At 52.3% G+C, this 230686-nt stretch carries 191 protein-coding genes and 8 pseudogenes (2 of these 199 running past the window's edge); 118 read left to right on the top strand and 81 right to left on the bottom strand.

Annotated features, from left to right (window positions below; genetic code table 11):
* Window positions 1-389, bottom strand: partial view of a BT_3928 family protein gene (locus ABV298_RS02450; protein ID WP_353720611.1) — the 5' end (the start) only. Its footprint begins 703 nt before the window's first position; 389 of the gene's 1092 nt are visible here — the first part of the coding sequence; it begins with the start codon at window positions 387-389; its stop codon lies off the left edge, out of view.
* Between the two features lie 30 nt (window positions 390-419).
* Window positions 420-965, bottom strand: coding sequence for a DUF1599 domain-containing protein (locus ABV298_RS02445; protein ID WP_353723128.1), 546 nt, complete (start codon window positions 963-965; stop codon window positions 420-422).
* An 84-nt stretch (window positions 966-1049) separates the two neighbouring features.
* Between ABV298_RS02445 and folP the strand changes: the two genes are divergently transcribed.
* From folP to ABV298_RS02420, 5 genes are all read left to right on the top strand, one after another.
* A complete protein-coding gene (gene folP, locus ABV298_RS02440) occupies window positions 1050-1904 on the top strand; it encodes a dihydropteroate synthase (protein ID WP_353720610.1) in 855 nt (284 codons plus the stop codon).
* A 32-nt stretch (window positions 1905-1936) separates the two neighbouring features.
* Window positions 1937-2740: a diadenylate cyclase CdaA gene (gene cdaA / locus ABV298_RS02435; RefSeq protein WP_353720609.1), complete on the top strand. Its 804-nt coding sequence runs from the start codon at window positions 1937-1939 to the stop codon at window positions 2738-2740.
* Window positions 2741-2844: 104 nt separating this feature from the next.
* A complete protein-coding gene (rpsT, locus tag ABV298_RS02430) occupies window positions 2845-3108 on the top strand; it encodes a 30S ribosomal protein S20 (RefSeq protein WP_019944067.1) in 264 nt (87 codons plus the stop codon).
* Between the two features lie 168 nt (window positions 3109-3276).
* Window positions 3277-4551 carry a WD40 repeat domain-containing protein gene (locus tag ABV298_RS02425; RefSeq protein WP_353720608.1) on the top strand — a complete coding sequence of 425 codons (1275 nt, stop codon included), beginning with the start codon at window positions 3277-3279 and terminating at the stop codon, window positions 4549-4551.
* Window positions 4552-4689: 138 nt separating this feature from the next.
* Entirely contained in the window at window positions 4690-6303 is a 1614-nt protein-coding gene (locus tag ABV298_RS02420) for an ATP-binding cassette domain-containing protein (RefSeq protein ID WP_353720607.1), read from the top strand.
* A 78-nt stretch (window positions 6304-6381) separates the two neighbouring features.
* On the opposite strand, the gene ABV298_RS02415 is transcribed toward ABV298_RS02420, so the two are convergent.
* Complete coding sequence (locus ABV298_RS02415) at window positions 6382-7017, bottom strand: gluconate 2-dehydrogenase subunit 3 family protein (RefSeq protein WP_353720606.1); 636 nt, start codon at window positions 7015-7017, stop codon at window positions 6382-6384.
* Between the two features lie 29 nt (window positions 7018-7046).
* The gene (locus ABV298_RS02410) at window positions 7047-8786 is read right to left on the bottom strand and encodes a GMC family oxidoreductase (protein ID WP_353720605.1); all 1740 of its coding nucleotides are present in this window, start codon (window positions 8784-8786) and stop codon (window positions 7047-7049) included.
* Window positions 8787-8954: 168 nt separating this feature from the next.
* Between ABV298_RS02410 and ABV298_RS02405 the strand changes: the two genes are divergently transcribed.
* On the top strand, window positions 8955-9908 hold the full coding sequence (locus tag ABV298_RS02405) for an L-threonylcarbamoyladenylate synthase (RefSeq protein ID WP_353720604.1): 954 nt from the start codon (window positions 8955-8957) through the stop codon (window positions 9906-9908).
* Window positions 9909-9914: 6 nt separating this feature from the next.
* Here ABV298_RS02405 and ABV298_RS02400 read toward each other — a convergent pair whose 3' ends face one another.
* Entirely contained in the window at window positions 9915-11342 is a 1428-nt protein-coding gene (locus ABV298_RS02400; protein WP_353720603.1) for an AAA family ATPase, read from the bottom strand.
* A 140-nt stretch (window positions 11343-11482) separates the two neighbouring features.
* On the opposite strand from ABV298_RS02400, the gene ABV298_RS02395 reads away from it, so the two are divergent.
* The 4 genes from ABV298_RS02395 (at window position 11483) to coaD (ending at window position 13981) form a co-directional block, all read left to right on the top strand.
* Window positions 11483-11923, top strand: coding sequence for a CBS domain-containing protein (locus ABV298_RS02395; RefSeq protein WP_353720602.1), 441 nt, complete (start codon window positions 11483-11485; stop codon window positions 11921-11923).
* Window positions 11924-12052: 129 nt separating this feature from the next.
* Window positions 12053-12562, top strand: coding sequence for an NUDIX domain-containing protein (locus ABV298_RS02390; RefSeq protein ID WP_353720601.1), 510 nt, complete (start codon window positions 12053-12055; stop codon window positions 12560-12562).
* Complete coding sequence (locus tag ABV298_RS02385; protein WP_353720600.1) at window positions 12552-13487, top strand: DUF3822 family protein; 936 nt, start codon at window positions 12552-12554, stop codon at window positions 13485-13487. Before ABV298_RS02390 ends, ABV298_RS02385 begins: the two co-directional genes overlap by 11 nt.
* Window positions 13488-13498: 11 nt before the next feature.
* Entirely contained in the window at window positions 13499-13981 is a 483-nt protein-coding gene (gene coaD / locus ABV298_RS02380; RefSeq protein WP_353720599.1) for a pantetheine-phosphate adenylyltransferase, read from the top strand.
* Window positions 13982-14002: 21 nt separating this feature from the next.
* Here the strand turns inward: coaD and ABV298_RS02375 are convergent, their stop codons facing one another.
* On the bottom strand, window positions 14003-14692 hold the full coding sequence (locus ABV298_RS02375; protein WP_353720598.1) for an NUDIX domain-containing protein: 690 nt from the start codon (window positions 14690-14692) through the stop codon (window positions 14003-14005).
* A gap of 152 nt (window positions 14693-14844) precedes the next feature.
* Between ABV298_RS02375 and ABV298_RS02370 the strand changes: the two are divergent.
* Window positions 14845-16101: pseudogene (locus ABV298_RS02370) on the top strand (hemolysin family protein).
* Between the two features lie 2 nt (window positions 16102-16103).
* Entirely contained in the window at window positions 16104-16745 is a 642-nt protein-coding gene (pyrE, locus tag ABV298_RS02365) for an orotate phosphoribosyltransferase (protein WP_353720597.1), read from the top strand.
* 86 nt (window positions 16746-16831) lie between these two features.
* Here the strand turns inward: pyrE and ABV298_RS02360 are convergent, their stop codons facing one another.
* The gene (locus ABV298_RS02360) at window positions 16832-17551 is read right to left on the bottom strand and encodes an aldo/keto reductase (protein WP_353720596.1); all 720 of its coding nucleotides are present in this window, start codon (window positions 17549-17551) and stop codon (window positions 16832-16834) included.
* 13 nt (window positions 17552-17564) lie between these two features.
* The gene (locus ABV298_RS02355) at window positions 17565-17855 is read right to left on the bottom strand and encodes an aldo/keto reductase (RefSeq protein ID WP_353720595.1); all 291 of its coding nucleotides are present in this window, start codon (window positions 17853-17855) and stop codon (window positions 17565-17567) included.
* Window positions 17856-17998: 143 nt separating this feature from the next.
* Here ABV298_RS02355 and ppk1 point away from each other — a divergent pair, with 143 nt between their 5' ends.
* Together ppk1 and ABV298_RS02345 are read left to right on the top strand one after the other, a co-directional pair.
* A complete protein-coding gene (ppk1, locus tag ABV298_RS02350; protein WP_353720594.1) occupies window positions 17999-20098 on the top strand; it encodes a polyphosphate kinase 1 in 2100 nt (699 codons plus the stop codon).
* A gap of 205 nt (window positions 20099-20303) precedes the next feature.
* A complete protein-coding gene (locus ABV298_RS02345) occupies window positions 20304-20897 on the top strand; it encodes a TetR/AcrR family transcriptional regulator (RefSeq protein WP_353720593.1) in 594 nt (197 codons plus the stop codon).
* Here the strand turns inward: ABV298_RS02345 and epsC are convergent.
* Window positions 20890-21723, bottom strand: coding sequence for a serine O-acetyltransferase EpsC (epsC, locus tag ABV298_RS02340; RefSeq protein WP_353720592.1), 834 nt, complete (start codon window positions 21721-21723; stop codon window positions 20890-20892). The two genes, ABV298_RS02345 and epsC, sit on opposite strands and share 8 nt — an antisense overlap.
* A 242-nt stretch (window positions 21724-21965) precedes the next feature.
* On the opposite strand from epsC, the gene ABV298_RS02335 reads away from it, so the two are divergent.
* Window positions 21966-22835, top strand: coding sequence for an alpha/beta hydrolase (locus ABV298_RS02335; RefSeq protein ID WP_353720591.1), 870 nt, complete (start codon window positions 21966-21968; stop codon window positions 22833-22835).
* A gap of 147 nt (window positions 22836-22982) precedes the next feature.
* Here the strand turns inward: ABV298_RS02335 and ABV298_RS02330 are convergent, their stop codons facing one another.
* The gene (locus tag ABV298_RS02330) at window positions 22983-24083 is read right to left on the bottom strand and encodes a T9SS type A sorting domain-containing protein (protein ID WP_353720590.1); all 1101 of its coding nucleotides are present in this window, start codon (window positions 24081-24083) and stop codon (window positions 22983-22985) included.
* Between the two features lie 135 nt (window positions 24084-24218).
* On the bottom strand, window positions 24219-25310 hold the full coding sequence (locus ABV298_RS02325; RefSeq protein ID WP_353720589.1) for an isoaspartyl peptidase/L-asparaginase: 1092 nt from the start codon (window positions 25308-25310) through the stop codon (window positions 24219-24221).
* A gap of 183 nt (window positions 25311-25493) precedes the next feature.
* Here ABV298_RS02325 and ABV298_RS02320 point away from each other — a divergent pair.
* Window positions 25494-27369 (top strand): annotated as a pseudogene (locus ABV298_RS02320) (sugar-binding domain-containing protein).
* 74 nt (window positions 27370-27443) lie between these two features.
* On the opposite strand, the gene ABV298_RS02315 reads toward ABV298_RS02320, so the two are convergent.
* The 8 genes and pseudogenes from ABV298_RS02315 to ABV298_RS02280 form a co-directional block, all read right to left on the bottom strand.
* Window positions 27444-29717 (bottom strand): NADP-dependent malic enzyme, encoded by a 2274-nt coding sequence (locus tag ABV298_RS02315; protein WP_353720588.1) that lies wholly within the window; start codon window positions 29715-29717, stop codon window positions 27444-27446.
* Between the two features lie 115 nt (window positions 29718-29832).
* Entirely contained in the window at window positions 29833-31023 is a 1191-nt protein-coding gene (locus tag ABV298_RS02310; protein WP_353720587.1) for an MraY family glycosyltransferase, read from the bottom strand.
* 150 nt (window positions 31024-31173) lie between these two features.
* The gene (locus tag ABV298_RS02305; protein WP_353720586.1) at window positions 31174-31917 is read right to left on the bottom strand and encodes a glycosyltransferase family 2 protein; all 744 of its coding nucleotides are present in this window, start codon (window positions 31915-31917) and stop codon (window positions 31174-31176) included.
* Window positions 31914-32480 (bottom strand): putative colanic acid biosynthesis acetyltransferase, encoded by a 567-nt coding sequence (locus ABV298_RS02300; RefSeq protein ID WP_353720585.1) that lies wholly within the window; start codon window positions 32478-32480, stop codon window positions 31914-31916. The genes ABV298_RS02305 and ABV298_RS02300 overlap by 4 nt, the downstream gene beginning before the upstream one ends.
* Window positions 32437-33363 (bottom strand): glycosyltransferase family 2 protein, encoded by a 927-nt coding sequence (locus tag ABV298_RS02295; RefSeq protein WP_353720584.1) that lies wholly within the window; start codon window positions 33361-33363, stop codon window positions 32437-32439. Before ABV298_RS02295 ends, ABV298_RS02300 begins: the two co-directional genes overlap by 44 nt.
* A gap of 69 nt (window positions 33364-33432) precedes the next feature.
* A complete protein-coding gene (locus tag ABV298_RS02290; RefSeq protein ID WP_353720583.1) occupies window positions 33433-34587 on the bottom strand; it encodes a glycosyltransferase in 1155 nt (384 codons plus the stop codon).
* Window positions 34588-34614: 27 nt separating this feature from the next.
* Window positions 34615-35128: pseudogene (locus tag ABV298_RS02285) on the bottom strand (hypothetical protein); the annotation flags it as partial.
* A 653-nt stretch (window positions 35129-35781) separates the two neighbouring features.
* Window positions 35782-36825 (bottom strand): hypothetical protein, encoded by a 1044-nt coding sequence (locus ABV298_RS02280; RefSeq protein WP_353720582.1) that lies wholly within the window; start codon window positions 36823-36825, stop codon window positions 35782-35784.
* A 284-nt stretch (window positions 36826-37109) separates the two neighbouring features.
* On the opposite strand from ABV298_RS02280, the gene ABV298_RS02275 reads away from it, so the two are divergent.
* Complete coding sequence (locus ABV298_RS02275; RefSeq protein ID WP_353720581.1) at window positions 37110-37988, top strand: alpha/beta hydrolase; 879 nt, start codon at window positions 37110-37112, stop codon at window positions 37986-37988.
* Between the two features lie 56 nt (window positions 37989-38044).
* Here the strand turns inward: ABV298_RS02275 and ABV298_RS02270 are convergent, their stop codons facing one another.
* The 3 genes from ABV298_RS02270 to ABV298_RS02260 are packed head-to-tail and all read right to left on the bottom strand — an operon-like array spanning window position 38045 to window position 40311.
* The gene (locus ABV298_RS02270; RefSeq protein WP_353720580.1) at window positions 38045-38413 is read right to left on the bottom strand and encodes a VOC family protein; all 369 of its coding nucleotides are present in this window, start codon (window positions 38411-38413) and stop codon (window positions 38045-38047) included.
* Between the two features lie 27 nt (window positions 38414-38440).
* A complete protein-coding gene (locus ABV298_RS02265) occupies window positions 38441-38950 on the bottom strand; it encodes a cupin (protein WP_353720579.1) in 510 nt (169 codons plus the stop codon).
* Between the two features lie 20 nt (window positions 38951-38970).
* A complete protein-coding gene (locus ABV298_RS02260) occupies window positions 38971-40311 on the bottom strand; it encodes an amidohydrolase family protein (protein WP_353720578.1) in 1341 nt (446 codons plus the stop codon).
* A 129-nt stretch (window positions 40312-40440) separates the two neighbouring features.
* Here ABV298_RS02260 and ABV298_RS02255 point away from each other — a divergent pair.
* Window positions 40441-40618, top strand: a pseudogene (locus ABV298_RS02255) (DUF6496 domain-containing protein).
* 220 nt (window positions 40619-40838) lie between these two features.
* On the top strand, window positions 40839-44717 hold the full coding sequence (locus ABV298_RS02250) for a PAS domain S-box protein (protein ID WP_353720577.1): 3879 nt from the start codon (window positions 40839-40841) through the stop codon (window positions 44715-44717).
* Window positions 44718-44755: 38 nt separating this feature from the next.
* On the opposite strand, the gene ABV298_RS02245 is transcribed toward ABV298_RS02250, so the two are convergent.
* A complete protein-coding gene (locus tag ABV298_RS02245; RefSeq protein ID WP_353720576.1) occupies window positions 44756-45613 on the bottom strand; it encodes an SDR family oxidoreductase in 858 nt (285 codons plus the stop codon).
* Window positions 45614-45841: 228 nt separating this feature from the next.
* Here ABV298_RS02245 and ABV298_RS02240 point away from each other — a divergent pair, with 228 nt between their 5' ends.
* From ABV298_RS02240 to ABV298_RS02225, 4 genes are all read left to right on the top strand, one after another.
* Window positions 45842-47113 (top strand): NAD(P)/FAD-dependent oxidoreductase, encoded by a 1272-nt coding sequence (locus ABV298_RS02240; RefSeq protein WP_353720575.1) that lies wholly within the window; start codon window positions 45842-45844, stop codon window positions 47111-47113.
* A gap of 43 nt (window positions 47114-47156) precedes the next feature.
* Window positions 47157-48041 carry a CorA family divalent cation transporter gene (locus ABV298_RS02235; protein WP_353720574.1) on the top strand — a complete coding sequence of 295 codons (885 nt, stop codon included), beginning with the start codon at window positions 47157-47159 and terminating at the stop codon, window positions 48039-48041.
* A 74-nt stretch (window positions 48042-48115) separates the two neighbouring features.
* Window positions 48116-49573 (top strand): fibronectin type III domain-containing protein, encoded by a 1458-nt coding sequence (locus ABV298_RS02230; RefSeq protein WP_353720573.1) that lies wholly within the window; start codon window positions 48116-48118, stop codon window positions 49571-49573.
* A 29-nt stretch (window positions 49574-49602) separates the two neighbouring features.
* Window positions 49603-50730 (top strand): glycoside hydrolase family 18 protein, encoded by a 1128-nt coding sequence (locus ABV298_RS02225; protein WP_353720572.1) that lies wholly within the window; start codon window positions 49603-49605, stop codon window positions 50728-50730.
* Here the strand turns inward: ABV298_RS02225 and ABV298_RS02220 are convergent.
* Window positions 50727-54116 (bottom strand): SNF2-related protein, encoded by a 3390-nt coding sequence (locus tag ABV298_RS02220; RefSeq protein WP_353720571.1) that lies wholly within the window; start codon window positions 54114-54116, stop codon window positions 50727-50729. The two genes, ABV298_RS02225 and ABV298_RS02220, sit on opposite strands and share 4 nt — an antisense overlap.
* 126 nt (window positions 54117-54242) lie before the next feature.
* On the opposite strand from ABV298_RS02220, the gene ABV298_RS02215 reads away from it, so the two are divergent.
* From ABV298_RS02215 to ABV298_RS02205, 3 genes are all read left to right on the top strand, one after another.
* Window positions 54243-55010 (top strand): DUF481 domain-containing protein, encoded by a 768-nt coding sequence (locus ABV298_RS02215; RefSeq protein WP_353720570.1) that lies wholly within the window; start codon window positions 54243-54245, stop codon window positions 55008-55010.
* A 117-nt stretch (window positions 55011-55127) separates the two neighbouring features.
* On the top strand, window positions 55128-56303 hold the full coding sequence (locus tag ABV298_RS02210) for a Gfo/Idh/MocA family oxidoreductase (RefSeq protein ID WP_353720569.1): 1176 nt from the start codon (window positions 55128-55130) through the stop codon (window positions 56301-56303).
* Window positions 56304-56345: 42 nt separating this feature from the next.
* Window positions 56346-57701 carry an amidohydrolase family protein gene (locus tag ABV298_RS02205; RefSeq protein WP_353720568.1) on the top strand — a complete coding sequence of 452 codons (1356 nt, stop codon included), beginning with the start codon at window positions 56346-56348 and terminating at the stop codon, window positions 57699-57701.
* A 3-nt stretch (window positions 57702-57704) separates the two neighbouring features.
* Here the strand turns inward: ABV298_RS02205 and ABV298_RS02200 are convergent, their stop codons facing one another.
* Window positions 57705-58454: an SDR family oxidoreductase gene (locus ABV298_RS02200; protein ID WP_353723127.1), complete on the bottom strand. Its 750-nt coding sequence runs from the start codon at window positions 58452-58454 to the stop codon at window positions 57705-57707.
* A 21-nt stretch (window positions 58455-58475) separates the two neighbouring features.
* Window positions 58476-59318: an aldo/keto reductase gene (locus ABV298_RS02195; protein ID WP_353720567.1), complete on the bottom strand. Its 843-nt coding sequence runs from the start codon at window positions 59316-59318 to the stop codon at window positions 58476-58478.
* Window positions 59319-59498: 180 nt separating this feature from the next.
* Between ABV298_RS02195 and ABV298_RS02190 the strand changes: the two genes are divergently transcribed.
* Window positions 59499-59741 (top strand): transcriptional regulator, encoded by a 243-nt coding sequence (locus ABV298_RS02190; protein ID WP_353720566.1) that lies wholly within the window; start codon window positions 59499-59501, stop codon window positions 59739-59741.
* A 3-nt stretch (window positions 59742-59744) separates the two neighbouring features.
* Here ABV298_RS02190 and ABV298_RS02185 read toward each other — a convergent pair whose 3' ends face one another.
* Both ABV298_RS02185 and ABV298_RS02180 read right to left on the bottom strand, forming a co-directional pair.
* A complete protein-coding gene (locus ABV298_RS02185) occupies window positions 59745-60764 on the bottom strand; it encodes a DNA topoisomerase (RefSeq protein ID WP_353723126.1) in 1020 nt (339 codons plus the stop codon).
* On the bottom strand, window positions 60685-61947 hold the full coding sequence (locus ABV298_RS02180) for a DNA topoisomerase (RefSeq protein ID WP_353720565.1): 1263 nt from the start codon (window positions 61945-61947) through the stop codon (window positions 60685-60687). The genes ABV298_RS02185 and ABV298_RS02180 overlap by 80 nt, the downstream gene beginning before the upstream one ends.
* Window positions 61948-62356: 409 nt before the next feature.
* Between ABV298_RS02180 and ABV298_RS02175 the strand changes: the two genes are divergently transcribed.
* The 5 genes from ABV298_RS02175 (at window position 62357) to ABV298_RS02155 (ending at window position 66647) form a co-directional block, all read left to right on the top strand.
* The gene (locus ABV298_RS02175; RefSeq protein WP_353720564.1) at window positions 62357-62668 is read left to right on the top strand and encodes a hypothetical protein; all 312 of its coding nucleotides are present in this window, start codon (window positions 62357-62359) and stop codon (window positions 62666-62668) included.
* 361 nt (window positions 62669-63029) lie between these two features.
* Complete coding sequence (locus ABV298_RS02170; RefSeq protein ID WP_353723125.1) at window positions 63030-63728, top strand: response regulator transcription factor; 699 nt, start codon at window positions 63030-63032, stop codon at window positions 63726-63728.
* Window positions 63712-65073, top strand: coding sequence for a HAMP domain-containing sensor histidine kinase (locus tag ABV298_RS02165; RefSeq protein WP_353720563.1), 1362 nt, complete (start codon window positions 63712-63714; stop codon window positions 65071-65073). Before ABV298_RS02170 ends, ABV298_RS02165 begins: the two co-directional genes overlap by 17 nt.
* Before the next feature lie 152 nt (window positions 65074-65225).
* Entirely contained in the window at window positions 65226-65684 is a 459-nt protein-coding gene (locus ABV298_RS02160; RefSeq protein ID WP_353720562.1) for a hypothetical protein, read from the top strand.
* 54 nt (window positions 65685-65738) lie between these two features.
* The gene (locus tag ABV298_RS02155) at window positions 65739-66647 is read left to right on the top strand and encodes a bestrophin family ion channel (protein ID WP_353720561.1); all 909 of its coding nucleotides are present in this window, start codon (window positions 65739-65741) and stop codon (window positions 66645-66647) included.
* Window positions 66648-66784: 137 nt separating this feature from the next.
* Here the strand turns inward: ABV298_RS02155 and ABV298_RS02150 are convergent, their stop codons facing one another.
* Window positions 66785-67672, bottom strand: coding sequence for a hypothetical protein (locus ABV298_RS02150; protein WP_353720560.1), 888 nt, complete (start codon window positions 67670-67672; stop codon window positions 66785-66787).
* A 180-nt stretch (window positions 67673-67852) separates the two neighbouring features.
* On the opposite strand from ABV298_RS02150, the gene ABV298_RS02145 reads away from it, so the two are divergent.
* Both ABV298_RS02145 and ABV298_RS02140 read left to right on the top strand, forming a co-directional pair.
* A complete protein-coding gene (locus ABV298_RS02145; RefSeq protein WP_353720559.1) occupies window positions 67853-71323 on the top strand; it encodes a PVC-type heme-binding CxxCH protein in 3471 nt (1156 codons plus the stop codon).
* A gap of 22 nt (window positions 71324-71345) precedes the next feature.
* Window positions 71346-71693: a c-type cytochrome gene (locus ABV298_RS02140; protein ID WP_353723124.1), complete on the top strand. Its 348-nt coding sequence runs from the start codon at window positions 71346-71348 to the stop codon at window positions 71691-71693.
* Between the two features lie 578 nt (window positions 71694-72271).
* Here ABV298_RS02140 and ABV298_RS02135 read toward each other — a convergent pair.
* From ABV298_RS02135 to ABV298_RS02125, 3 genes are all read right to left on the bottom strand, one after another.
* Window positions 72272-72508 (bottom strand): hypothetical protein, encoded by a 237-nt coding sequence (locus tag ABV298_RS02135; RefSeq protein WP_353720558.1) that lies wholly within the window; start codon window positions 72506-72508, stop codon window positions 72272-72274.
* A gap of 113 nt (window positions 72509-72621) precedes the next feature.
* Entirely contained in the window at window positions 72622-73161 is a 540-nt protein-coding gene (locus ABV298_RS02130; protein WP_353720557.1) for a GNAT family N-acetyltransferase, read from the bottom strand.
* Window positions 73162-73193: 32 nt separating this feature from the next.
* Complete coding sequence (locus ABV298_RS02125; protein WP_353720556.1) at window positions 73194-73610, bottom strand: YdeI/OmpD-associated family protein; 417 nt, start codon at window positions 73608-73610, stop codon at window positions 73194-73196.
* Between the two features lie 206 nt (window positions 73611-73816).
* On the opposite strand from ABV298_RS02125, the gene ABV298_RS02120 reads away from it, so the two are divergent.
* Window positions 73817-74941, top strand: coding sequence for a redoxin domain-containing protein (locus ABV298_RS02120; protein ID WP_353720555.1), 1125 nt, complete (start codon window positions 73817-73819; stop codon window positions 74939-74941).
* 29 nt (window positions 74942-74970) lie between these two features.
* Window positions 74971-75978 carry a TIM barrel protein gene (locus ABV298_RS02115; RefSeq protein ID WP_353720554.1) on the top strand — a complete coding sequence of 336 codons (1008 nt, stop codon included), beginning with the start codon at window positions 74971-74973 and terminating at the stop codon, window positions 75976-75978.
* Window positions 75979-76034: 56 nt separating this feature from the next.
* Here ABV298_RS02115 and ABV298_RS02110 read toward each other — a convergent pair whose 3' ends face one another.
* The 4 genes from ABV298_RS02110 to ABV298_RS02095 form a co-directional block, all read right to left on the bottom strand.
* A complete protein-coding gene (locus ABV298_RS02110; protein WP_353720553.1) occupies window positions 76035-76973 on the bottom strand; it encodes a helix-turn-helix transcriptional regulator in 939 nt (312 codons plus the stop codon).
* 75 nt (window positions 76974-77048) lie between these two features.
* On the bottom strand, window positions 77049-77915 hold the full coding sequence (locus ABV298_RS02105) for an oxidoreductase (protein ID WP_353720552.1): 867 nt from the start codon (window positions 77913-77915) through the stop codon (window positions 77049-77051).
* Between the two features lie 107 nt (window positions 77916-78022).
* Window positions 78023-78433, bottom strand: a complete 411-nt coding sequence (locus ABV298_RS02100) for a PIN domain-containing protein (RefSeq protein ID WP_353720551.1) — start codon at window positions 78431-78433, stop codon at window positions 78023-78025.
* On the bottom strand, window positions 78420-78641 hold the full coding sequence (locus ABV298_RS02095) for a hypothetical protein (RefSeq protein WP_353720550.1): 222 nt from the start codon (window positions 78639-78641) through the stop codon (window positions 78420-78422). The genes ABV298_RS02100 and ABV298_RS02095 overlap by 14 nt, the downstream gene beginning before the upstream one ends.
* Window positions 78642-78741: 100 nt before the next feature.
* On the opposite strand from ABV298_RS02095, the gene ABV298_RS02090 reads away from it, so the two are divergent.
* The 4 genes from ABV298_RS02090 to ABV298_RS02075 all read left to right on the top strand — a co-directional run bounded on the left by ABV298_RS02090 (window position 78742) and on the right by ABV298_RS02075 (window position 82328).
* On the top strand, window positions 78742-79107 hold the full coding sequence (locus ABV298_RS02090; RefSeq protein WP_353720549.1) for a BlaI/MecI/CopY family transcriptional regulator: 366 nt from the start codon (window positions 78742-78744) through the stop codon (window positions 79105-79107).
* A gap of 27 nt (window positions 79108-79134) precedes the next feature.
* The gene (locus ABV298_RS02085) at window positions 79135-80916 is read left to right on the top strand and encodes a M56 family metallopeptidase (RefSeq protein ID WP_353720548.1); all 1782 of its coding nucleotides are present in this window, start codon (window positions 79135-79137) and stop codon (window positions 80914-80916) included.
* On the top strand, window positions 80891-81124 hold the full coding sequence (locus ABV298_RS02080; RefSeq protein ID WP_353720547.1) for a hypothetical protein: 234 nt from the start codon (window positions 80891-80893) through the stop codon (window positions 81122-81124). The genes ABV298_RS02085 and ABV298_RS02080 overlap by 26 nt, the downstream gene beginning before the upstream one ends.
* A gap of 67 nt (window positions 81125-81191) precedes the next feature.
* Complete coding sequence (locus ABV298_RS02075; protein ID WP_353720546.1) at window positions 81192-82328, top strand: cellulase family glycosylhydrolase; 1137 nt, start codon at window positions 81192-81194, stop codon at window positions 82326-82328.
* Here the strand turns inward: ABV298_RS02075 and ABV298_RS02070 are convergent, their stop codons facing one another.
* Window positions 82329-82826 carry a VOC family protein gene (locus ABV298_RS02070; RefSeq protein WP_353720545.1) on the bottom strand — a complete coding sequence of 166 codons (498 nt, stop codon included), beginning with the start codon at window positions 82824-82826 and terminating at the stop codon, window positions 82329-82331. It abuts the gene before it with no gap.
* 107 nt (window positions 82827-82933) lie between these two features.
* On the opposite strand from ABV298_RS02070, the gene ABV298_RS02065 reads away from it, so the two are divergent.
* Window positions 82934-83851, top strand: a complete 918-nt coding sequence (locus ABV298_RS02065; RefSeq protein WP_353720544.1) for a sugar phosphate isomerase/epimerase family protein — start codon at window positions 82934-82936, stop codon at window positions 83849-83851.
* Between the two features lie 29 nt (window positions 83852-83880).
* Here the strand turns inward: ABV298_RS02065 and ABV298_RS02060 are convergent, their stop codons facing one another.
* Complete coding sequence (locus ABV298_RS02060) at window positions 83881-84396, bottom strand: hypothetical protein (protein ID WP_353720543.1); 516 nt, start codon at window positions 84394-84396, stop codon at window positions 83881-83883.
* Between the two features lie 36 nt (window positions 84397-84432).
* Window positions 84433-85491, bottom strand: a complete 1059-nt coding sequence (locus ABV298_RS02055) for a phosphotransferase (protein ID WP_353720542.1) — start codon at window positions 85489-85491, stop codon at window positions 84433-84435.
* A gap of 15 nt (window positions 85492-85506) precedes the next feature.
* On the opposite strand from ABV298_RS02055, the gene ABV298_RS02050 reads away from it, so the two are divergent.
* Window positions 85507-85797 (top strand): GNAT family N-acetyltransferase, encoded by a 291-nt coding sequence (locus ABV298_RS02050; protein WP_353720541.1) that lies wholly within the window; start codon window positions 85507-85509, stop codon window positions 85795-85797.
* Between the two features lie 9 nt (window positions 85798-85806).
* On the opposite strand, the gene ABV298_RS02045 is transcribed toward ABV298_RS02050, so the two are convergent.
* A complete protein-coding gene (locus ABV298_RS02045; protein ID WP_353720540.1) occupies window positions 85807-88206 on the bottom strand; it encodes a PAS domain-containing protein in 2400 nt (799 codons plus the stop codon).
* Window positions 88207-88425: 219 nt separating this feature from the next.
* Between ABV298_RS02045 and ABV298_RS02040 the strand changes: the two genes are divergently transcribed.
* Window positions 88426-89064 (top strand): DUF1080 domain-containing protein, encoded by a 639-nt coding sequence (locus ABV298_RS02040; RefSeq protein WP_353720539.1) that lies wholly within the window; start codon window positions 88426-88428, stop codon window positions 89062-89064.
* Window positions 89065-89104: 40 nt separating this feature from the next.
* Here the strand turns inward: ABV298_RS02040 and ABV298_RS02035 are convergent, their stop codons facing one another.
* On the bottom strand, window positions 89105-89587 hold the full coding sequence (locus tag ABV298_RS02035; protein ID WP_353720538.1) for a DinB family protein: 483 nt from the start codon (window positions 89585-89587) through the stop codon (window positions 89105-89107).
* A 129-nt stretch (window positions 89588-89716) separates the two neighbouring features.
* Here ABV298_RS02035 and ABV298_RS02030 point away from each other — a divergent pair, with 129 nt between their 5' ends.
* The 10 genes and pseudogenes from ABV298_RS02030 to ABV298_RS01985 all read left to right on the top strand — a co-directional run bounded on the left by ABV298_RS02030 (window position 89717) and on the right by ABV298_RS01985 (window position 103090).
* Window positions 89717-91096 (top strand): Gfo/Idh/MocA family oxidoreductase, encoded by a 1380-nt coding sequence (locus ABV298_RS02030; RefSeq protein WP_353720537.1) that lies wholly within the window; start codon window positions 89717-89719, stop codon window positions 91094-91096.
* Between the two features lie 69 nt (window positions 91097-91165).
* Window positions 91166-92026 (top strand): alpha/beta hydrolase-fold protein, encoded by an 861-nt coding sequence (locus ABV298_RS02025; protein WP_353720536.1) that lies wholly within the window; start codon window positions 91166-91168, stop codon window positions 92024-92026.
* Window positions 92027-92031: 5 nt separating this feature from the next.
* Window positions 92032-92818: pseudogene (locus tag ABV298_RS02020) on the top strand (glucose 1-dehydrogenase).
* Between the two features lie 652 nt (window positions 92819-93470).
* Window positions 93471-96636 (top strand): annotated as a pseudogene (locus ABV298_RS02015) (TonB-dependent receptor).
* 10 nt (window positions 96637-96646) lie between these two features.
* Window positions 96647-98524 (top strand): RagB/SusD family nutrient uptake outer membrane protein, encoded by a 1878-nt coding sequence (locus ABV298_RS02010; RefSeq protein WP_353720535.1) that lies wholly within the window; start codon window positions 96647-96649, stop codon window positions 98522-98524.
* Window positions 98525-98771: 247 nt separating this feature from the next.
* Window positions 98772-99116, top strand: coding sequence for a hypothetical protein (locus ABV298_RS02005; protein WP_353720534.1), 345 nt, complete (start codon window positions 98772-98774; stop codon window positions 99114-99116).
* Between the two features lie 113 nt (window positions 99117-99229).
* A complete protein-coding gene (locus ABV298_RS02000) occupies window positions 99230-100948 on the top strand; it encodes a PQQ-dependent sugar dehydrogenase (protein ID WP_353720533.1) in 1719 nt (572 codons plus the stop codon).
* Window positions 100949-101055: 107 nt separating this feature from the next.
* Window positions 101056-101418 (top strand): hypothetical protein, encoded by a 363-nt coding sequence (locus tag ABV298_RS01995; protein WP_353720532.1) that lies wholly within the window; start codon window positions 101056-101058, stop codon window positions 101416-101418.
* A gap of 33 nt (window positions 101419-101451) precedes the next feature.
* Complete coding sequence (locus ABV298_RS01990; protein ID WP_353720531.1) at window positions 101452-102156, top strand: hypothetical protein; 705 nt, start codon at window positions 101452-101454, stop codon at window positions 102154-102156.
* A gap of 22 nt (window positions 102157-102178) precedes the next feature.
* Entirely contained in the window at window positions 102179-103090 is a 912-nt protein-coding gene (locus ABV298_RS01985; RefSeq protein ID WP_353720530.1) for a hypothetical protein, read from the top strand.
* A 1-nt stretch (window position 103091) separates the two neighbouring features.
* Here the strand turns inward: ABV298_RS01985 and ABV298_RS01980 are convergent, their stop codons facing one another.
* Entirely contained in the window at window positions 103092-103817 is a 726-nt protein-coding gene (locus ABV298_RS01980; RefSeq protein ID WP_353720529.1) for an alpha/beta fold hydrolase, read from the bottom strand.
* A gap of 14 nt (window positions 103818-103831) precedes the next feature.
* Complete coding sequence (locus tag ABV298_RS01975) at window positions 103832-104455, bottom strand: GDSL-type esterase/lipase family protein (RefSeq protein WP_353720528.1); 624 nt, start codon at window positions 104453-104455, stop codon at window positions 103832-103834.
* A 222-nt stretch (window positions 104456-104677) separates the two neighbouring features.
* Between ABV298_RS01975 and ABV298_RS01970 the strand changes: the two genes are divergently transcribed.
* Window positions 104678-105103: a hypothetical protein gene (locus ABV298_RS01970; protein WP_353720527.1), complete on the top strand. Its 426-nt coding sequence runs from the start codon at window positions 104678-104680 to the stop codon at window positions 105101-105103.
* Between the two features lie 136 nt (window positions 105104-105239).
* Window positions 105240-106172: an aldo/keto reductase gene (locus ABV298_RS01965; protein WP_353720526.1), complete on the top strand. Its 933-nt coding sequence runs from the start codon at window positions 105240-105242 to the stop codon at window positions 106170-106172.
* On the opposite strand, the gene ABV298_RS01960 is transcribed toward ABV298_RS01965, so the two are convergent.
* Together ABV298_RS01960 and ABV298_RS01955 are read right to left on the bottom strand one after the other, a co-directional pair.
* A complete protein-coding gene (locus ABV298_RS01960; RefSeq protein WP_353720525.1) occupies window positions 106173-108302 on the bottom strand; it encodes a PQQ-binding-like beta-propeller repeat protein in 2130 nt (709 codons plus the stop codon).
* A gap of 34 nt (window positions 108303-108336) precedes the next feature.
* Window positions 108337-110292 carry a sialate O-acetylesterase gene (locus ABV298_RS01955; protein ID WP_353720524.1) on the bottom strand — a complete coding sequence of 652 codons (1956 nt, stop codon included), beginning with the start codon at window positions 110290-110292 and terminating at the stop codon, window positions 108337-108339.
* Between the two features lie 113 nt (window positions 110293-110405).
* Between ABV298_RS01955 and ABV298_RS01950 the strand changes: the two genes are divergently transcribed.
* On the top strand, window positions 110406-111290 hold the full coding sequence (locus ABV298_RS01950; RefSeq protein WP_353720523.1) for a glycosyltransferase: 885 nt from the start codon (window positions 110406-110408) through the stop codon (window positions 111288-111290).
* Between the two features lie 123 nt (window positions 111291-111413).
* Here the strand turns inward: ABV298_RS01950 and ABV298_RS01945 are convergent, their stop codons facing one another.
* The 5 genes from ABV298_RS01945 to ABV298_RS01925 all read right to left on the bottom strand — a co-directional run bounded on the left by ABV298_RS01945 (window position 111414) and on the right by ABV298_RS01925 (window position 117078).
* A complete protein-coding gene (locus tag ABV298_RS01945) occupies window positions 111414-112055 on the bottom strand; it encodes a hypothetical protein (RefSeq protein ID WP_353720522.1) in 642 nt (213 codons plus the stop codon).
* A 550-nt stretch (window positions 112056-112605) separates the two neighbouring features.
* Window positions 112606-113367 (bottom strand): glycosyltransferase, encoded by a 762-nt coding sequence (locus ABV298_RS01940; RefSeq protein ID WP_353720521.1) that lies wholly within the window; start codon window positions 113365-113367, stop codon window positions 112606-112608.
* A 1-nt stretch (window position 113368) separates the two neighbouring features.
* Window positions 113369-114325: a glycosyltransferase family 2 protein gene (locus tag ABV298_RS01935; RefSeq protein WP_353720520.1), complete on the bottom strand. Its 957-nt coding sequence runs from the start codon at window positions 114323-114325 to the stop codon at window positions 113369-113371.
* Complete coding sequence (locus ABV298_RS01930; protein WP_353720519.1) at window positions 114322-115254, bottom strand: glycosyltransferase family 2 protein; 933 nt, start codon at window positions 115252-115254, stop codon at window positions 114322-114324. The genes ABV298_RS01935 and ABV298_RS01930 overlap by 4 nt, the downstream gene beginning before the upstream one ends.
* The gene (locus tag ABV298_RS01925; RefSeq protein WP_353720518.1) at window positions 115255-117078 is read right to left on the bottom strand and encodes an ABC transporter ATP-binding protein; all 1824 of its coding nucleotides are present in this window, start codon (window positions 117076-117078) and stop codon (window positions 115255-115257) included.
* A gap of 262 nt (window positions 117079-117340) precedes the next feature.
* On the opposite strand from ABV298_RS01925, the gene ABV298_RS01920 reads away from it, so the two are divergent.
* Window positions 117341-118525: a putative sensor domain DACNV-containing protein gene (locus ABV298_RS01920; RefSeq protein WP_353720517.1), complete on the top strand. Its 1185-nt coding sequence runs from the start codon at window positions 117341-117343 to the stop codon at window positions 118523-118525.
* Here ABV298_RS01920 and dinB read toward each other — a convergent pair.
* A complete protein-coding gene (gene dinB, locus ABV298_RS01915; protein ID WP_353720516.1) occupies window positions 118520-119638 on the bottom strand; it encodes a DNA polymerase IV in 1119 nt (372 codons plus the stop codon). The genes ABV298_RS01920 and dinB overlap by 6 nt on opposite strands.
* A gap of 266 nt (window positions 119639-119904) precedes the next feature.
* Between dinB and ABV298_RS01910 the strand changes: the two genes are divergently transcribed.
* A complete protein-coding gene (locus ABV298_RS01910; RefSeq protein WP_353720515.1) occupies window positions 119905-121947 on the top strand; it encodes a M43 family zinc metalloprotease in 2043 nt (680 codons plus the stop codon).
* Between the two features lie 208 nt (window positions 121948-122155).
* On the opposite strand, the gene ABV298_RS01905 is transcribed toward ABV298_RS01910, so the two are convergent.
* On the bottom strand, window positions 122156-122551 hold the full coding sequence (locus tag ABV298_RS01905; protein ID WP_353720514.1) for a hypothetical protein: 396 nt from the start codon (window positions 122549-122551) through the stop codon (window positions 122156-122158).
* A 375-nt stretch (window positions 122552-122926) separates the two neighbouring features.
* On the opposite strand from ABV298_RS01905, the gene ABV298_RS01900 reads away from it, so the two are divergent.
* The 4 genes from ABV298_RS01900 (at window position 122927) to ABV298_RS01885 (ending at window position 129848) form a co-directional block, all read left to right on the top strand.
* Entirely contained in the window at window positions 122927-126511 is a 3585-nt protein-coding gene (locus ABV298_RS01900) for a TonB-dependent receptor (protein ID WP_353720513.1), read from the top strand.
* A gap of 374 nt (window positions 126512-126885) precedes the next feature.
* The gene (locus tag ABV298_RS01895; RefSeq protein ID WP_353720512.1) at window positions 126886-128124 is read left to right on the top strand and encodes a RagB/SusD family nutrient uptake outer membrane protein; all 1239 of its coding nucleotides are present in this window, start codon (window positions 126886-126888) and stop codon (window positions 128122-128124) included.
* Window positions 128125-128173: 49 nt separating this feature from the next.
* On the top strand, window positions 128174-128932 hold the full coding sequence (locus tag ABV298_RS01890) for a 5'-nucleotidase (protein ID WP_353720511.1): 759 nt from the start codon (window positions 128174-128176) through the stop codon (window positions 128930-128932).
* The gene (locus ABV298_RS01885; protein WP_353720510.1) at window positions 128907-129848 is read left to right on the top strand and encodes a metallophosphoesterase; all 942 of its coding nucleotides are present in this window, start codon (window positions 128907-128909) and stop codon (window positions 129846-129848) included. Before ABV298_RS01890 ends, ABV298_RS01885 begins: the two co-directional genes overlap by 26 nt.
* A 172-nt stretch (window positions 129849-130020) precedes the next feature.
* Here the strand turns inward: ABV298_RS01885 and ABV298_RS01880 are convergent, their stop codons facing one another.
* Genes ABV298_RS01880 through ABV298_RS01865 form a run of 4 tightly spaced genes read right to left on the bottom strand, consistent with a single transcriptional unit; the run spans window position 130021 to window position 133760 of the window.
* Window positions 130021-131634, bottom strand: a complete 1614-nt coding sequence (locus ABV298_RS01880) for a Na+/H+ antiporter (RefSeq protein ID WP_353720509.1) — start codon at window positions 131632-131634, stop codon at window positions 130021-130023.
* Between the two features lie 21 nt (window positions 131635-131655).
* Window positions 131656-132981, bottom strand: coding sequence for a cytochrome P450 (locus ABV298_RS01875; protein ID WP_353720508.1), 1326 nt, complete (start codon window positions 132979-132981; stop codon window positions 131656-131658).
* A gap of 27 nt (window positions 132982-133008) precedes the next feature.
* Complete coding sequence (locus ABV298_RS01870; RefSeq protein WP_353720507.1) at window positions 133009-133284, bottom strand: hypothetical protein; 276 nt, start codon at window positions 133282-133284, stop codon at window positions 133009-133011.
* Window positions 133281-133760: a DNA starvation/stationary phase protection protein gene (locus tag ABV298_RS01865; RefSeq protein ID WP_353720506.1), complete on the bottom strand. Its 480-nt coding sequence runs from the start codon at window positions 133758-133760 to the stop codon at window positions 133281-133283. The genes ABV298_RS01870 and ABV298_RS01865 overlap by 4 nt, the downstream gene beginning before the upstream one ends.
* 235 nt (window positions 133761-133995) lie before the next feature.
* Between ABV298_RS01865 and ABV298_RS01860 the strand changes: the two genes are divergently transcribed.
* The 3 genes from ABV298_RS01860 to ABV298_RS01850 all read left to right on the top strand — a co-directional run bounded on the left by ABV298_RS01860 (window position 133996) and on the right by ABV298_RS01850 (window position 137626).
* A complete protein-coding gene (locus ABV298_RS01860) occupies window positions 133996-134649 on the top strand; it encodes a lipid-binding SYLF domain-containing protein (RefSeq protein ID WP_353720505.1) in 654 nt (217 codons plus the stop codon).
* Window positions 134650-134657: 8 nt separating this feature from the next.
* A complete protein-coding gene (locus ABV298_RS01855; RefSeq protein ID WP_353720504.1) occupies window positions 134658-134855 on the top strand; it encodes a KTSC domain-containing protein in 198 nt (65 codons plus the stop codon).
* Window positions 134856-135079: 224 nt separating this feature from the next.
* The gene (locus tag ABV298_RS01850) at window positions 135080-137626 is read left to right on the top strand and encodes a TonB-dependent receptor (RefSeq protein ID WP_353720503.1); all 2547 of its coding nucleotides are present in this window, start codon (window positions 135080-135082) and stop codon (window positions 137624-137626) included.
* Between the two features lie 67 nt (window positions 137627-137693).
* Here ABV298_RS01850 and ABV298_RS01845 read toward each other — a convergent pair.
* The 3 genes and pseudogenes from ABV298_RS01845 to ABV298_RS01835 form a co-directional block, all read right to left on the bottom strand.
* Window positions 137694-139407: pseudogene (locus ABV298_RS01845) on the bottom strand (GMC family oxidoreductase).
* A gap of 96 nt (window positions 139408-139503) precedes the next feature.
* Window positions 139504-140682, bottom strand: a complete 1179-nt coding sequence (locus ABV298_RS01840; RefSeq protein ID WP_353720502.1) for an alpha/beta hydrolase-fold protein — start codon at window positions 140680-140682, stop codon at window positions 139504-139506.
* Between the two features lie 91 nt (window positions 140683-140773).
* Window positions 140774-141775, bottom strand: a complete 1002-nt coding sequence (locus ABV298_RS01835) for a LacI family DNA-binding transcriptional regulator (RefSeq protein ID WP_353720501.1) — start codon at window positions 141773-141775, stop codon at window positions 140774-140776.
* Window positions 141776-142104: 329 nt separating this feature from the next.
* Here ABV298_RS01835 and ABV298_RS01830 point away from each other — a divergent pair, with 329 nt between their 5' ends.
* Genes ABV298_RS01830 through ABV298_RS01800 form a run of 7 tightly spaced genes read left to right on the top strand, consistent with a single transcriptional unit; the run spans window position 142105 to window position 152680 of the window.
* A complete protein-coding gene (locus ABV298_RS01830) occupies window positions 142105-145131 on the top strand; it encodes a TonB-dependent receptor (protein WP_353720500.1) in 3027 nt (1008 codons plus the stop codon).
* A 37-nt stretch (window positions 145132-145168) separates the two neighbouring features.
* Window positions 145169-146605, top strand: coding sequence for a RagB/SusD family nutrient uptake outer membrane protein (locus ABV298_RS01825; protein WP_353720499.1), 1437 nt, complete (start codon window positions 145169-145171; stop codon window positions 146603-146605).
* Between the two features lie 20 nt (window positions 146606-146625).
* A complete protein-coding gene (locus ABV298_RS01820; protein WP_353720498.1) occupies window positions 146626-147630 on the top strand; it encodes a hypothetical protein in 1005 nt (334 codons plus the stop codon).
* On the top strand, window positions 147614-147829 hold the full coding sequence (locus tag ABV298_RS01815; protein WP_353720497.1) for a hypothetical protein: 216 nt from the start codon (window positions 147614-147616) through the stop codon (window positions 147827-147829). The genes ABV298_RS01820 and ABV298_RS01815 overlap by 17 nt, the downstream gene beginning before the upstream one ends.
* 16 nt (window positions 147830-147845) lie before the next feature.
* On the top strand, window positions 147846-148835 hold the full coding sequence (locus tag ABV298_RS01810; RefSeq protein WP_353720496.1) for a hypothetical protein: 990 nt from the start codon (window positions 147846-147848) through the stop codon (window positions 148833-148835).
* Window positions 148832-150796, top strand: a complete 1965-nt coding sequence (locus ABV298_RS01805) for a heparinase II/III family protein (RefSeq protein ID WP_353720495.1) — start codon at window positions 148832-148834, stop codon at window positions 150794-150796. The genes ABV298_RS01810 and ABV298_RS01805 overlap by 4 nt, the downstream gene beginning before the upstream one ends.
* 12 nt (window positions 150797-150808) lie before the next feature.
* Entirely contained in the window at window positions 150809-152680 is a 1872-nt protein-coding gene (locus ABV298_RS01800; RefSeq protein WP_353720494.1) for an alpha/beta hydrolase-fold protein, read from the top strand.
* A gap of 3 nt (window positions 152681-152683) precedes the next feature.
* Here the strand turns inward: ABV298_RS01800 and ABV298_RS01795 are convergent, their stop codons facing one another.
* From ABV298_RS01795 to ABV298_RS01785, 3 genes are all read right to left on the bottom strand, one after another.
* Window positions 152684-154192 (bottom strand): DUF1501 domain-containing protein, encoded by a 1509-nt coding sequence (locus tag ABV298_RS01795; RefSeq protein ID WP_353720493.1) that lies wholly within the window; start codon window positions 154190-154192, stop codon window positions 152684-152686.
* A gap of 2 nt (window positions 154193-154194) precedes the next feature.
* Entirely contained in the window at window positions 154195-157413 is a 3219-nt protein-coding gene (locus ABV298_RS01790; RefSeq protein WP_353720492.1) for a DUF1553 domain-containing protein, read from the bottom strand.
* A 137-nt stretch (window positions 157414-157550) separates the two neighbouring features.
* On the bottom strand, window positions 157551-157778 hold the full coding sequence (locus tag ABV298_RS01785) for a hypothetical protein (RefSeq protein WP_353720491.1): 228 nt from the start codon (window positions 157776-157778) through the stop codon (window positions 157551-157553).
* Window positions 157779-158086: 308 nt separating this feature from the next.
* Here ABV298_RS01785 and ABV298_RS01780 point away from each other — a divergent pair, with 308 nt between their 5' ends.
* The 16 genes from ABV298_RS01780 (at window position 158087) to ABV298_RS01705 (ending at window position 178704) form a co-directional block, all read left to right on the top strand.
* Entirely contained in the window at window positions 158087-158932 is an 846-nt protein-coding gene (locus ABV298_RS01780) for a neutral zinc metallopeptidase (RefSeq protein ID WP_353720490.1), read from the top strand.
* A gap of 86 nt (window positions 158933-159018) precedes the next feature.
* Window positions 159019-159399 (top strand): response regulator, encoded by a 381-nt coding sequence (locus ABV298_RS01775; protein ID WP_353720489.1) that lies wholly within the window; start codon window positions 159019-159021, stop codon window positions 159397-159399.
* A 57-nt stretch (window positions 159400-159456) separates the two neighbouring features.
* Window positions 159457-160863 carry a PAS domain-containing protein gene (locus ABV298_RS01770; RefSeq protein ID WP_353720488.1) on the top strand — a complete coding sequence of 469 codons (1407 nt, stop codon included), beginning with the start codon at window positions 159457-159459 and terminating at the stop codon, window positions 160861-160863.
* On the top strand, window positions 160856-161164 hold the full coding sequence (locus ABV298_RS01765; RefSeq protein WP_353720487.1) for an ATP-binding protein: 309 nt from the start codon (window positions 160856-160858) through the stop codon (window positions 161162-161164). The genes ABV298_RS01770 and ABV298_RS01765 overlap by 8 nt, the downstream gene beginning before the upstream one ends.
* A gap of 97 nt (window positions 161165-161261) precedes the next feature.
* The gene (locus tag ABV298_RS01760) at window positions 161262-164525 is read left to right on the top strand and encodes a SusC/RagA family TonB-linked outer membrane protein (RefSeq protein ID WP_353720486.1); all 3264 of its coding nucleotides are present in this window, start codon (window positions 161262-161264) and stop codon (window positions 164523-164525) included.
* 20 nt (window positions 164526-164545) lie between these two features.
* A complete protein-coding gene (locus ABV298_RS01755) occupies window positions 164546-165988 on the top strand; it encodes a SusD/RagB family nutrient-binding outer membrane lipoprotein (RefSeq protein ID WP_353720485.1) in 1443 nt (480 codons plus the stop codon).
* 80 nt (window positions 165989-166068) lie between these two features.
* A complete protein-coding gene (locus tag ABV298_RS01750; protein ID WP_353720484.1) occupies window positions 166069-166371 on the top strand; it encodes a hypothetical protein in 303 nt (100 codons plus the stop codon).
* A gap of 18 nt (window positions 166372-166389) precedes the next feature.
* Complete coding sequence (locus ABV298_RS01745) at window positions 166390-167649, top strand: hypothetical protein (protein WP_353720483.1); 1260 nt, start codon at window positions 166390-166392, stop codon at window positions 167647-167649.
* 51 nt (window positions 167650-167700) lie between these two features.
* The gene (locus ABV298_RS01740) at window positions 167701-168522 is read left to right on the top strand and encodes an alpha/beta hydrolase (protein WP_353720482.1); all 822 of its coding nucleotides are present in this window, start codon (window positions 167701-167703) and stop codon (window positions 168520-168522) included.
* A 376-nt stretch (window positions 168523-168898) separates the two neighbouring features.
* Complete coding sequence (locus ABV298_RS01735; RefSeq protein WP_353720481.1) at window positions 168899-169663, top strand: hypothetical protein; 765 nt, start codon at window positions 168899-168901, stop codon at window positions 169661-169663.
* Between the two features lie 205 nt (window positions 169664-169868).
* Window positions 169869-171164 (top strand): esterase-like activity of phytase family protein, encoded by a 1296-nt coding sequence (locus ABV298_RS01730; protein WP_353720480.1) that lies wholly within the window; start codon window positions 169869-169871, stop codon window positions 171162-171164.
* Window positions 171165-171231: 67 nt separating this feature from the next.
* Window positions 171232-172098, top strand: coding sequence for a hypothetical protein (locus tag ABV298_RS01725; RefSeq protein ID WP_353720479.1), 867 nt, complete (start codon window positions 171232-171234; stop codon window positions 172096-172098).
* A 168-nt stretch (window positions 172099-172266) separates the two neighbouring features.
* Window positions 172267-175593 (top strand): TonB-dependent receptor, encoded by a 3327-nt coding sequence (locus ABV298_RS01720; protein ID WP_353720478.1) that lies wholly within the window; start codon window positions 172267-172269, stop codon window positions 175591-175593.
* Window positions 175594-175604: 11 nt separating this feature from the next.
* A complete protein-coding gene (locus ABV298_RS01715) occupies window positions 175605-177146 on the top strand; it encodes a RagB/SusD family nutrient uptake outer membrane protein (protein WP_353720477.1) in 1542 nt (513 codons plus the stop codon).
* Between the two features lie 98 nt (window positions 177147-177244).
* Window positions 177245-177817, top strand: a complete 573-nt coding sequence (locus ABV298_RS01710; RefSeq protein ID WP_353720476.1) for a Crp/Fnr family transcriptional regulator — start codon at window positions 177245-177247, stop codon at window positions 177815-177817.
* A 74-nt stretch (window positions 177818-177891) separates the two neighbouring features.
* Window positions 177892-178704, top strand: a complete 813-nt coding sequence (locus tag ABV298_RS01705; protein ID WP_353720475.1) for an SDR family oxidoreductase — start codon at window positions 177892-177894, stop codon at window positions 178702-178704.
* Here ABV298_RS01705 and ABV298_RS01700 read toward each other — a convergent pair.
* A complete protein-coding gene (locus ABV298_RS01700) occupies window positions 178634-179386 on the bottom strand; it encodes a DeoR/GlpR family DNA-binding transcription regulator (protein ID WP_353720474.1) in 753 nt (250 codons plus the stop codon). The two genes, ABV298_RS01705 and ABV298_RS01700, sit on opposite strands and share 71 nt — an antisense overlap.
* Window positions 179387-179520: 134 nt before the next feature.
* On the opposite strand from ABV298_RS01700, the gene ABV298_RS01695 reads away from it, so the two are divergent.
* Window positions 179521-179886 carry a DUF4406 domain-containing protein gene (locus ABV298_RS01695; RefSeq protein ID WP_353720473.1) on the top strand — a complete coding sequence of 122 codons (366 nt, stop codon included), beginning with the start codon at window positions 179521-179523 and terminating at the stop codon, window positions 179884-179886.
* Here the strand turns inward: ABV298_RS01695 and ABV298_RS01690 are convergent, their stop codons facing one another.
* The 4 genes from ABV298_RS01690 to ytxJ form a co-directional block, all read right to left on the bottom strand.
* Window positions 179887-181251, bottom strand: a complete 1365-nt coding sequence (locus ABV298_RS01690; RefSeq protein ID WP_353720472.1) for a HAMP domain-containing sensor histidine kinase — start codon at window positions 181249-181251, stop codon at window positions 179887-179889.
* A gap of 89 nt (window positions 181252-181340) precedes the next feature.
* Complete coding sequence (locus tag ABV298_RS01685) at window positions 181341-183680, bottom strand: outer membrane beta-barrel family protein (protein WP_353720471.1); 2340 nt, start codon at window positions 183678-183680, stop codon at window positions 181341-181343.
* Between the two features lie 249 nt (window positions 183681-183929).
* Window positions 183930-184127 carry a hypothetical protein gene (locus ABV298_RS01680; protein WP_353720470.1) on the bottom strand — a complete coding sequence of 66 codons (198 nt, stop codon included), beginning with the start codon at window positions 184125-184127 and terminating at the stop codon, window positions 183930-183932.
* A gap of 117 nt (window positions 184128-184244) precedes the next feature.
* Window positions 184245-184577 (bottom strand): bacillithiol system redox-active protein YtxJ, encoded by a 333-nt coding sequence (gene ytxJ, locus ABV298_RS01675; protein WP_353720469.1) that lies wholly within the window; start codon window positions 184575-184577, stop codon window positions 184245-184247.
* Between the two features lie 234 nt (window positions 184578-184811).
* Between ytxJ and ABV298_RS01670 the strand changes: the two genes are divergently transcribed.
* Together ABV298_RS01670 and ABV298_RS01665 are read left to right on the top strand one after the other, a co-directional pair.
* Entirely contained in the window at window positions 184812-185372 is a 561-nt protein-coding gene (locus ABV298_RS01670) for a hypothetical protein (RefSeq protein ID WP_353720468.1), read from the top strand.
* Between the two features lie 10 nt (window positions 185373-185382).
* Entirely contained in the window at window positions 185383-185718 is a 336-nt protein-coding gene (locus ABV298_RS01665) for a helix-turn-helix transcriptional regulator (protein ID WP_353720467.1), read from the top strand.
* On the opposite strand, the gene ABV298_RS01660 is transcribed toward ABV298_RS01665, so the two are convergent.
* Together ABV298_RS01660 and ABV298_RS01655 are read right to left on the bottom strand one after the other, a co-directional pair.
* Window positions 185690-186709: a trypsin-like peptidase domain-containing protein gene (locus ABV298_RS01660; protein ID WP_353720466.1), complete on the bottom strand. Its 1020-nt coding sequence runs from the start codon at window positions 186707-186709 to the stop codon at window positions 185690-185692. The two genes, ABV298_RS01665 and ABV298_RS01660, sit on opposite strands and share 29 nt — an antisense overlap.
* A gap of 16 nt (window positions 186710-186725) precedes the next feature.
* Entirely contained in the window at window positions 186726-187682 is a 957-nt protein-coding gene (locus ABV298_RS01655; RefSeq protein WP_353720465.1) for an NADP-dependent oxidoreductase, read from the bottom strand.
* A gap of 94 nt (window positions 187683-187776) precedes the next feature.
* Between ABV298_RS01655 and ABV298_RS01650 the strand changes: the two genes are divergently transcribed.
* Both ABV298_RS01650 and ABV298_RS01645 read left to right on the top strand, forming a co-directional pair.
* On the top strand, window positions 187777-187983 hold the full coding sequence (locus ABV298_RS01650) for a hypothetical protein (RefSeq protein ID WP_353720464.1): 207 nt from the start codon (window positions 187777-187779) through the stop codon (window positions 187981-187983).
* Between the two features lie 17 nt (window positions 187984-188000).
* Window positions 188001-188645: an AraC family transcriptional regulator gene (locus tag ABV298_RS01645; protein WP_353720463.1), complete on the top strand. Its 645-nt coding sequence runs from the start codon at window positions 188001-188003 to the stop codon at window positions 188643-188645.
* On the opposite strand, the gene ABV298_RS01640 is transcribed toward ABV298_RS01645, so the two are convergent.
* Window positions 188646-190643 (bottom strand): T9SS type A sorting domain-containing protein, encoded by a 1998-nt coding sequence (locus ABV298_RS01640; protein ID WP_353720462.1) that lies wholly within the window; start codon window positions 190641-190643, stop codon window positions 188646-188648. It lies immediately after the preceding gene.
* A 224-nt stretch (window positions 190644-190867) separates the two neighbouring features.
* Between ABV298_RS01640 and ABV298_RS01635 the strand changes: the two genes are divergently transcribed.
* From ABV298_RS01635 to ABV298_RS01605, 7 genes and pseudogenes are all read left to right on the top strand, one after another.
* Window positions 190868-191254, top strand: coding sequence for a DUF2958 domain-containing protein (locus ABV298_RS01635; protein WP_353720461.1), 387 nt, complete (start codon window positions 190868-190870; stop codon window positions 191252-191254).
* A gap of 105 nt (window positions 191255-191359) precedes the next feature.
* Window positions 191360-192305 (top strand): annotated as a pseudogene (locus tag ABV298_RS01630) (ring-cleaving dioxygenase).
* A 270-nt stretch (window positions 192306-192575) separates the two neighbouring features.
* Window positions 192576-193202 (top strand): dienelactone hydrolase family protein, encoded by a 627-nt coding sequence (locus tag ABV298_RS01625; protein WP_353720460.1) that lies wholly within the window; start codon window positions 192576-192578, stop codon window positions 193200-193202.
* Window positions 193199-193915 (top strand): pirin family protein, encoded by a 717-nt coding sequence (locus tag ABV298_RS01620; RefSeq protein ID WP_353720459.1) that lies wholly within the window; start codon window positions 193199-193201, stop codon window positions 193913-193915. Before ABV298_RS01625 ends, ABV298_RS01620 begins: the two co-directional genes overlap by 4 nt.
* Before the next feature lie 52 nt (window positions 193916-193967).
* Window positions 193968-194273 carry a response regulator receiver protein gene (locus ABV298_RS01615; protein WP_353720458.1) on the top strand — a complete coding sequence of 102 codons (306 nt, stop codon included), beginning with the start codon at window positions 193968-193970 and terminating at the stop codon, window positions 194271-194273.
* Between the two features lie 14 nt (window positions 194274-194287).
* Window positions 194288-194866 (top strand): Crp/Fnr family transcriptional regulator, encoded by a 579-nt coding sequence (locus tag ABV298_RS01610; protein ID WP_353720457.1) that lies wholly within the window; start codon window positions 194288-194290, stop codon window positions 194864-194866.
* A gap of 134 nt (window positions 194867-195000) precedes the next feature.
* Complete coding sequence (locus tag ABV298_RS01605) at window positions 195001-195465, top strand: PA2169 family four-helix-bundle protein (RefSeq protein WP_353720456.1); 465 nt, start codon at window positions 195001-195003, stop codon at window positions 195463-195465.
* A 69-nt stretch (window positions 195466-195534) separates the two neighbouring features.
* On the opposite strand, the gene ABV298_RS01600 is transcribed toward ABV298_RS01605, so the two are convergent.
* Genes ABV298_RS01600 through ABV298_RS01585 form a run of 4 tightly spaced genes read right to left on the bottom strand, consistent with a single transcriptional unit; the run spans window position 195535 to window position 197064 of the window.
* Window positions 195535-195822 carry a hypothetical protein gene (locus ABV298_RS01600; protein ID WP_353720455.1) on the bottom strand — a complete coding sequence of 96 codons (288 nt, stop codon included), beginning with the start codon at window positions 195820-195822 and terminating at the stop codon, window positions 195535-195537.
* 49 nt (window positions 195823-195871) lie between these two features.
* A complete protein-coding gene (locus tag ABV298_RS01595; protein ID WP_353720454.1) occupies window positions 195872-196120 on the bottom strand; it encodes a hypothetical protein in 249 nt (82 codons plus the stop codon).
* Window positions 196117-196611, bottom strand: a complete 495-nt coding sequence (locus ABV298_RS01590; protein ID WP_353720453.1) for a CinA family protein — start codon at window positions 196609-196611, stop codon at window positions 196117-196119. Before ABV298_RS01590 ends, ABV298_RS01595 begins: the two co-directional genes overlap by 4 nt.
* Window positions 196612-196671: 60 nt before the next feature.
* The gene (locus ABV298_RS01585; protein WP_353720452.1) at window positions 196672-197064 is read right to left on the bottom strand and encodes a hypothetical protein; all 393 of its coding nucleotides are present in this window, start codon (window positions 197062-197064) and stop codon (window positions 196672-196674) included.
* 338 nt (window positions 197065-197402) lie between these two features.
* On the opposite strand from ABV298_RS01585, the gene ABV298_RS01580 reads away from it, so the two are divergent.
* The 9 genes from ABV298_RS01580 (at window position 197403) to ABV298_RS01540 (ending at window position 209692) form a co-directional block, all read left to right on the top strand.
* The gene (locus ABV298_RS01580; protein WP_353720451.1) at window positions 197403-197726 is read left to right on the top strand and encodes a hypothetical protein; all 324 of its coding nucleotides are present in this window, start codon (window positions 197403-197405) and stop codon (window positions 197724-197726) included.
* Between the two features lie 424 nt (window positions 197727-198150).
* The gene (locus ABV298_RS01575; RefSeq protein WP_353720450.1) at window positions 198151-198951 is read left to right on the top strand and encodes a glycerophosphodiester phosphodiesterase family protein; all 801 of its coding nucleotides are present in this window, start codon (window positions 198151-198153) and stop codon (window positions 198949-198951) included.
* An 83-nt stretch (window positions 198952-199034) separates the two neighbouring features.
* Window positions 199035-199589, top strand: coding sequence for a sigma-70 family RNA polymerase sigma factor (locus ABV298_RS01570; protein ID WP_353720449.1), 555 nt, complete (start codon window positions 199035-199037; stop codon window positions 199587-199589).
* Between the two features lie 21 nt (window positions 199590-199610).
* Window positions 199611-200609, top strand: a complete 999-nt coding sequence (locus ABV298_RS01565) for a FecR domain-containing protein (RefSeq protein WP_353720448.1) — start codon at window positions 199611-199613, stop codon at window positions 200607-200609.
* 129 nt (window positions 200610-200738) lie between these two features.
* The gene (locus ABV298_RS01560; RefSeq protein WP_353720447.1) at window positions 200739-202571 is read left to right on the top strand and encodes a SusC/RagA family TonB-linked outer membrane protein; all 1833 of its coding nucleotides are present in this window, start codon (window positions 200739-200741) and stop codon (window positions 202569-202571) included.
* Complete coding sequence (locus ABV298_RS01555) at window positions 202546-204186, top strand: SusC/RagA family TonB-linked outer membrane protein (RefSeq protein ID WP_353720446.1); 1641 nt, start codon at window positions 202546-202548, stop codon at window positions 204184-204186. The genes ABV298_RS01560 and ABV298_RS01555 overlap by 26 nt, the downstream gene beginning before the upstream one ends.
* 42 nt (window positions 204187-204228) lie before the next feature.
* The gene (locus ABV298_RS01550; RefSeq protein WP_353720445.1) at window positions 204229-205671 is read left to right on the top strand and encodes a RagB/SusD family nutrient uptake outer membrane protein; all 1443 of its coding nucleotides are present in this window, start codon (window positions 204229-204231) and stop codon (window positions 205669-205671) included.
* Window positions 205672-205839: 168 nt separating this feature from the next.
* Complete coding sequence (locus ABV298_RS01545) at window positions 205840-206289, top strand: hypothetical protein (RefSeq protein ID WP_353720444.1); 450 nt, start codon at window positions 205840-205842, stop codon at window positions 206287-206289.
* Complete coding sequence (locus ABV298_RS01540) at window positions 206222-209692, top strand: VCBS repeat-containing protein (RefSeq protein WP_353720443.1); 3471 nt, start codon at window positions 206222-206224, stop codon at window positions 209690-209692. The genes ABV298_RS01545 and ABV298_RS01540 overlap by 68 nt, the downstream gene beginning before the upstream one ends.
* A 355-nt stretch (window positions 209693-210047) precedes the next feature.
* On the opposite strand, the gene ABV298_RS01535 is transcribed toward ABV298_RS01540, so the two are convergent.
* Complete coding sequence (locus ABV298_RS01535) at window positions 210048-211427, bottom strand: glycoside hydrolase family 30 beta sandwich domain-containing protein (protein ID WP_353723123.1); 1380 nt, start codon at window positions 211425-211427, stop codon at window positions 210048-210050.
* 281 nt (window positions 211428-211708) lie between these two features.
* On the opposite strand from ABV298_RS01535, the gene ABV298_RS01530 reads away from it, so the two are divergent.
* A complete protein-coding gene (locus ABV298_RS01530; protein WP_353720442.1) occupies window positions 211709-214612 on the top strand; it encodes a triple tyrosine motif-containing protein in 2904 nt (967 codons plus the stop codon).
* Window positions 214613-214653: 41 nt separating this feature from the next.
* On the opposite strand, the gene ABV298_RS01525 is transcribed toward ABV298_RS01530, so the two are convergent.
* The 5 genes from ABV298_RS01525 to ABV298_RS01505 all read right to left on the bottom strand — a co-directional run bounded on the left by ABV298_RS01525 (window position 214654) and on the right by ABV298_RS01505 (window position 223097).
* Window positions 214654-216183, bottom strand: a complete 1530-nt coding sequence (locus ABV298_RS01525; RefSeq protein WP_353720441.1) for a RagB/SusD family nutrient uptake outer membrane protein — start codon at window positions 216181-216183, stop codon at window positions 214654-214656.
* Window positions 216184-216201: 18 nt separating this feature from the next.
* On the bottom strand, window positions 216202-219312 hold the full coding sequence (locus ABV298_RS01520) for a TonB-dependent receptor (protein WP_353720440.1): 3111 nt from the start codon (window positions 219310-219312) through the stop codon (window positions 216202-216204).
* Window positions 219313-219564: 252 nt separating this feature from the next.
* Window positions 219565-221505, bottom strand: coding sequence for a DNA ligase D (gene ligD / locus ABV298_RS01515; protein ID WP_353720439.1), 1941 nt, complete (start codon window positions 221503-221505; stop codon window positions 219565-219567).
* A gap of 53 nt (window positions 221506-221558) precedes the next feature.
* Window positions 221559-222269: a DNA polymerase ligase N-terminal domain-containing protein gene (locus ABV298_RS01510; RefSeq protein WP_353720438.1), complete on the bottom strand. Its 711-nt coding sequence runs from the start codon at window positions 222267-222269 to the stop codon at window positions 221559-221561.
* Between the two features lie 72 nt (window positions 222270-222341).
* Window positions 222342-223097, bottom strand: coding sequence for a DUF72 domain-containing protein (locus ABV298_RS01505; RefSeq protein WP_353720437.1), 756 nt, complete (start codon window positions 223095-223097; stop codon window positions 222342-222344).
* 121 nt (window positions 223098-223218) lie between these two features.
* Between ABV298_RS01505 and ABV298_RS01500 the strand changes: the two genes are divergently transcribed.
* The 6 genes from ABV298_RS01500 (at window position 223219) to ABV298_RS01475 (ending at window position 228844) form a co-directional block, all read left to right on the top strand.
* Window positions 223219-223578 carry a hypothetical protein gene (locus tag ABV298_RS01500; RefSeq protein WP_353720436.1) on the top strand — a complete coding sequence of 120 codons (360 nt, stop codon included), beginning with the start codon at window positions 223219-223221 and terminating at the stop codon, window positions 223576-223578.
* Between the two features lie 107 nt (window positions 223579-223685).
* Window positions 223686-225086: an ATP-binding protein gene (locus ABV298_RS01495; RefSeq protein ID WP_353720435.1), complete on the top strand. Its 1401-nt coding sequence runs from the start codon at window positions 223686-223688 to the stop codon at window positions 225084-225086.
* A 33-nt stretch (window positions 225087-225119) separates the two neighbouring features.
* The gene (locus tag ABV298_RS01490; RefSeq protein WP_353720434.1) at window positions 225120-226781 is read left to right on the top strand and encodes an FAD-dependent oxidoreductase; all 1662 of its coding nucleotides are present in this window, start codon (window positions 225120-225122) and stop codon (window positions 226779-226781) included.
* Window position 226782: 1 nt separating this feature from the next.
* Entirely contained in the window at window positions 226783-227058 is a 276-nt protein-coding gene (locus ABV298_RS01485) for a UBP-type zinc finger domain-containing protein (RefSeq protein WP_353720433.1), read from the top strand.
* A gap of 26 nt (window positions 227059-227084) precedes the next feature.
* On the top strand, window positions 227085-227999 hold the full coding sequence (locus ABV298_RS01480) for a helix-turn-helix transcriptional regulator (protein WP_353720432.1): 915 nt from the start codon (window positions 227085-227087) through the stop codon (window positions 227997-227999).
* Between the two features lie 86 nt (window positions 228000-228085).
* Entirely contained in the window at window positions 228086-228844 is a 759-nt protein-coding gene (locus tag ABV298_RS01475; RefSeq protein WP_353720431.1) for an SDR family oxidoreductase, read from the top strand.
* 46 nt (window positions 228845-228890) lie between these two features.
* Here ABV298_RS01475 and ABV298_RS01470 read toward each other — a convergent pair whose 3' ends face one another.
* Entirely contained in the window at window positions 228891-229514 is a 624-nt protein-coding gene (locus ABV298_RS01470; protein WP_353720430.1) for a YceI family protein, read from the bottom strand.
* A 188-nt stretch (window positions 229515-229702) separates the two neighbouring features.
* On the opposite strand from ABV298_RS01470, the gene ABV298_RS01465 reads away from it, so the two are divergent.
* Together ABV298_RS01465 and ABV298_RS01460 are read left to right on the top strand one after the other, a co-directional pair.
* Window positions 229703-230128 carry a response regulator gene (locus ABV298_RS01465; protein WP_353720429.1) on the top strand — a complete coding sequence of 142 codons (426 nt, stop codon included), beginning with the start codon at window positions 229703-229705 and terminating at the stop codon, window positions 230126-230128.
* A gap of 34 nt (window positions 230129-230162) precedes the next feature.
* On the top strand, window positions 230163-230686 hold the start of the coding sequence (locus ABV298_RS01460; protein ID WP_353720428.1) for a sigma-54 dependent transcriptional regulator. Its footprint extends 811 nt past the window's final position; only the first 524 of its 1335 coding nucleotides appear in the window; it begins with the start codon at window positions 230163-230165; its stop codon lies beyond the right edge, outside the window.

The following is a 230686-nucleotide window of genomic DNA, read 5'->3' as shown; positions in this document are numbered from 1 at the left end:
TTACCAAACGAAGTCCAGGGCGTGAGCTTGATCGCCGCACCGAAGCAGCCGCAATCGGTAACCTTATTGAAGTAGGCCGAATAAAACGTCAGGAAGGTGAAAAAGACAATGATCGCCAGCAAAAGCCACGAGGTGGTTTTAGGTTTGTACGCAACCAGCAGCGCCACGCCGAGCACCACTTCCGCCGTGCAGAGGAAAACCGAAAAGTAGAGCGCCAGCGGCACGAGGCCCATGAAAAAATCGTGGAACGCGGGAAGATCGGTCGCGAAAACCTCGAAGTACTCTTCCAGCTTGTACTGCGTCCCGATGGGGTCGTTCAGCTTGATGATTCCGGAAAAAATGAAAAGTAATCCTACAACAACTCGTGAGATCTGGGCAAGTATTTTCATTGCGAACTGGCGGCGTTTTGGAGTATCTTTTTAATTCGTCTGTAAGGCATTGGATTTGATCAGGCAGAATACCGAATAATTGATGATATCCTGATACCCTGCTTTTACACCCTCGGAAACGATTGTAAGGCCTTGATTATCTTCTATTTGTTTGATCCTTAGCAGCTTCATGAGAATGATGTCGGTCATCGAACTCACACGCATATCGCGCCAAGCCTCTCCGTAATCATGGTTTTTATTAAACAACAATTCCTTTACTTCGTTCACCTGCTGATTGTAAAGAATTGTTAATGCCGAATCGTCGATGGGCTGGTTCTGTTCCTCTGCGGCGATCTGGATCAGCGCCATCACGCAATAGTTGATGATCCCGATGAATTCGGAAGACACGTCCTCGTTCACCTTCTGCACGCCCTTCTCCTGGATCGTGCGGATGCGTTGTGCCTTGATGAAGATTTGGTCGGTAATCGACGGGAGCCGCAGAATGCGCCAGGAAGTACCGTAGTCCTTGTTTTTTTTTGTGAAAAGATCTTGGCAATACTGAATGATTTCCTGATATTCCGATTCTGTGGATTTCACTGTTTCAAACGAGTTAGAGACTTTCAGACGGTAGGAAGAGAATGCTTTGATATTCATTCCTTTGCCTGTTTTTGAAAAGAATTTATGTCGCAAGTTAGTAAAAAAACGCTCAATATCCGGGGAAGGCTGCTCGATCTGTCGACCCCCGTGGTGATGGGTATTATGAATATCACTCCCGACTCGTTTTACGCCGGAAGCCGGGTGGTGGCGACGGATGAGATCGTCGAAAAGGCCGGTAAAATGCTTGCGGAAGGCGCGGGGATAATCGATATCGGGGGTTACTCCACCCGCCCGGGTGCGCGGGAGGTAAGCGAGGACGAGGAGGGCGACCGCATCGAGTCGGCCGTGGAGCCATTAGCTAAATTTTTTCCGGAAGTCGTCATTTCTGTTGATACCTTTCGGGCCCGAGTGGCCGAAAGGGGCATTTGCAAAGGTGCACATCTGATCAACGACGTTGCCGGAGGGACGCTCGACGACGCGATGTTCGAGACCGTCGCCCGCCTGCGTGTACCTTACATATTAATGCACATGCGCGGAACGCCGCAAACCATGAACAGCCTGACAACCTACGAGCGCCTCGTGCCCGATATCCTGCGCGATCTGCGGGCCAAGCTGGTGCTGCTGCAAAGCAAGGGCGTGGCGGATGTGATTATCGATCCGGGTTTCGGTTTTGCCAAAACGACCGCACAGAATTTCGAACTCATGCGGGAGCTGGCGCAATTCAAATCGTTGGGTTACCCGGTGCTGGCAGGCATTTCGCGGAAAACGGCGATTTACAAAACATTGAATATTTCGCCCGAAGAAGCGTTGAACGGGACAACCGTGCTGAACACGCTGGCGTTGGAGCGCGGCGCTTCGATCCTGCGCGTGCACGACGTGAAACAGGCCGTGGAAGCGGTAAAACTCTGGATGGCTGCCGGTAACTATCCAAATAAATAGTAATTTAGTCGCGTAAAAATATCACCTTTCGTATGCGTGTGGGTTTTCTGAACATCAATTGGGCTGATATCCTGGATGTTTTTTTAGTGTCCATTCTTCTTTATCAGGTATATACCCTTGTTCGGGGAAGTATTGCAAGCAGGGTTTTTCTGGGATATTTATTTGTATATGTCTTCTATCTGGTGGTCAAAGGGCTTGGCCTTGGGTTACTGACGGCCATTTTGCAGTATTTTATGGGCGTCGGTGCGGTGGCGCTGATCGTGATTTTCCAGCAGGAGATCCGGCGTTTTCTGCTCATTATCGGCAAGTCGACGATTTATACCAACAACGGTATTCTCAAAAAATTCATCGGGAACTCGATGCGTGACTTCAAGGTGAAAAACCTTAAGGAAGTCATCGACGCCAGTAAAACCATCGCTGCCAATTTTACCGGTGCATTGATCGTGCTCAACAAGCGCGACGACCTGGGTAAGTACGTTGAAACCGGCGAAATGCTCGACGCGCGGGTTTCCAAGCCATTGCTCGTGTCGCTTTTCAACCAATACAGCGAGCTGCACGACGGTGCCGTGATAATTGTGGACGGCGTTTTGAAAGCGGCGCGCTGCGTGTTGCCGGTAGCCGACGGCGTAGATGTACCATCATCGCTGGGATTTCGTCACCGCGCGGCCATGGGAATGAGCGAAGCTACCGATGCCATCGTGATCGTTATTTCGGAGCAAACCGGCAAAATCTCGCTGGCCGTCGAAGGCGAACTGCACAGCAATATCCCCTACAACGAGCTGGAATCGCGCATTGAGGAGTATCTGGCCTCCGATATACAGCGGATGCCCAAGTAGGGTTTATTTTAACGAAAATATATTTTGAAGGGAAATTTGGCGTTTTGGGATGCAATTTCTATTTTTGCAGACCGAAATGAGAAATAGAAAAATATTCATTACAGATGGCAAATCATAAATCAGCTTTAAAAAGAATCCGCGCCAACGAAACGAAGCGTTTGCGCAACCGTTACCAGCACAAAACCACACGTTCATACATCAAGAAACTGCGTGAAACGACTGATAAGGCAGTAGCTGTTGAAGTTTACAAAACTGTATCTTCAATGTTGGATCGTTTGGCAAAGAAAAATATCATCCACAAGAAAAAAGCTTCCAACCAGAAGTCCAAACTGGCAAAATTCGTTAACGGACTGGCGGTTGCAGCGTAATTTTTTCTACCTGTGACTTTGGAAACCCCGGCAAACGCTTGCCGGGGTTTTTCCGTTATTGTATATTGCGTGTTCTGAAGAGAACCTTGCAAGGGTATAAATGTCCTTGCAAGGTTCTTTTTGATGTAAGCTCAAATGTTCAAACCAACTAAACTCAAATTCTTTTCTATGAAAAAAGTTGCATTATTTGCTGGTTTGGCTGCGTTCGGAAGCATCCCCACGATGGCCCAATCACCCATCACCTTCAATGCCCGTGGCCTGGTTGTAGTGTCTGATGCCGATTTGGCAGCTTCCGCATTGGTTGATGGAAAGCTATTAAGAGACAACACATCGAAAGACCAACTGACGACGATCAAATTCCCGGTGGAGCGAGGCAGTAAAGGCCTCGGGAGCGCACTCGTGTCGAACTCCGCGCTGGGATACTCCAAAACCCTGGCCGTATCGCCAACCGGTAACCTGGCCTTCGTACTTGAAAACCGGATCAGGCCGGAAGACGGCGTTGGCGAATACAAAGACATTGCGAAAGAATTTCCGGTAGGAGAGAAGCTCTTTGTGGTAGATGTAAGCAACCTCGCGGCGCCCAAAGCTAAATTCGGCTTCCCGGTGGGTAAAAGGCCGACTTCTATCGATGTCAATAAAAACGAACTGATCCTCTCCACAGGCGACACCGGCAAAGAGCTCGTATTCATCGAAGCCGGCCCGGACGGCAAGCCCGCACGTTTCCTGAACCTGCCGGCGGCATTGGATACGACCAACCGCATCATCGATATTTCGTGGCACCCATCCGGTGATTTCATTGCATTTACATTGGATAACTCCAACGAGGTAGGCTTGTATAAAGTGATCCGGGAAGCCGGAAAACTGAAAAACGTGGAAATGGTAGGCAAGCCTGTGAAAGTAGGTACCGATCCCTCTTTCGGAAGGTTCACGCCCGACGGGAAGCATTACCTTGTCCTCGATGCCAAAGGTCCCCAAGGAAAAGGTGCCGGTGAAGGGGAAGTTTTTGTGGTGGATTTCTCGATGGACGGCTCCATCGAGCACAAAGTAGCCGGACAGGCGCCAACCGGCCTGAACAGCGGTTCGTTCGCATTAAGTCCTGACGGTACCTTGCTTGTGACGGCGAATGCGGGCAAAAGCGGCTCACCCTGGGCAGAAGCGGGCGCAGGTACGGGTGCGTCGCTGTCATTGTACAAGGTAGCCAACACCGGCGCATTGACCAAAGTAGCCGATTACCCCTTCGAAGGCATTTACCCGCAAAGCGTGGCGTTCGATAAGGACGGTTCGAACCTGGCGGTATCCGTTTTCGAATACCTCGAATATGGCAGCGGCAACGGGGGCGTCGAGTTCTGGTCGGTTACCAAAGGCGATACGCCGGCGTTGAAGAAGCAGGGAGCGAAGGTAAGTGTAGCCAAAGGCGCACACACCCTGCGCGTGATTCCGTGATGGTTTGAAATACATGATTTCAATACGCAGGCCGGTTCGTTACCGGCCTGTTTTGTTTGCATTTAGTTTACGCAAGGATGCTAAATCAGCCCGATTTTTGTAATTTTGCGGTCTCATTCATAAATAATCAATTTACAGATGATTACGGTTCAGAACGTATCGCTGCGATACGGTAAAAGGGTATTGTTCGACGAAGTAAATATAAAATTTGTCCCTGGTAACTGTTATGGCGTGATCGGCGCTAACGGAGCCGGGAAATCTACATTTTTAAAGATTCTTTCAGGCGAAATCGAGCCGCAAACCGGTAGCGTAAGCATGAACCCCGGCGAGCGGATGACATTCCTCAAACAGGACCAGTTCGAGTTTGACGCCTATACGGTGATGGACACGGTGATCCTCGGCCACGAACGCCTTTATAATGTAATGAAGGAGCGTGAAGCCATTTACGCAAAAGAGGATTTTACAGACGAAGACGGCGAAAAGGCCGCCGAGCTGGAAGCCGAATTCGCTGATCTGAATGGCTGGGAAGCTGAAACCGAAGCTGCACAGCTTTTGAGCGGGCTGGGTCTGAGTGAAGACCAGCACCATGCCATGATGGGCGATCTCAACTCGAACGACAAAGTACGGGTGCTGCTGGCGCAGGCGCTTTTCGGTAACCCCGATGTGCTGCTGCTCGATGAGCCTACCAACAACCTCGACGTCGAAACGGTATTGTGGCTCGAAAACTTCCTCGCGGATTTCAAAAATACCGTGATTGTGGTGTCCCACGACCGCCACTTCCTCGACCAGGTTTGTACGCACGTGGTGGATATCGATTTTAGCAAAGTGCAATTGTTTTCAGGAAACTATTCGTTCTGGTACCAGTCAAGCCAGCTCGCCTTGAAACAACGCCAGGACGCTAACAAGAAAGCGGAGGAGAAGCGTAAGGAATTGGAGGAATTTATCCGCCGGTTCAGCGCCAATGCTTCGAAATCGAAGCAGGCCACTTCTCGTGCCAAATTGCTCGAAAAGCTCACTGTCGACGACATCAAGCCATCGTCCCGTAAATACCCTTACATCGCATTCAAATCGGAACGCGAGGTGGGCGACCAGATCCTGCGTGTCGAAGGGCTCTCCAAAACTGCCGAGGACGGCACTAAACTGTTCGATAATGTGAGCTTTACCGTTAATAAGGGTGATAAAATTGCATTTGTAAGCCGTAACGTCTTGGCGATCAGTGCACTGTTCGATATCGTCAGTGAAGTGGAAAAGGCCGATAAAGGTGAGTATACCTGGGGCGTTACTATTACGAAATCGTATTTTCCGAAGGACCCGGGCCAATTCTTCGATGTAGATTTGAACCTGGTGGACTGGTTGCGCCAGTACTCCGACGAAAAAGATGAAAGCTTCATCCGCGGCTTCCTGGGCCGGATGCTTTTCTCGGGCGAAGAGTCGTTGAAAAAAGCGAAAGTGCTTTCGGGAGGTGAAAAAGTGCGCTGTATGCTCTCGCGCACGATGCTCTCGGGCGCTAACGCGCTGGTACTCGACGATCCTACCAACCACCTCGACCTCGAATCGATTACCGCATTAAACAACGGTCTGATCGACTTCACGGGCTGCCTGCTGTTCTATTCGCACGACCACCAGTTCGTGGAAACCGTCGCAAACCGTATCATCGAAATCGGACCGAAAGGTATTCTCGATAAACTGATGACATACGACGAATTCCTGACGGACGAAACTGTGAAACAGCAGCGTCAGAAATTGTATTGATTTTCTGCTAGTCCATCAAATAGACAGCCCCGCTTCGGAATTGAGGCGGGGCTGTTGTTATTATGGGTTATTTGGCAGCTAGTCGTAGCTCAAACCATATTGTTTCAGCACATCCTCCGGAACCCCTTCCCAGACATTGGGCGTGTTGCCTTTGTAACCAAGATCGGCAATACCCATTTTCGAAGTGTAGAAGCCGGAAGCCGTCAGGTTGCGCATTAAATTGAAGAATGCGACACCCTGACTATGAATAGGCTTGGCTTTTTGAGGATAGGCGATGTCATCCACGATCTGGATCTGCTGGGCCTTGGTTGCCAATGCGAACCCTTTGCCGAAGCGGTTGAGCGATTCTCTTTCGAGCCACCGCAGGCCTCCGCGCAGAGGCGTCTGGTGCTGCGGCATATCCTTCACAATGAAATCGATAAATTCGACTACGCCCGCTTGCGAGGCGCTGCCCGACTTCTCGTCCGCCGGAATGATAATGTCGACCAGAACCTTGATCGTCGCCAGTTCTGCCGCAGTCAGGAATTTTTCCTTCATCAGCCTGGCATCGCGGATCGCCTCCTCTTTCGTTCTTCCCCCGGGAATTTTCAGCGGCGTTTCTGGCGGATTTTGCAGTTCGAGCTCCCGTTGCTCGGCAAGCGCCACCTGAGGGCTTAATGCCGCGATTCCCAGGGAGCTCAGTGTCAATGACTTTAGTGAATCTCTGCGTTTCATATGCTTATGATTTGAACAGGGTTCAAATGTTAGATATTTTTCTGTTTAACCTGATTGATAATGTATTCCGAAGCACGCATCGACAGCGCGAGGATCGTCCAGGTCGGGTTTTTATCGGCCTGCGATACGAATGACCCGCCATCTACTACAAACACGTTTTTCGCGTCGTGCGCCTGAGAGTACTTATTCAATGCGGAAGTTTTCGGATCGTCGCCCATGCGCACTGTTCCTACCTCGTGGATGATACGCCCCGGAGCGGCCAGACCGTAGTTGGTGTCCGGCCCGGGCTTGGTGCCGTTCGGAACGCCGCCCAGCGCGTGGATGATCTCCTCGAACGTATCGTGCATGTGCTTCGCCTGTTTGATCTCGTAATCGGACCATTTGTAATGAAAGCGCAGCACCGGGATACCGAATTTATCCACCACGTTCGGATCGATTTCGCAGTAATTGTTATAATCGGGCACCGCCTCGCCACGACCGGCCATACCGATGTTGGCGCCATAGAAACGGCGGTAGTCCTCTTTCAGAGACGCGCCGTAGCCACCCGCTTCCTTGGTTACCCCGGCTTTGGTCGGGTATTTGCCATTCAGGTTTTCAATGCCCGAGCCGAAACCGTAGCTCGGCATGCCCATACCGCCGCCGTATTCGATGTGGTAACCGCGCGGGAAGTCGAGCTTTTTGTTATCGAGCCACCAGGGGGTGTACACGTGCATGCCGCCCACGCCGTCCTCGTTGTAGCGCTTGCGGTCCATCAGGTGGGGAAGGAACGCACCACGGGATGCCCCGGTGGAGTCGTGCAGGTAACGGCCTACCACACCGCTCGAATTTGCCAGACCGTTCTGGTGCCGGGCCGATTTCGAGTTCAGCAGCAAACGGGCCGATTCCGCAGCGCTGGCAGCCAGAACTACCACTTTCGCTTTTACGGTATGTTCCGTCAGTTTCTCACGGTCGATGTAGGAAACGCCCGTGGCCAACCCTGTCGAAGGGTCGGTGAGCACCTCGCGGCACATCGCATTGTTGATCAGGGTTACGTTACCGGTTTTGATCGCCGGGATACATAGTACCGACGACGAAGAGAAATCCGCATAAGCCTGGCAGGCGCGCGCGCATTGGCTGCAATAGAAACAAACCCCGCGCTGGTCGTTGATGGGCTTGGTAAGGATCGACAGGCGCGACGGGATCACCGGAATATTCACTTTTTTACCCGCCTGTTTTAGAAAAAGCTCGTGCAGACGCGGCTTCGGGGGAGGCAGGAAGATGCCATCCGGCTCGTTATCGATGCCTTCGACGGTCCCGAAAACGCCGATCAGCTTATCGACCTGGTCGTAATAAGGTTTCACATCGTCGTAGCTGATCGGCCAGTCGTCGCCGAGGCCGTCGATGCTTTTTCTCTTGAAATCCTTGGGGCCGAAACGCAGGGAGATGCGGCCCCAGTGGTTGGTGCGGCCGCCGAGCATACGCGACCTGAACCAGTCGAATTGCGTTCCGTTTTTGTGTGTATAGGGTTCTCCCTCAATTTCCCAGCCACCCCAGGCAGCATCGAAGTCACCGAAAGGGCGATGGTTACCGGCACCACGGCGGGGCGATTCGTACGGCCATTTCAGCTGGGTAATGTATTTGGGATCGGCAGGGTCAAAATATCCACCTGCTTCCAAAAGAGCCACCTTGGCACCTGCTTTGGCAAGTTGATAAGCTGCCATTCCGCCTCCCGCTCCCGAGCCGATAATGGCGACGTCGTAAACGGTAGGTTGTTCTTTGATTTGAAACATAGTAAGGGTTGTTTAGATAGTACTATTTAACCATTAAATATAAACACGGATCAGGTAACGGGCCGCCAACTTTCGCGCATTCGGGTCTATTTAAAAACAATCTAAATGCGGATACTCGGATTTCTTCCGCGCCGCCGTATTTTTGTGTTTTTAAAACAGAATAATATTTTGGCAGTTACCGGTCGCGACCTCGATGTCGCAAAAGAATTTCTGATAAAAGGCGAATTGGTGGCCATTCCTACCGAAACCGTTTACGGACTCGCTGGCAATGCATTGAACGAAAAAGCGGTGCTTTCTATTTTCGAAGTGAAGAACCGGCCCGCGTTCGATCCGCTTATCATTCATACGGATTCCCTTGAAAAAGTGGCTATTTATGTGTCCGATATTCCGGAAAAGGCCCGCATTCTGGCCGGGAAATTCTGGCCGGGCCCACTAACCATGCTGCTGCCCAAAAGAGATATCGTGCCCGACCTGGTTACCTCGGGCCTGGACACGGTGGCCGTGCGCATCCCCGACCATCCGCTCACCAGGGAGCTGCTTGCGCAGTTAGGTTTTCCCCTCGCCGCTCCGAGCGCCAATCCATTCGGGTATATCAGTCCGACCAAACCCGGGCATGTCGACCAGCAACTCGGTGACCGCATTCCGTACATCCTCGACGGTGGGGAATGCGAAGTTGGTATCGAATCCACCATCGTGGGTTTCGAAGACGACGAAACGATCGTGTACCGGCTCGGAGGTTTGGATATCAATGAAATAGAATCGCTGACAGGGCCCGTCGTGCTCATGCCGCATTCAACATCCGACCCCAAGGCGCCGGGTATGCTCAAAAGCCATTATGCACCACGGAAACCGTTGCATTTGCGCCGGCGGGCCGATATTGTGCCGGGGGGCGAAGAAACCGGGTATTTGTTGTTCGATCGGTATCTCGAAGGCGCCGACCGGAAATACCAGCGTTTGCTCAGTCCGAATCGCGACCTGAAAGAAGCTGCGCACAACCTTTTCGCTTACCTGCGCGAGCTCGATGGCCTGCCGGTCATGGAGATCAAGGCGGAGCTGGTTCCGGCAAATGGTTTGGGACTGGCTATTAACGACCGTCTGCAAAGGGCTTCGGTGCCGGCATGAAAACGGCTATCTGAAAAACTGAGGGTGAAAATTCATCAGAAAAACCTCATCGGTAGCGCGGGTAATGGCGGTGTAGAGCCACCTTACAAATTCCGTATTGATTTGTTCATCAGGTAAATAACCCTGGTCGACAAATACAGCGCTCCACTGCCCGCCCTGCGCCTTGTGGCACGTGAGCGCGTACGCGAATTTGACCTGCAACGCATTCAGATAGGGGTCCTTCCGTAACGCTTCCACACGGTCTTTTTTGGATTTGATATAGAAATAATCCTGTTGGACGCTTTCGTAGAGCTTCTTGTTGTCTTCGGCAGACATCGAGGCGGACGGCGAATGCAGCGTATCGAGGAAAATTTTGGCGTCGAACTCGGGTTGCTTTTCATAATCTGTGAGCCGCAATGTAACGTCGGCAAAGCGGAAACCGTGCATTTCCTGCGTTTTACGGATTTTTAAAAGCTCCACAAAGTCGCCGTTGGCGATGAACCCGGCAGGTGAGTCTTCGTCGAGGATATTATAGTTATTCCGAACGACCATCAGCCGGTCGCCGGCATCCAGCTCGTCTTCCGAAAAATTGATCACCCGTCGGATGTATTCATTGTATTGGACTGCCGATTTGTTGGAGCGCGTGAGGATAATGGAGTTCTCCGGGCCATATTTATCATAAGCATACCGAAGCCCTTCTTCCAGTTTTTCGCCCGTCATTCTAAAAACATCTCGGTAGGAGCGCGTAGTAATGCGGATTTCCCGGGCCTCCGCACCGAGCTGATTTCGAAGCTGGGTGGCATTATAGAGAATGCCCGATTGCTCGTCCTGCCGCATGACCTCCTTTAATTCCTCCTGAAAAACAGACATATAGAACGTCCGTTCCAGGTAATCGGCGTCCAGCGCAGGACTCAGTTCCTTGCCGACCGGCGGAAGCTGGGCCGTATCGCCCACGAGCATCAGCTTGTTGCCGGGGTTTTCAAATACAAATTCGATGAGATCGGCCAGGAGGCTGCGGTTGCCGAAATCGGCGTCGTCGGTAATCATCGAGGCTTCGTCGACGATAAAAAGGGTATTGTCGTGATAGTTTTTCTGTCGCTGGAAAGTTAATGTGCCCGAAAATGCGTCGGCGGTTTGTTTGTAAATCTTCTTGTGGATCGTCAGTGCGACCTTTTCCGAATAGCCCGACATCACTTTCGCCGCCCGGCCCGTGGGAGCGAGCAGCACCGATTTGTACCCGAAGTTTTTCAGGACTTTGATCAGCGTGCTGATGATCGTCGTTTTGCCCGTTCCCGCGTAGCCTTTGAGCAAAAAGCAGTCCCGGTAACGTTCCAGGCCCTTTTCTTCGATCAGAAAATCATTCGCCTGTTCGAAAAAACGAAGCTGGCCTTCGGTAGGCCTGAATGGGAATTTTCTGCGCAGCAACTGGGAAGGCAAAAGTTTGTCGGTATCCATGGGAACGAATCTAACGCAAGGATTTCGAATATCAAAAAGCCGATCCATTTACAAAAATATACTCAGAATTTATTGGACTTTAATAGGTCAAATCCATATATTAGACTCCCTTTATCTCAAATCCCCAAACCTAAACATCTATGCTGGTACAACATGTAATGGGCAACAAGCCTGTCAATGCGATTTGGTCGGTTACGCAGGACAACACAGTGTTTGAGGCTCTGGAGCTCATGGCCGAGAAAAACATTGGTGCAGTTTTGGTACTTGAAGATAATGAGCTGATCGGTATCTTTTCCGAACGCGACTACGCGAGGAAAGTGATATTGCAGGGACGCGCTTCGAAAGACACGCTGATCCGCGACGTGATGACCAGCAAGGTGATTACCGTGGAGACAGACGAGAAAATCGAGGCCTGTATGCAGATTATGTCGGACAGGCACATCCGGCACTTGCCCGTGAATCGCGACGGCAGGCTTATCGGCATCATTTCAATCAACGACATTGTTTCGGCGATCATTCACGAGCAGAAGGAACACATCAACACCCTCGAAAGTTATATTTCCGGAAGTCCCTATTCCTGACACCGGCCCATTTGCCCGAAATAACCTCCGTATCGCACTCCCTTGGCGACCTGCCCGGAAACGGGATGGCAGAATAATGTCTTGTCTATTCTGGACGGTTGGTTATCTTTGCCCGTTCAAAAACTGGTTTTGCAGACGTTAAACGCAAACATAGGTAATTTGTACGGGGGCACCGTGCGCGTGCGGGCTTGCGGCATATGCATGCGCGGCGACAAGCTTTTGCTTATAAATCATGCACTCTACGGGGCCGACGGCATTTTCTGGTCCCCTCCGGGAGGCGGTGTGCAGTTCGGTGAACGTGCCGAACATGCGTTGATCCGTGAATTCAGGGAGGAAACCGGTCTCGATGTGGAAGTAGGGGAGCTGCTTTTCGTGCATGAGCATATTAAGGCGCCCCTGCATGCGGTGGAATTGTTTTTTGAAATCAGATCTTTTACCGGGAACACCGCATCCGGCTCGGACCCTGAACTCGGCGCCGACGGGCAGATTATCCGCGACGTCCGGTTTATGGACTGGGAGGAAATCCGGCGACTTGAACCCGCGCAGCGTCACCGGATTTTGAATATGGCCGGCTCGCTGGCAGGAATTTTTAAATTGAACAAGTATATTACTGCAGATCAACATCCGCTTGGTCACTAAACAACACGACCCCGACGACGTGGCAAATTCTGAAAACCAGTTAATTGAAGTTATTCCGACGCTCTTAGTAGGAGACAATTCCTTCGATGCGGCCAGCATTCCGCTTTGTACGCTTTGTATCGAGCTCGATGAACGGCGCATCCGTTTTTGTATCGTAAGGGACGAGAATATGGAATGCATCTGGCTGGAAGATTATTTCTTCGAAAACCCGCTTACGCCGACAGAGATTTTCGAACGGCTGAAACGGATTTTCAGCGGGCATTTGTCCTGGTCTCCCAACAATTGGAAGAATGTACGGGTTACCGTAAATTCCCACGCATTCACGCTGGTACCTAACTTGCTTTTCAAGCCCGAATCGGCTTACGAATACCTTTCCTTCGCGTTGGGCAGCCCAGTCTCGAAGCACGAAAAAGTGCTTTGGCACGATCTTCCGCTCGTGCACGCGCAGAATGTTTTCAGCATCCAGGAGCTTTGGTACGACTGGGTGGTGAACCATTTTAGTGCATCGACCGTCACGTTCTATCATTTGACGGGCGCATTGGCCATCGGCTCGCTGGTAAACCATGTGGAGCATCAGGAGATGCGGATGATGTCGTTGTATTTCGAGAAGGACCATTTCACGCTGATAGTGAGCGAAAGCCAGCAACTGATGCTGTGCAACCGGTTTAAATATACCCAAACACAGGAATTGGCCTACATTATCCTGTTTACATTGAACCAACTGAATGTTCTGCCCGAAGAAATCAAGGTGCTTTGTTATGGCGAAATCACGCCGGCCTCGGAATCTTATCGCGAGCTTTCGCGGTTTTTCCCGAACTTGCACATGGGTACCCGGCCGACGACGCTGAAATACAGTCCGCAATGTGCGGAAGTGCCCGGTCACCGGTATTTCGGTTTGTTCAATACCTATCTTATATCTTCCTGATACGACCTCCTATGAAGCGCATTGCATTATTTCCGGGATCTTTCGATCCGTTTACAAAAGGGCACGAGGATATCGTCCTGCGTGGGTTGAGGTTGTTTGATCAGGTTGTGATCGGGATCGGTAACAATGCCACTAAAAAGCGCTATTTTCCGCTGGAAGTGATGAAGGAGATGATCGAAAGGACGTTTGTTTCCGAGCCTAGCGTGAAGGTGATAACCTATGACGACCTGACGGCCCACACCGCCCGGGAATTGGGCGCGAGATTCCTGCTGAGAGGGCTGCGCAATACCACCGATTTTGAGTATGAAAACGGGATTTCGCAGGTAAACAGGTATTTGTATGAAGAAATCGAAACCGTTTTCCTCATTACTTCGCCGAGCCTGGCGCCGATCAGTTCGAGCATTATCCGCGACCTGCACAGGTATGGACAGGCCGTGGACAATTTCCTTCCCTATTCGCTGTCCGAACTGAAACAGGCCGGGCAGAACAGCTGATGCAATGCCCCGAACCGGTATTCAGGGTTCTTTCAGGCTGTGGATCTTGCTGAGGCTGTCGATCACGTAGCGGATCGAGCTGTATGAATTGATGAGCAGCGATTTTGCCTCCGCAGGCTCGTACCAGTCCAGCTTTTCGATCTGTTCTTCGGCCTGGGGGCTCATCCGGGAATCGTCGAGGCAATCGAACAGGTACCATTTCGTGCGTTTGAGAATGCGGCTGTTATTGAGCGAGTAGGTATGCCAGGTAGTGCAAATCTTGTCGCGGATCACCGCCTTCACGCCGGTTTCTTCCTCTATTTCGCGTGTTGCCGCCACCTTGGAATTTTCGCCTTTGTCGAGCTTGCCTTTGGGCAGGTCCCACATTTTGCGGCGGTACATGAACAGCCATTTGCCACCCTTCACGACCACGCCGCCTGCCGCCTTGATCACCTTGTACTGCGCTTTGATCCTGTCTTCTACCTCCGATTTCTCGCGTGTAGCCATCGTGATCGAGAGCATGTCCTTCGGGAATTCCTTTTCGAGCATCTGGATCACCTGGATGGCACTGGTAGCAGTAGAATTAAGGAACAGGACATGGCCTGTCAGCATGCTTCTTTGCAACTTTTCCAGTCTCAGATCCACAATATGCTCGAAACGCGAAGTTTCGGCGGCGGACAGCTGGTTTGTCCGTACAACTCTGACTGGACGGTCGTCGAAAAAAATGATCATTTTGGAACGGGTACGTGAATGGATCGCAAAATTAAGTAAAGAGTTTAGTTTAGGCAGAGATTATTATTGATAAATTTGTATCTGTAACAACCCGACAGTTCTTGGAACTCCTTATTATTCTACTTCTGGTGTTGCTCAATGGCCTTTTTTCAATGTCGGAGATAGCACTGGTTTCCTCACGAAAATCGCGCCTGGAAGCAGCAGCAAAGAACGGCGATTCTAGCGCCAAAGCCGCATTGAACCTGGCGAATTCACCTACGAAATTTCTTTCCACCGTCCAGATCGGCATTACGCTTATCGGCTTGCTGACCGGTATGTACAGTGGCGACAATATCACTGCCGATTTTGAGCAAATAATTTCCCGTGTGCCCGCGCTCGCCCCTTACGCACATTCGCTCGCCGTGGGTACGGTGCTTGTTCTCATTACTTATTTGTCGCTCGTACTCGGCGAGCTTGTTCCCAAGCGCATCGGGATGTCCAATCCGGAAGCTATTTCCAAGGTAATGGCCACGCCGATGAATCTGCTTTCGAAGGTTACAGCGCCGTTCATTGCATTGCTTGGTTTTTCGAGTGACTTGATTATCAGAATTTTAAATATCAAACAGACCGAAAACGCGGTGACCGAGGAGGAGATCAAAAGTCTTATCCAGGAAGGGACATCCGGGGGGGGGTGTTCGAAGAAATCGAGCAGGAGATTGTGCACAATGTGTTTCAGCTCGGCGACCGCAAGGTAACTTCACTGATGACTAACCGGCAGGAGATAGTGTGGCTCGACCTCGAAGATACCGTTGAGGAAAACAAAGCCAAGATTCTGGATTCGAGGCACTCCATATACCCGGTTTGCCGGGGGAATGTCGACGACGTCGTGGGGCTGGTATATGTAAAAGACCTTATCGCGACCGATCTGGAAGTACAGATGGCGCATTTGAATACCATCATGCGCGACCCGGTTTATCTTCCCGAAAGTAACCGGGCCTATCAGGCGCTCGAAAAATTCAAGGAACAGCGTGTATATTTCGGGATTATCGTGGATGAATACGGCGGAACGCTCGGCGTGGTGACCATGCACGATATTATGGATGCGTTGGTAGGCGACATTTCCGAAGACATTGAAGAAGCGTCGGAAATCGTGAAGCGGGACGACGGCAGCTATCTCATCGACGCCCAGCTGCCGTTCGACGATTTTATCCAGTATTTCAATATCAATATCCAGGAGAGCGAACGACGGGAGCTGGTAGGCTTCAACACGCTCGGGGGGCTTCGTCCTGCATATTCTGGAAAACATCCCGCAAACGGGCGAAAAATTCAGCTGGAAACAGTTTGAGTTCGAGGTGATCGATATGGACCGCAGCCGGATAGACAAGCTTTTAGTAACCAATTATAATAAACAGGAAGAATCCGAAGATTAAGAATGTCGAACGATCTGGATATCACCAAACGAATCGCCGAGCTGCTGCTCGAAGCGCAGGCCATCAAACTAAGCCCCGAAAAGCCGTTCCAATGGAGCTCCGGCTGGTATTCCCCGATTTACTGTGACAACCGCGTGGCACTGTCGTACCCCGACACCCGCACGTTTATCAAAAAGGCGCTGGCCGAGCTTATCCGCGCGAAATATCCTGATGTCCAGGCTGTGGTAGGGGTTGCCACGGGCGGTATCGCACAAGGTGCATTAGTAGCCGACCTCCTCGAATTACCTTTCGCATACGTGCGGCCCGAGCCCAAAAAGCACGGAATGGGCAACCAGATCGAAGGCAGGCTGGAAAAAGGCCAGTCGGTAGTGATCGTCGAGGACCTCATTTCGACGGGAGGAAGTTCGCTGAAAGTAGTGGATGCGCTTCGCGAAGCGGGCATCGAAGTGGCGGGAATGGTGGCAATATTTACCTACGGATTCGAAGTAGCAACGAACAATTTCGCTGCCAAAAACGTCCGGCTCGATACAATCAGCAACTACAATGCATTGATCGACGTAGCATTGGAACACAACTACGTCAGCAGCGAGCAACTGGAAAGCCTAGCAGCCTGGCGGCTAGCGCCGGAGAAGTGGGGCAGGTAGGCTGTAAGCCGTAAGCTATAAGCTATAAGCGAATTGTTATACTACACATACAGCTTATAGCCTACGGCTTACAGCTTACAGCCCCCTCACCCCCGATGATTATCCAAGCTCTCGTAAAGCCCTCCAAATGCTTCTTCCTTCACGCCGTCGGATTTCAGGAATTCGTGGGGGAAGCCGAGTTCTATTTTGCTTACCTCGTGCAGGCGCTGCAATGCTTCTTCCGGCAGACGGAAGTCGAGACAGCCGAGTGAATCTATCAATTGCTTTTCTTTGGATGCGCCGATGATCGGGATCATGACCTGGTTGCGGTGGCGTGTCCAGTTGATGGCGACCTGAGCGGGGGTTACGCCGAGTTCCGCCGCGACATCCACAACAGCCTGAGCGATAGTACCTGCATGTTCGCTTCTGCGGATACTGTGGTCGGGCACACGGCCGGTTTCGCCGCGCAGGTACTTACCCGTCAACGCGCCGCCGCCAATCGCTCCCCACGGGGTTACGGCCAGATCGAGCGCTTTCGCCATTGGCAACAGGTCGCGTTCGGGGGTGCGTTGCAGGAGCGAGTATTCGAACTGAATGGCTGCAAACGCATTCCAGCCGCGAAAATCGGCGATGGTATTGGCCTGTGAAACGATCCAGGCAGGCGTATCGGAAATGCCGATATAATGCACGATGCCGCGGGTTACCAGGTCGTCGAGGCCGCGCATTACCTCTTCGGTAGGCGTGGTATTGTCCCACAAGTGCACCCAAAGAAGATCGATGTACTCCGTGTTGAGGCGTTTGAGGCTCGACGCCACCGAGCGCATCATGTTCTTGCGGTGATTACCGGCAAAGTTGAGGTCGTCGTTGCGGTCCTTTGAGCGTAAACTTCGTCGCGAGTACGAAATGGTCGCGGTCGCTTTCGATGAATTCGCCTACATATTTTTCCGAAGTGCCTTCGGTGTACCGGTTCGCGGTGTCGATGAAGTTGCCGCCTGCGTTGGCATAGGCTTCGAATATTTTGAAGCTCTCGTGCTTATCAGCACCCCAGCCCCAGTCTTTTCCGAACGTCATGGCTCCCAGGCAAACCTCTGATACCCGCAAGCCCGAGCGGCCCAATAATTGATAACGCATAGTTAATTTACGAATAATTTTGAGTGAAGATATAGCATCGGAAACTTACCATACAACGGTAATTTTTGTCTTGCAAAGTTATATCCTTACCCGCCAAATGTATTTATATTGTAACAAAATTTGGATCTTTTACACCACACTCAATGATCGACGTTGCCTATCCTTACTTTGATACCAATCTCAGCTGGCTTTCGAATAATTACAGGTTGTTGCTGGAAGCGAACGACGAAACGGTACCGGTCAGGGAAAGGCTGCGGTTCCTGGGTATTTACGCTTATCAGACCAAGGAGTTCTACCGGGTACGTATCCCGAACCTGCTCGCGATGTTGGAAGTAAGCAACGATATCCGCTCCAAGCTGAACATTTTTCCCGAGTCGTTGCTCGAACATGTCTACGAAACAGTCGAAAACCAGCTTCGGGAATTCAACGATATTCTTATTTCAGGCATATTGCCCGCCTTGCTCGACCAGGGGGTGCATTTGTACTACCGGGAGGCATTTGTGCCGGAGCATGTGGTGTTTGTAAGGCGGTTTTTTGTGGAAAAGCTTTTCCGTTACCTGCAACCGGTTTTTCTGGATAGCCGCCGCACGCTCAAAACCCCCGCATTCGAATCGAAGCAGCTGTACCTCATCGTACGGATGCAGCACAGGGAAGACGCCGAAGAGGACTGGTACGCGTCCGTGAATGTGCCTTCGGAGCCTTATGGACGGTTTCTGGAACTGCCCGAATGGGAGGGAAAACGGCACATTGCTTTTATGGAAGATGTGATCCGTGAAAATCTGCCGGTGCTTTTTCCGGGTTACCAGATACTTGAAAGCTATGCATTGCGCGTAGAGCGCGAAACGGAGCTGTCCATCGAGGACGAATATCCGGTGCAGGTGGCGCAACGGATTTTAAAGCAGCTCGAAAAGCGGAATTTCGTACAGCCATCGCAGTATTTTTATGAATCCGGCATGCCGCTGTATGTGCGGGAATATCTGGTGGGCAAGCTGGCCATCCCTATGAACGAATTTCACGAACGCGGCGATTATCTGCTTATGCAGGATCTGGTGAAATTCCCCGCGCTTTCGCGACGACTCGATTATCCCTACCAGCGACCGGCACAGAACCCGGAATTCGACGAAACACAATCGGTTTTCGAAGCGATCCTCCGAGCGGACCAGATGTTGCATTTGCCTTACCAATCCTATGAGCCTATCGTAAGGTTTTTTAACGAAGCAGCCGTGGACCCGCACGTGCGTGAAATCCATGTGTCGCTGTATAAAATCAGCCCGAACTCATTCATTCTCAACTCATTGATCAGCGCTTCCAAAAACGGCAAGCGGGTCACGACCTATGTGGAACTGAATACCAAGCTGGATATTCAGGAAAACCTGCAATGGTCGAAAAAGATGCGGGACGCGGGTGTGAAAATCCTGCTGAGCGTGCCCGGACTGAAAGTGCATGCGAAAATGGCGCTTGTGAAGCGCAAGGTCCAGAAAGGTTGGGAGCGGTACGCATTCCTCGGAACGGGTGGTTTTTACAGATTGACAAGCCGCGAGATCGTAGATCATGCATTGCTTACCTCACATCGCGAGCTAACCAACGAACTTGAATTGCTCTTCGGCTATTTGTCGACGCAGGACGAGCCGAAGAAGTACAAATATCTGCCTTTCAACAATTTGTATGTGACCCAGTTTAACCTGCAAAAACGGTTGCTCGATCTGATGGACCGGGAGATTACCAACTGCAATGCGGGGCTCAAATCATTCATAACCATCAAAATCAACCAATTGCAGGACCATATCCTGATCGACAAGTTGTACCAGGCCGGTCAGGCGGGGGTGCCGGTGCACGTGATCGTGAGCGAAAGCTGCGGGTTGATCTCGGGGCTGCCGTCGATCAGCGATAACATCGTCGTGAGCCGGCTTGTCGACCGTTACATCGAAAACACGCGCATATTCCATTTCGGCAACCGGGGCAACGACGAGATTTACCTGACATCCTGCGACTGGACGCACCGGAACCTGCATCGCCGGATCGACATTTGCTTTCCGGTACTGGACGAAACATTGAAAAATCAGATGCGGACCGTGCTCCGGAATTATGTGAATGACAATCAGAAATCGGTGCGGCTCGACCTGTATCAGAACAATTTACGTATCGCCGACGACTCGCGCGGGAAGGTACGCGCCCAGGAAGCCAACTACCGGCTGGTGGAGAAAATCGAGCGCAGCGGCTCATCGCGGCGTTCAGAAATATAAGCTTTCCTACCGCTTAAAAAAATTTTAGCGACATTAAATTTCGGAATGGCCTGTCAGATTTAATGGGCGGCATTTGTAGAAAACATAAAGAGATTTTGAAGGGAATTTTTCGTCCCGACCGCCGGACCGGTCTTGAAGTGTAAGGGGTATATCATTATATTTGAAAGCATATCATCTGAATCAATCCTAAAAGACATTTTTAAGCATGGGAATAGTAGAGCGAAGAGAGCGGCTTAGAATACAGGTACGCTCAGACATCGTTAAGACAGCCAAGGACATTGCCCGGGAGGATGGCTGGACGGCTGTTTCGATTCGCAAGATCGCTGATGTGATTGAATACAGCCCACCTATTCTCTATGAATATTTCGAAAGCAAAGACAAGCTCCTGGAAGCTATCCGCATGGAAGGCTTCGACTATTTGCAGGGGGAGTTTGTAAAAATAAAAGGTCATTTCAGCAATCCGCAGAAACAGCTTGTGGAAGTTGCGCAGACGATCTGGAACTTTGCCGTCGAGAATCCGGAAGTTTTCCAGGTGATGTTCAACCTCGAAGGCGCCTACTGCGATTCGAAGAAGGCCTATTCGCACGCGATGAGCATCAAGGACAACCCGGTTTGGGAAATGATCGCAGGGCTTCGTCCCAAATCGGGAGAGCTCGTTACCAAGACTTACTACGAGTGGTGGTGCCTGACCTTCGGGTTTATCAGCATTACCATGACCACCCAGCCCCGTTACGCCTTTTCACAGGCGGAGCCGGTGTACATGGAAGGCATCCGGAGGTTCATCCGGAGCATTATGTAACAGAAGGAGCTGAATGCTGGCGTATCTCTATTTTACTTTGGTGATAAACCAGGGAATATGGAGGTACGCTTTTCGTTAACCACGCATTTCCGCCGATGATCGAATCATGGCCGATCACGGTTTCTCCACCCAGAATGGTCGCATTGGCATAAACCACCACGTTGTCTTCGATGGTAGGATGCCGTTTGTGCGAGGCAAGCGATTTCGAAACATGCGTCGCCCCGAGCGTCACGCCCTGATACAACTTCACATTATTCCCGATATGGGTCGTTTCGCCGATTACGACACCCGTGCCGTGGTCGATGAAAAACGAATGCCCGATTGTCGCATTCGGGTGGATGTCGATGCCGGTCTGGCTGTGGGCAAATTCCGTAAGCATGCGCGGGAGCAGCGGAATGCCGCTTTTGGCAAAAGAATGTGCGAAGCGATATGTGGCAATGGCCATAAAACCCGGATATACCGATATCACTTCCTCGATACTTACAGAAGCCGGATCGTTATCCGTAATCGACCTCGCGTCGGCGAGCAGAGATTCGTAAATGTCCGGAATCCGGGCAAATACCTCATCGAGGATTTCGTTCTTGTCGCGGTCGAGCTGGGGCAGGAGCGGTTGCAACATGCAATCCAGGTCGTTACGCAAATCGGCATACTTCATAGCCAGGTCCTTGGCAGGGCAGCTGGGGCAATCCTTGCTGATCGGAAAGAGAAAATTGATCAGGTTCTGGATAAATTTCCCTGCATCCTGCCGTGAGGGCAGCTTGTACCTGTATTTTTCGTTCTGCGCGGTGAGGCGCTCAAAAAAAAGTGCTTGATGGGTGGCTGTCATCAAAAATAGAGGTTGAACTATACCGTTAAACTAATGCTGGTACCGCTTTTGAGTAACCAACAACGAAATGCACCGAAAAATTTTAAGTGCGGCGTTTTCTTTTTTAAAAAGCCCGGATCTCAGGTTTTTATCCTGATTAAATCGTATATTGAAATATCCTGTGAATTTAGGAAATAAGGCAAGATTCTTTACCGCGTATGTTAAGTTTTAAGTTGCTTCGCTCGGTTATCCTGTTCCTTTTTTTGTCCGCTTTACTGAGCTCCTGCTTTTCCCGGTATATTATTTCAGCCAAGGAAGTGCGGAAACACTATGCTGATAAAAAGGTCAAGCCGAGGGAAATATTCCTCAGGAACGACACACTTTCCCTTTCCCTGGCCAGCATGGGGCCCGATACGCTTCCGATGCTGCTGCTTATCCACGGAGCCCCCGGCTCCCTGTGGGGTTATATGAACCTGATGGACGATGAGGATTTGCAAAAGCATTTCCACATTGTGTCGGTCGACAGGGTGGGTTATGGTAAATCGCGACTGAAAAAGAAACGCTATGTGACGTCCATCGCAACCCAGGCCAACGCCCTGCTACCGGTGTTCTCGCTGAACAAAAGCGGGCAGAAGGTAATCGTGCTCGGTCGTTCCTACGGTGCGCCCATCGCTGCAAAGCTGACTTCCCTCGCCCCCGAGCAGGTGAAGGAGCTCATTATGGTTTCGCCAGTGATCGATCCCGAAAAAGAGCGGTTTTTCTGGTTTTCGAAATGGGGCAGGATGAGTTTCATCCAGCTTTTTCTGCCGAGGGCGTTTAACGCAGCGACCGCCGAAAAATACAGTCATGCCGACGAGTTGCGGAAGCTCCTGCCGGTTTGGGAAAAAATCCATGTGCCTACGACGGTTATCCAGGGTGGCAACGACTGGATCGCCGACCCTGCGAATATCGATTTTGCCAAAAAACATATCAAAAGCAAGCGTGCTCAATACATATTCCTTTACAATGCGGGACATATGATTACATTCTCGCATGCGTCGATGATCAAGGAAATGCTGCTGAAAAGCCGTTTGTTCCAGGACAAGATCACGGCGCTGGACGTGGGGCCGAGCGGCGGGGAGATCGGAAACTGACAACAAAAAAGAAAGCGGCGGGTTACAGAACCTGCCGCTTTTCCGTTAATAATTAACCTATGGTAATACGTGAAATTTTATTTTCACCTAAAACAACTATATTCCATAGGACGATATTTCTGGACGCCACCATTACAGCGGTTGATATTATCTTACGACTTTCTGCGTCACGGCATCTTTATCGTTGCTCGCACGGATAAGGTAGACACCCTTCACGAGCCTGCGCATATCGAATTCTTCCTGTACCGCAATCTGCGGGGTTTTGCTTGCGATTTCGGTGAGAATGCGGCCATTCAGGTCTATCAGTTGCAAACGGATGATCGCGCGTTGCTTGCTGTATGCCTTTACCGTCAGAAAATCTTCCGTAGGCACCGGGTAAGCCTGAATCGCCATGGATACTTCCGGGGATCGGACAACAGGAGTGGAAGTTATCACGCCGCCGTTTTCGGACGATTCGTAAGGCGGCACTTCGACAGTTTCGCCCGGCCGGTCGATGACTGTCACCAGGCCTTCCCGGTAACTTTCCGAAATCCTGGCGCCATTTCGCCATTCGGCCACGATAATTGCAAAAAGATAACTACCCACGACTTCGGGTGCCGTCCAAACCAGTTTGTTTTGGGCCGGCTCCACGCGGAATGTTCCGGTAGCGCTGATTTCGTTGGGGAAAAGGTAACTGTGGTCGACCATCCGCACGCCGCATGTGCCGGGCGAGGGCTTGCTTAGCCGGGCAACTTTGACGGTGATGCTGTCGTTGTCCGCCACTGTCGGTTTAAGGTCAATGGAAAAAACCTGGCGAACACCCGCTTCAAATTCGAGATAGGGCAATACCGGCGTGGAGTTGGGGGCCTGGGTGTCGATGACCGTCCAGAGGAACTGGGAGGTCGTTAAAGCATTCGGCAGGTTCAGGATGTTGCCGGTCCGGCTGTCCAATGCGACCGAAATCTGGTAAATACCGGATGTCGGGTACGTATAAGATGCCTCATATTCACCCACGGCCACATGTGTGGAAATGGCGGTAATCGAAGTACGGGGAAGGGTTTTGGTGTCGCCATTACCGAGGCAGGCAGTTACCGAGCTCAGAGCGTCCGCTGCGCCTTTACCACTTTGGGTATCGAGGTATAACCTCACCTTGATACGATAGGTTTGCCCCGAAACGTGGCTTGCCAGAATTTCCCCGCCCCGCAGGTGCGACGCCTGCGCGTAAGCGGAAAGCAGGATCAGTAAGAGAATATTGTAGACTGATTTCATATAGAGGAAAAGAAGCCGTCAGGTTACAAAACTATACATGTCAGAAACGCGCAAATGCTTCGATTTTGTATGGTTTGTTTTCAAACAAATACAAAAAATGCCGCAGGAAAATCCACTTCCCGGACGCGTTTTTCCTTAATCCTTATAAATCAGTATTTCGCGGTTGCCGTCGGCTTTGACGAAGCCCCGGTACATGCCCTCGCTGTTGAACGGCATAGCTATATTGCCATTGCGGTCTACCGCAATTACGCCGCCTTCGCCACCACGTTCAACCAGTTTTTTCATGACGACCTCATTGGCCGCGTCGGTAAGGCTCATGCCCTTATATTCCATCAATGCGGAAATATCGTACCCAACCACCGAACGGATGAAATACTCGCCGTGACCTGTCGCGGAGACTGCGCAGGTGGCGTTGTTGGCGTAGGTTCCGGCTCCAATGATGGGAGCATCGCCAATGCGGCCATATCTTTTGTTGGTCATCCCGCCGGTAGACGTGCCTGCGGCGAGGTTACCGTATTTGTCCAAAGCCACACATCCCACCGTCCCAAACTTTTTGCCCTCCGTAAAAATCAGCCCGTCGAAATGGCGATAGCCTGTTTTAGGGGCCTTTTTAATCTCCTTTTCCTCCGTTCGCGCCTTTCCTTCCTTCTCCTGCCCGGTATTATGATCGAGCTCCGTCTTCTCCTGTTCTTTCGCGCGCTGCAATGCTTTATACCGCGCTTCAGTGTAGAAATACGAAGGGTCGACGATTTCAAGGCCCTTCTCTTTGGCGAATTGCTCGGCCCCTTTGCCGGCCATCATCACGTGCGCCGATTTGTCCATTACGGCGATGGCCGCCGAAATCGGATTTTTGATGGTTGTAACACCGGCTACCGCGCCGGCTTTAAGCGTTTTGCCTTCCATGATGGCGGCGTCCAGCTCGTTTTTACCCTCGTTGGTGAAAACAGCGCCTTTGCCTGCATTGAATAGCGGCGAATCCTCCATGACGCGAATGGCGGCTTCGACGGCTTGTACGCTTGTGCCACCTTTTTCGAGCACTTCGTAACCTTTTTGCAATGCCAGGTTCAAGCCCTCGCGGTACGCTTTTTCGCGCTCAGGGCTCATGTTCGCACGCGTAATGGTGCCTGCGCCGCCATGTATCACGAGCGTAATCCTGTCGGAATAATCCTGAGCGAATGCCGAAATGCACAAAAGGACCAGCAGCAGGGTAAAGGAAAGTTTTTTCATGAGATGGTAATTTGAGTGATGGTTTCAAATCCGGCGGCTAAATCCTGCATCGCTATCAGCCTGATAATCGGTTAAGTTACGCTTTCGAGAGGGGAAATGCGCGTTTTTTTTAACAGTAGAGGCCATTCCGGTGGTACTTTTGGTAGTTCTAACTCAAAATTTACTCAAAAACCGAAAACTCCGATGAAGAAAGTAGTGCTTGGCCTGGGGCTTCTCCTGGGCAGCCTGTACGGTCCGGCTCATGCGCAACAAGCCGCCGGAGCGGAGCCTGGATGGAAGTATGTGCAGGGCAGGATCGTAACGCCATGGGCGGACAAAGTGGTTCCACAAAACCCCCCATCCCGAATATCCCCGCCCTCAGATGGTGCGACAAAATTGGCTGAATATCAATGGACTTTGGGACTACGCCATCGTGCCGCAAAGTGCCGGCGATGCCCAACCTGCGACTTTTGACGGCAAAATACTGGTTCCGTTCGCCGTGGAATCCGCATTATCGGGCGTAGGCAAAACGGTAGGCAAGGACAGCGTGCTGTGGTACAGGCGCCTGGTCGACTTTTCTCCGAAACTCAAAGATCAGCGGGTACTGATCCATTTCGGCGCCGTGGACTGGAAGGCCGACGTATTCGTGAACGGAAAGCCGGCAGGAAGCCATCAGGGCGGTTATGACCCGTTTACATTCGACATTACCGACCTGCTGGTGAAGAAAAAGCAGCAGGAAATCGTAGTCAAAGTTTGGGACCCGAGCAGCGACGGCCCGCAGCCGCGTGGTAAACAAATCAAAAACCCGCATGGAATATGGTACACGCCGGTAACGGGTATCTGGCAGACTGTCTGGCTGGAAACAGTCGCCACGAGCCATATTACGAAAGTTAACCCCGTGGCCGATATCGATAAGCAGACGCTCACGGTCGGCGCCGAGGTAGCAAGTCCCGGTGCGGCCGACAAGGTGAGAATTACGGTCTGGGACGGCACGAACAAAGTGTCGGAGCAGGAAGTGGCGCCTAACCAGCCCGCCACGCTCGCCATCGGCAATGCGAAACTCTGGTCGCCCGATTCGCCGTCGCTTTACGACCTGACAGTGACCCTTACCCGCAACGGAAAGGTGGTGGATGAGGTGAAGAGTTACGCGGCAATGCGCAAAATAGGCGTCAGGTTCGACGAAAACGGCATTCAGCGCATGACTTTGAATAATAAATTCCTCTTCCAATACGGTCCGCTCGACCAGGGCTGGTGGCCTGATGGCCTCTATACCGCCCCTACCGACGAGGCATTGAAATTCGATATTCTGAAAACCAAGGAAATGGGTTTCAACATGATTCGCAAGCACGTAAAAGTGGAGCCTGCGAGGTGGTACCGCTATTGCGACGAGCTTGGCATGCTGGTATGGCAGGATATGCCAAGCGGCGACCTGGGCAACAACTGGGAGATGCGTCCTGGAATTACCGGCAATGAAACCGACAGGGAGCGCACGCCGGAGTCCGAGAATATCTATAAAACCGAATGGAAGGCTATTATCGACGCCAACCGTTTCTTCCCGTCGATTGTCGTGTGGGTGCCGTTCAATGAGGCCTGGGGACAGTTTAAAACGGCCGAAATCACCAACTGGACTATGCAGTACGACCCGTCCCGTCTTGTGAATAGCGCTAGCGGCGGTAATTTCGAGCCGGTGGGGCATATCATCGACTTGCACAACTATCCTGCACCTGTGATGCCCCGCCCGGATTTGTTCGGTCAGAAACAGATCATTGTCCTCGGCGAGTTTGGCGGCCTCGGCCTGCCGGTCGACCAGCATGTCTGGCAGCAGAAAGATAACTGGGGTTACCAGAGTTTTAAAAACCAGGAGGAGCTCTATAACCGCTATGAAACGTTTATCAACCGGTTCGAGCCATTGATCAGGAAGGGGCTTTCAGCGGCGGTTTACACACAAACGACCGATGTTGAGGTGGAAATCAACGGGCTAATGACCTACGACCGTAAAGTAGTGAAATTCCCGGAGGCGAAATTGAAACAAATCCATTCCAAACTTTACGATCCGTCGTTCGTGAAGCTGAAACCGTAGTCAAGCATTGCATTTAAACTAAAACTGCCCGGAACGACCCGGGCAGTTTTAGTTTAAAACAATATCAAAAAGCATCAATTACCTTTCATCTGCGCTTCCACGACGGCTATTGCCACCATGTTCACGATCTCGCGCACCGAACTACCCAATTGCAGCACGTGCACCGGCTTTTTCAAGCCGAGCAGGATGGGGCCGATGGTTTCGAGTTCTGCCGCTTCTTTAAGCAGGTTGTAAGCGATGTTGCTGGCCGAGAGGTTCGGGAAGATCAACGTGTTGGCACCGCCGTCGACCAGGTCGCTGAACGGGTGGTTTTCCTTCAACAATGCCGTATTGAATGCCAGGTGCGCCTGCATTTCACCTTCCACGATCATGGACGGGTTACGCTTTTTCAGAATGGCAGTGGCGTCGCGCATTTTCTCGGCGTCGGCACCTTTGGCGCTTCCGTAGTTGGCGTAGGTTACCAATGCAATGCGTGGCTGGATATTGAAGCGTTCAACGGCTTTTGCTGTTAACTCGGTGATTTCCACGATGTCGTCGACGGTCGGGTCGAGGTTCACGGTGGTGTCCGAGAAGAACAGCGGCCCTTTGGGCGTGAGCAGAATGTACATACCCGCTACTTTGTTGACGCCTTCCTGCTTGCCGATCACGTGCAATGCGGGGCGGATCGTGTCGGGATAGGTCCTCGTCAGACCGGAAATAAATGCGTCCGCCTCTCCGTTTTCGACCATCATCGACCCGAAGTAGCTTTTGAAATACATCGTACGGCGGGCTTCGATAGGGGTAAGGCCCTTTCTTTTACGCTTGTCGAACAGTTTCGAAGCATATTTCTCGATCATCGGCTCGCTTTCCTCGGCGCGCGGGTCGATGATCGATACGTCGGCGAGGTCGAGTTTGCTTTCGCGGATCAAATGCAGGATGGTTTCCTTGTTGCCCAGCAGGATCGGCGTGGCAATGCCTTCGTCGCGCACCTGTTGAGCCGCGCGGAGCACCTGGATGTTTTCGGCATCCGCGAAAACGACTTTCTTCGGGGCGAGTTTCGCCTTGTTGAGGATCACGCGCGAGATCTGCTCGTTACGGCCGAGACGGTTCGAGAGTTCCTGCTCGTAAGCGTCCCAATCCGTAATTACCCGTCTTGCCACGCCGGTCGCGATGGCGGCCTTAGCCACAGCAGGCGCGACGGTCGTCAGCAGGCGCGGGTCTACCGGTTTTGGAATAATATAATTTTTACCAAAAACGATGTTCGTCTCGTTGTAAGCGAGGTTTACGATGTCGGGCACAGGCTTGGTGGCAAGATCGGCCAGGGCGTGAACGGCGGCCAGTTTCATTTCCTCGTTGATTTCCGTCGCGCGTACGTCGAGCGCGCCCCTGAATATGTACGGGAAGCCCAGCACGTTATTTACCTGGTTGGGGTAATCCGACCGACCCGTTGCCATGATCACGTCCTCCCGTGCCTCTACAGCGTCGGGGTAGGGGATTTCCGGGTTCGGATTGGCCATTGCAAGTACGATCGGGTCCTTGGCCATGGATTTGACCATTTCCTTGGTGACAATGTTCGCCGTCGAGAGACCGAGAAAAAGGTCGGCCCCCACCATGGCTGCTTCGAGCGATTCGTAAACATTGTCGGTCGCGAATTGCTTTTTCATTTCGCTCAGGTCCGTCCGGCCATTGTGGATATGGCCTTTGGTATCGAACATGGCGATGTTTTTCGGGTTTGCACCCAATGCGAGGTACAGCTTCGTACACGAAACCGCGGACGCGCCCGCGCCCGAGACGACGACACGAATGTCGTTGATATCCTTGTTAACGAGTTTCAGCGCATTCAGCATCGCCGCGGCGCTGATTATCGCCGTACCATGCTGGTCGTCGTGCATCACGGGAATGTTCAGCTCTTTTTTGAGCCGCTCTTCGATGTCGAAACATTCGGGAGCTTTGATGTCTTCGAGGTTGACCCCGCCGAAAGTTGGTTCGAGGATTTTGACGGTCCTTACAAATTCGTCGACGTCCTTGGTGTTGAGTTCTATATCAAAAACGTCGATGTCCGCATAAATTTTGAAGAGGAGCCCCTTGCCTTCCATGACAGGTTTGGAAGCTTCCGGGCCGATATCGCCAAGCCCCAGCACCGCGGTACCATTGCTGATAACCGCTACCAGATTGCCCTTGGCAGTATATTGATAGGCGTTTTCTACATTGTCGGCGATTTCCAGACAGGGCTCTGCCACGCCGGGCGAATAGGCAAGCGAAAGGTCGCGTTGGGTACTCGTTTCTTTGGTGGGAATAACCTGTATTTTTCCTGGCCTACCCTTGGAATGGTAGTATAGCGCGTCTTCTTTTCTGATCTTTTTGTTCATACCTAAGTGGACGATGTTTCGCGCTAAGGTACAAACATTCGGTTCATCGCAATGAATCGGGATAAGGTATTCGTGAGAAATTCATTGCCGTTTCGGGGCGGCCCGTCGCGGCCGGTTACTGGAACGTGGAAAGGTCGTCGTCGGCCAGTGACGGGCTTTTAGCCAAATTTTTCCGCTCTTTTACGGAAACAATGCGTTTTTTGAGAAAATAGGCAAATACCATGTACACCCCGAACATTCCGATGTAAATGTAAAGGGAGGCGGTGTTGGTGATGTTGCCATGGAACGCGAAGAACAACGCCGTGTTCACGATCGTCACCATCCAGAGCGTAAACGAAGCCCAGAAGTGGTTCAGACCGTTGTCGATCAGGATATGGTGCATGTGGTTACGGTCGGCCACAAAAGGCGAGCCGCCTTTGAAAATACGCACAATAAAGACGCGCAGCGTGTCGAAGATCGGGACAATAAGGAGTACCATTACGATAATCGGCGCATTGAAATAGGCATTCGGATCGTGCAGGTAGCCGACATTGAGCGACAGGAATTCCACGGAGAAGATCGACAGCAGATAGCCGACGATCAGCGAGCCCGTATCGCCCATAAAAATCTTGCTCGTTTTGGAAAAATTGAAACGGAGGAAGCCCAGCAGGGAGCCCGACATCGCGAATGCAAGGCAACCGAACGAGAAATGGTCGTTGGCGATAAACCAGATACCGAACCCGAGCCCGGCGATGAGGCTGATACCGCCCGCCAGCCCGTCGATCCCGTCGATGAGGTTAATCGCATTGATAATGGCGATGAAAATGAAGACGGTCAGCGGGATGCTGATGAAATCGGAAACGCCGTGAATACCGAATATCCCGTAGAAGTTATCGACTTTGAAATTGCCCATCGCCACAAGTATCAGCGATGCAAAAATCTGGATAATGAGCTTTTTGGTGGGGTCGACGGCCAGAATATCGTCCTTGATCCCCAGGAAAAAAAGGATGATTACGCCGGTCATCGCCAGGCTGATCAGGTTGGAATCAAGGATATTCTCCGAATGCGGCCAGAGGAAATAGGCGATCAGCGTGGCTGCAAATATGGCGATCCCCCCCAGGGTAGGTGTTTCCGTTTCGTGCGAACTCCTGAAACCCGGCTTGGCCGTCAGGTGCAGGAGGTTCGAAAGGTTAATAATGATAGGGATGGAGATGATGGATAAAAAACATGCGATCAAAAACGAGAGCAGGCATTGGTAAATGTCGTGATGAACGAGCGAGTTGACGTTCCCTTCGGTAAGTATCTGCAGAGGTAGTTGTAGTTCCATAATACCTGTCAATTAGTGAAGTGCGTTGAGGACGGACCTGAAAGTCCTTATTCAGATGTCGAAATATATACCAATAATTGAAATATGCAAACGGCTGATTATCAAAATATTTACCATTTGGTTTACGATACTCCGGTTGACTTCCTGTCCTTAGATAAATTGAATTATTTTTCTCAAAGGTTTTAACCACAAAGTGTAAAACCTCGGTTCCAGATTGTTGATTTTCCATGCGAGCCGGTCGTTGCGGTTAGCCGCAATACGGTTTTTTAGTGTGCTGTTGCTGACTCCGCCGGCCCGCATTTTCACGAGGACCTTCGGCACGTATGCCAGCCTGATTTTCTCGCGGTGCACGAATCGCAGCATAAGCTCATAATCGGCCGCGCTTCCCAGATCGAGGCGGAAATTACCGTGCGCGTTGTAAACTTCTTTCCTGACGAAAAAAGTCGGGTGAGGCGGCATCCATCCGTTCAGGAATGCACCTGCCTTATATGCACCAGAGACCCACTTCCGGCGCACGATCGTTGCATCGTTCGCATCAATATATTCAAGATCTCCATAGGAAGCGTCGAAGTCGCCGGAAGCCAGTACCTCGGCTACATCGCTGATCACCGACGGATACGCGTAAAAATCGTCGGCATTCAATATTCCTATCACATCCCCGGTTGCCAATTGTATGCCTTTGTTCATGGCGTCGTAAATTCCGGCGTCGGGTTCGCTTAGAAAATGCGCGATTTTGTCGCCATACGATCGAACGATTTCCTGCGTACCATCACTGGAATTTCCGTCGACGACAATGTATTCGACTTCGGCGTAATCCTGCCCAAGCACGGAGTCGATACAGTGGCGGATCGTCGCGGCTCCATTATAAACAACCGTAAGAATGCTTACTTTCAACTGGTTATAGTTCTTGTTTTGACATATTTCGCGGGATTTCCCTGGTAAATCCCGTAAGGTTCCAGATGGCCCGTCGCTACCGAACCCACCGTTAACAGCGCATGAGAGCCCACCTGCACGCCCGGGCAAACCGTCGCTTGGGCGCCGATCCACGAGCCGGGACCGAGGGTTATCGGCTTTACGATCAGGTCGAAAGTGCTTTTCCGGTAATTATGATTGCCGGTGAGCAGCATTGCACCCTGCGACAAACATGCATTTGATTCAATAGTCACCAAAGTGAGGTTGTCGATCCACACATTCTCGCCGATCCAGACATGGTCGCCGATGTGCAGGAACCACGGATATTTGATATTTACCTTCGGCTTGATCACCACGCCGCGTCCGATCTTCGCCCCGAACAGCCGCAGCAGCGCCGCTTTGAATGCCGACGGATACGGGATATGTGTGTGAATGAACAACCGGTTGAGCAGGTACCAGCCGATCAGCCTCGGATAGCTGCCCGGCCTGTACCAGTCGTTGTTATATACGGACAGATTGGTTTGGGTTTCTGAGGTCTTTTCCATATTCCGTCCTGAAATGTGAAATAATTGCTTCTTTGTCGCGCCCGGCGCGGTGGTACACTTCGTATATCTTGGCGTCCACCAGGAAGCGGTACCAAAACCCCTGTAAAACGTGCCACATCAGCCCCTTTGTTCCATCCAGAAAGCCCAATTTGAAAAAGTACCTGAATATGAAATAAATGAACGGCCTCGTGAAAAGCGGCATACTGGCGTATTTGATTTTCAGGAAACGCGTACGCTGTTCCTGGCTGCCCCAGAAACTGGGCTTAACCGTCTCCTTGCTATCAAAGTTATATTTAATGTTCAATAGGTCAATCACCTCCCGGATTGCGTAATTGTTATGCTTTTGCGTCCACCATGTGAGGTTGTTGAGGTTATGATCGACGATATCGTGCTGTAATTGAGCCGTAGTGCCGCTGCTGAGTTTGATATGCTCGTCCATCCAGAGCTCTTCGCAGATGCCCAGCCCGCTCCGCCACACGCGCAGGAGCCAGATAGGGTAATAGCCGCCGCGACGGATCCATTTTTCCATGAAAATCACCCGCCGCTTGATGTACAAGCCGGAGATATCCTCCTGGAAACTTCGCAGTGATGTATTCAACTCGTGAGCGAGTTCGGCGGTGATATATTCGTCCGCATCCATTCGCATAAGCCATTCGGTCTTGAACGGGTTATTGCGAATGCCGAAATTGAACTGGAATGCGTACGAAACCCAGGGATTTTGCACCACGGTAGCGCCGAAGCTTTCGGCGATCGCTACGGTGTCGTCGGTTGAGAAAGAATCTACAATGAAAATTTTGTCGGTAACCTGCAACAGGCTCTGAATACACCTGCCAATGTGCCTGGATTCGTTGTGTGTTAAAATGATGACGGATAAATCGACCATACTGGCTTGGAAACAGGACCGGCGCCGTTCGCCGGTGCCGGTTAGCGGTTACTTCGGGAGCAAATGTAGTTACTTTTTTTGAACTTTCTTGTATTCTTCCAATAACTGATTGGCAACCACCCGGATGTCAAAATTTTCGGTTACCATCTTGTAGGCTCGATTTGCGATGGCTTCGGCATAAGCTTTGTCTTGTAATATTTTAAGAAGGCCCTCGGCTACGCCATCGCTTGTCAACGGTGTGAGGTAAGCTGCGTCGTACCTGGCTATATAATCGCCGAAACCCACGCGGTCGGATACGAGCGCGGGTACTCCCGAGGTCATCGCTTCGAGTACGGCGATCGAAAAACCTTCCGAGTAGGAGGGCGAAACGAACAGGTCGGCATCGGCTAATGCCTCTTTTTTGATGGTGTCGGTCAGCATTCCTACAAGCTTGATGCGGTCTCCGAGGTTATGTTTCCGGATAAATTCCTCCGTTTCGGCCTGGTAACCGTCGTCAGGGCCGGCCAGCACGAGCCGGGCGTTGGGTAACAGCCGGTGCACCTTATCGAATGCGGGCAAAAGGAGGTCGAGCCCTTTCTTGATGTTGAGCCTCGCCATAAACAGTACCATTTGCTGATCGGGCGAAATGCCGTATCTGGCCCTGAAAATGCCTTTTGCCGGTAAATGGGAACGGGTATACTCGTCGAGCTTCATACCGTTGGGCACAATCACCATGTTTTTGGGGCGATAGCCGAGGTAGCGGATCACGTCCTCCTCTTCGTCGGTGTTATTGATCTGGATGAGGTCGGCTTCGCCAAGGAGCCTTTTCTGGTACAGAAACGTGACGAGGTCCTTTTTCCATTTGCTGTGCGCCACGGCCCATTTGTCGAGCAATCCATGGATCGTAATCACCTTAACTGCCCTGGAAGGTATCAGGAACGGCGCGAGGCTGCCGAAATGCCAGATGCCGTGCATGTGCACCACATCGTATTCATGAATGTGCTTTTTAAGGTATTTGTACAAATCAATGGAGAATTCCCGGTAAAAGTTGCTCACCGGTGTGGTGCGCGCGACCTGGATCAGGCGTGCGCCCTCGGGCACGGGGTACATTTTCTCTCCGGGTGTCATCGGACTCAGGATATCAACCTGGTGGCCCTGCTTCACAACTTCCGTGGTGTGGTCGTAAATAATGCGGGCCGGGCCTCCGATCGCCCATGTATATGCACAAATATTGAGTATTCGCATGCTTTGAATGTATAGTTGTGTTCGTCAGGCTCCTTTCCGTTGGCCGGCCAGCTCCCGGTAGGTCTCTACCATTTGGGCCGCCACCGGCGCCGAAGCGAAAGGAGCGATTAATTTCAGGGATTCCAGCCCCATGCCGGCAATGCGGTCGGGGTTTTGGATAAAATAGTTCAGATGTTTTTCCAGATCAGTTTGTCGCGTATAATCGAATGTAAACCCGTTGACGCCATTCCGCACGAGGTCGCCCACACAACCGCAAGTTTGCGATACGATCACCGGCATTCCGCAAACCATCGCTTCGTTCACCACGAGCCCCCACGGTTCCGACTTGCTCGGCAACACGAGCACGTCGCTCTGCGCCAGCCAGCCAGGCACGTGGTACCACGGAAAACCGCCCGCGAAAACGACCTTGCCTGCAATGCCCAGCCCGTCGGCCAGCTTTTTGAAGCGCTTCCCGCTCCGGGCCGTCACCAACAAGCAGAAGCTGCCAATCCGAACCGGACTGTTTTCCGGCGTTCGCAAATGCACGGATCAGCGTATTCAGGTTCTTTTCCGCCGCCAGCCTTCCTACATATACGAACTTTCTGTGAACGGCATTTTCCGCCGTGTTGGCAGCAAATGCTTTTTTTGCCTCGTCGTAACGTTCCCGGATCACCTGCTCGTCGATTACCGCCGCGTTTCGGACCGCAATTGCGCGTTTCGCTACACCCAGGCTTTCCAGGTATTCGGCGGAGGTTTTCCCAAAGCAAAAAAATGCGTGGGCGCGGCTAACGATTGCTTTTTTGACCCACTCTTTCCAGGCCGACCGGTTATGGTCAGCGGATGAAGACTCGGAAGAAATCACCACTTTCACTCCCTTCCACCGCGCGTAGAACATCAGCAGCACCTGCGCCCAGTCGAAATAGCCGGTAATGTTGAGTACGTCGGGCCGGTATTCACGGAATATTTTAAAGAGCGCCGCCCTTCTTTCCCCCAAACCGACCTGGTCGAGGCTTCGCCTGAAAAGTAACCGGTACGGGTAGTCGTAAACGATCGTGTCGTCGGCTTGCATGGCTTTCCGGCTTGCTTCGTACAACGCGATTTGCGCCACCAGAAACTCGTCGGCGGGGTCGGCCTTTTCAATGGCCTTCCCGATCTCGCTGAAGAGCTTCGATTTGTAATGCGCCCATAATTGGTTGTGAACAATCAGTACGCGCATCATTTATGGAGGTTAAGGTATTCCTGAAACAAGGGGTACAGGTTGTTTGCCAGAAAAACCTGGCCCCGGCTGTTGAAATGGACGACATCCATTTTACGGTAATTGGCTTTCGACACGCCGAACCGGAATTCGTCTATCAGCCGGATGTTCTTCTCTTTGGCGAATGCGATGATCTCCTGTCCCTGGTCGTTAAAGTGTCCCAGATCGATCTCCGAAATTTCGGGATGCAGGTAAATGAACATCGGAATGTTGCTCTGCTTCGCGATTTCGTAAATCTGCTCGTAACCCGGATTGAATACCAGTCCCGGCTTGCGGATACCGGCGTCGTTGAGCTTCTTGGCTGCAATGGTGTCCTCGACGGCCTTCGCATCGGCGGCCACGTGCGCGCTGTCGGTCACATGGGGCTTGACGATCGCGATCTTTTCCTCAGTTTTTTTCGGCTCCGGCGACAGGAAAAGGGTATCCAGATAATAAAAGAAGATCCAGCGGTAGCGGTCCCAAAGCTCGTACAACGCCACTTTATACTGCTTGTCGGGCCATCCGGGGTCGATACCCACCGGGCTCTGGTTCGACATAATGTCGTGTGCATCGTGACTGCTCGTAACGAGGCATATCAGCCTTGCGTTGAAAGTGCCGTATTTTTTGAGATAGGCGGCGATATTGTCGGGGCCCCATGAACCGGCGGAGATATTCAGTACACGGACGCGCTTTCCGAAATCTTTCAGGAAACGTTTTTCGAGCAATGTCGACGCGATACTGTCCTGATCGGTAAGGCTGCCGCCGTTCACCACCGAGTCGCCGATCAGCAATATCACTAGGCTGTCGGTAGGCAGCACTTCTTCGTTCCGCATCGAATAGCTGTTCGTTCTGAGTACCTGCCCGAACCGTTTTACGTCCTGGTTGGGTGCGTAGATATATTCAAAATCAGGATCCGATATGTAGAGCGGCGAGTTACAAAAGCCGTATTTGACCCTCAAAACAACCTCCGTAATCCCGGCGAGAATGACAATAGCAATTAAAGAACCGTAAACAAACTTTAACATCAAGTGAACGTCGTCTGCGTCGAAAGTGACTGCAAATTTAGGATTACTTTTTCCAATTACGGCTTTTTCGGCGGTCGTTAACTAAATATGTCGGCAATTACCTCCCGGCATGGCGGTGTTGCCGGGGTTTCTCCCCAAAGTTCGCGCCAGCCCCCGACCCGCATTGGTCCGGGAACGGGTAGCGCGAATTTTTCTTCCGAATAAAATGATGGTATGTGCTGGCATAGGTCTTTTTGACCCTGGCGGTGAAGCATTCAATCAATTAAGACCTAAAAAACAAAGTCATGAGATTTATAGAATCAAAAGCGGGGGGAACCGGCGAGCCGGTAAAAATCCTCGTGCACGAAGTAGGGCAGGGAAAGCCCGCCTTATTTGTTTCCGGCTGGCCGCTAAGCCATGAAATGTGGGAGTATCAGTTCAATGTGCTGCCCAAACACGGCATTCGCTGCATAGGCTATGACCGTCGCGGCTTCGGCAGGTCCGACAAGCCCTGGAACGGGTACGACTACGACACGCTGGCGGGGGACCTCAAAGCGGTGATCGACGGACTGGATCTGAACGATGTAGTGCTCGTCGGCTTCTCCATGGGCGGTGGCGAGGTGGTCCGCTACCTGAGCCGTTACGGTAGCGGCAAAGTCTCGAAAGCCGTGCTGATCAGCTCGGTACTTCCCTATATGCTCCTGACCGACGATAATCCCGAAGGTTTGCCACAGGATATGTTCGACGGTTTCGTAAAGGACATCGAGAATGACCGTCCGAAATTTCTGTCGCATTTCGCCAGGGATTTTTACGGAAACGGGTTCCTGAACAACGCGGTAAGCGACGAGCTGCTCCAATGGCATAGCATGCTGGCATTGCAGGGCTCGGGGCGTGCTACCACGCAATGTATCCGCAGTTTCAGCGCCACCGATTTCCGCAATGAAATTTCGCTGCTCGATATCCCGGTGCTGATCATTCACGGCGAGGACGACAAAACGGTCCCTCTCAAAGTGAGCAGCGAACGCACTTCCGAAATGCTGCCGGGCGCGGAATATATTGTATACGAAAGCGCACCGCATGGCCTTTTCGTAACGCATAAAGAGCGGTTAAACCAGAACCTTATCCAGTTTATCAACCAGGAGGTGGTCACGATCAGTAACCCGTACACCGATATCGTGACGTAGGGAAACGGCCCGCTTGTTTGACCCGTAGGGACCGCCCGTAATGCGCGGCCCTGCTCTTATGCGATCATTTCGATCAGTTCGATACGGTTCCCGAACGGGTCGCGGAAGGAGAAGCGGTTACGGTCGGGGATCTTGCTTTCATTCTTGACCGGGACACCATGCTGTTCCAGAAGGGCCCGGGCTGCTTCCAGGTCCTGAACCTCAAATGCCGGATGGCGCTGTGAAAGGTCGTGGACCGCTTCGGCCCGGATATGGAGCTGGATATCGCCCATCTGGAACCAGATCGCGCCGTTGGGGAGCGGGTAGCCCAGATCGGTCAGTTCTTCGAGGCCCAGTACGCCTCCGTAAAATTCGCGGGCCCGCTGCTCTGCGCCGGGAGGGATGCAGAGCATGATGTGGTCGAGTCTTTTGAAGTTTATTTTCATGATAAGGAGTGAATTCGCAAGTCATAACTACACCCATATTTTGGATAACCCTTCTTTGGCACCCATAATCGGGTCGAGGCCCGGTACCGGCACCTTGGCGATATTTTCCAGCGCACGCGGCCTGTCGCCCGGTTCGCCACGCAGGATGTCGTAGTCGCGCCCGTCGGGATAAGCGCCCACGACGGCAAAATCCGCCGAGGCTTCCAGCTTTTTGTGGCCCACACCGGCAGGTATCACCACTACGTCGCCTGCCCGGACGTGCAGCTTTTCCCCGTTCTCGCCGCCCATGTGAAGCAACGCGTTCCCCGCATATACACCGAGCACCTCGTGCGTGATGCTGTGATAATGATGGTAGGGAAACACGCCATTCCGCCACGAATTCGTCCAGTTGTTCGCGGCAAAGCGTTTTTCGAACCAGGTCGCGCCTTCGTGCCCGGTTAACCCGGAAACACCGTGATAAACCAGGAGCGGCAGTTTGTTGTTGGGAATACTGCCGTCGTCGTTGAAATGGTAGATATGTGGTTGTGTCGTATCCATGATCGCTGTAACTGGTGTATTCATCTTGGCAATGGCCCTTTACTTACCTCCTTCCCTTCTTTCCAAACGGATTCGATCTTCCTTGTGTTCCGGATATCGTGGAAAGGATTGGCGGAGAGGACGAGCAAATCGGCTTTTTTTCCTTTTTCGAGCGTGCCTTTCTCATGACCGATGCGTAGGGCGGTAGCGGCATTGCGGGTGGCTATGGTAATGGCCTGCGCGGGAGTGAGGCCCGCCTGGGTCATCAGCTCCATTTCAAGATGCTCCGTGAATCCCTGCGTGCGTACCGGAAATGCGCCCGAGTCGGTGCCCAGCGCTACGGGAATGCCGGCGTCATGAATTTTTTTCAAATTGGTCATTGCCGTTTTAAAGGCCGACATATTCCGCTGGTAATCGGGGGAATTTTTAATCTTTTCACCATAGGCTTTGTCGGTAATCATTTCAAACACGCCCGGTTCGAGGGAAGCCTTGAAAAAGGCGTCGTTGAGCCAGTAAGGATTGTCTGCGTATGCAAACTGGTACTCGTCGAGCGATAAAGTCGGAATGTAGGTTACATTTTTCTGCTTCATTTTCATAAGCAAGTCCTGGTCAACTTCCTTGTCCCGGATGCTATGGGCGATAATATCGATACCGGCTTCGGTTAGTTTGCGGGCGTCTTCGGCGTAAAAAAGATGGGCTGCCACGCGAATGTTGCGTTTATGCGCTTCCCGGATAATGGCCTGGTAAATCTCCGGCTTCATTTTTTGCGCATTACCGCCATGGTCGTCGACCCAGATTTTCACGACAGTCGGTTTCACCGCCGCGAGTTTATCCATCATAGCCGGAACTTCCTCCGGCGCGTTGGGGCGTAGCAGGAGGTTCATCCAGGAGCCAGGGTTAGGGTCGGGTGTATTAAAACCGTAGCCGGCCGAATAGAGCCGTGCGCCCGGCAACTGCCCGCGCTGTGTGGAGTCTATGAACCCGTTGAATATCAGCGGGCGGTCCGTTCCCATGGCCAGCACCGCGCTCACGCCGTAATCCTCGTACTTTTTCAGATGGCGGAGCAGGTTCTCGCGTGTGTAGTTGTCGGCCGACGAGGTCGTTCCTTTGAGCGTTCCTACATGGGCGTGCGCACACACGAGCGAGGGCATGACGGTCTTTCCGGTCAGGTCTATTTCGCGGGCACCGGCGGCTTTGATGCCTTTTTCAACCGAGACGATCTTTCCCTGGTCAATGAGGATGTCCGTACGCACCTTCGGAGCGGCGCCTGTGCCGTCGATCACGGTCGCGTTTTTAAGCAATATGGGGCCGGTCGTTTGTGCCAGGCCGTGGCCGCCTGCGAGGGAGCCAAGCAAGGGCAGTAGCAGGAAGAGGTTTTTCATGTATGCATGGGTTTGGATGGTCAGAAATGATGTGCGTGGCGGGGGATGCTGGTATGCATTTTGTTTTAAAAACAGGCATCCGCACCAACCGGTGCGAAAAATAAAACATCCATTCTAAAAAATAATACCATGGCCAAATATTCGAAAAAAGCCGGTGAGAAGGTGGAAGAGGCCTTGCACGAGCAAAAAGAAGGCAAACTGGAAGTCGGGTTCGGGAAAGAAGGTGACGTCACGGAAGCAGGCCGTCGCTATCGGTTTGTCGGAGGCACGGAAAGAAGGCGCCAAAGTCCCGAAAAAGAAAGATTAACCTGACTCCGACAGAAGGTCCTTTTCCCCCGGATAAGTAGAAAAGGACCTTTTTATTAAAAAACAGAAAACGTGGATGACCGAAACGTAGAATTTGTTTTAGAATATTATAAAATTAGCTTCCGGATCTTCTTATACTTACAAAAATCGGCCACTATGGACTATATTGTGGGAGTTAAAAGGATTGGCTACTGACGTTTCTAATTTGTAAGGCTCGAAAAATGAATGATCTAAGGAAGGAGCTGTTGAAGCTGCTGCAAAAGGAGGAGTGTGTATTTGACTTTATCCAGGACGCAGCCACAGACGGATTACTGATTTGGAGACATTCAGACTCCCATACCTGCTGGCCCGACGCGAGGCTGCAACGAACCCTTACCCAACGAACGCAATCATCCGATAGCACCGACCCCTTACCAGCGCTTTTGAATAGCCGCTCCTTCATATTGCATATGGAGAGCGCCCGTGCGCATTTTCCCGAAAGCCGGGAACCGTGCACAGGGATCGTGCGTGTTCTGCGCGACGATCTGCAGGTCGTGCGCCTGCAGGTAACCTCCGTTTCCGTATTCTCGGAGGAGCAGGGCTGGCTCATTTTGTCGGGCTTCCGCCATGACGGCCCGATACCGGACCTGCCGGGCCTTATTACCGGTACCGAACTTTACAGGTCCTTCCTGAACAGCAATTCGATATACGTCACCTGCATCGATCTCGAAGGAAATTACAAATATGTAAACGATCATTTTTGCGAGTTTTTCGGGCTCGACAGGAATGAGCTCATAGGCACGTCGTCGCTCGCAGGGATTGTGCCTGACGATGTGGCAAAGTGCGTACAGGCGGGGGAGCAATGCTTTGTCAATCCGGGAACGCCTAATCCGGTGGTGCTGCGGAAGTACGCCTCGGGCGACGGCGTTAAAACAACGCAATGGGAGTTCACGGGGATTGCGGATGAAAACGGCGTCGTTACAGAGATTGTGTGCGTGGGCTACGATATTACGCAACAGCTCAAAGTCGAGGAGGACCTTTCCGTGCTAGTGTCCAACATGCAGGACGTGCTTTTCACGATCTCGCCCGCCGGGGTTTTCAGTTACGTGTCGCCCAGCTGGACGTCGATGTACGGATATACAGTGGAAGAGACGGTGGGCAGGCCGTTTACCGAGTTTATTCATCCCGACGATTTCCATGTCTGCTTCGAGGCGTTGCGGATCACCGCCGAAACGGGTGTGCCGGTGCCAGGCGGCGTAGAGCACCGCATCAGGCACAAGAACGGAGCCTGGTCATGGAGCAATACCAGTGCAAACATCGATCCCGTCAGCAAGGACATCATCCTGACAAGCCATGACATTACGGAACTCCGCAATTCCAGGGAGCGCTTGAAGGAACTGGCTATTGTTGCCTCCAACACCACCGATTACATCGTTATCACCGATGCAAGCGGAAATATCACGTGGGTCAACAAAGCTTACGAAACGCACACAGGTTATCACAGAAGGGAAGTTGAAGGAAAGAACCCGATGCTGATGCTCCGGGGGCCGGAAACAGACCCCGACACACTCGAGCGCATCTGGCAGTTTTGCAAAGACAAGAAGATTGTCAGGGAGGAGGTGCTTTGTTATACCAAATCGGGTGAGAAATACTGGGTCGACCTTAAAATCACGCCCGTATTCGACGATTATGGCAATTGTACCAATTTCATTGCCGTCGAAAGGAACATAACGGCGCGCAAGGAATCCGAACAGGAGCTGAGGCGGATCAAAGACCTTCAGGAGCAAACCAACAGCGTCGCCCGCGTAGGCGGATGGGAGCTGTATGCACGCACGGGCGAGCTTTACTGGTCGTCTACCACCAGGGAAATCCATGAAGTTGGCCCCGATTATCAGCCGGAAATCGAAACCGCCATCCTGTTTTACAAGGAAGGGCCGGGCAGGGAAGTCATTAAGCGGGTCCTGGCGGAGGGACTTTCACGTGGTACTCCCTGGGACACAGAGTTGCAACTGGTCACGGCAAAAGGCAACGAGTTGTGGGTCAGGACGATCGGGAAGGCGGAAATGGTCGATGGCGCATGCGTGCGGCTGTATGGTGCTTTCCAGGACATCACGCACCGAAAGCAGGCGGAAGTGGACATCATGAATTCCGAAGCCAAATTCCGCAGCCTGTACGACTCTACAAGCGATGCGGTAATCCTCTTCGATCGTACCGGTTATCTCGATTGCAACGGGGCCGCATTGAAAATGTTCGGGATCGATTCGGTGAAAACCCTGACGGAAATGCCCATGGGAGACTTGTCGGGACTGAGCGAGCAGGGAATGGAGGGGACGCGGCGCGACGGTGACCGGCATGTTCAGCAGGTTTATGAAAAGGGTACGCACAGTTTCGAGTGGAAATACAGGCGGTTCGGCGAGCCGAAGGAGTCGTTTATCGCCGAGGTGCTCCTGAACCTGATCCGGATCAATGATACGGAGATTATTCAGGCCGTGATCCGCGACATTACCCTGCGCAAGCGAGCGGAACTAGAACTGCTCGAAGCGCGCGAACAAGCGGAGGCGGCGAGTAAACTGAAATCGGAATTTCTCGCGAATATGAGCCATGAAATCCGGACGCCGCTCAACGGCGTGGTCGGATTTACCGATTTGCTGATGAAAACCAACCTGGACGAGACCCAGCAGCAATATATGTCGATGGTCTTCCAGTCGGCCAATTCACTGATGGACATTATCAACGACATTCTCGATTTTTCCAAAATAGAGGCGGGGAAACTCGAATTGACTCCCGAAAAGACGAACCTGCTGGAAGTATGCGGGCAGGTGGCCGATATGGTGACCTATCAGGCACAGCAGAAGCACCTCGAAATGTTGCTCAATATTCCGGCCGATATCCCGCAGATGGTCTGGTGCGATTCGGTGCGTTTGCGGCAGATACTCGTGAACCTGCTCAGCAACGCGGTGAAATTCACCATCAAGGGGGAGATCGAACTGAAAATCGAGCTGTTGAGTACGGTAAGCGGCCTGGAATACACCTTCCGGTTCTCCGTACGCGACACCGGCATCGGTATCGACCCGCAGAACCAGCGCCGCATTTTCGATGCATTCTCACAGGAAGATTCTTCCACCACCAAGCGTTTCGGCGGTACCGGGCTGGGGCTTACCATTTCGAACAGCCTGCTCGGGTTGATGGACAGCCGTTTGCAACTCGCGAGTGAACTGGAAAAGGGCAGTACATTCTTTTTCGACGTGACGTTCAGAGCGGTGGAAGGCGAGGACAGTTTCGAATGGGAAAATGTGGAGCAGATCCGGAAAGTGCTCATCGTCGACAATAACAACCGCAACGGGCAGATTTTGAAAGACATGCTGGGCAACAAGCAAATCGGATCGGACTATATCGATAACGGGGAGGAAGCCTGCCGGTTACTGGCGTCGGGCAAGCCGTATGACGTGGTGCTGATCGACAGCCAGATGCCCGGCTGGGACGGTATCGAAACCATCCGCAACATCAGGAAGCTGGAAAACGGGGAGCAGAAACAACCGGTGATATTGCTCAACGATTCATTCGACGAAGAGGCGTTGCGGGCCATCGGGAATGAATTGGATATCAAACATTTCTTGGTAAAACCTGTCAAAATCCGGCAGCTCTTTCAGGCACTTTCGGATCTCGGCCTCAAATCGGAAAGATTGGAAACCGGGCCGCAAATCGTCGTACGGGAAAACCGGGTGGAAGACATTTATGAAACAGATGAAGTGAAAATACTCATAGCCGAAGATCACAAGATCAACATGCTTCTTGTGAAGTCCATGCTCGCCAAGATACTGCCAAACAGCGAGCTGATCGAAGCGGCCAACGGGAGGGAAGCGGTTGCGGCATTCCGCGAGTTCAATCCCGAAATTGTCTTTATGGACATTCAAATGCCCGAAATGAATGGCTACGAAGCCACGCGGGAAATTAGGGAGGCGGAAGGCGGTACGCACGTGCCGATCATCGCCCTCACCGCCGGCACCGTCGTGGGCGAGCGCGAGAAATGCATTGAAGCCGGAATGGACGATTACCTGACCAAACCGGTATTGAAAGACACGCTGGAAGCCGCTATCCGCAAATGGCTCTATAAAAAATAAGAGGGCGGGAAATTGCTTCCGCCCTCTTATGGTGGCGCTTACCCGTTCACAACCTGCCCGCCGTTGGGATGCAGCACCTGCCCGCTCATATAGGAAGCGTCCTCGCTCGCCAGGAACACATAGCATGTAGCTACCTCGCAAGGTTGCCCCGGCCGCTTGAATGGCGTATCCCTTCCGAATTTCTTGACCCGCTCCGAGTCGAAGGTGGAGGGGATCAGCGGCGTCCATATCGGGCCCGGCGCCACGGCGTTCACCCGGATCCCTTTTTCGGCAAGATTGCCCGCCAGCGATCGGGTGTAGGCCACAATAGCCCCCTTCGTGGAAGAATAGTCGAGCAGCGAAGGGCTGCCGTGGTATGCCGTTACCGAAGTGGTGTTGATGATTGAATCTCCCTGGCTCAGATGTGGCAAGGCGGCCTGGGTGAAATAGAAAAAGGAGAAAATGTTCGTCGCAAATGTGTCGTTCAACTGTCCCGCGGAGATCTGGTCGACGCTTTCCCTGGGATGTTGCTCGGCGGCGTTGTTTACGAGAATGTTCAGTTTGCCGAACTCATTGACGGCACGGCTGACGGCCTCTTTGCAAAATGCCTCGCTGCGGATGTCGCCCTGGATCAGTAGGCAGTTTTTGCCTTCGGCTTCCACCATCGCCTTGGTATCGGCGGCGTCCTGGCTTTCGTTCAGGTAAACGATGGCGATATCGGCGCCCTCTCGTGCGAAATGAACGGCTACGGAGCGGCCTATTCCGCTGTCCCCGCCGGTGATGAGCGCCGTTTTTCCTTGCAGTTTGCCGCTTCCGCGATAGTTTTCCCGGATCACCACCGGTGCCGGGTCCATAACTTCCTCTATGCCGGGCTGGGCGCTTTGCGTCTGCCCGCGGGTATCGATGTCTAAACTCATAATGGATAGTCGTTTTTGTGGATTCGACCCAATGCCAAAAAGCACATGCCAGCCGCCATGAACGGCCGGAGCATGCCCTGCCGTTGTGAATGAGTAAAGAATTTCACACTGCCGGGTGCGCAGACAAACCCCAAAAGGTGGCTTTGCCGCGCTGTGAAGCGTTCGGCACGGTTATTAACGCAAGCCTGCCGATGGGGCTGTCGGGGATAGCCGGCAAACGTTTAGCATATGGATCCAAAGAAAGTAGTTATTGTAGGAGGGGGCTTTGCGGGCATCAATCTGGCACAAAAGCTTTCCCGGAATAAATCGTTCCGCATCGTGCTGGTGGATAAGAACAATTACAATTTCTTCCCGCCATTGCTTTACCAGGTTGCCACAGGCTTTCTGGAAGCGTCGAATATCAGCTATCCTTTCCGCAAATTTTTTCAGGGGAAAGACAACCTCCGGTTTTGCCTCGGGGCATTCAGGCAAGTGTTTCCAAACGAGAAACGGATAGATACCGAAAGCGGCGATATTTATTACGACTACCTCGTGTTCGCGACCGGCACCGAAACCAACTATTTTGGTATGGAAAACGTGCGCAAGAACGCGGTGCCGATGAAAACCGTCCAGGATGCCCTGGCGTTACGCAACCATATTCTCCGGCTGAAAGAACAGGCAACGAGGGAAAGCGACCCGGCCAGACGGAAAAGGCTGCTGTCCATTGTGGTGGCAGGCGCCGGGCCTACGGGGGTGGAAGTTTCGGGAATGCTGGCGGAAATGCATAAAAGCATTTTTAAAAGAGACTATCCTGAACTGAAAAAGGAAGAAGTACAAATTTACCTCGTGGACGCGCTGCCGGTGGTATTGAATCCGATGAGCAAAAAATCGCAGGAAGAAACGCTGGCGGAATTGCGCGGATTGGGCATTCAGGTGCTGCTGGATCACGCTGTAAAGGATTATGACAACGGAATAGTCACATTCGCAAACGGAAAGACCATCGAAACGGAAACGTTGATATGGACGTCCGGCGTAACCGCCACCGCATTGCCCGGGTTGCCGGCGGAAGTCCTTGGCAGGGGCAAGCGCGTGCAGGTTGACCAGTATAACCGCGTGAAGGGTTTCGACGACATCTTTGCCATCGGCGATATCTGCATCATGGATTCGGACGAGGGCTTTCCCAACGGGCATCCGCAACTCGCGCAGGTCGCGATTCAGCAGGGCAGGAACCTGGCCCAAAATCTGCGGTTGTGGCTCGAAGGGCGACCGCCCAGGCCATTCAGGTACAAGGATAAAGGTACGATGGCGATTATCGGGGTGAATAAGGCGGTCGCCGATTTGCCCGGTATGCATTTCAAAGGATTCATTGCCTATTTTCTGTGGCTTGTCGTGCACCTGTTTTCGTTGATCCGCTACCGTAACCGCGTTAAGACGTTTTACAACTGGATGGTGGCGTTTTTTACAAGGGACCAATCCCTGCGTTTCATCCTCGACGCGAAGCCTGAAAAACCAGGCCTCTAATTATGTAAATTTACTTAACACCTAAAAACAGCTTTGTTGCGCTATGATCAGGACCATTGCAGATTCGTCCCAATATCCGTTCGAATGGATCGATGTGATGGACCCCGACGAAGAAGAACTCCGGCAGATCAGGGCGAAATATGCGCTGCACGAATCGTCGGTCAAGGACTGGCTGCAACCCGACCACCTTCCCAAATACGAGGATGTGGGCACCTATGTATTCATTATTTTCAGGATGCACAGCGAAAAGATAACGTCCCGGGCGGATACCGTCGCCGAACTGACCGACAAGCTGGCTATTTTTATGACCCCGGAAAGCGTGATCACTATGCACAAAAAGGAATGGGGCGCCCCGGAGCTCATCCGCGAACAGCAGGTGGACCAGCACGCCTGCGAGGACACGCTGCACCTGGTGAATGAAATTATCAAAAGTTGTATCGCCACATACGAGGCGCCGTCGGTAAAGCTGACCAACGACATCGAGTACTACGAGGAAAATATGTTCCTCAAAAACCGGAAGGCGTCGCTTTTGAAAGGATTGTATTTTTTGAGAAGAAGGGTGGAGGTAACGCGTCGTATACTGATGCTGTCGCACGACATTGTCGACAAAATGGACCGGCCCGGGCATTCGAATACCTACACGCGCGACACGCGCGACCTGTATCTTAAACTGCACAACATTTACGACACCCTTCTCGAGAATATGAACCACCTGGTGATGGTTTATTTCTCGATTTCCTCGCAGCGTACCAACGAGATCGTGCGTGTGCTGACGGTATTTTCGGTGTTTTTCATGCCGCTGACTTTCATAGTAGGCATTTACGGCATGAATTTCGATTTCATGCCCGAGTTGCGGCTGAAATGGGGTTATCCGGGGGGTGATGATCCTGATGGGTTTCATCACTTTCGGGATTTATGTGTGGTTTAAAAGGCGCGGATGGCTGTAATGCGTGGCATAAATGCATTTAACCCCTATTTTTGCCTCCCTATCGTCCCGAATCTATGAAGCATACTTTTACCGGAAGCGCACTTTTACTGATTATTTTACAATGCATTGCCCTCCTCCATGGCCAGCAGGCCGGTGCGGCGATCCCGAAGGTACCTACTACGCTGGTAGCCGCGGCGGTGTCTTCAAGCCAGATCAACCTGACGTGGGCCGATGCCTCTGCCGACGAAACCGGCTTTGAAATAGAGCAATCGACGGACGGCACGAAGTTCGCGAAGATCGCCGATGTTGCCGCCAACACCGTTTCCTACCAGAGCAAGGCCCTGAAAGCCGCAACCCGGTACTGGTACCGGGTCCGTGCCAAAAATGCCTCGGGCGCATCGGCCTATTCGAATGTCGCCAATGCTGTTACATTGGGGGTGGTCACAATTCCAAAAGCTCCGACGGCGCTGGCTGCGACGGTCGTCTCCGCCACGCAGATCAATCTGAGCTGGACGGATAATGCGGGCGACGAAACCGGTTTCGAACTCGAACGCTCGACCGACGGTTTGTCATTCACCCGGATCGCGGAGCCGGGGCCCAACGTGACCACGTACCAGCAAACCGGCCTTACGCCAGCGACCCGCTACTGGTACCGCGTGCTCGCGAAGAATACGGCGGGAAAATCGGGTTATTCGAATATCGTTAATGTCACGACACAGCAGGTGCCGCCGGGCGCGCCCTCGAATCTGTCGGCAACGGCGGTTTCAACGTCCCGGATAGATCTGAAATGGACGGATAACGCCGCGAATGAAACCGGTTACCAGGTGGAGCGCTCGCCGGACGGCACGACGTTCGCCAAAATCGCCGACCTTGCCGCCAATGCGACCACTTACCAAAGTACCGGCCTTGCGCCGGCGACGCAGTACTACTACCGCGTGAGGGCGGTGAATGCGGCCGGGGCGTCGGGATATAGTAATGTCGGTTCGGCCAGAACGCAGAACATACCTGTGCCGGATGCGCCTGATAATTTAACGGCGGTGCCCACCGCGCCGGACCTCATCCAGCTACGCTGGTCGAAACCGACCGGCAACGTCGCGGAAATTATCATCGAACGGGCAAAAGGGGACGGAGCGTTTGTCCAGATCGCCCGGGTGGCGGCCACCGTTTTGCAGTACGAGGATAGGTCGAAGCTGGAAATCGCCGACTATTTGTATCGCATTAAAGCCAGAAATGCCGGGGGCGACTCCCCTTACAGTCTTCTGGCGATCGTTCGTGCCGCGTCGATTATTACCGCTGTGGAATCGCCGGCGGACCAGCACGCGATTTACGTGGCCGGTCGCACGCTGATAGTCGATTTGAACCAGGCCACCGAAGCGGAAGTTTCCGTTTATGACCTGAGCGGAAGATTGCGAAAGACCTCGCGGATCAGGCAAGCGGGACGTCTCGAATTGGGTACGTTGCAGGAAGGGATATATCTGGTTGTAACCAAAACCGGACGGGAAGTAATATCGAAGCGGATATTGCTTTATTGATATATCCTGAACCTCAATTTCCTGACTCTATGGAACCCTTTTCCAGCTGCAAGGCAGTGGCACTCGCGGTCTGCCTGATCCTGTCCGGTGCCGTTTCGGCCCAGAAGCAAAAAAAGTACATCGTAAATGCCTATGTAGGCGGTTTTCGCGGACTCGCGAACGTGGAGGAGATCGATGCGGAGAAGCTGACGCACATTAATTACGCATTTGTCAATGTGCAGGATAGCATGGCCGTCCTGACCAATCTGGCTACCGATTCCACCAATTTCCGTAAGCTCAATCTGCTCAAAAAGAAAAATCCCGACCTGAAAATCGTGATTTCCATTGGCGGCTGGGCATGGAGCGAGAACTTCTCGGACGCCGTGCTGACGGAATCGTCCCGTCTGAAATTCGCCAGATCCAGCGTCGACATTGTACGCCAGTACGACCTCGACGGCGTGGATATCGACTGGGAATATCCCGGCATGCGCGGGGAGGAAGGGAATATATACCGCCCGGAAGACAAGCAGAACTTTACGCTGATGTTCAAAGCATTGCGCGACGAGTTGAATTTGCTCGAAAAAGAAAAAGGGAAGAAATACCTGCTTACCACCGCCGTGGGGGGCTCGAAATCGTTCATCGAACATACCGAAATGGCCCTGGCACAGGTGTATCTCGACTATGTGCTCATCATGACCTACGATTACGGGGGCCGCAACGGCACGGTTGGGCATCATACCAACCTGTACGACTACGACCCGTCTGGCGAAGGTTCATCGGCCGACCGCTCCGTGAAAAATTTCATCGCGGCGGGCGTCCCGGCGAGCAAGATAGGACTAGGCGCCGCATTCTACGGCAAAGGCTGGGAGGCGGAGACCGCCGCCAACCACGGTTTGGGGCAAAAACGGGTGAAACAGGTGCAAGGAGGCGGTTACACCAAGCTGAAAGACACCATGATCGGTCAGAACGGTTATAAAAAGTATTATGATAAAAAAGCCAAAGCACCTTATCTCTTCAATGATTCGACCAGGGTGCTCATTACCTACGAGGACGAAAAGTCCGTTAAGAATAAATGCAGGTATGTGAAAAAGAACAAGCTGGCCGGCATCTTTTTCTGGGAGTATTTCAACGACCCGAAAGAATACCTGATCAACGAGATCCACAAAAACCTGGATTAACGCGACACCAATGCCAGCAAATCGTTTCTGGTCAATGATTTCAGCACATCCGTGTCCGTTTTGACGAGGTCGTTGGCCAGATCTTTTTTTGTCGCCTGCAACTCCATTACCTTTTCCTCGATGGTGCCGGGGCATATCAGCCGCACGGCGATCACGTTTTTTTGCTGGCCAATGCGATGGCTCCGGTCGATGGCCTGGTTTTCGACGGCCGGGTTCCACCATGGGTCGATCAGGTACACGTAATCGGCTTCTGTGAGATTGAGGCCCGTTCCCCCTGCTTTCAGGCTGATAAGGAACACCCGGATGTCCTCATTGCTCTGAAAATTCCCGACGCGCGCCGCACGGTCGCGGGTCTGGCCGGTTAGGTACTCGTGGCCTATTCCGCGCTCTTCCAGTTTCGGGCGGATGATGTCGAGCATCGATGTGAACTGCGAGAATACCAGTATTTTATGCCAGGGCGCCGTATCCTCGATCTGTTCCATAAGGACGTCGATTTTGGCCGAAGAGTCGCCGTAAAAGAGGTCGTCGCGAAGCAATGCGGGCGAGTTGCAGATCTGGCGCAGTTTGGTGAGTCCTTGCAAGACATGGAGCCTGCTGCGTTCGATATCGCCTTGCGTTTTCGTATTCAGGTAATTATAGAATTCCAGTTCGTAGGCATTGTAAACCTTGCGCTGTTCTTCGCCCATTTCGCAATAGATCACCATTTCGGTTTTCTCGGGAAGCTCCGAGGCGACTTGCTGCTTGGTACGGCGCAAAATGAACGGGTTGATCGTCCTTTGCAGTTCCATCGCCCGTTCGGCGTCCTTGAACCGGTCGATAGGGATCGAAAAATGGTTGCGGAACTGCGTTTTGTTGCCCAGTAGCCCCGGGCAGGCGAAGGAGAGCTGGCCGTAGAGGTCAAAAGTGTTGTTCTCCACGGGCGTTCCGGTAAGCACAAGCTTGTTACGCGATTGCAGGAGCCGCGCCGCCTTGTATCGCTGTGATTCGGGGTTTTTAATTGCCTGCGATTCATCGAGGATAATGTAATTGAAATAGTATTTTTTCAAAAATACCACGTCCGAAAGCAATGTGCCGTAGGAGGTCAGGACTACCTCGTACCGGTCGAAATCCTCCTCGCTCTTCGCGCGGTCGGGCCCGTAGATAGTCAGCATTTTAATGCTTGGGGCGAATTTCTCTATTTCTGCTTGCCAGTTGAAAATCAGCGAGGTGGGGACAATGATCAGGTTTGTGTTACGAACCTGCTTTTTTCGCTGTAACAATAGAAACGCAATGATTTGTAACGTTTTCCCCAAACCCATGTCGTCGGCCAGACAGCCGCCGAAATTGTATTCGTCCAGGAAATTCAACCAGTTCAGTCCCTGCTTCTGATAATTCCGCAGGCTGGCCTTTAACGTTTTCGGGACCGGCACGGGCCGAATGGCCTGGAAATCGTCGAAGTGCGACCGGTAGAACGCGATCTGCTCCTTTACATGGCGGTCGAGCATTTCGGCCTCGTACATTTCCTCCACCGACGCAAACCGGATCCTGGGCGTCCGGATCACCTCGCCGGCGATATCGCCCGCCTCGAAATACCTGGCGAATTTCTCCACCCATTTTTCCGGCAGGATGCCCACTGTCCCGTCGCCGAGTTCCACATATTTGCTTCGGTTCTTAACGGCCTTATGCAGGTGTTTCAGGGTTACTTTCTGCTTGCCGAACTGTACGCTGGCGGTTGTATCGAACCAGTTGATACCGCTTTCGACATGCACCGATATTTTAGGTTTATGCTGGTTCAGGCGGTTTTTGGTCAGCTTGTTAAAGCCCAGGATCGTCACTCCCTGATTTTGCCATTCTTCGAATGCATCGGGGAACCAGTCTTCGCTAAGGAATCTGCTTCGGTGCAGATAGAAGAACGGTTTACCCAGTTGCTCTTCAAAATCGGGGTGCTGGCGCATAACGGCGCTGCCAAACCGCAGCTCTGCCTCCTGGTCGCGCCTGACCAGGAAAGGGTTGCCGTGGTTGTCTACCGCATAAATGTCGTTTGGCGAAAACAGCGGCACCTCCACCTTGCCGTATTTGAGTACCGGCGTAATGAGTACGTAGTTACCGAAGTCTTCGAGATAGATGATTTTTTCGATACCCTGATCGAACCCCTGCTCCTCGCGCTGTGCGGGCGTGGCGGGCTTAACGTAGGTGTAATTGATGCGGATGTTACTGCCCAGTTTGGAAAGCAGGTTGGTCCTGAATGTTTCGAATTTCGACTCGTGGATGTAAATGCGCTGGTTGTGCTGTTTGAAAAAGCGGAGTACGCGCAGAATATCGGGACTTTCGATCAAATGCAGCGAATCTTTATAAAGCACGAAGTAGTCGTAACGGAACTCCACGCTTTCGAGGTCGAGGTGCACATTATCCAGGCTCAGTTCGCCCTTGATTTGCAGAAACGGGTCTTTTTTATCGATCGTCAGTTGCAGGTCCGCCGGCGTGGTGGCCAGCCTGACGGGCACCAGGGACGCGGCGTTGATGTTTTCCGAGACGGCGGGATTGTGATAGTAAAAATCGAGCTTCAACGGATTTCGCACCACCGAATGCAATGCCGGAAGGTCGGTTTCCTGTTTCTTTTCCCTGAAATTATTTCCGAAAGCCGCGACAGCGGTGTAGAACCGGATCTCGTCCGTAACGTGCGTTTTCCAGATCTGTTCGAGCGGGTTAATCGAAACAAACGGGTTTTTCAGTTTACCCTGCCGGGTGACCAGGGCCTCGTACATTTCCAGATAAAAATGATCGTAATACTTATTCAGGCCGATTGCGACAATAGTTCGGGTGTTCGTTTCCTTCGTTTGAGCGCCGGGCAGATCGGGAAGTGGCCTGGCCACGAGTTGTTCCTGCAATGCTTCGAATGATGAAGCATCCAATGGGATAAGCTCTTTCAACCGGGGTTTGACCCGCAGTTCACGGGCCACATATTCGAGCTGGAAATACTGATCGGGATCAGGCTCGTCCTGCAAGCCATATTGAACGGCCACTTCCCGGATCTTTTCATGCCGGAGCTTTGCGTCAAAGAATGCGCGTAAGTCCTTTCTGTTGAGTAAATTGTATAAGACCTGGCTCTGGTGGGCGCATAACTTCCGTTTGGGACGGGTGCATTCGCAGTAGAGGTTTACGGCCTTCCGGTCCTGCCTGACCACCACTTTGAAGGTTTCCGTCTGGCTGGTTGCGACCTGAAACGCAGCGTAGTCGATGTCGATATCGTATGGCTGAATATCGAAAAAGCCCCTTTTTTCCGTCGACGGCATTTCGGAGCTGTTGTTCAGGATATGCGAAGCCGACAGTTCGGAAATATTGAAGTCGAGGAAAATAAAGTTGTGCTGACCGGGCGTCGGTGTTGCGGCAGGCTCGTTCTTTTTCATAAGGCAAATTAACCAACATTGCGGAAACGTTTGGCACCATTATTTTGCAAAATTTGCGGTAATGAAAAATCTCATCTACGCCAGTTTCTTCAAGCTTACCGCTTTGTTTTTTTTACAATGCCCGTCATGACGGCGGCCCAGGACGCGAAACCGGATACGACGAGCCTGAAATTGCTTCCGGCCGATTCGGTGGCCGCTCCCCGGCCCGATACGGCCGTGAAGCCTCCCCACTTGCTGATCGACACCATCCGGTACCGCTTCATCGGCGACGGCAATTTCACGAAAGGGAACGTCAACCGTAGCCTCATGGTGCTTCGGGCCGAACTGGTTTTCAGCGGGCCGGTGATCAATATCGCTACCAATCCGAGGTTTACCTACGGCAAACAGAACGGCGTGCTCGCCGAGCGCGACAGCTATGCGGACTTGTTTGTGGACGTGTTTAAAAAGCGCCGCACGTACGTCTTCGGCCTGGGCGCGGTGGAAACGAGCAACCTGCGCCGGATCGATCTCAGGCAAATGGCCGGGGCTGGGATGGGTTACCGGTTGCTGCGGAAGACAAACCACGATCTGACACTGACGGACGCAATCCTTTACGAATCCACCAACTTTTTTGAAAAGGCCACGGTAACTACGGTCCGTAATTCGTTCCGCGTCAAGGGAAAGCATTCGTTTTTATCGGATAAATTCCGCTTCAATCACCTGACGTTCATCCAGCCCGCACTGAACGACTTCTCGAATACACGCTGGAATACGATTCTGACAGCCGAACTGCCCCTTAATAAATGGGTGGCACTCCGGACCAGTTTTGAAAACTCTTACGAAAGCGTGGTGGAAGCGGGCCGCAAGCGCAACGACTCGCGCATTACTTTCGGGATTTCCGTGGGAAATAAATAAACAATTCGGGAACGTGCATTGTCAGGGGAAAGGCGGAAGAACACTGTCCATGTGATCGGCACATTATATCTGCCAAAAATGTGCTTTACTAAGTATTCACTACATACCAACCAAGCAATGAAAGATCAACAGGACAATCGCCGTGACTTCCTGCGCAACTCGCTTTTTTCGGCCGCAGGCCTGGCCATGTTTCCGCAACTGGCGCCCAATGCCTACGGTTCCATCAAAACGGTCGTGGCCGGGCAGCCGGCGGGGCGATCATTTGCACCTGCAATGCCCCCTCGGATTAAATTCGCCGTGATCGGGATGAACCACGGGCATATTTACGGACAAGTGGAGGCCGTAACGCGGGGTGGCGGCGAGCTCGTTTCGTTTTTTGCCAAGGAAGCGGACCTGGCAGCCGCATTTGCGAAACGTTACCCGAATGCGAAACAGGCCCGATCGGAGGCGGAAATCCTGGACGATAAATCTATCCAACTGGTGCTCAGCTCGGGCATACCCGACGAGCGCGGGCCGCTGGGCGTACGCGTGATGAAAGCCGGAAAGGATTATATGGTTGATAAACCCGGCCTGACAACCCTCGAACAACTTGCAGAAGTACGCAAGGTGCAGAAGGAAACCAGGCGCATTTATTCAATCATGTACAGCGAGCGCCTCGAAAACCGCGCGACCGTGAAAGCCGGTGAGCTGGTGAAAGAGGGTGCTATCGGTAAAGTGATACAAACGATCGGCCTGGGCCCGCACCGTATGAACGCCAAAACGCGTCCCGAATGGTTTTTCGATAAAAAGCGCTTCGGCGGCATTATTTGCGACATCGCTTCCCACCAGTTCGACCAGTACCTGTTTTTTACCAATTCCACGAAAGCACAGGTCGTTGCTTCGCAGGTGGGCAACGTAAATCACCCCCAATACCCTAAATTCGAGGATTTCGGCGATGCCATGCTGCGTGGGAACGGAGGGGCCGGCTACATCCGCGTCGACTGGTTTACGCCGGATGGCCTTAAAACGTGGGGCGACGGACGTCTCACCGTGCTGGGTACCGAAGGTTTTATCGAAATCCGCAAAAACATCGATATCGGCGGTCGCGAAGGCGGTAATCATCTTTTCGTGGTGAATAACAAGGAAACTGCTTACGTGGATTGCAGCAATGTGGAATTGCCTTATGGCCGTCAGCTCGTGGACGACGTTCTTAACCGGACCGAAACCGCCATGCCGCAGGAACATTGCTTCCTGGCAACCGAGCTTTGCCTGAAAGCTCAGAAGAACGCACAGAATGTTTCGATGCTGAGCTGACGCAGTCGTTTGTTCCTGATCATTTCAAACACTTCACAAACTATGATACGCAGACTGATTTTCATTTTCGGGTTAATGAGCGCTCCCGTCTGTTTTGCGCAGGGGCCCGTCAGCAATGTCGACCGTGATATTGTCTTCAAATCGGTGAACGTGATCCCGATGGACCGTGATGCGGTCTTGCGGGACCAGACGGTGGTAGTCAGGAACGGAAGAATCGTGTCCGTAGGAAAGGATGCGGCACCCGGCGGCGACGCATTGGTGGTGGATGGGAAGGGAAAATACCTCGTGCCCGGTTGGTCGGAAATGCACGCGCATGTACCGGCGATCGACGACTTCGGGCCGATGAAAGATGTGCTGACGCTCTATCTGGCCAATGGCATTACGACAATCCGCGGAATGCTCGGTAACGCCCGGCACCTGGAACTGCGGGAGAAAGTACGAAGCGGTGAAATACTGGGACCGAATTTCTACACAACCGGCCCGGCATTCAGTGGACAAACCGTTAAAACGGCTGCCCGCGGCATCGAAATGGTAAAGGAAGAAAAGGCAGCCGGTTATGATTATATCAAATTACTTCCGGGGCTTACCAAGGAAACCTTTCCCGGTATTGCCAAAACTTCGAGAGAGCTCGGCATCGGCATGGTGGGCCATGTGTCATTCGCAGTAGGCGTGTGGGCGGCCATCGATGCCGGCTACTCCTCGATCGATCACCTCGACGGCTTTGTAGAGGCTATTGTACCCGGAACAGACACGCTCGCAGAGCAGGAAACCGGGCTTTTCGGCACCTGGATCGCCTACGCCGCGGATACCACGCGCATTCCAAAGCTGATTAAAGGGTTGAAGGACAAAAATATCCGGGTCGTACCTACGCAGGCTATTGCCGAGCGCTGGTTGTCGCCATTACCGGCATCGGCCTACGAAAACGATCCCGAATGGAAATATATGACTGCCGACGAGAAGAAGAACTGGCTGAATGCCAAAAGCAACTATGTCAACAACCCTAAGTTCAACAGGGAGCGTGCGGAAGCATTTGTGAATATCCGGCGCAAACTGATCCTCGCCTGCCAAAAGGGCGGGGTGCAGCTGATGCTGGGCTGCGATGCTCCGCAGGTGCTGAATGTACCGGGTTTCGCAACGCACCACGAATTGAAATACCTCGTAGATGCCGGACTGACACCCTACGAGGCATTGAAAATCGGTACTGTGAATGTAGCCGATTATCTGAACAAAAAGGACTCGGGCACGATTAAAACCGGCAATGTGTCGGATCTTGTGCTGCTCGCCGGAAACCCGCTGGAAAACATCGGTAATACCAGAACGATCGAAGGCGTAATGATCGGCACCAAATGGCTCCCGAAGGCCTTTCTGGAAAGCGAGTTGAAAAAAATCGAGAAATAACCGCTACTCCTCGTAAATCATTTTGCGCGTCATACCACCGTCGATGATCAGGTTGGTCCCGGTGATGAAGTCGTTTTCCGGGTCGGTCAGGTAAAGGCAGGCCCGGGCGATGTCGTCGGGCTTGCCTACGCGGCCGGACGGGTGCTGGGCGTGGTCGGATATCTTTAACCTGCTGTAATCGCCGGTTTCGATCCAACCGGGGCTGATCGCGTTCACGGTAATGTGATCGGGGCCGAGCGAGATCGCCAAGGCGTGCGTCAACGCGAGAATGCCACCTTTGGAGGCAGCATACGCCTCGGTACCCGGTTCCGACATCAATGCGCGGGTGGAGGCGATGTTCACGATCGCGCCCTTGCCCTGCGTGCGCATGACTTTGGCGGCTTCACGCGTGCAAAGAAATGTTCCGCGCAGGTTGGTGTTCAATACGTAGTCCCAATCGTCGACCGGAAGTTCATAGGGAGATTTTGTCCGGCCCAGCCCCGCATTGTTAATCAGCACGTCGATCCGCCCCAGCGCTTCCTTATCCTCCTCAAAGCCGGTAACGATTTCATCGGGATTGGTCAGATCGATCACCCTGGATAAGGTTTTGAAACCATCCTTTTCCAACGTTTCCTGAACAGCCCTCAGCCCTTCCGCGTCGCGGTCCCATAACGCGACGGCCGCTCCATGGCGGGCGTAATAGGCCGCAACAACGCTGCCGATGCCATTTCCGGCTCCGGTTACGATTACAGTTTTGTTTTGGTAAGTCTGCATAGCATTGGCTTTCATAGTTACTCAGGACAGTGTCTTAAAATCTTCGTCGGCTAACACGACATATGCCGCTTCGAGGTTCTCTCTCAGGTGTTGGAGCGAACTTGTGCCCGGAATAAGCAGAATGTTTTCAGATCGCCTCAGCAACCAGGCCAGGGCGATTTGCGCCGCGGTGGCGTTATATTTTTCTGCGATGCCGGAAATCTTCGTTTTCAGTTTTTCGGGCCCCGACGCGAGCGGGTACCAGGGAATAAACGCCATGCCGCGTTCAGCCGTGTAATCCAGCACATCCTCCCATTGCCTGTTTCCCAGATTGTAAAGGTTTTGAACGGAAACGATTGGCACTGTCCGTTCCGCCCGTTTGACCTGCTCCACATCCACTTCCGATAAACCTACGTACCGGATTTTACCGGACTTTACGGCATCCGCCACCGGCCCGAGCGTTTCTTCCACCGGAAAGCGCGGATCGATGCGGTGGAGCTGCCACAAGTCGATCACGTCTTTTTTCAACCTTTTCAAACTTCCGTCGATGGCCTGCCGTATGTGGTCGGGATTGCCATTGACACGCCACTGGTGTGGTCCGGTACGGTCAAAACCACCTTTCGTGGCGATCAGAAGGCCGTCGGGATAAGGATGAAGTGCGTCCGCGATGAGCGTTTCGTTGGTATGCGGGCCATAGGAGTCGGCTGTGTCGATAAAATTCACGCCCGCGTCGACTGCCGCACGGAGCACCTTTTTAGCGTTTTCGCGGTCGGGAGCGTCGCCCCATACGCCCTCGCCCGTGAGCTGCATGCCGCCATAGCCAAGCCTGCCGACCTCCAAATCGCCGATTCTGAATGTTCCGGCGTGTTGCTGATAGTTACCCATATCGGTTGTGTAGTTAATGATTGTCTCGATTGAACCGTTGCAAGGTGCTTTTCATTCCCGTGCCGATTTATCATCGGTACTCACTTTTCCCAAAGCAAATGTCAGGCCATCAGCGCACGGCGGCCGGGTGTATTTGGCACGATTTTGTTCTTTTCCGTAGAAACCAAACTTCGTCAATAAATGGAAACCACAGTATTTGAAGCACGGGCCAAAGAGCTGGTCGACGACATCAAGGAAATTGTGAGGGTGAAAGGGATCAATCTGGAAGACGAGCTGGAAAAGGCCGGCATTCCGCGGAACTCATCCGACCGCATTCTCAATCAGGGGGTAATGCCGAATCTTTCCGAGTTTCTGGCACTGTGCCAAATCTCCGGCATCACCTTTCACTTGCCCTATGTGGAAACAACCAACAGCCCGATGTAGCGGTTACCCGACTTCAAAGTTGAAGTCGCCGTTCATGACCAGGCGCGCGTCGATGGGGTCGGGGCTGCCGGGGATGAGGAGGCCTTTGATTTTGGCCGTTTTCCCTTTGCTAAGCAAGTCGAATACATGTTTGTCCGTCAGTTTTTTGCCCAGGAATTCGAAAGGTATTTTAAAACCGCAAGCCTGGAAATTGCTGCATCCGTACGCTGTTTTGCCTCTTTTCAACAAGTGTTCCCTGCATTTCGGGCAATGAAGTGACTCAATAGAGATTTCCTCCTTCGGCTCGCGTGCTTTACGCTCTTTTTTTGGTTTTTCTTCCTTTTCAGGCACCAGAGGCGTTTCTTCGAGAATGGTGATGGACCGCGCGCGCTCGTTTTTTACTTCGTGCGTGAGCTTGACTACCATTTCGATCAGTTCCTGCTTGAACGTGTCCATCGCGTATTTCCCTTTTTCGATCAGGCGGAGCTTGCGTTCCCAATGGCCCGTCAGTTCGGCGCTTTTGAGCAGTTCGTTCTGAATGGTGTCGATCAGGTCGATGCCCGTCTGCGTGGCGAATACATTTTTCTTCTTTTTCTCGATATACCTGCGCTTGTACAGGGTTTCGATGATATTGGCGCGGGTAGAAGGCCGGCCGATGCCGTTATCTTTCATCAATTCCCGCATCTCCTCGTCCTCGACCTGCTTGCCGGCCGTTTCCATAGCGCGCAGCAACGTCGCCTCGGTGTAAGGCTTGGGCGGAGAGGTCTTGCCCTGGTGAACGCGCGGCTCGTGGGGCCCGCGTTCGCCCACTTCGAAGATCGGCATCACTTTTTCTTCCTCGGCCTCCTTTTTGGAAGCATTGTCGTTGGCATACAGCTCCCGCCAGCCCAATTCGAGAATTTGCTTGCCCGTCGCCTTGAACTCCACCTGTCCCACCATTCCCAGCACGGTGGTGTTGGAGACCTTACATTCCGGGTAAAAAACGGCGATAAAACGACGTGCGATGAGGTCGTAAATGCGCTTTTCGTCCTGACTGATATGCACGGGCAGCACGCCGGTCGGGATAATGGCGTGGTGGTCGGTTACTTTTTTTGTCGTCGAAAACATTCTTCGATTTCGGGATGGGTAGGTTGGCGAGCAGCGGTGCCGTGTATTGGCTGTAATAGGTCAGTTCGCGGAGAATACCTTCCGCTTTTGGATGTAAATCTTCCGAGAGATAAGTAGTATCAACCCTCGGATAAGTCACAAATTTCTTTTCGTAAAGATTTTGAATGTGTTTCAGCGTGTCTTCCGCCGAATAGCCGTATTTTTTATTGGCCTCGACCTGTAAAGAAGTCAGGTCGAACAGTCTGGGATTGCCTTCTTTGCCCTCCTTCTTTTCAAATGCAGTTACTTCAAAATCATACTGTTGCAGATAGGCAAGGCCCTTTTTGGCCTTTTCCGCGTTTTTAATACGGTCGATGGTTGCGGTAAACTCCGTTTCTCGGTAGACGGTTTTAAGCTCCCAATATTCCTCCGAAACGAATGCATCGATCTCTTTCTGGCGTTGCACGATCAGGGCGAGGGTAGGGGTTTGCACCCGCCCGATGGACAGTACCGCCTTGCCGCCGCCGAATTTCTTTGTAAAAAGCCGTGTCGCGTTCATTCCCAACAGCCAGTCGCCGATCGCGCGGGCGCTGCCGGCTGCGTACAGGTTGTCGTACTGGCTGGATTCGCGCAACTTGTCAAACCCTTCGCGGATGGCCTGCTCGGTGAGGGATGATATCCATAGCCGCTTCACGGGCGCCGTGCATTTGGCTTTCAGGAGCACCCACCGCTGGATGAGTTCGCCTTCCTGACCCGCATCACCACAATTGATGACCTCTTCGCAATTGCGGACCAGCGTTTCGATAACACCAAATTGTTTCAATGCACCCTCGTTGTCGATAAGCTTGATCCCGAAGCTCGAAGGGATCATGGGCAAGTCTTCGAGCCGCCACGATTTCCAGCGTTCGGTGTAGTCGTGAGGCTCTTTCAATGTGCAGAAATGGCCGAACGTCCACGTTACCTGGTAGCCGTTGCCTTCGTAGTAGCCGTCGCGGCGCTGGCTTGCGCCGATCACCGCTGCAATGTCTCGGGCTACGCTGGGTTTTTCCGCAATGCAAACTTTCATACGCTTCTTTCTGTACGCGGCCGCCTCTTTCTCCACGGCCGTCGTGCTGGTCTCGTTCCTTTTCGAGGGGTGCAAAGATGGTCATTTTTGTCCAGACTTCCTGCCCCCCGAACCTCGGGGGGGGCGCCCTTTATATCCTCCAAAAGCCCCACGACAATCTGATTTCCTACCGAATACTCATTGAGCGGAAAATTTTTTTAAAATTTTTTTTTGAAAAAAAATCACCGTTTTAAACTTCTGTGAGGCGATTCTTCTGTGTTTTTGGCTATTGGTATAATACATTCGGAATATAATTTGGCTCAGGAGGGCGACTCCGGAATAAAATCACTGCGTTTAGCACGACTTAACAATAAGGTAACACAGGCGCCCGCCCACACGAAATCTTCTAGGGCGATTAAAGTCATAAAATGACGGTTCTAAAATTTTGCCTCTTTAAATAATTATATTTTTTGGACACGGTTTTCTGAAATAAATTGTACTTTTTTTGGAGATTTCAAGTGATCGACCTGTGAATGTTAAACACGTTGAACGTTTGTTTTCAGAATATTGTATTATATTTGTACTCGAAACACGATTAAGGGTATTAGAAAAACACAAAACACTATTGACAATGAAAAATGCAAAAAATATGTTAGCCATCGCTTTGGTAGCTTTGACTAGCGCGGCTTACGCAAATGTTAACTCTACATATACAGTTGAAGAAAAAATCAAAGTTGCGGTTGTAAACAGCGCATTGCCTGTGTCGGCTCCGGTGCTGGAAACGCCTGCTCCTCAAAAAAGAGAAATTGGCCACTGACACCAATAAACATAGCGCTGCTCAAAAAGCCGCTATCGTGAACCTCCGATTGAAAAGTGTAACTACGAAGTAAGTGATTGAGCCCCATAGGGTTCGGTTAAGATTGATTGATGGTTTAAAAAGGGAGAAGCTTTTCTCCCTTTTTTTGTTGTTCACGGCTTAATATCGGATCGGAAATAAAATTAAATAGGCAGGGGAAAGTCGATGTCTATAAGGACGGGAATGTTTGGTATACCACCCGTGAAGCAGTGAAAGAGTACATGGCATAGCTCACCAAATGTCGTGAATATGCAATGCGATGCGGTTTTTTTATACCTTACGGGTTAAAACCTCTATTGCAATGCCGTTTTCCAAGCTACCTATGAAGCTCCTGCTCATCGAGGATGAGCCCAATGTGATATCGCTGATCCAGCGCAGTCTTAGCGCCAACGGCCATGAAATTACCATTGCCATGGATGGTCAGTCGGGTTTGCAAATGGCTTTGCAGCACCAGTTCGACGTAATTATCCTCGATCTGATGATCCCGATCATCAACGGAATGGAAGTGTGCCGTCGAGCGCGCAATGCGCAGGTGACCACGCCGATCCTGATGCTGACAGCCCTCGGCACGACTGAGAATATCGTGTCGGGCCTCGATGCCGGTGCGGACGATTATATGACCAAGCCTTTTAAGCTCGCCGAGCTGGAAGCTCGGCTACGGACGCTCATCCGTCGGGGGAAGGAACCGGAAAAGGAGAAAAACGATAAAGTCCTGGCGCTGGGCGATCTCGTGCTCGATAAGGTAACGAAGACGGTTAAACGCGGCGGGCAGCCTATTGAACTCACAGCCACGGAGTTCCGGCTTCTGGAGTATCTTCTTTCCAATACCAACCGGGTACTGAACCGCATGGAAATTCTTGAAAATGTGTGGGATATCAATTTCAATCTCGGAACCAACGTGGTGGATGTCTATATCAACTATTTGCGTAAGAAAATCGATAAAAATCACGATATCAAGCTGATACACACTGTTTTCGGTATGGGTTATGTTGTCCGGCAGTCGTATGAAGATACAAAGTAAGATTGCATTCATTTTTACCGCGCTTTCGGCGGGGATCATCCTGGCGCTGAGCGTGTTCGTGTATTTTTTCGCTTCCGAAAATATTTCATCCAGCTTTTTCCACCGGCTCGAAGTTCGCTCGGATATCGTCGGACATGCCGCTTTGCAGGAAAACAAGTCGATGACCTCCATTTATTACGACATCAAAGAGCGGCATTTGGGCAGTCTTCCCTATGAAAAGCACCGCGTCCTGCCCGACCCGCCCGACGAGGCGACAAGGAAGCGGCTCGCACTGCCGTCGTCGTTTTACGAGGCCCCGGAAGGCGGAATCCCCGCCCGCTTTTTCAGTCACGATACTTCCTATGTGGTGTTGCGCATTGCTCGCGACGACAAGAAGATCATGGTGGTGTCGTCCGCATTGGATACCTACGGCATGCAGGAAATGTCCAATCTGAAAAACCTTCTGAGCATTGGCTTTTTTATTGCGATGGTTTTTGTGTTCACGCTCGGAAAGCTATTCTCGAACGAGATTTTCAAGCCGATCCGGCGCATTATCCGGAACGTGAAGGGCATTAACGCGCATAATTTGCACCAGCGGCTGGTGGTAGAGCCTACCGACGACGATGTAGAAGCACTTTCAAGGACATTCAACGATATGCTCGACAGGCTCGAAGTGACCTTTGAAATGCAGAACAATTTTGTAAGCAATGCTTCACACGAGTTCCGGACGCCGCTGACGATCGTGAGCGGCGAAGCAGAGCTCGGGATGTCGATACCCGGCCTGCCCGACGCGGCCAGGGAGTCGTTCCTGAATATTTACAGGGAGGTCGAAAAACTAGAACATCTTACCAACAGTATGCTCAGCCTCGCCCAGACGGGTTTCGATGGTAAAAAGGAGCAATGGGACGAGGTCCGGATCGACGAACTGATCCTCTCCGTCAAAGAAGCCGCCGACCGGATTATTCCCGAAAACCAGGTATGCATCGATTTCGATAATTTGCCCGAAGACGAGCGCAAACTGATTGTAAACGGCAACCTGGCTTTGCTCAAAGCCGCGTTTTCGAACATTGTGCTCAATAGTTGTAAATATTCGGATAACAAACCCGTAAAAGTCAAGATCAGTGCGGACAGCAAGTACGCGATCGTGGAAATTACCGATCAGGGCATCGGTATTCCGGACCGCGAAATCGGGCAGATCTTCGTTCCGTTTTTCAGGGCTTCCAATACGGCGAGATATAAGGGCTATGGGATCGGTTTACCGCTGACACACAATATCATACGCATGCACCAAGGCAAGGTGGAAGTGCACAGCCGCGTGGAGGAAGGGACGCGCTTCATTACTTACCTCCCGATCAAGTATTTCTAAGACCTCTTATCCGATTTTAATATTCTCATCCCATTTTAATAAGTCTCTCACCACATTATAATGTAGCTCTTAATCAGGGCTAATGTCTTGGTCGTAACATTGCATTGTTAATTGATTATCAACACTTTGTTAACTAACGAGACAGCATTTTTATGAAAACAGTGGTGATACCTACCGACTTTACGAATGAGGGCATCCAGATTGCCGAAGCCGTTGTGAGGGACATCCGTGACGAGGTTCGCGTGATTTTTACCCACCTTTTCCACGTGGCCGACGACATCCAGGACCTGCTCTTTTCGACCTACCGTGAAAAGGAGTATGAATTGGTACCGGAGGAATTCTGGCAGGAATGCGGGATGTTGAAGGATGCGTATCCCGAATTAGCCAGCGTCAAGGTCGACTTCTTCTACGGCAACAAGCTGGCTCTTTTGAAGAATTTCCTGGAATACTATGAAACCGATTTTATAGCCTATTCGGAGCAATATGGCATTCCCAGGCTTACCAAAAGTAGTCTGGATGCATTGCCGGTGCTGAAAAAGACAGGGTATACGATGATCAATACCGACATGATCCGCGTGTCGTCGCTGGCCGACATGGGAAGCTACCGGTAGGCCGCCGAGTTTTTAGAAAATGAGATTGTGAAAAAGGTTAAAGATTAGTGCATTATGCTTCTCAAAAAAAATATTCCCATCCGTTATATTTTCGGTAAGATCAAATACGAAATCATGTTTGTGACCGTCTACGGCATTGCGATCGAGGTCATTTACCAGAACTTTCATATTACCAACATTTCGATCCCGATGACGGTACACAGCGTGCTTGGTACGATCATCTCGCTGCTCCTCGCATTCCGTTCCAACCAGGCTTACGACCGCTGGTGGGAAGCCCGGATCATCTGGGGCGCCATTGTGAACGACTCACGGACATTTGCACGGCAAATTCTCTCCCTGATGGAAGACCCGCTGGACCCGGAGCGTATCGACGGCTTCAAAAAAAGGATGATCAAACGTCAGATCGCCTGGTGTTACGCATTGGGTAAGGGCCTGCGCAAGGACGACCCGATGCCGATGATCAGCAAGTTTGTGTCGGAAGAAGAACTGGAATACCTGAAAGACTTTGATAACAAGCACGTCGGGCTTGTGCAGTTGCATGCGCGCGATCTGAACAATGCATTGAAACAAGGTTGGCTAAACCCTTACCAGCAAGTGGAACTCGACCAGACGCTGACGCGCCTGTGCGACCATATGGGTAAGTCGGAGCGGATCAAGAATACAGTTTTCCCGTCGACGTACAGCCTTTACATCCATCTCGCATTACACTTCTTCATTCTTTTGCTTCCGTTCGGGCTGGTGCAGCTGTTCGGTTTCCTGATGGTGCCCGTGCTGGTGGTTATCACCGCCTGCTTCTTTCTGATCGAAAAAATGGCGATCCATTTGCAGGACCCGTTCGAGAACAAGCCGACCGACACACCCGTGCTGTCGATCTCGCGGAATATCGAGCGCGACCTGAAACAGATGATGCGGGACAAGCACGTGCCGCAGGCTTTTCAGCCCGAAACATTCTACATTTTGTAAGATGTAATGCCGGTGCGAAGCTCCCGTTTGGCACCGGCTATTTGCACGCTTCGGCCGGCCCGTACCGCACAATATTTGCGGTACGGGCCGGCCGAAGGTATTTAATTCGTGCAGGCAACGTTTCGCGCAAACGATTCCTACTTTTTCTTCATGCCGTTCTGAATGTCGACCAGGATATTGTAGTCGTCCCTTACCCAGTTACCGCTCTGGTATTTTTTGTGCCTGCCGGTAAAAAGGTAATCTTCAAACATATCGTACGCCTTGCGCGCTTCTTCCACCGAGTAGAACGAACTCAGCCAGGTTGCAGGGATTTTGTCCTTCTTCACCACCCCGATCCCCACATTGTAAAGCTTCACAATCCCCTGCGAGAACTCCATTGAAATATAATCCTGCTCGCGTATTTGGGCGCTTTTGAGGATCGACGCCGTGTGGGCGAGGTAATTGAGCAGCCTTGCGCGGATCTGGGTGTCGTTTTCCGGTTTGTCGGGTTTGATACGCCACCAGTTGTTATCTCCGAAGTAAGGGTCATCCTGAGGACGCGACAATTTGCGTCCATATTCTATGAGGGACACGCTTTCGTTCGGAGAAAATTCGAAGTTAACCAGCCGCAAACCATTGTCGGCGAACGAGAAAAACACCCCTATTTCCTCGGTTTTGCGGTTGGAGGTCAGGAAAATGGTATGTGCCGCGGTGTCGAAATCCCAGCGGCCGGTGGTGTATTCGCCTTCCGTTGTTACCCTCGTAAATGTGCTGTCGGGGAAGAAGGAGATCAGCATATTGCGCTTGTCGTCCGCCTCGTGCCGCGTCACGGGCTGGCCGTCGGGTTGCACCGCACCCCGGTCGGTAGTACTCACGCCCGAGATCCGCCATGTGCCGAGCATATGGGCAGCTTTGGGTTTTGCCAGCTCGTCCATAGCATTTCGCGTGAGGGCGGAAGGCCGCCGGGAACCCGTGCGATAGATGATCCCGTGATGCTGCATCATGGTGATCATGACAAAGAGGATGAATAGTTTGAGGGAAGTCATGGCGCGGCTGTCGATGCGATCGTGTTTACCCTAAATTAAGAATTTCTATTCAAATTCGGGCCAGGTGAACTGCTTGTCACCTGGAAATCGAGTAATTCCGGGTCATTTTTTGCTTATTTCCACATATCGGGATGATCATATTGCATCCGAATTTATTCCTAAAACCCACGACTACCGCCCATGAACTTGCTCAGGTTGCTGCCACTTTTGTTTGTTTTTGTGTTATTCCAATTCGGAAATGATGCTAAAATGCCGGCGTCCGATTACGTCGCGGCACCCGACGTTACATTGCGGGCTGTTCAGGATGCCAAAGGCGAAACCATCAGCATTTTTCGGGGCAACGAAACCAAACCGCTTCTGACACAGAACGCCAAACCGGATTTTCGGCCTTATCTGCACCCGATAGTCGCACCCGATGGCAAAGGTGTGCTCACGGAATACAGTCCCGGCCATCACAAGCACCAGACAGGCATTTACTGGGGGTATACCCGCGTGAACGGACGCGACTATTTCCATCATCCGGGTGATGGTTACTGGAAAAAGGTCTCCGCCAGCGTGATCGAGGCCAAAGGTTCGGAGGTCAAATGGCAGACCGTTTATGACCTGCTCGATTCGACCGGCACCACCGTAATGACCGAAACGCAAAACTGGTCGATGCGGGTAAAAGACGGCAAATACCTGCTCGACCTGGAATGGAATGGCGAGGCGAAAACGGACGTTACCATCGGTAAATACGATTACGGCGGACTGTTTGTACGTATGCCGTGGAAAGAAGGCATTCAGGGGGCGGTCGTGAATGCGGCCCGTCAAAAGAACGAGAAAGCAGAAGGCCAGGCAGCCATGTGGGTGGATATCGGTATGCGGGTGGAGGGCCGCAGCGACCTCGCACACATTGCGATTCTCGATCACCCGTCCAACAAAGGTTACCCGCAAACCTGGCGCGTGGATGGGCAGCTGGGCGCCGGCCCTGCGCGTGCGCGCAAGGGCGACTGGTATATTAAAAAGGGCGAAACCGAAATTATCAGGCATGAGCTGGTGGTGTACACAGGTGATTTCAAGGATGTCGAATTGAATAAAACATTCGGCGAATTCATTGGCAATACCGGCCAGTATAATACCACGGCGCTTTGGGCATTGGCGCAGAAAGAGGGTAGGGAAGCCAAGTTCCTGAGCCCGCAGGAGGCAGTTGCGGCGATGACCGTCAAGGAGGGGTACAAGGTAAATGTATTCGCTTCGGAACCTATGATGACCCAGCCGATGGCATTTTGCTGGGACGACCGCGGCCGGATGTGGATCGCCGAGAACAAAGATTACGAATCGCGTGGGAAAGGGTTTTCCAATGCAGGTACCAGCCGCATCCTGATCCTCGAAGATACCGATCATGACGGCGTGGCCGACAGCAGGAAGGTGTTTATGGAAGGCATTGCGTTTCCGGCGGCACTGGCGGTTGGTTTTGGCGGCGTGTTCGTGGGGGCCCCGCCTAACCTTCTTTTTGTGCCCGACAAAAACGGCGACGACAAGGCCGATACGGAGGATATCGAGGTACGCCTCACCGGCTGGGGTATCCGCGACCGGCACGAGACGCTCAACAGTTTCCACTGGGGACCGGATGGCTGGCTCTATGGCTTGCAGGGCTTTGCGACGCCTTCCAAAGTGGGCAGACCGGTTGGAAAAGGTAAATTATACAAGCATAACGACCCGTTTCCAGAAAATATCGAGGTCGAGAATGGTGTCGATATCAATGGCGGCGTATGGCGGTACCACCCCACCAGGCAGAAATTCGAAGTGGTTGCACACGGTTTCAGCAATCCCTGGGGGATCGATTACGACGCGAAAGGCCAGCTTTTTATCACCGCCTGCGTAATCCCGCATTTGTGGCATGTAGTGCCCGGCGGCATTTATCACCGGCAGGGCGGGCAGCATTTCAACCCGTATGTTTATAACGATATCAAAACCATCTCCGACCATACCCACCGCTCGGCGCACGGTGGGGCGCGCATTTACCTTTCCGACGCATTCGCGGCCACCGAGCGCGGCAAGCTGTTCATGGCCAACATCCACGAGCACGGCATTCTGTCCGACGCATTGATCCCGAAAGGGTCCGGCTTTACCGGCAAGCACAGCGACGATTTCCTGATGGCCAACAATGCCCAATGGGTCGGTTTCAGCATGGAAATAGGGCGCGAGGGAGGCATGTATATTCTCGACTGGCACGACGCCGACATTTGCGGTTCGGATGTGCTGAACTCGGAAACAGGCCGGATTTTCAGGGTAATGCCCCAAAACTCTCTCGCCGAAAACTGGAAAGGCCGCTACGGGGACCTGAACAAATTCACGGACGCTGAACTCGCCGCATTGCAAACCAGCAAAAGCGAATGGCACGCCCGTCGTGCGCGGGTGATCCTGCAAAGTCGGGCCGCAGGTGGAAAAATAGCCCCGGATGCAGTACAAAAACTCGATGCATTATTCCAATCCAAAGACAATACCGACAACCGCCTGCGGGCTATGTGGGCATTGAAAGTGACTGATAATCTGAGTAACGCTGCTTTGAAACAGGCACTGACCGACACGGATGCTCACGTGCGCGCCTGGGCGATCCAGTTTCTCTGCGAGGATGCGCGGCCTGCTACGGACGTTATCAGCGATTTCGCGCAAATGGCGATGAATGACCCGTCGCCCGTAGTGCGGCTCTACCTGGCCTCGGCGCTGCAGCGGCTCGGCGAAGACGCGAAATGGCGCATCGCAAAAGGCCTGCTTACCCACGCAGAGGACGCCGGAGATCACAATCTGCCTAAAATGATCTGGTTCGGCGTTGAACCATTGGTGAAGGACAATCCGTCCAAAGCGCTGGAACTGGCGGCCGCCAGTAAAATCCCGATGGTAACCCAGTTCGTTGCGCGTCGACTGGTTGATGCGGATCAGATTAGTACATTAGTCGCCGTGCTCGGTAAATCCGCGACGAACCGCATCGATTTCCTTACCGGTATGCGCGACGGGCTAGAAGGCCGCACGGACATTAAAACACCCGAAAACTGGAACGCGGTTTACGCTAAACTCAAACAAGCCGGCAAACCGACCGCTCAACTGGCAGCCGACCTTGGCCGGCATTTCGGCGACACCGAATCCGCGAAAACCGCATTAGCCACATTGAAAAGCAAATCGGCCGCATTAGCGGAACGCAAAAAGGCCTTGCAGTCTCTTGCCGCCCGGCAACGTCCCGAACTTGCTAACGAGCTTCCCGCGCTGCTGAACGACAATGCTTTACGCCTGGAAGCCATCCGTGCTGTGGCTGGTTACGACAGCGAGCCGTTAGCGAAGCAGCTCATCGACGCTTATCCGAAATTCAATGCACAGGAGAAATCCGAAGCCGTGCAAACCCTGGCGTCGCGCCCGAAATCAGGCTGGATGCTGACACAGGCCATTTCGAAGAATATCATTCCTAAAAAGGACATCCCGACATACGTTGCCCGCCAGCTCAGGAGGGTGGTAGGCAGCGGTTTCGTGGAAGTGTGGGGGCCGATCGACCACGTCGCATTCGATGAAAAGGCGTACAAAAAATACCGTGCCCTGCTCACCGACAAGGCCGTAGCCGAAGCCAGCAAAACCCAGGGGCGCCTCGTATTCCAGCGCACTTGCGCCCCCCTGCCATAAGCTTTACGGCGAAGGCGGTACTATCGGCCCGGAGCTCACCGGTTCCAACCGCGCCAACCTCGATTATCTCCTCGGAAACATTCTTGATCCGAGCGGCGAAATTCAGGACGACTATAAAATGGTCGTAGTCACTACCCGCGACGGGCGCACGTATGTAGGCAACGTCGCCAAAGAAACCGACCGGCAACTCACATTACGCATTGTAGGCCAGGAAGCGGTCAATATCAACAAATCGGACATCCAGACGCGGGAAGTAACACCTTCGTCGATGATGCCGACCGGATTGCTGGATAATCTTTCGGACAAAGAGGTAACCGATTTGATCGCCTACCTGCGAACAACGGCGCAAGTGCCATTGACGAAGAAATAGCTGACGCGAAGCTCCGGCATGGTGCCAGTCATCCGCATGCGTCGGCCGAAGCGAAAATTTGACCACCTGGCTTCGGCTTTGAGCGATGATGTATATTCTTACGGTGCGCTGCACCTTAATCACCTTCCTGATCGGCGCGATTTAATCTACAAATTTTGCGGCGCTCTGCGTCTTTTGGCAATGTAGGCATAGAGCGCCGCAAGATTTGCAGCATATGGAACAACAAGCAAAGTAAGGTGCAGCGCACCGCAAGAATTATGTTCTGCGTAAAATGCGGCATTGGGAGACGGGGTTTGCGCCTTTGTAAAATGCAGGCGCAGAGCGCCGGAAGATTTGTAGCATATGGAACAATAAGCAACCTAAGGTGCAGCGCACCGCAATATTTGTAGATAAGGAACAATTATCGAGGTAAGGTGCAGCGCACCGCAATATTTGTAGATAAGGAACAATTATCGAGGTAAGGTGCAGCGCACCGCAAGAATATGTTATGGGTAAATGGAGGCAATCGGAGAAGCAGAATGCAGGCAATTTGCCGGTATTTGAATGATTGCCGGGAATATGGAATGAAAATTCGTAAATTATGAATCTGCTTCTTCGTCTTCGATTCCCTCGAAATAGTTCAAAACGGTCATTAGCGGTAACGTTGTTTTGTCTGCCGCATTCGATAGCTGTATCACCGCCCTGTCGATGGAATTCGGGTCGAATCCCGAGAAGTAGCCTTCGATCACTTCTCCCGGCCGTATCTGGTAGGAAATAGCTTTGTTGATGTACTTCGAAGCGCGTTTTTGGAGGCCGGTCAGGTGTGTTTCGGGCATGGCGGATGTGGCGTTCTTGATAAAATTGGTTCGGAATAATTTAACTATTCCGAACAAAGGTATTAATAGCCGGGAGAGTTTCAGGGATGCAGATGTTCTGATGCGGAAGTTTTTTAGAGACCAACAACCATCACATACCGCCGGGAACCCGCTTTTTGCCGGTATTCGAAACCCATTTTTTCAAACAGTGGCCTGAATCCCATGAAGCGGTAACTCGGCGAGTCGGAATCGACAGGATAGGCTTCCAGGTGCCTGGCGCCTTGCGTTTTGGCGTAATGCATGGCTTCTACGATCATTTGTTCCGTAAGACGCTGCTTGCGGTGGTCCCGGCGAACGAAGAAACAGGTGATCGACCAAACGTTTTCGAGGCTGGGGTCGCCACCAAGGTTACGAAAGCTCTCACGCGGACCAACGGAACACCAGGCCACCGGCTCGTCGCCATGGTAACCGATGAGGCCGACGGGAATTTGGTGACCGACCTGGCTTTTCAATGCGTTCTTCTTGGCATTGCTGTCGTTGCGCAACGCGGTGTCGATTTCGCGCCAGGCCATACACCAGCAATATTTCGGACCGCCTTTTTCCTCAAAAAGCCTTTCCAAATCGGGCCAGGTTTTAAGGTCGACGGGTTTAAAATGATATCCGGGTTTTTTCATAGCGTCTTACTAGCGTGTGCCTTCGTATGTGCTCAACGAGGGTGGTTGGCGGGTTCGTTGCGGGCGGCCATTCCCACCGACCGGGCAATGCGCCTTTCACGGGTTTCCGGCTTTTTGGCATTCAAAATCCATTCCAGGATCGGCCGCTTGGGCGACGGGGCGAATTTGTCGAAGTTCCTGAATGCGGTCGGGTTGGCGTCGAATGCTTTTGCAAGTCGTCGGAGATTACCGGCAGTTTCGAATGCATCCCAGGTGCGTATTTCTTCGCGAGACCGATCATCGCCTGGCCTTCGGGCCGCATAAGGCCGGCGGCCGCCATCCGTGCGGCGCGTTCTTTGTTCACGAATGCTCCATTTGCTTTTGGGGTTACGGCTTCGTGAATGTGAGGTAAAAACTTTCCCCGTCGCGCCTGATGGCCTTGCTGTCGGTCCATCCGTAACATAACGCATGCTCGACCGACTCCTTGTAGCCAATACCGGGCGTGGCGCTGTTTTTGTGGTAATGATGAGAAGAAGACGCCCTTCTTATGGCCCGGCAATTTTCCGGGGAACGCTCCCTTTTTAGTGAGCTTAAATCCCAATAGCACAAAACCGGTATTTTGTTGCACGGTACCTGCTTTTGGTTTAAATTCATAACTTAACCAAAAACCAGAGCTATGCGCGCATCCTATAACTCGCTACTCGCTATTGTATTGTGTTTCACTGTGTTCGGTTTATTTGCTGCTGACCAGCCGGAAACGCTGAAAATCGGCGCTCAGGCGCCGGATTTTAATCTGCCGGGTGTAGACGGCAAGCGGTATTCGCTGAAAAGTTTTGCCAACGCCGATATTCTGGCCATTGTTTTTACCTGCAACCATTGCCCCACAGCGCAGGCTTACGAAGAACGCATCAAAAAACTGACCTCGGATTACAAAGCTCGAAAAGTAGCGGTGGTCGCGATTTCCTCCAATGATCCCAAAGCGATCCTGCTCGACGAATTGGGCTACACCGATATGAGCGACAGTTACGAGGAAATGAAGATCCGGGCCAAAGATATGGCCTATAATTTCCCGTACCTCTACGACGGGGACGACCAGAAGACCGCATTGGCTTACGGCCCCGTGGCCACGCCGCATATTTTTATTTTTGACAAAGAAAGGAAACTGCAATATAACGGCCGTATCGACGACGTCGAAAAACCGACGGGTACGCCAAAAAACCACGACGCGCGAAATGCCATCGAAGCATTACTGGCCGGAAAACCGGCGCCGGTGGCTACTACCAAGACTTTCGGCTGCTCCATGAAATGGGCATCGAAAGAAGACAATGTGAAAAAAGAACAAACCGCCTGGGCAAAGGAGCCGGTAACCCTGGAAACGATCGACGAGGCTGGTTTGAAAGAACTCATTCAAAATAAATCGGATAAGTTGCGGCTCATTAACGTGTGGGCAACCTGGTGCGGACCCTGCGTGACGGAGTTTCCGGATTTCATGGTCATGCACCACATGTACCGCCGGCGCGATTTCGAGTTTATTTCGATCAGCGCCGATAACCCGGACAAAAAAGACAAGGCCCTGAAATTCCTGCAAAGTAAATTCGCTTCCAACAAAAATTACATTTTCAACGTGGAAGACAAATACAAGCTCATCGAAGCGGTAGATTCGAAATGGCAGGGCGCTTTACCGTATACCATGCTTGTAGAACCGGGCGGCAGGATCGTCTATTCGCAACAAGGGCCGATAGATCCCGCGAAAATGAAGAAGCTGATCGTCGAAAACAAGTATGTCGGACGGTACTACTAAACCATATTTAAACATTTCTACCTGACTTTATGGAAAACCAAGACCTTTCAAGACGTCGGTTCCTGGGCGCATCCGCCCTTGCGGCGGCGGGTTTCGTGATGGCGCGTACCCCTGTTTTCGGCGCTCCCGCTTACATCAGAAAGCTCGGCAAACCGAATTCGCTCTTCAACGGCGTGCAGGTGGGGGCCATTACCTATTCATGGAGAAGCCTGCCTGGCAGCGCGGAGGACATTCTGAAATACTGCATCGAATGTAACATCAGCGCGATCGAGCTTATGGGGCCTACAGGAGAGTCTTTCGCAGGCGCTCCCGAAGCACCACCCCGCCCCAATCTGGCTCCCGGCCCCGACGGCAAGCGCCCGGAAATGACCGAGGAACAAAAGGCTGTTCAAAAAGAATATGCGACGAAAATGGCCGAATGGCGTGCGAAAGTTTCCATGGATAAGTTTGTGCAGCTTCGCAAGATGTACAACGACGCGGGCGTAAGCATTTACGGTTTTAAGCCTAATGCATTGAATGCCAGTAACACCGACGCCGAGATAGATTATGCATTCCGCGCGGCGAAAGCGCTAGGCGCCAATCAGGCCAATGTGGAGCTGCCCAACGATCCGGCGCAAACCAAGCGCCTGGGCGATATCGCCGCCAAAAATAAAGTGTATTGCGGGTACCACGGCCACACCCAGCAAACACCGACCTGGTGGGATAATGCGTTGAGCCAGTCGAAATACAATGCGATGAACTTCGATATGGGGCATTATGTGGCGGCGGGCTACGACCCTTTCCCGCTGCTCGAAGCGAAGCACGACCATATCGTAAGCATGCACGTGAAAGACCGCAAGAACAAGGAACACGGCGGAGCTAACCTGCCGTGGGGCCAGGGCGACACGCCCATCGTTGCGGTTTTGGAGTTAATGCGTGCCAGGAAATACAAGTTTCCCGCTACGATCGAATTGGAATACGAAATTCCGGCCGGGTCGGATGCGTTGAAGGAGACGCAGAAATGCGTTGAATTCGCACGGAAGGCTTTGGGGGCATAGTATTAACAGTAGTAACGAACCGGGACTGCGTGTTTTAATGTCCCGGTTTTGTTTGATCAGGCTGTTCTGTAACCCTTGCGGAAGCCGGCGGGGGTGTAGCCGGTATTTTTTTTGAAAAACAGGTTGAAATTCGGTTGCTCGGCAAACCCGATGCTGTAAGCGATATCCTGCAATGTCCAATCCGTTTGTACCAGCAAGACTTTGGTTTCTTCCAAAAGCCTGTTGCGGATATGCGTGCTGACATTTTGCCCGGTGTGTTTTTTAAGTAATGCATTCAGATGGTTAGGATGAATGCCGAGACTTTCCCCGAATTCCTTGGCCGTTTTAATACGAATAGGCGTTTCTCTGTTGATATGTGCCGTTTCGCGTTCGAGCAAGTCAAAAAAAGCGTGAATGTGCCGGTATTCGTCCGAAACGTTGTCCGGTTCGGGAAAATTGGCAACACGCGAGCTTTCAACCATAACGAGCTGTATGTAAGCCGCCATCGCTTCCTGGTTGAATGCGTCGCCTACCAGTTCTTCCTCCTGCATGCGCGCGAAGAAGCGCGTGAGCACCGGCACATCCGCGTGCGTAAGACGGATTACGCTTTTTTGCTTATCCGTAAACAACCCGAATTTGTCGATCGTCGCTTTCAGCTGCGGATGGTTTTGGATAAATGCCTTTTTGAAAAGGCAATAATAGCCGGCCGAATCATCGTTTTCAGTATCTGCCGAAAGATTTTTCCAGGAAATAATGTCGTTTGGATGGATGAATAGGATCGTAGGCTCGTCGATATAATATGTGTTCAGGCCCATCGTGAAAATGCCGGTACCACCGGTAACCATCAGTATTTTGTAAAAATCCCGCCGGTTAGGGGAGAGGTAGTTGCGGCATTCGTGTTGCTCGCGGTTGAACGTTCGGATCGTCCAGTCCTCGAAATTTTCACGCAGTACCGGAATGAGCCCGGGCAGGTCACGCAGCAGATCGATCGTCTTGGTGTCCAGTGTTTTCGACATTGCGTTTGATTTTTGATAGTTCAGGAAAAAGGGATGCACTGGCTTAGCAGCGCATCCCCGTTCAGCGCGCCTTCCCTATGCGAGTTCTTTGGTGGCCGCAACATCGTCATGATCGGTTCCGGTAATGACCTCGTACCATTCTCCGATTTCCTTCTCGAAGGCCGCGGTTTTGGCGCGGAAGCGTTCGAGCGTATCGCTGCCTAACGGCAAATGTACAGGAGGATTATCGGAATTTCCGAGTTTGATCAGCGCCTGGGCCAGTTTTTTAGGATCGCCGGGCTGCTTTTTGTTGGCCTGTGTGGCAAAGTCGCGCATTGCGCCCACAGTTTGGGCATAGTCGTCGATTACATTGGCAGTGCGGGTGAGCGATGACCGGTCCAGGAAATCGGTGCGGAAGAAACCGGGAGCTACCACCGTTGCATGGATACCCAGAGGCGCAAGTTCCTGTGCCAGGGCTTCGGTAAGGCCTTCGATAGCGAACTTGGTCGAGCCGTACACGCCCCATCCGAAATAGGCGCTCAAACCGCCGACCGACGAGATGTTGATGATATGGCCCGAACGCTTCGCGCGCATGAACGGGAGCACCGCGCGGGTCACATTCAAAGTACCGAATACATTTACTTCATAATTATTCCGTACTTCCCCGGCGGAAGCTTCTTCCACCGCGCCCAGCAGGCCGTAGCCCGCATTGTTGAGAAGGATGTCTATCTTACCAAAACGGTCGATAGCCTGCTGTGCCGCCTCCGGGGCCTGCGCTTCGTTGGTGACATCCAATGCCACTACAAGCAGGTTGGGGTCGTTGCCGAACTGAGCTGCCGGATCGGCCGCTTTGCTTCTGACGGTGGCTACCACCTGATCGCCTGTTGCCAGTACTGCTTTGGTAATTTCCAGACCGAAACCTCTCGAAGCCCCGGTGATGAACCATGTTTTAGGAGTTTTCATTTTGCTTGTCATTTTTGTTCGTGATCGATGATACAAATATGACAGGACGGCGCCGGCGGGCACTTGGCAGGATTAAAGTAATAGTTATGAATTTCAAAGAATCGGGATCAGCAACTCCGGAACGGGTTGACAATCGTCAGGCGGCCTTCGACAACGAGTTGATGATGCATATCTTCCGAGTAAAGAATGTTGCATCCGGCTTCCAGCGCTCCTGAAACGATGATCGCGTCGAAAAATTGGAAGTCGTATTTTTCGGTTAGATAAATCGCTTCTGCTATGGTGGTTTCAGTTATATCGGTCATCAGGCAGTCGGTCATCAATTCATACCACAACTCCGATACCTGTTGCTTGTCCCATCCGAGCTTCCTTTTACACACATTTCCGATTTCAACCAAAAGCTGCGCATTGATGTGAGATCCACGGCCGACCAGCTTTTCAGCTATTTCACTTTTCTCCAGATGTGTGTCGATAAGATAAATGATGATGTTAGAATCCGGAAATGCGTTAGTCAAAGTCATTGGCTTCGTCCCGGTCAAATTTAAATTTTGATAAATCTGCTTCAGGGAACTTTGAGTATCTTTTTCTTATCTCTTCCAAAGACTTCGCTTTGCGAGGCTTTTCTTTTCTTTCAATAACCGCAATAACCCTGACATGCTCTCCGACAAAGTTTTCGGGAAGCTCGATTGTTACCGAAGTGGTCTCGGGAGTGATGGTTTTAGTGTACATGTCAGTGTGGTTTTGTTTAAATAATCTAAAAAAATTGCCTAAAAATTTTTTCGTACGAAATTTTTCCTACCTTTGAACTGTTGATTGAAAAACGAGCAAAATGGAACCTACGAAATCGGAACTGGAAATACTGCAGGTGCTTTGGGAATACGGGCCGTCGACGGTACGGTTTGTGAACGACAAGCTCAACGAGGAAAGGCGCGCGGTGCAGTATTCTTCGACATTGAAACTGATGCAGATCATGGCCGAAAAAGGCATTCTGATCCGCGATGAAAGTAGTATGAAACACATTTACAGCCCGGCTGAGCCCGAGGATAAGACCAAGTCGGCACTGCTGGAGCGCTTTGTGGATTCGATGTACAAAGGATCGGCGTCGAGCCTGGTAATGCAGCTTTTTGGAAATAAAAATACTTCCAGTGAAGAGCTCGCCGAGATCAGGGATTTTCTGAAAAAACTGGATCAGTAATTATCAAACCGTTAGAACGCGTTAGCCATGAACTGGAATATTATCGATCGCCCCGCGGTCCGTGAATGGATCGAAGCATTGTGCTTTACGCTGATGCATTCGTTATGGCAGGGACTTGTTGCCGCTATCCTGGTGGGGATCGTCCTGCTTACCACCCGGAAGAGCAAGCCCGTATTTCGCTACAACCTGCTCGCATTGCTGATGGTGTTGTTCGTCGCGGGTGCGGTAACCACCTTCGGTTTCATGTTGAAGAGCGTCGATTTTACATCGACTTCCGTGCCTCATTCAATGCTTTGGGAACAAGATCCGGTGTTTTCGGACGAAGCCGGCGCTCCCGCCATTGTAGCGGCGGGCCTGGTTACAGAGCACGGGTGGGTGAGGCATATTGTCGACTTTTTTGCTGCAAACGCACAACTGATCGTCACGGTGTGGTTCCTCGTTTTCGCATTGAAGTCCTTGCAGGCGATAAGTGGTCTGTTTTATCTCAATAAGATCACAAAAACGGTTTCGGCACCTGAAATGAAATGGCTTGTCCGTTTCTATGAGCTGGCGGAAAGAATGGGGATCAAACAGGAAACGGAGCTTTGCGAATCGGCGCAGGTTACCGTGCCGATGGTGGTCGGATTCTTGAAACCCGTGGTACTTGTGCCGCTCGGGATGCTGGCCAATCTTTCGGCGGGACAGGTGGAAGCTATTCTTTTGCACGAGCTGGCGCATATCCGCCGCCGCGACTACCTGATTAACCTGGTACAGATATTCTGTGAAAATGTATTCTTTTTCAACCCGGCGGTATTGTGGATTTCCCGACTGATCCGCGAAGAACGCGAGCATTGCTGCGACGACCTGGCGATCAGCGTCATGCGGAACAAGGCTTCCTTTATTCTCGCACTCGTATCGTTTCAGGAATACAACCAGTCACGCCCGGCATTCGAAATGGCTTTTTCGAAAAAGCGCAACCATTTGCTGGACAGGATCAAACGCATTGTCAATAACAATAATAAACCACTTGATGCCATGGAAAAACTATTTGTAACGTTCAGCCTGGCGGCAGCGATCGCGCTCTCGGCAGCTACGGCACCGGAAAGACCGGTGAAATCAGGAAAAATTCCTGCTATGACGGAGCCTGCTCCATCATCAGCGAGCACCAGGGCAACGCCCCGAGCCAAGGTACACCGACTCGTAACCTCACCGCCCGACACGCTTCCAAAAAAGAAATTGCGGTCGGTTGAAACGGAGATACATTCAGCGAATGTGCGCTCCGCACGCGAGGGAATCAGTACGTATAACGTCACACGTAACAACAGGCAGTACGAGATCGTCAAACGCAACGGCAAGATTATCTCGCTTTGGGTCGACGATCAGGAGATAGCTCAAAGCGACTATCCGAAGTATCAGCCCGAAATCGACAAGATCATGGAGGAAGTGAAGATCCAGCATGAACTTGCGGAGAAACAGCGTGAACAGGCAGAGGAAATGCGCAAAGTCGCCGAAGGTCAGCGCCGTTTAGCGGAAAAACAGCGCGAAGAGGCTGCTCAAATGCGGCTGGAAGCCGAGAAACAACGTGAACACGCCAGCGAAATGCGGTTACATGCCAATGCCAACCGCGACGAGGCGGCCAAAATGAGATTGGAAGCCGAAAAGCAGCGCGAAGCAGCGGAAGGTATGCGAAAGCAGGCCGATCTGATGCGTCTGGAAGCTGACAAACAACGGGAGCAGGCAGAGGTGCAACGCAAAAAAAGCCGAGGAAATGCGTCGGGAGGCGGAAAAAGAGCGCGAGGCTTATATGAAGAAGCAGGAACAGATAATTGAGGAACTGAGTAGTGCAGGGCTGGTGAAGGACAAAAATGATCTGTCGTTCAAACTCACGGACGACGAACTGATCGTCAACGGCGAAAAGCAGCCGGCTGACCTGCACCAGAAGCTGAAAGCCAAATACCTGAAAAGCGATGCAGGTAAAGGCTTCGAGATGTACTACAATTACAATGGCCGGTGGGGCTATTCGACAAGGACCCGGTAGAATATCAGTAAAACCGCTGCTGCGATGCGTTTAATAGGAAATTATCAGGAACAATTTCCGGATCGCCATGCATCGCAGGACATTCATCAAAAATACATCGATAACAGCAGCCGGGGCCGCTATGGCGCCCGGCCTGGCTTTTTGTGGTCAGGTTGCGCAGAACAAGCTGCCCAAATGGAAAGGCTTTAATCTCCTGGACTTCTTCTCGCCCGACCCCGCCAAAGGCCGTAAACCTACTACCGAGGAGCAATTCAAATGGATGAATGACTGGGGCTTCGATTTTGTGCGTATTCCAATGGCTTACCCCGTATATCTCAAATTTGACCGGAGCCGGAATATCACACCTGACGAGGTTTACCAGATCGACGGACAAGCCGTGGAGCGTATCGATAAGCTCATAGCGACGGCGCACAAGTATAACATCCATGTAAGCCTGAACCTGCACCGCGCGCCGGGTTACTGCGTCAATGCCGGTTTCAACGAGCCCTATAACCTCTGGACCGACCAGAAGGCCCTTGACGCATTCTGTTTTCATTGGAATATGTGGGCAAAAAAGTACAAAAGCACCACTTCCAAACGCATCAGCTTCGATTTGCTCAACGAGCCGAGCATGCGTGCCGACATGAATGACCAGCACTCCAAACGCTCGTCGGTTCCCGGCGATATTTACCGCAAAGTGGCGATCGCTGCCTCAGAGGCGATCAGAAAGGAAAATCCGGCACATTTAATCATCGCGGACGGCAACGATGTCGGGACATCCGTTATCCCGGAATTGACCGACCTTGACATCGCTCAGAGCTGCCGCGGTTATCATCCGGGTATTATTTCGCATTACAAAGCACCATGGGCGATGAAAGATCCCGACAATGCGCCCGAACCGAAATGGCCGGGACAAGTTGGCGACCAATATCTCAGCCGCGCCATGCTCGAAAAGTTCTACAAACCCTGGATCGAGCTGGTCGGGAAGGGCGTAGGCGTGCACTGCGGTGAATGCGGGTGCTGGAACAAAACGCCGCATGACGTCTTCCTCGCCTGGTTCAACGATGTATTGGATATCCTTTCATCCAATGGTATCGGCTTCTCGCTCTGGGAATTCTCAGGCGATTTCGGCGTGCTGGACTCCCGCCGCGAGGATGTTGCTTACGAGGATTGGCATGGTCACAAGCTGGACCGGAAGCTGCTCACATTGCTGATGAAGTACTAACTATTTATTCAACTCCATCAGCAAACCAGGAATATTCAAACTCTTCGTGTACATTTCAATGGATCCATCCGGCAAGTATTCCCACTGCTCCCGCGGGCGGTCCCAATAGAGCTCGACGCCATTGCCGTCAGGATCGTTGAGGTAAATTGCCTCGGAAACACCATGATCGCTGGCGCCGGTCAGTGGGTAATCGGCTTTCAAAAGACGGTTTAATGCAAATGCAAGATCTTTGCGGGTTGGGTAAAGAATGGCTGTGTGAAACAAACCGACGCCATGCGGCGAGGCGGGCGGCGCACCTTTGCTGTACCAGGTATTGAGGCCAATGTGATGATGATAACCCCCGGCGGAAATAAATACGGCCTGAGTGCCGTAGCGGGTGGTAATCTCGAAGCCGAGCAAGCCGCAATAAAAGTCGAGGGCCCGGTCGAGATCGGCCACTTTGAGATGTACATGGCCGATCTTTGTTTGGGCGGGTATGACGTAGCTGTCTGGTTCCATAGGAGGTTTGATACAGTTTGCAAACAATCAATTTACATCGATTTCCGGTAAAAAATTCCGGGGCGCGGCTTTACAGATAAATCAGTTTAACCATTCAGAACACATTAATGAATCGCCGAAAAGCATTATCCTCCATCGCTGCCGTGAGCGCAGCGGGCATTGTGCCGTCCGAAGCCGCCAAAACCAAAGCCCAGCCATTTATTTACTCCCTCAACATGAGCACGCTGCGGGGGCAGAAGCTCGGTTTCCGGAAAGAACTGGAAGTGGCGGCCAGGGCAGGTTTCGGTTCGGTGGAGATCTGGATCAGCACTTTGCAGGATTATCTCAAAGGCGGCGGAACCCTGCAGGAAGCCAAACGCATTATCGGCGACCTGGGTTTGAAAGTCGAGGACGCGATCGGTTTTGCGACGTGGATCGTGGATGACGACACGGCCCGGGCCAAAGCATTGGACCAGCTCAAAGGCGAAATGGAACAGCTGGCGGCCATTGGTTGCCCGCGCGTGGCGGCCCCGCCTATGGGGGCGACGACCGGGCCTTCGCTGGATCTGGCCAGGGTAGCCGAGCGTTACCGCAAAATACTCGAACTGGGCGATCAAACCGGGGTCGTGCCGCATCTTGAACTCTGGGGCTTTTCTAAAAACCTCAGCCGGGTAGGGGAGATATTGTATGTGGCAGTGGAATCGGGCCATCCGTCGGCCCGTTTGCTCATGGACGTTTACCATTTGCACAAAGGCGGCTCGGGAATGGAGGCGATCAGGGATGTCGGCAAGCCGTTGATCGAAATTTTCCATGTCAACGACTATCCGGCCACGCCGCCGCGCGAGACGATTACCGATGGCGACCGTGTGTATGTCGGGGATGGTATCGCGCCCTGGAAAAATGTGATACAAAGCCTTAAAGACCCGGATAAGCCGGTAATCCTTTCGTTCGAAGTGTTCAACAAAGATTATTGGGCGCAGGACGCTTTGCAGGTTGCGAAGACCAGTCTTGCCAAAATGAAGAAGGTCGTAGAAGCAGCCGTTTAGCGCAGGGCAGGCCGGTGTCGATGCCGGCCTTATCTTTTTCCCGAAAAAGAAAGTATTGTCAATACGAGTCCCGCGATGGTGGCGATGCCGGAAGCGATAATGGCGAATATCATCACAAACCCTCGGGAGCCGGTTTTTTTCATGATAATCAAACCATCGCCTTTTTTGATTTCGGAGAGTTTTTCGACGGTTAACTGATAAGTACCCGCTTTGCCAATGCTGAATTCAGCGACGGGCACAATACGGCTGCCGGTCATATCCTTGCGTGATGCGAGGTGGTTCACCACGTTCACAGCATCGAAATGCTTTCCGTCAGGCAGGGAAACCAGCTTGTACAACACGCCGGTAGGCATAATGCCCCACGTGGCCGGACGTCGGTAAGCGATTTCGTATTCGCCGGGTTCGGAGAGGTGAAATGCCGGAAATGGGCGGTCGAGCGGCAATGTGATTTTGCTGCCGCCATAAATCGCGATGATCCTGCCAATGCTTTTTACGAGAAACCACAAACCCGCGGCGAAAAGAAGGGGAAAGAGTATTTTCGACATCGTTTAAACTGCTTACCAAGATCCGAATGTAAGCAATTATGCAGTCTGCGCCGGCCCAAGTTGGTGATAATCAAAGTATTTTTTGAGTAAAAGGTTAATGAACCTTTTCAAATAGATCTCATTTAAAAACACGTTCGACCAGTCGTCGTATCGCCGCGACTGCACACCGAGGTAAAAGAAATACAGGCAAATGCCCAGCATCGGGACCAGGCGCTTTTCTTCTTCGGTCACCGGCACAACGGATTCGTACCCTTTGTAAAACTCCGCGGTTTTTCGCGCACATTCGGCTTCGTCCTTTTCTGTGGCATGTATTTGCAGCACATAATAGGCCATGTCGAGGCACAACCAGCCGTTCCCGCAGAAGTCGAAATCGAAGAAAGTCACGTCCCCTTCCGGGGTTACGTTCATATTGTCGAACCAAAGGTCGAGATGGACGGCGCCGCGGCGAAGCCGGCTTTGATCGGCATTCCGCAACTCGGCAAGTAAATAGGCCTGGATGGTTCGCATATACCGCATTTCTCCGGTATCGCCGGGAAGGAACCTGCCCAATTGTTCCAGCGAATCGATCAGCAATTCTTTTTCGGTGTACGTAATGCGTTGCAATGCGAAACCTTCCGTGAGCAGATGCATTCGGGCCATCAGTTCGCCGACGCGAAAATGGGTTTCCGCTTCGAAATTGAGCACTTTTTGACCTTCGGCAAAAGAGAAAAGCACACCATGACGCGTGCCTTCGGGCGCTTCGAAGGAATGAATTAATTTCCCCTGACTGTCGGCGATGGGAAAGGAAACCGAAATGCCATTGGCCTGTAAATGTTCCAGCAAACGCAGTTCTTCCGAAATCTCGGTCAGCGTCCGCCACTGAAAACTGTATACGCGGAATATATAACGCCGTTCGGGTGTTTGAATAAGATACGTATCGCTGATCCCGGTTTTCAGGATCGTGCACGTTACCTGCTGGTCGGGCAAATAATGTTTTTGGAGAAAAATACCCAGGTGAACGGGCGAAAGGGTGGAATTGGAAACGGGAAAGACGTTCATGGCGAAAGGCGGTCGGGGCGCAAAATTATGGATATATTTGCCCCGAACGTAATGCATCTTAAATAAAAATTTATGGCAGAAATTAATTTCAAACTCGATAACCGCCGCCGTGGGGCTTTTTATGTAGTAGAAGACGGCAAACAGGTCGGCGAAATGGTGATCGGTTTGAGCGAAACGACATTGACCGTGTACCACACCGAGGTAGATCCGGCCATGGAGGGTCGTGGCCTGGCCCGCAAAATGCTCGATGCAATGGTCGCGTATGCGCGCGAACATGGATTGCAGGTCATGCCGCTCTGCGAGTATGTGCACGGACAGTTTCGTCGCCATCCCGAGGAGTTTGCCGACGTCTGGAAGAAGTAACCCTGCCGCTCACACCGGTTGCGGCAGATAGGTAATGAATGTGGCGCCTTTGCCCGGCTGACTTTTGGCGGTGATGTAACCATGGTGATTCTGAACCACTTTTTTGCACAATGCGAGGCCAATGCCCGATCCGGAAAACTCGCTCCGCCCGTGCAGCCGCTGGAACATCTGGAAAATGCGCTCGAGATAAATTTCGTCGAAGCCGATGCCATTGTCGCTTACTTCCAGTCGGATGTACGGATGATCGGGCAGGAGTTTGGGCAATATTTCTTTCTCGGCGTCTGTTACCTGGCGGTAGGAAATCCGGATCACCGATTCCTGCTCCGGCAGACGGTATTTAATCGCATTGCTGATCAGGTTCTGCATCAGTTGCGTAAGCTGGTGTCCATTACCCCAAACCTCGGGTAAGTCGTCGACGATAACTTCTGTTTTTTGCTCCTGGATAGATATTTCCAGGTCCGCCAGCACGGACGCCACGATTTCCCCCAGCTGCACGCTGCCGAACTCCCCTTCACGCGTCGTAAGCCGCGAATAGGCAAGCAGATCGTCGATCATCACCGACATCCTCCTCGACGCATCCTGAATGCGGTTGAGCATGTATTTGCCATTGTCGTCCAGCTGAGCGGCGTAGGTCGACTGCAACCGCGAGCCAAACGACTGGATTTTCCGGAGCGGTTCCTGCATGTCGTGGCTCGCCGCGTAGGCGAACTGTTGCAGGTTATTGTTCGAGTTGACGAGCTCGATATTGGCCTGATGCAGCTCGTTGGTACGCTGCCGCACGCGCCTTTCGAGCTCGCTGGCAAGTTGCCGGTACCGTTCTTCGCTCCGCTCCAGTTTTTGGCGGGAGGTTACCTGTTCGGTTACATCCACGGCCATGTCGAGGATCGCGTATACTTCCCCTTTGGCGTTTTTCAGGGGCTTATAGGTGTAGTCGTAATAAAACGTCTGCAGTCTGCCGTCAACCACGAGGTGGGCACGTGCCCCTTGTTCGGAATGAGGCTCGCCGGTGCGGTAAATCCGGTCGAGAATATCGAGGAAGGGCTGGCCTTCCAGCTCAGGCAGGGCTTCCCGTAACGGCTTTCCAATCACCGACCGCCCTTTGCCCCACACTTTCAGCATGGCCTCGTTGGGAATATCGATGATCATGTCCTTTCCAACGAAAAGGGCGGTAGCCACCGGTGCCTGTTCGATGAGTGTCCTGAGGTGCTCTTCATTCATTTTCAGCCGCTGCTCCGACTCGATCCGGTCGGTAATGTCCATCACGATCCCGGATAGCGAAACGGCGGTGCCCATGCTGTCGTAAAGATAGCGCCCCAGTACCCGTACCCAATGGGTGGTCCCGTCATACCAGACAAACCGGGCCTCATAGCGGAGTTCGCCGCTGTCCGCTGCTTCGCCATAGGCCGCATTTCTGATCTCCACATCTTCCGGGTGAAGCCCGGTAAGGAGAATATCCCGGGTCATATTGGCGTTTTCGCTGCCGGTTATGATTTTCGCGAAGGTAGGGGAATAAATAATCTCGTCGGTTGCCAGCGTAACCATAAACGAACCCGCTCCCGACCCCTCTATGGTCATGGCGGCCTGCTGGTCGGCCCAGGCGATCTTCTCCTGCGTGGCGATTTCGGAAGTAACCTCACGCGAAATGCCCGAAAAGCGGTAGGGGTTTCCCGACGGGTCGAAATAGGCCTGGCCTGTACAATGCAGCCAGCGCAGCTTCCGGTCGGTAGCGCCGATCACCCGGTAACGGATATCATACGGCACTCGCAGTGCCGGATCGAGCGTTCGTTCGATGGCCTCCGTTACCCTGGCGCGGTCGTCGGGATGGATAAACTGTATCAGGCGCTCATAGCACATGTCCGTTTCGTCGGGGAAGCCGTACAATTCCCGGCAGCGTTCGTTGAAGAGCACCGACTGGTCGGCCGGGTTCAGGTTCCAGGTACCGAGCTGGGCTGCCTGGATAGCAAATTTCAGGTTCTCCTCACTCTCCTGGCGGGCCTTGTCGGAGCGCAGTTTTTCCGAAATATCCATCATGGAACCTACCATACGCACCGGTTTGTCTCCGCTCTGGATCGTGTAGCCGCGGTCGTGTACATGTGCATAGGTGCCGTCCGCGCGCCTGAACCGGTATACTTCCGACCAGTTGCTCTGCCCCATGTCGATCACGCCGTAGATTTTTTTCACGAGGTTTTCCTGGTCATCCGGATGGATGCGGTCGAACCACGAATTGGGGCCACTTCCGATATCTTCCGGCTTATACCCGAAAATCTGTTCCATTCCCTCGTTCCACCACATGGTGCCCTTTTCGAGGTCCCAGTCCCAGATCACGTCATGGGTAGCTTTTGCCACAAGTTCAAACCGCTCGATCGCCAGCAGCAGGTCGTCCTTACGCTCATTACCAGTTGTAGTCATTGGTAAAAAATCTTCCTCAGGTTTACGTATGAACCCATTTCCGGGGACCATACTCTGTAAAAATAAAGATATTAGCTCAAAAGCAAATGTTGGTTACCTGCACAGGGGCGCGTTGCTATGATGCCTTGCCCCGCGATATTGCCGGACAAAGTAAAATTCTCCGCGAAGTCCCTTTATCATCATTGGAAAAAAGTGTACTAGCCATAACCAGTTTATGCCATGCGGAAACTCCCGTTTTATTTTTATTGCACCGTAGCCCTGGCGTTCGCCGGTTGCATTATGGTCCGGCCCGGTAAGCCGGTTGCGTTGTTTGATGGCAAAACATTCCGTGGATGGGAGGGCGATACCGTCAAAACCTGGAAAATCGAGAATGGCAGTATTGCCGGAGGCTCGCTCGAAGAAACGGTGCCGCATAACGAATTCCTGTGTACGCGCAAAGAGTATTCCAATTTCAAATTGAAAGTCAAATTCAAACTGACTGGTCACGAGGGTTTTATCAATACAGGCGTGCAGTTCCACAGCGTGCGTTTGAAAAACCCGCCCTATGAAATGACCGGCTATCAGGCCGACCTGGGCGATAAATACTGGGCCAGTTTGTACGACGAATCGAGGCGTAATAAAACGTTGATCGCGCCGGATTCCGCGCTGGTCGAGAAAATCGTGAAGCGGAACGACTGGAATGATTACGAGGTACACAGCAGGAACGGCCGCATTCAGTTGTTCCTAAATGGTACGAAAACGGTTGACTACACGGAGCCCGACAAGTCAATTCCGCAAAAAGGGCTTATCGGCTTGCAAATCCACGGCGGCGGCAAGGCGAAGGTATTTTATAAGGATATTTTTATTGAAGAACTTTAAGCCCGGCAGCGGCACCGGAATGCCGGCCGCCGGCTTTGGCTCATCTCCATATTCCCAGCAATCGCCGGGCTACGATGATCTCCGCGATGTGGTAGGAATTGTGGTCGGCGATAAGCATCGCTTCCCTGACGATATTTTGTCCCGTGCCCCAGGTCAGCGGACTGAAAAGGTCCTTTTTTTCATCCTGTAACAGGTCGAAAAACCGTTTTTGGTCGTCGTTGATTTCCCGGATGCAGCTCTCCCATTGTTCGTCGCTTACATTGTCGGTAGGCTGCGGCCAGTATTCGTCGGGCCAGACGAGCGTTTTGTAATCCCGGGAAACCGAAAAATCGACAATATCCTTCTGGGCGATCCGGATATGTTCCAGGAGTTGCCAGATGCTGTATGGCAGGCCATCGGGGATTACCGTGCGCTTGTCGGCCGGAATGCCGGCGAGGGCGTCTTCGAGGTTGACGTGCGCATTCCCGCCCCTGATGAGCGCGGTCAATTCATTGATCAGTTTCTTTCGCTGGTCGGCGTGCATTGGTGCGTTAGTTAATTAGTAGAGTGAGGAATAAGGCCGCAAAATGTACATATTTTTGATTTACCGGCACAACAAATCGTGAATTGTTTAAATTAGGGGGATCATCTCTTAACCTTTGAAATTCTTCAAATGAAGCCTGACCGCCGTAATTTTCTCAAAAATGTAACAGCAGCGTCTGCACTGTTAGCCACCGAAAGTATAGCCAAGCCTTTTCACATTATCAAAGACCTCAAAAAAATCAGTCCTAATGACAAAATCCGCTTCGCGACGATCGGTATGGGCATTCAGGGGCATTCGGATACCAAAGCGGCGTTGCGCAGCTCGCAGGATGTGGAATTCGTCGCCGCGGCCGACCTGTACGACGGCCGCCTGACGCGCGTCAGGGAGCTTTATGGCAAAGACATATTCACAACCCGCGATTACCGCCAGATCCTCGAACGAAAGGACATCGATGCGGTACTCGTAGTGACGCCCGACCACTGGCATGACCACATCACCAAGGCCGCCTTGCAGGCTGGAAAGAATGTTTATTGCGAGAAGCCGATGGTACATCACATTAATGAGGGCCTGTCGGTAATCGATGCCTGGAAAAAATCCGGTAAGACGATGCAGGTCGGTAGCCAGCGGATCAGTTCGGCTTCATTTAAAGAAGCTAAACGCTTGTTTCAGGCCGGAGAGATCGGCGAAATCAATTATGTCGAATCGAACAATGACCGTTTCAATGCCATCGGCGCATGGAACTACTCCATTCCGACGGACGCTTCGCCCAGTACCGTCGACTGGGATACCTTCATCGGCGACGCGCCCAAGCGCGCATTTGACGCGAAGCGGTTTTTCCGCTGGCGGAATTACCAGGATTACGGTACGGGAGTGGGCGGGGACCTTTTTGTTCACCTGATTACGGGCGTGCATTTTGTGACCAATTCACTCGGGCCGGAACGTGTGATATCGTCCGGTGAGCTGAGTTATTGGAAAGACGGCCGCGATGTACCGGATGTGCTCGTATCCATTCTCGATTACCCAAAGACGGACATTCATGAAAGGTTCCAGATGGTGCTGCGTGTGAATTTCGCGAATGCGGGCGCTATTGCCAACAATACCCGCATTATCGGTACGGAAGGCCAGATCGAGTTCACAGAGAATAACCTTGTTTTAACAAAAAAGAAGTTGCCCAAAGCGCCGGGAATGGGCGGCTACGACAGCTTTAATACCTTTTCGGAGGCACAGCAGAAGGAATTCAAAAAGCAATACGATGCGCAATACCCGGAGGAAACCAGAAAGGCCGAACCTGTGAAGGAAGTAAGGTTCGAGGCGCCCAAGGACGACGATGCACATGCCAATCATTTCAGGGATTTCTTCGAGAATGTAAAAAAGGGGAATGTCGGTACCGTCGAAGACCCGATTTTCGGTTTCCGTGCGGCGGCGCCGGTGCTGGCCTGCAATGAAAGTTATTTCAGTAAGAAAATCGTCCACTGGGACCCGGTGGCGATGAAAATGAAGAAGAAATAGAACCCGGGCGGGAGATGTGCAGCGTCTCCCGCTTTTCTTATTTCAACCCTTAATCCAACTGTTCCAGGTATGAAGATATTCTATACGATCGCATTGGCCGTGCTTTTTGGCGCACAGGCATCCGCCCAGACGGGCAAGGTGCTCGATAACCTGTCGCTCCCTTCCAAGCTGCTTAAAGCCGAGCGCAAATTCGCCGTTTACCTGCCGCCGGATTACGCGACGTCCGAGCGCAGCTACCCGGTTCTGTATCTGCTCCACGGCGCGGGCGACGACCACACCGGCTGGGTGCAATTCGGCGAGGTGCTGCACATCGCCGACAAGGCTATCAGCGAGGGCCGGGCTACGCCGATGATCATCGTTATGCCGGATGCCAACACGGGCAGGAGGGGGTATTTCAATGACGTGAAAGGCGACTGGAATTATGAGGACTTCTTTTTCACCGAGTTGATGCCCTATGTTGAGAAGAAATTCCGTATTAAAGGCGAAAAACGTTACCGCGCCATAGCCGGGCTTTCGATGGGCGGCGGAGGCAGCTTTATGTACGCATTACACCATCCCGAATTGTTCTCGTCGGCCTGCCCGCTCAGCGCTTCGACAGGCCCGATTACGCTGGAAGACGCTAAAAGGAATCTTCTGAGAAACAATCCGGATATCGCCGATTCGACAGTGGAGCGGTACTATAACCGGCACAGCGCCCTGGCGTTGATCAACAATATGCCCGACGACAGGAAGAAAGCCGTACGTTGGTATATCGACTGCGGTGACGACGACTTTTTGTATGAAGGCAACAGTTTGGTCCACATCGCATTACGAAAAAAGGAAGTTCCGCATGAGTTTCGTGTGCGCGACGGCGGGCACACGTGGACGTACTGGCGCGAGTCGTTGCCGGATGTGTTGGCATTTATTTCCCAGGCATTCCATCAGTACTGATCACCATGGTGCAGGATGTTTTACCGGGTATAAGGCAGTTCGATCTGACGGGCCGGGTCGCCGTTGTTACGGGGGGGCTCCAAAGGGCTCGGTCTGGCGATGGCCGCCGGGCTGGCCTCGGCGGGTTGTGATATTTTACTGGTCAACCGGAGCGCCGTCGATGGCGAACGTAGCGCGGCCGAGCTATGCATTTCGTTTGGAACACGCGTACTTTCCTACGCTGCAGATATCACCAGCGAGGAGCAGGTAAATGCGATGGTGGCCTTCGCACTCGAGAGCTTCGGACAAATCGACATCCTCGTCAATAGTGCCGGGATCAACATCCGCGGCCCGATCGACGAGATTTCCGTCTCGGATTTCAAGCACGTGATGGATGTGAATGTGACCGGCACCTGGCTGGCGTCCCGCGCGGTTACCCCTCACATGAAAGCCCGGCGCAGCGGCCGAATTATCAACCTCGCCAGTACCCTGGGCCTTGTGGGTCTGGCCAACCGCACGCCTTATACGGCCAGCAAAGGCGCCATTGTGCAAATGACCCGCGCATTGGCCCTGGAACTGGCGCCATACGACATTATGGTGAATGCGATATGCCCCGGGCCGTTCCTTACCGAAATGAATATCCCCATCGCCGAAAGCGAAGATGCGCGCAATATTATCCTCGGCGCGACGGCGCTGCGTCGCTGGGGGCATCTGCGGGAAATACAGGGCGCGGCGATATTTCTGGCCAGCGACGCATCCAGTTATATGGTCGGTTCCATCCTTGCGGTAGATGGCGGGTGGACCGCCCGCTGACAAGGGAATTGTTCGGAAAAATATAATTTTTACAAGACCAGCTTTCTTGCTAGGTGCCATTTTACAGACACTTTTGAGCGACTGTGCAAAAATCAGGTAAGTTTCTGCAAAATTGATATTACAATGCTCGCAAAAGCCGTTTCCACGCTGTGGGAGCGGTTTTTTGTTGCTGTCCAACTAGTTTTTACGTATAGGGGCCGGTTATTACTATACGTCAAGTAACTATTGGTTATTTTCAAAGAAAACATTGTCACAAAGCGGGAAAACTTGGTTATGTAAATAATTTCATATCTTTTTGTACATCCGGCCGCTCATACCGTCAGCCCCGGTACTGCTGGATTACAAAATATAACATTTTCGAGTTTAACCTCCCATTCAAGTATAACAAAACAGCCCGCCGGTTACGAGTGGAGTTTTTAAAGTAGGATTTTAATGATTTTTAGTAAGATAAATTGTGTATGGTAGACACTTCTCTGACTTGTTGAAAAATAAGGGTTTATGCGTATTTCTCAGTTGTAATATCTTTTCATTTTTTTATAATTTTTTTAACTATCTACTATCTATCTATACTTAATCTATGAGGATTTCTGAACGGGAAAAGTACCGGAACCTAACACGGTATTTTTACTCCCTTCTGCTGACCTTGTTGGTCATGACCGCTGCATACGCTCAGGATGTAACGGTGAAGGGAAAAGTGAATGATGAGCAAGGGCAGGGACTGCCTGGGGTGAGTGTCCTGGTCAAAGGGACGTCGACGGGAACGGTAACGGATATCGAGGGTAATTACACGGTGAATGCCCCGGGTACGGCAACGCTCGTGTTTTCGTTCATCGGGTATATTACGCAGGAGATTCCGCTGGGCAACAAAACGAGCCTGGACGTGAAAATGGCAACCGATACCAAAGCGCTCGACGAAGTGGTGGTCGTTGGGTACGGTACGGCTAAAAAGGCTACGCTCACCGGTTCGGTAACAGCCGTAAAAGGTGCCGAGCTGCAAAAAGCGCCTTCTACGAACCTTTCCAACACATTGGGGGGGGCGTTTGCCGGGTGTTTCGGCGGTACAGTCGAGCGGTGAGCCCGGTTATGACGGCTCTGCGATCCGCATCCGCGGTACCAACTCGCTCGGTAACAGCAATGCGCTCATCGTCGTAGACGGCGTGCCCAACCGTTCCGGGGGGCTCGACCGTCTGAACCCGGCTGACATCGAGAGCATTTCGGTACTGAAAGACGCGGCGGCTGCAATTTACGGTTCGCGTGCGGGTAACGGGGTTATCCTCATTACCACCAAACGCGGGAAAAGCGGTAAACCACAGCTTTCCTACGACCTGAACCTCGGTATCGCACAGCCTACCCGCATTCCGAAGATGTCGAATGCATTTGAATACGCCACGATCCGTAACGAGTTGCAGATCTACGACAACCTGCCCGTTAACCAGTGGCAAGGCGCATTCCAGGGATTTAATACCAACGGCAGCTACACCCGGACCGACAACGGAAACGTGCTGAACGCGGTGTATACGCCAACCGATCTGCAGAAATTCCAGGACGGCTCCGATCCGCTGATCCACCCGAATACCGACTGGTATGGTTCGGTGATCCGCAAATGGTCGCCACAGCAGCGCCATAACCTGCAATTGACAGGTGGTAGCGAGAACATCAAGTACCTCGCTTCATTAGGTTATATCAACCAGGATGGTAACTACGTGAATTCGGCAACGGGTTATAAGCAATACGATATGCGCGTAAACCTCGATACCAAAATCAACAAATATGTAACGGCTAACCTGGGTGTTACGCTGCGTGAAGAGTTCCGTCACTTTCCCAATGGTGGTGGCGCGGGCGACATCTTCCGTATGCTGATGCGCGGTAAGCCTACCGAAATCGCGATCTGGCCGGATGGCCGTCCGGGTCCGGATATCGAGAACGGTCAGAACCCGGCGGTTATCACCACGAATACAACGGGTTACAACAACGACAAACGCGATTATATCCAGACCAACGGGTCGTTGGACATCCTGATTCCCGGTGTGGACGGTTTGAAAGTGACCGCAATGGCGGCGATCGATAAGCAAATGCGTCGTCAGAAATCGTTCCAGAAGCCCTGGACACTCTATTATTGGGATAAAAAGACTTACGAGGAAGACGGCGTAACACCGTTCCTGACGGGAACTGTTCGTTCGACATTCAACGATCCGCGTTTGACGGAAACTTCTTCCCAGGAGCTTTCGATCCAGCTGACCGGCCAGGCATCGTACGAAAAGACGTTCGGCTCGCACAATTTCAATGCCATGGTGGGCATCCAGCGCGAAACCGTGGACGCCGATGGTTTCTTCGCTTATCGTCGTTACTTCATTTCGCCGGTGGTCGACCAGCTTTTCGCGGGTGGTACGCCTGAGCAGAATATCGGTAACTCGGGTACCAACAACGGCGATCTTTACAAGCGTGCCCGTTTGAGCTATTTCGGCCGCGTGGGTTACAACTTTAAAGAGAAATACCTCGCCGAATTCCTGTGGCGTGCGGATGGCTCCTACGTGTTCCCGAAAGAAGGTCGCTTCGGTTTCTTCCCTGGGGTATCGGCGGGTTGGCGCATTTCCGAAGAAGATTTCTGGAAAAACAATATCCGCTTCGTGAACAATGTGAAACTGCGCGCGTCGTGGGGCCAGATGGGAGCAGAGCCTTATTTGCTCGGAACGGAGACATTGGCAGAATACCAATACCTGAACACCATGGGCTTTGGAACCTACATCATCAACGACCAGGTGGTGAAAACCCTGCTCGAAACACGGGTGGTGAACGACAACTTTACGTGGGAGGTTGCGAACAACTCCAACTTCGGTATCGAAGGCACTTTGTGGAAGGACCGCATTGCATTTGAAATCGACTACTTTGTCAATAACCGCTCGAAAATCCTGATCCCGATGACCGGCTCGACACCTTCGTCGGCAGGTATCGATGGCAAGCTTCCTCCCGTAAATCTTGGTAAACTTCAAAACAAGGGTTTTGAATTCAAAGTAAGCTACGATGGCAGCGTCGACAACTTCACCTACTCGGTGGGCGTGAACGGAGGTTATGCCAAAAATACGATCAAGTACTGGAACGAGACACCGGGTATCCCTGCTTACCAGACTACCACCGGCCGCCCTTACCAGGCATTCCTGGCATACCAGTATGACGGCGTGTTCCGCGATCAGGCCGAAATCGATGCGAATACGATCGATTACAGCGGCATTACCGGTACGCTCCGTCCGGGTGACATGAAATTCAAGGATGTGAGCGGCGACGGCAAGATCACGAAGGACGATATGGTGCGTTCGGAAAAAACCAACCGTCCGCGATTCACCGGTGGTGTGAACATTAACCTCGGCTACAAGGCGTTCGACCTTTCGATCCTGTTCCAGGGTGCCGCGGGTGGTTTGCAATACGTGGGTCAGACGGAGTCCGGAGACATTGGTAACTATCTGAAATACGCTTACGACCACCGTTGGACGATCGACAACCCAAGTTCGACCGATCCGCGCCTCGCTAACCGTAACAACACTTATTATACCAACCTGACCAACGCCGACTCCCCGGGTGCGAACACCTATTACCTCAAAAGCAATAATTACCTGCGTTTGAAAAACATCGAGCTGGGCTATAACCTGCCTTCCGAACTGGGTTCGAAGATCGGCGTGGGCAACCTGCGCGTGTATGTGAATGCCCTGAACCTGTTCACGATCGACAAAATCAAGATTTGGGACCCGGAAGCGACTTCTACCAACGGACAATACTATCCGCAGTCGCGAGTGCTTAATGCAGGTGTACGTGTAACTTTCTAAGACTTAAAAAATGAAACTGAGTTATAAAAATTGGATTTTTCTAGCGGCGCTGGCGACAACCGGGCTGGTGTCGTGCGACACTGACTTCCTGGATGTAACGCCGCCAACCGAAATCCCGACCGACGAGGTCTGGAAGGACGGTGCATTGGCCGAAGGCTTTGTTACAGGTATTTATCAGGGACTTCAGCAGGGCGGTTTCAGCGAGCAAATGCTGGCGTCGCTGACCGACGAGGCCGTATTTACCCACACCGGCCGTAATATCAATACTATAAATGAGGGTAGTTTGAGCCCTTCCAACCTGGGCTGGGTAGACGATACTTACGGATGGGGCCCTATGTATACCCGTATCCGCGCCACCAACCAGGCGATCCAGCAACTGCCGGTCTCGACTTTCAGCGATCAGGCTTTGAAAGACCGTTTGAAAGGCGAAGCGCATTTCCTTCGTGCTTACTATTATCAGCAATTGATACGCTACTACGGTTCGGTGCCCCTGATTACGAAAGTATATGAGCTGAACGAAGATTATTCGGTCCCACGTAACACCTGGGAAGAATGCGTGAACTTCATAGTGGCGGATTGCGACAGCGCCGCTGCGTTGCTGAAAGGAAAGGCGGAACAAAAGGGCCGAGCGACCGAAGTGGCTGCTTTGGCGCTGAAATCGCGGGTGCTGTTGTATGCAGCGAGCGATTTGCACGATGTCCCTACCGCGAAGGCTAAATCGGCTTTGTTTGCCGCTTATCCGAACCCCGAATTCCTGGGTTACACTTCGGGCGACCGTAAGGCACGCTGGCAGGCCGCGCAGGCTGCTGCAAAAGCCGCCATGGACGCCAAAGAGGGTTATAAGCTAAACCTGACCGGTCCTGTTACGCCCGAGCAAGGGAAGATCAATTACATTTCGATGGCAATGGCTGGTTACAGCGCTGACAAAAGCCTGGATGCTTCGGCCAATGAGATCATTTTCGGACGTTATTTCAGTCCCAGCCAGACTTCCGACGGCGCACGCCAGACGGGCCTGAACAACGGTCCTAACGGCTACCACAACTGGGCGGGTAACACGCCGATCGGCTTGCTGGTAGACGATTATGAAATGATGGACGGAACGCCGTTCTCGTGGACTAACCCGAAGCACAAGGCAAACCCTTACGTGAACCGCGATCCGCGTTTCTATGCAACGGTCATGTACGACGGCGCTCCCTGGAAACCGCGCCCGTCCGACGCGAAAGACCCCGCCAACCAGATCCAGACCGGTTCTTACGACCTTTTGGATGAAAAAGGCACATTGTTCAACCGCAAAGGCCTCGATACCCGCAGCAGCACCATCGAGGACTGGAACGGAAGCCGCACCGGTTATTACATGCGCAAGTTCATCGATCCGAACCCTGCATTGTATGATAACACCGACCGCCAGAATATCCCCTGGCCGTTCTTCCGTGTGACGGAGGTCGTGTTCAATTACATCGAGGCGAGCATCGAGCTGGGCCAGGATGCGGTTGCACTGGAATGGCTTAACAAGATCCGTTTCCGTGCCGGTATGCCTGCCTTGAAAGTGTCGGGAGCCGCTTTGAAAGAAGCCTACCGTCATGAAAAACGGATTGAAATGGCTTACGAGGAGCAGCGTTACCACGACGCCCGCCGCTGGATGATCGCCCCGACGACCCTTGGCCGTCCGCTGCAATACATTACCGTTATCGGCAAGTTCAAGCCGGGCAAGTCGATGAAGGAGCCGTATCACTACGATCCGACGATTTATGACTACACCTACACGCCGACGGAGGATAAATCACATGAAAACCGGACATGGGTGGATAAGATGTATTTCCGTCCGTTCAGCCGCGACGAAATGAACCGTAATGCGAAGCTTACCCAGAACCCGGGTTACGACAAGTAGCAGATTCTGAGTATGGTAACACAGCTGCCCGTGCCGTAATGGTGCCGGGCAGTTGTTATGTTTGAGGTTTTTTGAAGACAAATTCCTACAAAACGTGGATTTTGGTAAACACTATTAAATTAGTAGGATATTTGTAAAATACTCAAAATCAATTACTTAGAATTTTTGGCATAATCCTGTTTGAAAGAACGGCAACAGTGCGAATGCACGAGATCAAATATTAATAGTTGCCTAAAAAACAAGGATTATGAAAAAGCTAGTAGTATCGGCATTGGCCCTGACGCTTATCTCGTTTGCTTCTGTTCAGGCCCAGACGGCCAATCAAACCACCGCTGATCATGCCGCGCACAAGGAAGCAACGACGCAAAAGACAACCAAGGCAGACAAAGAGGACAAAGTGGCCGTGAAGCCGGAAGATCTGCCGGAGGGAGTGAAAAAGACCATTAAAAGCGACGAGTTTAGCGGTTGGACTGTTAAAAAAGCGTTTTTGGTAACGGAGCCCGATAAAACCCAATATTACGAATTACAAGTAGCGAACGGCAAGGAGAATGCCCGAGTGAAATTAGATAAAAACGGAAGAAATGTAGGATAACCATAGTACTCCTTCATTATTCAGTGATAAAGCCGGAGCAATTCCGGCTTTTTTTGTGCGGGGCCGCTTGCTAACTTTAACGCCACTTTCGATAATTCCTAATCCATCGTTAAATGACCTTTACGTTACGCCTGGTTTGCGGCATTGCGGCTGCTGGATTCTTATTGTTCAACTGCGCCGGCGGCAAACGATCTGCGCCTGGCTCCAACCGGCTTTCAACGACCGGTCCAAAGGGCCGGGAACTGTTTACGACCCACTGTGTTTCATGCCACGCCATGGAGCAGGAGGAAATCGGCCCGAAGCTCGGTGGGATAACGAGCCTGCTGCCGGAGAAAGAACTGATTGAATTTATTAAAAATCCAGGCTACGTTATCGAATCCGGCAACGTCCGCGCGGTGAGCCTTTCGAAAAGGTACAAGATGATCATGCCGCCGTTCGATTTTTTGAAAGACAGCGAAATCCGGTCTATTCTCGACTACATCGCCTCGGAGACACAACGCCGTCACATTGCGCCGCTCGAAGTCGAAGCGGATACAGGCGCTTCAAGCGGCCGCCTGGGGCAGCCGGTCGTTAAAACCGGGCTGCATATCGAACTGGAAGATTTCATGACGATTCCTCCGTCCGGCGATAAAATGCCTCGCACGCGCATCGCGAACATGCGGCCGCACCCTTCGCACGACGGCACGCTCTATGTGAGCGACCAGAGGGGGCTTATTTACCGGATCGGCGGAAAAGATGTAAGTACCTTTCTCGATCTACGGCCTGTCGTGGAAAATTTCGTGAACGAACCCGGCCTCGGAACAGGCCTTGGCAGCTTCGCATTCCATCCCGAATACCTCCGGAATGGATTGATTTACATTACGCACACCGAATCTTTCCGGGGAAAACCCGCCGATTATTCCTATGACGACTCGGTTAAAGTTGCGCTGCAATGGGTAATTTCAGAATGGAAAATGGATGATGTGAAAAGCCCGGTTTTCAAAGGAACATGGCGGGAACTGTTGCGGATCAATGTGCCGGGTGTCGTGCATGGCACGCAGGATATCGGCTTCAATCCCCAAGCCGTAAAAGGCGATGAAGATTACGGGCTGTTGTATATCGGTACCGGCGACGGCGGTTCCACCATTGGCAAACATCCCGAGCTTTGCCACACGTTGCATTCCCTTCTGGGCACGATTATCCGCATTGACCCGCTGGGAAATAACAGCAGGAACGGAAAATACGGGATCCCGCCGGGCAATCCTTTTGTGAACGTGGCCGGCGACATTTATAAAGAAATTTACGCGTACGGTTTCCGCAATCCACACCGCCTGTCCTGGCACAATGGCAGGTTGTTCAGCGCGGAGATTGGCGAGTCCAACTTCGAAGAGGTGAACATAATCGTAAAAGGGGGCGACTATGGCTGGAATGTGCGCGAAGGAAATTACGCCATTTCATTCAAAGACCTTAAAAACGTGTATCCGGTTCCGGAAGCGGAGGCCGGGAAGTTCGTAAAACCCTATTTGCAGTACGACCATGTCGACGGCAATGCTATCAGCGGCGGTTATGTGTATGAGGGCCCGATAGCGGCTTTGAAAAACAAATACATTTTCGGAGACATCGTCAACGGCCGTATTTTTTATGCCAATATCGATTCGCAACCATCCGACCAGACTGTGTACGAATTAACGATCGTGCGGGACGGAAAGGAAACCAGCCTGGCAGAGATGTCCGGCTCAAAGCGGGTCGATATCAGGATTGAATATGACCGCTTCACCGGGGAACTCTACGTGATGACGAAAAGCGACGGCAAGATACGGAGGGTCGTCTCTGCCACAGAGCGGAACAGGTAAGCTGATGAAAACCCGGAAAATAATTGGTAGATACCGGCAGGTAATATTAACTGGTTGATAACAAGCTCATCCAGGTACATTTGCGCCAAAAATCAGACACAACGATTATGGCCAATGTTAAAACCGTTCTCGACCAATGGTCGGTAAAAGATCTTGAAGACAATTCCAGTATCAATGTACTCGTCGAAAGCTGCTCCGAGCTGGGTAACAATGCGCAGCCGGGCATTCAGATGCTATGCATGGGACACTTCGTTACTTACGAGCCCAACATCGTGGAGCAATGGGCTTACAAGGCGGGCAAGCTGGGAGTTTCGGAATATCTGCTCGAAGACAAATCCTGGACGTACCACGAAGATCAGTATGTGAAGTACTTTCTCGTGCTGGGCAACCCGCTCAAAGCGCGGATTACGGTTAAAACACGCAGTTCAAAGCCTAATACCAGGGATTACGACCTGCCTTTTGAAGTCTGAGCGCCGGAATCTGCACTATACACGCCTATCGCGATGATCAAATTCACCTATTTCGCCCTGCTGGGCATACTTTCCATTATTTTTCTGATAGCGGTGGTCTACTACCTCGCCAAGCCCGCCCCGGCCGGAGATAGTTCGGTAGGGTGGGCCACCGGGGTTTTTTATCTGGCCGGGTTACTCGGAATATTGCTGCTCGCATTACTTTTCTGGCGGAATAAAGCCATCGGCTTGGCCATTCTCTGTTTGCCGCTGGTACTGATGGCATTACCTGCGCTGAAAAGCGGCGTAAGGGACTTGTACGCCTGGTTCCCGTCCGGTAACAGGGCTCCGCTCACCCTGCACATTGCCAATAACACGCCGGCACTGGTGAACATCAAACTGGAATGCTGGTTCGGGGAAAAGGATGCCGTGCAGCAATCCCTCTACAAAACGCTGGAATTCACGTCGAAGCCTTTGGCAGTGGACCAGCAAGTGCTCTCGGATTACGACACGCAACTCCTTTCGACCAAATCCGCCTTTGTGCGCATCGTGTTTTTCGAATGTCTGGCGCAAAGCGGCAACGGCTATTCTTATGTTCGGGAAATTCAGCCATGCATGCAATACCGGGATGTGCCGATCGAGGATTTCAGGGTAAAAGATTACCTGATCGAAATCGAGGGGGAGAAGAACTCCGAAGCGTTCAGGGCGGAGGTAGAGAGATTGAAAAGAGATAGTTTGTACACCAATGGCGCATTTTGATAATCCATTCCGAAACCGTCCTATGAAATTAATCCTATCGAAAGTAATCCCTTCACCACTGGATATGAAGTTGCAGCTCGTGCATGCACTCGACGCAAGAGGTGCTTTTTTGCTGGCCGACAGATGGAAGATGCTGTTGCTCCATCCGCACGGCGTTTTGGAGCTGTTGTGGCAAACGACGGATGAAGACGTCGCATACCAATGGAGAGGTTTCTTCGACGATCGATTGAGCGATTCGCTCTATGAAGAAATCAGGCAGTTGCCAAACGGCTTTCAATTGCTTTCAAAAGAAGATTATCTGCGGATCGGGGCATCGGACCTTTACAAATCTGCACGAAGCCTGCCAAACATTTATCAAGGGCATGAGAATACGGTCATCTCTTTCATGGGGAAGGTCATTGCTCTGTTGACACTGGAAAAAGAAGGTGTTGTCGAACTTGCCAGAATCAGGACGAAAGGTAAGGACTTAATACAGGAAGCACTGCACCCCGTACAAAACCTGATCGTTTACGGTACCAATCACGGGGAATTGTTCGCACAACCATTTGATCAGGACCAATTTGGCAAACCGGCAAAGATCGATCAGCTACCTAATACCTGCTATCAGATCAGGTTTACCGGCGACGGCCGGAAAATGTTTGTCGCGGGTTTAGGGTATGTTAAAATGTTCGGCTGCAACGGGCATGGATTTACGGAAAAGGCATCGGTTACCACTGCCGTGAGATCTTTCGAATTGGTGGACGACTACCTTGTGCTCAATAAGGGCATGCACGGCATCGACATTATTAAAATGGCTGACAAACCTGAACGGATCGAGTCAATGGATCTGCCGTTCCCGATCGATAAAATGCTCTATCTCGCGCCGCAGCGGGTCTTTTTGCTCATTTCCGGTTCCACGAACGAATGGGCGCTGCTTAATTGGGCGGAGGGATAGATCACAAATAAATCTTCACCATCTCCCGCCAATACCTCGGCCGGTGCGCTTCTTCGTCCCAGATATGCAGTTGATGAGGAACGTCGATCTGGCGCAGAGAGTAGCTCAGATGCTGGTTATTTTCGAGGAAAGTGTCTTCCCGGCCGATCACCAGAGTGATGTCCAGTTCCCGGAGCTGCCGCAGCAGTTCGGGATTGGAAATACCGGGAACAAAATGGTTGGGCATATTGAAATAAATGTTCTCGTCAAAGTAGCCGTCGAACAGGTCGGCAAAGTAGGGCATCGGCTGGGTGAGGTCGTAACGCGCGCTCATCCCAACCACCTTGGTAAAAATGGAAGGGTACTTAAAGGCGATATTCACCGCGTGGTACCCACCAAGACTGCAACCTGCCGCGATGAGCTCCCGTTTCCTGTTCTGAATACGGATAAAAGGGATAACTTCTTCCAGAATGTATTTTTCATATTGCATATGGCGGGCGATGCGTTGCGGCGGAGGCGCATCGGAATAGAAGCTCTCGCTGTCGACGCTGTCCACGCAGTACACCTGGATATGGCCTCCTTCGATCTTGTCCTTCATAGCATCGATGATACGCCAGTTTTCAAAGTCGTAAAAATGGGCCGAGCGTGTGGGAAAAAATATCACCGGGGTACCTATGTGGCCAAACACGAGTATTTCCATAAATTTGTCCAAAGCCGGACTAAACCACTTGTGATACGCCCTTTCCATGATAAAGAGGATTTTTAAGGAGTTTTTTGAAGCGCTTCCGCCCCGATAACGGCACTTAGGTTTTCACGGATTGTTTTCTTCCAGATCGCATAACCATCCGTACTGAGGTGTAGTCCGTCCTCCTCGAAAAGCGATTTACGCGGATATCCCTGGTAGTTAACCATCAGTGGAAACACATCGATGTAATGCTGGTTGGGGTCTTTTTCGGTTTCCTCATGAATCAGCTCGTTGGTCGTCCGGATCGAGCCTATAATCTCCCAACGCTGCAAACTCGGCTTGATAGACACAAAGAAGCACGGAATATCGCCAAAACGCCCACGGATAAGCCCAATGAGCTGCCGATAGAACAGCAACACCTCCATAGGATGGCGGCCGTCGCCGAGGTCGTTGTCGCCGGCATAAATCACGAAGCGCCGCGGGGCGGTTACGGAAGCCATGATACGTTCGAAAAACCAGACGCAAGCGGCAAGCGTGGAACCTCCAAAACCGAGGTTTATGGGCCTGATCTCTGCGAAGTCGTCGTACAGGCTGGTCCAGAGCGTAAAGCTGGAACTTCCGTAAAAGACCGTTTCGGGTTCGTAGTTTAACGTGGATCGTTCTTTTTCGACTCTTTGCACTTCCTCTTCGTACCAGACCATAGCTTCCTGTTTTTCTGTATCCCGCTGATTTTAGGTGTCTAACCGTAAAAATAAGCATGCCAGATTAACATACGGTTAAGTTAGGTTCATCACAATGAGAAAAACGCGTTTATAGTAACCGGTATGGGCGCGGACATCGAGAAATATAATTTTTTATAAATCGGTTACAACCAATATCGACGGCTGTGGTTCTCTGCATTATTACTTCAAAATACTATTGGCATGAAAAAGACGATTTTACTCGCATTGATGTGTATCGCGGCCATAGCCTGCGACAAAAAAGAAGATACCGCCCCTCAGCCCGAATTGAACGCGATCAGCGTTCCGTACCGCCAGGCCACCAAGGTTTCGGCTTCGGGAACCGATCTGAAAGTGGAGCTGAAAGAGGTGACCGACAGCCGGTGCCCTATAAATGCCAGTTGCGTATCGGCGGGAAGTGCGAAACTGGTGCTGACGGTGTCCGACGCGACGAGCGAGGTGGATGTGAGTGTGGAATTCGAGGGTGGTTCCAAAGACAATGCGCAGGAATTTCAGCTTGGTGGGGCTACTTATATACTATCCGTCAGCGAAGTGCTTCCTTATCCGGAGCTTCCAAAATCGCCCCGGCTGGAAGATTACAAAATCGGAGTATCCATCGAGAAAAAGTAATAGATTCAGATTTGGTGTGAAGTGCAGCAAAAGGAGCCAGGGTTGTCCTGGCTCCTTTTCTCATTTTTGGCCTGACATGTGCTCCCGATGCAATTTGTTCGTAACTTGAACATTTCAAAAGCCCATTAAACAGCCAATGAAGCATATTTTTTCGAGACGGGAGGCCCTGGCCGGACTGGCTGCGGCCGGTGCCGGATTAGCATTGAACCCGGTTTTTTCCTTCGCAAGCAACGATCTCAAAATGATATTGGAAAGAAAAATACCCTCAACCGGTGAGCGCCTGCCTGTGGTAGGCCTCGGTTCGTGGCAACAGTTCGATGTGGGAACAGCCGCCGCTGAACGTGCGCCTTTGAAAGAGGTTTTGAAAAAAATGCAGGAAATGGGAGGGAAAGTCATCGACGCCTCGCCTATGTACGGGCGCGCGGAGCAGGTGATCGGCGATCTGACTGCCGAATTGAAGCTGAACGACCGGTTTTTCTTCGCCACGAAGGTCTGGACAACCGGAAAGCAGGAGGGGATCGACCAAATGAATGCGTCGTTACGAAAATTGAAGCGCCAAACGATCGATCTGATGCAGGTACATAATTTGCAGGATTGGGAAACCCATTTGAAAACGCTCAAAGACTGGAAAGCAGCAGGCAAGATCCGTTACACAGGCATAACCCATTACACCGATGCCGCACATTCGAAATTGGAGCAGATCGTAAAATCGGAAAACGTCGATTTTGTACAATTCAATTATTCGATTCGCTCCCGCAATGCGGAAAAAAGCTTGCTGAAAGCTGCGAAAGACAAAGGCGTCGCCGTGATCATCAACGAGCCTTTCGAGCAGGGAGCGTTGTTCCGCGCCGTGAAAGGCAAAGAGTTGCCGGCCTGGGCGGGCGACTACGATATCCGGAGCTGGGCGCAGTTTTTCCTGAAATACATTATCAGCCACGACGCCGTCACCTGCGTAATTCCAGGTACTTCGGATGTGAAGCACCTGGTGGATAACCTGGGGGCGGGCGAGGGACGACTGCCCGACGAAGCCGGCCGCAAAAAAATGCGGGACTGGATGGCCGGTATTTAACTATTCCAATGCAAAGGCGACATACTGGTTGCCTTTTTTTGTGCCCAGCTTGGTACCTCCACAAGCGATCACCACATATTGCTTTCCATTGACCTCATAAGTAGCGGGCGTGGCAAATCCGGCGGCGGGTAACTGTGTTTCCCAAAGTAATTTCCCGGTCTTTTTATCAAAAGCCCTGAATTTGCCGTCTTTCGTTGCGGCAATGAAAAGCAGGCCGCTGGCAGTGACCACCGGGCCGCCGTAATTTTCAGTCCCGGTCGTCGGGACACCCTTCGCTTTCAGAGATTCGACCTCTCCGAAAGGTATTTTCCAGAGGAATTTTCCGGTGTTGAGATCAATCGCATTGAGTGTTCCCCACGGCGGGGAAATGGCCGGTAAGCCGTTCGCGTCGAGGAATTTGTTGTATCCTGTGCTCTGGTAAGGGAGGTATACTTTCCTGGAAACCGGCGTTTCCGAAACAGCCTCTGTCTTTTCATCTCCAAACAGGAATGCTACCAACGATTGTTTTTCCTCCGCTGTCAGCATGGTGAAGCCCGGCATCATACCTTTGCCTGTGGTTAGCAACTGGTTTACAAACGCTTTGTCGCGCCGAGCGCCGATATCGACCAGCGACGGGTAGCCGCTTTTCGCATTTCCTTTCCGCTGCGGGCCGTGGCAAGTTACGCAGTAAGTGGTATAAACCTTTTCCCCCGGACTGAGATTCGACAGCTCGCTTGCTTTCGGCGTTTCTTTCATCGTTAGTATCCAGGCCATTTCGTTGCTGTTCACATACAAAATGCCTTCGTCGGGATCAGCTGCGGCCCCACCCCATTCCGCCCCGCCATCGAAGCCCGGCAGGATCACCGTTCCTTCTTTGCTGGGAGCGGCGAAAAGCGCCTTTTTATATCCCCTGAATTTAATTTTAAGGGAATCACGGTCGGGTGCGTGTACGCTGATGTCGTTCTCTGTCAAAGCGTAGGCTTGCCGCGCGTAGGGTGCGGGTTTGGTCGGGACGGGCTGGGTAGGCCATGGATATTCGCCGGGCAATGCGTTTTGCGGAGCGGGCACTTCTTTAATAGGAAACAGCGGTTTACCCGTAACCCGATCGAACACAAACACATATCCCTGTTTGCTGATCTGCGCGACGGCATCGATCCTGCGTGGTTTGCCGTCGGGGCCGGTTTTTGTTACGGTGATGAGATTGGGTGGGGCCGGAAGATCGCGGTCCCAGAGGTCGTGGTGCATGGTCTGGTAATGCCACAGGCGCTTGCCCGTGCGGGCGTCGAGCGCGATAAGGCAGTTCGAAAAAAGGTTCATGCCTTTGCGTTTTCCACCGTAGAAATCGTAGCCCGCAGAGCCGGTAGGAACATACAATATACCCCTTTTGCGATCGACGGCCATGCCTGCCCAGTTGTTCGCAGCGCCCGTATAAGTGTTTTTGTAGGCATCCGGCGGGAAGGTTGCATAGCCAAACTCTCCCGGATAAGGAATGGTGTGGAATGTCCAGGCCAGCTTCCCCGTCCGCACATTGAAAGCCCGCAAGTCTCCGGGGGCGGCGTCCGATTCTTCCGAAAGCCGCAATGGCATGATAATCAGGTCCTCGAAGATTGTCCCCGGTGTGTTGGACACCATGTATTTATTTTTCGCGATTTCGGGCAAGCCGGTATGCAGATCTACCCGCCCTTTGTCCCCGAAGCTTTCTATAACCTTGCCTGTGCGTGCGTCGAGCGCGTACAAATAGGCGCCCATCGCATGCAGGATGCGCTTGTCGTCGCCGTCTTCCCAATAGGTAAGCCCACGGCTCGTATTGGACCCGTTTTTAGATTTATCCCCGAAGATCCACCGCTGCTTGCCCGTAGCAGCGTCCAGCGCAAAAGCCTGAACAGTAGCCGTGACGCCATAGAGTATGCCGTCGACCACAATCGGGTTCACCTGTGTTTGTCCCGAATCGGGCATGGAATAGCTCCACGCTACCCGCAGGTTTTTAACATTGTCTTTATTGATCTGCGTCAAAGGCGAGTAATGGTTGCGGTCGGGACCGCCGAGGTACTCGCGCCATTCGTGTTTGTCGTCTTTTCGCTCGGAAACGGTTTGTGCGCCTGCCAATAGCAAGCCGATGCCGCCTATGCACCAGGATAAGGGTTTTAGCATATTCAATTCTAAACCTGAGATTAAAAGGAGGAAACTATTCGAAACGGGCGTCGACGGTAATGCCGGGCCATGTATCGGTCCTGAATGCGCTGGCAGGAAACCCGTCGGCATTGTACAGGTTGGCATCCTCCGGTGCGTCCGACCACGCGTAGCGCACGGCCACGGGCTTGCTTACCTCCGGACTGAAAACAACCACCTTGTTGCCTTGAATCTCAGCCTTGGCATAATGGAAAACCCGGTCTTCCCCTGCGATTTCGAAGCCTTTCAGGTATCCGTACCGGTCTTTCACCGTCAGGCCGTTTTCAGCGTTTTTGAAGGAAATGATCGCTTTGCCGCCCTCGGTTCGCATCTGGTCGTAAAGCGGGGAGGCGTAGGGGATATTCAGGCCGTAGTCGTGTTTCAATGCGTTGGTGGCCAGGCGGTACGCTACGTCCTGCTTATTGGTGGGGTGAATGTCGTTGGGATTACCGACATCGGTGGTAACGGCCATGCCGGTTTTTGGCAGGCTTAATGTCCGATTTTGTGCTTCGCGAAGTTCTGCCCAGTTGCTGCCTTTGTTACTGTCGCGATCCGTGCCGAAGCTCGACAGCTGTACCCAGTAAAAAGAAAAATCGTCGTTCCAGCGCTTGCGCCAGTCGTTGATCATCAGCGGGAACGACTGCCGGTACTGGTACGCCCGGCCGGCATTGCTTTCACCCTGGTACCAGAGCGTTCCGCGGATCGCGAACGGTATCAGCGGTACGATCATCGCGTTGTAGATGGTCGTTCCGACATTGTTCATCAAATGCGCGTATTCGTGTTTTTCAGCAAATGCCGGCATCAGGTACCAGTCTTTGGCCAGACTGACTTTCCTGTTACCGTCGGTAATATACATATCGCCTGCCGAACCCATCATTCCGGGTCCAAACCACGGCGCGCTCACCATATTGCCGGTTTTGACGACGAGTACATTTTTGCCGTCCTTCCAGCCGTTGGCTGGTATTTCGATTTTTCGGGGACCTTTAACGGCGCCTTCGTGAACCAGTTTGCCATTGATGTATACTTCCACAGGCCCATCGTTTTCCGCCAGTGAGAGCGTCGTGGGTTTGGAAACCAGATCCGAGGGAAAATTGACCTCCTTGGCCATATAACCGTGGCCGCGAAAGCCCATCAGGCCTTTCCAATCCCATTGACCTACCGGATCCGCCGTTTTTTGCCAGTTTGTAAAATCCGCGTCGGGCGACAGGTATTTTCTTTCGTCCTCCCGGCCAGGATCGTAAGAAGCATTTTTGAATAGCTGTTTTTTCAGCTTTTTATCCATAATCATGTCGGCCTCTTCCCACGTTTTGGGCAAATTTTGAGCATAGAAGCGTAATTCCTCGTTGCCCAGCATCGCTTCCTTGCTAATCCAGCCTTCGATCTGCGAGCCGCCCCACGACGAATGCAGGATGCCAATGGGCACATTCAGTTTTTGATAAATTTCACGTGCGAAAAAGAAACCTACCGCGGTAAAGCCGCCGACGGTCTCCGCATTGGCGGGCTTCCACTCCCCTGTTTTCAGATCCTGCTCGGGCTGGAGCGTCACCAGGTGATCGACGCGAAAGTGGCGGATTTGTGGGAATTCGGCATTTTTTCGTTCATCCTCGTAGTTTTTAGCGGCGGATACAGGCCATTCCATGTTCGACTGGCCCGAGCAAAGCCATACTTCGCCGATCAGTACGTCGTTTGCCGTCGCATTGCCCGATTTGGCGGTTACCTGCAAAGTGTGTGGGCCGCCTGCTTCCAGCGGCCTGAAACTTACCTGCCATTTACCCGATGCGTCGGCTTTCGTGTCCATCGACTGCCCCGCGAGCGTAACTTTCACTTTTTCGCCGGGTTTTGCCCAGCCCCAGACAGGGATAGGCTTTTGGCGTTGCAGCACGACGTGGTCGGAAAAAAGCCGGGCGAACCTGACTTGCGCAAACGAAGAGGTCGCGCAGGTGAGAAGCAGCAGTAGAAGTACGCGTTTCATGGAAAGTAGAAGATAATTGAAGACTATTCATAAATGCCTTACTAAGGCAATTTCTACTGAAATCGGTGCCGCGTTAATGATTTCCTTGTTACTTTTAACAGCCATTTATAGTCATGATCTCAATTATTATTTGCTCGGTAAGCCGCGAAGAGCTTTTGACCGTTTCGGAAAACATCCGCAAAACGATCGGCGTGCCCCATGAAATCATCGCTTTCGATAACAACCAATTGCAGAAAGGGATTTGTGAAATCTACAATATGGGTGCAATGCAGGCAAAGTACGACGTGCTTTGCTTCATGCACGAGGACATTGAAATGCAGACTCTTGGGTGGGGGGAGAAGCTGGTGGAGCTGTTTAAAAATAATCCGGCCGTCGGACTCCTAGGAATTGCCGGAGGGGGGTATAAATCCCTGGCGCCTTCGAGTTGGTATAATTATCATTTGCAGGAGAACGGCGGTTTTTACTGTAACCTGATACAAGGTTACAAACACACTGGCCGAAACGACTCGTTGGATTATCAAAATCCACGTAATGAACTACTTTCACGCGTTGCCTGTGTTGACGGTTGTTGGTTTTGCGTGCGTAAGAGTGCTGCTTTAAAATATCCATTTGACGAAAAACTTCTAAAAGGATTTCATGGATACGACATCGATTTTTCTATTGCAATAAATCAGGAATTTCAAGTTGCCGTCACATTTGAAATCCTGCTAAGACACTTTTCGGAAGGTAATTTCAATAGAAAATGGATGGATGCCATTTGCAAAGTCCATAAAAAATGGGGGGCAGTTTTGCCACTGAATATTGACATGATTCCAGAAAGCCATTTGAAAAGGATTGAACGACACGCCTATGAAGTTTTTCTTCAAGAGCAAATAGATAATGATTGGTATCCGAAATGGTATTTGATCAAACTCATATGGAGCACAAGGCGCTCGCGGATTGCTACTCTTTCATTTCCTTATAAATTGATGATTAGGTTGTTGAAAATGAAGAAATAATGAGAATAGCTTTTCCACAACGAACAATTGGTCTGCTATTTTCCGACCAGCCCTTCGTTGTGGAAAAGCTTCAACAGTTGTGACTGTCACAGTTGGGTTTAGAACAGGCTTTACCCTGCACGTTTACCACAAGACCAGACCTGGTCCGCCATTGGTGTAAGCATAGTTGTAACCGTTTGCCGAGATCATTTTGCTTTCTATAAAGCCCTGAACATTAACATTCCAAGTCCCATACGCAGTTGAGCCATTATTTATTAATCCTATAACTCGTTCCTCAGGATTCGTCGTGGTTTGCGAGTTACTATACGTTTCAGAATAAAGTCCGTAAACGTTATTGTAATTGCCGGTGACAGTAACCGAATGATTTTGGGTTCTAGGCTCGCCTGCGGCATACCAATTCCCACTTCCGCTCAGGTAGTCCATTTTAAAGCGTAGAATAAGTCTATGTTGAATTGTTCCTCCAACATTTGCGCCGCGGTGCCCAAACAGCTCATGGATATACCGTCTCGTTTGATTGGCGCCTGGATCAGGAGATTGAATGTAGAATCGGTACTCGTAGAAATTAGACCCATTTCCCGGAAGTGATATTTGAGTTGTTTTACCGTTTGGTATTCCAGTGTTTATATCTGTGATGCCGTAGGTATCGCGGCGGACAGCTGTGATATCAATGTCATTTTCATCAATGGCAGACAATAACCTTCGTTTATTGACGGGTACCTCATACTGATATTGCTTGTCAAAGCGAACCAAATGTCCACTGATCACAACTATTCCCGCGTTATTTACTAAGTGGAGATAGTCGTTTGTTAATTTTTCAAATAGGTATTTTCTTTCAAAGGATGCATTGTTTAATTGTCCAATCGCTAGCTTAGTGGAATACTTTTGTAAATGAAGCTCCTGAATTTCGCATCTTCGTTAATCTTATTTTGATAGTTAGCTAGGATATCTAAATTCTCAAAATTCATTTCTTGACCATCAAAAGTTACTTTGCCTGCTTAGTCTTGATAGACTAATTCAGGCTGGGGTTGTTCAGAAGAATCGATTAAGGATTCTTCCTTTTCGCACGATGTAAGAATTAATGGAGTTGCCAGAAATGCAGCCCAAATAAATTGTCGCAATACCTTCATAACAGATTATGTTAAAATTAAACATTAAAACTATCGCTGAAAGATAGTTCGAATATTCGATAAGGTCTCGGTCGAATCATTTTTTTTTTGATAGTTATTACTACGCTTGGAAAAATATTTTGGCGAAGATTGAACGATCATTTTAATAGAGATATGCTGGTTTATTGGTTCAGTGCCAGCCGCGTTTACTAATTCTTTTTCCTAATTTTGTGCAACTCTTTGTTGAATTTTCTGAGCCGGTTCAAATAAGAAAAGAAACTACGCCCCTCCCACTTATACTCATAGTAAAAGCGCTCTCTGCTGGTCAATTGAAGTTGTTCAGTCGCCGTTTTGGTTTTCAAAGTTCGGCTTTCGAGGTGATCTACGATGGACGAAGTGACCAATGCATGTTTTAAATGGTGCTTTTGAAGCGTATTTCCATAGTCGTTGTCGGCATACCAGAACTTGAATGCGGGGTCGAGTTTGCCGGTGATTTTAAGCATATCCCTTTTAAAGAAAATGCACCAGCCGACAAGCTCCCTGCGCACTTCGTAACCGTAATGCAGGCCGCTGTTTAATGCCACACCATGCTCTGGATGGTGGATACTGCATGCGGGGCAGGCGCTCCAGAGCGAGGGGTCGGTTTCAAATGCCCGGAGGATCTCGGTAGCCCAGTTCGGATGGAACAGCAAATCGTTGTTGCAAATGCACACCCAGGGCGCTTTCGTCATGCCGATGCCGATATTCATATACCGGTGGTAACCAAAACGTTGCCACGGGTATACCGTTTGTGTGCCTACGTATTGATAGGGTTTCAGCTCCTTGTTAGATTCGATAACTACTATATTGAACCTGATCTTTTGCGGGTCTTCCGATTTCAGAAGGGTGTCGATCCCGTCGAGCGTCACTTTTTTTAGCTCTTCGTTACGGGCGTAACTTAATATGATAATGTCGATTTCAATGGGCAACATTTTACCTCCCTTTTTTGAACAGCGCTTTCCGCTTGTAATTCAATGATTTGAAATAATATGAAATGAATGTCTTCCTATCCACAAGGCCCGAGAGTAACTTCATTTGCTCAGGGCTCAACAGGTTGGCGTGGTACATCATGTATTTGTACAGCTTTTGGGTGCTGGCGGCATTCCGGTCAAGTAATTTCTGTTTTTCTTCCTGACTGAGGAACGATGACTTGTTTACGGCTTCCACGATCCGCTTCCGGAATTCCAGCTCCCCGGCCTGCATAATCTGGATGTTCCTGCTCGTGTTCCGTGCATGGATGCGTATGAGTGTGCGGGCGTTCTCGTTGTCCACGAACGTATAACGCGCACCATGGATCGCGCACAGGAACCAGAACTCCCAGTCCTCGGTATAATTGCTGAACTCGGGAAACCCGTTTACCTTCTCGACTATCGCTCTCCGCAGAACGGGACTGCTCACCACTGCAATATTCGAATAAACCAATGTATTTACAGCCTCATAACCCCGTGCATCGATTTTCGGAAGCCAGTTGTGATGGTTCATTTCATAGTCAGGATAGAAGATATCGGGCTTGTCCGTTTCGAAGTACAGATGGTCGGTGTAAGCAATGTCGACATCGGGATTGTGTTCCAGAAAATCGACCTGTATGGCCAACTTGTCAGCGCTCAGCAGGTCGTCGGCGTCGAGATACTGAATATATTTTCCTTTCGAATGCCTGAAACCCCGGTTACGGGCTATGGAAACGCCGCTATTGGTTTGCCGGATGTATTGAATGCGACTATCGCGGGCAGCGAATCTGGCCACTACCTCGCCGGTATTGTCCGACGAACCGTCGTCGACTACCAGCGCCTCCCATTCCTGGAAATTTTGCGCCAAAAGATTTTCAAGGGTTTCCCCGATCACAAAACCGTAGTTGTAGGATGGAATGATGATACTGACTATTGCACTCATAGGAGTTTTTTTGCTTTACTACCCCAAATTTTTCTAACGATATAGAAAAGCTTGCTGACAGGGGATTTTTTCAAAAGGCTTAGCAGGGTGTGGCGGTGTTGCCAGATAACGATCCCATATCGCGGCTCTGCGAACGAACGGTTGCGTGATTCGCTCAGGGCCGCAAGCCGAACAAGCAACTGGCGGCTATTTCCCGTTGCCTTTTCGGCACATTTGGCTATCCAGATGGCTTCTCTTTCGAGCTCGGCCAGTTTCATATCACGACTACGAGCGCTTTTACGCCGTGCAAGAATATCAGTCGTATTGTGCTGGTGTTGCCGGTACTGCACAAGCACTCTTTCTACGAAGTCCACAGACCCTGTGCTGGCGGCTACAAACGCGAGCCATTGATCATAATGGAAGTTCGAAGGGAAGGGTAATGCTTTGGCTACCAAGTCGTTTTTCATCAGAATGCTGTGTCCCGACACGCAATTCAAATACAGGAATGCCTCCGGCGACGATCCGCGGTAAAAATTGAACTTGTCTGAAATTTTAAGATTCATGGAGCTGCCTGCCGCGTCGATAAGCTCCGAGTCGTGGTAAACCAGCAAGCTGTTCCCGATCGCGTCCAGCTGGAATTTCAGTTTGTCGGGATGCCACACGTCGTCCTGGTCGCAAATGGCGATGTATTCGCCCTCGCAGAGGTTCAGGGCCTTCTGGAAATTTCCGTTATAGCCCAGGTTTTTCTCGTTTCTGAAAAGCTTGAAACGTCCGTCCACGGCTGCGTAGTCGTTCAGGACTTCCCAGGTATGGTCGGTCGATCCGTCGTCCACGGCTATCACCTCCCAGCTGTCAATGCTTTGGGCGATGATCGAATCGAGTTGGGCGCGCAGGAACTGTTCGCCGTTATAGGTGCATAATGCGATCGATATCTTTGCGGTATCCGTCATTTACGCTTCCGAGAACGTCTGCATGTCGATCAGCCGCTTGTACAGCCCGTCGCGTGCGATGAGTTCGGCATGGTTGCCTTGTTCGATGATCTTACCTTCTTCCAGGACCAGTATGGTATCCGCGTTCTGGATCGTGCTCAGCCGGTGCGCGATGACGAGCGAAGTCCGGTTTTTCATGAGATTATTCAATGCTTCCTGAACCAGTTTTTCGGACTCGGTATCCAGGGCGGAAGTCGCTTCGTCGAGCAGCATGATCGGCGGGTTTTTCAGAACGGCCCTGGCAATGCAGATCCGCTGTTTTTGCCCGCCCGACAGTTTCATACCCCGGTCTCCGATATTGCTGAAATAGCCGTCCTCGGTTTCCATAATAAAGTCGTGCGCATTGGCGATCCGCGCCGCGGCTTCCACTTGCTCCATCGTTGCATTAGGGCTTCCGAACGCGATATTCTGGTAAATGGTATCGTTAAAAAGCAGTGATTCCTGGTTTACGAGCCCGAACATCGACCACAACGATTCCTGTTTAATCTTCCTGACGTCGACGCCGTCGATCAGGACCCGTCCTTCCTGGGTATCGATAAATCTGGGCAGAAGGTCCATCAACGTAGATTTTCCCCCACCCGAAGGCCCTACGAGCGCCACTGTTTTTCCTTTCGGAATGGTCACATTGATGGATTTGAGCACCGGCCGCGAAGGGTAAGAGAACGACACGTTTTCCAGACGGATCGACTCTTTGAAATCTTTCATATCGATCGCATCCGGCGCGTCCTGTATTTCCGGCTTCTCGTCGATCAGTTCGAGCACACGCTCGCCGGCGGCAATACCTGCGTGAATGGTGCTGAACGAGTCGGTAAGCGCTTTCGCCGGGCGCATTACCTGCGAGAAAATGCCGATGTAAGCCACAAATTTCGAAACATCCAGGTCGGAGTTGTTATCGATGATCAGCGAGCCGCCGTACAAAACGATGATCGCCACCATGGTTACCCCGAGGAACTCGGAAATGGGCGAACTGAGTTGCTGGCGCTTCGCCATTTTTCGCCCGAGGTCGGAATAACGGATATTTTCCTTGTGGAATTTGTCCTTGATGTCCTCTGTCGCATTGAAAGCCTTGATGATCTTGATGCCCGTAAGCGCCTCATCGAGGTAGCTGATCATCAACCCGAAATAATGCTGCGCGAGGGCTGCCTGTTCTTTGAGCCTTTTGACGATTTTGGAAATGAGGAACGCCGACACCGGGATGACCAGAATCGCAAAGAAGGTAAGCTTCGCCGACGTGGCAAAAAGCATGAATACGTAAGCCAGCAGTTGCATGGGTTCTTTAAAAACCACCTGCAAAGTACTGGTTACCGAGAACTGTACGACCTGTACGTCGGATGCGATTTTTGAAATGATGTCCCCTTTGCGCTGGTTGCTGAAATAGCCGACATGGAGGTTCATCACGTTGTCGAAAACTTTTTTGCGGAGGTTCAGCAAAGTGTGGATCCGGAGATTTTCCATGATCCGTTGCGAAAAGTATTTGAAGATATTCGAAAGCAGTACGGACACCACGATCACCGCGCAGACGACCTGCAATGCACCGTGCGGGCCGAAAGTGAGGTTGGCCTCCTGGGCGTAGTAATTAAGCATTCCCGTAGGATCGAGCCAGCCGTCGTGGGGCCTGGGGATTATTTTCCCGCCCTGGTTACTGAACAACGTGCTGAGGAGCGGAGCCAGAAGGGCCAGGTTCAAAGTATTGAAAATAACTCCCAGAACGGTGCAAAGAATATAGGGGATGGCAAATCGGGCAATCGGTTGTGCAAAAGATAATAATCTGAGGTACGTTTTCATTCTTAAATAATGGCATACTCGCCGCATGCCGGAAGGTAAAAAGCCGGTAGCCGGACTTTTGGAATTAACGCGCAAATTACGCTTATCTGGCGAAAGAACTGCCCGCAATGGCAATTAATTCCAAAATGCAGCCCCGGTGACTACGATGCCCCGGCGCGTTGAATGGTTGGAAACGGGCGGTACAAACAGTAAAAAAACAGACGGCGGTCACCAAAACCAACTTTTTGAAAGAAGTCGTTGTTCACAAGAAAACCGCCAAGAAATGATTACGAATCCCGATATATTCCCGATTGAAACAGGCGATACCGTACCTGTTACCACATATAAAGCAGCCAGGTCGGTGGCGCCGTTGGTGGCCGGCCATTTCAGGCGGCATCACGAGGCGGTCTCCAAGTATTACGAGCAGGAATTGGCTCCCCGTCCCGACGCCAGGATCATCGAAACCATTATCGACACGACCTTTTGGGCGAGCCTGCGCCGGGAGGAGGGCCGATCGCCCAAGGTTTCCATTGCATACCTGCCGCCCGAAGCCGCCGAGCACCCGCTAATCTTCGCCGAAAAACTGGCACTGACAGCCAACACGCTGACCAAGCTCGCGCCGGCTGTCGAGCGCTCGGGTATACACCTGGGTGTGTGGCTGGAAGACGGGGAGCTGCGCATTTGGGGCACTACACGCGTGATTCCGGGCCTGTGTTTCGTGCTGGAAGTGATCGAGCCGGGAATGCTGGTGGTAAAGCACCGCCGCGTGGAAGGTTTCGGCAAATTCGTGAATGTAGCCGTGCTGAAAGGCGATCAGGTGAAGATTGTGAATGAAGAAAGCCGCAAGGTGAAGGATTGCCCTTCGCTGATCAACTCGCTGATGGGTTTTTCATCCACCACCTTGTGGAGCGATTATCCCAACCTGCTCGTGCAGCTCGCGGCCTCGATGCGCAGCCACGAACGCGGCGGGATACTCCTCGTGGTACCAAAAGGCAAAGACCGCTGGCGGGAATCGATTATCCACCCGATTACCTACGATGTGCAGCCGCCGTTCTCGGAACTGGCCGACCTGCACCGTAAATATGTGGAAGACCCCAACCCGATTACCTGGCAAAACCAGTTCAGTTCGGCAGTGGCCAATATGGCCGGATTGACGGCCGTGGATGGCGCTACCATTATCAACGACCGTTATGAATTGCTCGCATTCGGCGCAAAGATCGGCCGCGCGCCGTCGGGAAAGCCGGTGGAAGAAATTTTGATCACGGAGCCGGTCATTGGAAACGCGGCGATGGTGGTGCACCCCGTGCAAAACGGCGGGACAAGGCATTTGTCGGCGGCGCAGTTTGTCCACGACCAGCGCGACTCCATCGCCCTGGTAGCTTCGCAGGACGGCCGTTTTACGATATTTTCCTGGTCGAAATGCGAGAATATCGTGCAGGCGCACCGGGTGGATGCATTGCTTCTATAACCCGAACGGGAACAGTTCGAGTTGCTCGGGGTCTTTGTATTTGCGGGATTTGACTTCCGGTTCGTGAAAATTCGATAAAGAAATGCCGAGCAGCCGCACGGGTTTCCCGCGTAAATCGAGCTTTTCGAGCAATTGCTTCGCAGTGTCGGTAATGGTATCGAGGTCACTTACGGGATGAGGGAACGAATGTGCCCGTGTGATCTGGGTAAAATCGCTGAATTTGACTTTCAGCGTGACCGTCCGGCCTTTCAGTTGATTCCTTTTGAGCCGGTTAACCACCGTGACCCCGATGCGGTCGAGCTCTTTGAACATCTCGTCGAGCGTATCGAGGTCGTAGGTAAATGTGTCCTCCGCCCCGAGCGACTTCGTTTCGCGGTGGGTTTGCACCTCCCGCTCGTCGATGCCGCGCACGATCCTGTAAAAGAAATGGCCTGTTTTTCCAAACAGGTTAACAAGCTCGTCTTCCGACAGTTTTTTCAGATCAGCTCCCGTAAACAGTTGCATTCCTTTCATTTTATCGGCCGTCACTTTGCCTACGCCGTGAAATTTTTCGACCGGGAGCTGGTCCATAAAACGCTCTATCCGGGAGGGGCCTATGAATGTCAGTCCGTCCGGTTTGTTAATGTCCGAAGCGATTTTCGCCACAAACTTGTTAACGGATACCCCGGCGGACGCCGTCAGGTTCAGTTCCTCCCTGATCGATTGCTTGATCCGCCTGGCGATTTCCATCGCCGACCCGATGCCCATTTTGTCTTCGGTGACATCCAGATATGCTTCGTCCAGCGAAAGCGGCTCGATCAGGTCGGTGTAGCGGGAAAATATCTCGCGAATGCTTCTGGAAACAGCTTTGTAAACATCAAACCTCGGATGGACGAAGATGATCTGGGGGCAGAGCTGGACAGCCTGCCGGGAAGGCATTGCCGAACGCACTCCGAATTTACGGGCCTCGTAACTAGCCGTAGCCACCACGCCGCGACCGGTGGGAGAGCCGCCTACGGCAATAGGCTTGCCACGGTATTCGGGGAAATCGCGCTGCTCCACCGATGCGTAGAATGCATCCATGTCGATATGGATGATCTTGCGAATGGGTTTGGTATGGGGCGTCTCCTGCATGAAAAAAATGATTTTCCCGCTCATTGCGGCTCCTGCCTGTTAAAAACAAATTAAATAACATTGCATTCGCATCATAAGGCACTTTTTTTCGTAGTAGGTGAATAAATCCGCTTCCGGTCTGTAATTAGCGGTCAAATCCATTTACTCAGTTCCTCAGGAAACGTTCGATGCGACATATTATACTATTCGTCAGATTCTTTTCTGTCATTTTATTCATAGTAACCGGTGGCTTCGCGCCCGCTTATGCACAGGACCGTTGTGCATCGATGGAGTTGCTCCACAAAAGGTTTACGGATCAGCCGTCGTTGAAGCTCATGTTCGACCAGCGCGAGTTGCGGTTGAAACAGATTATCAGGGAGAGGGTCGCTTCTGGAAAAACGCTTCGGACAACGGGCCCCGTAACCATTCCTGTGGTATTCCATGTGGTGCTGAACCGCCAATCGATGGTGACGGATGCACAGATCATGGCCCAGCTCGATACGATCAATAAGGACTACGCCGGTACGAATGCCGGTGCGGAAAAGATACCTGCACATTTTCGGTCCTTGTTTGGGCAAACGGGCATTCAGTTCTGTCTGGCGCAACGCACACCCGATGACGCGCCTTCGACGGGAATCGTCCGCTATAACACTACCCGCAATTCGTTCGACTATACCACCAACCAGGTCAAGCATGCCGAATCGGGCGGGGCAGATGCCTGGGACACCGATAAATACCTGAATATCTGGATCTGTGACCTTTCGGGCAGTACGCTGGGTTATGCCACATTTCCCGACGACGGCGTAAAAGACGAGCAAGGTGTAGCGGTGGATTATGCTTCGCTGCCAGGCGGTAGTGTGGCCGGTTTCAATCAGGGCAAAACACTGACGCACGAGTTGGGGCATTATTTTAACCTTTACCATATCTGGGGCGATGACAACGGCGCCTGCACGGGAACCGACGAAGTGGACGATACGCCCAACCAGAGCAACAGTACCACAACCTGCCAGAGCGGCATCGTCACCGACCGTTGTACGACTGTCGCGCCGGGCATTATGTATCAGAATTACATGGATTACACGCCGGATGCCTGCCTGCTTATGTTTACCAAAATGCAGGTGGCCAGAATGGAAGCTGCATTCAATACCTACCGTGCGCTATTGGCCAATTCCAACGGCTGCGTGCCGGTCGATGTGAAGAAAGAGGACGCTTCCCTGAAAGCGATCCGCCGGCCCGCGCAGCGTATTTGCTCGAATTCGGTTACCCCGCAGGTCACGCTGGCTAACCGGGGCAGCGAAACGCTGACGTCCGTCACCATCCACGCGGTGATCGATAACGGAACCGTGCAGGATTACAAATGGACCGGCTCGCTTGCAACTTATGAGGAAGCAACCGTAACATTGCCGGTTCTCACAACTGACGAAGGCAACCATGTCCTGAGCATTTATACATCCCATCCCAACGGCGCGGCCGACGAGGATACTTCCAACGATGCGCTGAGCCTCGATTTCATTTACTACGAACCTTTTGCCGCACCGGTGCGCGAGGGTTTCGAAGGCCTCTTCCCGCCGCAGGGCTGGGACATCGTCAATGAAGACGGCGGTTCGACCTGGGAGAAAACGACTTCCGCGGCGAAAACGGGTAGCGCATCCGTCAAAATCGGTAATTTCGGTAATCAGGTGGTGGGGCAGCGCGACTACCTGCGTTCGCCTACGGTGAATATCGCCGGTGTCGATTCCGCCTTCGTGTCGTTCCAGGTGGCGGCGGCGACCTATACCAATACCTCGGCGCAGGGTAATGTGTGGGATACATTGCAGGTGCTTATTAGTACAGATTGCGGACAGACTTACACAAGTGTCTACAAAAAATGGGGATCGAGCCTCATTACCCGCAGCGCCGCGACGCGCACGGCGTTCACACCCGGCGTAAACGAATGGCGGCGTGAAGAGATCAATATCGGAAGCTTCATCGGGCAGGGTGAAATACTCGTCGCATTCCTGAACACGAATGGCAATGAGAACGACATCTATCTCGACGATATCAATATCAGGACCGTCACCGTGAATCCTAATCTGAAAGAAGCCGGCTTCCTCGTCACGCCGAATCCGACGAACGGCCAGGTGTCCGTTCAGTTCTATCCGCATCCGGAGCAATTGGAATCGGTTTCTATTTACAATGTGACAGGACAAAAAGTAGCGGAAACCGTGATTACCGGCGAGGTAGCCTCGAACGTCTACAACTTCGACCTGACCAGATTCCCGGCCGGCCTGTACATCGTAAAAGCCGAGTTCAGCGACCGCGTGCTGACGAAGAAAATTGTGAAGAACTAATGAGAGCGGCCTAATTTTGAATGAGTGAATGAGTGAATAAGCCGGCGTGGAACAAGGAATTGGATGAGTGAATGAAAAAAGTCAGGTATGGTCAAATGTTGTTTTGTTCAATCCTTCTATGTCATGACTTCTCCCGACTTTCATGACTAAATATTCATTCACTCATTCAATCATTCAATCATTCAATCATTCAATCATTCAAATTCCCCTAGTATATCCTCTTAACCACCACCTTGCTGTTGGTTTGTGAGATGGCGAAGTCTCTGGCGTTTTCGTTGGGAGGGGCGATGAAGATCTGTTTTTTCTTTTTGCCGTCGGTATTCACCCAGTTGGCCGAGTAAATCTCGGGGAGCTGGCCGGTGTAAATCGGATGATGTTCGGAATACATAAAAACTTCTTCCTGCTCATAAGCCATTTCGAGGTCGCTTCCCTCTATGACGTCGCAGATGATCTTCAACCCGCCTGCCTCATCTTCCACTAACCCTTTGATCCTGGCTTTACCGTAAAAAGGGTCCTCCTCAAATTCCCAACGGATATAGTATTCGATTACGTTTCCGATCTGAGACTCAATGTAGTCGGCAGTTAGCAGTTGTTCCTGGCGCATGGTCGAAGTTGGTTTATGACACTCCTTTAAACTTGGCAAAATTCAAACCCGCCCCCGATGGGCGTTTTGACAAATGTAATCGTAAGCATGATGTTTCCAAAAATAATAGGACGCGATTGACGGATATTTGAAAAATTACGATCAAGCTGGCATTCGGCCTTTCCGGTCGGTTGCCGACGGGCTGGCGCGCGTGGTGAATCATATATCAATAACGGTTAGTTGTGTAAATGTAATTCGCCTCCTTGTTGTAGAACAAAGTAAGGGTTTCAACTACTTTTTAGCTATCGGGCAGGCAAAGCGGTATGGTTTTTGTCTGAGTCTGGCAAAAAACAATTTTTTCCGGGACACGGTCCCGTCACTTAGCCAAGGAATGATATGAGAAAAACTCAACGAGTCAGTGAGCCCGTACCCTGTTCGGTCCCGCTCATTTTCCTGAGGATCGGTTTCTTTCTGCTGCTGTTTTCAGGTCCGATATCGCGAAGTACCGCACAGCAGGTCGGGCCGGATTCAACCCGAAAGACCAGGCCGGACACAACAACCCGCCCGGCACCGAAAACCGACCCGGCACCCGCCAAACCGGCGACCGACACCCTCCCGAAACCTCAAAATACCACCGATTCTGCTTCCAAATCCTCCTCTTCGCCTTTGGTGAAACCCACGCAGAACTTCGATCCGCTGATCAAACCAGCTCCTCAAAAAGATTCTTTGAACAATACAGGCAATGCAACCGGCAATTCTGCCGCCGGGCAACCCGCCAAACCGGATAGCACAACCGCTACCCCTGCACAAACGGGCAATGCGAATGCAGCCCAGCCCGCTCAGAATGCAGCCCAGACGGCGGATTCGGCTGCCGCGCAAAAACCTGCACCCGGCGGTACTACGGATGCCGGTCCCGACGCCCGTACTATCAAGGGTGTGGTGAGAGATGAAAAGGGCGCGGGAATGCCCGGTGTGGCGGTTTTGGTGAAGGGGACTCAGATACAGGCCATTACAGAGCCGGACGGGTCGTTTCAGATGAAAGTGCCCGCGAAAGGAGGTATTCTCGTGTACAGTTTTGTGGGGTTCACGACCAAGGAAGTGCCCATCACCGGCATGACGAACTATGATACCCAGCTCGTCCCCGAGGCCAAGGCTTTGAAAGAAGTGGTGGTGGTAGGTTATGGCGCGCAAAGCAAGCGCGACCTCGCCAGCTCTACTTCCAGGGTAGCCGCACAGGAATATAAATCGGCCGTCATCAACACGATCGACCAGGCCATTCAGGGCCGTGCAACAGGGGTGCAGGTGGTGGAGAGCTCGGGTGAGCCGGGTGCCGCGGCCGTGGTGCGGATCCGTGGTAACAACTCTTTGAGCGGCAACAATGAACCGCTCTATGTAATCGACGGCTTTCCGATGCCGCCTTACCGCGAGGCGGGCACCAACTTCTATGGCTCGTATACGCAGAATGGCCTGTACGGCATCAACCCGAACGACATCGAAAGTATGGAAATCCTCAAAGACGCCTCCGCAACGGCCATTTACGGGTCACGGGGGGCCAACGGGGTAATCCTGATTACGACCAAGTCGGGGAGAAGGGGGGAAGGCCGGGTGGAGCTGGTCAACAAGACGTCCTTCGGCCGCGTCGCGAACCCGATCAGGATGATGAACTCCCGCCAGTACGCGGAGGTAATCAATGAAAGTTTCCGGGTTACTGACCGCAATCCGCCATTCGAAAACCTCGACAGCACGATGACCAACACCGACTGGGTCGACGCTATCACCCAGCCGAGTTTCCGGCAGGATATTACGCTGAGCCTGTCGGGAGGAAGCCCGAAATCGTCATACTATATTTCCGGTAATTATCTGAAAGACAAGGGAACGATCATCAATTCGGACAATGACAGGGCGAGCCTGCGGGTGAATGTCAATAACGAGATCAACAATTGGTATACGGTCAAGGGCCAGCTTTCCTTTACCCGCCAGAAAACCAACCGGGCCGTCACCGCCTCACGCGCATGGCCGAGCTCGGGCGGGCTCATGGACGGCCTGCGTGCGGCGCCTACGCTCGCGATCGACTATCTGGGCAACAACAGCCTCGGTATCCCGAACTATCAGGGCTATTATTTTTCCAATCCTTACAACGAGCTGACGGCCAAGACGGACCTCACCCAGAGCGATTACTCTATTCTCAATATCGAAAACTATTTCAAGATCGCTAATGGTCTGCAACTTGTGGTAAGCCTCGCCGGAAACCAGAACCTCACGCGGCGGAAGGTGTTCCTGCCGCCATCGACAGCCGAAGGAAACCAGGTTAAGGGAAAAGGCAGCAACAACACGGCCAATACATATAGCTATAACTTCAATTCCTATCTGCAATACGAAAAGACCTTCCGGAAGAACCATTACCTCAATACGACCCTGGGTGTGGAATATAACGACCAGACTGTTGAATTCCTCAACACCAACTCGTCGGGATTCGATGTGCCGTTTTTCGGGGTTGACAACATTGGCAGCGCGCAGTCGCAGGTAATCGGTTCGTTCAAGGAAAAGCGCATCCTGCAATCGGGCTTCCTGCGAGCGAATTACACATTCAAAGGCCGGTATGTCCTGAATGCATCGGTCCGCGCGGACGGAGCGTCGGCATTTGCCGCGAATAAAAAGTACGGGATCTTCCCGGCTGTCGCGCTGGCGTGGAACCTCGACCAGGAAGAGTTTATGAAAGGTGTGACCTTCGTGACCAACACGAAATTCCGCGCTTCCTACGGCGAAACGGGCAGCCAGGCGATTGCCCCTTATTCGTCGCTCTCGCTTTATAGTGCGGGTTTCTACGAAATGGGCCCCGGCGGCGACGGCGCGGTGATCAATACCGGTGTATTCCCGAATACGATCGCCAACCCGAACCTCTCGTGGGAGCGCACGAAGCAGTTCAATGTAGGAGTGGATTTCAACGCCGTGAAGGACCGCATCGTGTTGAGTTTCGATTATTATAACAAAGTCACTTCCGACCTTCTGCAACCGCGCAAGGTGCCTACGCAGTCGGGTGTGAGTACGATCATCGATAATTACGGCACGATGCGCAACCGGGGGATCGAAGTGAGTATCCAGGGAAATATTGTGCAGAAAAAGAATGTGGTCTACTCGACGCGCCTGAACGTTTCGAGAAACGTCAACACACTTGTCGACCTCGGCGACCGCACCCAGCCGGATTATGTGAATATCAACGGTAACCTTCTTGGCGGCGTATCGGGCATTCTGATCCCGGGCCAGGAAGTGGGCCAGTTCTTCGGCTACCGGGTCGATGGCCTGAGCCAGAAAACGGACTTCGACGCCAATGGTAACCCCATATTTCCGACTTTCGAAGGCCCGCGCCCGCCCGGCTCTAAGGGAACTCCGCTTTACGGTGCCTGGAAATACTCTGATGTCAACGGCGACGGTATCATTACAGCCGACGACAGGGTGGTGCTGGGCAAATCCACACCGGATTTTACATTTGGATGGAGCCATGACATTACCTGGAAGAATTTCTCCGTCAATGCGCTGTTCACCGGGTCTGTCGGAAACGATGTGTTGAACCTCACGCGGTTCTACATTACCAACGGTGTCGTGGATTATGGCGGCGTAGGGTTTAACCAGTCGGAGGAGTGGTACCGCAACCGCTACACGGAGGCCAATCCGCATAACAACCCGAAATATCCGGGTGTGCAGCGGGGTATCGCTTCGGGTGATATCAATTCGGTCATGGTCGAGGACGGCAGCTTCGCACGCTTGAAAATGCTCACGGTTTCCTACACATTCCCGAAACTGGGCCCGATCCAGAACCCGCGGCTGTTTGTGACGGGTACCAACCTTTGGACCTGGACCAAATATTCCGGCTTCGATCCCGAGGTGAGCTCCTACGGGCAGTCGTTGCTGCAACAGGGCATCGATTACGGCGCCTATCCTGCGCAACGCTCTTATACCATCGGGTTCTCCTGCAACTTCTAGTGTCTGACCAATGCATTTCAACATGAAAATACATATCAAGTTATCCGTAATGCTGCTGGCGGTGCTGGCGGTTACTTCCTGCAAGGATAATCTCGAAGAATCGCCGTACTCGTCGCTGGGCAAGGATGTGGCTTTCAAGGACGAGGATGGGCTGAACCAGGCGACGATCGGCGTTTACCAGGCCTGGACAACGACCGATCACGCCGATATTTACAACCGCTTCATTCTCACCGAGTCGGGGCATCGCTACGCGACGGCGGGCATTCTCGGCTCGGGTGCCGACCCGTACTATCGTTTCGGGCATACCTCGGTTTCGGGGGGCATTCGAATCGGTTTGGACGCGGTTTTACAAGATCATTTACCGTGCGAATACCGTGATTGCCAATGCCACGATGGCCGTTCCGGGCGAGGAGGAGGAGGCGGACCCTTACATCGCCGAAGCGCGGGTGTTGCGGGCGTATGCCTATTTCAACCTTGTGCGGCTGTTTGGCGACGTGCCTTTGATATTGAACGAAATTAAATCATTCGAAGACAAGGACCTGATATTCGCGCCCCGTGCGACGGCGGCCGAAGTTTATGACGCCATCCTGGCCGACCTCGCATTTGCCGAAACCATTCTGCCCGATTCGCGGGGCGGGGCCGAACTCGGGCGGGTATCTGCGGGGACAGTGAAAGCATTAATGGGCAAAGTGTATCTTACCATGGCCGGCAAGCCACTGAACAAAACGGAAAACTACCAGAAGGCGGTCGAGAAACTAAGCGAACTGGTGGGGGCGGCGAACGAGGAAAAGTACGATATGGAACTGCTGCCGAATTTCGCCGACGTTTTTGCACTGGCCAATGAACGGAACCGCGAAATCGTCCTGTCGTTCGGTTACTTTGTGAATCCCTCGAACCAGAACGGCAATATATTGCCGTTCCACCTGTTCCCTTCCGGGCTGGTAAACGGCGATGAGCAGACCAACTACGGTTTAACTTACGATTTCTATAAACTGTTCGAAAAAAACGACACCCGTCGCGATTTTACACTCGTGTCGAGATATGCCTTCACAGGCAGCCCGCGTGCAGGTGCGGAACCCGGCGACAGCATTATTTACGACGCGCCCACCGGCCATTACCTGATACAGCGCACGAAAGCGCCGTTTGCCCATGACGACTTCAAATATGGTATCGCATTCGGAAAACTTGCACGCGAGGCACGTCCGGCAGGCGCACCAGTGCAGGGTTATAGTGCCGACCTGATCGAGCTGCGGTTCTCGGACGTGCTGCTGATGCTCGCAGAGGCGCTGGTCGAGACAGGTAAACCGGCCGAAGCATTGCCGCTGCTCAATCGTGTGCGGGCCCGCGCGAAGGCGACGCCTTCCAGGGCTGCCGGAGTACCGGCCCTGCGTGCGGCCATCCGTACCGAGCGAAGGCTCGAACTAAGCGGGGAATTCAATACCGTATTCGATATCCGGCGCTGGGGTACGTTACAGGAAGAGATCGCCGCCATGTCCGAAGACCAGATCGTCGACAATGTGCTGATCCCCTACACGCCGCGGCTGGAACTTTACCCTATCCCTCAATCGCAGATTGACGCGAACCCGAATCTGCGGCAGAATGATGGCTGGTAGCGGGAATTCCGGAGTTTCGGATGTAATTTTAGGCCTCTGAAATTACAATATGAAAACTTCTGTCAGACGGGTTTACGTTGCGGTATTGCTTGCCAGCCTGGGCTTGCCGGCGTCTTGCCGAAAGCATCTCGTCATTACCAAAAGCGAATACAAACAATACGGCATCGACCGGCAGGTCGGTGCCGATTCTGCTATTATCCGCTACTATCAGCCTTACAAGGACAAAATGCAGAAAGAAATGGACCGGGTCGTGGGGCAGACGGAAGCGGCGCTTACAAAACCGCCCGAGCCGGAAACCCTGATGGGTAACTTCTTCGCCGACGCGATTCTCCGGGAGGGTTTGAAGAAGGACCCCGCCATTCAATTCGCGCTTGCCACGAAAGGCGGCTTACGTACGACGTTCCCGAAGGGGAATATCACCGTTTCGCATGTTTACGAACTCATGCCATTCGAAAACGAGCTGGTTGTGCTGAAACTGTCGGGCGGGGATGTTCGGCAGGTCGTTGATTTTATTGCAAGAAAAGGCGGCGAACCGGTGGCCGGCATACGCATGAAAATCAGGGACGGGAGGGCTTACGATGTAACGATCGGCGGGCAGCCCTTTGACAGCACCCAAACCTACCATGTTCTCACTTACGACTATCTCGCCGACGGTGGCGACGAGCTCGAATGCCTGCGCCACCCGCTCGAACGCAGGGAAATCAACCAGCGCGTGAGAGAGGCGTTGTTTGAATATATCGGCGATCTGACGCGCCAGGGCAAAAAAATAACCGCTCGACTCGATGGAAGGATTATTTCAGATAAATAGGAGGGAATTCCTCAAAAAAGGTGGCATGGCCGCTGCCGCATTGGGCCTGGGGCCGGTTTCGGCATTCGCGAAACGCGATCCGGCGGTGCAGCTTACCATTTTGCACACCAACGACGTCCACAGCCGCATCGACCCGTTCCCTATGGATGGCTCGCGGAATCAGGGCATGGGCGGCGTGGCGAGACGGGCGGCGCTGATCAAAAAAATCCGTGCGGAACAGCCGAATGTCCTTTTACTCGACGCGGGGGATATTTTCCAGGGGACGCCCTATTTCAACCTTTACGGCGGCGAGCTGGAATTTACAATCATGAGCCAGATGGGTTACGATGCCGCCACCATGGGCAATCATGACTTTGACAATAGCATTGCCGGTTTCGTAAAGCAGCTTCCACATGCCGACTTCCCGTTTCTGGTAAGCAATTATGATTTCAGTAATACCGAACTGAAAGGGAAAACGCAGCCCTACAAAGTATTTAAAAAAGGAGGGATTAAAATCGGTGTGTTCGGAGTTTGTATAGAGCTGGAAGGGTTGGTCAATAAAAAGAATTACCTTGAAACCGTTTATCTGGACCCCATCCCGAAAGCCAATGAAATAGCTTCGTTGCTCAAAAACGAGTTGCATTGCGACCTGGTGGTTTGCCTTTCGCATTTGGGTTACAAATACAAGGAAAACAAAGTTTCGGACCAGATCCTGGCCAAATCGACGCGCAATATCGACCTCATTATAGGCGGCCATACGCATACGTTCATGAAAGAACCGGAAAGCGTTATGAACCTCGACGGCAAGGTTACGACCATCAACCAGGTCGGTTTTGCAGGCATTAACCTCGGACGACTGGATTATTTCTTCGACCGGGAACGAGGGGACAGGAAAATGGTGGCGGCGGTGCTGCCGGTAGGTGGAATGGGGGGATGAGTGGATTTTGAATGAGTGAATTTTGAATGAGCGAATGAGTGAATAAATTTTGAAACCTTATGATTGAATTGCGATAGGAGAGGATAGCCGAAGGTCACTTGTGCTCACACCTGACCAGACCTGACAATACTAACCCGAGTTGACCATTCCTCATTCCCATTCAATCATTCACTCATTCAATATGCAAAAACTGCTGCCTCACCTTCTCCTCTTCCAGATCGAGCTGGGCCAGGTGCTGGCGGATGATTTCTTCTTCGTAAGTCTCTTTCTTGTTGAACTGGTGCAGGATGTGGCGCTTGTATTCGAGGAGCTCTTTGGTGATTTCCTGATAGCGGCCGATATAAGCGTGGCCTGCCTCGCCGACATCCGAATCGCGCACGTGGTCGAGGAAGCCGATGTCGCTTTCCAGCTTGAATTTCAGGCTTTGTAACAACTCGTTATTCTCCACTTCCTTCGCATATTTGGCATTGATAAGATCCAGCGACGCTTTGGCGAGTTTTCGTCGGATAATGACGTCCTGCTCCTGCGCCGGAACCGAGTAATCCCTTTCTTCCACTTTCATCAGCCGTACCACCATCGGAAGGGTTAGTCCCTGGAAAACGAGCGTTACCAGTATGACGACGAACGTAATAAACAGGATCATATTCCGCTGGGGGAATGGCTGCCCGTTGTCGAGCAGCAGTGGAATAGAGAGCGCCGAGGCAAGGGAAACCACCCCGCGCATGCCTGCCCAGCCGAAAATCAGGGGCATGCGGATGCCCGGGCTGTTGTCGGCGGTGGTGATGAAACGGCTAATAAATACGGTGAATACAGAAGAGCCGAGCGTACTGACAAGGCGCGTCAGTATCACAACCACCGAGACGATCAGTCCATATTTGATCGCTTCGCCCAGCGATGCTTCACCGAACCCCTGGATGATCACCGGAAGTTCGAGCCCGATGAGCATGAACACGATACCATTCAGTACAAATCCCACCGTCGACCATACGTTAATTCCCTGTATCCGGCTCAGATGGCTCAGAATGCTGTGCTGGTTCCTGGAGAGGAACAGCCCGCCCGAAACGACGGCAATCACGCCCGAGAAATGGAATTCTTCCGCTGTAATATACATGGCGTACGGTGCCACGAACGTAAGAATCGTGTCGATGCTCGGCGTTGTAGGCAACCACCGGTGAATGGCGTAAAAAATAAGCGCGATGCCGATGCCAACGGCAAATCCCATGACGATCACCAGGAAAAAGCTGCCGACAGCCTCGGAAAGTACGAACCTTCCCGACGCGACTGCTACCAATGCGAACCGGAAGACGATCAGCGACGAAGCGTCGTTCAGCAGGCTTTCGCCTTCTGCGATGGTAATGAGGCGTTTAGGGACTTTTACGTTCTGCAAAATAGAGGTGGTAGCAACGGCGTCGGGCGGGGAAATGATACCGCCGAGCAGGAAACCCAGCGCCAACGTAAAACCCGGAATAAGCGCTTCTGATACGTAGGCGATAACGCAGGAGGTGAATATGACGATGATGAAAGCGAATGAACCGATGACCCGCCGCCATTTCCAGAAATCTTTCCAGGACGTTTGCCATGCAGCCTCGTAAAGCAGCGGCGGGAGAAAAATGAGAAAGATCAGTTGCGGGTCGATCGTGACGGCAGGCAGGCCGGGAACCAGGCTCAGCGCCAGCCCGCCGAGTACGAGTACGATCGGGTAAGCAATTTTAATCCGCTGCGCGAGCATCACCAGGAACATGATGATCATCACCAGCGAAAGGTACAGGATAATGGATTCGTGCATAAAGTTTGTTCGGTATTGGCTTTACAGGAGTCGTAATTTAATGCCGTTGGTAGATTTTAAAACAATTTGCGGGTGCATACCGACACTGTAACCCTGTTCGCGTACGAAGTCGAAGCGCTTCACCAATGCCGCCAGCAACAGTTGCATTTCCATCAATGCAAACTGCTGCCCGATACAGATTCTCGGCCCGGCGCCAAACGGCAGATAGTTGAACTTAGCCCGGTTCCTGACGGCCTCGGCCTGGAAGTTTCCGGGGTTGAACGTCGCGGGATTATCCCAGAGGTCCGGATTACGGTGCAGTTCGAATATCGACATAAACACCGAGCTGCCCCTGGGAATATCGTAGCCTTCAATCTCCTGGTCGACGGTGCTCTCACGCGTCATCGTCCACGCGGGCGGGTACAGGCGCAAGCCTTCCTCTACTACCTGCCGGGTATAAGGCATTTGCATAAGCTGCTCAAAACCGGGTACGGTTTCAAAAATCCGGCTTTCCTGCCGGATGTGCGCCACGATCTCCGGCTGGGTCGAAAGCTCCCATAGCAACCAGCTCAGGCCGGTCGCCGATGTTTCATGTCCCGCGGCGAACATGGTAATCGCCTCGTCGCGAATCTGTTCATCGTTCATTTGCTCGCCGGTTTCCTCGTCCCGGCTGTCGAGCAGGAGTTGGAGCAGGTCGTTGGGCTTTTCGCCGGAGAGGCGCCGTTTGCGGATAAAGTCGTAAACGAGGCTGTTGAAATAGGCCAGATCGGATTTGAAACGGCGGTCTTCTCCGTTAATGGCCATAATCGGCCGGCGATAGGGCTTGCGGACGCGCGTTACGAGGTAAGTTTGCGTGCGGTTTACTTGCCTGTAAATCTGCTCCTTATCTTCGGTATTCATATTTCCGAAAAGCGTTTTCAATGCAATATCGGAGGTGATACCCATCATTTTGGCGTCCACATCGATGGCGTTTTTGCCGCGAAATGCTTCCAGTTCGTCGAGAAATGCGGCGGTGAGCCCGCCCATTGTCACGAAAAGTTCCTGTAACCGCTCGCGGTGAAACGCCGGCTGCACGAGCCTTCTTTGTCTCAACCAGAAATCGCCATCGCTGATCACCAGCCCGTTGCCCAGCACAGGTCGCAGCATTTTGACTGAATTACCTTTTTTGAAATTCTTATGATGCAGTTGCAATACATGCCGGAAAAACGCCGGATCACGCGTGACGATGAATTCCCTGAACAGCCGGATCCTGAAAGTATGGCCGCATTCATCGAAGCCCTGCCGGAGGAAACGCAGCGGGTTGCGGGCAAACCGGATGGCAGAAAACAGGGGAACAGGGCCGATTTTGAACTCGGGAACGGGACGCATACGACAGTGTTAACGGAATCGATGCAATTAAACCATTCCAAAATAAATAGGAATGAAAAACAGTATAAAAAATGTGTTGGCCGGAGAGCGGCCCTGTTTATAGCTATTCCGATTGCAAAACAATTGACGGTTCCGCAGGCGCCGCGTGTTCACGGCAGGCGGCACCTGCGAAGCCTGCGTGTTCTTCGACACCACATTCGCTACAAGCAGGAAGCCCCGCGGCGCCGCAACGCCATTTGAAGGCACAGAAAAGCCGCGCTTTGTTCCAAAACGCGGCAGCAGGTGTGCATAGGTTTCATTCATTTTTTTCCCGCGAATGACCGCAGCATCCACGTATTCTTTTCCTTGAACTGCATAAAACGGTTCACCATGTCGTTGGTACCGTCGTCGCCGGCCTCTTCGGTAGCTTCCAGTAGCCCCCGTTCGAGATTGATCAGCTTGGCGAAGTCGTCGAGGATGGCATCCACCATGTCCAGGTCTTTCATGCCGATCGTGTTGATCTCCTTGATTTCCGATTCGTTGATATAGTCGGCGAAACGGCTGTGCGGCGGCTTGCCCAGGGTAAGTACACGTTCGGCGATTTCGTCGATCGTTTCCTGCGCGTTGGTGTACAATTCCTCGAATTTCGCGTGCAGGGTAAAAAAGTTTTGACCCTTGATGTTCCAGTGGCAGCCTCTCAGTTTTTGGTAATGAATGTGATAGTTTGCGAGGTAGTCGTTCAGCAGGTCCACAACGGGTTTTACGTCGGTTTCGCTTAGACTGATTGCTTTGGCATCCATAATGATTCGGTTGGGGGTTGACATTATTTCATGTAAAACCGTCATCAAAATCATACCAAAGAATCAGAAATGGAAGAATGCGGCGTTAAAAGTTGCGGATCGTGCCGAAGAGCTGTCCGGGTACACGTTGTAATAGCGGGAATGCCGCTTCCCGGTGCCGGCGGGCACGATCATTGAAGTAATTTTTTTACCTGTTAATCCCAATTATCCTATGTTCCTCGACAAGTTAAAAACAATGAAAGTACAGGCCATCCTCTTACTCGGACTGGCATTTTCGGTCCCTTCTTTGGCACAGAATAAAGAAGAAGATAAAATAAACGCGGCCACCGCAGTGCTCAGCGACTTCAATGGAATCCAGATTCCGGCGCAACTGGTGCAGGCTTCCAGGGGTATCATCATTATTCCCCGCATGATCAACGGCGGACTAATCGTCGGCGGCAAGCACGGCAGAGGCCTGGCGATGATAAAGAGAGAAGACGGCAAATGGAGCGACCCCGTCTTCGTGACGATTACCGGCGGGAGCGTCGGGGCGCAGATTGGCGTGCAGGCCGTGGACCTGGTGTTGCTCTTCAAAAGTGAAAAATCGCTGATGAATATCGAAAAAGGGGATTACACCCTTGGAGGCGACCTTTCCGTGGCTGCGGGCCCGGTCAGCAAAAGCGCCTCCGCCACCACCGATTACAAACTTGAAGCCGAGGTATATTCCTATTCGCGTGCCAAGGGGCTGTTCGCAGGCGTGACTGTCAATGGAGCCATACTCGACGTCGACGTGCGCGCCAATACCGGGCTGTACGGCAGCAAGGCCACGGTTCAATCCATTTTTACAGAATCCAACATCTCATCCAGGGCCGTGGACGACCTCCGCAAGGCATTGGATGAGTTTAACTAATTTCCGTTATGCCATCCTCGGTCGTTGCAAAGATGATCTATGACGAAGAAAAGCAGACATTGCGGATCGTGTATGTCTCGGGGATGGTATACGACTACAAAAACGTCCCCTGGGAAGTGTTCCAGGCCATGAAAGCCTCGGGCTCCAAGGGTACGTTTCTGAACAAGCATATCAAGGGGAATTTTGAATTTGAGAAGGTTGAGTGATTGAAGAAGTGAATAGTCAGGTATTGTCAAGAGTTGTCCGATATTGTTTTAAACGATAATAACTATTCCTGACTACCAATGACTACAATTAACTATCAATCATTCAATCATACTCTCCAATCCGGCTTTACAAAAAATGAGCGCATCGGTACATTGGGCCTGACCCAGTTTTTCTTTTACTTTGCGATATTTCCATACGGATATAACGATCACTATCGCACTGCATGAAGTACCTGCTTACTACGCTGATTATTACATTTTCAATCGTTTGTCAGGCTCAAACCCAGCCCGATACCCTCAAAGCGCATGCGCTCGATGAAGTGGTGGTGACGGCCTCGCGGGTGATGGAGCGTATTCTCGTGTCGCCCGTCAGCGTGCAGAAGGTGGGCGCGAAAGCGGCCGCGTTATCACCCGCATTGTCTTTTTTCGATGCATTGGAAAATGTGCAGGGCGTGCATATGATCACACCTTCGATGAGTTTTAAAGTGCTGAATGCGAGAGGGTTTTCCAATACAACGAATGTCCGTTTCGCTCAACTGACCGACGGAATGGACGTACAATCGCCGCATATCGGCGGGGCGATAGGTAACTCTCTCGGTCCCACGGACCTGGATATCGCGAGTATCGAAATATTGCCGGGCACGGCGTCGGCCCTGTATGGAATGAATACCGTGAACGGACTAGCCAATTTTTTTACCAAAAATCCATTCAATTCCCAGGGTTTCTCGATCCAGCAGAAAACGGCCGTCAATCACGTCAATGACAAACACAGCAATGTAAAGTTGTTTACCGAAACTACGCTTCGGTTCGCAAAAGTCGTCGCTCCGAAATTTGCATTCAAAGTAAACGGCGCATTCACAAAAGGCTACGACTGGATTGCCTTCGACCAAACGGAACTCAACGCCAACGCGAACAGCAGCACCGGTTTGCTGGGCGCAGACAATCCGGCGAGCGATCCCGTGAACAGCTACGGCAACGAAAGCTCCAACCGCAAAACCATAACGCTTGGAGGCAAACGCTATGTCGTCAGCCGCACCGGGTATCAGGAGTCGGAAGTCGTGGATTATCGTTTGCAGAATGTCAAAGGCGATGTGGGGCTGTATTATAAAGTCGCGCCCGGCGCAGTGCTGACTTACACCTATCATTTTGGGCTAATGGACAATGTGTACCAGCGTGCGAATCGTTTCCGCCTCCGGAATTACCTGGTACAACAGCACGGCGTGCAATACCAGTCGGCGTCGGTGCAGGCCAGATTGTACATCAATTCCGAAAATACGGGCCGCTCGTACAACCTGCGATCGATGGCCGAGAACATTGACCGTAGCTACAAATCGGATAACGACTGGTACGCCGATTTTGCGCGAGGCTTTAATTCCGCGACCGCCGGCGGCGCGAATGTGGCCGATGCAATGCGTCAGGCGCGTATAGCGGCCGACGCCGGACGTTTCCTGCCTGGCACAGACCGTCTCAATGAACAATTACGGAAATTACAGGATATCAATAACTGGGACGTCGGCGCCGCATTGCGCGTGAAAGCGGATTTTGTGCACGCCGAAGTACAGGTGAGTCTGACGGAGAGATACCTCAAAGCCTGGAAAGACAAATATGAATTGGACATCCTGGTCGGCGCGGACCATCGCACGTACGTGATCGTGCCGGACGGCAATTATTTCGTCAATCCGGAACCGGGAAAGGACGGCAAGAATATTGCTTATGACAGGACAGGGGGTTATGTGTCTGTTAATAAGGACTTTTTTGAGAAAAAACTCAGGCTCGGCACCGTGTTGCGGGCAGATAAGAATGATTATTTCAAAACCACATTCACTCCGCGGATAGCTGCCGTTTACAGTCCCGTGCATGACCATAACATACGCGTTTCGTTCCAGACGGGTTATCGCTTCCCGAGTATTTTTGAAGCGTTCAGCAACGTCAACAGCGGAGGCGTGAAGCGGGTGGGAGGGCTGCCGGTGATGTCGCAGGGTATCTTTGAGCAGGCATGGCTTGCCAATTCGATCGCCGGTTTCCAGCAGGCGGTCCTGAACGATATTAATCAGAATGGTCTTAGCCAGGACACCGCTATTGAAAAAAACAAAGGGTTGCTTAAAAAGAACCCCTATACCTACGTAAAGCCCGAATACACGCGCACGTGGGAGGCGGGCTACAAAGGCCTGTTTTTCAGTCGTGCGTTGTTCGTGAATGCGGATCTGTATTTCAACCGTTACAGCAATTTTATTGCGCAGGCGAATATGAATGTGCCACTATCGGCTGACCCGGAGGCTATTCCCAGCGACCTTTATGACAAAGCCAGGCAGGCCCAGTACCGGATGTACACCAACTCGCGTTCGGTGATCAACAACTACGGTTTCAGCGCGGGTTTGAATTGTCAATGGGAGAAAAAGTGGATATTCGGGGCCAATGCCACATTCGCCCGGTTGAAAAACACCGAAAACCGGGACGGGCTCGAAGACGGGTTCAACACGCCCGAATGGATGTGGAACTGCTCAGTTTCCCGCACCAACCTGCTCGGCCATCTCGACGCCACCATTTCATACAAATGGCAATCGGACTACTTTTCGCAAACATTCCTCGTTACCGGCAACGTACCGTCATACAGCAGCTTCGACGCCCAGGTTGCCTGCCGCATACCGGCGCTCAAAAGCCGGATCAAAGCAGGAGCGAGCAATCTGCTCAACAAGTACTACGTCTCGTTCCTGGGCGGCCCGTCCGTCGGCGGGATGTATTATTTGATGTTGGCGTTTAATGTTGAATGAGTGAATGCGTGAATGACCGAATAATGCTCCATTCACTCATTCACTCATTCAATCATTCAAAATTAAATCATATGCTCCCTTTCCGCATTTCCGCCACGGCATAGTCCGTCGCGCGGGCGGTTAGTGCCATGTAGGTTAGCGACGGGTTTTGTGTTGCGGTGGAAGTCATGCAGGCGCCGTCCGTGACGAACACATTAGGTACGTGGTGCATCTGGTTCCATTTGTTGAGCAGCGAGGTTTTCGGGTCCTTGCCCATCCGGACGCCCCCCCATTTCATGATTTTCGCTGCCGGGATTGCGGTGGGTGTCGGAGGTTTTGATGTTTTTGAAACCGGCTTTGTCCAGCATTTCGCTGAGTTCGGTGTAAAAGTCCTTCACCATCTTCATATCATTGTCGTCGAACGACACGTTCATGCGCAGCTGCGGAATGCCCCATTCGTCTTTAAGGCTATCGTGCAGGGTCACATAATTGGTTTCTTTGGTAAGTACTTCGCCCATCATTTGTGCGCCAAGCGACCAGCCGCTGGTATCGGGACCTAAAAGGCTCTCTTTCAGCGACTCGCCGAGGCCTGTGTTCGGGTTACCGGCTTTGGAGGCGGTAAAAGATGTGGCGTATCCCCGAAGGAAATCGGTTTCCTGCTTGAATACGTTGCGGAAACGCGGAATATAGGCCCCGTTTGGCCGCCGGCCGTCGGTAGTGCGGTCGTGGTAGCCGTCAAAATCGGCGGTCACGCGGCCGCGGTAGTTGTGAAAGCCGATGAATTTGCCCAGCATACCGCTGTCGTTACCCAGGCCATTCGGGAAGCGGCCGGACCTGGAATTGAGCAAAATAAGGTTGGAGTTAATCGCCGAGGCATTGATGAATATGATTCTGGCGTAAAACTCTGTCATTTCTTTCGTCTGCGCGTCTACGACACGAACGCCCGTCGCCCTTTTTTTCTCTTCGTCGTAAATTACCGAATGTACTACCGAATGCGGCCTTAACGTCAGGTTCCCCGTCTTTTCGGCCCAGGGCAAGGTCGCTGCATTGGTACTGAAATACCCTCCGAACGGACATCCACGCTGGCACATATTGCGATGCTGGCATTTAGCGCGCCCCTGTTGCGTGTGAATGGGCTGTGGATCGGTAATATGCGCGGCACGGCCAATGATCACAGGGCGCGTGCCTTTGTAATTCTTGGCCGTCTGATCGCTGAAATGCTTTTCGACACAACTCATTTCATGTGGTGGCAGGAACTCGCCGTCGGGAAGTTGCGGCAGGCCGTCCTTATTGCCCGAAATACCCGCGAATTTCTCCACATAGCTGTACCACGGGGCAATATCCTTGTAACGGATCGGCCAGTCGGTTGCGAAACCGTCGCGTGCCGGCCCCTCAAAATCGTAATCCGACCAGCGCTGTGTTTGCCGTGCCCACAGCAGCGACCGGCCGCCTACCTGATAACCGCGCATCCAGCTAAACGGCTGGTCCTGCACATACGGGTGTTCGTAGTCCTTCACCACGAAGTGCATCGCATCCTCCCGGAAAATATAATGCTTGCTTGCCATAGGGCTTGCCTCCCGAACGGCGAGCGGCGGCAGCCCGCGGTGCTCGAATTCCCAGGGCATCATATTCGTGGTAGGGTAGTCGACAATATGCTTCACGTCGCGCCCGCGTTCGAGGACGAGGGTTTTCAATCCCTTTTCCGTCAATTCCTTGGCCGCCCAGCCACCACTAATGCCCGTACCTACGACGATAGCGTCGAAAGTATGTGCCTTTACCGCGTCGATATTGAAATAGGTCATGATGGGGATTTAATGATTGAATGATTGAATGAGTGAATGAGTGAATATTTTGGGTGACAGCCACAGCAACGACAGTATGAATGTTCACCCATTCACTCATTTAAATAATCCAGGAAGCAACTTCCCGTGTAGCAGCAGCCGCCATGTGCCCCAGTCGTGTGCGCCGTCGCCGCCGATGAAGTAATCGTGTTTAACGCCGATTCTCTCCAGCGCGGCATGCGTGGCGGCGGATCTTTTTCCTACAAAGTCCTGCTCGCCGGTGCCCAGCCCTATGAGCAGGTAATCCACCTTTTCCCTGGTTTTGGGATCATCGAAGAATGCGGGGTTCAGTTTTTCCGGTTCCAGGTCGCCCGCGCTTAGTATCCCGAACGAGCTGAACAGGTCGATCGCATTGAAGCCCACGGCCTGGGTATGGCGCCCACCCATGGAAAGTCCCGCAATGGCCCGGCCTTTACGGTCTTTTACCGTGCTGTAATGCGCGTCCACAAACGGCACGATCTGGTTCCGTAGCTCTTCTTCGAACAGTTTATAGGTTTTTTGCAAATGGTCGGGATCGTTGCGGTGTATTACCTGGTTATTAGGCATGGCGATAATCATCGGCACCATTTTCCCTTCGGCCAACAGGTTGTCGGCGATGAAATTGGCCCGGCCGTCGACGGTCCATCCCGAAGCCAGCTCCCCGCTGCCGCCCAGCAGGTACAGCACGGGGTATTTCTTTTCAGGATCGTAACCAGGTGGCGTGTAAACGAACATCTCCCGTTCGCCATTCAGCACCTTCGAATGGTAAATGTGCCTTGTAATGCTGCCGTGGGGCACATTTTGCGCATCGTAGTAGGCGGGCTTGCTATCGTGTACCACCACGTTGCTGTATCCCGGCTGGTTCGAAGCGCCCGTGAGCGTATTGTTAGGGTCGGCCACGGCCACGCCGTCGATCAGGAGGCGGTACACATATATGTCCGGCTTTACGGGACCGACGGTGAGCGTCCATAGGCCCTCGCTATTTTTCGTGAACGGGATATTGTTTTTGCTCTTCAATGCGAGCAATATCGGCCCGCCCGTGAGCTCGACTTTCTGTGCGTCAGGGGCCTTGACGCGGAACGTAATCGTATGGTCGTCCTTCACTTCCGGCGAGATGACATTCCCGCCGTAAGGCACGAGTTGCCCGGTATTTCTCTGCGGCGCCCAGTCGAGGTTGACGTTCGCCTGCTGGGCTGCCGAAAGCAGCGGCGCGGCAAGGAACGAAGTGATGAGCAGGTATTTATTAAAGGGTTTCATGAGGATATCCGTTTCGGGAAGAAAGACGAGGAAACGGGCAGGATACCTATCAATGCATGCCAAATAAATGCGCGGGAATGTCGGACAACCGCTAACTCGACCCCCGCAACACCAGCGAACTCTCCAGTACCACCCGCTCGAATGCGAACCGGGTACTGTTCAGTTCCTTGAAAACCAGTTCCATGGCTTTTACACCCATCTCGTATGCAGGCTGGGAGACGGAGCTTAGGGGTGGGTCGAGGAGCTCGTTGGTGGGCTCGTTATAAAAACCGATGATAGCCAGGTCGTGCGGGATGCGGATGCCGCGTTGCCGGGCGATGACAAGCGCCCATTGGGCAATCTGGTCGCTGTATGCGAGGATGGCGTCGTGATCGGCCCCGGAGTCGAAGAGCTCGTTGATGGCGGCGACGATGGATTCCTTTTCCTGGTCGGCGACTTTGATAATGCGCTGATCAAGCGGAATGCCGTGGTCGGAAAGGGCCTGCGAATAGCCCTCGAAACGTTTCTGGCTGATTTGCAGATGCTGCGGGCCCCTGAAAAACGCTATTTTGCGCCGTCCCTGCCCGATTAGCACCGACGTAGCCTCGTAGGCCGCCCCGTGGTTGTCGATCAGCACCTTGGAGCAGGTAATTTCCTCACAATCGCGGTTGAAAAGCACCAGTGGCACATTCTTGCGTTGGATTTTCAGTAAATGATCGTAATTGGTGGTGTTGGCCGACATCGAGAGTACGATTCCCGACGTCCGCGAGCTCAGCAAGCTGTGGATCTGGCGTACTTCCTTTTCGTAACTGTCGTCCGTTTGGCAGATCAGCAGCTGATAGCCATGCTTTTCGGCGACTTCGGCCATGCCCGGGATAGCCTGCAGATACAATGCGTAGCTGATTTTCGGCACCACCACGCCAATGGTGTTGCTGCGCCGGTTGAGAAGCTGGAATGCGAGCTGGTTAGGTTCGTAGTCGAGCTGCTCGGCGAGCTCATACACGGCTTGCCGGGTGGTTTCTTTAATGTCCGGATGATTTTTCAGTGCCCTCGAAACGGTGGAAATGGAAATCCCCAGTTTGGTGGCAATGGTTTTCAGTGTGATGTCCTCCATAGTTTTATCGCGCGGCCGACTTGAAAAAATCTAACTTGCATTCTTCCCTAAAAAAGCAGAAGAAATCCTTCTGAACCAAAAGATTACGGCGGCTATTTCGATCCGTATTTTCTGCAAAGGTTTGCGGAAAGGTTTGCGGAAATTTTTTAAGCCTTTTGTTTGCAAGCACTTGAAGAAATTTCTTCCTTACTGATAGATAGTGTTTTACTGACACAATTAAGATATTGTAAATCATGGTAAAATACAACTATTCCTAAACCTGAACCTATTTGCAGTCTGTTCCTAACCCGGGCTTCCGTATCCGCGAAAGTCCATTTCCGTTTCATGCTATGAAGAAAAACTACAAACTGACGGGCGCGCTGCGGCTTTGCCTGTCGCTCACCGCGCTGTTTCTCTGGCTGACAGCCGGTGCATGGGCCGCCTCCGTTCGCGGACGGGTTACGTCCGAGAAGAATGATCCGCTCGTAGGCGTTAATGTGATCGTGAAGGGGACTTCCACAGGCACCAGCACCGATGCCGACGGGCGTTTCAGCATCCATCTGCCCGATGGCAGTAACACACTCATTTTTTCCTTCATCGGGTATGTTTCGAAGGAAGTCACGGTAGGCAATGAGTCGGAAATCACTGTAAAGCTGGCGGCGGACACCAAAATTCTGAACGAAGTGGTCGTGGTCGGTTACGGTACACAGCGCAAAAGCGACGTCACGGGCTCTTTGAGCTCTATTTCCGCCGATCAGTTCAGGGAGCAGCCTGTCAATCGCCTCGACCAGGTGTTGCAAGGCCGGGCGGCAGGCGTGCAGGTCACCAATGCATCGGGTTCGCCGGGCGGCGATGTGCGTATACGGATCAGGGGCGCAAATTCCATCAACGGCGATAACAGCCCGCTGTATGTAGTCGATGGCTTCGTAGGGGCGGATTTTAACAACATTAACCCCGACGACATCGCCTCGCTGGAAGTGTTGAAAGACGCGTCGGCGACGGCCATTTACGGAAGCCGGGGATCGAACGGCGTGATTATCATTACCACTAAAACCGGTAAGAAAGGTGCGATGCAGGTCAATTTCGTGGCTCGGTTTTCATCCTCGTCGGTTTTGAAGCGGATGGACCTGCTCGGTGCGGCGGAGTATGCCGAGACGGTGAATGCCCGGGCCGCGGCTACCAATTCCAATCCGGTGTTCACGCCGGCCCAGATCGACCAGTTCCGGCAGAACGGAGGTACCGACTGGCAGGACGAAATCCTACGTAAAGCGGGCGGGCAGGAATACCAGCTCGGCATTTCGGGAGGTAGCGACAAAACCACTTACCTGATTTCGGCAAACTATCTAAAACAGAACGGGATCGTGAATAACTCCGATTTCCGGCGCTATTCGGTCCGCTCGAACATCAGCTCGCAGGTTTCCGACAAGTTTTCGGTACGGCTGAATTTTACAGGCACGCGGCGCGAAAACCATAATACGGGCGGCACGGGCGCACGCGGGAGCGCACTCGGGCAGGCTTTCGCATGGGCGCCTACCACGCCCGTGTACGACGCCAACGGAAACTACACCTACCGCGACCCGACTGGCTCGATCTTCGAAAACCCCGTCGCGCTGACCACCGACGCCGACAACCGCACCAACCGCAGCATCGTAAACCTGATCGGCGGACTGCGCTATGAGTTCATTCCGGGGCTTGCGCTGGACGTCCAGTATGGTGTAAATTATATCAACCAACAGGATAAGACTTATGCCGGGCCGCTCATTTCCTCCTATTTGCCCCGCGCAGGCCGCAGCTCGGGCGAGCAGATCACTTTGCAGAACACCAATTCCCTGAATTACAAGAAAATATTCGGTAAGCACAGCTTCGACATTATCGGCGTTTTTGAAACCCAGAAACAGATCGGCGAATCGTTCTACGCCAATGCGACCAATCTGACCTACCCGGCGCAGTCATACAACAACCTGGCATTGGCCGCTTCTAACCTCATTGGTTCGGGATATTCCAAATGGAGCCTGATGTCGTACCTCGGGCGGATCAATTACGGCTTCAACGACCGCTATCTGCTCTCGGCGACGGTCCGGCGCGATGGTTCCTCGAAATTCCAGGGTAACAATAAGTGGAGCGTATTCCCGTCGGTGGCTGTGGGCTGGAAGGTTTCCGAAGAAGCATTTATGAAAAGCCAGCATGTATTCGGGAGCCTGAAACTCCGCGGCAGCTGGGGATTGACGGGAAATCAGGCCATTAATCCATACGGAACGCTTTCAAGTTACATTACCAATGTCGATGACGCCGCCGTGGCTTTCACTTCGGGGTATTTTACCAATGGCATTACCAATGGTATCGTGCTCGGTAACCCCGGTAATCCCGATTTGAAATGGGAAACAACCGGGCAGGTAAACGTCGGCCTGGATGCGGAGATCCTGCATGGACGGGTGTCGTTTTCCGCCGACTATTTTGTGAAAAATACCCGCGACTTACTGCTGAGCCAGCCGCTGCCTGCCTATATCGGTGGAAACACTATCCTCAAAAATATCGGCGAGGTACAAAATAAGGGCTGGGAGTTTTCGGTGGACGCCGACATCCTGCAAGCCGGGGAATTCCGCTGGAACAGCAATATGAATGCCACTTTTATCAAAAACAGGGTGGTGAAACTGGCTTCCGCGAGTGACACTATTTTTGCCGCCACGGAATTCGTGCTTATTCCCGGCCAGCAAATGGCGGCTTTCTGGGGACTTAACTACCTCGGAACCTGGAAAGCCAACGAAGCCGATCAGGCGGCGGTTTACAATCAGAAACCCGGCGACGCCCGCTATCAGGACCTGAATAACGACAAGGTGGTGGATGCCAAGGATTATCAGGTCATCGGCAACGGAATGCCTAAAACCACTTTGGGATGGAATAATACATTTACTTACAAAGGCTTGTCCCTGAACGTTTTCCTGCAAGGGGTTTTTGGGTTCGACAAACTGAATTACACCTATGCGAACGGCATCGTAGGCAGCACCGATGTACGCCAGCCGACGTTCGCGGCGATCAGGGACCGCTACATTCCGGGCGTGAACGAGACTTCGGACATTCCGGCGTTCAGCAGCGCGAAGGAAAATTTCTATACGCAGTCGACCCGCTTTCTGGAAAAAGGCGATTTCCTGAGAATGAAAAATGTCAGTCTGGCTTACGATCTTCCGAAAGCCCTCGTGAAGAACGTCGCGGCGATCCGGGTATTCGTAAGCGGGACCAACCTTTTGACGTTCACGAAGTACAAGGGGATCGACCCGGAGTCGACTTCGAATGGCGTGGGCGACATTGTGCAAAACATCGACCATGCTTCTTACCCCAATGCAAAGACCTTCACTGCGGGCCTTAATGTGACATTTTAAGCCATTTTAGCTATACATATTATGAAAAAATTAGCCATTGTTATTCTGCTCGTCGCGGCGGCGGGCTGTAAGGATTTTCTCGAAGAAGACCCTAAAAGGGCAGGTGGTAGGCACCAACGCCATTTCCGATATTGCCGGACTCGAAGCGGCGTTGACCGGAAGCTACAAGGGGTTGCTGCGCACATGGGCACGTGGTTTCCTGACGTCCGCGATTCAGGGCTACGGCATGGGAGCGGACGATATTTCCACCATTTCGGGTGGTAACAAGGCCGATTTCCGGGAGATCGACCAGTTCAACGTGACGTCGGCCAACCCGCGTTTGTTCCAGATCTGGAGCGGTTGCTACAAAACCATCCAGGGCGCCAACAACATCATCAATAACTACCAGCGGGTAACCGGCGACCCCGTGCGTATCAATTCCATCGTCGGCGAAGCGTATTTCCTTCGGGCGCTGGGGTACTACTGGCTGGTAAGGGGTTATGGGAACATTCCCCTCATTACCACCGCCGATTTTTCGGACGACCTGCTGACCATTCAGAAAAGTGCGCCCGCAGAAGTGTACAAACTGATCGAGGAAGATTTACAAAAGGCGGAAGCCATGCTGCCCGACAAAAAACGTGACCCGGGCAGGCCCAATAAGGGTTCTGCGAAAGCCATGCTCGCCGACGTGTACCTGACAGAAGGCGGCTGGCCCATCAAAGACGCTTCGAAATACGCATTGGCGGCGGCGAAGGCCAGGGAAGTGATCGATAATAAAGATCTGTATGGCTTCGACCTCGTGCCGGACCTGGCTACATTGTGGTCGGGAACCGCAACGGCCGCAGGTACGAAGGAAGAGGTTTTCGCATTCCAGACCTCGGAGAATTTTGGTGGCTCGACCAACTCGTTTTATGGCCTGCCGACCGTTCCGGGAGATGAAAACGGCTGGGACGATTACCTCGCGGAGATCACCTTCTTTAATAAATTCCCGGCCGGAAAACGCAAGGATGTTACTTTCCATACTGTTTTCGCCAAACCGGACGGCACGAAAATTCCCTGGCAGCAAAGCCTTTCGAAGCACCCGTATTATGCCAAATTCCGCCTGGCGGACAATACCAAGTTTACATCGTCGATGCCGGTGCATATGATCCGTTACGCGCATGTGTTGCTCGTGTACGCGGAAGCGCAGGCCAGGGCGGGAGCGTCGCCCGATGCGCTGGCGTATGCGTCGGTGAATGCGGTGCGCAGGCGTGCGGGGCTGGCCGATCTGAGCGGTTTGTCGAAAACAGCTTTCATAGATGCCGTTATCGACGAGCGTGCGTGGGAGTTTGCAGGCGAATGGACGCGCTGGTTCGACCTGCTGCGTCTCGAAAAAGTGGCCGAAGCGAATGCCCACAAGGCTCCGGACGACCTCAAACCGATCGGCGACCTTTCGAAAGGCAATTACTGGTACCCGGCCCCGATCGGCGATGCCAATATCAATCCAAACTTGTAGTTCCGACTGTCCCCTTGTTTATGACCCGCATTTTCAAAACGTTTCAGCTTCTATTAGTCATTTTAAATATTTCGAATGCAGCAACCGCGGCCGGTGACGACGGGGCATTGATGTGGGAATATACCCGCGGCGATCTCGCCCTGAAATGGGACCTGGCGAAAGACAAGGCTGTTCTGACACATCGCACGGGTGGTTCGGTAATGTGGCAGGGCAGCCTGTTGCCTTCGTTGTGGTATGAAAATCCGAAAAAGGAGAAAAAGTATTCCAAAGCGGTGGCAAAGTCGGCGGTCCGTGAAGGCGACAGGCTCGTTGTTTCGCTGCAATGGCCCGGTCTTGGCAAGGGCCGGCTGGTCGTCGACCGGAATGCGACCGGCTGGCGGTATACTGAGCTCTCGGCGGAATGGGCTGCATTTACTCCAAAAATCATTGAAATGTACCTCGGCGCGTCGCTAGCCACGAACGGAACCAATGTACAGCCTACCTGGGCGCGCCCTTTCATGCCCGACTGGCAGTCGTTCGGCTACTGCGTGCCGGGCGCCAAAGCGGGAACAGTTCAGAGCTATTTCCGCAGTTGGGATTTTGGCCATGCTACCATAGCGCTGGGCAATTTCGGGCCGTCCATGGGCACGCCCTACGGCGCCGCATTTCCTCGACCGGTGCTTTTTGCAGGAATGGGTTCGGACGGTGGCTGGCTCACGGTCGGCGCGGGCAGCGTGCCGGAGGGGGCGATGTCGCTGAAAATCCAGTCCACCCGGGGCTGTTTCCAGTTCCTGTACCGCGAGGACTTGTGGGGGGGCAAAAAGAGGCCAAACCCGTATCTGGAAAGATCTGGCCCGGTTTGCGTTCGATACCTCGGCGTACGCGAGTTTTCGGCGGTATTATGCCTCATTTCCGGAAGTCGGCAAATCGGCGGAAGGGGAGTCGCTGCGGCGGCAAACCGTGTCGATCTGGAATACCTGGGGAATGTGGCGGTTGAAAAAATACCCGATCCGGCCTATTGCCGATTTTATGGAGGATATGCGTAACGAGGTGATGGTACTCGACGATCCGTGGGAGTCGTCGCAGGGCTCCGGCGTGCCGGATTTGAAGAAGTTTCCGGATTTTTATCAGGACATCGCCTATATACGGAACAAAGGCGTAGAGGTAGGTGTGTGGGAAACGATCGGCTGGATCAAGGACACAGCTGCCTGTGGTTTGGGTAAAAAAAGATTTGATCCTGGATAAAAATGACAAGCCGTGCATGGCTAACTGGAATTTCGATCCGCAGGGAGATGCCTATTATTGCCTGGATTTCAGTTCGGAGAAAACAAAGAAATTCCTTCGTGACCGCACCATCCGTATCATGAACGAAATCAAGCCGCGTGTCATCAAGCTGGATTTCGGTTATGGATTACCAAGCCCCGATATGGGCGTGCCGCGTGATCCGGAGCTGCGGGGCGAGAAACACACGTTCGCATTGATGGAGCAAATTGTGAAAGCCGCCAAAAGCATCGACCCGCATGTTGTAATTATGGGTTATGGCATCAGCCCGCTGTGGGTGCCGCTCACCGACCTTGTTTCCCTCGACGACCAGGGTGACCTGTGGTTCGAACTGCACCGGGGGCATCAGGAATGGAGCATTTGGGCATCGCTGTTGTCGGGCTACGGCGTGGCTATCAGCGGGTCGTCGTGTTACGACTGGGCCCTGGATGACGGCATTTTACTGAATTCGGTGATTTTGGGTTCGCCGGGAGCGGTTCTGCCTGGTGAAATCAGTGAAAAAGAGGGGGTACAGCCCCGGTTTCTTAACCGACGGCTTGCGGTTAATCTCTGGCATCGCCGTACTGCCCGTTGGGAGCCCCGCTGGTATAACAGCGGCACAGGCAATATGCAGGGGCCGCCGCATTTGAAGTGCTGGGGAAGGATCGAGGCGGGAGCCCTTACCGCATTGGTTCTGCGTGAGCCGGAAAGCCCCGGTCAAACCATCGAAAACATTAACTGGACGGGCAAATGGGCATTGATTTCCCAGGACGATGCTTCCATCGAATCGTCCGGCAGGGTAGCCGTCATACCCTTCTCGCCGGGGCTAATCTCTTTTTCTTTCAAAACCAAACCCAAACAGATTATTCGTCGCAATATAGACGGGGAAGCGGTTACCGACCAATGGGATTGGCGGGACGGCAGGCTCACGATCGGGGTGAACGGGGAAGAGTTTATCCATACGGCGGGATTTTTAGTTCAGGCACAATGAGTTGGTCGGGAAAACAACTATCCGCGCTTGCCGCTCTGCTGTTGCTCGCAGGAATAGCGGCGGATGCGCAACCATTCGATCGGAATTTGATGGCGAAGTTCGGCCGGGAGGAAATTGCCGCATCGCTGATTTCCAAAGACCAGTGGAGGCCGTTTCCGAAAACAACTGCGGAATGGGAGCGGATGGTGCCGCCGGGGACAAGACAGGCGCTGATTGCCGATGCCGGGCGGTATCTGAACAAGTCCTTCGCCGCCTTGCCCGCTGCATCGATCCTGGAATACCACCGAAGTGGCAATCGCACCGCTTATGAGGACGTGTCGTTTGCGAAACGCGAGCAGCTTTTCGCATTGATACTCGCCGAATCGCTGGAACGGAAAGGGCGGTTCCTGCCCGACATCGTGAACGGAATCTGGTCGACCTGCGAGGAAAGTTACTGGGGCATTCCCGCGCATTTGTACCTGCAACGCGCAGGCGCGGGTATGCCCGATGTGCAGGACCCTTCGGTGGATATTTTTGCCGTGGAGGCATCGACCTTGCTCGGGCTGGCCGACTATTTCCTGGCCCCGCAACTGGACAGTATTTCGCCATTGCTTCGGAAACGCATTTATTATGAGGTAGACCGTCGCATTCTCACGCCTATGGAAAAATACAGCGCGGGTTACTGGTATATGCAAAAAGGTACCAAAGCCGCCCCTGTAAACAATTGGAACCCCTGGGTCGTAAGCTGCTGGATGACCACGCTGTTGCTTGTGGAACCCGACCAGCAGCGAAGGGTGCGCGAATTGCACCATGCAATGCTCACCCTGGATAACTACCTGAACTGGCTGGGAGAGGATGGTGCGATCGACGAAGGTCCCAGCTACTGGTCGGGGGCGATAGGGCGGCTTTTCGATGCGCTGAATGTGCTTGAAAGCGCCTCAGGCGGGAAACTGCAGATTTACGACGAGCCGCTGGTGCAAAGAGCGCAATCGTACATTTATAAGGTGCATATCGCCGGCAATTACTTTATCAATACCGCCGATGCGTCACCGACGATCGATCAGGACGGACTTTTACTCTACCGGATTGGCCGTTCGGTGGGCGACGATACAATGCGCAAGTTTGGAAGCTGGGCTTACCATCATTTGAATAATGGCGAAAAGAGCCCGGCCCCCAAAGATTTTTCCAAAACCCGTCGTCTGTGGAACCTGCTTGCGATCCGGGAATGCGCGGCGGGGCAGGGCGAACCGCCCGCATTGGCGGATGTCTGGCTGCCGGGCATTCAATTAATGGCCTCCCGAACACCGGGAGGATTGTTCGTGGCCTCGCATGGAGGGCACAATGCGGAGAGCCACAACCACAACGATGTGGGCGATTTCGTGCTTTACGCGGGCGGCGAACCGGTGGTAATCGACGTGGGATTCGGTACTTACACGGCCAAAACATTCTCCAAAGAGCGGTACACGCTTTGGTACAATAGCTCGGCTTATCATAACCTGCCGGTCATCAACGGGTTTGCGCAGAAAGCGGGTGCGCAATACGAGGCACGGCAGGTTGTTTACCGGAAACCCGCACAGGGCGCCAGCCTGGAAATGGATATCGCAGCCGCATATCCGGCTGAGGCAGGTGTCATTAGCTGGAAACGCAGTGTCACGCTCGATAAGCCGCGCAACGAACTGGTGATCCATGACCGGTACAGTCTCGAAGACGCCGTCAAGCCGCTGACGCAGATTTTTATGACGGTTAGCAACGTGCAGACCGACCAACCCGGCCGGGTGACGTTTGAAATACCCAATCAGAAACCGGTGACGATGCATTACGACCCGGCATTCTGGCAAGTGAACAAAGAGCGAATGCCCATGAACGCGCCGGACGAGAAACGCCTCGCCGACAATTGGGGCCACAGGACGGTGTGGCGCATCCTGCTCACCGCCCGGATACGCGGGAAATCCGGAGATCTCCGGTATATTTTTAAACAATAGCATTCCATCACTATGAGACTCCATCCGTGTATCATTCGTGTATTCGTGGCAATTATCCTGCTAGCCTCCACAACTGTGCAAGGCCAGCAACCCGTTCCATATCAGGACCTGACCCACGACAGCGAAGTTTTCGGCCACAAAAAACACTACCGGCTGTACCTGCCCGCTGGTTATGGGCAATCAACGAAACGGTACCCGGTGATCTATTTTTTTCACGGCTGGGGCGGACGGCATTTCAAGGACGACAATGCGAAGCTGGAATATGTCCTGCTGCAAAAGCTGGTGGATAAGTACCAGGCCATTATGGTAATGTGGGACGGCAATATCGAGGAAAGCGAGCCCCGGCCTTACAATGTTGGTAATCATGAGGATGTGAAGTTTCAGGTGCAGATGAAGGATTATTTTCCGGAACTCGTGGGCCACGTCGACCGCACTTACCGCACGTTGCCCGACCGGGACCACCGCGGTATCATCGGATTCAGCATGGGCGGGTTCATGTCGCTGTATTTGTCGGGGAAATATCCAGATATGGTTTGTGCGGGCGTGAGCATGATGGGCAGCCCCGAGTTTTTTGTAGGAACGCCCGGTAACCATACGCTCTATTCCGTGCGCTATACATTCGGAAATTTGCAGGACGTAAAAATGCGCATTCATACCAGCCCGACAGACATCCTGTATTTCCTCAACCAGGAAGTAAAAGCGGGAGCGGCCTGGGAGGGGAAGGAAATTGAAATGGAGGAATTCCCGGGCGGGCATATGGTCGACGATCCGGGACAGACCCGGCGGTTCGGGAAAGCGATGGCATTTCTGGCAAAAGAGTTCGGCCGGAAGCATCCGGCCCCGAAACAATGGTCGCATTACGATCTGTACGGCGATTTCCGCCTTTGGGGTTATGAGGTAAAAAGCGGCAAGGCGCAGCCGGGATTTATTTATTTGAAAGATGTTACGCCGCACGGTTTCGGCATTTATACCCGAAAATGGCTCCCGCACGGACCAATGGTGCCTATCGGGCCTATTCAGGTCAAAACTGCGCCGGTCTACAAACCCGGAGCGGATTACAAGCGGGTTAACTACTCATTTAAAACACAGGAAACCTCTATTTCCGACGTAAAGGCCGACGCATTGGGGAGTATTATCCTCGAATTCGACGCAGAAGGTAACGAGACGGGAATTTTCGGGACGGACGATAAAGCCCGCTGGGCCTTTCTCGATTTTGATGCGAAGGGAAAGACCTGGTTAAAGAATGGTGTCAATGCATTTAAAATCAGGCTGCTTAACCGCGGGGGCGATCATGGCGAAGCGCCCAAAGTGACGGTGAGCTCGCCCGACAAGGATATTGTAATTACAGGCGGCGCCAAAACAATGCAGGCCAAAACGGGTGAGAGGGTATTGCAAATGCCTGAATTTGAGGTGATATGTAACAAAAAGCCGCCATTGCACGCCGAGCCCGGGGATGCCAGGCTGAAAATTGTGGTTCAAAACGGCAGCACGACGGATAGCACAGTAATTCATGTCCCTGTCGATTACGATGTGCCCTATTTCACCAATATCAAAGTCGATGACGGCAAACCGGTGCGGCAGGCCGCGCTGGGAAGGGGCAATGCGGACGGCCGGGCGAACGCCGGAGAGGATATTCTTTTGTATGAGGGCGACAAACGATTGAAGGTCAATATCAGCAACACGGGTATCGATACCTCGCGCGAGCAGTTCACCGACGAGATGATTCCCGCCCGCTGGCCCGACGGATTTACACAACAATCGATTATTCGTATTGCCCCCGGCGCTACTGAAATCGAATGCCTCGCGAGCTACGAAACCAAGACTTTCAATCCCATCGAACGTAAGGTCACATGGGGGCGGGTCAGGTTGAGGGTTGAAAAATAGCGCTCAGGCCAGAATATCCTTCACAAGTTTGCCGTGGACGTCAGTCAGCCGGAAACGCCTGCCCTGAAACTTGTAGGTAAGCCGCTCGTGGTCGACGCCCATTAAATAAAGGAGCGTGGCGTGGAAGTCGTGCACGTGGACAGGGTCTTTGACAATGTTGTAGCTGAAATCGTCCGTTTCTCCATAGCTGAAACCGGATTTGACGCCCGCACCGGCCATCCACATCGTGAAACAGCGTGGATGATGGTCGCGGCCGTAATCCGTGGCTGTGAGTTTGCCCTGCGAATACACCGTACGGCCGAATTCGCCGCCCCAGATCACCAGCGTGTCGTCGAGCAGGCCGCGGCGTTTCAGGTCCATGATCAGCGCGGCTGTGGCCTGGTCGGTAGCCTTGCATTGCTGGGCAATGGCTTTGGGCAACCCGCCGTGCTGGTCCCAGCCCTGGTGATAAAGTTGCACGAATTTGACGTCCTTTTCGAGCAGTTTGCGTGCTAGCAGGCAATTGGCCGCATAGGTACCGGCATCCCGGCTGTCGGGGCCGTAGAGCTCGAAAACATCGTCGGGTTCTGCGGAAGTATCCATAACCTCGGGAACGGAAGTCTGCATCCGGAACGCCATTTCGTACTGCGCAATGCGGTTGTTGATCTCCGGGTCGCCGTATGCGTCGTTTTGTAACTGGTTCAGTTTGGAGAGATAATCGAGCATTTCCTTCCGGTCGCGGCCGTCGTAGCCTTCCGGATTGTTCAGAAAAAGCACAGGATCCTTTCCTGAACGGAACTGCACGCCCTGGTGCCGCGATTCAAGGAAGCCGTTTCCCCACAGGCGCGCGTAAAGCGGCTGGTCCTTGGGCGCATTCTTCGAAACCAGCACAATGAATGTGGGCAGATTGTTATTGTCGCTACCCAGTCCATAGCTCACCCAGGAGCCGATCGATGGCCGGCCCGGAAGCTGGTTGCCGGTCTGGAAAAAAGTGATGGCCGGGTCGTGGTTAATCGCTTCGGAATAAATGGATTTGACGATACAAAGGTCGTCCACCACTTTGGCCGTATAGGGCAGCAGTTCGCTCACCCAGGTCTTTGTCTTGCCATGTTGTTGGAAACCGTAAATGGAAGGCGCCATAGGCAAAATGCTCTGGCTGGCGCTCATGCCGGTAAGCCGCTGGCCTTTCCGCACCGAATCGGGCAGGTTCTGGCCTGCCATCCGTATCAGTTTGGGTTTATAATCGAACGTCTCGAATTGGGAAGGCCCTCCTGCCATGAACAAATACACGACCCGCTTCGCTTTGGGTGCGATATGCGGCAGCGCTTTCAGAATATCCGCTTCCAGGTCGCCCGACGGGGCTTGCCGCGACGCCGAGCCGTATAGTTTGTCTAATCCAAAAAGCGAGCCTACGGCCAATGCGCCTATCCCCAGCGATGTCCTGGTGAGAAAACGGCGGCGGTCCAGTTTCCGGTGCAGTTCGTTGAACTCAGGCGTATGCAGGCGGAATTCTTCGTCGTGATGGTGCTGCATGGTTATCGTTTGGTTAAGGCGGCGTCGGAATTGAGAATGGTGCTGGCTACCACGCTGTTGGCGGCGAGCAATGCGGTGTCCAGCGTTTTGTCGGGCCGATGCTGGCCGGTGTGCAGCCAGCCCGCGGCTTTTCCGGGGTTTTTCCGGAATTTTTCTTCTTCAACCTTTCGTAAACTCAGCAGCAGGTTTACTTCCCTGACGGGCGGCCTGCGGCCGGTGAGTTTGCGGTAAGCCATGCCAATGGCCTGCCGGGCGTCGGGAATGCGGGTCATTTGCTCACCCAGCACGCGCATGGCTTCCACGAACGTCGGGTCGTTGAGCGTTACCAGTGCCTGCAATGGCGTGTTGGTTTTCTGCCGCCGGACGACGCAGAAACTCCGCGAAGTGGCGTCGAACGTCGCCAGCGTCGGGTTAGGTACCGAGCGTTTTACAATTACATATAGGCTCCGGCGGTAAACCTTGTTACCGGAATCGGGCGTGTAAGTGGTGTTGTTGATCGACCAAAGCCCTTCCGGTTGATAGGGTTTTATGCTTTCGCCGCCTATTTGCGCGTTCATCAATCCGCTAGCCATCAATGCATTGTCGCGGATCATTTCGGCCGACATGCGATTTGCCGGTCCGCGTGCGTACAGGCGATTCTCGGGGTCGCGCTCGCGAACGTCCCTTGCCGTCCGGGAATCCTGCCGGTAGGTGGCGGACATGACGATCAGTTTATTCAGTTTCTTTACATCCCAGCCCGATTCGCGGAAGGTAACGGCCAGCCAGTCGAGCAATTCCGGATGTGTTGGCAGTTCACCCTGGTTGCCGAAGTCTTCCGTGGTTTTGACAAGACCGGTGCCGAAGAAATTCTGCCAGTAGCGGTTTACCGCAACGCGTGCAGTGAGCGGGTTGTCGGCATGCGTGAGCCATTGTGCCAGCCCATAACGGTTTTTAGGGAGGTTTTCAGGGAAGGCCAGAATCGAAGCCGGTGTCGACGGGTAGGCCTTTTCGCCAGGGGCATCGTAGTTGCCGCGTAGCAATATGTGGGCCTGCTTCGGTTTCGGCATTTCCTGCATGACCATCAGCTCCCGTATATGCCCGGTAGAGTCCGCCAGTTGCGTGCGGGCCATCCGTAATGCCAGGCGCGCGCCCGACATTCCGGGATCGACGGCCGAATGGTAGTAGTTTTTCAATACGGCGGTTTCCGTGGCGGTCAACTGGGCGGCATTTTTCGTGGCAATATCCGACCAGGATACTTTTCGGGCCAGAATACCGGTTTCAAACGGGGTCAGTTCGCGGTTGTACACGACAATATCATCCACCTGCGCATTTTTTAATCCAAACCCTCTCCACCAGGCGCCGATCTGCAAACCGGGCTGTACCGGCGATTTGAAGAGAATATCCTTCGTGAGCTGGTCCATAGTGGTTTCCATCTCAGCTTCCCGGCCATCGACATACAATTTGAAGCCGGCCGCTTTGGAAGAACCGTCGTAAGTGATCGTGAGCTGCACCCATCGATCTTTCGGAACGGGCTGCTTGCTGATCCGCGTGAGTGCGTCCGATGGCGCAGTATGGGCCATGTTCAGTTCCAACCGGTCGTTTTTGAGATATAAATGATAGCCGCGAAAGTTGTACAGCCGTTCGGCCTGACTTTTATGGAGGATCACGCCTTCTTTCAGATCTTTCGGGATATTAACGCAAATTCCCACGCTGAACGGGTCCGATTTACGGAAAACGCCATTCTGGCCCAGGTCCAGGAAAACATCCCCGTCCAGTCGCAGGGCCTTACCGCCGGATTTCGCGGCAAATACCGGATCGCCGCCCGGCGCGCCTGCTTCGCGCTTCATAGTACCAACCTCGCGGGGGTTTACGCCGTTACGCAGCGATCCGTTATCGAACGTATACAGCGCCTGTAAACCCGCTTTGGGAATGTCTTCTTTGCCGAGGACGCGGTAACCGGCCTCACCGAGCCACAGACGAAATCCGTTTTCAGCATTTTGCCGGCTGGCAGCAAGCTGTTGCTCCGCGGTTTTGATTTTGGTCCGGATAAATTTCAATGCCTGTTCCTGTGCCGGGGTCGGCAGAAGCATCGTCGGCGTGGGTAATGCGTCGTCCCAGGATATTTGCCCCGCTTCCTTTACATTATTGAAGAAGCTGTAAAGCTCATAATAGTTCTTTTGCGAAATAGGGTCGTATTTGTGATCATGGCATTTGGCGCAGCCTACCGAGAGGCCAAGAAATGCGTCGCCGAAGGTGTTGGTACGGTCCACCACGTATTCGGTCTGAAATTCTTCTTCGATGATGCCGCCCTCCATGTTTTGCTGGTGGTTGCGGTTGAAGGCCGTGGCAATGCGCATTTCCCTGGTCGGGTTTGGCATGAGGTCGCCGGCCAGTTGCCAGTGAATGAACCGATCATAGCGCATGTTTCGATTGAAAGCATTGATCACCCAGTCGCGGTAGGGCGACATATCCCGCAGCCTGTCGACCGTGTAGCCGTGCGAATCGGCAAACCGGGCCAGGTCGAGCCAGTCGACCGCCATTTTTTCGCCATAATGCGGAGAAGCCAGAAGCCGGTCGACCTGCTTTTCATAAGCACCGGGCGAAGTATCTTTCAAAAATGCGTCCGTTTCCGCGAGGGTGGGCGGTAGCCCCGTGAGGTCGAGCGAAACACGCCGCAACAGTAATTCCTTTTCCGCCTGGGCGGACGGCCGCAGCTTTTCTTCTTCCAGTTTTTTAAATACAAAATGATCGATCGGATTGACCGCCAGATTATCGTACTGCGTATCGGGGATTTCCGGCTTTTCCGGTTTTACAAACGCCCAATGCGGCTTATATTCGGCACCCTCGTCGATCCATCTAATGAGTATGGCCTTCTCGCGGGCCGAGAGGCTCAGATGCGACTCGGGCGTGGGCATGAGGTGGTCGGGGTCTGAGGATATTATACGATGGAAAAATTCGCTTTCGGCCAGGTCGCCGGGGTCGATAGCCGCGCGGCCGGAGTTTTTGGATACTTTTCCGAAAGCGGTTTCGGCCATATCGAGACGAAGCCCGCCCTTTTGCTTGGCCTTGTCGGGGCCGTGGCAGGCGAAACATTTGTCGGAAAGCACGGGCTTTACATGCTGGTTATAGTCCAGCTTGTCGGGCAGTTCCTTCATGGCAACTTCCACGTCGTCGGGCAATTCGGGAGAACAGGAGACGAAAAGCCCGGCCAGCAACATCCACAGAAAGAAAACATGTTTCATACAACCCGAAAGCCCGCCCCGCTGAAAATATAATTTAATATTTATTAAAAATAGTACAAAAAAAGCCGGATCGCCCGGGACAGGCGGGAATTACTTGGAGCAAAGATGGGAGGAACGTCGGAGGAAGAAGGAGGGCGCTAGGATTCCTGGCCTACTGCGGCATTGTTGTTTCGGATCGATACCCGAATGTCTTCGATCTGATGGTGATTAAGCCATCGCTGAAAATCCAGTGCGTGTTCGGGTTGGTGGTGGATGATCGTTCCGTTGCGAAGCATGATAGTGAACGTGCCGTATGTCTGCAGAAACTTGCAGATTTCGTCCGAGTGATACTCGAATCCTGCGAAATAAGGTTTAGTGAAAGGCATAGGCTGACTTAGTTAGATTAACTTCAGTTGCCTGAAATTAGTATATCGCTTTGCGGCCGAAGAATTTATTGAGCAATGTTTTGGAATTACTTATTTAACGGTTTTAAAATTTATTGTATGGAAATAGTGCTTTATGGAGTCTACAAAAATGTAGTGCCAACCTGCAATAGTTGTACACGGCCGTATGCTGTAAAATTATCGCGGCGATCGGGTTCCGACGGGTTGCCATTATTTCTATATTTGAGTGCGCCGGCTTCTGGACAGGGCTCCGCAATATCTTTTATTTTTAACCTAAATACATCAACAATATGCGTTGGCAGGATTTACGCAGAAGCAGTAATGTCGAAGACCGCCGCGGAATGTCGGGCGGCGGAAAAGTTGCCCTCGGCGGCATCGGGGTGATCATCGTGGTGGCCATCGGGCTGCTTACCGGACAGGACCCGCAGGAAATTCTATCCAATATCCAGGGCACCCAGACCGAACAGGCGGAAAGCCGGCCGGCCGGACCGCGTCCCGACGACAAGACGGCCGATTTTGTATCGGCGGTATTGGGCAGCACGGAAGATGTGTGGTCGCAGATTTACCGGGAAAACGGTGCGGAATACGAAAAGCCGGTACTGCAGATGTTCACCGACGCCACGCAAAGTGCCTGTGGAGGCGCTTCCTCGGCTATGGGGCCATTTTATTGCCCGGCCGACCATAAGGTTTATATCGATCTTTCTTTCTGCGACGAACTGCGTGACCGTTTCAACGCGCCGGGCGAATTCGCAGTCGCATATGTGGTGGCGCACGAGGTAGGGCACCATGTTCAGAACCTGATGGGCATTTCGCAGAAAGTACAGGAGCAACGCGCCAGGCTGAGCGAGGCTGAGTATAACAAGCTTTCGGTAAAATTGGAATTGCAGGCCGACTTTCTGGCCGGTGTGTGGGCTAATCATGCCAACCAGATGAGCAACATTCTTGAACCGGGTGACCTGGAAGCGGCATTAACTGCCGCCAACGCGATCGGCGACGATAAGCTGCAAAAAGAAGTGCAGGGATACGTGGTACCCGATGCATTTACGCATGGTACTTCGCAGCAGCGGATGTATTGGTTTAAAAAAGGTTATGAAACCGGTGACCTGAACCAGGGCCGCTACCAGGATATTCGTTAAGCTATTTCGGAATCCATTGCAGTAATACTTGGTTTACGGTCCGTCGCGGTATAATTTGCATAAGGATTTTTTTACCCCACGAGTTAATGTTCTATCGGAATATTCTTCTCATCGATGATGACGAAGATGATCAGGAGATATTCCTGACTGCTTTGGAATGTACCGGAAAGCCTGTTCAATGCACGGTGTCGGACAGTGCGAGGAAAGCTTTAAGCCAGATCGCCCGGGGCGAAATCAAAACGGACCTCATTTTCCTCGATCTCAATATGCCGCTCATGAACGGGCAACAGTTCCTGGCGGAGATCAAAAAAGATGAAAAACTCCGCAATATTCCCGTGATCATCTTGTCGACTTCCTCCAACACAGCCACCAGAGAACAGTTGAAACAGCTTGGCGCAGGCCGTTTTTTTACGAAACCGGGCCGGTTTGAGGACCTCGTGGATATACTGAACGAAGTATTGGAATAAATCGGCCGGAGCCTGGCTCGATTATAGTAATGTACTTCCGTGTATTCGCCAAAAGATATGGATTTGCGGAAACCCACCAACGACCAGGTATTTCATTTCATTCAGGGAGGAGGCGAAATGGGCGCTCTGACGCGGTCGTTCGACTGGTCGAAAACCGCCATCGGCCCACCCGACCAGTGGCAGCAAAGCCTGCGGACGACGCTGGGTATTGTGCTGCATTCCGCATTCCCGATGTTCCTTTTCTGGGGAGAAGACTTTATCTGCTTCTACAACGACGCATTCCGGCCGAGCCTCGGGACGGAGGGCAAGCATCCCGCGCTGGGCAAAAGGGGCGAGGAGGTCTGGCCGGAAATATGGGGATTTATCGGGCCGTTGCTGAGGCAGGTGATCACCACGGGCGAGCCGGTCTGGTTTGAAGACCAACTGGTGCCTTTTTCCCGAAACGGCAGGATCGAGGATATTTACTGGACGTTCAGTTACAGTCCGGTATACGACGATAGCGGCGTGATCAACGGAGTGTTTATGACCTGTACCGAAACGACGCGTAAGGTATTGTTAATCAACCATCTCCGAGATTCGGAACGGCAGTTTCAAAATCTGGTGGCCGACGCCCCGGTGGGTATAATCGTACTTAAAGGGGAGGACATGACCGTGGAGATTGTGAACGACGCCTACGCGAAGCTCATCGACCGCCAGCGCGATGAGCTGATCGGTAAGGCGCTTTTTTCCGTGATCCCCGAAACTCAGCCGCATTTCAGGAAGATCATAGAGCAGGTCAGGGCCACCGGCGAGCCGATGTATCTGAACGATCATCCTTTTTTTGTATACATCAATGGAGAAAGGAAAGACGGCTTTCTCAATCTCGTTTACCAACCCTACCGGGGCAGCGACGGCCAGGTTTTGGGGGTGATGGTCCTGTGCCACGACGTAACCGAGCAGGTAGTGGCCCGCCTGCGGACCGAGGAGATCGTGGCGGAACGCACGCGTGAACTCGCGACCGCGAACCGCCATCTGCAACGCTCGAATGCCGAACTGGCGCAATTCGCCTACATCGCCTCGCACGACCTTCAGGAGCCGGTGAGGAAGGTGAGTACGTTCACACAATTGCTTGAAGCCTCATTAGGCCCTCTCACAGGACAACAGCAGCATTATCTCAACAAAATCAGGGACGCCTCTGCCCGGATGTCGCTGCTTATCCGCGACGTGCTTACGTTTTCCCAATTGTCGCGGGACACCGATCTCGTGCAGGAAACCGATCTGGGAGCTATCATTGACAATATCGTCGACGACCTCGAGTTGCTGATAGAGCAGAAGCACGCCACCGTAAAATATAGCGACCTTCCTACGCTGGAAGCTGTGCCGTTGCAAATGTCGCAGCTGTTTGGCAACCTGATTTCGAATGCATTGAAATTCACCCGGACCGACCGCCCCCCCGGTTATTACAATTTCGGCGCGATTGCTTGACCGTGCCGCCCTGGCAAAATATCCGATGCTGGATACCCGCTGTGCCTATCACCACTTACAAGTGTCGGACAATGGGATAGGCTTCGATCAGAACTATGCGGAGCAGATTTTCGAAATTTTTCAGCGGCTGCACGGCAAGAAAGAGTTCGAAGGAACGGGCATAGGACTGGCGATGTGCAAGAAGATCCTGCAAAATCATCACGGCCACATTTTCGCCACGTCCGAAAATGGCGAAGGCGCCACTTTTCATGTTATTCTCCCTGAAAATCAGTCATGTTTTGCCGATTCGTCGACGCTTTGAGCCAAATCGTCGATTTCCCCCGCCACCGGTAAGTTAACATCAGTATACGTAGCCTGATTTCGCCTTTAAAGAATATTTAATCTTTAAAATTTGCAAAATGGCGCAATCAATACGAAGTTGTTTAACAGCGTTACTCGCCGTGTTGCTGGGTGCGTACCCGGCGGCCGGACAGGACAGGCAGGTGAGAGGCAGGGTGCTGGACGAGGCGAATGCCGGCCTCCCGGGTGTGAGCGTACTCGTAAAGGGCACCAATAACGGTACCAATACGGATGCAGACGGTAATTTCAGCATTTCACTTCCGGCTGGCGGGCATGTGCTTACGGTTTCGTCCATCGGGTACGTAACCCAGGATGTGCAGGTGTCTTCCTCGGCCACAGAAATTACCGTTAAGCTTAAAGCGGACGTGAAAAGCCTCGGTGAGGTGGTCGTCACGGCGCTGGGCGTGCAGAAAAGCACCCGGAATGTGGGCTATGCCGTTCAGCAGATCGACGGCGGGGGAATTCAGGAAGCCCGGGAGGTCAACTACATCAATGCATTGCAGGGCAAACTGGCCGGGGTACAGATCGGCGGGAACAGCGGCTCGATGGGCGGCTCGTCGCGTGTGACGATCAGGGGATTAAAATCCATTTCCGGGAACAATAATGCACTGTTTATCGTCGATGGCGTGCCTATGGCGAATATGAACCTGAACTCGTACGGCGTTACGGGCGGACAGGGCACGGGCGGCGGCGGTTACGATTACGGTAACCCGGCGCAACTTATCAATCCGAACGACGTGGAGAATATTTCGGTGCTCAAAGGGGCTGCGGCAACGGCGCTCTATGGGAGCCGGGGACAGAACGGGGTAATTTATATCACGACCAAATCGGGCAAAGGGTCGGGGAAGCTTTCGCTTAATTATGACCTGAATATACAAGCCGATCAGGTTTCGTTGTTGCCCAAATTCCAGAATCTGTATGGCGGCGGAGGGAGCGATAAGTTTACGAAACTATATGTGAATGAGAACCCTTCCGGCTTTCTGCCGGGCGGCGGCACTTACGACGACGGCGACGGCAAGGGGCGCTACGACCTCATTCCCGACTATGGTACCGACGAATCGTGGGGCCCGAAGATGGAGGGGCAATTGGTGCGGCACTACTGGTCGTGGGACCAGGACCGCAACAACCCGAATTTCGGCAAGACCGCTCCGTGGAGCCCGCATCCCGACAATGCGAAGGAGTTTTTCAAGACCGGCGTGACGTTCTCCAACAACCTGTCGGTAGCCAGCAGCGGCGACAACGGGTCCATCCGTTTTTCGATCGGCCAGACCAAGCAAAACTTCATTTACCCCGGCAGCAACCTGAGCCGGTTTTTCATCAGCCTGAACACAGTATATAAGTTCACCGAGAAATTCACATTCAGCGGAGGAATCAATTATATCAACGACCATTCCAAAGGACGACCGGGAACCGGTTTTTTCGGCAACAACCCGATGCTGTTTTACGTGATGTTCGGTCAACGGCAGATCGACGACGCCTACCTGCGGAACTATAAATACGCCGACGGCACGGAGCAATCGTGGAACCGGACCGCATGGAATATCCAGAAACCGGCATTTACCCAAAATCCGTACTGGAACCAGTACGAAAACTACAATACCGACCAGAATAACCGCTATTTCGGAAACGCCGGGCTTACCTATAAAATCACCGACTGGCTTTCCGCCGATGTACGCGTGTTTTCGGATTATCTCAACCATCTCGACGAGGTCAGGAGCGCGAAAGGCTTTTTTGTAGGCTCCTATGCCAGACGTGTGGTGGTCAACAACGAGAACAACTACCAGGGAACGCTGAATATCAACAAAGCATTTGCCGATTCGAAACTGACGCTGGAAGCTGTGGCTGGCGGGAATATATTGCGCATCAAATCGAGTACCGATGCAGGCAATACCAATGGCGGCTTGCAGAACCCGAACGTGTATGTGTTGCAAAACTCTGTAACGCCGGCTACCGTTTCGAATGCTTATGGTAACAAGCAGATCAATTCGCTGTTTGGCTCGGTGACACTGGGGTATAACAAACTGCTGTACCTCACCGCCACGGGCCGTAACGACTGGGCGTCGACGCTGAAACAAACCGGAAACTTTTCGTATTTCTACCCGTCGGTGTCCGGTTCGTTTATTTTTTCCGACCTGATAGCCGGTGCCAAATGGCTTACGCTCGGAAAGGCGCGCCTTTCGTATGCACGTGTGGGTAACGATGCCGATCCGTACTCGGTATCAAGGTATTACGATTACGTAGCGCCATTTGATACCTATCCGCTGCAAAGTACTTCCGACAAGCTCTTCAACAGCCGATTGAAGCCGGAACTTTCTTCCGAAACCGAGGCGGGCGTCGATTTCAGGTTCTTTAACGATCGTCTGGGCGCCAATTTTACCTACTACAACCGTAAAACCCGGAACCAGATATGGAATGTGCAGATCCCTTCGGAAAGCGGCTTTACGACCAAAGTAGTAAATGGCGGAACCGTGCAGAACAAGGGCATCGAGCTGACGCTATCGGCGACGCCTGTGATGACGACCAATTTCAGTTGGCGTATTAATCTCAATTTTTCGAAAAACAAAAACACCGTTCTCGACCTGAACAGCACCAGCGACAATATCCAGGGCATCGAGCGCTTTATCATCGGTACGGAGCGCCGCACGAACAAGGTTTCGATGGTAGCGCAGAAAGGAATGTCGCTCGGCACCATGCTCGGGACGGATTACGTGTACGATTCGAAAGGAAACAAGACGGTGGCAGACAACGGAACGTATAACGTGACGGCAACGCCGGTGATCATCGGCGACGCGAACCCGGATTTTATCGGAGGTTTGTCGAATATGCTGAGCTACAAGAATTTTTACCTCTCGGCCCTTGTGGATTTTCAAAAAGGTGGTGATTTCTTTTCGTATACCAATTTGTACGGAAACAAATCGGGTATGCTGGCGGAGACGGCCGAAAACGGCATCCGTGAAAACGGCGTAGTCAACCCGGGTGTGAAGGCCGATGGTTCGCCGAATGACATCGTGGTCCCGGCCAGGACACATTTCAATGCGGACGGCGGTAACCGGATCAGCAAGGCGAATCTTTACGACGGCAGCTACATTTACCTCCGCGAAGTGCGGCTGGGCTGGTACCTGCCCGATGCCTGGGCACACAAGATACGGATGCAGGCCTTGCGCGTAACACTTACCGGAAGGAATCTCTGGCTGATCAAAAGTAATGCACCGAATGTCGACCCGGCCAACATTACCAATTCCATCAGCAACCAGATCGGCTTCGAGGGAGGCGCGCTGCCGCCGACCCGCAGCTACGGCGTGAACCTGAATGTAACTTTCTGATCCGGCTTAAATCGAATGATATGAAAATCAAGATATTATTTCTGATCGTATTCCTGGCGACCTTCACCGGATGCGACAATTTCGAATCCCTGAACACCGACCCGGCGCGGTCGAGCGAAACCCAGCCCGAGTTCCTGCTTTCCAATGCCGAAAAACGCGCCTGCGACCTGATGTACGATTCCTATTTCAACGGACGGATCGGCATGGAACTTTCGCAGTACTGGATGGGCACCGACAAGACCTCCGACGGCCGCTACCTGTTCACCAACGACGGTCTGTGGGCCGGCCTGTACGCGGGGCCATTGATGGATTTGAAAGAAATCGGTAACTATTACGACCGACATCCGGCCGAAAAAAGCGAACACACCCTGGCCGTGGCGGAAATCCTGAAAGCATGGATTTTTCATGTGCTCACCGACGTTTACATCGACATTCCCTACACGCAGGCATTGCAGAGCGAAGACATTCCGCAGCCTGTTTTCGATCAGGGCAAGGACGTGTATGCGGCTTTGCTGAGCTCTTTAAAAAAGCAAATCGATGTGCTTTCGGGAACCTCGGCCGGTGTAATCCGTGGTGACATTATTGCCAAAGGCGATGTGCAGCAATGGATCAGAATCGCGAATGCGTTGCGCCTGCGCATTGCCATGCGGATGGTGGATGCGCAACCTGCAGAAGCCAAGGCGGTAATCGAGGAGGCTGTTAAAAATACATTGACCAGCACCGCTCAGGACGTTTATTTTCCTTATAATGTGGCTACGACTACCAACCGTTTTCCCTACAACGACGTGGAAAGGCCGCTTGTCGAATTTGCCGTGACTTCCACGCTGGTGGATTACCTGCAATCGGTGAATGACCCGCGGCTGCCGGTTTTTGCACGTCCGGACGAAACCAATGGCAAATATATCGGCAAGGTGTACGGCACGGAAGCCAACTCGCCTACGATGATCGGACTTTCGAAGCCCGGTGTAATCGCATACAGCGGTTCGGCAAAGGGATATGTGATCACTTTCGCCGAGATCGCCTTCATCAGAGCCGAAGCCGCCGCCCGCGGTATGAACGTCGGAAATACATCTCCTGAAACGTTGTACAACGAAGCGGTAACGGCCTCGATGGCACAGTGGGGCATTACGGATGCAAAAGCGGTTGAAACTTATTTGAAAGGCGTTCCCTACAAGGCAGGAAACTGGAAGAATGTGATCGGGACGCAAAAATGGATCGCGATGTACATGCAGGGGCTGCAATCATGGCTCGAACGGTTGCGCCTCGACCCTGAAAAGCCCGATGGCGGCGTCCTGTTCATCCCGCCGGTGTCAGGCAGCCTGGACCCGGACGTGACCGACGTGCCCAAACGGTTGAAATACCCCAGCAACACCCGCACCAGCAATGCGCAAAACAGCGAAAGTGCGGCCAAGCGGATAGGCGGCGATACCCAGGCCGTGAAGAACTGGTGGGACGTGCACTGAAAATTAAGATATTGTTAAAGCATCCTGTATCTGAATTTGGCTCCTTACCTTTGCCGCCGAATTAAGATACAGGATGTGAGATGACACACGAAAAAATATTTGTTCTGGAAACGGGAAGAGCCGTGAAAGTAATGGTCGAGGGCGTATTGGCCGACGATCTCTCCAAAGTAAGCATTCAGGTAGATGTTCTGATAAAAGACCCTAAGGATGAGGAGTTTAAGCCGCCTATCGGATTGGCGCACCCTAAATACTGGAAACTGAAAAGCCTCGATCCGGCGAAGGCCCGGGAGTTGCAGATCCAGTACAGCGGCGCACACCGGAAGCATATCCGGAAGACAATCCGGGAGTTTGATAAATTGCATGCGCTGGAAGCGCAGGATTAACCCTTTTCGCATTGATACATGAAATACACCACTATTTTTAAAGCAGGCCTGCTGGCGGTTTGCCTGGGCCTGAACGTCCGTTGTGCGAACGCCCAGGCTGTGGGCCAGCCATTGCCCGCCTGGCAGGAAGGGAACCTCGATATCCATCATATCAATACGGGAATGGGCAATGCCACATTTCTTATCCTGCCGGATGGCACCACGCTGCTCGTGGATGCGGGTGCGCTCGACCCGACGGACGCGCGCACGAGGAGCCCGCGTAACACCAGCGCGCGACCGGGAGGGGAGCGCCAGCCGGGTGAATGGATCGCCCGGTATATCCGTAACGTAGCCAAAACGTCGGTTGTCGACTACGCGCTGATCACCCATTTTCACGACGATCATATGGGAACGCCTGCTTCGGTTTCGAAGAGGTCGGGGCAGGGCAATTACCTGCTTGCGGGCATTACCGAAGTGGCCGAGTTTGTGCCGGTCAGGAAAATCATCGATCGCGGGTGGCCCGATTACGCCTATCCGCGACCCGCCAGGGATAGTATGATGCTTAATTACCGCAGTTTTCTCGACTGGCAGGTAAAAAACAAAGGATTACGCATAGAGGCCAGCGTCGCCGGTCGCAACGACCAGATTGTATTGCTGCATAACCCGCAGAAATACAAGGACTTGTTCGAAATCCGGAATATTTCCGCGAACGGCGAGATATGGACGGGCGTAGGCAGCGTGACCCGCAAGCACTTTCCCGAACTCAAAGACCTGAAACCGGAGCAATTCCCGAGCGAAAACATGTGTAGCATCGCTACGCGTGTGAGCTACGGTAAATTCGATTACTTTACGGGAGGCGACACGCCGGGCGTCGTGCAGCCGGGCGTACCGGCCTGGCACGATGTCGAAACCCCTGTGGCGAAGGCCGTAGGCCCGGTGGATGCCCATATTCTCGATCATCACGGCAACCGCGATTCGCAGAACGAATTCCTGCTTGCCGCGCTGCGGCCGCGCGTGCTGGTGATCCCCGTCTGGTCGTCGGACCATCCCGGTCACGATGTTCTCGACCGTATTTATTCGCAGCGCATTTACCAGGGCGATCGCGATGTGTTTGCCACCGGCATGCTCGAAGCCAATAAGCTGGTGATCGGTGAAATGCTCAACCGCCTGAAAAGCGATAGCGGCCATGTGGTAATCCGGGTAGCCAATGGCGGGAGCACTTACCAGGTCCTCGTATTGGACGACCGTGACGAGCAATTGAAGGTCAAATCCGTGCACGGTCCTTACACGGCCCGGTAAATGAGGAATGTGCCGCTTCGATACATTACTTTTCATGATTGAGCTTCTATAATGTCCGGATCGGGTGCCGATATGCCTGATCCGGCCGCCCGGTTTGCCTACCGCGTGCTGGGCGATCAGCCGGGTATTCCACTGGTTTTACTGGCATCGCTCGGCAGCTCGATGGACGACTGGGACGCAGCCATTACCAATGGCCTCGCGCAAAAGCACAGGGTGATCCTGTTCGACAACAAGGGGGTAGGCGGCTCCACCGGCGAGGCGCCTGCGACGATCGCCGGAATGGCCGAAGATGCCGTCGCATTTATCAGGGCAATGGGTTTCGCGAAGGTTAACCTGATGGGTTTTTCGATGGGAGGTTTCATAACCCAGCAAATTCTGCTGACCGAACCCGGACTGGTGAACAAGGTGATTCTTACCGGGACCGGACCGAAAGGCAGCGAAGGGCTTTCGGATTTACCCAAAATCATCGCTTCGACGGCTAATCTGACGCCGGAAGAGACCTTCCTGACATTTGGCTTCACCCGATCGGAAGCAAGTCTGCGCGCAGGGAAAGCATCTTACGAACGTATCCAGAGACGTAAAACCGACCGCGACAAGCCCCTGAACCAACAAGCGGCCGGCGCCCAGCTCGCAGCTGTACTGGCCTGGGCCAAACCATACCCTGATGCGTTGAACGAACTGAAAACCATTCCGCAGCCGGTACTCCTTGTACAGGGGAAAAACGATGTGCCGGTTCCGGTGGCCAATGCGGTCAACGCGTCGCATAGCATTCCTAATGCGCGGCTGGTCGTGTATCCGGATGCCGGACATGCCGCATTTTGCCAGTATGCTGAGGAGTTCGTGAAGGAAGCGAACAATTTCCTGGGAGAATAATTGCGCCAATCGAGCGACTTACCCGGTGCGGTGAATACGGCACGGGTAACCTGTTTTAAAGGGCCGTTTAGGGGTTTCGGGACCATGCTGTCTTTTTCGCGAGCGAAACGCCGAAGAAAAATCCTGCCCGTTATCCGAAAATGGCGACGAAAACGTTTATTAATCCATAGCGACCCGACGTATAGCTCTGCCGCGTTCCGGCCCGGGGTGACGTCCGGAACTTAATGGACATGCCGCAGCGTTACGGGCTCATAGCGAGTATTTTATTGTGGATTAGAATATTTTGTTGCAGATCAGAACGATTTCAATTTTTTACAGGCAAAGTATGCAATTTCGGAAGCCGGAGGCGTTGGCAGTTTTCTTATCCTTATGGGGTATGACCATGGTTTGTTGTGCCCAGAAGCCCGGGTTACCAGGCTCCGCCCCTTCGAAGTGGATCACTTTCCGGACAACGCATGCGCCCGGAAAAGTATACCGTTTTGCGAACGGCGGCACGAAGACGTTTACGAACGAGGAAATGTACGTGCGCGCGTGGCTTCCATTACTGCACAAAAAGCATGTAGGCATCGTACTCGGCCCGAATTACCGTACCGAGCAGCTGGAATTTAAAAGCAGCGGAGAAAACCCGGCCAAAAAATTCGAAGGCTGGAACCTCCGCACATTCGGGCTCGACCTGAATTCGTTCGTACGGCTCGATAGTACTTCCTGGCTCCTTGTGACTTCGCACATCAACAAGACAGGTAATTTCGCCATGCTCTCGGCGAAGGAAATCCCGCTGAACTACACAGTTTCCGCTTCGTACCTGAAAAGAACGGGACCCAACAAGGAAATCGGGGCGGGGATTATTTTCAATAAAAGCTACAAGCTGACCTTCCTTCCGGTATTCCTCTTCAATTACAACCTCTCCGAAAGAGAGGGCGTCGAAATTATGCTGCCCAAGAAGATGGCCTGGCGGCATAATCTTTCGCCCAACGACCTGCTGTATTTCAAAGCGGAGGCCGTTACGCGGACGTATTACCTTAACCGTGTAGCCGAAGGCACACCCGATGTTTGCCGGCGGATCGACGTCGACATGGGTATTTCCTATAACCGCAGGTTCGGGAATTTCGGGGGGAGTGGAGGTGTTCGGTGGTTACCGTAAGAATCTTTCCAATAAAATGGTACATGACGCGGTGCCTGTGCGGACTTCAGGGCTCGCCGCTACGGTCGAGTTTTATATCCAGCCACCGGGATTCAGGGGAAAACGCAAAAAGTAAGCCTTAACGATTTCTTGATCCGGGAGGATGTAAATTAACTTTCGGGTAAAATCAGCAGGTGTAGTTTTACGCAAATTAACCTGAATACTGATGAACCCTTTTTTACGCTCCTTTTGCTCGGCAGCCGCTGCCGTGGCACTGTTAAATAGCTGCACCGACCACCATGTTCCTTCCGAAAGTTATCCCGGCCGGGCCGAAGCACAGAATCCCGCGGTCATCACGGAAGTTGGTAATGTGAAAGTCTACAATGGCGGTTTCGGCTCGGCCGTCGTGCAGGACCCGAACGACCATATGGTCTTTTATCTGCTTACCGATCGCGGGTCGAATATCGACGGCACCGTGGCCGATTCCAAAGTTTTCGCCGATCCGGACTTCGCACCGCAAATCGGCAGGTTCAGGCTCGTCGGCGACAAACTTGTTCTGGAAAAAATCATTGAACTGAAAAACGAAAACGGTGCGAAACTGAACGGGCTGCCCAATCCTCCGGGCTTCGGTTACAGTGGCGAACTGGCCCTGGATGTGAACAACAATACCCTGCCTAACAGCGTTGACGGCCTGGATTCCGAGGGATTAGCGCTTGCGAAGGATGGTACATTCTGGGTAAGCGACGAGTATGGCCCGCATATCGTTCATTTCGATGCGAATGGCAAGACGATCGAGCGGATCAATCCTTTCGGAAACGGGGCGGGTGGCCGTACAATTCCACTGGTTTTTGCTAAAAGACGCCCAAACAGGGGAATGGAGGGGCTTACCATCACGCCGGACGGCCAAACGCTGGTAGGCATCATGCAATTTCCGCTTTACAATCCTTCCGCGGCGCAGGTTTCCGGTTCGCTGGTAACGCGTATCCTTGCGTTCGACATTGCCACGGGAACGAGCAGGGAATATGCGTACCTGATAGACCGTGCCAATTTGCAGGCCAACAGCGAGATTGTGGCGATCGACAATACGTCGTTCCTGGTGCTCGAACGCGATGGCGAATACGCGACGAACGCCAACCGTGGCACGGTGATCAAAAAAGTATACAAAATCGATCTCGCCAACGCTACGGATGTCTCGGACCCTGCCAACGGTGCGAACGGCAAGCTGTTCGGGGGCCTCACGGTGGAGCAGCTGAAAACGGAGGCTAACCTGCTCGCGAACGGCATCAAACCTGTAACGAAAACGCTCGTAGCCGATCTGATGACGGATATTCCCACGCTTTACCCGCACGATAAAGCGGAAGGCATCGCAATCATCAATTCCACAACGATCGCCATTTCGAACGACGACGATTTCGGCGTGGTAGGTTCAGGTGGAGTTTATACGCAGAAAATCCTGCAAGGCACCGGGCTGGTGGACCGCAATGCCATCTATTTCGTGAAGTTGAAACAACCACTCTGGTAAATAAAGCGAATTTCCAGTCGGGTGCGGGACATAACCCTGCACCCTTTCTTTTTGTTACAACATGATTATGAGTGTATTAAAACTATTGGTGGTAGCAGTCATTCCTGCATTCATCGTTCCTGACAAGCCCGGTGTTTCGCTTGTTTCCTCTCACACCATCGATTCGCTCGGCGCTTGCCAGGGGGCATCTTTCATAGACGGCAAAGTGTATTTGTACGGCGACAGGGAAGTGGGAATGGTACGGGAATTCACCCGATCGGGCGACTCGCTGCATTATACCGGCAAAGAAATCCGGTTGACGGTGGACGGCAAGGATATCATCAATCACCCGACAGGCATTGCGAAGCACGGTAAATTGCCGGTTTTCATCGGTAACAGCATCCGGCTGAATGCCGGGGGAACATTGTGGAAGGCTGTGATCTACCGGGTCGACTGGAAGGGAATGCTGAAAACCGGCAGGCTCGACGGAAACCTGATCCGAACAATCGAAGACGACGCCTGTATTCAGGGGACACGGCCGGAATATGTGGAGTTCAATGGCAAATGGTATGTAGCCACGGCCGACTACGGCGACAAGCGTAACGAGGTGCGGTTATACGACCCCGCGGTTCTGGAGAAAGCGGACAGAGCCAGCGCACCGGGCGTGCTGATCAAGAAGTTTTCCTGCGGGCCGTGGGTGCAGAATCTGCATTGGGTAGCGGAAAAAGGCATTCTGGTGCTGATCCAGAACCAGATAGAAGGGCGGAAATGGCGTTTTACATTCGTCGATCTCAAAAAGTCACTCGAAAAAGGTGAGCAGGTAGTGCTGAATTCGGTGGATATCGATAAAGCCGACGAGCTGGAAGGTTTCACATTCACCGGCTCCTCTTCGCGGGGCATTGCCGTTACTTCTTCCCGTCGCAACAACGTTCATCAGGTGTCGGTCTCCTGGTAGCCGGTTTCTTTATAGTTCCTGAAAATTTTACATTTTCATAACAACCACATTCGATTCACTTAATAGTCTAAAAATACTTTTGCGGTCGATTTTTCAACACAAAGTATAATGGCTTGCAAATGAGTCGCTGTGTGTTTTCTTGTTTTTGTTAAATTTTTTAAAACTATTATGAAGAAACTGATACTGCCAATTGTTCCGTTGGTAATGACAGGTATCCTGGTTTTCAGTCCGGGCAGGCATGCAGTGGCTTCCGGTAAAAAAGGCCGGATGATGATGGAAAGGCCGACCCGCGCGTGGACAGTGACGGGTAAAGTGGTGGACGAAACCGGCCAGCCGTTGCTGGGTGTGACGGTTTTAGAAAAAGGTACCAACAGAGGTACCATTACGGACGCTGCGGGTACGTTCTCGCTCGAAACCGCGCCCGGTTCGACGCTCGTATTCTCATTTTTGGGCTTCATCGCCCAGGAGGTGACCGTTTCGGGTAACGGGCCGCTGTCCGTTACGCTGAAGCAGGATGCGATGATGCTCAATGAATTTGTGGCAGTAGGATATTCGACCATGCGCAAAAGCGACCTTACCGGCGCTATTTCCAGCGTGAAAGCGAAAGAACTGAACCTGACCACCCCGACTGTCGGACAGGCATTGGTAGGTAAAGTGGCCGGGGTGCAGATCTCGCAGGTGAGCGGCGCGCCCTATGTAGGCACGAAGATCCGCGTGCGTGGCGTAGGCTCGGTTAACGCAAGTTCGGACCCGTTGTATGTGATCGACGGTTATCCGGCCGGTAACGACGTTTTCATCAACCCGAACGATATCGAATCGATCGACATTCTCAAAGATGCGGCCTCGGCTGCCATTTACGGTTCGCGTGCGGCAGGCGGTGTGGTGCTGATCACCACCAAGAGAGGTAGGGAAGGCAAAGGCCGGCTGGAATATGAATACCAGTTCGGTGTGCACCAGCTAAATAAAAAAGTAGATTTGCTGAACGCCTCTGAATTCGGTCAGCTAGTGATCGACGGTCGCAATGCAAGCTACCGCGATTTGATGGTGAATGCAGGAAAAGCGTGGAACGACGGCATGTATTCCGACGACAACGCGACCCGTATCAAAAACGTAGGAAATGCCGGCTCCGTCAGTATTCCCACGGATCTCTACGATTTCGCGAACCAGAAACTAATCACCCCCAAATACAATACCGACTGGCAGGACGAGCTTTACCGGAATGCGCCGGTACACCGCCATAATATTTCGTTTTCGGGCGGCAAGAATGGTTTGCGCTACGCAATCAGCGGCGGGCAGCTCAATCAGCAGGGGATAATCCTGAGCACCGGACAACACCGGACCAATTTCCGGACAAACCTGGACGCCGATGTTAACAAGAAACTGAAAGTAGGGGCAAACCTCGCATTTACCTACAATAGCAACCGCGAGGTGCAGGAAGGCCGTTTCAACCAGGGCCCTATTCTCGGTGCATTGATTTACATGCCGATTTTCAAGGCGTATAATGAGGACGGGACGCTCGCGAAAAACGAAGCGGCCGCATTGAGTTCGGCTTACGGCTATCAGTCGATCGAAAACCCGGTGGCGCTTGCGACCGAAACGCATATCAACCGTAAGGGACAACGCGGGACGTTCAGCGGGTTTGCTACCTACGAGATCATTCCCGACCTGAACTTCAAGGTTAACCTCGGATTGCAGACATACGGCGAAAAATACGAGTATTATTCGCCGACCAGCCTGAGCAGCGGCGCCAACCCGCCGGGATCGCCGCAAGCGATAGCGGCGGCCAACGCAGTAGCCCAGACTACCCAGCAAATGGACAAGCTGGCCGAGTTTACATTGAACTACAAAAAACAGCTTGGCAAACACAGCATCGACGGATTGATCGGTTACACTGCGCAGGAAAACAACAAAGACGTGATCGCCGTGACGGCACGCGGCTTTTCGAACGACCGCATCGAGGAAATCACCGGGAAGGGCGCCGACGCGTCGAATTTTTCGATGAACAGCGCTACGGGCAAGGTGAACTGGACATTGCTTTCTTACCTGGCCCGTGCGGCTTATAACTACGACGGCAAATACTACCTCACCGCCACATTCCGGACCGACGGCTCCTCGCGCTTCGGACCGAACAATCGCTGGGGTAACTTCCCGTCGGTATCCGCCGGCTGGAACATTTCAAGCGAGCCGTTCTACAAGGATGCGTTGGGTGACAAGTCGACACTGAAATTGCGTGCAAGCTGGGGATTGAGCGGCAACAACAACATCGGGGATTACAACTTCCTGCAAACCATGGCGACACCGGGTGGGGTGGTCTTTGGAACTGGTTCGGTAAACACCGCCATGTGGGCAACGGGTATCAAAGATCTGAACCTGGGCTGGGAGTCGACTTCCCAATACAACTTCGGCGCCGATCTCGGTTTGTTCAACGACCGGCTGTCGATCATGGCGAACTATTATATCAGCCGCTCTTTCAACCTGTTGTTTAATCAGCCGTTGTCGGCGATCTCGGGTGCTTCGACGATTTTGACAAACCTCAGAAATTCGAAGGTGCAGAACAAGGGAATCGACCTGCAAGTGGATGCCCGCGTGATTTCGACACAGGATTTCGACCTGAATATAGCGGGCAATATTTCCGTGAACCGCAACAAGGTGCTCGACATGGGTGGCGCGAGCACGATTATTACCAGTGGTGCGGAGCGCTCGTACCTCACGCATATTACGCAGGAAGGCCAGCCGATCGGTATGTTTTACGGGTTCAAAGTGAAGGGAATGGTGCGCGAGTCGGATATGGAAAACCTGGCGGCGGATAATGCGGTTTATAATGCTTCCACACAGTCGTTTCCTGCCGGCTATCAGATCAAAGGGCCTGCCCGTTCGACGGCTTCCACGAATCCGCTCCGCCCGGGCGATCTGTATTTTGAAGACGTGAATAACGATGGCGTGGTCAACGACGCCGACAAGCGGGTGATCGGCTCGCCGCACGCGAAATTCACTTACGGCTTCGTAATCACCGCGAGCTACAAGAACTTCGATTTGAGCTCTTCGTTCAACGGAAGCTATGGCAACAAGGTGCTCGACGGCCAGGACTACTACCTGTATAACATGGAAGGCTCGGGTAACCAGTACAAAAAAGTGGTGAACCGTTACCGCTCGGAATCGCAACCAGGCGACGGCCACGTGTACCGTGCATCGCGCGGGGGAACGCAAAGCAACAGCACGCGCTTGTCGACCTTCTACTTGCAGGACGGCTCATTCCTGAGATGCACGAACCTGACGCTCGGTTATAACATGACCGGCATCGGCAACCTTACCAACAACGCCATCAGCGCGTTGCGTGTGTATGTGGGCGTGGACAATGCTTTCACTTTAACCAAATACCTGGGTTACAACCCCGAAGTGGATTACAACAACGGCGCTAACCTTACACCGGGCGTCGATTACGGAAAATATCCGCTCGTGCGTGCCTATAACATCGGTGCCCGTATTACATTTTAAGCAGCAGAGAGATGATCAAGCGTAAATATATTTTCAATACCCTATTTTCAGCCTTCGGGCTCGTGGCGCTGGCAGGCTGTTCCAACGACTTTCTCGACCAGGAAAACCCCAACGCGGTGTCGGCCCCGACATTTTACCGCACGCCCGACGACGTTGCTTTGGCCGTAAACGGCATTTATCATTCGCTCCGCGACGGTAACGGCATCGGCGAGAACAGCGGCTTGTACAGCGAAGAACGTTCGGACAATACCGGCCGGAACGACAACCAGTCGAATGCCGGCGAGCCGTTCCAGTTCAACGATTTTTCGCTCCTTCCAAGCAATACCTACCTGAAAACGCACTGGCTGACGCTCTACCAGATGGTAACCCGCTGCAACCAGGTGCTTGCAGGCGTCGAACGCGTGACTTTTTCGGACAATAACCTGAAAGAGCAATACAAGGCCGAGGCGAAGTTTATCCGGGCACTGACCTACTTTCACCTCGTGCGCAAATGGGGCGATGTGCCTCTGGTAACGAAGGAACTCCTCAGCACCGACGAAGTAACCGCGGCGACGTACCGCGAGAAGCAGGACGTGGTTTATGCGCAGATCGTGCAGGATTTGAAAGATGCATTGGCTTCCACATTACCGGACAACCAGACAGCCAACACCAAGGGAAAGGTTACCAAAAATGCCGCCAACGCATTGCTGGGGCAGGTTTACCTGACTATGGCGGGCACTCTGGACCCTGCTAACCGCACCGCCAACCTGAACGAGGCGAAGAAATACCTCATGGCGTCGTACAACCTGCGCCCGTTCGGCACATTGAAGGAAATTCCTTACGCGGATGTGTTCGATGTGAACAAAAAGTCGACGAACGGCGAAATCATATTCCAGGTAGTGAACAAGCAGGGCGACATCAACTTTTCGTCGTCGATCGCCCGCAACAATCAGGCCAAAGGCGAAACGATCAACTCGTTGTTCGCGTCGTCGGGCTCGGGCGGGAATGTTACGCCCGACCTCGTGCAGGATTATGAAGAAGGGGATGTACGGAAGGAATTCTCCATCAAATATGCCAACGATCCCATCGTGAAGGATTATTTTATCACCAAATACCGCGATGCCAGCGCTGCCGCGACTACCAATGGCTACGGCGGCAACGACTGGATACTGATCCGCTATGCCGACGTGATCCTGATGCTCGCGGAAGTGAACATGCAGCTGGGCGACGAGACGGCCGCTATCGGCTTCCTGGATCAGGTGCGCGAGCGTGCAGGTTTGCCCAAATACGCTGTTTCCAAAGCCAATGCCGCTTACGCAGCTAATTATCCCACATTGAAACTCGCCATCCTGCACGAGCGCCGGGTGGAACTTGCATTCGAAAACCACCGCTGGTTCGATTTGCTGCGCTTTTTCACTACCGACGAACTGGTGGCTTACTTCAAAAGCAAGAAACAGGAGAACTTCGGTATCGCGAAGCTCAGCAACTTCGGTAAGAAGGACCGGTACTATCCCATCCCGTTCGACGAAACAAAGCTGAACCCGGAGAAGATGTATCAGAACGAAGGTTATTAAAACTGAACCGACTATTACAAAGCCCTGTGCCTTAAAAAAGCACGGGGCTTTTATTTGTTATTGGGTTATATTTGAATGGTATTTCAAAAAGTAAAATCATGCCCCAGCGACTGATTGCGTTTCTCCAGCTGACCAAAGCGATTCCGCCGGATGACCAGGAAACGATCCTGAATGCATTCCGACTGCGCGATTTCAGGGAAGGGGACGTGTTGTTCAAAGGCGGAGGGGTATGCCAGGAAATGTTTTTTGTATTGAATGGCGTGCTGCGCATTATGGTTACCAACGAGAAGGGCAATGAGGTAACGCATTACTTTTTGAAGGAAAACCAGTTCTGTACTATTTTAAACAGCTTCAATAACCATGTAACCGCACATGAAAGTATCTGCGCGGCTTGTCATACGCAAGTTTTGAGTATTACGAAAGCCGATCTGTTTTCACTCTACGTCCGCATGCCATATCTGAAGGCGATGATCGAGACCATTACCAACCAGACTTTGCTGGAAAAGATACAGATCCGGAATGCATATCTGGGACAGGATTCGGCTGCACGGTACCAGCAGTTTCTGATCCGCCAGTCGGACATTGCCACGCGTGTGCCGCTTTCGGATGTGGCTTCTTACCTGGGCATTACCCCGCAATCGCTCAGCCGGATACGGAAAAATCTGCGCTGAGTGCGTTTTTACCATTTGTTAAGTGTTTTGGGCAACCCACAGGCGAAGTTTGCAGGGTCAAAACATTCAGAACAATGGATACGTTAAATTCGAATTTCTCTCTCGAAAGCAAAAAAGTAGTGATCCTCGGCGGTAGCTCGGGACTGGGGCTGGCCACCGCCAAAGCGGCAGCGGCGGAAGGTGCGCACGTGATCGTGGTATCGAGCAACGCGGCGCGGGTGCAGAATGCCGTATTGGAATTACAGGGCAACGGTTTTGGAATGCAGGCCGATCTTTCCGACGAGGCGTCGGTCAAGCGGCTGTTTGAAGAAATCGGCACATTCGATCACCTCGTTTTCACGGCAGGGGAAAATCTGCTGCTTGGAAGCATCGCCGAAACCGAGGTTGGGAAGGCCCGTGCTTTTTTCAACTTGCGTTACTGGGGGGCATTCACGGCGGTTAAGTACGCCGCGCCACGGGTGAATGCGGGTGGCTCGATCGTGCTCACGGGCGGGATCGCGAGCGCACGTCCGAACGCGGGCTGGTCCGTTGGTGCCAGTATTTGTGCGGCTATGGAGGGCTTTACGAGGGCTATGGCAGTGGAACTGGCGCCCGTACGTGTTAACCTCGTTTCTCCGGGCGTAGTCCGCACGAGCCTTTGGTCGGCCATGGAGGAAACGGAACGCGATGCATTTTACGACCAGATTGCCGGCACATTGCCTGTGCGCCATGTGGGCGAAGCCGGGCAGCTTGCGCAAACGTACCTTTACCTGATGAAACAGCCTTTCGTTACAGGCCAGATCCTCGTTACCGACGGCGGAGCCGGTGCTCGTCTGATCACCCCGCGATTACTACATGCAGTCCTTTCGCACGCAAGGCTTCAACCCTTGCGTCGTCGGAGTCGGTAATCAGCGTGTGAATGGCCGAAAGGTCGGCGAACTTTACATAGCTGTCTTTCCCGATCTTGGTAGCGTCGCATAACAGCAGCACTTGCGCCGCATTGCGTATAAATGCACTGGTAATGCCCGACTCGTGTTCGCTGTGCGCGGTGAGGCCGTTCCCGGCCGAAAGCCCGTCGACTCCGATGAATGCTTTATGCGCATGGTAACCATTGATATGCTGGACAGCCTTGTCGCCGTGCACCGCTTTTCGGGCTTTGTTCAATTCCCCGCCGATCAGGTTGATCTGGATCGAAGGTACGTCGATCAGTTCGGCCAGAACGGGTAGCGAGTTGGTAATGACGCGGATATTTTTCTTTTTCAGGAAACGGCACATCCCGAACACTGTACTGCCGCAATCGAGGAAGATAATATCTCCGTCGTGCACATAGTCGGCCGCCCTCGCGGCGATCAGTTCCTTCGAGGGACTATTCACGCCCGCTTTCTCCAAAAAGCCGGTGAGCACAGGGCTTTCCATTTTCATCGCGCCTCCGTGCGTGCGTATAAGCAGCCCTTCTCCGGCAATGTCGCCCAAGTCCCGACGGATGGTGGCGGGCGAGGTTTCCAGTATTTCCGCCAGTTCGAAAACGCTCAGGCTTTCTCTCTCGTCGAGCGCTGCCAGAATTTTCCTCTTTCTCTCTTGGAAGTTCATTATATTTGATTAATTTTGATCAAAAATAATTGTTTGTGATTAATATTGATTGGATGTGTTAGTCATGACTGATTTGTGCTAGCCAAAAGTAGTACTTGATCATTTTTAATAAAAACAAATCACGATTTCAAGCCATGAACGGAATGATGATTCTCGTCGCCGGACCGTACCGGTCGGGTACCAACGACGACCCTGTTTTAATGCGTAAAAACCTCGACAAACTCGAATCGGTGACCTTGCGATTGTTCCGCGCCGGACATTTGCCGGTGATCGGGGAGTGGGTTGCATTGCCACTGCTCAAACTAGCCGGTTCCAAAGTGCCTGGCGACGGGCCTTACGAGGAAATTTTATACCCGGTAGCCGGTCGCCTTTTGTCCAAATGCGATGCGATTCTCAGGCTGGAAGGCGAATCAAAGGGAGCGGACGAGGATGTCAGGATAGGGAAGGAGCGGGGTTTACGGATTTATTACAACTTGGCCGATGTACCGGGTTGCGGGTGATCACCGTAAATCGGTCTGGTGAATGTTGTCTTTATCAAATATCGGGATGGAAATGTAGAAGCACGTGCCTTGCCCCGGGGTGCTTTCCAGCCAGATTCTGCCGTTCTGGGCCTTGATGAACTCCATACAGAGCATCAGGCCCAGGCCAACGCCCCTTTCATTGTTGGTCCCGAATGTCGATTCCACATTCAGTGAAAAAATCGATTCCTGCTTTCCGGCCGACATGCCGATCCCGTCGTCTTTCACGGAAATCAGACAATTTTTTTCACGGGCTTCCGCTTTCACAATGATATGTCCGCCTTCCGGCGTGAATTTGATCGCATTGCCCACGATGTTCCGGAGGATCAGCTGCATCATGTCGCTGTCGGCGTAAATGCTGGCGGAAGGGTCAAAATAATAAGCGAGATTGATGTTCTTACGGGCGGCGATGTCGCGTTCGAGATTCAGCGTCGGTTCGAAAAGCGCGTGTAAATTGAGTTGCTCCATATGTGCCGAAACGCCGTGCAGCTGCGATTTCGACCAGTCCAGCAGTTTAGAAAGCATAGCCAGCGTATTTTTGGTCGAATTGAGGAGGTCGTTTTCAATATCGAGCTTCTGCGCCTCGTCGAGTTCGTGCTGCGTGAGCAGTTCCAGGAAGTTCTGAATACTGGCCAGGGGCGAACGCAGGTCGTGTGCGACGATCGACATAAGCTTGTTCTTCTCCGCATTGAGCTTTTCGAGTTCCTCGTTCTGCTTCACAATCCGGAAATTTTGCAGCTCGATGGCCTTCGCTTTTTCGATGGCGGACATCTTTTCATGCTCGTAACTCCACCGGATATAATGAATGCTGAAATAAGCGATCGCCGCCACCACTACATAGGCCGACATATGATCCACGAACCGGTTCGGGCGCGTCGTGTAAGTGTCGGGCACCAGGTGCGGGTGGTAAAATTCGGTCAGATTGAGAATGATCAGCACCATGACATTCACCGGAATCCATACCTTGTACTGCCCGGCCGGGCTGATCGCGATGCTGAGCAGCAGGAATAGCAGGAAAAACAGATCGGTGGGGCCGCGCAGGCCGGAATTCAGGAAATAGTTGGCGATAAACAACGACAGGCCAACCACATTCGCCAGCAACGTGCTGACGCCGACCTGGTTCTTAAACCGCGAGGCGTAGTATAATGCTATGGCGATCAGCAATACGATAAGACTAGCCAATGCAATTTTGGGCAGTCCTATCGCATAGTTGAATGGTATATTGTAGGTGAGCGCGAAAATAGATATCAGGCATACCGAGTGGAATATCCGGGCATTCAAGGGAAAGACCAACGGGTCACCGGATAAACCAATCCATGTTCGGTAGATCGAATCTTTGAGAGGCAAGAGATGCAGGGTTTCGTTCCTGCAAATATAACGTACGTGTCTCCATAATAAGCAGGTAGAACTAATATTAATTGAGCTGTGGATATCCCTTAACCTTTGATACGGTTCAGTTCGTCCTCCGACCCTGACCTCCGGTTGCGTGCCGCTTTGATTTCCTTGCTTCCGAAGCGGTAGTTGAAGTTAATGCGCAGCATCTGACCTTCAAAACGGAACCGAAGGCGCGTTTCGATGCCCGCGTACGCCGACGTATAGCCGCCTCTGGCGGTATGGAACAAATCGCTGAACGTCATTTTCAGGCTCGCATTCTCTTTCCAGAATTTCTTTTGCACGCCGATATCGACCATACCCATTTGCCAGTTGTAATCGATCCGGCGATATGGAGAGTTGTACCAGCCGGAAAGTTCCACAGTCCAGTTGTTTTTGAACTTGAAGGTATTCTGGCCATTGAGGTTGAATGCGGTGGTCCGGTTATTGACGATCACGCCATTGTCCAGGGCTGCTTTCCAGAGGTTGTGGTACCCGCTGATGTTGAAGTTGAGCTCCCACCATTTGGTGACGGGCGTGGTGACGCTTACATCCAGACTGAAACCTTGCGAGTAATCCAGGTTTTCGGTGATGAAATAGGTGCGGCTGCTGTCGTAGGGAATGCGCAGGCCTACCACCGGAAATTTCGTACGACGGTAACCGAAAGAAGTGGTCAGAATGCCCTTGTACACATGAGAGAGCTTGAAGCTGTTGGCATATTCCGGTTTGAGGAACGGATTGCCTTTGGAATAAACCAGTTCGTCGACACGGTATTCAAACGGATTGAGATTCTGGTAGCTGGGGCGGTTGATGCGCCGGCTGTAATTGAGGTTCCAGGTATGGTTTTTCGAGGCCCTGTACGAAATGGCCCCGCTGGGAAAGAAGTTGAGGTAAGTCGTATCGACTTTGTCGAGGTCGTTGTGTTTGTAGCTGGTCAGGTCACCGAGCGATTTGGTGTGCTCCGCGCGCAGCCCCGCCTGCAAATCCCATTTCTTGCCCAGTGAAATATTATAATTGACATACGCCGCATAAACGCGTTCGAGGTATTTGAAACGGTTGCTGCGGTTGGTGTCGATCACTTCCTCGTTTTTCAATACATTGTAAAAATTGAATGTATTGTCCGATTTGACGTCCGACAATTTTATCCCGTAACCCAGTTTCCCTTTTCCGAGCGGCTGTTCGTAATCGATTTTGAATGATTTAATGGTGATGTCCACCGGTGTTTTACTTACATAATTCCGCTCGATCGGTTCGTCGCTCGTGCTCTGAAAATGGTATTTGTTGGGCTGGTAGCTAATCCCGCGCGACGAAAACCTCCCGTAATCGGCATCGATATTCAGTTCGTGGCCGGTGGTATCCGCGTAGCGGTAATTTACATTCAGGTTGAGGTTCTTATTTTTCTCCGGGTTCGAGGTTCGCGACGATAACAGGAGCGAATCGGCCGTAAGGTTGTTCCGCTTGCTGATAAACGTTTCACTCTCTCCACCGCCGTTGTGGTTGCTGATCCGGCCATTGGCACTGAAACCGAGCGTGTTTTTGGAATTGATGAAATAGTCGGCGCCTATTTTCGCGCTATGTGTGGTATCGCGCCATATGCCGTGCCACACTTTATTATAGGCTACATTGTTCAGGATCTGATCGTCATAGGTGGTGTTATGCCACGCGCCCTGGTTGAAACCGTAGTTTCCGAAGATATTGAGCTTCTTATCGCGATGGTTCAGGTTCAGGGAGGCGTTGTATTTCGGGGTAATCCCGAACATTCCGCCCAGGCTGAGGTTGCCGTTGGTGCCGAGCTTTGCGTTCTTTTTCAGGCGGATATTGATAATGCCGAGGTCGCCCGCCGCATCGAACTTTGCGGAAGGATTCGTTATGATTTCAATGGCTTCGATATCGGCGGAATTCATGCTTTTGAGTGTCGACGCGAGATCTTTGCCCGCGAGCGGTGAAGGGCGGCCGTCGATGTAAATGCGGACACCGGTTTTGCCCCTTACCAGAATATTTTCCTCCCGGTCGATCTGTACGCCGGGTGAGCGTTGCAGCAGGTCGAGTGCATTGGAGCCGGTGGCATTGATGCTCGCCTCCACATTGAAAACCATCCTGTCGTTCTTAACCTCGATCAGAGGTTTGGTGCCGGTAACTTTTACCTCGTTCAACTGCTTCGCTTCCGGCGTCATAGTAATAGCCGGAAGGTCCACATCCCGGTCGGCCACCTCGAACACCGTGGAACTGTACATTTGCTGGCCCACGGCCGAAATGCGGACAAAGTACCGGCCGGCCGGTATACCGCCGACGCGGAACGCACCATGTTCATCGGCGACGTCGGCCTTTATAAGAGTCGAATCTTTGGATTGATTAATGGATACCGCCGCAAAGCTCACGGCTTCTTTTTTGCTGATTTTTGACAAGGCCGCTTACCGTGAATGTCTGGGCAAGGGCGGAGAAGGAAAGTCCACAAACCAGCAGGCTGAGTAGTGTTATTTTCATAATGGCTAATGGTCATATGCAGCAAAGATTAAGAATTACTTCCAATGTTGCACCGGCCATCCAATTTTCTGCATTTTAGGTAACCCGGAAGGCGTACCAAAAAAATGAGCAGCTACGAGAGCTGCTCATTTGCATTTATTTATTGATGAAGTGTTAATAAGCTTTTGGTTTTAGCTTGCTGTCTGATAAAAATTTAAAAAATCTGTTCCAACAGCATTCGTTCCGGATTCTTTTTGGGCCTGCGCCCTTTTGACGAAGGCGGCTGCATCATCCGCAAGCAGCTCTCTGAGATGCTTCGTCCCCAAGGCGTCATAGTACCAAATCCATACCATTTTCTCTGAAACGATCGAATAATGCAGGCCCGTCATAGTTTTTGTTTGTTGATGCTACAAATGTAATGGAATAAATCCATTTAAATGGAAATATTCCATAAAAATTTATCGATAACAATTACAGGCATTTTCGGGACTGCCGTGGTTTAGTCTTCAATTCAATGAAGCGAGCGATTCGCGTAGAGAAACGTCTTCGTGCGAGGCGTCATAGACGCATTGCCCGTTTTTTACGACCAGAATTTGAGGAGATTCGTGCTCGACGCCGAAGGTACTGGCAATGGCCATGGATTCTTTCCGGTTCTGGATCACGTCCACGATGTAAATGGGAATCTCAACGTCAGAGGCTGCATTCACTTCCGATTTTAACTGTCGGTAAGCCATCAGGCTGGTCATGCAACGGGGGCTATGTTTATAAATGATAGCGTAATCCGCCGATTTATAGATACGATCGACTTCTTCTTCGCTACGGATGGTAATCCAGTTCATGCTATTCAAAATTTGTCAAATTACTTGCAACAGGTTACATAACACTGAAAGCGTGTTTTTTCATTCCATCGAGATTAAAAATATGCCCTACCGACATCAAACCCAGACATCTTTGCATGCAGCAATCTAAAAATCCGGGCAGATCAATTTGACACGCCGTTTGTAGAAGTCTGTTACCAAATAGAGAAGCATTCGTATCAACCATAAATGAAAAACTTATTATAAACCTATAAGTTGATTATTATGGAAATATGCGGTATTTTTGAAATAGTGCCGGATAGCCTGTATTCCGTGCAATTCGACGGCGAACCGAAACACGAATTTTTGAAGACATTTAGGCTTTGGAGTGATCGAACGTATCTCGAATCATTTTTTACAAAGCATTACGAGGACTTGCTGGCATTTTGGGAGTATATGTCAGTAGAAGAAGCAGTTGCGGTCACAATTGGCGAAGGTGCCTTACTTGAAGAAACTATACTGAAAATCGCACGTGCGGGTATGCATGGCGGCTATGATAACCTGTCTGCTATTTTTAAACCATTAACTCCGGTAGCGACAAGTCTGGAACATTTTGAAAAAAGCAAAGCCAGAGGATTTCGCAGAAAGAGTTGGTTACGTGTGTACGCTATCAGGTTGGGAGTGAATCATTTTATCGTAACCGGCGGCGTTATTAAACTAACACGAACCATGAATGAGCGTGAGCATCTGCTTAACGAATTGAATAAGATGGAGGATGTTTGCCGGTTCTTGAAAGCGGATCAGAGAGACGAATTTGGACTGTTTGAATTATTTTAAATGATAACGAATGGATGCATTAACCAAAGTTAAACTCATGGCCGTGCCTGATACGGAATGGATAAAAGAAGCCACTTTCCGGCAAGAAAATCGGTACTGGCTGGATGTGTCAGGTGAAATTGCATTAGCAGTATTGAGGAACCTGCGTAAAACGGGCAAAACGCAAAAGGATCTGGCCGAACTAATGGGCTGCTCTCCGCAATATGTAAGCAAGATCCTGAAAGGCTCCGAGAACCTCACCCTCGAAACAATCTGCAAGATGGAGCAGGTGCTTCAAATCAAGTTGATCGAAACACCTTACAGCCATTTGCGTGAGGTTAAGCCCTCTTCTCGACCGGAACAATGATGAAGTTGAGCAGCTCGGTATGCCGGATTACCGAAATGTCGGTGATTGTCAGAATATCGCGCGTGGTAAGCGCCTTGAACAGCTCATTCGAATTACGGACCGGCTTGCCGTTGAACGAGACGATGATGTCGCCCTCCATCAGTTGCGAGCGCGACGCCGGCGTGTCGGGCTCGATGCGGGTAATGAAAATCCCCTGGTGATTGGGAAGCTTATGGTGCTGCCGGACGCGCTCATTGAGCGGGACGTCCTGTAATTGAAGCCCGAGATAGGCTTTGAACACCCTGCCGTCGCGGATAAGCTGCCGTGCGATTTCCTTAGCGGTATTGATATCCACCGAAAAGCTCAGCCCCTGCGCCCCCTGGATTACGGCCGTATTGACCCCAACCACCTCGCCGTCGGTATTGATCATCGGGCCGCCCGAGTTGCCCGGATTCAACGCCGCATCCGATTGGATGACATTATCGACAAACCGCCCCGATTGTGTTTGCAGCGTCCTGCCCAGCGCACTTACGACGCCGGTCGTGACGGTGTGCTGATAGCCATAGGGGTTGCCGATAGCGATCACGAACTGACCGATCTGCAACGCATCCGAATCGCCCAGTTTGGCGACGGAATAGCCCTGGGTATAGATTTTCAGGATGGCGAGGTCGGTATCAGGGTCTTTGCCGATAAGCGTGGCCTCGATTTCGTTCTCGTTCAGCAGGCTTACCATGATTTTTTCGGCTCCTTCCACTACATGGCTGTTGGTAAATATAAGGCCGTCGGAGGAGAATATGAACCCCGAACCGGACCCCGCCGGCCGCATTTTCCCGTTAACTGTTTTGAATATATCGATTTTTACGACGGCGTTTTTGATCTGATCAACGGCGCCGATAATCATGCTTGAAAATGTGTCCATAGCAGCTGGTATCGTTTCGGCAAAGACATTCAAAAAGCTGTCCAGTGGGGAGGAAATGCCAAAGTGGCGCGTCGCGAGAGTGGAACGCGCCAAAACGGCATATTAAGGATTAAGGCAAAGTAACAACGATCTTCCCGAGCGTTTTACCGCGCTCTATTTCCGCATGTGCCTTGGCCATGTCCGTGAACGGATATGTCGCTGAAATGTGTGACCGCAGTTCTCCGGATTGTAGCAATGCGGCGATTTGCTCCATGTCCCGGCCATTTGAAACCACTCCGAGCGTATGAGCGTAAACGTTCTTCTCCCTAACCAGCCCGGCCAGCTTTTCATCTGTAAACGATGCTAGCAGCGCAATCACACGTCCGCCCGGTTTCACGGTGGCCAGCGACCTGAATATGTGGTCGCCGAAAAGCGAATCGACTACCAGGTCCGCGTCCTGCACGACTTCTTCGAACCTGGCGGCGGTGTAGTCGATAAACTGGTTTGCGCCGAGACGGAGAACGAAATCTCTTTTAGAAGCGGAACCGGTCCCAATCACATAAGCCCCGAAGTGTCTGGCGATCTGGACGGCGTAGTGCCCGACGCCCCCGCCCGCACCGTGGATTAATACTTTGTCGCCCTGCCGCACTTTTCCATAAGTGACCAACGCCTGCCAGGCCGTTAATGCCGCCAGCGTGGAGGCGGCCGCCTCTTCGTGCGAAATGTTCCCCGGTTTCAACGCCAGCTGGGCGGCAGGAGCGGCCACGTATTCGGCATAGGCTTTTCCGTGGCCGGGGAAGTTAACCATGCCAAAGACCTCATCCCCCGGTTTGCATACCCTAACCCGTGCGCCTGCCGCTTCGACAACGCCCGAAACGTCCCATCCGATGACGACTTTTTCACCGGGAGCCGGTTTTACAAACCTCCCTATGGCGGCAGGCTCTCTTCGTGCAAACGCGTCGACCGGGTTGATACCGATCGCTTTGACGCGGATCAGTACTTCGTCTTCATTGATCTCCGGTGTAGGGATCTCGGTAAAATGCAGGTTTTCAGTTCCTCCGTTGTTTGCTAATGTAATGGCTTTCATGATTGCATTGGTTTGATTTGATGCATGCAAATTTCCAATGCAGTCGCGGTTCAATAGTTGTAAAGATTTGGGTTAAATCGGTAATTTCGCCGGTATGAAAGTACATCACATCCATCAGCCTTACGACGTCCTTTTCGTGACGGTCGATGAATGCCCGATCAAGGCGCATAAGAATACATTTATCGAGCTCGTATACATATTTGACGGGGAGGGCATTTATCACATCAACCAGACGAATTCCGCTACGGGAAGGAGAACCTGTTTCTGGCCATGCCCATGGATTTGCATTATACCAGGGTAAGAGAAACTACCTCTTTTATGTTCATCCGCTTCAATAATATTTATCTCAACGCGCAGAAGGCCCGAGATGAATATAGCAACCTGGGCGACTGGATACATAAATTGGAATATATCTTCCACAATAACAATCACTTGCAGGGCTGTATTCTCCGTAATGATAGCGATAAGCCGCTCGTTCGCGCGCTCATGGAGGCGATCAGGCAGGAGTATGCCAACCGCCAGACCCTGCATAAAGAGCTTGTCCAGCAATTGCTCAACACGCTACTGACGGTTGTGGCGAGAAACATCGCCACACATATCCCGGAGAAAACCAGGCTTGCGCAGAACACTTCGCTGGACATTATTCATTATATACACCAAAATATCTACAACCCAGAGTTGCTAAGGGCCGACCGAATCGCCTCCCACTTCAATATTTCCCTCAATTATCTCAGCGAATATTTCAAAAAACATACGCACGAGACGCTCCAGCAATATATTATCAATTACAAAATGGCCTTGGTCGAGATACGCCTGAAACACAGCGATATGCGTATAAATGAAATAGCTGCCGAACTGGGTTTCACAGACGACAGCCATCTCATCAAGACATTCAGGAAACACCACGGCCTGAGTCCCCGGGAATTCCGGCGCGAAGCGCACACGGAGGTGATGGAGGGGTGACTATTTCACTATTTTCAGCTCGCGGCCATCGACATTCACAATATACAATCCTTTCGGCAGGCCGGCGATATTCAACCGGATGGCCTTTTCCCCGGTTGCGGCGGTTTGGACAAGTTTGCCCGTGCTGTTGAAAATATCGATACGGTTCAATGCATTGGCGGATTCGATTGTGATCGCATCCGACGCGGGATTCGGGAAAACACGCAATGTTTCATGACCATCGATGCGAACGCTTACAATGCGCGTGAGGTCTGACTGACCGTCCAAATCCACTTCTTTTACGCGGTAGTAGTAGGTCCCTTTTGGAAGAAATTCGTCCTCGTAGCGATAAAAAGAGCTGCTTTTCGAATCGCCGGCGGCGTTTACGGTTTTGACGGTCATGAAATTGCGCGAGTCGGTGCTGCGCTGGACTTCAAAATGCGAGGCATTGAATTCCGAGGCGGTCGACCAGTCGACTGCCACGCGGCCGTTGGTTCCCATTCGCGCGCCGAACGACTGCCAGATTACCGGCAATGGCGTTGCATTGACGTTCAGCATAGGGGAAAATACAGTGTTCCTGTTGGAATCGATCACTTTCAACTTATATAATCCTGGGCCTACGGTCCACTGCTGCGACGTGTTTTGCACCTGGTTGCAATCGCCGCCGGCTAGCCAGTTGTATTGCCAGTCGCCGGGTTGCGGCGGGCCGGTGAATGTGACCTGCGAGCCGCCGGGGACATAAGCCGCACCGACCGATGGCGGCGGGGTGGCGGAATAAGGATTGGATTGGGTAAGGAAATCGGGCGTAATTTTATCGGCCCAGAAACCGGCGAGATAAATCAGGCCGGAGTAGATCTGGCCGTCAGGCGAAGGGGTGACGCCGTCGCCCCGGAAATGTATTTCGTCGTGACGGTACTCGATGCTGTAATAAGGGTCCGTGTCGGGGCCCTGAAATACATGCGGATAAAGTCCGTCGTTGTTGATCAGCTCGTTTTGGGCATTTACGACACTCGCCGACACGCGGGTGGCGCCGTTGACGGTAAACCGCGAAGCGCGGGCGACAACCCACGCCAGATCAGGCTTGCCCGAAAGGTTGCGGCTGGCGTTCACGACATCCCACAACGCCGACAAGTAGCGGTTATAGGTGTTATCGCCAGGTTGTTCGAGATAATTATCTGTTTCTCCCTGGTGCCATAAAACAGCCCTCACGCCCAGCTGAGCTATATAATTGTTCAGAGCGAGCCGCAAATGCCCGAAAGGCAGGCCGGAAGGAAAAGTATAACCGAATGCGCTGGTTGTTACGCCGTTTGGATCGATGCTCTGTTTCCAGTTGTCGACTCCTGTGCTTGACCAGCCTCCGTTGAAGATCATAACCGGCACGCGGAATTTCTCATAGATTTTATCGCCGAACGACCCCCAGCACCAGGCATAGTTACCAAACGGAGCTGTTTTTACGTTGGCGTCGAGGTGGACGAATTCGGGGCAGGGGAGCTGCACGTTCGAATACGGGGTGATCGTGTTCAGCACCGGGTCGACATTCTGGAAATTCACGCTGTTGACCTGGTCATACGCCGCGCCCGGACCATTGGGATTGGAATCGCCGCCGGTGGCATTGGATTGCCCGGCCACCACAAAAACCTCCCCCACGCCCACACGCGTTACGGTGGTGATCGCCGAGGTTCCGCCGGCATTCACACCCCGTACTTCCAATTGGTACCAGCCGCCTTTCAAAGTTACCGATCCCAGGAATTGACCTGCGGAAATCTGATCGTCAATAGTCGCCCAGCCGCCGTCTGTCGGAAAAGCTTGCCCTTCGCCCGGGACCCTGGGGGTCAGCCTCGCTTCGATTTTCTGGTAGGGTTGCGTGATGTACCCTCCTATATATACGTTAGCCTCATTTGCGTTGGTTCGCTGGAATACGGCCCGTTCGGTCGGAAATGTCACTGCAACCTGCGCAAGACCCCTGTGTGCGGCGAGAAATAAAAGTGATAAAATCAGGAGCGGTAAAGTTTTTTTCATAGGATACTTTTAAGGTGTGATCGATAGTTTAAATTCATTGAAATGGTTTCGCATCAGGCACAAACAGTTACCGTGTCCGGCACGTGGACGCATATATATATTCAGATAAAGTCAAGATCGGAAGACGACTTCCGCAGAAAGTTAGGGAAATAAGCGTTGCAAAATACCGACGGGCTCTTCCATTTATTTTATGGCGCTCCGGGCAAAAGCCTTAAATTTGTCCCATGTCAAAAATGATCCCGCAAAATCTGATCGAAATCATGATCCACAATGCGCAGGAGGTGCAGAACCAGATTGCGAAAGATCACGCGCCCGTCGTGAAGTTGCATTCGCGGTACGGTAAGGCCGTATGGTTGCTCTCCGAACTGGATCCGGTGAACAACATAGCCTTCGGTTTATGTGATCTCGGCCAGGGCAAGCCGGAGCTGGGTTACGTGTCGCTTCCGGATCTGGCCAGTTTGAAACACGCCCGCCTGAAAGTACCTATGGTTGAAACCGATCCGGGATTTGACGGCAAGTACCCGATGAGCGTTTACCTCGAAGCGGCCAAAATTGCCGGAAAAATAGTGGAGGAAACCGCTGTATTGGAGCGTCTGGGTACGCCGGAATAATTTTCGGCGTACATGTTTTCTTGTCCTAGTTCAATGCCCCGCCCCCTGGCCGGAGGGTACCTTTGTATCATCAAAAACAAAGAAACATCTTAACTGAACGAGACAATGGAAAATACAATCAATGGCATCCACCACATTACAGCTATCGCTGGTGACGCTAAAACCAACTACGATTTTTATACCAGGGTATTAGGCCTGAGAATGGTTAAAAAAACCGTCAATTTCGACGATCCCAATACTTACCACTTTTATTACGGCGACGAAAATGGCACGCCGGGTACGATCCTGACTTTCTTTCCCTGGGGTAACCAGATTCCCGCCGGCCGTCGCGGCACCCGCCAGGCAACGGAAATCGGCTATTCGGTACCGGAGGGTAGCCTCGATTTCTGGTTAAAAAGATTGGAAGCCAATAAAATAACCTACAATAAACCCGCCGAGAAATTCGGGGAACAATACCTGACGTTCCTGGATCCCGACGGTTTGAAATTCGAACTGACCGTCCCTAAAACTACTGACAACCGCATTCCCTGGACGACTCCGGAAGTGCCGGCGGAATATGCTACCCGCGGTTTTCACAATGTCACGATCACAACGGGTAATATCGCCGAAACTGCCAAAGTGCTGACCGATATCTTCGGTTATCGCCTTGCGGAACAACATGTGAACCGCTTCCGGTTTGTGACCGACGCCGTCGAAAATGCGAATATCGTCGATTTGGTTGAAGCTCCCGGTGAAAGGGCAGGGCACGTAGCCAAAGGTTCGGTACACCACATTGCATTCCGCGTGGCTAACGACGACATTCTGATGGAGTTCCGCAAAAAAAGTGCTGGACGCCGGTTTGCAGATCACCGATAAAATCGACAGAAACTACTTCTATTCGCTCTATTTCCGCGAACCGGGAGGCGTGCTGTTCGAGATCGCCAGCGACAATCCCGGTTTCGCCACCGACGAAACCGTTGAACAATTGGGTACCGGTTTGATGCTTCCCCCACAATACGAACCTCGCAGAGAACAGATCGTGAAGGTGCTGCCGGTGTTGGGGAATGAATGATTGATTGAATTTCGAATGAGTGAATAGTCAACTCGGGTCGGTATTGTCAGGTGTGGTCAGATATTTCCATCACTATTCGAGACTACACTTGACTGCAATTCGCTCAATGTGGATTTGACAATTCATGACGATCTCTGTACCTACTCTTTTATTCAGCCATCCGGTCATTCCTCGTTCCACGGCGGATCATTCACTCATTCACTCATTCACAATTCACTCATTCCCCATAGCACGACGGATCATTCGATCATTCAATCATTCACTTATCCCATGTACACCCATAGCAAACAATTCATCACAAGCGGGTTAGCTGTTCAGCAGGCCAAAAAGGCAATTGTTATGTTGCATGGCCGGGGCGGGACTGCCGCTGATATTGTTTCTCTTCAAAAGGTTTTGAAACTGAACGATTTCGCCATTTATGCACCTCAGGCTACCAATAACAGCTGGTATCCATACAGTTTTCTGGCACCGGTGCAGCAAAATCAGCCTGCGCTCGATTCCGCCCTGGCGTTGATCGGCGATGTGGTTTCGGAAATCCACGCCGGTGGAATTGGCGCCGATCAGATTTACTTCGCAGGTTTTTCACAGGGAGCGTGTCTTACTTTGGAATACACTTCCCGCAATGCGCGCAAATATGGCGGGATCATCGCCTTTACCGGAGGTTTGATAGGGCAGGAGCTGGCCGTCGGTAATTACAAGGGCGATTTCAAACAGACTCCCGTATTCATTTCTACCGGAAACCCGGACCCCCACGTTCCTGTTTCGCGTGTGCAGGAAAGTGTGACGATCCTCGAAGATATGAACGCAGCGGTCAACCAGGTCATCTATCCCGGCCGTCCGCATACGATTTCCGGTGATGAGATTCAATTGGTGAACAACACGATTTTGAAATCATGAAAAATACGGTATTTCATCCGGCCGGGTCACGTTTTTATGCCGACCACGGATGGCTTCAAAGTGCCCAGACATTCAGCTTTCATAGGAACTACGACCCGCAGCGTATCCAGTTCGGTGCACTGCGCGTGCTGAACGACGACACCGTCAATGGCGGAAAGGGGTTCGGCCGGCATCCGCACGACAATATGGAAATTATATCGATTCCGCTGAAAGGCACCCTGGAACATCAGGATAGCCTCGGCAACGTGGCGGTGATCCGGCGGGGGGAAATACAGGTAATGAGCGCCGGCACGGGCGTTTACCACACCGAATTCAACAAGGACCAGGACGAACCCGTTACCTTTCTGCAAATTTGGTTATATCCCAATAAACTGAATGTGACGCCGCGCTACGATCAGATGGAATACGCTTCGGGCGACAGGCATAATCGCCTTCAGCAAATCCTCTCGCCGGATCCCGGTGACGATGGTGTATGGATACATCAGAACGCCTGGTTTCATCTCGCAGATTTCGATAAGGGTTTTAACGCCGAATATAAATTGAAACGGGACGGGAACGGTGTGTATTTGTTTGTAATCGACGGAAGCGTGGAGGTGGACGGCCAGGCATTGTCGGCCCGCGACGGCTACGGTTACTGGCCGGAAGCGCCTGTGCTTGTTACGGCTCTGGACAAGAGCTCGTTACTGGTAATGGAGGTGCCCGAAAAATGGTAGTAATCTGAAACGGCCGGTGGCTGGCCCGCACACCGGCATAATGCTCAGCAATATGTCCCGAATCAATATTCTGGCGATAGCCAACCATTCCGAAATCCTGGAAACGATGATCCGGCTGATCAATCAGAACGAGTCGTGGCGGGGGATACCGGCAGCCTCCGCGGAGGAAGCCGAAGAGGTGCTTCGTTTAAATTCGATTGATTTAGTACTTTTGGGCGTCGGCGTCGATGAGCAGACGGCGGAGCGCATTGCTTCGCTTTGTGCGACTATCGACCCGCGGATTGTATGTATTCGCCATTTCGGCGGCGGCAGCGGATTGCTTTATTCCGAGATCCGGCACGCATTGACCGGAGGCTAACCTATTACCGGATTATGTTCGAAAAGATTAACAACTACGCATTGAGGTGCTTGCCGTTTACCCCGCAGGACCTCGCATATTTCGATTCGTTGCTTCAATTCAAAACATATCCGAAAAAGACATTCCTGTTGCAACAGGGCGAAATCTGCCAGTTCGAGGCCTATGTGCTCAAAGGCTGCATCCGCACGTATTATATCGACAGCGCCGGCGCGGAGGTTACACTGCAATTCGCGATCGAGGACTGGTGGGTGAGCGACATTACCAGTTTCCATAATCAGACGCCCAGCCATGTTTATATCGAAACCCTCGAAGACTGCGAAGTGCTCGTCCTGACGCCGGAAACTAAGGAAAAATTGCTTTCGACTGTGCCCGGGTTCGAGCGAATGTTCCGGCTGATGGTCCAGCGCAATCTCGCGCAGACGCAGGAACGCCTCTTCCGGACGATTTCGACCAGCGCGGTCGAAAAATACCTCGATTTTCTGAACCGTTACCCGGCTATTCCACAGCGCGTTCCGCAACATTATATCGCCTCCTACCTGGGCTTTTCTCCCGAATTTTTGAGTAAAGTCCGGAGAAAACTAAGCGAAAAATAATGACCGAATGCGTCCGTTGCCCGTATACGGCGCAAAAACCTCCACAAATTCCGACAGGAAAACCCTTTCCGCGCATTCAGGCCGTTTGGAATAATAATTTCTGTGAAATCCGCATCACTAAACATGAATAAGTCATGGCACAAAATGCAGCAATCATAGAAACGCTCAACGACCTGATTCTCATCAATAACGACCGCATCGCGGGGTACGAAAAAGCTTACGAAGAAACGGACGCCAGCGATACGGACCTTCGCTCGCTTTATAATAGCCTGGCCAATCACAGCCGTGACAATGTGCTGGAACTGAGCGGCGAAGTGACCGCCCTGGGTGGTCAGCCGGCGACCGGTACCATGGTATCGGGCAAGTTGTACAGGGTGTGGATGGACGTCCGGGCTGCATTCAGCAGCGATGGCCGCAAAACTTCCCTCGAAAACTCGGAATTCGGCGAAGACGCCGCACAAAAAGCGTACGATTCAGCGCTTGAATCAGATGAATTGACACCCGAACTGCGCGCATTGATCACCCGCCAGAAGGCCACGTTAAAAACGGGGCACGACACGATCAAACGTCTTCGCGACTCGGAAAAGGCATATCATTAAAGCCTTTATATTGAATATATTGCATCTCATCAACAAGCAGGAGGGGCCGGTTACAAACCGGCCCCTTTTTTAATCTTTGCGTTGGGGTTTGCCCAACTCGTCGTCATGCTTTTTTCGGGTAGAATCGGCATTCAGGTTGGATTGGTTGGATGGATATCCCAACGAGTCGTTCTGATTGTCAGCGCCGGTTCCCATTTCCTTTCTGCTTATAGCGCCGCTGCTGTCGTTGGGCGTGGTTTCAGACCGGCTACCGGAGCCCTCGATGGTCTTCTCACGGTTATTGGTCGTGTCGCACGACGCAAGCAAAATGCCTCCGCTCATGCATAATATTGCCAAACTGGCCTTTAAACGGTTCATGGTATCACTGGTTTGTTGATCGCCCGATCGTTACAAAAATAATACCCGCCTACGCGGGCCCCTTTGCATCCCAATGGTCTTTGATTACCTTCCCGCTCGCATCGCGGACTATTACCCTGGCAAACCGGCTGCCCGAAATCTTACCGTTCCGGTCGCGGTTACCGATGAAAAGCACAATCGGATTGCCGTCGGGGTCTGTCCGGAACGTCAGATCGTATTTGCCGAACTTCCTGTCGATTGTCCTTTCCGGCTCGTACCGTTTCGAAAGCTCTTTCAGTAATTTATCGCCGATTTTCATAGCTGTTCGCTGATCACCGGCACTTCCGCGAGGATTAGTACGGCCGTCCTGTCGATGCATTGCAGCACGATTTCTTCGGGGGAACCTGAAAACACCTCCCTGACAGCGACTGATTTGCCGCGCGTAAAAAGGTGAATGAACATTGTTCCAACCGGTTTTTCGGGCGTCTCGCTGCCGCCGGGACAGGTAAGGCCGGTAACCGCAATATGTAAGTCGGCGGGAATGAACGTCTGGAGCCGGTCGGCGAGCTCGCGGGTGACCTCGGCGCTTTCAGGAGTGAACCGGCGTAGCATTTCCTTGGGTACATGCAGGATATTTTCTTTTAATGAAGCGTCGTAGCAGACCAGGCCGCCTTTCAATATGCTCCCCGATTCGGGGCACATCGAAAATTCGGCCGAAAGTCTGCCCGCGGTGGCGCTTTCCACGAAGGCGACTGTCAGCTGACGGTCGGCAAGCGCCTTGCTGCATTGCAATACAATCGGTGATGGCATAATAAAATCACAGGTTTTTTGATGCGCGTTGTTTCAAAAACTCTGCCAGCCACACTCAAGTTACTCTTTATACGTCGTGATGAGAATTTCGGAATCCGTGAGTGCCTTAATCGAATGCGCGAGGCCCGCATGGAAGGACATCATTTGCCCGTTTGTGGTATAAAATACACGGCCTTCCGTTTCGACCTTCAACTCTCCCGACAATACCTGAAACGTGAGGCATTCGTCGATCGGGTGGTCGTTCAACGTCGCCCCGGATTTCAGGATGGCTACTACCATCGTGATTTTCTCGGATTTATAGACCGTTATCGCATTCCTGTCGTTCTTTGCCCACGACTTTTCAGACCGTAGCTGGTCGAGGTACATGGGAATGTCGGTAAAAACATAGGGAGCGTCCAGTATGCGGTCCCCCTCCGGGCGGTTTCCGGTAGCGTGATTGGTTTTGATTTCCATGGTGAATCAGGGTTGATCATTTGTTTGAAATGCAGGAAAATCATGCCACGAAAGAGACCGGCATTATCCTGATAAAATTTAAAGAAAAATAGTGTCAATACAATTGGATGCCTTGTCCCCATGTGGCTACATTTTGGCGGTTTAAATTGCTTTTTGTCATGAAATAGTTGGCTCAAACAAATGAATTTTGCCTTTTAATCAGGAGATCGACCGTTTGATAAATAAAATGGTACTTTTTTTAGAGTTAATCCATTATTTTTGGGCATCACACTCTTAAATAAAATTTAGCTGTGGAAATCAATAACAGGGAATTAGGCGCTACACTTATCCTTCTATGCATGGTCGCTTTTTGGACTTTATCGTCCATTCGAAAGCGGATTGCGGAGGGGAGAAAGAAGAAAATTCTTGAACAGGGCGTTCAGGCGAACGCGACTGTTCTGGCGATCCGGCCTACGGGTGAGTATCTCAACAATCTGCCCGAGTTTCAGGTGCAGGTTCAGGTGAAACCGAAAGCGGGTAATGATTTTGTAACGGAGATGCGGGAAGTACTTCCGTATGCAAAGTATGATTCGATCCGAAAAGGCACCCAGGTACTGGTAAAATATGATCCCGAATACTACAAAAGGGCGATTTTCCTCCAAATGGCAGAGACACTGATCTAGACTTCTATCTGAATTTTACAACAAAAAAGGGTCCCGCGGGACCCTTTTTTTGTTGTACCGGCCAAGCTGCCGGCATGCCTTTGATTTTTCCATTAACAGCGCGGGCTGGCAAGGCGGGCGCTGCGTATATATAGGAGTGAATTGAACTAGTGTGTGTGCGTAAGAGGTAAAAGTGTGTGCATAGCGGGCTCGCAGTGTGTATAGTAAGTCGAAAGAAATAGTGTGTGTATCCGTTTCATTAAGCTCATCGCAAACAAACACTGAAAATCCACGTTCCCCAAACTTGTTGAATGACAGGCAGGGTGCAGTTATCAATCGGTAAAAACGGCGCAAGGCGAACCCTTTTTCCGATCTTTATATTATTGTTAACCACGTACTCCGAATGCCATTCCGGGACTATTTTTACAAACCTGAATAAACCGTTATGAAACAATTTTTCCCGATAATTCTTGCTTATTGCTGCCTGTTAAACCTCGCCGACGCCAGCGGACAAACCGGGGTAGTGCGCCTGATTGCCCACCGCGGCGGAGTGGTGGACAGTACGTTTACTGAAAACGGGCTCCCGGCATTAAGGGAAGCCGCCCGGCAAGGTTACGGAATGATCGAAACGGATATGCGCATTACGGCCGACGGCGTTTTGATGGCCAACCACGATGCAGATTTCATGCGATTTTATGGTGATAGCCGAAGCGTGACCGCGACACGCTGGAAGGAGGCGCAACAGCTCACAAGCCGGTTGGACGGTAACCACCCGATGCTCCTGGAAGACGTATTCCGGTTTTGTGCGGACAACAGGATGGCCGTAATGCTCGACAATAAGATCGCTGGCCTGGATTCCACGGCGTTCGACAAGCTGATTGCATTGCTGGACCGGTATGGTCTCAGGAAAACGGCGCTGATGATCGGCACCGAAGAGTCGACGGCATTTTTTACCGGGAAGGTACGTTTGAGCTGTTCGCGGAGGCAATTGGAGGAAAACATGCGAAAACCCGGTTACCGCGCAGAACACTACTATTTTTTCGAGCGGCCGGCGAAGCTTGCGCAGGAGGATGCGGCGTGGGCGCGCAAGCATAACATTCGCCTGGTGGCGGCCATTAACAAGTTCCATTACCGCAATTCCCCGGACATGATGGCCGACGCCCAAAAGGATTGTGAACGTATGCTTCGGTATGGTATCACGGAATTTCAGATCGATTCGGAGTTCCGGAAGTTTCTGGTGAAATAGTTTTTAAAAAAATCACAAACAGTTTAGGGGTTTGTGAAGGTTGTTTGACTATACATACAGATCCGGGAAAAGGAGCACCCCTCATGACTAAATTTCTAACCGATGAACAGCTGGTAGGACAGCTCCGGGAAAGCAATAAGCGTGCTTTCGAGGAGATTTACGACCGTTACTGGTATAAGTTGTTCTGTATCTCCTATCACCAGGTCGGGTCGAGGGAGGAATCGGAGGAGCTCGTACACGATATTTTCGAGAGCCTCTGGAACAAGCGGCTGGAAACCGAAATAAGGAACCTGGGAACATATCTGGTGATCGCCATGAAATACCGGGTGACGAATTTCATCAGGTCGCAGATCACCTGGCGGCGGTACCAGGAGTATTTGATCCTTAATAAAATACAGGAGACCTATTCGACGGATGAAATAGTGCAGTTTTCTGATTTGTCGCGGGCGGTAGACGAGGTCATGCGCAAACTGCCCGAAAAAACCAGTCGCGTATTTCAGCTAAGCCGGTTCGAGAACCGCCCCGTTAAAGATATCGCCGAAGAATTGAACATCTCGGAGAAAGCGGTGGAGTACCACATTACCAAATCATTGAAAGCATTAAAAGAAAATCTCTGGATGTACTATTCCAGTAACTAAAACCTATACACGCCTCCGCAGATGACGTCATACAGCTACGACAAACTGATCGAAAAATACATAGCCGGGGAAACGACGGCGGACGAGGACAGGTGGATGGAACGATATCTCCGCGAAAATCCTGTGAATGATTCGGAAGTATTGCTATCCGAGAAAGACGAGATCGGACGGCGGATCAGGCAGAAATTGCTGGCAAATACGACCCGGAAGCCGGTCCCGGCCGGCTGGTGGTGGATGGTTGCCGCAGCTTCGGTAGCGCTCGTGGCGGGCTTTTTTCTCTACAAATCGCCGGAACAAAGTACTTATTCCCCACTGTTCAGCTCGCTCTGGAACGCTGATGACGAGGGTTTTGCGGTAAGCAATACCTCGCGAAAGCCGCAGCGCCTGACGCTGGGCGACGGCAGCCTGGTAATCCTGCAACCCAGGAGCCGGATCAGCTATCCCGACGATTTCGGGAAGCGCAAAAGAATGGTGTATTTGCACGGCGAGGCCTTTTTTCGGGTAAAAAGGGACGTGACCCGACCGTTTATCGTGGCCACCGGAAATCTTGCGACGCAAGTGCTGGGAACCAGTTTCAATGTAAAGTCCTACGATGGCGCCGGTTCCATCGAGGTGCAGGTGGCAACCGGGCGCGTTTCCGTGTATGAAACCTCCGACAGCAAAACTTCCAGCAAGAACGGGTTCATTCTCACGCCCAATCAGAAAGTGGTGTTCGACAAGGACTCACGGAAAATGGAGCTGGGGATCGTCAATAACCCGGTGGCTGTCAAGCCCGGCGAATCGCGGACGTCGTTCGAGTTTTCGGAAACACCGGCCGTGGATGTGCTGGCATTGCTGGAAAAAACCTATGGCATCGATATCGTGCTGGAAGGCGACGTTTTGCGGAACTGCCTTTTTACCGGCGATCTCAACGACCTGCCGATGTTCGATCAGCTCGACCTGATCTGCAAGGCCGTGAATGTGGAATACGAACGCCGCGGTGCATCGCTGTTCATTGCAGGCGAGGGATGCGGCGACTGATGGTGAAATATTAAGCGAGTTTAAATAAATGCCGGCCATGCGCTAACATGCCCGGCTCTTGAATACCCTTCCTGGCAGAAGGATACCGTTTGTTTTTGAGTTGTTCAGTCCACAAAAACCTTTAAAATTATGCATAAAAAAATACCCTACAAAAGGGTTGTTTACAAAGTCATGAGTACTACGGCTAAACAACTTTTGCTTGCCCTGATATGCTGTGGGATCTCCATGGCGAACGGCGTTTATAGCCAGGAGTTGCTCAACAAGGAGATTTCCCTGAAAGTGGAGTCGCTGGAAATCAGGCAGGTGTTGCGGCAGATCGAGAAACAGGCGGATGTTAAGTTCGTATACAGCTCCGGCAGTATCCAGGGAAGAAGTACAGTCGCGGCGAAACAACTGCAGGGTTCCCTTAACCGCGTGCTCGATCAGTTGCTCACACCCCTCAATGTTTCCTATGAAGTGGTCGGAAATTCCCGTATCCTGCTAAGGAAAAAGAGCGATCCGCAAAGCGCAGCCCCATTTCGCACCGAGACGGCAGGCAATCCCGCCGACCGAACGGTGACGGGAAAAGTCGTCGACGAGAAAGGCGATGGATTGCCCGGGGTGAATATCCTCATCGTGGGCAGCCAGCAGGGGACTACTTCCGATCAGAACGGCCAGTTTCAGCTGAATGTGCCCGATAATGGCGCCACATTGCGGTTCTCGTTCATCGGCTATGTAAGCCAGGACGCCGTGGTGGGAAACAGCTCGGTGATCAATATTACAATGGCGCCGGATGTAAGCGCATTGAAAGAAGTAGTGGTGGTGGGATATGGCACACAGGAAAAAAAGGATGTGACCGGAGCGGTTTCGTCCGTGAAAGGGTCTGACTTTCAAAATCTTCCGTCGGGTGGTGCGCAGCAGGCCTTGCAGGGCCGTGCGGCGGGGGTGAATGTGATCCGTAACGGTGGGGCACCCGGCGACGCGGGCACGATCCAGATCCGCGGCTTCGGTACGGTCAACAATGCCGACCCGCTGGTGGTGATCGACGGCGTGCCGGCCGGCTCGATGAACGATGTGAACCCAAACGACATTGAGTCCATCGAAATCCTGAAAGACGCCTCGGCATCGGCTATTTACGGAACACGTGCGGCCAACGGGGTGGTGATCATTACGACGAAACGCGGCACATTCGATAATCCGATCACGGCAACGGTCAATGGGTACGTCGGCGTAAGCAACCGCATCAAGATCCTCGATATGCTGGAAGCGCCCGACCTGGCCAGGTTGAAACAGGAAGCATACAAAAACGACGGCTTGCCCGTACCTCCGATCTGGGAGGATGCGCAATACCAGACCCAGAGAACCAACTGGCAGGAGGCATTGCTGAAACAGGGCGTCACGCAGAATTACGACGCGGCGATCCGTGGCGGGGGAAAATATTCCTCCTTCTCGATTTCGGGAGGTTATTATAATGAAAAAGGCATTATCGGGAAGTCGTACTACAAGAGGTACACGTTCCGCGTCAACTCGGACCACAAAATCGGTTCGAGGTTGAAAATCGGGCAAAACTTGCAGTTTACCAACACCCATAATACCGCCCCGAACACGACTTCTTCACAAACGGGCCTGCTTTGGAGCGCGATCCGCTTCCATCCGGGCCTGCCGGTCCGCAATGCCGATGGCTCGTATAGCTCCACGAAGGGGATCGGCGCGTTTGGCGATATCAACAACCCTATTTTCACAGTCGATACCCAGGATCAGAACAACATCCGTAACCGTTTTCTCGGAAGCCTGACAGGCGAGCTGGAACTCCTCAAAGGCCTGAAACTGCGTGCAAACCTGGCTATGGACGCCACATTTTCGGAAAGCACCAATTTCGAGATTAAGATCAACGATCAGTTCCGGACCAACTCCTATAACCAGCTCGACCTGACGCACGGTAAATACTGGTCTTTTTTTGCAGGAATATTTTCTTTCCTATGACAAAAAGTTCGGGACACACAACCTGAGCCTGGTAGGCGGCTATACGTCCCAGACCTTCAACAGCATTTCGTCCAGGCAGCGCGGGCGCGATTTCGCCAGCGAAGATCCTACGTTACGTTACCTGCAGTATGCCGGAACGATCGTGTCCGTGGCAGGGGAGGACGGCAACCGCAGCTACGATGCGCTGGCTTCCTGGTTCGGGCGTGCCAATTACTCGCTCATGGACCGCTACTTGCTCACCGCAACATTCCGCGCCGATGGTTCGTCCAAATTTGCGCCGGGCAACCGTTGGGGCTACTTTCCCGCATTTTCGCTCGGATGGAGGCTGTCGGAAGAAGATTTTTTCAAAAATACATTGCCGGTGTTCAGCAACTTCAAGCTTACCGGCGGCTGGGGGCAGCTGGGCAACCAGAATGTGAATTCGTTGCAGTACCTGGCACTGATCAACTCGTCGTACCGGTACGCACTAGGTGCGGGCGGTACGCAGAACCCGATTTCGGGAGCGGCACAAAGCCGCCTGGCCAACCTGCAAATCGGATGGGAAACGGCCGAAATGACCAACTTCGGTGTGGAGGCCGGGCTTTGGAAGAACGCATTGTACCTTTCGGTCAACTATTTTATCAAGGACACCAAGAAAATGCTGCTGGCGCCGCCGTCCGTCGGAACGATCGGCACCTCCGTTATTCCCGATCAGAATATCGGCCAGCTGCGTAACAAGGGGGTAGAAATCGAGGCGTCGTACCGCCATTCCTTTGGCGATCTTACCTTCAATGTGAGCGGCAATGCGACTTTGATCAAAAACCGCATTACCAAATTGGCTACTCCGGGTGGCTTCCTTGCATCTCAATTGTACGGCCGCGGGCAACAGGAGATCGTGCGCACATACGAGAACCATCCCTACGGCACTTTTTACGGCTATAAAACAAATGGCTTATACCAAAGCCAGGGAGAGATCGATTCGGACCCAAACATCGCTAACGATTCCCGCAAAACCAATGGACAGATCCATCCCGGCGACGTGCGTTTTCTCGACTTGACGGGCGATGGCGTGGTCGACGACAAAGACCGGACGATTATCGGAAGCCCGCAGCCGAAGATTAACTATGGGCTGAATGCCGGACTGGCCTACAAAGGGTTCGATCTGAACCTGTTCTTCGTAGGGGTGGGAGGCGTTTCCATTTTTAATGCCGACAGAATGCAGGGCCTCGACGCTAGCTATTCGTTTAATCTCTATAACGAGGCGAATGAGCGCTGGAACGGCGCCGGTACCAGCAACACCGTGCCGCGTTTGAGTATCGATAACCCGAACCGCAATTTCCGGCCTTCCGACCTGTTCGTGGAAAAAGGGGATTTCTTCCGCCTGAAAAACTTTACACTAGGTTATACCATTCCGAAAACGGTACTCGAAAAGGTGAAACTGTCACAGGCGCGGATTTACGTTACAGGGCAGAACGTGTTTACGCTGACCAGGTACTCCGGTATGAACCCTGAACTGGGTTATGTCGGCAACGACGCGGGTTCCAAAGCGGCAGGTCTTTACAGCCAGCTCAACGTGGATTACGCGCAATATCCGCAGGCGCGCACATGGACCATCGGAGCCACCCTGTCCTTTTAACTAAAAATCAAGACCGAAAGATCTTTCAAAAGACAACCCGACATGAAAAAGATATATGTAATGGCCGGATGGCTCTTCCTGATAGCCGCAATCAGTTGTAACGACGATCTGCTCGAAAGCACGCCTTACGGCCAGGTTACGTCCCAGCAATTCTGGCGTAACGGCGACGACGTGGTAGCTGCTACCAATGCCATTTACGCCCCGCTGCTCAACGAAGACGGCTTTGCCCATACCGAGTACACATTCGACAACTGTTCCGACGACATGAACCGTGCCGGCGACCATTCCGACGAGACCTCGCTGGAAATGTTCACGTTCGATGCGGCCAACTCGCACATTCTGGCTACCTGGTCGACGAAGTACGAGGTAATATCGCGTGCAAATGCGGTGTTAATCAACGCGCCGAAAGTGACCATGGACGAGGCGTTGCGGAACCGCAGCATGGGCGAAGCGTATTTTTTACGTGGATTTGTATACTGGCGCCTTTCACTGATTTACGGTGAAGTGCCTATTATCCTGGAAGAAGATGCTTTGAATAACAACTATAACAAACCGAAGGCGACCCTCGCGGAGGTCCGTGCGCAAGCGGAATCCGATTTTCAGAAAGCGGCCAGTCTCCTGCCGGTGAGCCACGATGCAAGTGAAGCGGGCCGGGTTACGCAGGGGTCGGCCAATGGATTTCTTACAAAATTGTACGTATACCAGGAAAACTGGCCCAAAGCGATCGAAGCGGGCCAGAAAGTGATCGGAAATGCGGCCTATAAGCTGGCCGACAGCTACAACGAGAACTTCCAGCTGGTGACCGAGAACAACCCTGAGATCCTTTTCTCGCTGCAATACGAGACCGGCTGGACGACCGACAACTCGCCGACCTTTTACCACACGCCGCAGGCATTTGGAGGCTGGGGTTTCCACGAACCGATCGAAGACCTCGTGAAGGAATTTGAAAAAGGCGATCCGAGACGGACCTATTCGATTTACAGTCCGGGCGATAAAGTCGAGCGTGGTGCAGCAGGTACTACCACCTTCGCGGCGAATATGACCCGCGTTACCGGCTATTCGTTCAGGAAATACACCAGCTTTACAGATGCCGGCGATATGAGCCAGAGCCTGAATGCTCCTTTCCTTCGTTCCGCGGATGTTTACCTGCTCGTGGCCGAAGCGAAAATCCGTTCGGGGCAAAGTGGTGATAGCGAGCTGAATGCAGTTCGGAAGCGCGCCGGACTGGCCGCTAAGACGGGCGCCAAAATGGCTGATATCATGCATGAGCGCCGCGTCGAGCTGGCCGGTGAAAACGAGCGTCACCAGGACCTGATGCGCTGGGATAAAGCCGGGCTGATCGATATCGTGGCGCATTACAAAATCGCGCGCGGACCATTCAAACCGAGCCGTAATTTCATCAAACCCAAGCACTACTACTTCCCCCTGCCGCAGCGCGAGGTGGATTTGAGTAACGGGGTTTTGAAGCAGAACAGTAATTATTAATGATTGAATGATTGAATGATTGAATGATTGAATGATTGAATGATTGAATGATTGAATGATTGAATGATTGAATGATTGAATGATTGAATGATTGAATGATTGAATGATTATAGTGTAAAAGAAAAAATATTCGGTCATTCAGTCATTCGGTCATTCAAAATTAAGACAATGCCACAACTTCGAAACTTGCTAACCATTTTGGCCCTGCCCGCCATCCTCCTCGCCTCGTGCCAAACCCGCCAGGACGCACTGGAAGGCGTTTGGCGTACGGATTCGATCAGGAACTTCGTGAATGGGTTCAGTTTTACCAATAATACTTTTGACGAGCATTGGTCTACCTTCGAGTATGGGGCCGATGGGGTGATGATCGAGCGCAAAAAGGAGAGATTCAAGACCTACCATTATCAGCTCCCTTCTGCCGATTCGCTGATTTACACCGATTCGATCGGCCACAGGCTGAGCGGTTTCCAAATCGTGAAGCTTACCAATGAGCAGCTGATATTGAAAAAGGCACAGAAGCCTTACCTTCCCGGCAAAAATCAGGAACTGTATGAAGTCAGGTTTTTTAGCAAAATACATACGCCTGCCGCAGGAACGCCTGCCGCAGGAACGCAATAAAGTATTTGCCATGACCCGCCCGCTATCTCTGTTTTTATGCATTGCCTTTCTGACTGGCGCCTGTACTTCTAAAAAAGAAGGCAATAAGCTGTTCGAACTGCTGTCACCCGACCAGACAGGCGTACATTTTAATAACCGGCTTCATGAAAACGACCAGCTCAACATCCTCACTTACGAATACTTCTATAACGGAGGCGGGGTAGGGGCCGGTGACATCAACAACGACGGGCTTACCGACTTGTTCTTTACCGGCAATATGAGCGAGAGCAAGTTGTACATGAACAAAAGTAAAGATCAGCGGATTCAGTTCGAGGATATTACGGCTCCATCCGGCATTCAGGTTGACGGGGGTTGGGCGAGGGGCGTGGCGATGGTGGATATCAATGCGGACGGTTTCCTGGATATCTACGTATGCCGGGCAGGTCCGGCACAGGTTGGTTCGTTGCCGAACCTGCTCTTCATCAATCAGAAAAACAACACATTTAAAGAAGAAGCAAAAACTTACGGCCTCGATTTCAGCGGCAACACCACGCAGGCCGCCTTCTTTGATTACGATCACGATGGCGATCTGGACGCTTACCTCGTCACGAATGTGATGAATATGCACGGGCCCAATAATATCCGGCCGAAAGTCAGCGATGGCAGTTCCCCCAATGCTGACCGTCTTTTCCGCAATAATGGAAACGGCACATTCACTGATGTTTCCAAAGAATCCGGCATTCTCGAAGAGGGCTATGGACTCGGTATCGCGGTCACTGACGTAAACAATGATGGCTGGCCGGACGTCTACGTTTCCAACGATTATGTATCTAACGACCTGCTTTATATCAACCAGCAGAATGGGACTTTCAAAAACGAAACAGCATCTTATTTCAAGCATCAAAGCTATTCGGCAATGGGTAATGACGCTGCGGATATCGATAATGATGGCTTGGTCGACTTCATTACCGTGGATATGCTGCCGGAGGACCCTGTTCGCCGGAAGAATATGTTTGGACTGATGAACTATGACCGGCATTTGTCGGAGCTGAGGATGGGCTATGAGCCGCAGTTCATGCGCAACACTTTGCAGCACAATGAGGGCAACGCGCCAGGCGAAAACCGGCCCGTTTTCAGCGAAATAGGGCGCTACTCGGGTGTGGAAGCCACCGATTGGAGCTGGGGCGCATTGTTTGCCGACTATGACAACGACGGTTTTCGCGACCTGATGATCACCAACGGCTATCCCAAGGACATCACCAACCGCGACTTTGTGATTTACCGTATGGCCGAGTACGAAATGCAAATGCGCACCGGTCGGGGCGATAACCGCCGGCTGGCTGAGGCATTGAAGAAAGTAGAAGGTGCCCATGTGCCCAACTACCTGTTTGCCAACAACCGCGACCTCACATTCGCCAACAAATCGGCAGAATGGGGTTTTGATATTCCATCATTCTCCAATGGCGCGGTGTATGCCGATTTTGACAATGATGGCGATTTGGATATCGCGATGAATAACATCGATCAGGAAGCTTTTTTATATGAAAACCATTCTGAACGCAATGCGGAACATCATTCGCTGACTGTGAAACTGAAAGGTTCCATATTGAACCGGGACGGGCTCGGCGCCAAAATCTGGCTCTGGACGGCCAAAGGCCAGCAGTATGCCGAGCATTCGCCCTACCGCGGCTACCAGTCGACCACCGAGCCCAACCGCGAGCATTTCGGCCTCGGCAGTGCGGCCCAAATCGATAGCCTGGCAGTGATCTGGCCCGACTCGCGGATGCAGGTTTTAAAAAACATGAAGGCCGGCCAAATGCTCGAACTGGATTATGCAAAAGCGACAACAAATGCTCCCGCAAACTATCCCAAGCCTACCCGCAATGCATCAATTGCACCATTATTCACAGGATTGAAGCATAGCGGCATTGATTTTCAGCACCAGGACGAACTCTACATCGACTTCAAAATACAGCCATTGTTACCACATTTGCTATCCCAAAACGGACCGGGTATCACGGTCGCTGACGTGAACGACGACGGACTAGATGATTTTTACATCGGTGGAGCATTCAACCAGTCCGGGCAAATGTTTATTCAGGGCAGGCAGCAGCGTTTCAGCGCGAAGGCGCTGGTATCCGGGCAGAAATATGAAGAGGATATGGGTACGCTGTTCTTCGACGCTGATGGCGATGGCTACCCAGATTTGTACGTCGTGAGCGGCAGCAACGAGTTTGAGGCTGGCTCGCGATATTATCAGGATAGGCTCTATACTAATGATGGTAAAGGGAATTTCAGCTTAAATACCCGTGCATTGCCTCTGCTCACGGGCAGCGGCTCTACGGTAAATGCCGCTGATTTCGACCGCGACGGTGATCTCGATCTTTTCATAGGAGGCCGGCTCGCTCCCGGTGCTTACCCGATGCCGGGGGAGAGCTATATTCTGCGCAACGAGGGAGGCGGGTTCACGGAAGTAACACAGCAGGTTTGTCCCGAAATTAAAAGGATTGGCATGGTAACCACGGCATTGTGGACCGATTTCGATCAGGATGGCTGGGTAGACCTCATCGTAGCAGGCGAATGGATGCCCATTGTTTTGTACAAAAATACTAACGGTAAGCTGCTCAACGTGAGCACACAAACGAGCTTGAAAAACACAACCGGCTGGTGGAACAGCATTGTTTCCGGCGACTTCGACGAGGACGGTGATAACGATTATGTGCTTGGTAACGTAGGCCTGAACGGCGAAGGAAAACCCTCGAACGACAAACCGCTGACATTGCTCGCCAAAGATTTCGATAAAAGCGGCACCATGGACCCTGTCATTGCCCGGTACATTGGCAGCGATCTCTATCCCACGCACCCGCGCGACGAAATGACGAGTCAGATGAATTTCCTCAAAAAGCGCTTCGTCTACTACGCTGATTATTCCAATGCGAAAATTACCGATATTTTCAAACCCGAAGAGCTCGAAGATGCCCGCAAACTGGTTTGTGAAACCATGCAATCGGTATTGCTCGAAAACAAGGGTGGCGGGAAGTTCGCATTGAAATACCTGCCTGCTGCGGCCCAAATGGGTGCCGTTTATGGCCTGCTGGCCGAAGATTTCAACCAGGATGGTCACCTTGACCTGATGCTTTCAGGCAATAGCCACGCCACAGAATCTATTAGCGGAAGGTTGGACGGGCTGAACGGATTGCTGATGCTTGGCGACGGCAAAGGTGGATTCATACCGTTGAATGCAGCCCGGAGCGGCATATTTGTACCAGGCGACGCAAAGGGAATGGCGCATTTGCGGTTGAATAATGGAGAATCATTGATTTTAGCCGCTCAAAATAACGGCCCGTTGCTGGCATTTGTGGGGGGGGGGGTGATAACAAAATGGTTTATATTAAACCCAACGCGCAAGACGCAGTCGCGGTAGCGACATATTCCGACGGCCGTTCGAAGCGCATTGAATTAGCATACGGTTCGGGCTATTTATCGCAATCTAGCCGGAATGTGGCATTGCCGCGCGAGGGATTGAAAAGGGTTGAAGTTACCGATTTTCGCGGACATACGAGAGAGGTGGCGTTTTAGTTGCTGTTGCATCCTGACGGGATTTTTGAAAATTCGCTAACATGTTTTTGCTACCAATATTACATCGCTACGCGATTGGGCGCTCGCGCAAATGCCGTTAGGCATGTATATTGGTAGCACCCGGCGTCCGTATGACCCTTCAAAATGCCGTCAGGCATGCAACAATAGGTACGTTGCGCTAAAACGTTACCTCAGAACTCCTACCAGACAAACGTCCCTACGGAACCCGCTTTCAGGTTGGTTACCACGAAACTTTCGCCATCCTGAATCGTGAACTTCTTTACTGTATCCGAGTCGTTCAATACGATCAAGACCTTCTTGCCGTCCGGCCGTAGAAACGCTACGTTCAGCAACTTCTCATCAGGGCCTCTGCCAATCGTCGCATTGGTTCCGGAAGCGATCCGCACGGAGCCCGGAAGTACGAATTTCGAAGCGTGAGCGACCACATAATAAGCTGCATTGCGCGTAACCTTGTCGCCGTCGATGGTGACGCCGCCAAGACAGCGGTCGCATCCTCCGCGGTCGGTGAAGGGGCGGTTTTGAGGGTTGCTGCTCAGGTTCCATTCGAGCACGGTACGGGCCCAGTTCCGGGTCGCCCCGATGGTCAGGTTTTTAATGTGATTTGGAAAATCTTTGGCAAAATTTCCGGGTGCGCCCATCCATTGCTCGGTGAAATAAATGTGCCTGTCGGGGTGGGCGTCGTGAACTTTGGACAGTGCGTCGATGGTGCCGCCATAAAGGTGGAATGCCGAGCCGTCGATATATTTTTTAGCGCCGGGGTCGTCGAGAATGGAAATCGGGTATTCCGGCTTGTCTGCATTGTGATCGTAAATGATAATTTTGGTATCGATTTTGGCTTTTTCGAATGCAGGTCCCAAATGGCTTTTGACAAAAATGGCCTGGTCCTTCGCCAGCATCAGCAAGCTCGGATTGTTGCCTAGGTGCAACGGCTCGTTCTGAACGGTAATGGCATCGATCCGGATGCCTTCCTTCTTCATCTCACGGATGTAGCGCACGAAATATCGGGCGTAGGCATCATACCATTCCGGTTTCAGGCTTCCGCCGCGCGTGTCGCCATTGTCTTTCATCCAAACCGGCGGCGACCATGGCGAGCCGAGGATTTTCAGTTTCGGGTTAATGGCCAATATTTCTTTTAAAATGGGAATCACGTCGTTGTGGTCGGGGCCAAGATCAAAGTGCTGCATTTCAGGGTCAGTCTGGCCTCGCGGAAGGTCATCATAGGAAAATACCTTCTCGTTCAGGTCGGATGCCCCAATGCTCACGCGCAGGTAGGCCATTCCAATTCCGTTGCCCGCGGTGGAGAAAAGTTCTTTCAGTAAAGTAGCGCGGGCAGCTTTGCTCATACCCGTCAAATGCTGCGCACTGCCGCCAGTCAGCGTGAAACCAAAGCCATCGATTTCCTGACATTTCTTTTTCGAATTGATACTGACAACCGGCGTTTCGATGACGGTGTTATGACCCAACTTTTGAAATGGGAGGCCAGACTGCTGCTGAAACAGGGCCGACTTATCCAGGTTCGTAAGCCAGAAATCGACCTGTTTTACTTGGCCGACGGCCATCAGACCGGAGAGCAGGCAAATGCCGAGTAACAGGACAGATCTAGGCGTGAAAATTCTCATGGGCTCCAAAATTCATATTGAAATACACTGAAAAGAATGTAATATATTGCGAGTTCAAATGTAAGGCTACCTGCACAATATCGTGTATGATACGCTACTACATTACTACAACAACCTAACAAAAATTGCAAAATAAACGCTCTGACGCGGTTAGCCACTACGTCAATCTTCCTATCTGCGCATTGCAACGCCGGCATATGATAAGGGTAACCTGTCTTTTGATGCTGCTGATATCCTGGCTGCGGCTGCACGCCCAAAACACCATCGGCTTACCGGAGGTAGTTAACTATTCCAAGCAAACCTACCACGCCGGAACCCAGAATTGGGCGATCCGCCAGGGCAGGAACGGCATCATGTATTTTGCCAATAATGAAGGCCTGCTCACTTTTGACGGCATTTACTGGCGTACCTACCCATTGCCGAACAAAACCAAGGTCCGCTCGCTGGAAATCGGGGCGGACAACCGCATTTATATCGGGGGCGAGAACGAGTTCGGCTATTTTACGCCTGATCAGCGCGGGGTATTGCATTATGTTTCGCTGCGTAATCTGGTGCACGAGCGCGACCGCGGCTTTGCCGATATCTGGAATGTGGCCGTGCTGAAGGGCAGCGTTTTTTTCAGGGCCAGTAACCGCATTTTTGTGTATGAAGACAATGCGATCAGCGTTTTCAGCGGCGGCTCGCACTGGCGCTTTATGGGTGTTTGCCAAGGTGTTGCCGTAGCGCAGGATGCGGCAAGTGGTCTGCTGCGCTATGACAACGGTCGCTGGATTCCCTGGATCACAACGGGCGAACTGCCTGCCGAATACCTCTCGACCGGCTTGCTGCCAATCGATAAAGAGAATGTATTGCTTGTCACGATGGACGCGGGGTTGTACAAGCTGTCGGGCGAGCGTGCCACACGGCTGCAATCCACATTCATCGACCAAGTAAAAAGCGAGCGCATTTACGCCGCAACCCGGGTAAACGACAAGCTGATAGCGCTCGCTACCAGCCTGGGCGGCTGCTACATCGTTACCAATGAGGGTGAATTTGTCCACCGCTTCGCCCGGGCCGATGGTTTGCAGAACAACAACGTCCTCAGCGTGTTCCGCGATCAGGACAAGAACCTCTGGCTCGGCCTTGATAATGGCATCGATTTCGTCGCCTATGACAATGCGATTAAAACCATGTACCCGGCCGCCAGCAAGGACGAGGCGGGATATGCATCGGTGATTTACAAGGGCCGGTTGTATGTCGGCACGTCCAATGGCCTGTATTCGGTGGCGGTGGGACAATTCAGCGATCTGAGCTATGTGAAAGGCACATTTACGTATGTGGAGCATTCGCGGGGGCAGGTGTGGGGGCTTGCTGAAATCAACGGAAAGCTGCTCATGGCGCATCACGAGGGCATATTCGAAGTGGACGGCAACCAGGCCCGACAGATTGAAAAACGGAACGGCTTCTGGGGCTTTTTGCCGCTATCGCGCATTTATCCGGTCAAAAAAGTGGCGGTAGGTAATTACAACGGGGTCAATTTCCTGGAATACGACGGTACTACCTTCCGGCCGTCGGGTGCTGTGACCGGTTTTGATGTGGCATCGCGCTTCCTGTGCACGGATGCCCGCGAGGAAAACGTCATCTGGACGTCGCACCCCTACCGGGGCGTGTACAAAGTGACACTCCATGACGATGGCCAGTCACTGGCGCGCTTATACACCCACAAGGACGGTCTGCCGCTTTCGCTGAACCATAATTACATTTATAAGATCCGGAACAAGATCCTGGTTGCCACGGAAAAGGGTATTTATGAATACAATGCGGCTACCGACCGGTTTGCGGCTTCGGGTTATTATAATGGGATATTTCAAAATCTCGGCGTGCGCTACTTGAAAGAAGATCAGGCTGGTAATGTCTGGTTTGTTCGCGGGAAAGAGCTGGGTGTAGTGGATATGAGCGGCGGTAAGCCGAAGATCATTTTCCTTCCGGAGATCAACCACAAAATGGTATCCGGCTTCGAGTATATTCATCCGCTGAATGAAGAAAATATACTCATAGGCGGTGAGAAGGGCATTTATCATATCAATTACAAAAAATACAGACAGAATAAAAGCCATATCGACGTGCAGATCAGCACGATGCGGTCATTCGGGACAGACTCGCTTCTTTTTGGCGGCTATTTTGGGGAGGTCAATGAGGTTAAAACACAGTCGGACGACCAGGTACCACGCGTAGCCAACCGCCTGAATTCCGTAGGATTCGAATTTTCCTCCACCTTGTTCAGCCAACAATCCAGCATTGAATATGCTTATTTCCTGGAAGGTTTCGACAGCAACTGGTCCAACTGGTCGGCACGAAGCTCGAAGGAATACACGCATTTGCCGCCGGGGAATTACACATTTAAAGTAAAAGCGCGGAACAACTTTGGCAGCGAATCTGACATTGCAGGCTATTCGTTTGTGATCCTGCCGCCCTGGTACCGGACGGTCTGGGCGTACGTCGGTTACGGTGTGCTTGTGCTGGGGTTGGCCTGGCTGCTTTACAAATGGCAGGAAAAGCGGTTTCTCCAACAGCAGCAAAAGCATTTGGAAGAACAGAAGAGGCTGCAATACCTGCACCAACTGGAACTTGAAAAAAATGAGAAAGAGATTATCAAGCTGAAAAACGAAAAACTGGAAGCCGAAATCCTGCATAAAAACACCGACCTGGCCACTTCTGCCATGCATTTGGTGCAAAAGGCGGAGCTGCTTTCCAAACTGAAAACAGACCTGGTCAAGATTACGAAAAATGCCGAGGACGAAAAGATCAACGATGATCTCAAAAAGATGATCAAGGTCGTGGCCGACGAGAACAAGGTCGATAAGGACTGGGGCCAGTTCTCCAAACATTTCGACAGTGTGCACAGCAATTTCCTCATCGCATTGAAAGAGAAATATCCTAATCTGACGGCCAATGAGTTGAAAATGAGCGCATACTTGCGGATGAATCTTTCCAGTAAAGAAATCGCGCAACTCATGAACATTTCGCTGAGGGGCGTGGAGGTGAGCCGTTACCGACTGCGTAAGAAGTTACAATTGCCCACAGAAGTGAATATGTTCAATTTCTTTCTGGGTTTTCATGTGGATGAATCAAAAGAAAAGGCTTAGAGCAATGCTCCAAGCCTTTCTGCTATGGGTATCGGAACACGCTACCTGGTTCCGCCCCATTCTTTACTCTGCTCGATTTTCGTGTTTTCCAGTTCCAGCAATGGAATCGGAAGAATTTCGTGTTTGCCGGCAATGAAACCCTTCGGGCCGAGCACGGCAGGCGCATCGCCCCAGCGCACGAGGTCCATCCAGCGGTGGCCTTCGCCGGCGAGTTCGAGGCGACGTTCCTTTTTGATGTTTTCAAACGTAGCGGCTACGGGTTTCAGGCCCACGCGTGCCCGCACGGCGTTCAGGAGCGCGGCTGCGCGGGTGAGGTCGCCCGAGCCGCGTACAAGGGCTTCGGCTTCCAGCAGATAGGTGTCGGCCAGGCGGGTGTCGTACATATTTTGCGGAAAATTCAGCTCGGGAGCGCCGGCACCTGTCCAGCGATCGGACTGCCGTCCCGCGAATTTTTCGAGGAAATAGCCGGTATTCATGTACCCTTTCTCGTAAGTCGCGGCGCCTGCTTTTTCCAGGCTGTCGAGGTTCGCGACGGTCGCCTTGTAACGCGGATCGAAATGGATCGCCTCGAACAGCGACGGGGTGATCGGCAGGAAGCTCCATCCCGAAACATAGTCCGGTGCCGCGTCCGACTTGCGGTTATAACCCCGCGGGCCGGTAATGATGTTCATCACATTGCCTTCCGTGCACGACACGCAGCTCCATCCGCCCGCGGAGGTGTTGGTAAAGGAAATCTCGAAAATAGATTCACTGTTGAATTTGTTTTTCGTCTTGAAAAGGTCGCCGAAGTTATCGAGCAGCTTGTAACCGTAGGCATTGTTGCCGCCCGGTGTACCGTTCACTTTCGCCAGTTCCTGTGCAGCCTGGGCGAATTTGTTTTGATACAAATACACCTTGCCCAGGATCGCATGTGCCGCACCTTGCCCTACGCGTCCGCCTTCGGTTGCCGCATTGATGGTAACCGGCAAATCGGCGATCGATTCCGTGAGGTCTTTTTCGATCTGCGCGTAAACCTCGGCCGGAGACGCCTGCACCACATCGTACATTTCCTGCGTGGAAATGGTGCGGGTAAACAGCGGCACGTTTTTGAATAATCTTACCAGCTCGAAGTAGAAGTATCCGCGCAAGAACCTGGCTTCGGCCGTGTAGCGCTTTTTCAGGGTTTCGTCCATTGGTACGCCGGGGAGCTTTTCGAGAATTGCGTTGGTGCGGAACACACCGGAGAAGCCTTTTCGCCAGAGTTCCCCCTGCGGGCCGGTGGTCGGGTTCAGGGTATAGTTGGAAATGACCTGGAAATCCATAATGTCGCTCGGGCCGCCGCCTCCCGCGTAGTGGTCATCGGAAGCCGCGTTCATCGTGGCGATGGTGGTGACGTAGCCGTTACCCTGCCAACCCACCACGTCGTAGGCCGCTACCAGGCCGTTGAATGCCTCTTCCTGGTTGCGGTAATAGTTCGCTTCGAGGTTCAGCCCTTTGGGTTTTACTTCGAGGAAGCTGTCGGAGCAGGACATGAACTGCAAGCCGGCGGTGAAGGCCAGGGCAGTCACGAGTTTGTGATATCTCAATTTCATTTTATTCGTATTAATCAATTAAAAACCAATATTCAAACCTACCATGAACGATCTCGCCTGAGGGTAAATGCCCTTGTCGATACTCAGCACGCTGCCGCCGATCTCCGGATCATAGCCCGTGTATTTGGTGATTGTGAACAGATTCTGGCTCATTACATACACGCGTGCCTTTTTCATAGCCACTTTGCCGATCACCGCGGCCGGTAGCGAGTAGCCTATTTGCAGCGTTTTTAGACGGAAGAAGTCGCCTTTTTCCAGGTAAAAGCTCGACGGGTTCTGGAAGTTCTTGTTCGGGTCGCCGTTGACGATCCGGGGGAAGGTCGTGGAAGTCCCAGGGCCGGTCCAGCGGTCGAGCGCGTCGGTTTGCCAGTTGGCATTCGCGATATCCAGTCGGCGTAGCCCCTGGAAAATCTGGTTGCCGGCGACGCCTTGCCCGAACACGACGATGTCGAAGCCTTTATAAGTCGCATTCAAAGTCAGGCCATAGTTCCATTTTGGGGTGGGATTGCCGATGAACGTGCGGTCGGTCTCGGTGATCGTGCCGTCGCCGTTGAGATCGGCCCATTTGAAATCACCCGGTTTTGCATTGGGCTGGATTTTCTTGCCGTCGGCCGAAACGTGGGAGTCCACTTCTTCCTGCGTTTGGAAAATACCCTGATTTACATAACCGAAGAATGAGCCGATCGGCTGTCCTACCTGTGTGCGGGTGATCGGGGGCGCTCCCTGGAAGCTGGCGCCGCCGGAAAGGTATTCTACGCCATTCCCCAGGTTTGTTACTTCATTTTTGATGTAGGATACGTTTCCGTTCATCGAGAAATCGACCTCGCCAAGGCGTTTGCGGAAGCCGAGTTCGAGCTCCACACCGGTGTTTTTCATGTCGGCAATGTTGGCCGCCGGATTCGAGATTGCGCCCACATAGCCCGGAATGCGCGGATTTTGCAAAATGTCCTTGGTGGCTTTCCTGAACCATTCGAAGGTCACATTCACATTGTTGAAGATCGTCGCGTCGAAACCAATGTTCGTCTGACTGGTCTGTTCCCATTTCAGATCGGGGTTTGCCGGGGCGTTGGGACTGTAACCGATGATGTAGCTGCCCGACGTGCCGATGGTGTAATTGCGGCCGCTGCCGATGGTCGACAGGTAGGCGAAGTCGCCGATACCATCGTTACCGACTACCCCGTACCCGCCGCGGAATTTCAGGAAATTGACGGCATTGTTGGTCGGGAAGAATGCCTCGCGCGAAAGCACCCAGCCGAGCGAGAACGAAGGGAAGATACCATACTTGTGATTCGAACCGAAGCGCGAAGAACCGTCGCGGCGTACCAATGCCTGCACGAGGTATTTCTCGTCAAAGTCGTAATTCAAACGGGCGAAAAGCGAGCTCACGGTATGTTTGGCACCTTCGGAGCCGTCGGAGTTGCGTTGGTCGGCGGGTACCTTGAAATTCAGGGAAGCGTCGTCAAAATTGGTTGCGGGGACGTTGAAGAACGTCACGCTCGTCATTCTCGTGTTGTTATCCAGGTAGGCGCCTTGCCCGAGCAATACATTCACATTGTGCAGGCCGAAAGGGCGGGTGTAGGAAATGGTATTTTCCAGATTGTAGTCGAAACGACGGTTATTGGTGCGGTTAAAGCTCGTTTGAGAGGTTACGGAAGCTGCGTTGAGCCACGAAATAGGGGTAAAGCTCTCGTTGCCCCAGAAAGCCAGCTTGCTGCCGATCGTCGATTTCAGCTGCAAACCTTTGACGGGTTCGGCCATCAGGTATGCGTTGCCCACGATGTTGTCCGACCAGCTGTAATTGCCCAACCGGGTCTGGATATACGCGAGCGGGTTGGTCATTTCCTGCCCCACGGCCTGTGAAATGCCGTAAGGGTTGCCATTAGCATCACGGAGGACACCTTTGTTGGTATAAGGCGCCGCGTTCGCCACTGCCGGGTCGGTGATTACCGCCGGTGTAATAGGGTCGAGATTAATGGCGGAGCTCAACGGGCCGCCGAACTCGCTGTTGGTATTGCCCAGGCCCACCGATTTGTCATGCGCATAACCCAGGTTTTGCCCGAATGTGAGCCATTTCGCCAGTTTGTGCTCGGAGTTCAGCCGGATACTGGTTCTTTTGTATCTGGAAATATCGGTCGCCACGATACCCTCCTGGTTGAGATAACCGAATGAGAGGTAGAATGTCGACTTCTCCGAGCCGCCGCTGATGCTCAGTTCGTGGTTCTGGCGTTTGGCGCTGTTGTTGAAGATCAGCGATTGCCAGTCGGTACCCTTCCCGAATGCAGCCGGGTTGGCATAAGGGGCTGGTTGTCCCGCATTTACAGCCGCTTCGTTGCGGATCGTCGCATACTGGGTCGCGTCCAGCAGATCGAGCTTCCGGGCAGGGGCCTGCACGCCGATGTATCCGTTGTAATTCACACGGATGCCGCCGGCCTTGCCTTTTTTGGTAGTTACTAAAATAACCCCCGCAGCTGCACGCGCGCCGTAAATCGCCTGCGAGGCTGCGTCCTTCAGGACTTCGATCGACTCGATATCCGATTGGTTGAGGTAACCGATACCACCGTTATCAACCACGACACCGTCAACCACGTACAGCGGGTCGTTGTTGTTCAGCGTGGTTACGCCCCGTACGCGCACCGTCGCGGCCGAACCGGGCTGGCCGGAGTTGGCGGCGATCGTGAGCCCGGAGGTGCGGCCCTGCAATGCTTCTTCAAGGCGATTGATGGGCATCGATTGCAGATCGGAGGCTTTTACACTCGAAATCGCGCCCGTTACGACGCTTTTCTTTTGGGCGCCATAACCTACTACAACCACTTCGTTCAGGTTGTCGATCGATTCTTCGAGTTCGAAATTGATCTCGGACTGGTTACCGACAGGGATTTTCTGCGTGATCATCCCGATGAAACTGGCCACCAGCACGGAGTTGGGCTGCACCTCAATGGAGTAATTTCCACCCGCATCGGTAATGGTCGCATAATTGGTGCCTTCTACTACCACGGTAGCGCCCACCAGCTCGTCGCCCTTCGCCTTGACCGTCACTTTCCCCTTCACGACCCGGTTTTGGGCGAAGGCGGTCTGTATCAGGCCACATAGCATCAGCACACTACAGAATAGTACAATTTTTTTGCTCATAAATGTTTGGTATTAAAATTTAGTAGATCCGGCAAATGACCTTTGCCCAATTAAATATTGAAAAAGTAATACTGGCGTACCGTCGGCAAAGGTATAGGCACAAGGAGGCAGCGGGGTAGCAATGGATTACTACATTACTACCTCATATTGCACAAGTGAAATGTTTTCACGGAAAAATCACCCCTACATTACTACTACATCGAGGGGTAGGTTGGTTGTTTATTGATAAAAAGTAGAAGGATTTTGACTTTTTTAGCCCATACCTACACTCATTTTCGCGATTACGTCTTCGAGGTCGATTCCTTCTCCCAAAACAGGCTTGAAAAGGTCGCCCTCGCTTTGAATGCGGTCGATGGCATTATAAATAGTAAAATCTTTCAATTGCAGGCCGGGTTTTACTTCGTCCCAATGCAGCGGCATCGAAACGGTGGCGCCAGGTTTCGGACGGACGGAGTAGGGCGCGGCCAGCGTTGCTTTGGGGCGGTTCTGCAGGTAATCGATATAGAGCCTGCCTTTGCGGTTTCTTGTCATCCGCTCCACACTCGTGAAATCAGGCAGTTGCTGCTGTACCTGCCCGGCAACCCATTCGGCGAAAAGCTGGCATTGATCGTAGGTGTATTTCGCGCCGAGCGGGATATAAATGTGCAGGCCTGTGGAGCCGGAAGTTTTACAATAGGAAGGCACATCCAGCGTGTCCAGCAGACTTTTAATGGCCCGGGCCGTTTCGATAACCTGCTCGAAAGTGTTGGTAGTGTCCGGATCGAGGTCGAGAAGGCACCAGTCGGGGTTGTCCGGGGCCTCGATGCGGCTGTTCCAGGGGTTTACGTCGATGGCACCGAGGTTGGCCATATATAGCAATGTAGCCTCGTTGTTGCAGAGCATGAAGTTCTTGTCGTCGCCTTCGGATGTGTAAGGGAATGTTTCAATCCAGTCGGGGACTTTGCCTGTGACGTCTTTCTGGTAAAAGCTCTTGCCCTTGATGCCGTTGGGGAAACGGTTAAGGGAAAGGGGGCGGTTTTCCAGGTAAGGTAAAATAAAGGGCGCCACCTGGTAGTAATAGTTGATCAGGTCGCGTTTGCGGATCTTTTCGTCCGGCCAATAGAACTTGCCCAGATTGGAGAATTTCACTTCGTGCCCGTTGATTTTCCGCACCTGCGTTTCGTCTTTGGGGTTCAGGAGCGTCTTGCGTTTGGCTTTACCCGGTTTTTTAATGATCGTTGCGCCGTCGTCATTGGCTTGATCTACAACTTCTTCCGTCGGTTTTTCGACCTCCCGGACTACTTCTTTCGCCGATTTGTCCTCCCGCATTCCCTCAAAGGACGGGTGCCTGAAAACACCGTCGGAAGTGATCTCCGTAAAGCTGATCTCGCATACCAGTTCCGGTTTCAGCCAGGTTGCGTTCGCGTGCGGCGGATTGGGGCGGAAGCGCGAGGGTTTATTGTAGTCGGGTGTTTCCCTGAACGGACTTTTTTCGGTAACCAATGGCTTGAAAAGCGCCATCATTTCTCTCTGCTGCTTGTCCTTGAAGCCGGTACCGACTTTGCCGACGTAGCGCAGCTCTCCTTTGTCGTAGGCGGCCAGGAGCAACGCGCTGAACAGTTTGGAGGAGCCCTCGTTGAGCGTGTAGCCCGCAATAATGACTTCCTGCCGTTTATGGATCTTGATTTTCAGCCAGTCGCGAGTGCGGATGCCCGGGTAGTATTCGCTATCCGACTTTTTGGCTATAATACCTTCCAGACCCATTTTTTGGGCGGCTTCGAAAAACGCATTGCCGTCGGCGGCAATGCTGTAACCGAGCTGGACAGGGCTGTTTTGATCGACAATACTTTGCAGGACCGCTTTCCGTTCGGTAAGGGGCAGGTGTACGAGGCTCTTGCCGTCCAGCCAGAGAATGTCGAATGCATAATAAACCAGTTCACCATCGGCCTCGCTGCGCCAGTTTTGCAAGGCGTTGAAATCCGAGAGCCCCTTGTCGTTGATCACTACAATTTCCCCGTCGATGACCGCATTGATTTTCCATTCGGTGAGCTGTTGGTAAATAGGGTAGAACTTGTCGTTAAACGATTTACGGTTGCGCGATTGCAGGTTTACTTCGCCCTTGTTCAGGTAAGCCAATGCCCGGTAACCATCCCATTTGACCTCGTATTCCCAACCGGGGTCGTCGAAGGGGCCGTCCACCAGCGTAGCGAGCATAGGTTGCAGGTCATCCGGAAACTTTTGTTTTTTCCCTTTTTTCAGAATGCGCGCTATGTCGACGTCCGGACTTTTTTTTCTTTCGCCGCATCTTCGGCCGGATCTTTCGCTTCGTTTTCGGCTGTTTTCGTTTTGTGCGCCGATTTCGAAGTTTTTTTCTCCTCACGATTGCTTTCCCAAACCGCGTCGCCGGCTTTTTCAATGCCTTCCAGCGTCCTGCGCGAAACGGCGGAGCGGTCTTTTCCGGTAATGTCCTCTTCCGACGCGTATCGATCCCGGTGCTTGATCAGCAGCCAGGAATTTTCCTCCATTCCCTTCGTTTTCACCAGCGCAAATTCGCCTTTCAGCTTTTTGCCGTTCAACCTGAATTTCAACGAGCCCGCGTGCAGTCCTCTCAGCAGCAATTTTTCCTTCGCTTTTTTGCCTTCGGCTTCTTCCAATGGCTCATAGGTGCCGAAATCCCAGACCATGACCGTCCCGGCACCGTAATTACCTTCCGGGATGATGCCTTCGAAGTCCTTGTAATCGTAGGGGTGGTCTTCTACCATCATTGCCAGCCGCTTTACCGACGGGTCGGTCGACGGGCCCTTGGGTACTGCCCAACTTTTGAGGACGCCCTCCATTTCCAGCCGGAAATCGTAGTGCAGGCGGGAGGCATCGTGTTTCTGGACCACGAAAATGAGCTGGTCGCTACCGGCTTTGCCGCCTTTCGGCTCGGGAGTTCTGTCGAAGGAACGTTTTTCGTTGTATTTAGTGAGGCTCATGAGGGAATGAGGGATGAGTGAATGACTGAATGATTGAGTGTGTCGAACGGGAGCTGACGGAGTGGGGTATATTTAATGGGCCGGTTCGTGTATCCTGGCGTCGACGAGTTGCTGTAATTTCCGCGCATTGTCGAGTGCGTGGCCGCCGACGTCGTTGTTAAAAAACGCCCAAACCCGATGACCTTCCTCTGCCCAGGCGGCAAATTTTCCTGCATACTCTTCCATGACTTCGTCGGAATAGGGGGAACTGTAAAGCGAGGTCGGGCCGTGGAATCTCAGGTAAATGTCCTTCGCGGTGATTTCTTCCAGATAGGGAAACTTGTCGGCCTGTGAAAAGACGAGGCTGACCCGGTGCTTTTTCATTAAACGGATACTTTCTTCCGAAAACCACGACGGGTGCCGTACTTCCAGCGCGAAACGAAAATCTTTATAGTGGTCGGTTTCTTCGTAGAATGCGCCCGCGACATCGGCACCGAACCGCGAGTTGGCCGGAAGCTGGACCAGGATCGGACCGAGGTGCTTTTTGAAATCGCCAAAAACGTCGAAAAAACGTTCCAGCGGTTCGCGCGGGTCGTGCAGTTTCTTCAAATGGCTCAGGTACCTGCTCATTTTGGGGCAAAACATGAAGTCGGCAGGCACCGACGCGACCCACTTTCCGACGGTCTCCTTTGCAGGCAGCCGGTAGAAGCTGTTATTGATCTCCGAAACGGGGAAATGTCGGGCATAAAATGCCAGATATTCCGCAGGTTTCACATCCTTCGGGTAAAAGATTTCCTTCCAGTGCTTGTAGCTCCACCCCGATGTGCCGATGTGTATGTTTCGCTCCACTTTCGTTTTCAGTTTGTTGTGGAGCGAGGAGAAGCAATAATCGTACCGAAGGATAATCAGCCTCACCGGGACGATACGGGAATGGTTTTTTGAATTTGATTCCCGAAACAAATAGAAAACGATGGCAACTATCGATATTTCGGGCGATCAGGGAGAAACGTTGGGTACGCCCGACGACCTTCGGGAGGAGGTTGTGCTCGACATCATGCAGCAGGAAATAGTCGGCAGCATGGTGAAAATCGAATTTGAAACCTCTCTGGGGCTTTGTACGGGGCATTATTTGTCAACCGAGCTGGGGCACGAGGAAATTAATCTCGAAGCGGCGTCGTTCGACAGGCTACGGCGGCTATTTCCTGCCTGCAACGGCGCGTTTGTCCATCCCGCCAACCGCGATTGGGTGGAGGTAAGCCTGGCAGAGGCCACCGGCGGTTTGCCGGAATACAAGATTTACTCCCGGGTGATAACCGGCGGGATCGTGTAAAAGCGGGGATACTGTGTTCGTTCGACAACGTTTGAACAAAAACACTGCGGAAATGCCGATTTATTTCGAAATTGGGCCTTTTGACTCACACCATTACCGGATTCCCCATGAAGGATATCACTGTTCAGGATTTACTGGCTATCGAGGTTTTCAAGGATGTGCCTGAGAGCCAGCTGCAATGGATGATCGATCGCAGCCGGCATTACGAATTGCCGGAGGGCGAACTGATGACGCGTCCGGGAGAACCGCTTTCGGGTACACATATTATCATTTCGGGCCGCATCGAATTATACCGGATCCAGAACAACACTAAACACATTATCGCGCAGCTTGTGCCCGGCACGGTAACGGGTATGCTGCCGTTTTCGAGGGGAAAAATCGGGATCGCATATGGTGTATGCCTCGAAACCACGCAACTGATGACCTTTCCGAAGGAGTTGCTGCGTGAGCTGATCACCTCCCATTACGAGCTCACACAGGCGCTCGTGATCGTGATGACGTCGCGCGTGCGGGAGTTTACCGAGCTCGAACAGCAAAATGAAAAGATGATGGCGCTGGGTAAGCTGTCGGCCGGACTGGCGCATGAGCTCAACAATCCGGCGGCGGCGATCGTCCGAAGCTCCGCGTCGTTGAAAGAACATCTGCTGATGCAGCCCGATTCGTTCAAATCGCTGCTTTCGATCCATTTGTCGCATGAGGAGATCGACCTGATCAATGACAAAATGGTGCGTTTGCTGAGCAATCCCGACCGCCCGGTGTTATCGATGATGAGGCGGTCGGAAAAGGAGGACGAAATACTCGACTGGCTGGATGCGAACCATATCGACGGCTGCGACGATATCGCGGACAACCTGGTTGAGTTCGGGGTGGGGGAAGAAGACCTGGAAGAGCTCAAAAGCAGGATCAACCATACCGACCTTTCGCCCGTGCTGACCTGGATCAACAACAGCCTTACCACCGAGCGGATGGTGGCCGACATCCAGGAAGCATCCAAGCGCATTGCCGAGCTCGTGGGCTCGGTAAAAACTTTCACCCATATGGACCGCGGCGGCGAGCGGGAGCTTATCGATATCCACGCCGGCATCCGCAATACGCTCATTATGCTGAATTACAAGCTGAAAAAAGGAGGGATCAAGGTAACGGAGGATTTCGACCTCTCGCTGCCGCCGGTCAAGGCGATGGTAGGCGAGCTTAACCAGGTCTGGACGAACCTGATCGATAATGCGATCGATGCGCTTGAAAACCAGCCGGACCCCGAATTGACGCTCATCACACGCCGCGATAAGGAGTTTGTGAAAGTAACCGTATGCGACAATGGTCCCGGCGTGCCAGCGGAGATCCGTTCCAGGATCTTCGATCCGTTTTTTACGACCAAATCGGTCGGAAAAGGTACGGGGCTCGGGCTCGATGTGGTTAGCCGGATTGTGCGGCAACATCGCGGGACCGTAACGCTGCATTCGCAGCCGGGCCGCACCGAGTTTGTGGTTTGTTTCCCATTTAATGGATAAATTTAATTCTCAACCAACTTTAATAAGGCTCTCATGGCTTTGCCCATTATCTTTTCGATTGACGACGATCCGCAGGTGCTCCGCGCGATCAGCCGCGACCTGAAATCCCATTACCGTGACAAATACCGAATACTGAGCACCACTTCCGTAGCCGAGGCGATGGAGAGCCTGCTCGAATTGCAGAACCGGGGCGATGAGGTCGCCATGTTCATATCGGATCAGAGAATGCCTGAAATGCAGGGTGTGGACTTTCTCCAGAAGGCGATGAAACTTTTCCCGTTTGCAAAAAGGGTGCTATTGACGGCCTATTCGGATACGGAAGCGGCTATCAAGGCGATCAACGACGTCCAGCTCGATTATTACCTTATGAAACCCTGGGACCCGCCGGAGGAAAAACTTTATCCGCCGATCGACGAGTTGCTGCGCGACTGGCAGGGCAATTACCGGCCGGATTTCAAGGGTATTAAAGTAATAGGTTACCAATTCTCACCCAAGGCGCACGAGATCAAGGACTTCCTGGCGGGGAACCTGGTGCCCTATCTGTGGCTGGACGCAGAATCGAACGAAACCGGCCGGAAGATTTCCGAAAGCAATAATCTTTGTCCCGTGGATTTCCCGGTGGTGATTTTCGAAGACGGTTCGCTTTTGAAGACCCCGTCGCTGATCGATATCGCGGAGCGTATCGGCTTGAATCCCAGGACCAAGCAACAGATTTACGATGTCGTAATCATCGGTGCGGGCCCGGCCGGGCTGGCGGCGTCCGTTTACGGGGCCTCGGAGGGATTAAGTACTTTATTGATCGAGCGGAAAGCGCCTGGCGGACAGGCCGGTACAAGTTCCAGGATCGAGAATTACCTGGGCTTTCCAACGGGCCTCAGCGGCTCGGAACTGACGCGCCGGGCCATTACTCAGGCGACGCGCTTCGGTACGGAGTTTCTTTCGCCGCAGTTTGTGAAGGAGATCAGGTTGAAGGATAAATATAAAACCGTGGTTCTCGGCGACGGCAGCGAAGTGAATGCGAAAGCAGTGGTGATCACCACCGGCGTTGACTACCGGAAGCTTGAAACCAAGGGTATCGAGGAATTTACCGGCAAGGGCATTTACTACGGCGCAGCCAGCACGGAGGCCAGCTCTTGCGGTAACAAGGACGTATATGTACTTGGGGGAGGCAATTCGGCGGGGCAGGCGGCCATGTATTTGTCGAAATTCGCCAGAAACGTGTACATATTGATCAGGAGGAACGACCTGACGTCGTCGATGTCGTCTTACCTGATCGACCAGATCGCGGGGACCGAGAACATCGCCGTACTGGGCTGCACGGAGATTGTGGAAGCGCAGGGCGGCGACCATCTGGAGCATTTGAAACTGGTGGACCTGAATACGAAAGAGGAACGCACGGTGGATGCCGACGCGTTGTTCATTTTCATCGGTGCCAGGCCGTTCACCGACTGGGTAGGGCTCGAAATCATCAAAAACAAGAAGGGTTTCATCGAAACCGGCCGCGAGATGAAGAATTACGAACATTTCAAGGAAATCTGGAAGGTGGACCGGGACCCCTACCTGCTGGAAACCAGCTCACCCGGCATTTTTGCCGCGGGCGACGTGCGTGCGGGCGCGATGAACCGCGTGACATCCGCGGTGGGTGAAGGGTCGATGTCTATCAGTTTTGTTCATCAATACTTAAACGAAGTATAAAATGGGAGAGGTTTGTAAGCATATCGAAGCTATTCAGGAGGTTAAGGTAGCCGACGAGCTGGTTTGCGAGGATTGCCGAAAAGTGGATGGCTGGTGGGTGCATTTACGTACCTGCCAGACTTGCGGTGCCACGCTATGCTGTGACAGTTCGCCTGCCAAGCACATGACCAGGCATTTTCACCGCACCGGCCACCCCGTGGCATCGTCGGCGGAACCGGGCGAAAACTGGCTATGGTGTTATGTGGATGAGGTTTTTGTGGAGAGCTCGAACGGGTGAATGATTGAATTTCGTAACTTCGTGCTATGGTAAAATCGGATAGCATCGAGCAGTTCTATAAGGACACTTCGCAACTTATTCCCGAACGGGTACAGCGGGAGATCGGGCATTTTAATATTTTCAAAACCGACGAATTGTACCGGGCGGCTGCGAAAAACCGTTCGATGCCTTACAATCGGCGGGCCTATTACAAGATCAGCCTCATCATCGGCCGCAACCGGGCGGAATATGCCGATAAGGTGATCGATATCGAGCGTAACGCATTGCTGTTCGCCACGCCGCTTATTCCTTATAACTATGTGCCGCAGGACGACAATCAGTCGGGTTACTTTTGCATTTTCTCGGAGGACTTTCTGACGCAGGACAACAGCGGCGTGCGGCTGCGCGAGTTGCCCGTGTTCAAACCCGGCGGCAATCCGATCTTTTTTCTCGATGACGAACAGATTGGGGATATCAAATACATTTTCAGGAAAATGTTCCGGGAAATCGGGTCGGATTATGCTTACAAGTACGACTTGTTACGGAATTATGTCATCGAACTGATCCATTTCGGGCAGAAGCTGCAACCTGCGACTTCGCTTTTTACGGAGGCCAATGCCTATAAGCGCGTTTCCTCTTTATTTATCGAGTTGCTCGAAAGGCAATTTCCGGTAGAACCTCCCCATCAGAAGCTCAACCTGCGGTCCGCCAAAGATTATGCTGATCAGCTTTCGATCCATGTCAACTATCTCAACAAGGTTTTGAAAGAAATTACGGGCAAAACTACCACGGAGCTTATCACCGAGCGCATTATCAGGGAATCTAAAATCCTTTTGAAGCATACCGACTGGAATATATCGGAAATCGCGTACAGCCTCGGCTTCGAAGAGCCTTCGCATTTCAATAACCTTTTCAAGAAGCATACCACGCTCAGTCCACGGGTGTTTCGGACCTCGATTTGAATTTCGTAAGTTTTGATTTGAAAGCCGCAAATCCGCCCGGATAGCGCGCGGTACCTTTGTTCCATCAATTTTAAACAACAAAAAAGATGGAATCAGCAAGTAAAATAGCATTGGTAACCGGCGGAAGCCGTGGTTTGGGAAAGAATATGGCGCTTCGCCTGGCAGAGAAAGGAAATGATGTGATCATCGTTTACCGAAGTCAGGCGCGGGAAGCGGAAGAAGTAGTGTCCGCCATCGGGGCGCTGGGCCGAAAAGCAGTGGCGGTCCAGCTCGATACGTCGGATGTGAAGTCTTTCGACGGTTTTTTCACGACCCTGTCCGGCATTCTGAGGGACAAGTGGAACCGCTCGTCTTTTGATTTTCTCATCAACAATGCGGGTATTAACCGGCCTTCGGCATTTGCGGAAACAACCGAGGAGGACTTCGACGAACTTATGAATGTACACTTCAAAGGCGTGTATTTCCTTTCGCAAAAGGCACTGCCGTTTATCGCCGATGGTGGCCGGATCGTTAACCTTTCTACCGGTCTGGCGCGTTTTTCCACGCCCGGGTACGCGGCGTATGCGTCTATGAAAGGCGCGATCGACACGCTGACGCGCTACATGGCCAAGGAATTGGGCGGCCGTGGCATTGCGGTCAACTCTGTGGCGCCGGGCGCCATCAACACCGATTTTACGTCGTTCGAAAACCATCCCGGGGTTGCGGATTTCATCGCTACCATTACCGCATTGGGGCGGGTGGGCGAACCGGAAGATATTGGCGGCGTGGTGGCGTTCCTCTGCTCCGAAGACGCGCGCTGGATCACCGGTATGCGGATCGAGGTGTCCGGTGGAATGTTCCTGTGACAGGCGGTGCGGCTGCCGGGCAAATGACCGGCAGCCGCAAGCGGGGCTAATGCTTTTTGCCCGAAAGTTTCAAATGTACATCGATACCCGGCTTGATGGACGCGTCGTCCGGCAGGCCGGGTTCTGTTGCATAGTTCATGCCCCACAGGGTCCGGTCGAATTGCGTCAGCGCCTCCAGTTTGAAAGAATCGCCGTTCACGTCGATCCGCGCAGGAAAAGTCACCGGATTACTCTTTCCTAACAACGTTAAATGTCCTGTCACCTCAAAATTGGCGCCTGATACCGTACCGGCCCCGCTTCCCGAATAGGGCGCCACGCTCAGAATTTCGAAGGTCACATTCGGATGCAGCGCCATATTGAAGAAATCGGCGCTTTGCAGGTGGTGGATCAGTTGGTGTTTCAGCTCGTCGGTAGGCAGGTTGAAATTAGCGATGGACGCCAGTGGCAGCGTAAACGACCCGCTTTTGACCTTCCCGGCCTCGATCACCAGGCTGTTGCTTTCCACGTCGATGGAGCCTTCATTGAAATATCCCGTTTTGAGATAACCCTTCCATTCCGCCACGGAGGTTTCGTCGAGGTGGAAGTTGCTGGAAGTCGTCGGTTCGTCGTGGTCGGTGCAGGAACCGGATAGTATCGCAAGTGTTAACAGTGTAAGAAGTTGTTTTTTCATGACTCGATCTGTTTTCATGGCTGATAATGATTACGATGCAAAACTACCGCCGCCCGGTGGCATACAGCTTACGCAAAGCGGATGAAAATCTACGTGCGGCGGATTTTTAAACTGACGGGCGCGATTGGTAATAGGGCCAATAATTGCGTTATTTGCAACCAAGGTTTTCGTTATTAATCCCCGGGGCAATGTCAGTCAGAGGACCCATTATTTCAATAGAGGACGATGTCGACGATCAATTTCTCATCAGGAGCGTTGTCGAGGAGCTTGACATACCCAACGAGCTTTTATTTTTCAATAACGGGGTCGACGCGCTCATGTACCTCGAAACCACGCGCGATCAGCCGTTCCTCATCCTGTGCGACATTAATATGCCGGTCATGAACGGACTGGAATTCCGTGAACGCATCGAAAAGAATGAGTACCTGCGCAAAAAATCGATTCCGTTTGTGTTTCTCAGCACCGCCGACAATCCGCTGGTGATCGAAGCTGCTTACGGGTCGACGATCCAGGGTTTTTTCAAGAAAGAGAACAGCTTCGAAGATCTCAAAGACCGCATCCGGGTAATCTACGACTATTGGTCTTATTGTTTACACCCTAACCAGTATCTTTAAGAAGCCCGGATTTCAATCCGGGGCTATCAATTTTATGAAGCGAATACTAATCATCGATGACGAGGAGAAGCTGAGAGGACTGATGGGGCGCGTGATCAGGCTGGAAGGCTTCGAGGTGATCGAGGCGGCGGATATCAAAACGGCCTGGAAGAAACTGGACCAGGAGGATGTGGATGTAGTGCTTTGCGACGTAAAGCTTCCCGACGGTCATGGGGTTGAGTTTTCGAAGGCGTTGAAAGAAAAATTTCCGGCCCTAGAAGTGATCCTGCTCACTGCCTATGGCAATATCCCCGACGGCGTGCAGGCGATCAAGAACGGCGCATTCGATTACATCACCAAAGGCGACGACAACAACCGGATTATCCCGTTGCTTTACAAAGCGCTCGAAAAGGCGGAGCTGAACCGTCGGGTGGCGAGTTTGGAAAAGCAGCTCGGCGAACGGCGTTCGTTCGATGCGATCATCGGCAAATCCAAACGTCTTCAGGCGTGTATCGACCTTGCGCGCCGCGTGGCACCAACGGATACGACGGTATTGCTGCTCGGCGAAACGGGCACCGG

The sequence above is a fragment of the Dyadobacter sp. 676 genome (assembly GCF_040448675.1).
In the GTDB taxonomy this organism is placed as follows: Bacteria; Bacteroidota; Bacteroidia; order Cytophagales; family Spirosomataceae; genus Dyadobacter.
Note: the sequence above shows the minus strand (reverse complement) of the source record. Positions and strands in the feature narration are given on the sequence as shown.

What these genes read in the sequence shown, in the direction of transcription:
- folP (WP_353720610.1), top strand. Translation starts at nt 1,050, where the DNA reads ATGTCGCAAGTTAGTAAAAAAACGCTCAATATCCGGGGAAGGCTGCTC.
- cdaA (WP_353720609.1), top strand. Translation starts at nt 1,937, where the DNA reads ATGCGTGTGGGTTTTCTGAACATCAATTGGGCTGATATCCTGGATGTT.
- rpsT (WP_019944067.1), top strand. Translation starts at nt 2,845, where the DNA reads ATGGCAAATCATAAATCAGCTTTAAAAAGAATCCGCGCCAACGAAACG.
- ABV298_RS02425 (WP_353720608.1), top strand. Translation starts at nt 3,277, where the DNA reads ATGAAAAAAGTTGCATTATTTGCTGGTTTGGCTGCGTTCGGAAGCATC.
- ABV298_RS02420 (WP_353720607.1), top strand. Translation starts at nt 4,690, where the DNA reads ATGATTACGGTTCAGAACGTATCGCTGCGATACGGTAAAAGGGTATTG.
- ABV298_RS02415 (WP_353720606.1), bottom strand. Translation starts at nt 7,017, where the DNA reads ATGAAACGCAGAGATTCACTAAAGTCATTGACACTGAGCTCCCTGGGA.
- ABV298_RS02410 (WP_353720605.1), bottom strand. Translation starts at nt 8,786, where the DNA reads ATGTTTCAAATCAAAGAACAACCTACCGTTTACGACGTCGCCATTATC.
- ABV298_RS02400 (WP_353720603.1), bottom strand. Translation starts at nt 11,342, where the DNA reads ATGGATACCGACAAACTTTTGCCTTCCCAGTTGCTGCGCAGAAAATTC.
- ABV298_RS02395 (WP_353720602.1), top strand. Translation starts at nt 11,483, where the DNA reads ATGCTGGTACAACATGTAATGGGCAACAAGCCTGTCAATGCGATTTGG.
- coaD (WP_353720599.1), top strand. Translation starts at nt 13,499, where the DNA reads ATGAAGCGCATTGCATTATTTCCGGGATCTTTCGATCCGTTTACAAAA.
- ABV298_RS02375 (WP_353720598.1), bottom strand. Translation starts at nt 14,692, where the DNA reads ATGATCATTTTTTTCGACGACCGTCCAGTCAGAGTTGTACGGACAAAC.
- pyrE (WP_353720597.1), top strand. Translation starts at nt 16,104, where the DNA reads ATGTCGAACGATCTGGATATCACCAAACGAATCGCCGAGCTGCTGCTC.
- ABV298_RS02360 (WP_353720596.1), bottom strand. Translation starts at nt 17,551, where the DNA reads ATGATGCGCTCGGTGGCGTCGAGCCTCAAACGCCTCAACACGGAGTAC.
- ABV298_RS02355 (WP_353720595.1), bottom strand. Translation starts at nt 17,855, where the DNA reads ATGCGTTATCAATTATTGGGCCGCTCGGGCTTGCGGGTATCAGAGGTT.
- ppk1 (WP_353720594.1), top strand. Translation starts at nt 17,999, where the DNA reads ATGATCGACGTTGCCTATCCTTACTTTGATACCAATCTCAGCTGGCTT.
- ABV298_RS02345 (WP_353720593.1), top strand. Translation starts at nt 20,304, where the DNA reads ATGGGAATAGTAGAGCGAAGAGAGCGGCTTAGAATACAGGTACGCTCA.
- epsC (WP_353720592.1), bottom strand. Translation starts at nt 21,723, where the DNA reads ATGACAGCCACCCATCAAGCACTTTTTTTTGAGCGCCTCACCGCGCAG.
- ABV298_RS02330 (WP_353720590.1), bottom strand. Translation starts at nt 24,083, where the DNA reads ATGAAATCAGTCTACAATATTCTCTTACTGATCCTGCTTTCCGCTTAC.
- ABV298_RS02325 (WP_353720589.1), bottom strand. Translation starts at nt 25,310, where the DNA reads ATGAAAAAACTTTCCTTTACCCTGCTGCTGGTCCTTTTGTGCATTTCG.
- ABV298_RS02315 (WP_353720588.1), bottom strand. Translation starts at nt 29,717, where the DNA reads ATGAACAAAAAGATCAGAAAAGAAGACGCGCTATACTACCATTCCAAG.
- ABV298_RS02310 (WP_353720587.1), bottom strand. Translation starts at nt 31,023, where the DNA reads ATGGAACTACAACTACCTCTGCAGATACTTACCGAAGGGAACGTCAAC.
- ABV298_RS02300 (WP_353720585.1), bottom strand. Translation starts at nt 32,480, where the DNA reads ATGGAAAAGACCTCAGAAACCCAAACCAATCTGTCCGTATATAACAAC.
- ABV298_RS02295 (WP_353720584.1), bottom strand. Translation starts at nt 33,363, where the DNA reads ATGGTCGATTTATCCGTCATCATTTTAACACACAACGAATCCAGGCAC.
- ABV298_RS02290 (WP_353720583.1), bottom strand. Translation starts at nt 34,587, where the DNA reads ATGCGAATACTCAATATTTGTGCATATACATGGGCGATCGGAGGCCCG.
- ABV298_RS02280 (WP_353720582.1), bottom strand. Translation starts at nt 36,825, where the DNA reads ATGTTAAAGTTTGTTTACGGTTCTTTAATTGCTATTGTCATTCTCGCC.
- ABV298_RS02275 (WP_353720581.1), top strand. Translation starts at nt 37,110, where the DNA reads ATGAGATTTATAGAATCAAAAGCGGGGGGAACCGGCGAGCCGGTAAAA.
- ABV298_RS02270 (WP_353720580.1), bottom strand. Translation starts at nt 38,413, where the DNA reads ATGAAAATAAACTTCAAAAGACTCGACCACATCATGCTCTGCATCCCT.
- ABV298_RS02265 (WP_353720579.1), bottom strand. Translation starts at nt 38,950, where the DNA reads ATGGATACGACACAACCACATATCTACCATTTCAACGACGACGGCAGT.
- ABV298_RS02260 (WP_353720578.1), bottom strand. Translation starts at nt 40,311, where the DNA reads ATGAAAAACCTCTTCCTGCTACTGCCCTTGCTTGGCTCCCTCGCAGGC.
- ABV298_RS02250 (WP_353720577.1), top strand. Translation starts at nt 40,839, where the DNA reads ATGAATGATCTAAGGAAGGAGCTGTTGAAGCTGCTGCAAAAGGAGGAG.
- ABV298_RS02245 (WP_353720576.1), bottom strand. Translation starts at nt 45,613, where the DNA reads ATGAGTTTAGACATCGATACCCGCGGGCAGACGCAAAGCGCCCAGCCC.
- ABV298_RS02240 (WP_353720575.1), top strand. Translation starts at nt 45,842, where the DNA reads ATGGATCCAAAGAAAGTAGTTATTGTAGGAGGGGGCTTTGCGGGCATC.
- ABV298_RS02235 (WP_353720574.1), top strand. Translation starts at nt 47,157, where the DNA reads ATGATCAGGACCATTGCAGATTCGTCCCAATATCCGTTCGAATGGATC.
- ABV298_RS02230 (WP_353720573.1), top strand. Translation starts at nt 48,116, where the DNA reads ATGAAGCATACTTTTACCGGAAGCGCACTTTTACTGATTATTTTACAA.
- ABV298_RS02225 (WP_353720572.1), top strand. Translation starts at nt 49,603, where the DNA reads ATGGAACCCTTTTCCAGCTGCAAGGCAGTGGCACTCGCGGTCTGCCTG.
- ABV298_RS02220 (WP_353720571.1), bottom strand. Translation starts at nt 54,116, where the DNA reads ATGAAAAAGAACGAGCCTGCCGCAACACCGACGCCCGGTCAGCACAAC.
- ABV298_RS02215 (WP_353720570.1), top strand. Translation starts at nt 54,243, where the DNA reads ATGACGGCGGCCCAGGACGCGAAACCGGATACGACGAGCCTGAAATTG.
- ABV298_RS02210 (WP_353720569.1), top strand. Translation starts at nt 55,128, where the DNA reads ATGAAAGATCAACAGGACAATCGCCGTGACTTCCTGCGCAACTCGCTT.
- ABV298_RS02205 (WP_353720568.1), top strand. Translation starts at nt 56,346, where the DNA reads ATGATACGCAGACTGATTTTCATTTTCGGGTTAATGAGCGCTCCCGTC.
- ABV298_RS02200 (WP_353723127.1), bottom strand. Translation starts at nt 58,454, where the DNA reads ATGCAGACTTACCAAAACAAAACTGTAATCGTAACCGGAGCCGGAAAT.
- ABV298_RS02195 (WP_353720567.1), bottom strand. Translation starts at nt 59,318, where the DNA reads ATGGGTAACTATCAGCAACACGCCGGAACATTCAGAATCGGCGATTTG.
- ABV298_RS02190 (WP_353720566.1), top strand. Translation starts at nt 59,499, where the DNA reads ATGGAAACCACAGTATTTGAAGCACGGGCCAAAGAGCTGGTCGACGAC.
- ABV298_RS02170 (WP_353723125.1), top strand. Translation starts at nt 63,030, where the DNA reads ATGAAGCTCCTGCTCATCGAGGATGAGCCCAATGTGATATCGCTGATC.
- ABV298_RS02165 (WP_353720563.1), top strand. Translation starts at nt 63,712, where the DNA reads ATGAAGATACAAAGTAAGATTGCATTCATTTTTACCGCGCTTTCGGCG.
- ABV298_RS02160 (WP_353720562.1), top strand. Translation starts at nt 65,226, where the DNA reads ATGAAAACAGTGGTGATACCTACCGACTTTACGAATGAGGGCATCCAG.
- ABV298_RS02155 (WP_353720561.1), top strand. Translation starts at nt 65,739, where the DNA reads ATGCTTCTCAAAAAAAATATTCCCATCCGTTATATTTTCGGTAAGATC.
- ABV298_RS02150 (WP_353720560.1), bottom strand. Translation starts at nt 67,672, where the DNA reads ATGACTTCCCTCAAACTATTCATCCTCTTTGTCATGATCACCATGATG.
- ABV298_RS02145 (WP_353720559.1), top strand. Translation starts at nt 67,853, where the DNA reads ATGAACTTGCTCAGGTTGCTGCCACTTTTGTTTGTTTTTGTGTTATTC.
- ABV298_RS02135 (WP_353720558.1), bottom strand. Translation starts at nt 72,508, where the DNA reads ATGCCCGAAACACACCTGACCGGCCTCCAAAAACGCGCTTCGAAGTAC.
- ABV298_RS02130 (WP_353720557.1), bottom strand. Translation starts at nt 73,161, where the DNA reads ATGAAAAAACCCGGATATCATTTTAAACCCGTCGACCTTAAAACCTGG.
- ABV298_RS02125 (WP_353720556.1), bottom strand. Translation starts at nt 73,610, where the DNA reads ATGCGTTATGTTACGGATGGACCGACAGCAAGGCCATCAGGCGCGACG.
- ABV298_RS02120 (WP_353720555.1), top strand. Translation starts at nt 73,817, where the DNA reads ATGCGCGCATCCTATAACTCGCTACTCGCTATTGTATTGTGTTTCACT.
- ABV298_RS02115 (WP_353720554.1), top strand. Translation starts at nt 74,971, where the DNA reads ATGGAAAACCAAGACCTTTCAAGACGTCGGTTCCTGGGCGCATCCGCC.
- ABV298_RS02110 (WP_353720553.1), bottom strand. Translation starts at nt 76,973, where the DNA reads ATGTCGAAAACACTGGACACCAAGACGATCGATCTGCTGCGTGACCTG.
- ABV298_RS02105 (WP_353720552.1), bottom strand. Translation starts at nt 77,915, where the DNA reads ATGAAAACTCCTAAAACATGGTTCATCACCGGGGCTTCGAGAGGTTTC.
- ABV298_RS02100 (WP_353720551.1), bottom strand. Translation starts at nt 78,433, where the DNA reads ATGACTTTGACTAACGCATTTCCGGATTCTAACATCATCATTTATCTT.
- ABV298_RS02095 (WP_353720550.1), bottom strand. Translation starts at nt 78,641, where the DNA reads ATGTACACTAAAACCATCACTCCCGAGACCACTTCGGTAACAATCGAG.
- ABV298_RS02090 (WP_353720549.1), top strand. Translation starts at nt 78,742, where the DNA reads ATGGAACCTACGAAATCGGAACTGGAAATACTGCAGGTGCTTTGGGAA.
- ABV298_RS02085 (WP_353720548.1), top strand. Translation starts at nt 79,135, where the DNA reads ATGAACTGGAATATTATCGATCGCCCCGCGGTCCGTGAATGGATCGAA.
- ABV298_RS02080 (WP_353720547.1), top strand. Translation starts at nt 80,891, where the DNA reads ATGAAGAAGCAGGAACAGATAATTGAGGAACTGAGTAGTGCAGGGCTG.
- ABV298_RS02075 (WP_353720546.1), top strand. Translation starts at nt 81,192, where the DNA reads ATGCATCGCAGGACATTCATCAAAAATACATCGATAACAGCAGCCGGG.
- ABV298_RS02070 (WP_353720545.1), bottom strand. Translation starts at nt 82,826, where the DNA reads ATGGAACCAGACAGCTACGTCATACCCGCCCAAACAAAGATCGGCCAT.
- ABV298_RS02065 (WP_353720544.1), top strand. Translation starts at nt 82,934, where the DNA reads ATGAATCGCCGAAAAGCATTATCCTCCATCGCTGCCGTGAGCGCAGCG.
- ABV298_RS02060 (WP_353720543.1), bottom strand. Translation starts at nt 84,396, where the DNA reads ATGTCGAAAATACTCTTTCCCCTTCTTTTCGCCGCGGGTTTGTGGTTT.
- ABV298_RS02055 (WP_353720542.1), bottom strand. Translation starts at nt 85,491, where the DNA reads ATGCATTACGTTCGGGGCAAATATATCCATAATTTTGCGCCCCGACCG.
- ABV298_RS02050 (WP_353720541.1), top strand. Translation starts at nt 85,507, where the DNA reads ATGGCAGAAATTAATTTCAAACTCGATAACCGCCGCCGTGGGGCTTTT.
- ABV298_RS02045 (WP_353720540.1), bottom strand. Translation starts at nt 88,206, where the DNA reads ATGACTACAACTGGTAATGAGCGTAAGGACGACCTGCTGCTGGCGATC.
- ABV298_RS02040 (WP_353720539.1), top strand. Translation starts at nt 88,426, where the DNA reads ATGCGGAAACTCCCGTTTTATTTTTATTGCACCGTAGCCCTGGCGTTC.
- ABV298_RS02035 (WP_353720538.1), bottom strand. Translation starts at nt 89,587, where the DNA reads ATGCACGCCGACCAGCGAAAGAAACTGATCAATGAATTGACCGCGCTC.
- ABV298_RS02030 (WP_353720537.1), top strand. Translation starts at nt 89,717, where the DNA reads ATGAAGCCTGACCGCCGTAATTTTCTCAAAAATGTAACAGCAGCGTCT.
- ABV298_RS02025 (WP_353720536.1), top strand. Translation starts at nt 91,166, where the DNA reads ATGAAGATATTCTATACGATCGCATTGGCCGTGCTTTTTGGCGCACAG.
- ABV298_RS02010 (WP_353720535.1), top strand. Translation starts at nt 96,647, where the DNA reads ATGAAACTGAGTTATAAAAATTGGATTTTTCTAGCGGCGCTGGCGACA.
- ABV298_RS02005 (WP_353720534.1), top strand. Translation starts at nt 98,772, where the DNA reads ATGAAAAAGCTAGTAGTATCGGCATTGGCCCTGACGCTTATCTCGTTT.
- ABV298_RS02000 (WP_353720533.1), top strand. Translation starts at nt 99,230, where the DNA reads ATGACCTTTACGTTACGCCTGGTTTGCGGCATTGCGGCTGCTGGATTC.
- ABV298_RS01995 (WP_353720532.1), top strand. Translation starts at nt 101,056, where the DNA reads ATGGCCAATGTTAAAACCGTTCTCGACCAATGGTCGGTAAAAGATCTT.
- ABV298_RS01990 (WP_353720531.1), top strand. Translation starts at nt 101,452, where the DNA reads ATGATCAAATTCACCTATTTCGCCCTGCTGGGCATACTTTCCATTATT.
- ABV298_RS01985 (WP_353720530.1), top strand. Translation starts at nt 102,179, where the DNA reads ATGAAATTAATCCTATCGAAAGTAATCCCTTCACCACTGGATATGAAG.
- ABV298_RS01980 (WP_353720529.1), bottom strand. Translation starts at nt 103,817, where the DNA reads ATGGAAAGGGCGTATCACAAGTGGTTTAGTCCGGCTTTGGACAAATTT.
- ABV298_RS01975 (WP_353720528.1), bottom strand. Translation starts at nt 104,455, where the DNA reads ATGGTCTGGTACGAAGAGGAAGTGCAAAGAGTCGAAAAAGAACGATCC.
- ABV298_RS01970 (WP_353720527.1), top strand. Translation starts at nt 104,678, where the DNA reads ATGAAAAAGACGATTTTACTCGCATTGATGTGTATCGCGGCCATAGCC.
- ABV298_RS01965 (WP_353720526.1), top strand. Translation starts at nt 105,240, where the DNA reads ATGAAGCATATTTTTTCGAGACGGGAGGCCCTGGCCGGACTGGCTGCG.
- ABV298_RS01960 (WP_353720525.1), bottom strand. Translation starts at nt 108,302, where the DNA reads ATGCTAAAACCCTTATCCTGGTGCATAGGCGGCATCGGCTTGCTATTG.
- ABV298_RS01955 (WP_353720524.1), bottom strand. Translation starts at nt 110,292, where the DNA reads ATGAAACGCGTACTTCTACTGCTGCTTCTCACCTGCGCGACCTCTTCG.
- ABV298_RS01950 (WP_353720523.1), top strand. Translation starts at nt 110,406, where the DNA reads ATGATCTCAATTATTATTTGCTCGGTAAGCCGCGAAGAGCTTTTGACC.
- ABV298_RS01940 (WP_353720521.1), bottom strand. Translation starts at nt 113,367, where the DNA reads ATGTTGCCCATTGAAATCGACATTATCATATTAAGTTACGCCCGTAAC.
- ABV298_RS01935 (WP_353720520.1), bottom strand. Translation starts at nt 114,325, where the DNA reads ATGAGTGCAATAGTCAGTATCATCATTCCATCCTACAACTACGGTTTT.
- ABV298_RS01930 (WP_353720519.1), bottom strand. Translation starts at nt 115,254, where the DNA reads ATGACGGATACCGCAAAGATATCGATCGCATTATGCACCTATAACGGC.
- ABV298_RS01925 (WP_353720518.1), bottom strand. Translation starts at nt 117,078, where the DNA reads ATGAAAACGTACCTCAGATTATTATCTTTTGCACAACCGATTGCCCGA.
- ABV298_RS01920 (WP_353720517.1), top strand. Translation starts at nt 117,341, where the DNA reads ATGATTACGAATCCCGATATATTCCCGATTGAAACAGGCGATACCGTA.
- dinB (WP_353720516.1), bottom strand. Translation starts at nt 119,638, where the DNA reads ATGCAGGAGACGCCCCATACCAAACCCATTCGCAAGATCATCCATATC.
- ABV298_RS01910 (WP_353720515.1), top strand. Translation starts at nt 119,905, where the DNA reads ATGGAGTTGCTCCACAAAAGGTTTACGGATCAGCCGTCGTTGAAGCTC.
- ABV298_RS01905 (WP_353720514.1), bottom strand. Translation starts at nt 122,551, where the DNA reads ATGCGCCAGGAACAACTGCTAACTGCCGACTACATTGAGTCTCAGATC.
- ABV298_RS01900 (WP_353720513.1), top strand. Translation starts at nt 122,927, where the DNA reads ATGAGAAAAACTCAACGAGTCAGTGAGCCCGTACCCTGTTCGGTCCCG.
- ABV298_RS01890 (WP_353720511.1), top strand. Translation starts at nt 128,174, where the DNA reads ATGAAAACTTCTGTCAGACGGGTTTACGTTGCGGTATTGCTTGCCAGC.
- ABV298_RS01885 (WP_353720510.1), top strand. Translation starts at nt 128,907, where the DNA reads ATGGAAGGATTATTTCAGATAAATAGGAGGGAATTCCTCAAAAAAGGT.
- ABV298_RS01880 (WP_353720509.1), bottom strand. Translation starts at nt 131,634, where the DNA reads ATGCACGAATCCATTATCCTGTACCTTTCGCTGGTGATGATCATCATG.
- ABV298_RS01875 (WP_353720508.1), bottom strand. Translation starts at nt 132,981, where the DNA reads ATGCGTCCCGTTCCCGAGTTCAAAATCGGCCCTGTTCCCCTGTTTTCT.
- ABV298_RS01870 (WP_353720507.1), bottom strand. Translation starts at nt 133,284, where the DNA reads ATGAATGAAACCTATGCACACCTGCTGCCGCGTTTTGGAACAAAGCGC.
- ABV298_RS01865 (WP_353720506.1), bottom strand. Translation starts at nt 133,760, where the DNA reads ATGGATGCCAAAGCAATCAGTCTAAGCGAAACCGACGTAAAACCCGTT.
- ABV298_RS01860 (WP_353720505.1), top strand. Translation starts at nt 133,996, where the DNA reads ATGAAAGTACAGGCCATCCTCTTACTCGGACTGGCATTTTCGGTCCCT.
- ABV298_RS01855 (WP_353720504.1), top strand. Translation starts at nt 134,658, where the DNA reads ATGCCATCCTCGGTCGTTGCAAAGATGATCTATGACGAAGAAAAGCAG.
- ABV298_RS01850 (WP_353720503.1), top strand. Translation starts at nt 135,080, where the DNA reads ATGAAGTACCTGCTTACTACGCTGATTATTACATTTTCAATCGTTTGT.
- ABV298_RS01840 (WP_353720502.1), bottom strand. Translation starts at nt 140,682, where the DNA reads ATGAAACCCTTTAATAAATACCTGCTCATCACTTCGTTCCTTGCCGCG.
- ABV298_RS01835 (WP_353720501.1), bottom strand. Translation starts at nt 141,775, where the DNA reads ATGGAGGACATCACACTGAAAACCATTGCCACCAAACTGGGGATTTCC.
- ABV298_RS01830 (WP_353720500.1), top strand. Translation starts at nt 142,105, where the DNA reads ATGAAGAAAAACTACAAACTGACGGGCGCGCTGCGGCTTTGCCTGTCG.
- ABV298_RS01820 (WP_353720498.1), top strand. Translation starts at nt 146,626, where the DNA reads ATGACCCGCATTTTCAAAACGTTTCAGCTTCTATTAGTCATTTTAAAT.
- ABV298_RS01815 (WP_353720497.1), top strand. Translation starts at nt 147,614, where the DNA reads ATGGAGGATATGCGTAACGAGGTGATGGTACTCGACGATCCGTGGGAG.
- ABV298_RS01810 (WP_353720496.1), top strand. Translation starts at nt 147,846, where the DNA reads ATGGCTAACTGGAATTTCGATCCGCAGGGAGATGCCTATTATTGCCTG.
- ABV298_RS01805 (WP_353720495.1), top strand. Translation starts at nt 148,832, where the DNA reads ATGAGTTGGTCGGGAAAACAACTATCCGCGCTTGCCGCTCTGCTGTTG.
- ABV298_RS01800 (WP_353720494.1), top strand. Translation starts at nt 150,809, where the DNA reads ATGAGACTCCATCCGTGTATCATTCGTGTATTCGTGGCAATTATCCTG.
- ABV298_RS01795 (WP_353720493.1), bottom strand. Translation starts at nt 154,192, where the DNA reads ATGCAGCACCATCACGACGAAGAATTCCGCCTGCATACGCCTGAGTTC.
- ABV298_RS01790 (WP_353720492.1), bottom strand. Translation starts at nt 157,413, where the DNA reads ATGAAACATGTTTTCTTTCTGTGGATGTTGCTGGCCGGGCTTTTCGTC.
- ABV298_RS01785 (WP_353720491.1), bottom strand. Translation starts at nt 157,778, where the DNA reads ATGCCTTTCACTAAACCTTATTTCGCAGGATTCGAGTATCACTCGGAC.
- ABV298_RS01780 (WP_353720490.1), top strand. Translation starts at nt 158,087, where the DNA reads ATGCGTTGGCAGGATTTACGCAGAAGCAGTAATGTCGAAGACCGCCGC.
- ABV298_RS01775 (WP_353720489.1), top strand. Translation starts at nt 159,019, where the DNA reads ATGTTCTATCGGAATATTCTTCTCATCGATGATGACGAAGATGATCAG.
- ABV298_RS01770 (WP_353720488.1), top strand. Translation starts at nt 159,457, where the DNA reads ATGGATTTGCGGAAACCCACCAACGACCAGGTATTTCATTTCATTCAG.
- ABV298_RS01760 (WP_353720486.1), top strand. Translation starts at nt 161,262, where the DNA reads ATGGCGCAATCAATACGAAGTTGTTTAACAGCGTTACTCGCCGTGTTG.
- ABV298_RS01755 (WP_353720485.1), top strand. Translation starts at nt 164,546, where the DNA reads ATGAAAATCAAGATATTATTTCTGATCGTATTCCTGGCGACCTTCACC.
- ABV298_RS01750 (WP_353720484.1), top strand. Translation starts at nt 166,069, where the DNA reads ATGACACACGAAAAAATATTTGTTCTGGAAACGGGAAGAGCCGTGAAA.
- ABV298_RS01745 (WP_353720483.1), top strand. Translation starts at nt 166,390, where the DNA reads ATGAAATACACCACTATTTTTAAAGCAGGCCTGCTGGCGGTTTGCCTG.
- ABV298_RS01740 (WP_353720482.1), top strand. Translation starts at nt 167,701, where the DNA reads ATGTCCGGATCGGGTGCCGATATGCCTGATCCGGCCGCCCGGTTTGCC.
- ABV298_RS01735 (WP_353720481.1), top strand. Translation starts at nt 168,899, where the DNA reads ATGACCATGGTTTGTTGTGCCCAGAAGCCCGGGTTACCAGGCTCCGCC.
- ABV298_RS01730 (WP_353720480.1), top strand. Translation starts at nt 169,869, where the DNA reads ATGAACCCTTTTTTACGCTCCTTTTGCTCGGCAGCCGCTGCCGTGGCA.
- ABV298_RS01725 (WP_353720479.1), top strand. Translation starts at nt 171,232, where the DNA reads ATGAGTGTATTAAAACTATTGGTGGTAGCAGTCATTCCTGCATTCATC.
- ABV298_RS01720 (WP_353720478.1), top strand. Translation starts at nt 172,267, where the DNA reads ATGAAGAAACTGATACTGCCAATTGTTCCGTTGGTAATGACAGGTATC.
- ABV298_RS01715 (WP_353720477.1), top strand. Translation starts at nt 175,605, where the DNA reads ATGATCAAGCGTAAATATATTTTCAATACCCTATTTTCAGCCTTCGGG.
- ABV298_RS01710 (WP_353720476.1), top strand. Translation starts at nt 177,245, where the DNA reads ATGCCCCAGCGACTGATTGCGTTTCTCCAGCTGACCAAAGCGATTCCG.
- ABV298_RS01705 (WP_353720475.1), top strand. Translation starts at nt 177,892, where the DNA reads ATGGATACGTTAAATTCGAATTTCTCTCTCGAAAGCAAAAAAGTAGTG.
- ABV298_RS01700 (WP_353720474.1), bottom strand. Translation starts at nt 179,386, where the DNA reads ATGAACTTCCAAGAGAGAAAGAGGAAAATTCTGGCAGCGCTCGACGAG.
- ABV298_RS01695 (WP_353720473.1), top strand. Translation starts at nt 179,521, where the DNA reads ATGAACGGAATGATGATTCTCGTCGCCGGACCGTACCGGTCGGGTACC.
- ABV298_RS01680 (WP_353720470.1), bottom strand. Translation starts at nt 184,127, where the DNA reads ATGACGGGCCTGCATTATTCGATCGTTTCAGAGAAAATGGTATGGATT.
- ytxJ (WP_353720469.1), bottom strand. Translation starts at nt 184,577, where the DNA reads ATGAACTGGATTACCATCCGTAGCGAAGAAGAAGTCGATCGTATCTAT.
- ABV298_RS01665 (WP_353720467.1), top strand. Translation starts at nt 185,383, where the DNA reads ATGGATGCATTAACCAAAGTTAAACTCATGGCCGTGCCTGATACGGAA.
- ABV298_RS01655 (WP_353720465.1), bottom strand. Translation starts at nt 187,682, where the DNA reads ATGAAAGCCATTACATTAGCAAACAACGGAGGAACTGAAAACCTGCAT.
- ABV298_RS01650 (WP_353720464.1), top strand. Translation starts at nt 187,777, where the DNA reads ATGAAAGTACATCACATCCATCAGCCTTACGACGTCCTTTTCGTGACG.
- ABV298_RS01645 (WP_353720463.1), top strand. Translation starts at nt 188,001, where the DNA reads ATGTTCATCCGCTTCAATAATATTTATCTCAACGCGCAGAAGGCCCGA.
- ABV298_RS01640 (WP_353720462.1), bottom strand. Translation starts at nt 190,643, where the DNA reads ATGAAAAAAACTTTACCGCTCCTGATTTTATCACTTTTATTTCTCGCC.
- ABV298_RS01635 (WP_353720461.1), top strand. Translation starts at nt 190,868, where the DNA reads ATGTCAAAAATGATCCCGCAAAATCTGATCGAAATCATGATCCACAAT.
- ABV298_RS01625 (WP_353720460.1), top strand. Translation starts at nt 192,576, where the DNA reads ATGTACACCCATAGCAAACAATTCATCACAAGCGGGTTAGCTGTTCAG.
- ABV298_RS01620 (WP_353720459.1), top strand. Translation starts at nt 193,199, where the DNA reads ATGAAAAATACGGTATTTCATCCGGCCGGGTCACGTTTTTATGCCGAC.
- ABV298_RS01615 (WP_353720458.1), top strand. Translation starts at nt 193,968, where the DNA reads ATGTCCCGAATCAATATTCTGGCGATAGCCAACCATTCCGAAATCCTG.
- ABV298_RS01610 (WP_353720457.1), top strand. Translation starts at nt 194,288, where the DNA reads ATGTTCGAAAAGATTAACAACTACGCATTGAGGTGCTTGCCGTTTACC.
- ABV298_RS01605 (WP_353720456.1), top strand. Translation starts at nt 195,001, where the DNA reads ATGGCACAAAATGCAGCAATCATAGAAACGCTCAACGACCTGATTCTC.
- ABV298_RS01600 (WP_353720455.1), bottom strand. Translation starts at nt 195,822, where the DNA reads ATGAACCGTTTAAAGGCCAGTTTGGCAATATTATGCATGAGCGGAGGC.
- ABV298_RS01595 (WP_353720454.1), bottom strand. Translation starts at nt 196,120, where the DNA reads ATGAAAATCGGCGATAAATTACTGAAAGAGCTTTCGAAACGGTACGAG.
- ABV298_RS01590 (WP_353720453.1), bottom strand. Translation starts at nt 196,611, where the DNA reads ATGCCATCACCGATTGTATTGCAATGCAGCAAGGCGCTTGCCGACCGT.
- ABV298_RS01585 (WP_353720452.1), bottom strand. Translation starts at nt 197,064, where the DNA reads ATGGAAATCAAAACCAATCACGCTACCGGAAACCGCCCGGAGGGGGAC.
- ABV298_RS01580 (WP_353720451.1), top strand. Translation starts at nt 197,403, where the DNA reads ATGGTCGCTTTTTGGACTTTATCGTCCATTCGAAAGCGGATTGCGGAG.
- ABV298_RS01575 (WP_353720450.1), top strand. Translation starts at nt 198,151, where the DNA reads ATGAAACAATTTTTCCCGATAATTCTTGCTTATTGCTGCCTGTTAAAC.
- ABV298_RS01570 (WP_353720449.1), top strand. Translation starts at nt 199,035, where the DNA reads ATGACTAAATTTCTAACCGATGAACAGCTGGTAGGACAGCTCCGGGAA.
- ABV298_RS01565 (WP_353720448.1), top strand. Translation starts at nt 199,611, where the DNA reads ATGACGTCATACAGCTACGACAAACTGATCGAAAAATACATAGCCGGG.
- ABV298_RS01560 (WP_353720447.1), top strand. Translation starts at nt 200,739, where the DNA reads ATGCATAAAAAAATACCCTACAAAAGGGTTGTTTACAAAGTCATGAGT.
- ABV298_RS01550 (WP_353720445.1), top strand. Translation starts at nt 204,229, where the DNA reads ATGAAAAAGATATATGTAATGGCCGGATGGCTCTTCCTGATAGCCGCA.
- ABV298_RS01545 (WP_353720444.1), top strand. Translation starts at nt 205,840, where the DNA reads ATGCCACAACTTCGAAACTTGCTAACCATTTTGGCCCTGCCCGCCATC.
- ABV298_RS01540 (WP_353720443.1), top strand. Translation starts at nt 206,222, where the DNA reads ATGAAGTCAGGTTTTTTAGCAAAATACATACGCCTGCCGCAGGAACGC.
- ABV298_RS01535 (WP_353723123.1), bottom strand. Translation starts at nt 211,427, where the DNA reads ATGGCCGTCGGCCAAGTAAAACAGGTCGATTTCTGGCTTACGAACCTG.
- ABV298_RS01530 (WP_353720442.1), top strand. Translation starts at nt 211,709, where the DNA reads ATGCTGCTGATATCCTGGCTGCGGCTGCACGCCCAAAACACCATCGGC.
- ABV298_RS01525 (WP_353720441.1), bottom strand. Translation starts at nt 216,183, where the DNA reads ATGAAATTGAGATATCACAAACTCGTGACTGCCCTGGCCTTCACCGCC.
- ABV298_RS01520 (WP_353720440.1), bottom strand. Translation starts at nt 219,312, where the DNA reads ATGAGCAAAAAAATTGTACTATTCTGTAGTGTGCTGATGCTATGTGGC.
- ligD (WP_353720439.1), bottom strand. Translation starts at nt 221,505, where the DNA reads ATGCTCGCTACGCTGGTGGACGGCCCCTTCGACGACCCCGGTTGGGAA.
- ABV298_RS01510 (WP_353720438.1), bottom strand. Translation starts at nt 222,269, where the DNA reads ATGAGCCTCACTAAATACAACGAAAAACGTTCCTTCGACAGAACTCCC.
- ABV298_RS01500 (WP_353720436.1), top strand. Translation starts at nt 223,219, where the DNA reads ATGGCAACTATCGATATTTCGGGCGATCAGGGAGAAACGTTGGGTACG.
- ABV298_RS01495 (WP_353720435.1), top strand. Translation starts at nt 223,686, where the DNA reads ATGAAGGATATCACTGTTCAGGATTTACTGGCTATCGAGGTTTTCAAG.
- ABV298_RS01490 (WP_353720434.1), top strand. Translation starts at nt 225,120, where the DNA reads ATGGCTTTGCCCATTATCTTTTCGATTGACGACGATCCGCAGGTGCTC.
- ABV298_RS01485 (WP_353720433.1), top strand. Translation starts at nt 226,783, where the DNA reads ATGGGAGAGGTTTGTAAGCATATCGAAGCTATTCAGGAGGTTAAGGTA.
- ABV298_RS01480 (WP_353720432.1), top strand. Translation starts at nt 227,085, where the DNA reads ATGGTAAAATCGGATAGCATCGAGCAGTTCTATAAGGACACTTCGCAA.
- ABV298_RS01475 (WP_353720431.1), top strand. Translation starts at nt 228,086, where the DNA reads ATGGAATCAGCAAGTAAAATAGCATTGGTAACCGGCGGAAGCCGTGGT.
- ABV298_RS01470 (WP_353720430.1), bottom strand. Translation starts at nt 229,514, where the DNA reads ATGAAAAAACAACTTCTTACACTGTTAACACTTGCGATACTATCCGGT.
- ABV298_RS01465 (WP_353720429.1), top strand. Translation starts at nt 229,703, where the DNA reads ATGTCAGTCAGAGGACCCATTATTTCAATAGAGGACGATGTCGACGAT.